The organism is Mucilaginibacter sp. OK283 (assembly GCF_900110415.1).
Lineage (GTDB): Bacteria > Bacteroidota > Bacteroidia > Sphingobacteriales > Sphingobacteriaceae > Mucilaginibacter.
Window position 1 is genome coordinate 228676 of sequence record NZ_FODR01000001.1, and the last position, 230686, is coordinate 459361.

Annotated in this window: 175 protein-coding genes, 1 tRNA gene and 1 riboswitch (2 of these 177 running past the window's edge); of the genes, 80 read left to right on the forward strand and 96 right to left on the reverse strand. The window is 42.3% G+C overall.

What is annotated here, in order from left to right:
• From BMX56_RS01125 to BMX56_RS01135, 3 genes are all read left to right on the forward strand, one after another.
• Window positions 1–1864: the 3' portion of a TonB-dependent receptor gene (locus BMX56_RS01125; RefSeq protein ID WP_218152359.1), read on the forward strand. Its footprint begins 1634 nt before the window's first position; the window shows 1864 of its 3498 coding nt (coding positions 1635–3498); its start codon lies beyond the left edge, outside the window; its stop codon occupies window positions 1862–1864.
• 22 nt (window positions 1865–1886) lie between these two features.
• Complete coding sequence (locus BMX56_RS01130; RefSeq protein ID WP_090641581.1) at window positions 1887–3668, forward strand: RagB/SusD family nutrient uptake outer membrane protein; 1782 nt, start codon at window positions 1887–1889, stop codon at window positions 3666–3668.
• Window positions 3669–3772: 104 nt separating this feature from the next.
• Window positions 3773–4903, forward strand: a complete 1131-nt coding sequence (locus BMX56_RS01135; RefSeq protein WP_090638685.1) for an acyltransferase family protein — start codon at window positions 3773–3775, stop codon at window positions 4901–4903.
• 74 nt (window positions 4904–4977) lie between these two features.
• On the opposite strand, the gene BMX56_RS01140 is transcribed toward BMX56_RS01135, so the two are convergent.
• From BMX56_RS01140 to BMX56_RS01180, 9 genes are all read right to left on the reverse strand, one after another.
• Entirely contained in the window at window positions 4978–5478 is a 501-nt protein-coding gene (locus tag BMX56_RS01140; RefSeq protein ID WP_090638689.1) for a heavy-metal-associated domain-containing protein, read from the reverse strand.
• A gap of 140 nt (window positions 5479–5618) precedes the next feature.
• Window positions 5619–6353 (reverse strand): DUF4197 domain-containing protein, encoded by a 735-nt coding sequence (locus BMX56_RS01145; protein WP_090638694.1) that lies wholly within the window; start codon window positions 6351–6353, stop codon window positions 5619–5621.
• Between the two features lie 42 nt (window positions 6354–6395).
• The gene (locus tag BMX56_RS01150; protein ID WP_090638699.1) at window positions 6396–7406 is read right to left on the reverse strand and encodes an inorganic phosphate transporter; all 1011 of its coding nucleotides are present in this window, start codon (window positions 7404–7406) and stop codon (window positions 6396–6398) included.
• 20 nt (window positions 7407–7426) lie between these two features.
• On the reverse strand, window positions 7427–8077 hold the full coding sequence (locus tag BMX56_RS01155) for a DUF47 domain-containing protein (RefSeq protein WP_090638703.1): 651 nt from the start codon (window positions 8075–8077) through the stop codon (window positions 7427–7429).
• Window positions 8078–8124: 47 nt separating this feature from the next.
• Window positions 8125–9189: a sensor histidine kinase gene (locus BMX56_RS01160; RefSeq protein WP_090638707.1), complete on the reverse strand. Its 1065-nt coding sequence runs from the start codon at window positions 9187–9189 to the stop codon at window positions 8125–8127.
• Window positions 9190–9198: 9 nt separating this feature from the next.
• On the reverse strand, window positions 9199–9897 hold the full coding sequence (locus BMX56_RS01165) for a methyltransferase domain-containing protein (protein ID WP_090638712.1): 699 nt from the start codon (window positions 9895–9897) through the stop codon (window positions 9199–9201).
• 18 nt (window positions 9898–9915) lie between these two features.
• Window positions 9916–11040 carry an NAD(P)/FAD-dependent oxidoreductase gene (locus BMX56_RS01170; protein WP_090638716.1) on the reverse strand — a complete coding sequence of 375 codons (1125 nt, stop codon included), beginning with the start codon at window positions 11038–11040 and terminating at the stop codon, window positions 9916–9918.
• 5 nt (window positions 11041–11045) lie between these two features.
• Entirely contained in the window at window positions 11046–12158 is a 1113-nt protein-coding gene (locus BMX56_RS01175) for a type III polyketide synthase (protein ID WP_090638723.1), read from the reverse strand.
• Window positions 12159–12240: 82 nt separating this feature from the next.
• Window positions 12241–12771: a YceI family protein gene (locus tag BMX56_RS01180; RefSeq protein ID WP_177183678.1), complete on the reverse strand. Its 531-nt coding sequence runs from the start codon at window positions 12769–12771 to the stop codon at window positions 12241–12243.
• A 143-nt stretch (window positions 12772–12914) separates the two neighbouring features.
• Here BMX56_RS01180 and BMX56_RS01185 point away from each other — a divergent pair, with 143 nt between their 5' ends.
• Together BMX56_RS01185 and BMX56_RS01190 are read left to right on the forward strand one after the other, a co-directional pair.
• On the forward strand, window positions 12915–13799 hold the full coding sequence (locus BMX56_RS01185; RefSeq protein WP_090641586.1) for a UbiA family prenyltransferase: 885 nt from the start codon (window positions 12915–12917) through the stop codon (window positions 13797–13799).
• Window positions 13800–13810: 11 nt separating this feature from the next.
• The gene (locus BMX56_RS01190) at window positions 13811–14293 is read left to right on the forward strand and encodes a hypothetical protein (protein ID WP_090638740.1); all 483 of its coding nucleotides are present in this window, start codon (window positions 13811–13813) and stop codon (window positions 14291–14293) included.
• On the opposite strand, the gene BMX56_RS01195 is transcribed toward BMX56_RS01190, so the two are convergent.
• The 4 genes from BMX56_RS01195 to BMX56_RS01210 all read right to left on the reverse strand — a co-directional run bounded on the left by BMX56_RS01195 (window position 14290) and on the right by BMX56_RS01210 (window position 18111).
• Window positions 14290–15600, reverse strand: coding sequence for a carbohydrate porin (locus BMX56_RS01195; RefSeq protein ID WP_090638749.1), 1311 nt, complete (start codon window positions 15598–15600; stop codon window positions 14290–14292). The genes BMX56_RS01190 and BMX56_RS01195 overlap by 4 nt on opposite strands.
• A gap of 34 nt (window positions 15601–15634) precedes the next feature.
• Window positions 15635–16282, reverse strand: a complete 648-nt coding sequence (locus BMX56_RS01200) for an HD domain-containing protein (RefSeq protein ID WP_090638757.1) — start codon at window positions 16280–16282, stop codon at window positions 15635–15637.
• A 51-nt stretch (window positions 16283–16333) separates the two neighbouring features.
• On the reverse strand, window positions 16334–16573 hold the full coding sequence (locus BMX56_RS01205) for a helix-turn-helix domain-containing protein (RefSeq protein ID WP_090638771.1): 240 nt from the start codon (window positions 16571–16573) through the stop codon (window positions 16334–16336).
• A gap of 437 nt (window positions 16574–17010) precedes the next feature.
• Window positions 17011–18111: a DUF4407 domain-containing protein gene (locus BMX56_RS01210; RefSeq protein WP_090638780.1), complete on the reverse strand. Its 1101-nt coding sequence runs from the start codon at window positions 18109–18111 to the stop codon at window positions 17011–17013.
• A 208-nt stretch (window positions 18112–18319) separates the two neighbouring features.
• Between BMX56_RS01210 and BMX56_RS01215 the strand changes: the two genes are divergently transcribed.
• The 5 genes from BMX56_RS01215 to BMX56_RS01235 all read left to right on the forward strand — a co-directional run bounded on the left by BMX56_RS01215 (window position 18320) and on the right by BMX56_RS01235 (window position 20715).
• Window positions 18320–18634: a rhodanese-like domain-containing protein gene (locus tag BMX56_RS01215; protein ID WP_090641589.1), complete on the forward strand. Its 315-nt coding sequence runs from the start codon at window positions 18320–18322 to the stop codon at window positions 18632–18634.
• Between the two features lie 2 nt (window positions 18635–18636).
• Window positions 18637–18825 (forward strand): DUF6358 family protein, encoded by a 189-nt coding sequence (locus BMX56_RS01220; RefSeq protein WP_090638788.1) that lies wholly within the window; start codon window positions 18637–18639, stop codon window positions 18823–18825.
• Between the two features lie 9 nt (window positions 18826–18834).
• The gene (locus BMX56_RS01225) at window positions 18835–19740 is read left to right on the forward strand and encodes a prohibitin family protein (RefSeq protein WP_090638802.1); all 906 of its coding nucleotides are present in this window, start codon (window positions 18835–18837) and stop codon (window positions 19738–19740) included.
• A 157-nt stretch (window positions 19741–19897) separates the two neighbouring features.
• On the forward strand, window positions 19898–20323 hold the full coding sequence (locus tag BMX56_RS01230; protein WP_090638809.1) for a DUF3805 domain-containing protein: 426 nt from the start codon (window positions 19898–19900) through the stop codon (window positions 20321–20323).
• Between the two features lie 80 nt (window positions 20324–20403).
• A complete protein-coding gene (locus BMX56_RS01235; protein ID WP_090638813.1) occupies window positions 20404–20715 on the forward strand; it encodes a hypothetical protein in 312 nt (103 codons plus the stop codon).
• A gap of 302 nt (window positions 20716–21017) precedes the next feature.
• Here BMX56_RS01235 and pyrH read toward each other — a convergent pair whose 3' ends face one another.
• From pyrH to rplM, 6 genes are all read right to left on the reverse strand, one after another.
• Window positions 21018–21722 (reverse strand): UMP kinase, encoded by a 705-nt coding sequence (gene pyrH / locus BMX56_RS01240; RefSeq protein WP_090638821.1) that lies wholly within the window; start codon window positions 21720–21722, stop codon window positions 21018–21020.
• A gap of 126 nt (window positions 21723–21848) precedes the next feature.
• Window positions 21849–22970, reverse strand: coding sequence for an N-acetylglucosamine-6-phosphate deacetylase (nagA, locus tag BMX56_RS01245; protein ID WP_090638829.1), 1122 nt, complete (start codon window positions 22968–22970; stop codon window positions 21849–21851).
• Window positions 22971–23283: 313 nt separating this feature from the next.
• The gene (tsf, locus tag BMX56_RS01250) at window positions 23284–24135 is read right to left on the reverse strand and encodes a translation elongation factor Ts (RefSeq protein ID WP_090638843.1); all 852 of its coding nucleotides are present in this window, start codon (window positions 24133–24135) and stop codon (window positions 23284–23286) included.
• A gap of 222 nt (window positions 24136–24357) precedes the next feature.
• The gene (gene rpsB, locus BMX56_RS01255; protein ID WP_090638854.1) at window positions 24358–25215 is read right to left on the reverse strand and encodes a 30S ribosomal protein S2; all 858 of its coding nucleotides are present in this window, start codon (window positions 25213–25215) and stop codon (window positions 24358–24360) included.
• A gap of 18 nt (window positions 25216–25233) precedes the next feature.
• Complete coding sequence (gene rpsI / locus BMX56_RS01260; protein ID WP_090638861.1) at window positions 25234–25620, reverse strand: 30S ribosomal protein S9; 387 nt, start codon at window positions 25618–25620, stop codon at window positions 25234–25236.
• Between the two features lie 26 nt (window positions 25621–25646).
• On the reverse strand, window positions 25647–26084 hold the full coding sequence (gene rplM / locus BMX56_RS01265; protein ID WP_090638869.1) for a 50S ribosomal protein L13: 438 nt from the start codon (window positions 26082–26084) through the stop codon (window positions 25647–25649).
• Window positions 26085–26769: 685 nt separating this feature from the next.
• On the opposite strand from rplM, the gene BMX56_RS01270 reads away from it, so the two are divergent.
• Both BMX56_RS01270 and BMX56_RS01275 read left to right on the forward strand, forming a co-directional pair.
• Window positions 26770–27819 carry a DUF4097 family beta strand repeat-containing protein gene (locus BMX56_RS01270; protein WP_090638882.1) on the forward strand — a complete coding sequence of 350 codons (1050 nt, stop codon included), beginning with the start codon at window positions 26770–26772 and terminating at the stop codon, window positions 27817–27819.
• Window positions 27820–28183: 364 nt separating this feature from the next.
• Entirely contained in the window at window positions 28184–30976 is a 2793-nt protein-coding gene (locus tag BMX56_RS01275) for a bifunctional fucokinase/fucose-1-phosphate guanylyltransferase (protein ID WP_090638894.1), read from the forward strand.
• Window positions 30977–31028: 52 nt separating this feature from the next.
• Here the strand turns inward: BMX56_RS01275 and BMX56_RS01280 are convergent, their stop codons facing one another.
• Entirely contained in the window at window positions 31029–32906 is a 1878-nt protein-coding gene (locus BMX56_RS01280; protein WP_090641591.1) for a chloride channel protein, read from the reverse strand.
• 166 nt (window positions 32907–33072) lie between these two features.
• On the opposite strand from BMX56_RS01280, the gene BMX56_RS01285 reads away from it, so the two are divergent.
• Entirely contained in the window at window positions 33073–33306 is a 234-nt protein-coding gene (locus tag BMX56_RS01285) for a hypothetical protein (RefSeq protein WP_090638907.1), read from the forward strand.
• Window positions 33307–33399: 93 nt separating this feature from the next.
• A complete protein-coding gene (locus BMX56_RS01290) occupies window positions 33400–34047 on the forward strand; it encodes a Crp/Fnr family transcriptional regulator (protein WP_255369743.1) in 648 nt (215 codons plus the stop codon).
• A gap of 8 nt (window positions 34048–34055) precedes the next feature.
• Here the strand turns inward: BMX56_RS01290 and BMX56_RS01295 are convergent, their stop codons facing one another.
• Both BMX56_RS01295 and BMX56_RS01300 read right to left on the reverse strand, forming a co-directional pair.
• Complete coding sequence (locus BMX56_RS01295) at window positions 34056–34637, reverse strand: HPP family protein (protein ID WP_090638922.1); 582 nt, start codon at window positions 34635–34637, stop codon at window positions 34056–34058.
• 148 nt (window positions 34638–34785) lie between these two features.
• Window positions 34786–36774 carry a glycoside hydrolase family 97 protein gene (locus tag BMX56_RS01300; protein ID WP_090638927.1) on the reverse strand — a complete coding sequence of 663 codons (1989 nt, stop codon included), beginning with the start codon at window positions 36772–36774 and terminating at the stop codon, window positions 34786–34788.
• Window positions 36775–37318: 544 nt separating this feature from the next.
• Between BMX56_RS01300 and BMX56_RS01305 the strand changes: the two genes are divergently transcribed.
• Window positions 37319–40222 (forward strand): DEAD/DEAH box helicase, encoded by a 2904-nt coding sequence (locus BMX56_RS01305; RefSeq protein WP_090638935.1) that lies wholly within the window; start codon window positions 37319–37321, stop codon window positions 40220–40222.
• Between the two features lie 183 nt (window positions 40223–40405).
• Here the strand turns inward: BMX56_RS01305 and BMX56_RS01310 are convergent, their stop codons facing one another.
• The 5 genes from BMX56_RS01310 to BMX56_RS01330 form a co-directional block, all read right to left on the reverse strand.
• Window positions 40406–42547 (reverse strand): carboxy terminal-processing peptidase, encoded by a 2142-nt coding sequence (locus tag BMX56_RS01310; RefSeq protein WP_090641594.1) that lies wholly within the window; start codon window positions 42545–42547, stop codon window positions 40406–40408.
• Window positions 42548–42735: 188 nt separating this feature from the next.
• Window positions 42736–43377 (reverse strand): tetratricopeptide repeat protein, encoded by a 642-nt coding sequence (locus BMX56_RS01315; RefSeq protein ID WP_090638944.1) that lies wholly within the window; start codon window positions 43375–43377, stop codon window positions 42736–42738.
• A 294-nt stretch (window positions 43378–43671) separates the two neighbouring features.
• Window positions 43672–44364, reverse strand: a complete 693-nt coding sequence (locus tag BMX56_RS01320; protein WP_090638958.1) for a response regulator transcription factor — start codon at window positions 44362–44364, stop codon at window positions 43672–43674.
• Window positions 44365–44573: 209 nt separating this feature from the next.
• Window positions 44574–46394 carry a sensor histidine kinase gene (locus BMX56_RS01325; protein ID WP_090638965.1) on the reverse strand — a complete coding sequence of 607 codons (1821 nt, stop codon included), beginning with the start codon at window positions 46392–46394 and terminating at the stop codon, window positions 44574–44576.
• Between the two features lie 187 nt (window positions 46395–46581).
• The gene (locus tag BMX56_RS01330) at window positions 46582–46947 is read right to left on the reverse strand and encodes a DUF3127 domain-containing protein (protein WP_090638972.1); all 366 of its coding nucleotides are present in this window, start codon (window positions 46945–46947) and stop codon (window positions 46582–46584) included.
• A gap of 83 nt (window positions 46948–47030) precedes the next feature.
• Here BMX56_RS01330 and BMX56_RS01335 point away from each other — a divergent pair, with 83 nt between their 5' ends.
• Together BMX56_RS01335 and BMX56_RS01340 are read left to right on the forward strand one after the other, a co-directional pair.
• Entirely contained in the window at window positions 47031–48215 is a 1185-nt protein-coding gene (locus BMX56_RS01335) for a THUMP domain-containing class I SAM-dependent RNA methyltransferase (protein ID WP_090638979.1), read from the forward strand.
• 23 nt (window positions 48216–48238) lie between these two features.
• Window positions 48239–48736, forward strand: a complete 498-nt coding sequence (locus BMX56_RS01340) for a hypothetical protein (protein ID WP_143065340.1) — start codon at window positions 48239–48241, stop codon at window positions 48734–48736.
• 10 nt (window positions 48737–48746) lie between these two features.
• Here BMX56_RS01340 and cysM read toward each other — a convergent pair whose 3' ends face one another.
• The 4 genes from cysM to BMX56_RS01360 form a co-directional block, all read right to left on the reverse strand.
• A complete protein-coding gene (cysM, locus tag BMX56_RS01345) occupies window positions 48747–49619 on the reverse strand; it encodes a cysteine synthase CysM (RefSeq protein WP_090638993.1) in 873 nt (290 codons plus the stop codon).
• A gap of 131 nt (window positions 49620–49750) precedes the next feature.
• Window positions 49751–50809 carry a serine hydrolase domain-containing protein gene (locus BMX56_RS01350; RefSeq protein WP_177183679.1) on the reverse strand — a complete coding sequence of 353 codons (1059 nt, stop codon included), beginning with the start codon at window positions 50807–50809 and terminating at the stop codon, window positions 49751–49753.
• Between the two features lie 203 nt (window positions 50810–51012).
• Window positions 51013–51843 carry a serine O-acetyltransferase EpsC gene (gene epsC, locus BMX56_RS01355; protein ID WP_090639011.1) on the reverse strand — a complete coding sequence of 277 codons (831 nt, stop codon included), beginning with the start codon at window positions 51841–51843 and terminating at the stop codon, window positions 51013–51015.
• A 127-nt stretch (window positions 51844–51970) separates the two neighbouring features.
• Complete coding sequence (locus tag BMX56_RS01360; RefSeq protein ID WP_090639019.1) at window positions 51971–52618, reverse strand: hypothetical protein; 648 nt, start codon at window positions 52616–52618, stop codon at window positions 51971–51973.
• Window positions 52619–52806: 188 nt separating this feature from the next.
• Between BMX56_RS01360 and BMX56_RS01365 the strand changes: the two genes are divergently transcribed.
• Complete coding sequence (locus tag BMX56_RS01365) at window positions 52807–53691, forward strand: sugar phosphate isomerase/epimerase family protein (RefSeq protein WP_090639027.1); 885 nt, start codon at window positions 52807–52809, stop codon at window positions 53689–53691.
• Window positions 53692–53779: 88 nt separating this feature from the next.
• Here BMX56_RS01365 and BMX56_RS01370 read toward each other — a convergent pair whose 3' ends face one another.
• The 4 genes from BMX56_RS01370 to BMX56_RS01390 all read right to left on the reverse strand — a co-directional run bounded on the left by BMX56_RS01370 (window position 53780) and on the right by BMX56_RS01390 (window position 60554).
• Window positions 53780–54472, reverse strand: a complete 693-nt coding sequence (locus tag BMX56_RS01370) for an SIMPL domain-containing protein (RefSeq protein ID WP_090639035.1) — start codon at window positions 54470–54472, stop codon at window positions 53780–53782.
• A 256-nt stretch (window positions 54473–54728) separates the two neighbouring features.
• The gene (locus BMX56_RS01380; RefSeq protein ID WP_090639050.1) at window positions 54729–55820 is read right to left on the reverse strand and encodes a phosphatidylinositol-specific phospholipase C1-like protein; all 1092 of its coding nucleotides are present in this window, start codon (window positions 55818–55820) and stop codon (window positions 54729–54731) included.
• Window positions 55821–55903: 83 nt separating this feature from the next.
• Window positions 55904–57532, reverse strand: coding sequence for a RagB/SusD family nutrient uptake outer membrane protein (locus tag BMX56_RS01385; RefSeq protein WP_090639059.1), 1629 nt, complete (start codon window positions 57530–57532; stop codon window positions 55904–55906).
• A gap of 22 nt (window positions 57533–57554) precedes the next feature.
• Window positions 57555–60554, reverse strand: coding sequence for a SusC/RagA family TonB-linked outer membrane protein (locus BMX56_RS01390; RefSeq protein ID WP_090639066.1), 3000 nt, complete (start codon window positions 60552–60554; stop codon window positions 57555–57557).
• A 469-nt stretch (window positions 60555–61023) separates the two neighbouring features.
• Between BMX56_RS01390 and BMX56_RS01395 the strand changes: the two genes are divergently transcribed.
• Window positions 61024–62511 (forward strand): sensor histidine kinase, encoded by a 1488-nt coding sequence (locus BMX56_RS01395; protein WP_218152360.1) that lies wholly within the window; start codon window positions 61024–61026, stop codon window positions 62509–62511.
• A gap of 112 nt (window positions 62512–62623) precedes the next feature.
• Window positions 62624–63310 carry a LytR/AlgR family response regulator transcription factor gene (locus BMX56_RS01400; RefSeq protein WP_090639075.1) on the forward strand — a complete coding sequence of 229 codons (687 nt, stop codon included), beginning with the start codon at window positions 62624–62626 and terminating at the stop codon, window positions 63308–63310.
• 745 nt (window positions 63311–64055) lie between these two features.
• Here BMX56_RS01400 and BMX56_RS01410 read toward each other — a convergent pair.
• Window positions 64056–65495 carry a lipoprotein gene (locus tag BMX56_RS01410; RefSeq protein WP_090639093.1) on the reverse strand — a complete coding sequence of 480 codons (1440 nt, stop codon included), beginning with the start codon at window positions 65493–65495 and terminating at the stop codon, window positions 64056–64058.
• Between the two features lie 923 nt (window positions 65496–66418).
• Here BMX56_RS01410 and BMX56_RS01415 point away from each other — a divergent pair.
• Window positions 66419–67318 carry a hypothetical protein gene (locus BMX56_RS01415; RefSeq protein ID WP_090639103.1) on the forward strand — a complete coding sequence of 300 codons (900 nt, stop codon included), beginning with the start codon at window positions 66419–66421 and terminating at the stop codon, window positions 67316–67318.
• A gap of 44 nt (window positions 67319–67362) precedes the next feature.
• Here BMX56_RS01415 and BMX56_RS01420 read toward each other — a convergent pair whose 3' ends face one another.
• The 6 genes from BMX56_RS01420 to BMX56_RS01455 all read right to left on the reverse strand — a co-directional run bounded on the left by BMX56_RS01420 (window position 67363) and on the right by BMX56_RS01455 (window position 78055).
• Entirely contained in the window at window positions 67363–69714 is a 2352-nt protein-coding gene (locus tag BMX56_RS01420; protein ID WP_177183680.1) for a DUF2357 domain-containing protein, read from the reverse strand.
• Between the two features lie 56 nt (window positions 69715–69770).
• Window positions 69771–71786 carry an McrB family protein gene (locus BMX56_RS01425; RefSeq protein WP_090639118.1) on the reverse strand — a complete coding sequence of 672 codons (2016 nt, stop codon included), beginning with the start codon at window positions 71784–71786 and terminating at the stop codon, window positions 69771–69773.
• Window positions 71725–72054, reverse strand: coding sequence for a nucleotide pyrophosphohydrolase (locus tag BMX56_RS01430; protein ID WP_090639125.1), 330 nt, complete (start codon window positions 72052–72054; stop codon window positions 71725–71727). The genes BMX56_RS01425 and BMX56_RS01430 overlap by 62 nt, the downstream gene beginning before the upstream one ends.
• Window positions 72055–73084: 1030 nt before the next feature.
• Window positions 73085–75535, reverse strand: a complete 2451-nt coding sequence (locus BMX56_RS01440) for an outer membrane beta-barrel family protein (protein ID WP_090639148.1) — start codon at window positions 75533–75535, stop codon at window positions 73085–73087.
• A gap of 492 nt (window positions 75536–76027) precedes the next feature.
• A complete protein-coding gene (locus tag BMX56_RS01450; protein WP_090639162.1) occupies window positions 76028–77698 on the reverse strand; it encodes a PspC domain-containing protein in 1671 nt (556 codons plus the stop codon).
• 24 nt (window positions 77699–77722) lie between these two features.
• On the reverse strand, window positions 77723–78055 hold the full coding sequence (locus BMX56_RS01455) for a PadR family transcriptional regulator (protein WP_090639171.1): 333 nt from the start codon (window positions 78053–78055) through the stop codon (window positions 77723–77725).
• A gap of 183 nt (window positions 78056–78238) precedes the next feature.
• On the opposite strand from BMX56_RS01455, the gene BMX56_RS01460 reads away from it, so the two are divergent.
• The 5 genes from BMX56_RS01460 (at window position 78239) to BMX56_RS01480 (ending at window position 86002) form a co-directional block, all read left to right on the forward strand.
• Window positions 78239–81451 (forward strand): SusC/RagA family TonB-linked outer membrane protein, encoded by a 3213-nt coding sequence (locus BMX56_RS01460; protein ID WP_090639182.1) that lies wholly within the window; start codon window positions 78239–78241, stop codon window positions 81449–81451.
• A gap of 20 nt (window positions 81452–81471) precedes the next feature.
• Window positions 81472–83064, forward strand: a complete 1593-nt coding sequence (locus BMX56_RS01465) for a SusD/RagB family nutrient-binding outer membrane lipoprotein (RefSeq protein WP_090639188.1) — start codon at window positions 81472–81474, stop codon at window positions 83062–83064.
• Between the two features lie 44 nt (window positions 83065–83108).
• Window positions 83109–84059 carry a DUF1735 domain-containing protein gene (locus tag BMX56_RS01470; protein ID WP_090639194.1) on the forward strand — a complete coding sequence of 317 codons (951 nt, stop codon included), beginning with the start codon at window positions 83109–83111 and terminating at the stop codon, window positions 84057–84059.
• A 147-nt stretch (window positions 84060–84206) separates the two neighbouring features.
• A complete protein-coding gene (locus BMX56_RS01475) occupies window positions 84207–85202 on the forward strand; it encodes a carboxypeptidase-like regulatory domain-containing protein (protein ID WP_090639202.1) in 996 nt (331 codons plus the stop codon).
• A 95-nt stretch (window positions 85203–85297) separates the two neighbouring features.
• Window positions 85298–86002, forward strand: a complete 705-nt coding sequence (locus tag BMX56_RS01480) for a hypothetical protein (protein WP_090639208.1) — start codon at window positions 85298–85300, stop codon at window positions 86000–86002.
• Window positions 86003–86047: 45 nt separating this feature from the next.
• Here BMX56_RS01480 and BMX56_RS01485 read toward each other — a convergent pair whose 3' ends face one another.
• Both BMX56_RS01485 and BMX56_RS01490 read right to left on the reverse strand, forming a co-directional pair.
• A complete protein-coding gene (locus BMX56_RS01485) occupies window positions 86048–86455 on the reverse strand; it encodes a DoxX family protein (protein ID WP_090639214.1) in 408 nt (135 codons plus the stop codon).
• A 56-nt stretch (window positions 86456–86511) separates the two neighbouring features.
• Window positions 86512–87501, reverse strand: a complete 990-nt coding sequence (locus tag BMX56_RS01490) for a S66 peptidase family protein (protein ID WP_090639224.1) — start codon at window positions 87499–87501, stop codon at window positions 86512–86514.
• Window positions 87502–87610: 109 nt separating this feature from the next.
• Between BMX56_RS01490 and metG the strand changes: the two genes are divergently transcribed.
• The 4 genes from metG to BMX56_RS01510 all read left to right on the forward strand — a co-directional run bounded on the left by metG (window position 87611) and on the right by BMX56_RS01510 (window position 91891).
• The gene (gene metG / locus BMX56_RS01495) at window positions 87611–89683 is read left to right on the forward strand and encodes a methionine--tRNA ligase (RefSeq protein ID WP_090639233.1); all 2073 of its coding nucleotides are present in this window, start codon (window positions 87611–87613) and stop codon (window positions 89681–89683) included.
• A gap of 127 nt (window positions 89684–89810) precedes the next feature.
• Window positions 89811–89882, forward strand: a tRNA-Arg gene (locus BMX56_RS01500).
• A gap of 816 nt (window positions 89883–90698) precedes the next feature.
• Entirely contained in the window at window positions 90699–90974 is a 276-nt protein-coding gene (locus BMX56_RS29800; RefSeq protein ID WP_143065343.1) for a hypothetical protein, read from the forward strand.
• Window positions 90975–91153: 179 nt separating this feature from the next.
• A complete protein-coding gene (locus tag BMX56_RS01510) occupies window positions 91154–91891 on the forward strand; it encodes a helix-turn-helix domain-containing protein (RefSeq protein ID WP_177183681.1) in 738 nt (245 codons plus the stop codon).
• A 30-nt stretch (window positions 91892–91921) separates the two neighbouring features.
• Here BMX56_RS01510 and BMX56_RS01515 read toward each other — a convergent pair whose 3' ends face one another.
• From BMX56_RS01515 to BMX56_RS30340, 3 genes are all read right to left on the reverse strand, one after another.
• Complete coding sequence (locus BMX56_RS01515) at window positions 91922–94246, reverse strand: tetratricopeptide repeat-containing sensor histidine kinase (protein ID WP_090639264.1); 2325 nt, start codon at window positions 94244–94246, stop codon at window positions 91922–91924.
• Window positions 94247–94645: 399 nt separating this feature from the next.
• Window positions 94646–95128 (reverse strand): YybH family protein, encoded by a 483-nt coding sequence (locus BMX56_RS01520; RefSeq protein ID WP_090639267.1) that lies wholly within the window; start codon window positions 95126–95128, stop codon window positions 94646–94648.
• Window positions 95129–95309: 181 nt separating this feature from the next.
• Window positions 95310–98003, reverse strand: coding sequence for a sigma 54-interacting transcriptional regulator (locus BMX56_RS30340; RefSeq protein ID WP_218152361.1), 2694 nt, complete (start codon window positions 98001–98003; stop codon window positions 95310–95312).
• Between the two features lie 333 nt (window positions 98004–98336).
• On the opposite strand from BMX56_RS30340, the gene BMX56_RS01530 reads away from it, so the two are divergent.
• Window positions 98337–99740 carry a sigma-54-dependent transcriptional regulator gene (locus BMX56_RS01530; RefSeq protein ID WP_090639275.1) on the forward strand — a complete coding sequence of 468 codons (1404 nt, stop codon included), beginning with the start codon at window positions 98337–98339 and terminating at the stop codon, window positions 99738–99740.
• Window positions 99741–99786: 46 nt separating this feature from the next.
• On the opposite strand, the gene BMX56_RS01535 is transcribed toward BMX56_RS01530, so the two are convergent.
• The 7 genes from BMX56_RS01535 to BMX56_RS01570 form a co-directional block, all read right to left on the reverse strand.
• A complete protein-coding gene (locus tag BMX56_RS01535; RefSeq protein WP_090639287.1) occupies window positions 99787–100476 on the reverse strand; it encodes an alpha/beta hydrolase in 690 nt (229 codons plus the stop codon).
• A 91-nt stretch (window positions 100477–100567) separates the two neighbouring features.
• Complete coding sequence (locus tag BMX56_RS01540) at window positions 100568–101263, reverse strand: alpha/beta fold hydrolase (RefSeq protein WP_090639294.1); 696 nt, start codon at window positions 101261–101263, stop codon at window positions 100568–100570.
• A 67-nt stretch (window positions 101264–101330) separates the two neighbouring features.
• Window positions 101331–101522, reverse strand: coding sequence for a hypothetical protein (locus tag BMX56_RS01545; RefSeq protein WP_090639303.1), 192 nt, complete (start codon window positions 101520–101522; stop codon window positions 101331–101333).
• Between the two features lie 596 nt (window positions 101523–102118).
• The gene (locus BMX56_RS01555) at window positions 102119–102904 is read right to left on the reverse strand and encodes a sterol desaturase family protein (RefSeq protein WP_090639316.1); all 786 of its coding nucleotides are present in this window, start codon (window positions 102902–102904) and stop codon (window positions 102119–102121) included.
• 53 nt (window positions 102905–102957) lie between these two features.
• Window positions 102958–103887 (reverse strand): RNA polymerase sigma factor, encoded by a 930-nt coding sequence (locus BMX56_RS01560; protein WP_090639321.1) that lies wholly within the window; start codon window positions 103885–103887, stop codon window positions 102958–102960.
• Between the two features lie 307 nt (window positions 103888–104194).
• The gene (rpiA, locus tag BMX56_RS01565; RefSeq protein WP_090639329.1) at window positions 104195–104884 is read right to left on the reverse strand and encodes a ribose 5-phosphate isomerase A; all 690 of its coding nucleotides are present in this window, start codon (window positions 104882–104884) and stop codon (window positions 104195–104197) included.
• Between the two features lie 24 nt (window positions 104885–104908).
• Complete coding sequence (locus BMX56_RS01570; RefSeq protein WP_090639336.1) at window positions 104909–105385, reverse strand: Dps family protein; 477 nt, start codon at window positions 105383–105385, stop codon at window positions 104909–104911.
• A gap of 424 nt (window positions 105386–105809) precedes the next feature.
• Between BMX56_RS01570 and BMX56_RS30645 the strand changes: the two genes are divergently transcribed.
• Both BMX56_RS30645 and BMX56_RS30650 read left to right on the forward strand, forming a co-directional pair.
• Window positions 105810–106061, forward strand: a complete 252-nt coding sequence (locus BMX56_RS30645; protein WP_218152362.1) for a DUF3095 family protein — start codon at window positions 105810–105812, stop codon at window positions 106059–106061.
• Window positions 106048–106122 carry a hypothetical protein gene (locus BMX56_RS30650; RefSeq protein ID WP_369829626.1) on the forward strand — a complete coding sequence of 25 codons (75 nt, stop codon included), beginning with the start codon at window positions 106048–106050 and terminating at the stop codon, window positions 106120–106122. The genes BMX56_RS30645 and BMX56_RS30650 overlap by 14 nt, the downstream gene beginning before the upstream one ends.
• A gap of 169 nt (window positions 106123–106291) precedes the next feature.
• Here BMX56_RS30650 and BMX56_RS01580 read toward each other — a convergent pair whose 3' ends face one another.
• Window positions 106292–107419, reverse strand: coding sequence for a proline iminopeptidase-family hydrolase (locus tag BMX56_RS01580; protein WP_255369744.1), 1128 nt, complete (start codon window positions 107417–107419; stop codon window positions 106292–106294).
• A 1029-nt stretch (window positions 107420–108448) separates the two neighbouring features.
• On the opposite strand from BMX56_RS01580, the gene BMX56_RS01590 reads away from it, so the two are divergent.
• Window positions 108449–110047: a GxGYxYP domain-containing protein gene (locus BMX56_RS01590; protein ID WP_090639355.1), complete on the forward strand. Its 1599-nt coding sequence runs from the start codon at window positions 108449–108451 to the stop codon at window positions 110045–110047.
• 249 nt (window positions 110048–110296) lie between these two features.
• Here the strand turns inward: BMX56_RS01590 and BMX56_RS01595 are convergent, their stop codons facing one another.
• The 3 genes from BMX56_RS01595 to BMX56_RS01605 form a co-directional block, all read right to left on the reverse strand.
• Window positions 110297–111931, reverse strand: coding sequence for an ABC-F family ATP-binding cassette domain-containing protein (locus BMX56_RS01595; protein ID WP_090639362.1), 1635 nt, complete (start codon window positions 111929–111931; stop codon window positions 110297–110299).
• A 365-nt stretch (window positions 111932–112296) separates the two neighbouring features.
• Complete coding sequence (locus tag BMX56_RS01600) at window positions 112297–112953, reverse strand: hypothetical protein (protein WP_090639373.1); 657 nt, start codon at window positions 112951–112953, stop codon at window positions 112297–112299.
• A 205-nt stretch (window positions 112954–113158) separates the two neighbouring features.
• On the reverse strand, window positions 113159–115327 hold the full coding sequence (locus tag BMX56_RS01605; RefSeq protein WP_090639379.1) for a S46 family peptidase: 2169 nt from the start codon (window positions 115325–115327) through the stop codon (window positions 113159–113161).
• A gap of 416 nt (window positions 115328–115743) precedes the next feature.
• Between BMX56_RS01605 and BMX56_RS01610 the strand changes: the two genes are divergently transcribed.
• From BMX56_RS01610 to BMX56_RS01655, 10 genes are all read left to right on the forward strand, one after another.
• Window positions 115744–116784: a methyltransferase gene (locus BMX56_RS01610; protein ID WP_090639386.1), complete on the forward strand. Its 1041-nt coding sequence runs from the start codon at window positions 115744–115746 to the stop codon at window positions 116782–116784.
• 646 nt (window positions 116785–117430) lie between these two features.
• Window positions 117431–117805 (forward strand): type IV pilin protein, encoded by a 375-nt coding sequence (locus tag BMX56_RS01615; protein WP_255369745.1) that lies wholly within the window; start codon window positions 117431–117433, stop codon window positions 117803–117805.
• Between the two features lies 1 nt (window position 117806).
• Complete coding sequence (locus BMX56_RS01620; protein WP_090639401.1) at window positions 117807–118346, forward strand: hypothetical protein; 540 nt, start codon at window positions 117807–117809, stop codon at window positions 118344–118346.
• Window positions 118331–119764, forward strand: a complete 1434-nt coding sequence (locus BMX56_RS01625) for a GspE/PulE family protein (protein ID WP_090639408.1) — start codon at window positions 118331–118333, stop codon at window positions 119762–119764. Before BMX56_RS01620 ends, BMX56_RS01625 begins: the two co-directional genes overlap by 16 nt.
• Before the next feature lie 8 nt (window positions 119765–119772).
• Window positions 119773–121707, forward strand: coding sequence for a type II secretion system protein GspD (locus BMX56_RS01630; protein WP_090639413.1), 1935 nt, complete (start codon window positions 119773–119775; stop codon window positions 121705–121707).
• Between the two features lie 4 nt (window positions 121708–121711).
• Window positions 121712–122926 carry a hypothetical protein gene (locus tag BMX56_RS01635; protein ID WP_090639420.1) on the forward strand — a complete coding sequence of 405 codons (1215 nt, stop codon included), beginning with the start codon at window positions 121712–121714 and terminating at the stop codon, window positions 122924–122926.
• A gap of 1 nt (window position 122927) precedes the next feature.
• A complete protein-coding gene (locus BMX56_RS01640) occupies window positions 122928–123452 on the forward strand; it encodes a hypothetical protein (RefSeq protein WP_090639427.1) in 525 nt (174 codons plus the stop codon).
• A 548-nt stretch (window positions 123453–124000) separates the two neighbouring features.
• The gene (locus tag BMX56_RS01645) at window positions 124001–127462 is read left to right on the forward strand and encodes a hypothetical protein (protein ID WP_090639436.1); all 3462 of its coding nucleotides are present in this window, start codon (window positions 124001–124003) and stop codon (window positions 127460–127462) included.
• 29 nt (window positions 127463–127491) lie between these two features.
• On the forward strand, window positions 127492–133842 hold the full coding sequence (locus BMX56_RS01650; RefSeq protein WP_090639442.1) for a DUF6443 domain-containing protein: 6351 nt from the start codon (window positions 127492–127494) through the stop codon (window positions 133840–133842).
• Entirely contained in the window at window positions 133814–134422 is a 609-nt protein-coding gene (locus tag BMX56_RS01655; RefSeq protein WP_090639452.1) for a DUF1131 family protein, read from the forward strand. The genes BMX56_RS01650 and BMX56_RS01655 overlap by 29 nt, the downstream gene beginning before the upstream one ends.
• Window positions 134423–135231: 809 nt before the next feature.
• Here BMX56_RS01655 and BMX56_RS01660 read toward each other — a convergent pair.
• The 8 genes from BMX56_RS01660 to BMX56_RS01695 all read right to left on the reverse strand — a co-directional run bounded on the left by BMX56_RS01660 (window position 135232) and on the right by BMX56_RS01695 (window position 142149).
• A complete protein-coding gene (locus BMX56_RS01660; protein ID WP_255369746.1) occupies window positions 135232–136398 on the reverse strand; it encodes a type II secretion system F family protein in 1167 nt (388 codons plus the stop codon).
• The gene (locus BMX56_RS01665; protein ID WP_090639473.1) at window positions 136370–136873 is read right to left on the reverse strand and encodes a prepilin-type N-terminal cleavage/methylation domain-containing protein; all 504 of its coding nucleotides are present in this window, start codon (window positions 136871–136873) and stop codon (window positions 136370–136372) included. The genes BMX56_RS01660 and BMX56_RS01665 overlap by 29 nt, the downstream gene beginning before the upstream one ends.
• Window positions 136860–137237 (reverse strand): hypothetical protein, encoded by a 378-nt coding sequence (locus BMX56_RS01670; RefSeq protein WP_090639480.1) that lies wholly within the window; start codon window positions 137235–137237, stop codon window positions 136860–136862. The genes BMX56_RS01665 and BMX56_RS01670 overlap by 14 nt, the downstream gene beginning before the upstream one ends.
• Window positions 137219–138484 (reverse strand): hypothetical protein, encoded by a 1266-nt coding sequence (locus BMX56_RS01675; protein WP_090639485.1) that lies wholly within the window; start codon window positions 138482–138484, stop codon window positions 137219–137221. Before BMX56_RS01675 ends, BMX56_RS01670 begins: the two co-directional genes overlap by 19 nt.
• Window positions 138477–139073, reverse strand: a complete 597-nt coding sequence (locus BMX56_RS01680; RefSeq protein WP_090639489.1) for a toxin-antitoxin system YwqK family antitoxin — start codon at window positions 139071–139073, stop codon at window positions 138477–138479. Before BMX56_RS01680 ends, BMX56_RS01675 begins: the two co-directional genes overlap by 8 nt.
• Window positions 139073–139576 (reverse strand): hypothetical protein, encoded by a 504-nt coding sequence (locus BMX56_RS01685; RefSeq protein WP_090639494.1) that lies wholly within the window; start codon window positions 139574–139576, stop codon window positions 139073–139075. The genes BMX56_RS01680 and BMX56_RS01685 overlap by 1 nt, the downstream gene beginning before the upstream one ends.
• An 11-nt stretch (window positions 139577–139587) precedes the next feature.
• A complete protein-coding gene (locus tag BMX56_RS01690) occupies window positions 139588–140547 on the reverse strand; it encodes a fibronectin type III domain-containing protein (protein WP_090639498.1) in 960 nt (319 codons plus the stop codon).
• A gap of 360 nt (window positions 140548–140907) precedes the next feature.
• Window positions 140908–142149, reverse strand: a complete 1242-nt coding sequence (locus BMX56_RS01695) for a TPR end-of-group domain-containing protein (RefSeq protein ID WP_090639501.1) — start codon at window positions 142147–142149, stop codon at window positions 140908–140910.
• A gap of 255 nt (window positions 142150–142404) precedes the next feature.
• Between BMX56_RS01695 and BMX56_RS01700 the strand changes: the two genes are divergently transcribed.
• Window positions 142405–143016 carry a SprT-like domain-containing protein gene (locus BMX56_RS01700; RefSeq protein ID WP_090639506.1) on the forward strand — a complete coding sequence of 204 codons (612 nt, stop codon included), beginning with the start codon at window positions 142405–142407 and terminating at the stop codon, window positions 143014–143016.
• A gap of 77 nt (window positions 143017–143093) precedes the next feature.
• On the opposite strand, the gene BMX56_RS01705 is transcribed toward BMX56_RS01700, so the two are convergent.
• From BMX56_RS01705 to cobA, 5 genes are all read right to left on the reverse strand, one after another.
• A complete protein-coding gene (locus BMX56_RS01705) occupies window positions 143094–143468 on the reverse strand; it encodes a hypothetical protein (protein WP_090639509.1) in 375 nt (124 codons plus the stop codon).
• Window positions 143469–143571: 103 nt separating this feature from the next.
• Complete coding sequence (locus BMX56_RS01710) at window positions 143572–145809, reverse strand: CRTAC1 family protein (protein WP_090639513.1); 2238 nt, start codon at window positions 145807–145809, stop codon at window positions 143572–143574.
• 404 nt (window positions 145810–146213) lie between these two features.
• Window positions 146214–146762 (reverse strand): hypothetical protein, encoded by a 549-nt coding sequence (locus BMX56_RS01715; protein ID WP_090639519.1) that lies wholly within the window; start codon window positions 146760–146762, stop codon window positions 146214–146216.
• A 267-nt stretch (window positions 146763–147029) separates the two neighbouring features.
• Window positions 147030–147398 (reverse strand): DUF7009 family protein, encoded by a 369-nt coding sequence (locus BMX56_RS01720; protein ID WP_090639524.1) that lies wholly within the window; start codon window positions 147396–147398, stop codon window positions 147030–147032.
• 6 nt (window positions 147399–147404) lie between these two features.
• Complete coding sequence (cobA, locus tag BMX56_RS01725; RefSeq protein WP_090639533.1) at window positions 147405–148133, reverse strand: uroporphyrinogen-III C-methyltransferase; 729 nt, start codon at window positions 148131–148133, stop codon at window positions 147405–147407.
• Between the two features lie 288 nt (window positions 148134–148421).
• Here cobA and nirB point away from each other — a divergent pair, with 288 nt between their 5' ends.
• Both nirB and nirD read left to right on the forward strand, forming a co-directional pair.
• On the forward strand, window positions 148422–150917 hold the full coding sequence (gene nirB, locus BMX56_RS01730; protein ID WP_090639540.1) for a nitrite reductase large subunit NirB: 2496 nt from the start codon (window positions 148422–148424) through the stop codon (window positions 150915–150917).
• 80 nt (window positions 150918–150997) lie between these two features.
• The gene (gene nirD / locus BMX56_RS01735) at window positions 150998–151348 is read left to right on the forward strand and encodes a nitrite reductase small subunit NirD (protein WP_090639551.1); all 351 of its coding nucleotides are present in this window, start codon (window positions 150998–151000) and stop codon (window positions 151346–151348) included.
• Window positions 151349–151561: 213 nt separating this feature from the next.
• Here nirD and BMX56_RS01740 read toward each other — a convergent pair whose 3' ends face one another.
• Window positions 151562–152257 carry a Crp/Fnr family transcriptional regulator gene (locus BMX56_RS01740; RefSeq protein WP_090639559.1) on the reverse strand — a complete coding sequence of 232 codons (696 nt, stop codon included), beginning with the start codon at window positions 152255–152257 and terminating at the stop codon, window positions 151562–151564.
• A 441-nt stretch (window positions 152258–152698) separates the two neighbouring features.
• On the opposite strand from BMX56_RS01740, the gene BMX56_RS01745 reads away from it, so the two are divergent.
• The 17 genes from BMX56_RS01745 (at window position 152699) to BMX56_RS01825 (ending at window position 171853) form a co-directional block, all read left to right on the forward strand.
• Window positions 152699–154306 carry an alginate export family protein gene (locus tag BMX56_RS01745; protein ID WP_090639573.1) on the forward strand — a complete coding sequence of 536 codons (1608 nt, stop codon included), beginning with the start codon at window positions 152699–152701 and terminating at the stop codon, window positions 154304–154306.
• 29 nt (window positions 154307–154335) lie between these two features.
• Window positions 154336–155553, forward strand: a complete 1218-nt coding sequence (locus BMX56_RS01750) for a CmpA/NrtA family ABC transporter substrate-binding protein (RefSeq protein ID WP_090641605.1) — start codon at window positions 154336–154338, stop codon at window positions 155551–155553.
• Between the two features lie 78 nt (window positions 155554–155631).
• On the forward strand, window positions 155632–156417 hold the full coding sequence (locus tag BMX56_RS01755) for an ABC transporter permease (protein WP_090639582.1): 786 nt from the start codon (window positions 155632–155634) through the stop codon (window positions 156415–156417).
• Between the two features lie 33 nt (window positions 156418–156450).
• A complete protein-coding gene (locus BMX56_RS01760; protein WP_218152363.1) occupies window positions 156451–157329 on the forward strand; it encodes an ABC transporter ATP-binding protein in 879 nt (292 codons plus the stop codon).
• Window positions 157330–157360: 31 nt separating this feature from the next.
• Window positions 157361–158662 carry an MFS transporter gene (locus BMX56_RS01765; RefSeq protein ID WP_090641607.1) on the forward strand — a complete coding sequence of 434 codons (1302 nt, stop codon included), beginning with the start codon at window positions 157361–157363 and terminating at the stop codon, window positions 158660–158662.
• Between the two features lie 145 nt (window positions 158663–158807).
• Window positions 158808–162326 (forward strand): nitrate reductase, encoded by a 3519-nt coding sequence (locus BMX56_RS01770; protein WP_090639601.1) that lies wholly within the window; start codon window positions 158808–158810, stop codon window positions 162324–162326.
• 4 nt (window positions 162327–162330) lie between these two features.
• Window positions 162331–163770: a rubredoxin gene (locus BMX56_RS01775; RefSeq protein WP_090639612.1), complete on the forward strand. Its 1440-nt coding sequence runs from the start codon at window positions 162331–162333 to the stop codon at window positions 163768–163770.
• Window positions 163771–164270: 500 nt separating this feature from the next.
• The gene (locus BMX56_RS01780) at window positions 164271–165278 is read left to right on the forward strand and encodes an aspartate-semialdehyde dehydrogenase (protein WP_090639618.1); all 1008 of its coding nucleotides are present in this window, start codon (window positions 164271–164273) and stop codon (window positions 165276–165278) included.
• Between the two features lie 276 nt (window positions 165279–165554).
• Window positions 165555–165962 carry a hypothetical protein gene (locus tag BMX56_RS01785; RefSeq protein WP_090639624.1) on the forward strand — a complete coding sequence of 136 codons (408 nt, stop codon included), beginning with the start codon at window positions 165555–165557 and terminating at the stop codon, window positions 165960–165962.
• Between the two features lie 47 nt (window positions 165963–166009).
• Window positions 166010–166603 carry a penicillin-binding protein activator LpoB gene (locus BMX56_RS01790; RefSeq protein WP_090639629.1) on the forward strand — a complete coding sequence of 198 codons (594 nt, stop codon included), beginning with the start codon at window positions 166010–166012 and terminating at the stop codon, window positions 166601–166603.
• Between the two features lie 89 nt (window positions 166604–166692).
• A complete protein-coding gene (locus BMX56_RS01795; RefSeq protein WP_255369747.1) occupies window positions 166693–168063 on the forward strand; it encodes a COG3014 family protein in 1371 nt (456 codons plus the stop codon).
• Between the two features lie 85 nt (window positions 168064–168148).
• Entirely contained in the window at window positions 168149–168925 is a 777-nt protein-coding gene (locus BMX56_RS01800; protein WP_090639635.1) for a hypothetical protein, read from the forward strand.
• An 82-nt stretch (window positions 168926–169007) separates the two neighbouring features.
• A complete protein-coding gene (locus BMX56_RS01805; protein ID WP_090639638.1) occupies window positions 169008–169790 on the forward strand; it encodes a hypothetical protein in 783 nt (260 codons plus the stop codon).
• A gap of 32 nt (window positions 169791–169822) precedes the next feature.
• Window positions 169823–170029: a 2-oxoisovalerate dehydrogenase gene (locus BMX56_RS01810; RefSeq protein WP_090639641.1), complete on the forward strand. Its 207-nt coding sequence runs from the start codon at window positions 169823–169825 to the stop codon at window positions 170027–170029.
• Window positions 170030–170041: 12 nt separating this feature from the next.
• On the forward strand, window positions 170042–170290 hold the full coding sequence (locus BMX56_RS01815) for a type II toxin-antitoxin system HicA family toxin (protein WP_090639644.1): 249 nt from the start codon (window positions 170042–170044) through the stop codon (window positions 170288–170290).
• Window positions 170287–171189, forward strand: a complete 903-nt coding sequence (locus tag BMX56_RS01820; protein WP_090639647.1) for a LysR substrate-binding domain-containing protein — start codon at window positions 170287–170289, stop codon at window positions 171187–171189. Before BMX56_RS01815 ends, BMX56_RS01820 begins: the two co-directional genes overlap by 4 nt.
• A gap of 109 nt (window positions 171190–171298) precedes the next feature.
• Complete coding sequence (locus tag BMX56_RS01825; RefSeq protein WP_090639650.1) at window positions 171299–171853, forward strand: type 1 glutamine amidotransferase domain-containing protein; 555 nt, start codon at window positions 171299–171301, stop codon at window positions 171851–171853.
• A gap of 125 nt (window positions 171854–171978) precedes the next feature.
• Here BMX56_RS01825 and BMX56_RS01830 read toward each other — a convergent pair whose 3' ends face one another.
• The gene (locus BMX56_RS01830) at window positions 171979–172830 is read right to left on the reverse strand and encodes a DUF4198 domain-containing protein (RefSeq protein WP_090639653.1); all 852 of its coding nucleotides are present in this window, start codon (window positions 172828–172830) and stop codon (window positions 171979–171981) included.
• A 105-nt stretch (window positions 172831–172935) separates the two neighbouring features.
• Between BMX56_RS01830 and BMX56_RS01835 the strand changes: the two genes are divergently transcribed.
• Window positions 172936–174915, forward strand: a complete 1980-nt coding sequence (locus tag BMX56_RS01835) for an alpha-ketoacid dehydrogenase subunit alpha/beta (RefSeq protein WP_090639656.1) — start codon at window positions 172936–172938, stop codon at window positions 174913–174915.
• Window positions 174916–175026: 111 nt separating this feature from the next.
• On the opposite strand, the gene gldD is transcribed toward BMX56_RS01835, so the two are convergent.
• The 3 genes from gldD to BMX56_RS01850 form a co-directional block, all read right to left on the reverse strand.
• Window positions 175027–175605 (reverse strand): gliding motility lipoprotein GldD, encoded by a 579-nt coding sequence (gldD, locus tag BMX56_RS01840; RefSeq protein WP_090639661.1) that lies wholly within the window; start codon window positions 175603–175605, stop codon window positions 175027–175029.
• Window positions 175602–176402, reverse strand: coding sequence for a shikimate dehydrogenase family protein (locus tag BMX56_RS01845; RefSeq protein ID WP_090639665.1), 801 nt, complete (start codon window positions 176400–176402; stop codon window positions 175602–175604). The genes gldD and BMX56_RS01845 overlap by 4 nt, the downstream gene beginning before the upstream one ends.
• Before the next feature lie 233 nt (window positions 176403–176635).
• Window positions 176636–177397, reverse strand: a complete 762-nt coding sequence (locus BMX56_RS01850; protein ID WP_090641609.1) for a phosphosulfolactate synthase — start codon at window positions 177395–177397, stop codon at window positions 176636–176638.
• A 424-nt stretch (window positions 177398–177821) separates the two neighbouring features.
• Between BMX56_RS01850 and BMX56_RS01855 the strand changes: the two genes are divergently transcribed.
• The 10 genes from BMX56_RS01855 (at window position 177822) to BMX56_RS01900 (ending at window position 191471) form a co-directional block, all read left to right on the forward strand.
• Window positions 177822–179486, forward strand: coding sequence for a capsule assembly Wzi family protein (locus tag BMX56_RS01855; RefSeq protein ID WP_090639669.1), 1665 nt, complete (start codon window positions 177822–177824; stop codon window positions 179484–179486).
• 298 nt (window positions 179487–179784) lie between these two features.
• Window positions 179785–182118 carry an SLBB domain-containing protein gene (locus BMX56_RS01860; RefSeq protein WP_255369748.1) on the forward strand — a complete coding sequence of 778 codons (2334 nt, stop codon included), beginning with the start codon at window positions 179785–179787 and terminating at the stop codon, window positions 182116–182118.
• Between the two features lie 30 nt (window positions 182119–182148).
• Entirely contained in the window at window positions 182149–183216 is a 1068-nt protein-coding gene (locus BMX56_RS01865) for a GumC domain-containing protein (RefSeq protein ID WP_090639681.1), read from the forward strand.
• Between the two features lie 7 nt (window positions 183217–183223).
• Window positions 183224–184669 carry a flippase gene (locus BMX56_RS01870; RefSeq protein WP_090639685.1) on the forward strand — a complete coding sequence of 482 codons (1446 nt, stop codon included), beginning with the start codon at window positions 183224–183226 and terminating at the stop codon, window positions 184667–184669.
• Complete coding sequence (locus BMX56_RS01875) at window positions 184666–185502, forward strand: glycosyltransferase family 2 protein (protein ID WP_090639696.1); 837 nt, start codon at window positions 184666–184668, stop codon at window positions 185500–185502. The genes BMX56_RS01870 and BMX56_RS01875 overlap by 4 nt, the downstream gene beginning before the upstream one ends.
• A gap of 77 nt (window positions 185503–185579) precedes the next feature.
• A complete protein-coding gene (locus tag BMX56_RS01880; RefSeq protein WP_090639700.1) occupies window positions 185580–186602 on the forward strand; it encodes a glycosyltransferase family protein in 1023 nt (340 codons plus the stop codon).
• Between the two features lie 21 nt (window positions 186603–186623).
• The gene (locus BMX56_RS01885; protein WP_090639703.1) at window positions 186624–187778 is read left to right on the forward strand and encodes a hypothetical protein; all 1155 of its coding nucleotides are present in this window, start codon (window positions 186624–186626) and stop codon (window positions 187776–187778) included.
• 12 nt (window positions 187779–187790) lie between these two features.
• Window positions 187791–188867 carry a glycosyltransferase family 4 protein gene (locus tag BMX56_RS01890; protein ID WP_090639706.1) on the forward strand — a complete coding sequence of 359 codons (1077 nt, stop codon included), beginning with the start codon at window positions 187791–187793 and terminating at the stop codon, window positions 188865–188867.
• Window positions 188864–189964 (forward strand): glycosyltransferase family 4 protein, encoded by a 1101-nt coding sequence (locus BMX56_RS01895; protein ID WP_090639709.1) that lies wholly within the window; start codon window positions 188864–188866, stop codon window positions 189962–189964. Before BMX56_RS01890 ends, BMX56_RS01895 begins: the two co-directional genes overlap by 4 nt.
• A gap of 157 nt (window positions 189965–190121) precedes the next feature.
• Window positions 190122–191471 carry an exopolysaccharide biosynthesis polyprenyl glycosylphosphotransferase gene (locus BMX56_RS01900; protein ID WP_090639712.1) on the forward strand — a complete coding sequence of 450 codons (1350 nt, stop codon included), beginning with the start codon at window positions 190122–190124 and terminating at the stop codon, window positions 191469–191471.
• A gap of 225 nt (window positions 191472–191696) precedes the next feature.
• Here the strand turns inward: BMX56_RS01900 and BMX56_RS01910 are convergent, their stop codons facing one another.
• The 20 genes from BMX56_RS01910 to mnmH all read right to left on the reverse strand — a co-directional run bounded on the left by BMX56_RS01910 (window position 191697) and on the right by mnmH (window position 226148).
• Window positions 191697–193046, reverse strand: a complete 1350-nt coding sequence (locus tag BMX56_RS01910; protein WP_090639720.1) for an ATP-binding protein — start codon at window positions 193044–193046, stop codon at window positions 191697–191699.
• 42 nt (window positions 193047–193088) lie between these two features.
• A complete protein-coding gene (locus BMX56_RS01915) occupies window positions 193089–194444 on the reverse strand; it encodes an eCIS core domain-containing protein (RefSeq protein ID WP_090639724.1) in 1356 nt (451 codons plus the stop codon).
• Window positions 194445–194510: 66 nt separating this feature from the next.
• Window positions 194511–200216: an eCIS core domain-containing protein gene (locus tag BMX56_RS01920; RefSeq protein WP_090639732.1), complete on the reverse strand. Its 5706-nt coding sequence runs from the start codon at window positions 200214–200216 to the stop codon at window positions 194511–194513.
• A 78-nt stretch (window positions 200217–200294) separates the two neighbouring features.
• Window positions 200295–201758, reverse strand: a complete 1464-nt coding sequence (locus BMX56_RS01925) for a contractile injection system tape measure protein (RefSeq protein WP_090639739.1) — start codon at window positions 201756–201758, stop codon at window positions 200295–200297.
• A gap of 18 nt (window positions 201759–201776) precedes the next feature.
• Entirely contained in the window at window positions 201777–206549 is a 4773-nt protein-coding gene (locus tag BMX56_RS01930; protein WP_090639742.1) for a PKD domain-containing protein, read from the reverse strand.
• A gap of 17 nt (window positions 206550–206566) precedes the next feature.
• Window positions 206567–209599 (reverse strand): hypothetical protein, encoded by a 3033-nt coding sequence (locus tag BMX56_RS01935; protein WP_090639746.1) that lies wholly within the window; start codon window positions 209597–209599, stop codon window positions 206567–206569.
• 18 nt (window positions 209600–209617) lie between these two features.
• Window positions 209618–213397, reverse strand: coding sequence for a baseplate J/gp47 family protein (locus BMX56_RS01940; protein WP_090639749.1), 3780 nt, complete (start codon window positions 213395–213397; stop codon window positions 209618–209620).
• Between the two features lie 11 nt (window positions 213398–213408).
• Entirely contained in the window at window positions 213409–213861 is a 453-nt protein-coding gene (locus BMX56_RS01945) for a GPW/gp25 family protein (protein WP_090639751.1), read from the reverse strand.
• An 18-nt stretch (window positions 213862–213879) separates the two neighbouring features.
• Window positions 213880–214170 carry a PAAR domain-containing protein gene (locus BMX56_RS01950; RefSeq protein WP_090639754.1) on the reverse strand — a complete coding sequence of 97 codons (291 nt, stop codon included), beginning with the start codon at window positions 214168–214170 and terminating at the stop codon, window positions 213880–213882.
• Between the two features lie 11 nt (window positions 214171–214181).
• Window positions 214182–215927, reverse strand: coding sequence for a type VI secretion system tip protein VgrG (gene vgrG, locus BMX56_RS01955; RefSeq protein WP_090639758.1), 1746 nt, complete (start codon window positions 215925–215927; stop codon window positions 214182–214184).
• The gene (locus tag BMX56_RS01960; protein ID WP_090639763.1) at window positions 215920–216609 is read right to left on the reverse strand and encodes a CIS tube protein; all 690 of its coding nucleotides are present in this window, start codon (window positions 216607–216609) and stop codon (window positions 215920–215922) included. The genes vgrG and BMX56_RS01960 overlap by 8 nt, the downstream gene beginning before the upstream one ends.
• A gap of 21 nt (window positions 216610–216630) precedes the next feature.
• Window positions 216631–216807: a DUF5908 family protein gene (locus BMX56_RS29995; protein WP_177183682.1), complete on the reverse strand. Its 177-nt coding sequence runs from the start codon at window positions 216805–216807 to the stop codon at window positions 216631–216633.
• Between the two features lie 7 nt (window positions 216808–216814).
• The gene (locus BMX56_RS01965; protein ID WP_090639768.1) at window positions 216815–217282 is read right to left on the reverse strand and encodes a phage tail protein; all 468 of its coding nucleotides are present in this window, start codon (window positions 217280–217282) and stop codon (window positions 216815–216817) included.
• Window positions 217283–217304: 22 nt separating this feature from the next.
• Entirely contained in the window at window positions 217305–217730 is a 426-nt protein-coding gene (locus BMX56_RS01970) for a phage tail protein (RefSeq protein WP_090639777.1), read from the reverse strand.
• Between the two features lie 53 nt (window positions 217731–217783).
• Complete coding sequence (locus tag BMX56_RS30450) at window positions 217784–219820, reverse strand: phage tail sheath family protein (protein ID WP_090639784.1); 2037 nt, start codon at window positions 219818–219820, stop codon at window positions 217784–217786.
• Window positions 219821–219840: 20 nt separating this feature from the next.
• The gene (locus BMX56_RS01980) at window positions 219841–221010 is read right to left on the reverse strand and encodes a hypothetical protein (protein WP_090639787.1); all 1170 of its coding nucleotides are present in this window, start codon (window positions 221008–221010) and stop codon (window positions 219841–219843) included.
• A complete protein-coding gene (locus BMX56_RS01985) occupies window positions 221007–221600 on the reverse strand; it encodes a Pvc16 family protein (protein WP_090639790.1) in 594 nt (197 codons plus the stop codon). The genes BMX56_RS01980 and BMX56_RS01985 overlap by 4 nt, the downstream gene beginning before the upstream one ends.
• A gap of 1125 nt (window positions 221601–222725) precedes the next feature.
• Complete coding sequence (locus tag BMX56_RS01990; RefSeq protein WP_177183683.1) at window positions 222726–223814, reverse strand: MBL fold metallo-hydrolase; 1089 nt, start codon at window positions 223812–223814, stop codon at window positions 222726–222728.
• A gap of 241 nt (window positions 223815–224055) precedes the next feature.
• A complete protein-coding gene (gene selD, locus BMX56_RS01995; protein ID WP_090639795.1) occupies window positions 224056–225096 on the reverse strand; it encodes a selenide, water dikinase SelD in 1041 nt (346 codons plus the stop codon).
• Window positions 225096–226148 (reverse strand): tRNA 2-selenouridine(34) synthase MnmH, encoded by a 1053-nt coding sequence (gene mnmH, locus BMX56_RS02000; protein WP_090639798.1) that lies wholly within the window; start codon window positions 226146–226148, stop codon window positions 225096–225098. Before mnmH ends, selD begins: the two co-directional genes overlap by 1 nt.
• Window positions 226149–226457: 309 nt before the next feature.
• A riboswitch (TPP riboswitch) is annotated at window positions 226458–226545 on the forward strand.
• A 56-nt stretch (window positions 226546–226601) separates the two neighbouring features.
• Here mnmH and thiS point away from each other — a divergent pair.
• The 5 genes in view from thiS to BMX56_RS02030 are tightly spaced (at most 16 nt apart) and all read left to right on the forward strand, a layout consistent with a single transcriptional unit that may run on beyond the window.
• The gene (thiS, locus tag BMX56_RS02010; RefSeq protein ID WP_090639802.1) at window positions 226602–226805 is read left to right on the forward strand and encodes a sulfur carrier protein ThiS; all 204 of its coding nucleotides are present in this window, start codon (window positions 226602–226604) and stop codon (window positions 226803–226805) included.
• 16 nt (window positions 226806–226821) lie between these two features.
• Window positions 226822–228705, forward strand: coding sequence for a phosphomethylpyrimidine synthase ThiC (gene thiC / locus BMX56_RS02015; RefSeq protein ID WP_090639804.1), 1884 nt, complete (start codon window positions 226822–226824; stop codon window positions 228703–228705).
• A 4-nt stretch (window positions 228706–228709) separates the two neighbouring features.
• A complete protein-coding gene (locus BMX56_RS02020) occupies window positions 228710–229309 on the forward strand; it encodes a thiamine phosphate synthase (RefSeq protein WP_090639806.1) in 600 nt (199 codons plus the stop codon).
• A gap of 15 nt (window positions 229310–229324) precedes the next feature.
• Window positions 229325–229972 (forward strand): thiamine phosphate synthase, encoded by a 648-nt coding sequence (locus BMX56_RS02025; RefSeq protein ID WP_090641612.1) that lies wholly within the window; start codon window positions 229325–229327, stop codon window positions 229970–229972.
• A gap of 11 nt (window positions 229973–229983) precedes the next feature.
• Window positions 229984–230686 carry the 5' portion of a thiazole synthase gene (locus tag BMX56_RS02030; protein WP_090639811.1) on the forward strand. Its footprint extends 65 nt past the window's final position, so 703 of the gene's 768 nt are visible here — the first part of the coding sequence; the start codon lies at window positions 229984–229986; its stop codon lies off the right edge, out of view.

The following is a 230686-nucleotide window of genomic DNA, read 5'->3' on the forward strand; positions in this document are numbered from 1 at the left end:
CAATAACCCTGTAGCTATACAGCAGCGCACTAAAGTAAATGGAGCCACGGCTTATCGCTTGCTTGGAAACATGTATGCCGAAGCTGATTTGTTTAAGGGCCTTACCTTGCGCACCAGTTTTGGCGGAGACATCACAAACAGTAACGACCACGCGTTTACCTACCCGACATATGAAAACGTAGAAAACTCCCAAACAAACAGTTATAACGAAAATTCGGCCAATAGCTATAGCTACAACTGGACAAACACACTTACTTATCTAAAAACCTTTGGCAAGCATAATTTGAACGTGGTTATAGGCACCGAAGCTGTTGAAACTTACGATAAAAGCCTGGGTGGTAGTATACAGGGCTTTTATAATTTTGATCCTGATTATGTTAGCCTTTCAACAGGTACAACAAACAAAAACACTTACAGCAGTAAGAGCTCAACGTCGCTGTTATCTGAATTTGCACGCCTGGATTATGTTTTTGATAATAAGTACCTGTTTAATGCTACAATCCGCCGCGATGGTTCCTCAAAATTTCCGGTAACCCAGCGTTATGGCTATTTTCCGGCTTTTAGCGCCGGCTGGCGCGTATCACAGGAGGGTTTTCTGAAAGAAGTAAAATGGCTTACAGACCTTAAAGTACGGGGCGGTTGGGGTATTATGGGTAACCAGATTAATATGGGGGCAAAAGATGCCTACACTACTTTTGGTACCAATATTGGTCAATCATATTATCCTTTGGATGGTAACTCCGCGTTGTTGCCTGGCTTTTACCAGGATCAGATAGCTAACCCCAACGCTTTGTGGGAAAAAGATATCAACTCCAACTTTGGTTTTGATGCAACCCTCCTTAACGGCAAAGTGGCTATAACGGCCGATTATTATCGTAAAGATATTAAGGACCTGTTGTATGCCGCAAGGCAGTTAGGTACTGCCGGTAATGGTAACGTGCCTGCACAAAATGTGGGCAAAATGAAAACGGATGGGCTTGATATATCTGTAACAAGCAATATAACTGTAAATAAAGACCTGAGTTTTAATGCCACAGGAACCTTAACAACCTATAATAACAAAATACTAAAAGTATCTGACGACAGGGACTATTTTGTTGGCGATGCCACAAGCCGCTTTGATAGCCCTATAACCAGGAGTGCTGTTGGTCATTCGCTGGGCGAATTTTATGGCTATCAAATAGCCGGTTTTTGGAACAACCAGGCACAGATTGACGCCGCAGATGCCAGCGCCCAAAAAGTAACCAACGACCCAAATGCTGTTTATCAATCAGATACCAAAGTGGGGCGTTTCAGGTATAAAGATGTAAACGGAGATGGTGTAATAACTGATGCCGATCGTACTTTTATCGGTAACCCCAATCCGAAATTTACTACCGGATTAAACCTGGCTGTAAACTATAAAAACTTTGATGCCAGTGTGTTTTTTTACGGCTCATTTGGCAACAAATTATGGAATAGCGTTAAATACTGGCGAGACTTTTACGCGTCATTCGGAACCGCCAAAAGTTATACCGCGCTTAATGATTCATGGACGCCAACGCATCAAAATGCAAAAGCCCCTATCCAGGAGTTGGATGCATCTACCAGCAGCGGCGCAACACCCAACTCATACTTTGTTGAAAACGGAACATACGTACGTATGCGCAATGCCCAAATTGGTTACACCTTTAAAGTCGCCGGTTTAAAAAAAGCAGGCATTCAGAAACTGCGCGTATATGTATCGGCAACTAACCTGTTCACTTTAACAGGCTATAGCGGTGTCGATCCGGAGCTGAGCGGCAACACCAAAGATTTTGGCATTGACGAAGGTAGCTATGCCAGCCCGCGCACATTCTTATTCGGAGTTAATTTTTCATTATAACAACAGCATTAAAAGTATTACAATGAAAGCAAAAAAATATTTCAGTATTATGTTGCTAAGCGTTTTTGCGCTTGGTGCGTGTAAAAAAACGTTTCTTGATAAATCAATCAACGGAGCGCTGGAGCCTAAGTTTTTACAAACCGAAGCAGGTGCAAACGAATTGCTTGTGGGCGCCTATGCGGCATTAGATGGTCAGCAGGGTGGCGATGCGGCTTTTGGTGGTGGCAGTTCATGGGAGGCGTCGCCAGATAACTGGATTTATGGCGGCGTTGCGGGCGGTGATGCTTCAAAAGGCAGTATAGCCGGCGATCAGCAACCCATCGAGCCTATCATGAAGTATAACCCCGATGCCAGCAACGGTTTTTTTGACAGCAAATGGAGGGCCGACTATGAAGGTGTTTCCCGCACAAATAATACCATTGCAATTACAAATAAGGTGCCCGGTATTACAGCTGCCGCCAAAACCAATATCATTGCACAGGCCCGGTTTTTACGTGCTCATTATTATTTCGACCTGAAAAAAATGTTTAATAATGTGCCTTACATTGACGAAACTACAACCGATATTAATCAGCCAAATACAACCGATATATGGCCAAAAATAGAAGCCGACTTTTTGTATGCCTATAACAACCTGCCCAATACGCAGGGAAATGTGGGCCGTGCCAACAAATGGGCTGCCGGTGCTTACTTAGCAAAAACATATTTGTATGAGCATAAGTACACCGAGGCAAAATCGGTTTTTGATGCCGTTATTGCGCAGGGCGTAACAGCATTGGGGCTGAAGTATGATTTGAACGAAAAATTCAACGATAATTTCAGGACCGCTACCAATAACAGTGCCGAATCGGTATTTGCCGTGCAGGCAGCCGCCAACACAGACCCTAACGGACCGTCAAACGCCAACGATGGCGATATGCTGAACTTTCCGTATGGCAATAGCAGCCCGTTTAGTTGCTGTGGCTTCTATCAGCCATCAATTGAACTGGCCAATCATTACCGTACCAACCCGGCTACCGGCCTGCCCTATTTGGATGATTATAACAGCCATGCTTTAAAAACAGATATGGGAGTAGCAGCCGGGGCCAATTTTGCGCCTGATGCCGGCACTATCGATCCGCGATTGGATTGGACGGTTGGCCGCCGCGGTATTCCATACCTTGATTGGGGTTTGCATCCTGGAGTGGATTGGATACGCGATCAGCAATACGGAGGCCCATACTCGCCAATTAAAAATGTTTATGGCCAGGCCGAGCAAAGCACCAATGGCGATAATACTTCCTGGGCACCGGGATCGGGCATTAACGTTAACCTTATCAGGTATGCCGATGTGTTGCTGATGGCTGCCGAAGCCGAAGCGCAACTGGGTAATTTTGATAAAGCTGAAAGTTATGTGAACATGGTGCGCAGCAGGGCAGCCAATACATCGGGGTGGGTGCATAAGTATAAAAATGATGATAATCCCACCGCCGGCTTTACCAATACACCCGCTGCCAATTACAAAGTTGGCACTTATCCTGCAGGAGCCTTCGCCAGCAAAGATTTTGCACTTAAAGCTATTTATTTTGAACGCAAAATTGAATTGGCTATGGAAGGCCATCGCTTTTTTGATTTGGTTAGATGGGGTATTGCCGATACCGAGCTTAATGCTTACGTAACTTACCAAAGCGCGTTCACCAATGATGTTAAAGGAGGCAAGTTTTTAAAAGGTAAAAACGAATACTACCCTATCCCGCTTACCGAAATTGATTTGAGCTCCAAGGGTGGCACCCCTGTGCTTAAACAAAATCCAGGCTATCATTAACAAGTATATTTATATCTGCCGGGGTTTTCAAATCCCGGCAGATTTTCTCAAATTGCTGCGTATTACCACCTGCTGTAAACCGGCCAACAACTATAAACCAAAATATGAACACAACATCGACACGATTTTTATCGCTGGATGTATTTAGAGGGATGACATTATGTTTTATGATCATCGTGAATACACCCGGGAGCGGAGCGGATGCCTTTGCGCCCCTCCAGCATGCGGCCTGGCATGGTTTTACCCCAACCGACCTGGTATTTCCGTCGTTTTTATTCGCGGTGGGTAATGCCATGAGTTTTTCGATGAAGCGCTATATCGAGATGGGTAATGCTGCCGTACTTACCAAGATATTTAAACGTACGCTGCTGATATTTTTAATAGGATACCTGATGTATTGGTTTCCTTTCTTCAATTTTGATAAAGGGCATTTTGAATTTTCGCCGATAAGCCATACCCGTATTATGGGGGTTTTGCAGCGTATTGCTTTATGTTACTGTTTCGCATCGCTCATGATTCATTTTTTATCAAAGCAATCGGTTATTATTTTATCAATCCTGTTCCTGATAAGTTATTGGATTATCCTGCTTGCTTTTGGCGATCCGTTAAACCCGTTAAGCATGACCGGGAATGCAGGGTATTTCCTGGATAAGCTTGTACTTGGTGCCGATCATATGTACCATGGCGAAGGAAAAGCATTTGATCCGGAAGGTATCCTGAGCACCTTACCGGCTATTGTAAACGTGGTTGTTGGTTACTACGCCGGTAAATTCATTCAGCAGAAAGGTAAAGGGTACGATGTGATATCAAAAATGCTGCTCATGGGCTGCCTGTTCATCTTTATTGCCTTGTGCTGGAATATGGTATTCCCCATTAACAAAAAGCTGTGGAGCAGCCCGTTCGTGCTGATAACCACCGGCCTCGATCTGGTGATCCTGTCGTTCCTGGTATATGCGCTGGAGATTAACGATTGGAACAAAGGCAACTGGACAAGGTTTTTTATCATTATGGGTAAAAACCCGCTGCCGCTTTATGTATTATCAGAAACTTTGGTCATCTTCTTTTACATGTTTAGCGTAAAAGGGGTTAGTTTATATAATTGGATAAATACAAACATTTACCAGGCTATAATACCCGGGGCAATTGGCTCATTGCTGTTTGCCATCAGCTATATGCTTATTTGCTGGTTGGTAGGTTACCTGCTGGATAAAAAGAAAATTTATATCCGGGTTTAAGAACCTGGATATAAACAAAAAGCGCGGCCCAATACAGCCGCGCTTTTTGTTTAATAGGAAAACTTTGTGGATAGCTATATGGCTAAATGGTAAATACGGCCAGATGCAGGTGCTGTATCGATAACTTGCCCAAGGTATTTTTTTGATACCGATTTTGGAGCAAAGCCCTGATCAACAACGGTAACATTTACCGCGCCGCTTGTTGGTTTATTAGCAGGGTTGAGCAACCTGTAGGTATCGCCCCCATAGCTGAAATTGTTATCAGTCACCTTGGTATTATCAAAATTATAAGTGGCTTTGAGGCTGCTTACTGAAAAGCCGGATGCCTGCACCTTTTTGCCGATCTGTTCGAAATTTACCAGCACCTCTTCTTTAAAGGTGATGAGATAGGTGTTACGGATCAAGTCGGTTTTAATATCGCCTACAAATGGCAATGCACGTAAAGCTTTTTCGGTTGATTTTGCGCAAAGGGCGCAGGTAAGTCCGCTAACCTGCAACTCGGCTTTGGTAAACTGAGCTTTGGCGACCGTAGCAGAAAGAGAGAACACGATAATGAATATTTTAAGCGTTTTCATACCCCAGCTTTTTTTGCAGATAACAAAAATAGATGATTAACCCGTTGATTACAAATTGTTTTTATGCTACTGTAATATCCGTAACCCCCGGCAAGGTAAGCAAAATCAAAACGCGTTCCTTCCTTCAAGGGGAAGCTTCTCTATTTCTTTTGTTGCTTATCAGCAAAAGAGAATACCTTTTGAAGCAACGGCGTAGTACGCGCGCCTAAATTCTGTCGAATATTCAGTTCCTCTTTGGCAATTTCAACAAATAAGCCAGCAATAGCTTTCTGGGTTACATAATCGGTAATGTCCGGATTTATTTTTGATACAAAAGGCACCTTGTTATAAGCCTGCGCGGCATCGGTATAATATTTTGTAGCACCAACTTTGTTTAAGCTTGCCTGTATCACGGGTTTAAACTGGCCGGCCAATTGTAAAGTAGTGGTTTTTTTGAAGTATTGAGTGGCCGCATCCTGGCTGCCAAGCAAAATGTTGGTAACATCCTGCAGGGTCATTTGCTTTATGGCACCAATAAATATGGGTTTGGCTTTTACAGCGGCATCTTCGGCGGCATGGTTAATGGAAGTTATAACGTTGTCGCAAAGGCTGCCAAGGCCTATGCTGCGAAGCGTTTTCTCGGCTTTTTGCGCTTCGGGCGGAAAAAGTATTTTAACCTCGGCGTTCTTTAAAAAGCCATCAACAACCGATAACTTATCAGTGCTTTTGCCGGTACCTATTTCAAGGGCTTGCTTAAGGCCGTTACCTATCTCAAACGTGGTAGGTGTTCCTTGTGTACTGGTGGTTGCAGCTTGTGCAACCTGGTTTAGTGTATCGCAGCTGCTTAAGGTTATAAAAAACAGTAAAGCTGTTATAGAAAATATTCGTTTTTTCATAGTGCCTAAAATTAGCAAAAATGAAGCCAACTTATGTGTAAATTATCCCCACACTTTTAACAGAGCAAATACGCCTGCCGCAATTAAAGCAGAAATTGGAATGGTGATAATCCAGGCCCAGATAAGGTTAATGGTTACACCCCAGCGTACGGCAGATACACGTTTAGTTAAACCAACCCCAATGATAGAGCCTGTGATGGTGTGTGTAGTAGAAACCGGGATACCAAACCTTTCGGTAATAAACAGGGTGATGGCACCTGCGGTTTCGGCACTTACACCTTCCAGCGGGGTTACCTTGGTTATTTTTGAGCCCATGGTTTTAACAATTTTCCAACCGCCGCTCATAGTACCCGCCGCGATAGCTGTATAACAGGCCAAGGGGATCCATTCGGGCATAGGCGCGCCGGCGTGAATTACCTTGCCTGCAATTAAGGTTACATATAATATACCCATTACCTTTTGGGCGTCGTTACCACCGTGTGCAAAGCTTAATGCCGCTGCCGATATCAGCTGCAGCCTCTTAAACCAACGTTCGGCAGTAGCAGGCTTTGCGCGTTTACAAATGTTTAATATCAGGATGGTTACCACGTAGGCTATAAGTAAACCTATAAACGGAGCCAAAACAATATAAGCGATGATTTTAAGCACATACTGCATTTCAATAGCGTGTAGTGCATTTGCGCCCATATAAATAGCATTGGTCATCCCGGCACCCGCAAAACCGCCAATTAGCGTATGCGATGAACTTGAGGGGATACCAAACCACCAGGTAATTAAATTCCAGGATATGGCAGCCACCAGTCCGGCCAATATTACATGCAGGGTAACATAATGTTCCAATACAATTTTTGATACTGTATTGGCTACCTTATGGTCTTTTATAAAAAAGTAGGCGGCAAAGTTAAATACAGCAGCTAATAGTACAGCCTGAAAGGGGGTAAGCACTTTGGTTGATACAATGGTGGCAATTGAGTTGGCAGCATCATGAAAACCGTTAGTGTAATCAAAAACGAGTGCAAGTAAAACTATAACAACAAGTAGTGAGGTAACCATTTAGTGATGATTAGGTATGCTTAAGCGTTTTTAACTAAAATAGATTCCATAACGTTGGCTGCGTCTTCGCACATATCGGTAGCGGTTTCCAGGGCAGCAAGGATTTCTTTATATTTTATCAGGCGGATAGCGTCTTTTTCATAAAGAAACAAATCGGCCACGGCACGGTCAAAAACATAATCGGCCTGGTTTTCTACGCTGTTTATCCTGATGCATGAATCGGCAATGTTGCGCACGTTGCGCAGGTCTTTCAGCTCGCGTACTGCTTTTTCCAGGTCGATGCTTGCCTGAAGGATCAGGTCAGATAGTTTGCGGATGTGCTCGTTAAAATCGTCTATCCGGTAAAGGCTCATGCGGTTGGCAGCGCCCTGGATGTAATCGGCAACATCATCAATAGCTGTAGCTAACGCATGGATGTCCTCCCTGTCAAAAGGGGTAATAAAGTTTTTGCCCAGTTCCAGGTATATCTGGTGGGTAAATTCATCGCCTTTATTTTCAAGCTTGTCAATTTGTTTAAACAGCTCTTCGCGGGTGGTAGCGTTATTGGAGTTAACGGCCTCGACCAAAATAGTAGCCATGGCTACTACATTGTTTGCTGCCTGCTCAAATAAAGGAAAAAATATCTTTTTGTCCTTAGGTACAAAGTATTGGAAAATGCTGTTTAATGACATGATGCTTAAAATTGGTGTAAAGGTACGGTTGCTATGTTAAATTAATGTTAACTTTTTAACACTGGTATATTGGGGAAAGGTAAAGTTTGTTTTGCTCTTTGCAAAGTAAAGCCAAAAGTTGATCCCAATCCCTCGGTACTGCGCACATTAATGGTTTGCTGGTGCGCCTCAATAATGTGTTTTACAATGGCCAGGCCCAATCCGGAACCCCCAATTTGGCGCGACCGGCTTGTGTCTGTGCGGTAAAAGCGCTCAAACAGGCGTGGCAAAAACTTTTCTTCGATGCCGATGCCATCATCGGTAACTTCAACTAAAACCTGGTCGTCAAGTACAAAAAGGCTTAATGATGTGCTTCCTTCTTCTTTACCATACTTAAATGAGTTATCAATCAGGTTTACCAACACCTGTCTTATTTTTTCCCTGTCGGCATATACAATGATCCCTTCATCATATTTCTGTTTAAATATCAGCTTTATTTTATACTGCTTGCCTTTTATCTCGAGCGATTCAAAAACTTCTTTAATCAGGTCGTTAATTTTAAACTTGCTGTAATTAATTGGTATCTCGCCCGATTCCAGCTTCGAGATCTCGTCCAGGTCCTTAATCAGGTAGCTTAGCCTATCCACATTCTTGGAGGCTTTTTCCAGGAACTGCCGCGCCATCTCGCGGTCTTCCATATCGTCATCCTGCAACGCTTCAATGTATCCCTGTATGGCAAAAAGCGGGGTTTTAAACTCATGCGAGATATTGGATAAAAAATCGCGGCGGAATTTTTCCTGCTTGCGCAGGTCGTCAATCTCTGATTTTTTTTGTTTTGCCCATTCTTTTACTTCCTGCTCCACATCATCAATAGGGTTGGCGGTTACATGTTCGCCCAGGGCGTCGCGCAAATCGCGGCCAAGCTTTAAATTGTGAATGAGTTTATAAATTAGTTTAATGCGCGAGTAAATATACTTTTCTATCAGGTAGTAAAATACAAAGTAGCTTACCGCTATGGTAATGGTGAAAGTAACCATTACATCATACCATTTATGCTGAAAATAAAAGTTAACCGCCGATAGGGTAATGGCAACCCCTGTGGCTGTAATTAAAACCAGTACACGCAAATTCATAGCGTAAAGCTACGATTTATAGATTACTAAAGCCCAGCGGAATGGCCACTTCCATGTTAATTTAAAATTATCAATTTGTGCTTTTTTTAGCAATGTTAATAATTCCCGCTTTTTAAAACCCCGCTTTACCGATAGTGGCCCATCGTAGCGTACCATTTTATTACGGGTGAAAACGTTTGTAATAAAAATAACGGCATAATACAGCGCCCAATGGCGGTGCAAATCGGTAATGATTATTCCTTTTTGGGCCGATGCATACATGTTTTTAATCATTTTGATCCATTGTTCGTCGTCAAAGTGATGCGTAAACAAGCTGCTGATAATGATATCGTGCCTGCCTAAAAGGTGCGTATCGTTTATCACATCGGCCTGCACATAGCCAATGCCGGCAAATGTTTTTGATGCATTGAGCGCATAGTTTATTGCGGCCGGGGCTGCATCAATGCCGGTAAGCTTTACGGCTATCTGTTGTTGCGTTGCCCATTTAGTAATGGCAATCAGTGTATCGCCGCCACCACAGCCCCAATCGCATATAGAATATCCTTGCTTTACCGGGAAGTTTTTTAAGGCTCCTATTGCTTCCTTATGCCCGCCAAACCATGAATTTACCTTGCCCAGGCCTTCCAACACAGGGGCTATCTCACTGTCGGGCAAGTTTAGGTCGTCCATTATCTCGGCATCAAAGGCGCGGTGTTTTAAATTGGGCATGGTATCAATGCAATAACCTTATGAAAATGGTTTTCCGTGAGTTTTACTGATCAGGTACCTGGATAATGGCGGTAAGCCGTTTAACAGGCGAAGCGTAAGTGCGGTTGTGTTGTTATTGCCAAACAGGCGCTGCAATTGCCGGCCTACCCAAAGCCGTTGTGCAAACTGACGGTTCCAGGCATCAGTATAATCGGCCTCTAAAGCTACACGGTTATCTTCATAAAATTTGCCGGTTTTATAATGACTGATAATTTTTTCTGATAGGATTTTGGCCGAGTGAATAGCCATGGTCATGCCGTTACCGCATAGTGGCGCTATCATCCCGGCCGTATCGCCGCTCATTAAAATATGGTTATCAACCGGTGCTTTCTTTTCAAACGATATCTCGTTAATTACCTCGGGCTTATCCAGTAAAAATTCGGCATTGGCAAAAATATTGTCGAGATATGGGTTTTTGCGGATAACGTTTTCTTCCAATCCTTGCAGGCTGCCATATTTGCGCAGGTCATCTCGGTGCGCCATGTAGCACATGCAATACCTGTCGCCGTCGGTTTTGCTCACGCCGCAATAGCCATCTTTATAGTTATTGAGCTGGATAAGATCCTGCGGCAAATCCATTTTTATATGAAATTTTACAGCCAGGTAGGGGCTGCGTTTATAAAAAAAGGGCCGTTTTAGTTTTTGATCGAGGTTTGACCGCTTGCCGAACGAGCCGATTACCAGCGGCGCTGTTAACACTTCGCCGGGCGTAACCACCTCAAACTGATTGCCGGTGAAGCGCACATCTTCAACCCTTGTACCTGTCAAGAAATTTACGCCTTCTGTTGTCGCTTTGTGGTATAAAAAATTATCAAAGGTGTACCTGCTTAAACCAAAGCCGCCCAGATCGAGCTTTTGGGTAAATTTAACGCCCGAGGCGGCGGTAACTTCCACCCGGTTAATGCGGGCAACATTCAGCTGATCGAGGTTGATATCTAAAGTATTTAAAAACGGGATTACTTCGTTGGAGATGTACTCGCCACATACACGGTGCATGGGGTATGTTTTTTTTTCGACGAGGGTAACGTTTAAGCCGGCGCGGTTTAATAGTATCGCGTTAAATAATCCCGCAAGGCCACCGCCAACTATAATTACATCGTTCATATGCTTTAGCAAGACATTTCCAATATCATACCCTCAACCGTTAGCCCGGGCCCAAAAGCAAAACTCATGACCTTTTGATCGATCAAACTTTCGGCCTTAAGCATTTTTTGCAGCACAAACAGGATGGTGGCTGATGACATATTGCCATACTGCTGCAGGGTTTCATAGGCAAAAGCGTTGCTTTCCTCGGGTAGCTCCAGCGCTTCCTCTACCGCTTCCAGTATCTTACGGCCACCGGGGTGTACAGCATAAGCGGTTATTTCATCTGCATTAAGTTTTACCTTTTGCAAAAAGCGGCCTGTTAAAGCCTTAATGTTTTTTTTGATTTGTTTGGATACCCGCGAGGTTAACTTCATCTCGAACCCGGTATTGCCTACATACCAGCCCATATCGTCGCGGGCTTCGGTCACAAATTCCGAGTAAAAGTTTTTTAAGATGAGGTTGGTGCCAGCCCTCATGCGTTGCAAAGAGTTCTCGACCAATACTGCGGCGGCCCCGTCTGAAAACAGGGAATTGGCCACCCAGTTGTCTAATGTATTATCTTTTTGAAAATGGAGCGTGCACAACTCCACACTTACTACCAAAACCTTGGCTTCGGGGTTGGCGCGGCAAATATAATCGGCCACTTTAAGGCCGTTTATGGCGCCATAGCAACCCATAAAATTAATACAGGTACGTTCGGTATCGCGGTTAAGCTCCAGTTTCTCTACCAGTTCAATATCAATGCCGGGGGCGTGCATGCCCGTGCAGCTGATGGTAACCAAATGGGTAATTTGTTTTAAAGCATCGGCCCCGAAACCGGCAAGGCAATTTTTAACCGCATTTATGGCAATAGCTATAGCCTCGTCCTGGTAAAGTTTTAAGCGTTTGCGGGTATCCGGAAAAGGATTAAAACTTCCGGATGGATCAAAAAAAGTATAATTGGAAGGGTCGCTTTCGCCAAAATCCGGGATCACCGAGTAACGATAATCAATGCCTGAGTTATCGTAAATGCTTTTTAACCGTGCGGCGTTAGTTGCATCCAACCCAAAAGCATTCACCATAAAATGGTAAATATCCTGCTGGGCTATCCGGTTATGGGGATTTGCTATCCCGATGGCACTGATGCAACTCTCCATTAATATTAGCTTTATTTAAGTCGATAGTCTTTAGTCTGAAGTCGTAAGTCTCTTTCGGCTTCAGACTAAAGACTTAGCGACTTTATTTAGTGATCTCCGTTTCTATCGAAACATTGGCCTCATTGGATAAAATCACGTTTTTGCCACCGATGCCAAAATCCGTCCTTAAAACCTGGAAATCACCTTTAAACGTAGCATTGCTACTCGCTTCAACATACGTAAAAGGTATTTCTATCAGTTTTGTTTTGTCTCTTATAGTTACGTTAAAACTGCCCGTATAGTTGTTTCCGCTTTTATGTTTAAATGAAACTGATTTTAGAATGATCCTGGGATATTTGACTACATCAAAGTAATCTTCGCTCTTCAGGTGGTTATCGCGGCTTTCATTATCGGTATTAACCGTATTTGAGGCCACAGAAGCCTCAATTGAACTTGTTGCGAGACTGGCGGGCTTAAAATTAATATCAGCGTTGAGGCTGCCAAAAGAGCCCTCGACGTTAAACCCAAGATTTTTAATTTTAAATGTAACTGCCGATCGGGTTACTTTACTTTGCGCAAACGTGTTTGCTGCTAAAAAAAATAAAATTGCAATGGTAAATAGTTTCCTGCTCATACTGCTGCTAAGGTGATTTTCAAACATAATAATTTATCTGTAACTAATTTTTACATTAGTAAGATTAAGCAACCTGCTGCAGGTTTAATACGTTTCAACAAATAGTATTGGTTGCTTTAGCCTATGAATATAAATATGCCCGCATGAAATTGAAACAATTAATCCCCACACCATCGGCCTGGGCACACATGCGTTTTGTTTTTTCCGTTTTTTTGTTGCCTGTTTACCTGTTTGCGTTTAGCCAGGCTACTTTTGTACAGCCAGGGCAGGCTGTACTTATATTTTTTATCTGGCATTTTTTGGCGTTCCCGGCAAGTAACGGGTATAACAGTTATTTTGACAAGGACGAGGATAGCATTGGCCTGTTAGAAAAACCGCCCCAAGTTGATATTAGCCTGTACTATTTTTCTATCCTGCTGGAAGCGCTTGCCTTCGGCATGGGTTTTTTAATTAGCTGGGAATTTGCGGTGGCTGTACTTATTTACGGTATTATGTCTAAATTGTATAGCCATTCTGCTACACGATTAAAAAAGTACGCCATCATCAGTTTTTTAACGGTATTTATTTTCCAGGGCTGCTTTATTTATTATGTCACCTATTCGGCGTTAAGCGGGCTCAGCCTGTTCAGGCATTGGGATACCGGGTTTATTGTTGCCGGGGCAATTTGCTCGTGTCTTATTGGCGCATCGTACCCGCTCACCCAGGTTTACCAGCACGATGAAGACAGCCGTCGTGGCGACAGAACGATTAGCCTACTATTGGGCTACAAGGGCTCGTTTATTTTCTCGGGCGCTATGTTTGCGCTGGGGATAGCATGCTCTTTTTACTATTGGCATTTGGAGGGCAAAATGGTCAACTTCTACTTTTTCCTGGTATGCGCGCTGCCCATATTTTTATTTTTTAATTACTGGTTTTACAAAGTAGGCAAATCGACAGCTAACGCCGATTTTAAAAATGCCATGCGCATGAACTTTTTAAGCTCGGGCTGTATGCTGGTTTACTTTGGCACCCTGGCACTGATGAGTTAAAAGATTGAAATATGGATGGCATGCGAATTTATAAATACAATCCGTACTTCATTTTGCCCATGATACTATCCGTGCTTTTACTGGGCCAGCCGGTGTATTCGATTTTTAATAAGCTTTTGATTTACAAAGATTATTCCAGCGCTATCATATTGGTGCTGGTTATCGATTATTTCCTGTTGTTTTTTACCCGGCACATTTATTATGTGCTACGGGGCACCCCGGCTATTATAATTACCCGCGAATTTATTTTTATCGAGAAAAATGGTTATACGATTGCCTGGCGGGATATTGAAAGTATAGATAAGGTACAGGGGCTAAGAATGTCGCTTAGAACAACCTGGCGCAATTGGCCCCAAATAAAAAACCCCATAGTCAGGATTTACTATGGGTATATGGCCAGCGGAATTTCGATACCTGGTATTTTAATTGCCGGCGATACCGAACAAATGAGTATTACGATAAGGGATTATTATTTTAAGTACCGGTATGATTAAAACTCCACATGCACCCTTAACGAAAACACGTTCACCGGCCCCCTGTCTTTATTATACGCCGGGTTTACAATAAACTGGTAATCGGGCGAAAGCCAGAATTTTTTTTGATAGGCGTTAATTTTGTAATATAATTCGGCAATCAGCTCGTTGCTGTAGTTTAATTTGCCATCGCCGATAATAAAGCCGTAACCACCCGCGGCCAGGTAATCGCGGTGCGGGCCTGATAGGCCGTTTGCCACAAATGCCAGCCCAAGTTCGTCGTCGCTGCGTTTCCAGGAGTTGCCTTTTAATACGCCTCCGAAGCTTAACGAGCGGTCTATCTCGGTAAAATACCAGGTTTCGGTGTGCCCGTCATTATAGCTCAGTTTGGCAAATACGCCAAAATCTTTGCTCAGGTATTGGTCGGCGCTAATGCCGAAGCCGTATTTGTGTTTGCCATAAACCAAATTGGTATCAACTACGGGGTTAACAGCGCTTATGGCGAGGGCAGCGCGGTAATTACCCATTTTCCCATTATTACGGAACCCTAAAATGCGCACTGTTCCTTTATTGCCGTTAATAGTATAGCGCCTTTCATACTCCATTGTTTGGGTGTTGGCTTTGCCAACTTTGGCATCCCAGATAGCTCCGTTGGCAGTAGTTGTCGACATGGTGAAGGCAAATCTCAGCGTCCAGTTGGGCATGCCTAACTCGGTATGGATACCCATGGCATAGCCCCGGGTGTTGGCGGGGTAATCCCAGGCGCCGTTATCCATCAGCGACCAGTTCATGAACTGGGATCGTGGATCGTGGCTAAATTCGTTGCCGTCGTAAAAATCGGCCATGCCAAATTTACCTGCAGTTACCGAAAAATAGCGTTTGCTTTTTAAGCCGGCAAGCTGGTTATTATCATCCTGCAGGGTATCCTTCTCTTTACCCCATTCAAAGTTTTGGGTAAAGTACAGGCGGGCGATATAAATTTTAGGCTCCGAGCCGCCAACGCGAAAAGTTTCGCCGTTGGGGAAACCTGCAACACCCAGTGTTTTACTTAAGCCCGAGCCGCCGGATAGTTCGGGGTTAAAAAAAGCCGACGCGCCTTTCCAAAGCCTGGCCCCGCCAAATAACGTGGTGGTGATGGAAGTTTGCGTTTCTGATTTGGTAAGCAAACTATTATCGCCGGTATAATTGGCCCCGAACGATGGTTTATACTGGGTAATAACCGTTTGCTGGAAATGGAAGTTAAACCGTTGCTGCTTAAGCGTATCCTGAGCGCTGGCAATAAGTGTGACGCCCAACAGGGGCGTTATAAAAAGTAAAGATTTTTTCATGCGTAAAAGTTGATCCTGAAACGATTATCGGGGCTTATGGTTTGCACTCCAGGTAAAATTGCTGTAAGTAAGCTACCATAAACTGATGACGTTGTTCGGCCAGTTGGCGGCCGGTTGGGGTGTTCATCTTATCTTTCAGTAATAATAATTTTTCGTAAAAGTGATTGATGGAAGGAGCCGGCGAATTTTTATACTCGTCCTTACTCATGTTTAAATTAGGCTCAATTTCGGGATTGTAAATCTCACGTCCTTTAAAACCGCCGTAATTAAAGGCCCGGGCTATACCTATAGCGCCAATGGCATCAAGCCGGTCGGCATCCTGAACAATAGCCAGCTCGGGCGAGTGGAAGGTTTGTTTATCAAAGCTTGATTTGAACGACATGTGCCGTATAATTTGCTGCACATGTTCAATAACAGCTGTATCCACGTTTTTGCTCAATAAGTAATTGCCGGCGGTACGCGGCCCTATTTCTTCATCGCCGTTATGAAATTTACTATCGGCAATATCATGAAGCAACGCGGCAAGTTCAACAATGAGAGGATCGGCTTTTTCGGTTTGGGCTATCAGTTTGGCGTTGGTCCAAACGCGGTGTATGTGCCACCAGTCATGGCCACCTTCGGCATTTTTTAATGTTTCACGTACAAATTGTACGGTATTATCAATGAGCTGTCCTGTTTCCATCCGGCTGCAAATATACATTACCCGGCGAAAAAGGAGGCTAATTAATGCATATTACGCGGCGGCCGTTTTTTCGGTAGCTATTAGCTCATGTACATCAACCTCCAATATGGTGGCTATCTGGAAAAGTCTTTCAACCGTTATTTTGGTATAACCAAGTTCGATTTTACTATATGCATTTTGCGATATTTTTAGCTTCGCAGCCAGGTATTCCTGGGTATAATTTAACTGTTCCCTTGTTCGCCTGATATTTGCCGCAATCGCTTTAACTTTATTATTCAGCGTCTCTTTCATCTCTATTAATCTATTATTATCTAACGATATTAATAGATCTTTGGATTTTTTGTTTTAAAAAATTTATCTAACGCACTCAAATAGAGGGCGAAATGAGGTTTTTGACACTATGAAAAAAGCTGTAAATCCAACCCATATAAACCGATAGTTTAATTCGCTTTTTAGTTTTTGTTAAAAATCTTATTGCTTTATATACCTGCTTTAATCGTTTGCTGAAAACTTTTCGCTTAAAAACCATGATTATAACGGTATAATGTGGGTGGATGAACTGCCGGGAACATAAGCGTTCTTTAACTTATAGTTTAGCTATAAATGTGTTACAAGCCCGCTTTTTTTAGAAGTATTTTTTTTCACAGGCCATCTATCACCCGAAATAATTTCCCTGGATATAAAAGTCCGGTATAAGCTGTCAATCCGGTGAAATGCCGGCTCAATTGCTAAAACTCGTATTTAGACTCTGAAGAGATCACCCGCTTTCGCCGCTCTACATCGGTTTCCAGGCTATGATCGTAGGTGTTATCGGTAACAGTAATATTCAAATCCTTGTCCCTGTCGGCCATGTACATATTGGCCTCGGCTATTTTGGCAACGGCCACATCATACGGGCCTTTGGGCGACATTAGTTTAACAAATACAGGTAAACATTCAAATAAGATGAACAGGTAGCCAATAAATGAGATGGCCATATAAGTGTCCAGATCGCGCGTGCCATTTTCATTGTACGATAGTTGTCCCAACGCCCAGTTCCGGTCAGAAAAACCGGCCACATTGGCCAGGCTATCCAGCTGATGATCGGTAAACAGCCGGGTGCTGTTTAGTCCTTCATAATCTTTGCGGTGGCCCAGGTATTCGTCAAGCTGACCCAGGTTGTCAGTTACAGTTTTCAGGCGGGCTTCTTTTTCTTCCAGTACTGCTTGCTTTTGCTTGGCGTAGGTGCCGTAGCCGGTTATGCCCGATGTTTGGTTGGTTTTATCGCCAAAAACCTCCTGGTTAAGCAGGAAACGGCTCCGGTTAATATCTTTTTCGAGTGAATCTTTTTCCTTTTTCAGATCGCTGGTTTTCCCCATCTCCATGGCATACTTTTGATTGTACGTTTTTTCGAGGGTGTCAATTTTGCGGTGCTGGCCTTTTAGGTAGGAGAGCTTCAATTTCTGGCGGATCTCTTTATCAAATATCTTCAGTTCCAGCGGGCGGGATATTACTATACCAATCATTATCGCCAATAATATCCGGGGTGATGCCTGCAGTATCTGCTGGTTGGTTGTTCCTTCTTTATTAATGCTGGATACGATATAACGGTCCATATTAAAAATGGCCGTTCCCCATAGCAAACCAAACAGTATTGCAAAGCCAACGGCAAAAGCATCGCCGTTAAAAACAAAGTACATAGCATATCCACCTGATAGCGAGGCAAACAGCGCCGTGAAAAATATGGTAGCCCCGATGCCCACATACTTATTATGCTCGATGGGGTATTTTTTTAGTGTATCTATATGCGCTCCTGAACAAAACCAGAAAAAGCGGGTAATTTTTTTCATGTATGTAGTTTTTTAAAATAGATGCCGGTTAATATTTATGTCAAATTATCAATCAGGCTATCCGCTATTTGCCGGGCAAAGATGGTTAAAAAGTATATTGTGCAGCAAATCATATAATAAACGCTCTTAGGCATTGATTGTTACAAAAATTGCGTGTAATTATTTGCATTGGAAAAAAAGCTACCTTTGGATTATAATTTTATTGATCATGAACGAGATAACCGTACAGGAATTAAAAGAAAAAAAAGAAAAAGGCGAAGATTTTCAACTGATTGACGTTAGGGAAGATTTTGAATATGAAACATCAAACCTTGGTGGATTATCTATCCCCCTTGGCGGCATTTTAATTGAGAGCGAAAAAGTATCTAAAGATAAACCGGTAGTGGTAATGTGCCGCAGCGGCAAACGCAGCGCAGCAGCTATTATGCAGCTGGAGCAAAGGGGTTTTACTAACCTGTATAACCTGCGCGGCGGAATTTTAGCATGGGCGGCCGAGATTGATCCTGACTTAAGCGTTTATTAATCATGGCTTTTAAATTAATACTTAACGTACTATATACCATTGGTTTGGTGTTGTGCGCGTTTGTGGCTTACCAGTATTTTATGGCCAAAAGCTACCCGGTTATGGCTGCCGCGATAGCTGTGGGCCTGGTGGTAGTTTTCCTGAAAATAAGACTGTTAAAAGACGTAAAGAACTCGCAAAAAAAGGTGTAACTTCATTGCATGTTTATAGCAATATTAGGAGTTATCGTGCTCGTGGTGGGCATCGTACTCAAACGCTCGCCCGAACCGGCCAGCCATTTTAGTAGTACCATAAGTATAGTTGGCGGGGCAATGGTGGTTATTGGCCTCCTGCTATCCAGTTTCAAGGTTATTGAGCCGGGAAAAGTTGGTGTACAAGTGCTTTTTGGCAAAGTGCAGGACCATATATTAGAAAGCGGCCTGCATATAGTAAACCCCGTTGTCGAGATCACGACCTTTGATGTGCGGCTGCAAACATACACGATGAGCGCCGTTCATGACGAAGGCTCAAAGGAAGGTGACGATGCAATCCGTGTACTGTCGTCAGATGGTCTTGAGGTGGCTATTGATCTTTCTGTTCAGTACAAAGTAAATGCCGATAAAGCGCCATTTATTATGCAAAATATAGGCGAAGACTACCTGGAAAAAGTAGTGCGCCCGGTGTCCAGGACTGCCATCCGCGATAACGCCGTGAATTATGCAGCGGTTGACCTTTATTCAACCAAACGGCAGGAATTCCAGGATAGGATAAACAGGTTTATTACGGCCAACTTTGCCAAAAGGGGCCTGGAGTTACAGCAGATCCTGGTGCGTAATATCACCCTGCCGGCTTCGGTAAGGGCCAGTATCGAATCAAAAATAAACGCTGAGCAGGATGCCCAAAAAATGCAATTTGTATTGCAAAAAGAAAAGCAGGAAGCCGAACGTAAACGTGTAGAAGCCCAGGGTATTGCCGACTATCAAAAAATCCTTTCAACCGGTTTGTCGGATAAGCAACTACAATATGAGGCCATCAAAGCCCAGATTGCTATAGCCACTTCGCCAAATGCCAAAGTGATCATCATGGGTGGCGGCAAGGGAAACCCGATAATGCTGAGCGATAAATAATATACACGGATTTAATACACACGAATATTCGCGAATTGGATCGAATTTCACGAATGATAAGCAGACTTCCGAAGTTTTTAAAACTTCGGAAGTCTTTTTTTAAGATTAGAACTATTTTTAATTGTAGATCTGAAACCTAAATCACATTGAGAATATTATGAATTACTGGAAATTTACATCTGCAGCCGGTTGGTTTTCGACTCTGTTGCCCGACAACTGGTCGGAATATGACGATGATGAAGGTACATATGCATTCTTCAATACAGATAAATGGAGCGGCAACTTACGCATAACGCCAAACAAATGGAAAAATAGTCCCGATATAGCGAGTGCCATTATCGCGGACGAATTGAAAAATAATCCGAAAGCCGTCGCTACGAAAATAGGAAGCTGGGATGCTGCCTTTTATAGCCAAAAAGGAAGTGATGAGACACTCAACTACTTCTGGACGACCGGAACCAAAAACTATATATTTATATGCTCGTTTTCGGTTGATATGGAGTTTCTTGGAACTGATGTCCATGACAAAGAGCTATCCGTTGTAGAGAAGATACTTGGCGACATTGAAATAAATAAGGACTGAAGACAATACACCTGTTCACATTTTACAAAAAGCAACAAGACTGTTCACTGAATGGCCATTTTAAGAATACACCCAGAACAATGATAAATCCAACAGATAAGCTTGAAACTAAATGGCAGCCAATCGTTCTGTTTTATGGATTTGCCATCTTACTTATAGTTATTGGTGCATTCATTTCGCCGACCAATTTAGCCGGGGCAGGGCTTGACTTATTGTTCGTCCTGATTGCTATCGTCGGTAACATCGTCCTGCTTTTCAGATCGGCATTTAAACTGATAAAACAAGGTAAAGCTTTCCGGGTAGCTGTAGCGATCCACGCAGCAGTATTTATGCTGTGGTTTGGGTCAATCATGTTTATTATTATCTACACTGCAATAACATCATCAAAATAAAGCCAGGGATCAGGCGGCCTTTGCCATTCCCGTAATAGCAGTTAGATATCGCAAGCCAAAAAAATGAGAGACTCGAATAAATCCGTGCTATCGGTGTCTATTCAAAAGTAAGCCCCGTTTCATCCAATTATGGAAAAACGGGGCTTTAAGATTTTATTCGTGTATAGCTACGGGTTGTATAGCAACACAACACTACTGTCATGCTGAGGAACGAAGCATCTGTTCGCAAACTTTTAAGGCCGCGATGCCTGTCGATTCATAGATCCTTCGTTCCTCAGGATGACAGGGAAAAAGAAAGGCTCTTATTTCACCAGCGTACCAATGGCTTCGCCTTTGGCTATTTTCATGAAGTTGCCTTCTTTGTTCATATCAAATACAATGATAGGCAGCTTGTTTTCCTGGCAAAGGGTAATAGCTGTCATGTCCATCACGTTTAAGCCTTTATCATATACTTCCTGGAAGCTAATCTCGTCGTAACGGGTTGCTGTTGGGTCTTTCTCCGGGTCGGCGGTGTAAATACCATCAACGCGGGTGCCTTTTAATACAACATCGGCTTTAATTTCAATAGCGCGCAATGATGCAGCAGTGTCGGTAGTGAAGTATGGGTTACCGGTACCGGCACCGAAGATCACTATTTTACCAACCTCTAAATGGTGCATAGCGCGGCGGCGAATGTATGGTTCGCAAATTTGCTCCATTTTAATAGCCGATTGCAGGCGGGTTTCAACACCTATACTTTCTAATGCATTTTGCAGTGCCATGCAGTTAATAACGGTGGCAAGCATGCCCATATAATCGGCCTGTGCACGTTCCATGCCCGATTTTTCGGCACTCAGGCCCCTAAAAATATTACCGCCGCCAACAACTATCGCAATTTCCATTCCAGTGTCGTAAACACTTTTAATATCCTGGGCATATTGCAAAACCTGCGCATTATCAATGCCATATTGCCGGGTACCCATAAGCGATTCGCCCGAAAGCTTCAGTAAAATTCTTTTGTACTTCATTTGGTGTGATTTGTTATTAACAGAAATAGAGGGAACTTGCTTTTGTAGATATCATGAATTGATAAAGCGTTGTTCATATGAGGTGTCGTTCCGCAAAAATAGCGAATAAAAATTAGTGTTAAAATTTTATGTTGTCTTTGTTAATAAATGACCGTTAAGGTAAGTTGCTTCTACCTCAAAATCAGCATTAAAAACAACCATATCGGCAATAAAGTTTTTCTCAATTTTGCCTTTTTTATCTTGTTTTGCCAATTCGGCCGGGTATAATGAGGCCATGTTAACAGCTTCGGCTAACTCAATGCCTGCTTGTTTCACACAGTTTTCTACCGCTTTTAGCATCGTAAGCGACGAGCCAGACAGCGTGCCGTCGGGCATTACATATTTATTGCCAGCCAGCCGGTGCTGGTAAGCGCCCTCGTTAGTTGAGGTAACGGCATCCGTAATCAAAAACAGTTTATCACCCAGCTCACGCTTGGCCAGGCGTATCATGGCCCAATCAACATGGTTACCATCGGCTACAATGCTGGTATACGGCCGTTCTTCAAAAATAGCGGGAATGTAGCCTGGTTCGCGGTGGTGCATTTGCGGCATGGCGTTAAAAAGGTGGGTTACCGCAGGGATGGGCTTATTTAAAAATGCTTTCCCCTCGGCGTAAGTAGCATTGCTATGCCCCGATGATATGATAACACCCGCATTGTGCAGGTAATCAATCACCTCCTGGTCCTGCAGTTCGGGCGCTATGGTAATCATTTTTATTTCGCCTTCGGCGCGTTCCACCCATCCTTTTACCTCGGCAAGGGTAGCTTTTTTTATATATTTTTCGGGATGCGCGCCTTTTTTGGCCGGGTTTAAATACGGCCCTTCCAAATGCAGACCCCAGAAAGCACCCTTCGCTTGTTTGCGATAGGCTTTAGCTGCATCAATTCCCGCTTCAACAATTTCATTGGTATTGGTACCTATAGTAGCAAAAACGCCGGTGGTGCCCTGGTTAAGCAAATCGCTTTCCAGCCGCTCCAAAGCAGCTACCGTTGGCGTGCCGGCGAATAATAAGCCGCCGCTGCCATAAATCTGTAAATCAATAAAGCCAGGGGCAAGGTATGAGCCTTTTAAATCATGCTTAGCGGCATCAACCGGAATGGCGGTATCATCAATAACATCGATAATGGTGTTGCCTGAAATTAAAACGGCTTTGCCATGGGTTATTTGCCCATTGGAGATTAGTTGGAGATTGTGGAGTGCTGTTATCATCTTGGTAGTATTAAACCTTTGTTGAATAAGCAATAATCGCAGCCTGACGGCGAAAACTCACCCGGTCTTCACTTCGCTGGATCACCCTCTCTTCACCTGCGGTGGAAAGAGGGGCTTGAAGATTGATCAAGTTTCATTTTATATAATACCCACTGTTCAATTCCCTCTTTCCGGCGAAGCCGAAGAGAGGGTGGCGGGCGTAGCCTCGCCGGGTGAGTCTTCTCCGCCATGCGATATGGAATGACATGAGAGGACTTACCAAACAATATTGCAAAAAAAATCCCCCTCGCTAAAAACGAGGGGGATAATATAATTAAGCTCCTAAAGCTACCCGCTTAAATGCGGTTACTGTGAGGCCTTTTTCAACGGTGGCCAGGAACTGGGCAACGTTTTTAGATGAATCTTTTACAAACTCCTGGTTTAACAGGGTTGAGTCTTTGTAAAACTTGTTCAGTTTACCTAAGCTGATTTTTTCAACCATTTCTTCTGGTTTACCTTCAGCGCGGATCACGTCTTTGGCAATTTCCAGTTCACGCTCAATAACAGAGGCATCAACGCCATCTTTATCAACCGCAATTGGGTTCATAGCTGCAATTTGCATAGCAACATCTTTACCAGCTTCGTCGGCACCTTCAGGGTTTGAGTTTAAAGCTACCAATACACCTAAACGGAAGTTACCGTGTACATAAGCGATAACTTTTTCGCCGGTGATGATCTCTAATTTAGAAACACCAATTTTTTCGCCGATTTTACCGGTCTTGTCAATAACAGCTTCACCAATAGTAGTAGTGGTGTTTTCTGTATCGATAGAAAGCGCGTAAAGTTCTTCGATGCTTTTTGGCTGGTTTTCAACTGCTTTGTTAGCAATTTCGTTAGCGAAAGCGATGAACTCAGCATTTTTAGCTACGAAATCAGTTTCGCAGTTAAGTTCGATGATAACACCTGTTTTGCCATCGGCGCTGGTGCGCGATATAACAACACCTTCGTTTGATTCCCTGTCCTGACGGCTTGCTGCAACTTTAGCACCTTTTTTTCTTAAAAAATCGATAGCTGCTTCAAAATCACCGTTAGTTTCAGTTAATGCTTTTTTGCAATCCATCATACCGGCGCCTGTTTGTTGGCGCAGTTTATTTACGTCGGCTGCAGATATTTGTACTGTAGACATCTTTTTTTGTTTTAAGTGGTATGTTATGAGTTATAGGCTACCGGCAAATTTAATATGCCCCTGTAACCTGCAACTGTATTTAGTATTAAAAAATACAGGTTGTAAAGTATCGGTATATCTACCTTAATTCTACAACCTATATGAAAAAGTCGTAAGTATTAAGCTCAAAGCCTCAGAGTATAATTCCAGACTTAGTACTTAGTACTTACGACTAAAATATAATTACTCTTCTGTTTCGGCAGGTGCGTCTGTATCAGCTTCGGCTACTACATCTGCAACTTCGGCAGTTTTTCTTGCTCTTTTACCGTCTTCGCTACGATCTTTAACTTCAGGAGCATCAGCTTTTGCTTTAGCAGCAACTGCTTCTTTTTCTGCTTCGTCTTCTTTATCGCGTTTGCGTTCTTCCAAACCTTCTTCAATCGCTTTGATGATAATGCTGGTAATCAATGAAATTGATTTGGTAGCATCGTCATTCGCAGGGATAGGGAAATCGATGTTTGAAGGATCGGAGTTGGTATCAACCATAGCAAATGTAGGGATATTCAACTTCAAAGCCTCAGATACTGCAATATGCTCTTTCTTAACGTCGATAAGGAATAATGCTGCAGGTAAACGGTTCAAATCAGCAATACCACCTAAAAGGGTTTCTAATTTGATACGCTCACGTTGTATCATCAGTCTTTCTTTTTTAGAAAGGTTGCTGTAAGTACCATCTTTAGTCAATTTATCGATGTTTGACATCTTTTTGATCGACTTACGTACGGTAGCAAAGTTGGTTAACATACCACCCAACCAACGCTCGGTGATGTAGGGCATGTTTACACTTTTTGCATAATCAGCAACAATATCTTTCGCTTGTTTCTTTGTAGCTACGAATAATACCTTACGGCCTGATTTTACTATTTGTTTGATAGCTGCAGCAGCTTCTTCAACCTTAGTTAAGGTTTTATTTAAATCGATAATGTGGATACCGTTACGCTCCATGAAAATGTACTGTGACATTTTCGGATCCCATTTGCGGGTAAGGTGACCAAAGTGTACACCTGCATCCAGTAAATCCTGATATGTTGTTCTTGCCATTGTGTTGTCCTCCTGTGATTAACGTTTACTGAATTGGAATCTCTTACGTGCTTTCTTACGACCTGGTTTCTTACGCTCAACCATACGGTCATCGCGAGTCATAATACCTTTAGCGCGTAATGCTGGTTTCTTTTCAGGATCCAGTTCAACAATGGCTTTAGCGATAGCTAAACGAACGGCTTCTGCCTGTCCTTTTACACCACCACCTGCAACATTTACTTTAACATCAAATTTTCCGGTGCTACCAGAAACCTCAGTGCTCTGAGTTACGATGTACTGTAATGGCAATGTTGGGAAGTACTCTTTGTAATCTTTACCGTTAACGATGATCGCACCATTTCCTTCTGAAAGGTAGATGCGGGCAACGGCTGTTTTTCTTCTGCCTGAAGTGTTAGTTGTTGGCATTTTTTTTCTCCTTTGAAATTAAAAAGTTAAATGGTTGTTGGGTTTTGTGCTGCATGTGGATGCTCGCCACCTGCATATACATACAGGTTACCAAATAATGCTTTACCCAAACGACTTTTAGGTAACATACCACGAACGGCTTTTTCAATTACACGTTCAGGATGTTTTGCCATTAACTCCTTAGGAGAAATGAAACGCTGACCACCTGGATAACCAGTGTAAGAAACATACTGCTTTGCGCTGAATTTGTTTCCGGTCAACTTTACCTTGTCTGCATTGATAACTATTACATTATCACCGCAGTCTACGTTCGGGGTGAAATCTGGCTTGGTTTTACCACGAATGATCATTGCGATCTTAGTGGACAAGCGCCCCAAAATCTCGCCTTGTGCGTCAACAACAACCCATTGTTTGTTAACGGTTTTTTTGTTGGCTGAGACAGTTTTGTAACTTAACGTATTCACTTGCTTTAAATTAAATTGTTTAAACGTTTATTATACCCCGCATTTTCGGGACTGCAAAGATACAGCTTATTATGTTATTAACAAATAGTTTTGCACTAATTTTTAAGCCGTTATTCATGCTGTTGCTCAAGTTGTTAAACCGGGGTGTTTTTGTTAACAAGTCGTTTGGGTGGAAGCAGTCGGCTATCCGTCGATCATAAATTAAAAAAAGTCGCTTCGGCAGACTTTTGACTGTAACCGCCTATATGACAACACTCATTAGCCAACCCGGAAGAAAATCCCTGGACTTAATATGATTGCTACAAAATCCCTGTGAGAATTGCATGGAAAGCAGAAAGGTTAAGCTGGCGGCGCAAGGCTTAATTCATGTGTTGTGGTCAAAAAAGAACAAGTATGCTTGCTTTATATGTATGATAATCTGAGCAATCGAGAATTATAGATAAGAATCTGGTATAGTTATCAGGTTATATTTTTTAATCCATTGCATTATCACCGCTCATGCACCGGACCCCGTTGTCAAGTTCGGTTTCGTGTTTTGGCGAATTTTCCGGAAACGATTGTAAGTTACAACACGATAGCCCTCTTGCCCTGTCCGGGTTATTTAACCGCCGTCCGGAAATAATTATCCCCGCAACTGCAACGATTCCTGGCCAAGCGCTGTCTTATCTATACAAATCAAAACAACATGAAAGTATATATTTTATCTGCCTTACTGGCCTGCCAAACCATTGCTGCTATAGCGCAGGATAATGATGGCAAAACGCCATATCTAACTAAATCGCTGGCAAGCGATGCCATCAACAGCGTTGTGGTAAATACATCGGCCGGTGGCATTGAAGTAAGCGGGCGCGCAGGGCAGGCGCCAAGGGTTGAAGTATACATCAGGGGCAATAACGGCCGTGATCTGTCGAAAGAGGAAATCAAAAAACGCCTTGATGAGGATTACGACCTGAGCGTAACCGTAACCGGCCACGAAGTACGGGCTATTGCCAAAAACAAGCATGAAAACCAAAGCTTCAACTGGAAAAAATCAATCAGCATATCGTTTAAGATATTTGTTCCGCAACAGGTTGCTACCAGCCTGAAAACCAGTGGCGGAGGTATCCGTTTAGATAACTTAAAAGGCAGCGAAACATTTACCACCAGTGGGGGAGGATTGGAAATTGACAGGCTTTACGGAACCATCAAAGGCACCACATCAGGTGGTGGTATCAGGGTTACCAACAGCGGCGATAATATTAACCTGCAAACCAGCGGCGGTGGTATCGAGGCCAAAAACCTGACAGGTAAAATCAACCTGGAAACATCGGGTGGTGGTTTACGTCTCGAAAATTTAAAAGGCAACGTAAACGCACATACCAGCGGTGGTGGCGTTGAAGGCAGCAATATTGAGGGCGAACTGATAACCAGCACCTCAGGTGGTGGCATCGACCTTAAAGGCATGAACTGCAGCCTCGACGCATCTACAAGCGCCGGAAGCCTGCGTGCACAAATGGTTAAAGTGGGTAAGTTCCTGAAACTGGACGTAAGCTCGGGTAATATTGATTTACAGCTGCCGGCAAACCAGGGCCTCAGCCTCGATATTCGTGGCGACGGTATTAACCAGCACCCATCAAAAATAAGTGGCTTTACCGGGCAGTGGGACAACGAACATATTAAAGGCACGGTGAACGGAGGAGGTGCACCGGTGACAGCCGAAGCGTCGAGCGGTAACGTAAGCGTTAAGTTTAACTAAGTAAACAAACCAATCAACCATATACAGGAAGCTCCGGGTCGGAAGATCAGGGGCTTTTTGTGTTTAGTGAAAAATAACAGCTTTGCGCCGGTTTTCAAAAAAAATGCATGAGCAATTGTGTTGCTTTAGATGGTGGATGATTGCTGTGTATGGTATTGATGATTAGGTATTTAAATGCTATTTTTTTAGGTTGTTGAGATAGGGTTTTTACTTTTAAAACAAATACTTGTGGCTTAAGGATTCAGGGATATTGAAGCAATAAACAATGAATAATATGCTCAAATAGTTGAATCCATTTAAGCTATTAGTTACGATTTTTACTGATTAGGTGTATCTTCATACGCCCCGACTTCAACCAGCATAAATGAGAAAACTGATAAGCATTCCTCCGGCCTTTAAACAATTTGGCGACCACCATTTTGCCAAAGAAAACTATTACTTCAGCTCGGACCCTAAAGAGGGCAAAGTTGGCTCGGGTGGCGGAACAGTTAATTTATTGTATGAAGCCAGTAAAGAGGAGAATGCTATAGGCCCGATAAGTAATTGGTTACGCAAAGAGAAGCGGTTGATTATCCATGCAGGGGGCCAAAGCCGGCGTTTGCCGGCCTATGCGGCCGTAGGCAAAGTGTTTACACCCATGCCCATCTTTCGCTGGAAAAGAGGACAGCGCATAGGCCAAACGCTGATTGACCTGCAATTACCGATGTATGAAGAAATATTGAACAAAGCCCCTAAAAGCCTCAATCACCTGGTAGCCAGCGGTGATGTGCTTATTCGTGCAGGGGGCGTATTGCCCGAAATTCCGGATGCGGATATTGTTTGCTTCGGCCTGTGGGAGCGGCCCGAGAAAGCATCTAATTTTGGTGTTTTTTTTGCACATAAAAGCTCGCCCAAAGAGTTGGCCTTTGCGTTGCAAAAACCCACAGCTCAAAAATTGCAGGAGTTGCAACCTAACTACCTGTTTTTTATCGATATCGGCGTTTGGCTGTTTAGCCCTAAAGCCATGGAATTGATGTTTGAGCGTAGCGGGTGGGATAAAGATAGTAACTCGTTTGCTGGCGGCATTCCCTCGTTTTATGATATGTACACAGAGTTTGGGCAGGCCCTGGGCAAAAACCCAACGTTGAAGGACGATGCCATCAATCAGTTAAAAGTAGCAATTGTGCCGCTCCCTAAAGGCGAATTTTACCATTTTGGAACCAGCGCCGAGCTGATAGAATCGACCGATAAGCTGCAAAACCTGGTGAAAAACCAGGAAGAGATATGGCATAATAAAATAAAACCCAGTGCCGACCTGTTTACTCAAAACGCGATCACCGGGATTGACTTTACCCGCGCAAACAATTCTATTTGGATTGAGAATAGTGATATTGCCCGCACCTGGAAATTGAGTAGTAAACATATTATTACAGGAGCACCTGCAAATGATTGGACGCTTAACCTGCCCGAAGAAACATGTCTTGATTTTATACCCATTGGTAATAACGATGAATGGTGTGTAAGGGTTTATGGTTTTTACAACCCCCAATTACCCAAACGGGAAATAAATGCAAATAACGGTTATTCGGCTGCCGACTGGTTTAACGAGCCTGTTTACCCTGTATTTGATGCGGCAGATTTGAACAGTGAGGTGATACAGGACCTGATTGATAACCCATGTAATTACCAGGCAAAGGGAAAACGGTTAATTGCCGCCGCTGATGTTGCCGATGAAATAAACCTTTACCGCCAGTACGCCCAGCGTGAAACTTTTTTAGAAAGTAACCTGCAAAGTATGGCAGCTAACTGGAAACAATCTGTTTTTTATCAGCTTGATTTGAAGAATGCTGCCGGGATATTTAAAAATGCAAAGCTAACATTACCGCCTGCTTTACCGGATGACGCTCCGCTGTTAACGCGCCTGCACGACCAGATGTTCAGGAGCGAGGTGTTAGGTTCAAACGATCCATCCGCTGCCGCCTACGAGGCAAAAGCATTTGGATTGCTTGCCGAAACTATTGTTGATACGGCCAAAGCTGAACTTGCGGCGCCGCGGTTGGATGTAATGTCCGACCAGATAGTTTGGGGCCGCAGCCCAATCAGGCTCGACCTGGCTGGTGGTTGGACAGACACGCCTCCAAACTGCCTCATAAACGGCGGGAAGGTACTAAACCTGGCTGTTGAGCTTAATGGCCAACCTCCGCTGCAGGTATTCATAAAACCGTCTGCCGAATATGTTATCACGCTGCGATCTATTGATTTGGGTGTAAGGGAGGATATAACCACTTATCAGCAATTAAATGATTATAATAATTCAGTCGGTTCGGCATTTTGTATTCCCAAAGCGGCGCTTTGCCTGGCTGGTTTTGTTCCGGAATTTTCGGCAAACAGGTACGGTTCGCTGATAGAGCAATTGAAAGACTTTGGTATGGGTATCGAGGTAACGTTGTTGGCTGCTATACCCAAGGGATCGGGCTTAGGCACAAGTTCAATCCTGGCAAGTACGGTATTGGGCACCTTAAGCGATTTTTGCGATTTGAAATGGGATAAATATGCCATCTGCTCGCGAACACTGGTTTTGGAGCAAATGTTAACAACCGGCGGCGGCTGGCAGGATCAGTATGGCGGTGTTTTTGGTGGAATTAAGCTATTGGAAAGCAACCCGGGTATTTTTCAAAAGCCCACAGTACGGTGGGCGCCTGAGTTTATTTTTACCGATGCTTCTGCAGCATCTGTGTTGTTATATTATACCGGAATTACCCGGATAGCTAAAAATATCCTGGCCGAAATTGTGAAGGGAATGTTTCTTAACGGCAATAGCTATTTAAGCATTCTTGAAGAAATGAACCAGCACGCCCTTAAAACCTACGAAGCTTTCCAATACGGCAACCTGCAGCAAGTGGCCGAGGCTACGGGCATTAGCTGGGAGCTTAACCAGCGGCTGGATGGCGGTACCAATACTCCGGAAACTCAGGCTATTATTGATCGCATCAGCGATTATATCATTAGCTGTAAATTACTGGGCGCGGGTGGCGGTGGATACATGCTAATATTTGCAAAGGATGTGGCCGCAGCGGCAAAGGTGCGTGGCGCTCTTAATACCAACCCGCTTAATAACAGGGCGAGGTTTGTTGATTGGTCTATTTCGCGGGACGGATTTAAGACATCAAGGAGTTAATGTAAGGGTTAGCAAGGGGTGCATGCTCGCACCCCGCCAAAAGCCTATTAATTTAATTGCCCGGCTCTTTTGTATTGCTGTTCATCAGCTTTCGCCCTTTGCTCAACACTTTTAACCGTTGCCTTTTTAGGGATATCGGCTGTGCTGTTTCATCGGCCTCATTATTATGGAGTCCATATGCAGCTATAATTTCTTTGCAGGATAGGCTGCCGATGATTGTATTTTCTGCCGATGTAACCGCTACCAGTCCTGCACTATGCTTTGCCATTAATTCGGCCGCCTGGCGTAATGATGTGTTGCTGTTTATCGTTAATGTTGATGGATGAACTATATTAGCGAGGGTTAGTTTGTCGGCCAGTGTATCATTATAAATATCGGCTAAATTGGCTGTACCTGTGTAATTGCCCTTTTTATCAACCACAATAAAATCATGGGTGTTTGTGCTGTAGGCCAGCAACGTGGCTTTTACTTCACTAACCGTGTTTTGGGCGTTTAGTATAACAAGGTCTTTGTTCATAACATCAACTACAGATAATTTACTCAGCACATCGGGCTCAAATGAAACAGGAGTGACTACCCCTCTGCGGGCAATTTTTTCGGTCATAATGGTATTCTCCATTAAAAAAAACGATACCAGGTACGATGCTGTGCAAGCGCCAAGCAAAGGGAGTAAGGCGTTTGATTGCATAGTAGATTCGAGCGCAAAGGTAATGCTGGTTAAATACGCCCTTGAAGCGCCGGCAAACATAGATGACATGCCCAGTAGCGCCGCCATAGGTATGGTTATACCCGAATTTGGAAAAAACATTAAAATAACCGCGCCGGTGATAGCCCCCGCCGCGCCGCCAATGGTTAACAAGGGAGCAAGCGTGCCGCCGGATGTGCCGCTACCCAGTGCAATTGCCCACGACAGAAATTTAAAAAAGCATAAACGCAAAATAAGCAGTAACGGAATGGTACCCGATAAAATGCTAATGATATTATCATAACCCACACCCAACGTATGAGGGGCAAAATATCCAATTAAACCAACACCAAGGCCGCCTAAGGCAGGCCACCACATCCAGTGAATGGGGAGTTTATCAAACCAATCTTCAATTAAATAAACGATTTTGGTAATCCCTAATGATAAAAATCCGATAAACAGGCCGATACCACTATAAATGGCTAACGCCCCATTAGATGGCACCGCTAAATTGGGCATAGGAAAAACCGGGCCCGGTTCAAATAACAGGTGGTGACCTGCCGCCCCCGTTATACAAGCCAGGGCGACCGGTAAAATAGATTTGGGCGAAAACTCAAATAAAAGCAACTCGATAGCCAATAACACCGCCGCTATAGGGGTGCCGAATATGGCCGACATGCCTGCGGTTGCACCCGCTGCAAGGATAACTTTACGCTCATTGGCGGTAATTTTTAATAATTGGCCAAGGGTTGATCCTAATGCCCCACCGGTTGCAATTATTGGCCCTTCGGCACCGAAGGGCCCACCGGTACCAATGGCAATTGCCGATGATATGGGCTTTAGAAAAGTAATAGAAGGTTTTATTTTGCTTTGGTTAGTTAGTATTTGTTCCATGGCTTCGGGGATACCATGCCCCCTGATGGCTTTTGAACCATATAAGGCCATTAGCCCCACAATTATCCCGCCAATGGCCGGCACAATAATAACCCACGGGCCCAGGTGGTTAGCGGCAGGGCTGTGGAAATGCACATCCAGCAAACCGTAAAAAGATATGTTGGTTACAATATTAATGAGGTATATAAGGCCCTTGGCTATAATGCTAATGGCTATTGCCACCGTAACAGATAATGCCGAAATATATAAGAGCCTGTTTTTTGTAGTACGGCTTAATGTTAATTTATCCTGATGACTATTAATGGCGTTTAAGGAAGGCGAGATGGGAATGCCTGTTTCTTTCTGTTTCATAATGAATATTACAGCCCGCATAATTATAAATGGGCGTCTATTTTATTGCAAAAGTAATATAAAATAGATTTTTTATGAAAAAACTTTACAATAAAACATTGCATATGCAATGTTTTATTGTAAAGTTTGTGGCGGAATTTATTAAAAACATTACAAGGATAGTAACATGAAAAAATTCAGTTATGCATTAATGGCGATAGGGGTTATCATCATTATTATTGGTTTTTTAACCTTTACCAATTTAAAAACAGTTAACGCGGTTGATTCACACAACTGGACAATTTACATTAATGGCGCAAAATCATTCCCGTGGCCTGTGTTTGGCGGCTCGGTAATTGCCATATTAGGAATTATTTTTAACATGGCTACCTGGGAGCAGCCAAAAGGCCGGTACTTTTAATAATTTCGCACAGGCAATTTGCCAATATCAACGGGGCATTCATACATGGCAAAAAGTAAAAACGTTTGTGATTTAAAAAGCTGCTTTTTGTGCATGCACTGCTTAAAAGACTGGATTCCGGCTATTGCGGCCCAGCGAAAAAACTATGTTGTAAAAAAAGGCGAGGCAATATTTAAAGAAGGCGACCCGGTTACAGGAATTTATTTTGTTTACGAGGGCAAAGTAAAAGTGCACAAAAAATGGGATGCCGAAAAAGAGTTGATATTGCGTTTTGCCAAAAAAGGCGATATTGTTGGCCACCTGGGGCTTGGCGATACAGGTTATTATCCTGTATCGGCTACTGCTATTGAGGCCGGCATAATTTGTTATATCAGCATGGATTTCCTGGAATCGACGCTGAACGTTAACAATAGCTTTGTAATAAAGCTGATGCGCTTTTTTGCTAATGAGTTACAGGAATCTGAAAAGCGGATGCGCAACTTGGCGCATATGCCCGTTAAAGGGCGGGTTGCGCAGGCGCTAATCTCCCTCAAAAATAAATTCGGTATCAATGCCGATGGGTTTATTGACATCGACCTGAGTCGGCAGGACCTGGCCGCATTTACCGGTGCCGCATACGAATCACTGTTTCGCACCATTAATGATCTGGTTGAGGAAAAGATCATCGAAATAGCCGGCAAAAGCATACTTGTTAAAAACGAGGGCTTATTGCTTAAGCTGACAGAAGAAACAACGGTATAGCTGGTACCTTAACGCTGATACCTGCGCCATACCATAAACCACTTTTTATTGTTGGGATATTTGCGATGGCCGCTTACATTGTTTACCAGCAAAGCTACCAGCAGCAATACTATTGCGCCGGATAGCACCGGGCTTAATACGTATAAATATCCCAATGCCTGTATTTTGGCCGAGCCAATGTTAGCAATCAGCGCTGTGGCGCCGCCGGGCGGATGCAGCGTTTTGGTAATTTGCATCAATACAATGGCAACTGATACGGCCAGGGCAGATGACAGCCAAACCTCGTGCGGGATAAGTTTATGCATAGTTACGCCAACAATAGCGCAGATTACATGGCCGCCAATTAAGTTTCGGGGCTGGGCGAGGGGGCTGTTTACAATGCCATAAATTAATACCGATGAAGCACCGAAAGAACCAATAAGGAATAAATTATCTGAAGGGCTAAAGTACCGATTGCTAAAAAAACCGATTAAGCCTATGCCCAGGAACGAGCCTATAAACGTCCAGAAATGTTCTTTATAATCAACCAGCGTCTCTTTATAAACAATGTAACGGGCGGTACGAGCGTGGCGATGTATCCTTTTGATCATAATAATTGGTCGGGACAAAAATAGGCACTTTAAATTATGGCGCAATGGATAAATTAAAATCAGCAACCGAGGAGATAAAATATTTACTGAAAATTAAAAAGCCCCAGGCTTTTAATCCGGAGGCCATATCTAAAAGCACGTGGTTATATTAATTTACCCGCTCAAACCGCGCAGCCCAGCCACCGCCAGGTGCCAGTTTTACAGATAGCTTGTCTTTCGCGGTTACGTTAATAACGGTGTGTTTATAATCGGTAGCGTCCTTATCGGCATTTACGCCATCCTCAAATACAATGGCCTTATAATTGCCATCGCCCAAAAATGCTAAATCGATATTTAAATCCCTCGCATCCCAGTTGCTCATGGCGCCGGCATACCATGTGGTGCCTTTGCGGCGTGCAATGGCTACATATTCACCTACTTTACCATCAAGGGCAACGGTTTCGTTAAAGGTGGTAGGCACAGCAGCTATAAAATCGGTACTTTCCTGCTCTCTGGTATAAATAGTTGGGTTATCGGCCATCATTTGCAGCGGGGCCTCAAATATGGTATACATGGCCAGCTGGTGGCAGCGTGTTCCCTGGCTCATGGGGTTGCCGTTTACCGGGCGAAAGTTTGCTTTTGTGGCATTGCGCATAGCCCCTGGGGTATAATCCATCGGGCCGGATAGCATACGGATGAACGGGATACTTACATCATAACCCGGGTGATTGGTTACACCCCATTTTACATTCTCCAGCCCTTTTACGCCTTCAAAATTCACAATATTAGGGAAAGTGCGCTGGATACCGCCGGGCTTGTACATGCCGTGGTAATCAACTATCAGGTGATGGTCGGCAGCCTTTTGGGCTATGTCATATAGCGATGCAACCATCTTTTGGTCGTCCCGGTCAATAAAATCTATTTTGAAACCTTTAACGCCCATTTTGGCGAATTTGTCAAAAGCTAAATCGGTTTGGCGGGTAAGGGCGTACCAGCTGGTCCACAAAATGAGGCCCACGTTTTTTTGTTTAGCATAATCCAGCAGTTCCTGCAGGTTAATCTCGGGCGAAATCTGGGTAAGATCCACAATACTCGACCAGCCCTCATCCAGCACCACATACTCTATTTTATTGGCCGATGCAAAATCGATATAGTATTTATAGGTTGGGTTATTAATGCCGGCCTTAAAATCAACGTGGCTGATGTTCCAGTCGTTCCACCAATCCCAGGCTACTTTGCCCGGTTTTATCCAGGAAAGATCGGTTAGCCTTGATGGCTCTGCAAGCTTTTGTACCATGTCGTTATTAGCCAGTTGCTTGTCATCGGTGCTGATAATCACCACCCGCCACGGGAAGCTGCGGGCGCCCGCGGTTTTGGCAATATAATCGGCCCGGCCGTTCACCACATAGTTCATATTGGCATATCCGCCGGTGTGTTCCACTGTAGGATATCTGGCAAATGCCCCTTTCAGGTTTTTGCTGCCGCTACCATCGCCGGTTAAATACATACCAGGATAATTGTTTAGGTCTGCCTCTAAAATGGCTGCTTTTTTCGGCGTGCCAACATCAACCAACACGGGCAAAAATGCCAGGGTGTCTTTTTTTACGGCAGAGATGTTGATGTTATCATAAAGTGCCTCGAACGAGGTTGTCCATTTATCCTTGTTCCTAAAATCATTCACAAAAGGCAGATAAGCCTTATCATCATCCTTAAAATTGAAGTTGGCTTCCTCGTCGACCACGGTAATTTCACCCTTTTTCTGCGTGGTAAAGCGGTAGGCCACCCCATCGTCATAGGCACGGAATACAACCGCGTAATCGCTTTTAAAGTTGATGGTGACCTGGTTGTATTGGTCACGAACCCTGTCTTTTTTATAAATAGGCGTATTAAACCAGGTATCGGCCGATGATGTTTTGGCCGATTTTACAACCGCGTTTTTGCCCAACACCTCGCCGCCGGCTAAAGTCATCGATATAGTTGAAGGGCTAATAACTTCGGTATCCTCATGTTTTACCGACCAGCTGATAGCGGTGCCGGTGGTTATAGCTAAATCGATTTGGCCATTCGGCGATTTTATATGGTAGCTTTTTGCCGATTGGGCAAGTAGTGTGCTAACAGGAAGGCATAGGCAAAGCAGGAGTAAAAGTTTAGTCTTCATCACAAAGGTGTTATGGTTAAAAATGGCGGTTTATGCAATCCGAAACTAAGTATAAATATACTTACGGCATAATGCATTCCCGACAAATTGTGATGAGAAAAAAGCAGCAGGGTTAGCTGGGGTTAATGAGGCTACTCGTAGCCCTGGTCGTACTCTTTATTTTTGGTTTGGAGACATTGTGCTGCGTTTAATAGGTGGAAAGTATTAAGTTGGTGTTAACCATCTTGAAATTTAAAACACTTATAATCAAGTGTTTATTAGCTTATGCGGCTGAAATGTGTTAAGTTATGTTAACCCTCTTTACTTGCGTTTGCCCTGGCCGATCAATCTTAAAATTCGTGAGATTCCATTAAATTGTAATTCTGCCAGCAGATATTCGTGCTTGAGTTTTTATCGCTACGCAGGCCGTTAACAACGACACAGCATTGGCCCCCAAATTCGTTTTCTGAATTAAAAAACAAAAAATCCTTTCAATTCCCCCAAATTCTGATTACGTTTGAATTTTTTGTTGATGTAGCTTCTATTAATTTTTTATCAAAAGTTAATGCTACGAGTCGACAGTACAAAACCATGCCAGATTATTTATGCCATTGCAAAGCATGATTACCTTGGCTATGTAATTGAGCCACATATCGTTCAGCTTAACCCCAACGGCGAATTTTCATTAACCTACCAGCGCTTGTTTTCCAATACGGCAAAGGAGTTTATGCAATATATTGATGAGGTTGATATTAAGCTTATCAAGATTTTGGAGGAGATGGAGCAGGGCAATGTAATAAAGCGCTTTTACAAAAAGCCCATCCGCCCGTTTGAGTTTTTTGCCAAAATTTTTAACGAAACATTATTTGATACCATTCGCCCCAAGCTGGAGAAGCGGATGGCCGAAGCGCTGAACCTGCTGATGCAAACCGGCAAAAAGGTTTACCAGATGAGTAAAGAGGGCTATCCCGGAGAACGAAAGCTGCAGATAGCAACTGAACCGGCCAGCGTGCTGTTCCATTTCAGGCGAAATGAGGAGGAGATACGATATTTCCCTACGATTAAATACCAGGGAATGCGCATCGAATTCATGTTTAAAAATGCCGAGATCATTTGTAACCACCCGGCCTGGATGCTCCTTGACGATACACTGTATTACTTTGATAAAGAGATAGAAGGTAAAAAACTGGTGCCCTTCCTGAATAAGCGTTTTATCGCCATCCCCAGGTCGTCAGAGCAATCTTACTTTGAAAAGTTTGTTGCGCCGCTGATTGAGAAGCACAATGTATATGCCGAAGGGTTTACGATAAACACCGAAAAATACGATGCGCAGCCAATTGTAAAACCTATTTATGTAGAGGGAGGCACATCGCAGCTGCAATTGTATTTTAAATATGCGGGCTATATTTTTCCTTACGGCGATGGACGTACGGTATCGGTAAGGATGGAGAAAAATGGCGACGATTACCTGTTCCATCGCATTAAGCGCTCGGCTACCTGGGAAAAGGGTAAAATGGCCCAGTTGGAACAATTGGGCCTTAAAACCGTATCCAGCTTGTTTCAAAACCTCGAGGTTGATAATAAGCATGATGAGGATGCCGATCATTCCTTCTCGGTATTTGAATGGCTTAATCAGCATCATAACCAGCTAATAGAGCAGGGTTTTGAAATAGAGCAACCTGACGGTCAAAAGCGGTACGTTTTTGGAAACAGTAAAATAGACCTTGAAGTATCTGAAAATAACGATTGGTTTGATATTAACGCCATTGTTTGGTTTGGGCCATACCGCATTCCGTTTATCCAGCTAAAGAATCATATCCTCAACCATAAAAAGGAATTTATTTTGCCATCGGGCGAGATTGCTGTTATTCCCGAAAAATGGTTTTCGCAATATGGTAACCTGCTGCATTTTACCGAAGGAGGCAATGACTTGAGGCTGCGCCGCCACCATATAGGCCTGGTTAATGACCTGGCCGAAGGCGAAATGGCCAACGTTACCATGACCCGAAAGCTACAGAAGTTGACCAATTTTGAAGAATTGGAAGAAATAAATATGCCTGTAAACTTTCAAGGTAACCTGCGGCCTTACCAACAGGCAGGTTATAACTGGTTTCACTTTTTAAAGCAATACCATTTTGGCGGCTGCCTTGCCGATGATATGGGCCTTGGTAAAACAATACAAACTCTGGCCCTGCTGCAAAAACATAAAGAGTTTACCGAAGCAGAAGGCAGCAAGAGCACATCGCTGGTTATTATGCCAACATCGTTGATATACAACTGGCTTAACGAGGCGAAAAAATTTACACCGCAATTGAGGTTGATGGTTCATACCGGTACATTAAGGTATCGGTCGGCAGATGTGTTTGCCAACTATGATGTGGTTATCACCACCTATGGCATCAGCCGGATAGATATTGAAATGTTTAAGGATTACTTTTTTGATTATGTGATACTTGATGAAAGCCAGAACATCAAAAATCCATCGTCAAAATCATTCCAGGCAGTTAAGCAACTCAAATCGCGATTTAAACTGATATTAAGCGGTACCCCGGTTGAAAATTCGGTAAATGACTTATGGACGCAGATGTCGTTTATTAACCCAGGCTTGTTGGGCAACCAGCAGTTTTTCCAGAATGAGTTTGTAACGCCTATAGAAAAGAAAAAGGATGAGGATAAGGCCCGCAAGTTGCAGGCGCTTATTAAACCTTTTGTGCTGCGCCGTACCAAGGAACAGGTGGCAACCGAGCTTCCACCCAAAACGGAAACCTTGCTTTACTGCGAGATGAGCGAGGAGCAGGGATCGGTATATGAAAAAATAAAGTCAGAATACCGCAACGAATTGCTCAAAAGTCTGGAGGACGGCACCTTTGCCAAAACCCAGATACAGGTATTGCAGGGGCTTATTAAGCTGAGGCAGATAGCCAACCATCCCATCATGATTGATAAGGATTACGAGGGCGATAGCGGAAAATTTGAAAACGTTGTGCACACCCTGGCCAGCGTGTTGGATGGCGGACACAAGGTGTTGATATTCTCGCAGTTTGTAAAGCAGCTTGCCATTTACCGCGAACACCTGGAACGGGAAGGAATATCATATGTGTACCTTGACGGCGGTACTCAAAACCGCGGCGATGTGGTTAAACAATTCCAGGAGGATAAAAAGACAAGGGTTTTCCTGATCTCGATAAAGGCAGGCGGGGTAGGCCTTAACCTTACTGAAGCCGACTACGTTTTTATACTTGACCCCTGGTGGAACCCTGCTGTTGAACAACAGGCCATTGACCGTACCCACCGCATCGGGCAAACCAAAAACGTATTTATCTATAAATTCATAACTAAAGATTCTGTTGAGGAGAAGATACTTGCCCTGCAGCAGCGCAAATTAAGCCTCAGCCGCGCCTTAATTACCACCGAGGAAAGTTTTATCAAATCGCTTACTGCGGATGATATAAAGGAGATATTGGGGTAGGAACCCCAGATGTGCAGGTGTGCAAATTTTAGATGTGCAAATGTGCAGATGGAAGATTTTGGATGTGTATACTTCAGATTATTTGATTCGGATAAAGCATAAAAAAATAGCCTCTCAATTGTTGAAAGGCCATTTTCTTTTTCATCATCTGCACATTTGCATATCTGAAATTTGCACATCTGACTAAGGTTTCACACTCGTAAACTTCGATCCTAAACTGATGTAATCAGTCATGATCTGGCCTACTTCACGTTTTACAAAGTCAAGGTCTTCATCTTTAGGCCTTTTATCCCCTTTTTTAAGCGCAGGCAGGCCTAAAGCTACGCGGCGTAGGTTATTACGTTCCAACGCTTTTTGCTCGTCGGCATCACGTTCTTTCTTAAGGTCGGCTTCATTTAAGGTTACACTGCCTTCGGTATTGTGTTTTTTAAAGTCGGCGATATCTTCAAGCATATATTTGTAGCTATCGCTGGTTGCCATACGTTGCTCATGCATTTTTTTAAGCTGTGGCAATACCGCCGTAAAATCGCCTGCTTTGGTAAAATCGCTTTTCTCTATCACATCAAAAGGCATAGCCGACGGCTCGGTATCCTCGCCATATTTATCCAAAGGAATTAATGATGGAAACTGGATATCGGGCATAACACCTTTATGCTGGGTTGAATTGCCACTAATACGGTAAAATTTAGCTATAGTTAAATTTAACTGGCCATAAGTACTCTGGCTGCCGGTTGATACTTTCATCTTTTTTGTTCCGGCAACATTTCCAGCTAAATCTTTTATTTTATCACGTATTGGCGAACCCAGTATCCTATCGAGGTCAATGGCGTTTTGTACCGAGCCTTTACCATAGGTTTGTGTGCCCAAAATTAATCCGCGGCCATAGTCCTGTATAGCACCTGAGAAAATTTCTGATGCTGAAGCGCTAAAACGATCAACAAGTACTCCCAACGGACCTGAATAAGTAACCGATGGGTCTTCATCTTTCTCTACATCCACCTGGTCTTTAGTATCACGAACCTGTACTACCGGGCCCGATTTGATGAAAAGACCGGTAAGTTCAATAGCTTCCATTAACGAGCCGCCTCCATTTTCGCGTAAGTCGATAACTACGCCATCAACATTTTCCTGTTTCAGGCTATCCAGCAATAATTTAACATCGTGGGTAGTACTCTTATAGTTTGGATTACCCGCCTTGTAATCGTTATAATCGATATAAAATGCGGGGATAGATATTACACCTATTTTAACAGCTTTACCATTACTGTTATAATTACGGATCTCTTTTTTGGCCGATTGGTCTTTTAAAATGATTTTTTCGCGTACCATTTCTACAACTTTGGGCTTGCTGCCTGCGCTTGCCCCTGCAGGTAAAATCTCAAGCTTTACCGTAGTACCTTTGGTTCCACGAATTATGGCTATAGCATTTTCAACCCTCCAGCCAACTACGTTCTGAAATTCGCCTTCTTTGCCTTGTGCAACACCAACAATGCGATCGTCGATGGATATCTGCTTGCTTTTATCAGCAGGACCACCCGGTACTATCGATTTGATGGTTACGTATTCGTTTTCAACTAACAGTGAGGCCCCGATACCTTCTAACTGGCGAGACATTTCGATATTGAAATTAGCTGCGTTTGAAGGGTTAAAATAGTTAGTATGCGGATCGATAGCCTCGGTAAAGGCATCCATGAAATATTGAAAAACGTCCTGGTTGGATAGCTTATTTGCTTGCGACAATAAGTTTTCGTAACGTTTTTTCAGTACTTCTTTATTTTTTGCCATGTCCGGGTTGGCTATTTTCAGGTTCAGCAGGTCGTATTTAACGCGCTGCCCCCACATGTCATCCATTTCGGTTTGATTGGCAGGCCATGGCAGTTTATCACGATCATACACAAACGATTCTTTTTTATCAAAATCAAAGCTTTTATTTAACCGGGCCAACGAGTAATTTACATGCTCAATGTACCTTTTCTGAAACACGTTGAAAATATAAAAAGCATCGTTCAGGTTGCCTGCTTTAATGTCATCATCAAGCACTGTTTTGTACTTTTCAAAGTCCTTAATATCCGAGGCTAAAAAGTAACTATGGTTTTCATCTAATGATTTGATATACCGATCGTATACAATTGCTGATATTGAATCGTTTAGTTCAACTTTTTTATAGTTGTAATTGGTAATCAGTTCGGCAATTTTTTTGCAGACAATACTCTGTTGCTCATCTGGCTCCAGGTCTGATGCTGCAACTTTAATTGGTTTTGATGGCGATGCCTTACATGCAAGTGCAGCAGCCAGTAATACTAATAAATATACTTTCTTAAACATATTTTTTACTGTAGTTAAATCGGGAGTGGTGTAAAACATCAATACTTGTGCCTAATAATAAATTATTGCTAATGTAAAAAAAAGAGACAGTCAAAATGCTGTCTCCTAATAACAATAACAATTATACGATAATGTTTTACTTGTAGTATACACGCAATAGCATTTTACGCTATTGTTACATAAAAAAATTATTTAATTACCTTTTTAGGTTCCTGATCAGCGGTTTCCGCATAGCGAATCTCTGCCCTTGGGTTATCTTTATTATCTTGCAGGTAGCGCATCTGTTTATTAATGTTGGTAACATCGGCTGTAAACCCATGGCTATTGGCCATATCGCGGGCCTCGCTCAAATCCTGCATAGCCTGCGTAAAATCGCCATAACCTGCTTTGCAGGTTGCCAGCCCCATTAGGCTGGTAATGGTATGTTTGTCGTCGTTTTGCTGGCGCGATATCTGCAGACTTTGCAGCCAATACCATTTAGCTTCGGACAGGCGATTTTGCTTCAGGTACATTTGTGCCAGATCGCTAAAATTGTAGCTTGCAGCATTGTAAACCCTGAACCTCATGTTATGCTGGGCCGTTTTCATTACCGCCATTTCATGCAGATAAAGGGAATAAGATGCAAGCTCCAGGCTAACAGCCGTAATTTTATGTTTAGCTAACTGGGCTACGGGCAACCTGCCAATGGAGTGATCTTTTACATCAGCAATCAGCGGAAAGCGTTCGTGTTTTTTAAATACATTACCAATGCTTTTAGCCGGTTTTACCCACCATTGTGCCGATGCGGATATACTTACAGAGCATAAGATAATTAGTAAAAGATATCTCATTGAGCCTTTTGTCTGAGTTTAATAAATTAATCAGTAAACAAATATAATTATAAAGTCCAGTTAATCAATACCCTAAAATGTAGAAATACCAGCCTTGTTTGTTTGATAAGAGGATTTAACGGAGCGCGGAGCTATAATGTTATGTCCAATTAATAATGCTTCTGCTAATCGGTTGATAATAAGGCAGAATAAAATTTTCTTTGCGAATTAAAATTTTAATTAAAAATACAGACAGAGCGGCGGCGATGTTACTGAGATTTTATAGCCATCTTAATAAACACACCCAAAACCCCGTTAATTGATTAGTAATTTGTACCCCCGGCCATGTACATTGATGATCTCGACATTGGGGTCATCTTTTAAATATTTACGGATTTTGCTTAAAAATACATCCATGCTGCGGCCGTTAAAGTAGTTATCGTCATGCCAAATATTCAGCAGGGCCTCTTCGCGGGTAAGCACTTCGTTTTTACGCATGCACAGCAGGCGCAAAAGTTCGGCCTCTTTGGTAGATAGCTTTTGAAGAGCCTCGCCTATGGTGATGATTTGCGAGGTATAATCAAAGGTATAGCGGCCAATTTTAAAGCTGGTTTGCTTTTCCTCTTCGGTTTTTTCGGTGCCACTGGATCGTTTTAGCAAGGCGTTTATGCGCAGCAGCAACTCTTCTATCCGGAAGGGCTTGGTAATGTAATCATCACCGCCGAGGTTAAAGGCTTGTGTTTTATCTTCGATCATGCCCTTGGCGGTGGCAAAAATGATGGGCACGTTGGGGTTTATTTTCCTGATGTCTTTGCCCAGGGTAAAGCCGTCTTTTTTGGGCATCATTACATCCAGTATCAGCAAGTCAAATACATGTTTGGTAAAGGTACGCAGTCCTTCTTCGCCATCTTTACATAAAATAACATCAAATTTCCCTTTCAGCTGCAGATAATCCTGTAGCAGTAAACCCAAATTGGCATCATCCTCAACCAGTAGTATTTTCTTCATGTTATGTTTAGTTCGGAAGTCGGAAAGTCCGATAAGTCCGAAAGTTTTTTTGTTTTTTAGTCCGGAAGTCGGAAAAGTCCGAAAGTCCGGAAGATTTTATTTTTAAGTTTAGATGTCAGCAAGTCCGACGGTTTTTTTATTTAAATAGTTAGCATCTTTCACAACACAACATCTTCCGGACTTTCGGACTTTCCGGACTCCCCGACTAACTACGCCACCGCGAATTTCAGTTCAAACTCCGATCCTTTTTCTTTTTCAGATTTTACGCTGATACTGCCGTTCAATCGTTTTACAATTGTATTTACATAGCTTAATCCCAGTCCAAAACCTTTAACATCGTGCAGGTTACCGGTAGGGATACGGTAAAACTGTTCAAATATTTTTGTTTGCTGATCGCGGCTCATGCCTATGCCTTTATCGGCCACCTTAATAACCACCTGCCCGTTTTTGTTAAAAGTGCTGATCGTTATCTCGGGGTTTTCATTACTGTACTTTATTGCGTTATCGATAAGGTTATACAACACATTTGAAAAATGAAGCTCGTCGGCCACAATTACCGCGTTTTCCGCGCCTAGTTCAAGAGTGGTTTTAGCATTGCATTTATGCAGCTTAAGCGCCATGCTATCTAAAACAACCGCTATCATATCATTTACATCAAGCGGTTTTTTATCAAGCTTAAAGTCATTTTTTTCAATGCGGGCAATATTTAATACCCGCTCTATATGGCTACCTAAACGTTCGTTTTCTTCAAAAATTATATTGGCCAGCCGCGATACCCTGTTTTGGTCGTTAGTAATTTCCCTGTCCTTTAAAGCCTCGCTTGCTATCATGATAGTTGACACCGGGGTTTTAAACTCGTGGGTCATGTTGTTGATGAAGTCTATTTTCATTTCCGATACCTTTTTTTGCTTCAGTATAGAGAAAATGGTATATCCAAAACAAAATATCAAAACGATAAGCAAACCGCCGGTAGTACCCATGGTGGCAGTCATCTTACTTAAGATGAGTGAGTTTTTTTGCGGAAAAGATAGTTTGATCTTACCCGGATCGTTGATCACATCGCGGCTAAAAATAGCAGTTTGATAGGTATTGGCCGGGATAAACACCGGCTTGTTACCCTCCAGGTCACTGGCATTCGAAAATATGAGTGAATCACTGTTGGCTGTACTTACTTCGTAGCTAAATGGCAACGATATGCCCTTGTTATGCAGTTCAAAACGCAAAAGTGTATCTATCCAAAGCAGGTTTAATCGTTTAGTGAGCGGCTGGTCCGATCTGCTGTATTCTTCGGCCAGGTTGGCTATAACATTTGCCTTGCCAGGGTTTGTGTTTACGCTTACGTTTTGGATCGAATCGGTTTCAAGCATTCTTTTGATCTGTGCAACCTGCCTTTCCTTTTGCTTGCGCACTTGTTCGCGCTGCCAAAGGGGGTTAATGCGCGGTATCAGAATTAATTGCTTGCCAAACTGCGGGTCGGGGTATTCGTAACGTAGCGTATCATATTTGCGCAGTTTATGAGGTGTTTTTACAGTGTGGGTAATGTGTGTACCAATTACCTGTTGTTTGTAGCTGGCATGCACAATACCCGCATCGTCGGTATATTGTGCCATGGTAACTTTAATATCCACGGTGCCCTCCTGCTGTAGTAAATCGCTTAGTTCATCATCAAGTTTTTGATGTTTGATCATACGTTCCAGGCTATCACGCAGCAGGGCAACTTTTTTTTGCCTCAAGCTTTGCCGCTTACCTGTTTTAGGAATAAAGGGTTTATTATCGGTGCTTTTTACCACTTTTATTCCCGCATCATCTATTTCGGCCGCTCTAACCTGGGCTTTTGAATTTAAAAAGTTGTTGGCATCCTGTTTGGTTACTTTTGATACCACGTTGTTAAGTGCCTCGTTAACAGAGCGGTCAAAAAGTTCGGATTGCATTTGGTACGATTGTCTTAAAAAATACAATTGCATACCCATTACACCCAAAAGTGCAAGCCCCATTAAGCCAATAATCAAACCGATACTACGTTTCTTCATTTGTTAACAAACAAAAATATTTTAAATAACCCAACAAAGGGGCTATTTAACAAAATTTAACAATTGTCAATTAATAATAACGCTTTGAAATATAACCTATTGCCGGCGTTTAAACGAGGGAAGGGAATAAATAAAAAAAGGGCTCATTTGAGCCCTTTTTTTATATTTAACGCAAATGATATACCAATTAAAATGGCAAATCGTCGTCATCGCTTGATGAACTGATGTCTGCGGCCGGTGCTGCATATTCCGGTGCTGAGGCGGCGCCTGCTCCTGCAAGAACGTTAATTTTCCATAGCTGTAACGAGTTGAAATAGCTTTTTTTGCCTGTTTTATCAGTCCATGGACGGCCACGCAGGTTAAAGAAAACTTCAACGTCATCGCCTATCTTTACATTATCAATCAAAGCACAGCGATCTTGTATAGCTTCGAACTTCAAATATTCAGGATATTGAGGGTTTTCAATATATTCTAATATCAATTCGCGCTTCTTTAGTGAGTCGGTTACCTGTTGTGTTGGCGACACTTCATGTACTTTACCTTTAACTTCCATAATCTTCAAATAATTTAAAATGTAAAGTTAATAGATAAGAAATTAAAATAGGGCGTTTTTAATGCTTAATTTCGCAAAATATCATGCAAGTTTTCCACAACGAAAGTAAAATAATAATTACCTGCAATAAAAGATTGTCAGGCTATCTTCAACAGGAGGTAGAGGCTTTGGGCTACACACCGGTCCGCGTTTTTCAAACCGGGGTGGAGCTTAAGGGCACAGTTACAGATACCATAGCGTTAAACTTAAACCTGCGCTGCGCAAGCCAGGTGCTTTATTTGATAAAGAGTTTTAAGGCCGCCGACCCGAAAGAGTTGTACGACGAGTTAGTTACCATTGAATGGGAGAAACTGATAGACTTTAGCGGGTACTTTTCTGTAACCTCGAACGTTAACAACGAGCATATACTTACGCCCTTGTTTGCCAATGTAAAGGTGAAAGATGCCATTGTTGACAGGATTAAGGAGGTTAAAGGCATTCGCCCTAACTCAGGCGCCGACGCAAATAAAACCCTGGTGCACTTGTACTGGCAGGATGATGAGGCCGATATATTTATGGATACTTCGGGCGAGACATTGGCCAAACATAGCTATCGCAAAATACCCGGTAAGGCACCCATGCTGGAAGCTTTGGCCACATCAACCATTATGGCTACCAACTGGGACAGGAAGAGCACATTTATTAACCCGATGTGCGGATCGGGTACTTTGGCCATCGAGGCGGCTTTGCTGGCTACCGATAAGCACCCCGGTTTATTCAGGATGAACTATGGCTTTATGCACATTATGGGGTACGATGAAAATGTATTTTTTGTAGAGCGCCGTAAGTTGAAAGATAAAGCTAAGAAAGAAACCGGCTTTAAAATCATCGCAACAGATATATCTGAAGACGCTATCGATATTGCCCAGAAAAATGCTAAAACCGCAGGAGTAGAACATTTAATTGATTTTGCTGTTTGTGACTTTGAAGATACCGAAGTGCCTGAGCAACCTGGTGTGGTAATGTTTAACCCGGAATATGGTGAACGCTTAGGTGTACACAGCAAACTGGAGATCACTTATAAAAGAATGGGCGATTTTTTGAAAAAGAAGTGCCTCGGATACAGGGGATATGTTTTTACAGGAAACCCCGACCTTGCAAAAAAGATAGGCTTACGCCCGTCGCGCAGAATTGAGTTTTATAATGGCAAGCTGGATTGCCGTTTATTTGAGTATGAGTTATATGATGGCAGCAAACGCGACCCAAGTGAACGCCCGCAGCCCAGGTAAGCAGTTAACATAAGAATACATTAATGAGAAAGACCATATTATTAGCCGTAGTAGTTTTATCATCAGTTTGCGCCATGGCGCAAACACAACTTGCTTTCCCTTTCCAGGGAGGCGCCCCGGTGATGAGTTCCTTTTTTAAAGATAGCGTTGTTGTATCGCCAGAGATAATTAAGAAAAGGGCCGCAGGAACAGCAGTTTTTAAGTTTACTGCTGATACAAAGGGGACGATAACAAGAATAGTGATTTATTATGCTGATGATTATGTTTTAACAGCGCCTATTATTGAAGCGTTAAAAAAATCAAACCATAAATGGATTATCCCCGATCATGAAAAGGTTCATGATTTTGTGCTGCCTTTCTCTGTCGGCTTCATTCCGCCGGCTGTACCGGGTAAGAGTTTAGAGAAGCACATGTTTGATTTTTATGCTCAGCGTAAGCCGATAATTACAGACAATCAAATTCCGCTTGATAACGCTACCTTATTGCCAACGGTGGTTATTAGCTATCAGTTGGGGCAGTAAAAATCAAAAGCTATCCAAATAACTCGCTGCTTAAATACCTGTCGCCACGATCGCAGCAAATAAATACGATTACGCCTTCTTTTAATTCGGAGGCTAATTTTATAGCTGCGGATAATGCGCCGCCACTGCTCATGCCCGCAAATACGCCTTCAACTTTGGCCAGTTCGCGCGCCCTTTGGGTAGCTTCTTCTTCTGAAATATCCATCACCCTATCTACCCTTGATGCATCAAATATTTTAGGCAAATAGGCCGCAGGCCACCTGCGGATGCCGGGGATGGATGAACCTTCGGTAGGTTGGCAGCCCACTATCTGGATATCATTATTTTGCTGCTTAAGGTACATGGAGCAACCCATTATAGTGCCGGTTGTGCCCATGGCGCTTACAAAATGGGTTATTTTGCCTTCCGTATCGCGCCAGATTTCGGGGCCGGTAGTTTTAATATGTGCGCCAAAATTATCGGGGTTGGCAAACTGGTTTACCAGGTAAAATTCACCGGTGGCGGCCTTTTCTTCGGCATAATCGCGACAAAGTTCAATGCCTTCTAATAAAGTTACTTTGGCCCCGAAAGCTTCCATGGTAAGGGTACGTTCGCGGGTAGAGTTTGATGGCATTACCAATTCAATTTCCAAATCAAACAACCGCGCAATCATAGCCAGTGCTATACCTGTATTGCCGCTGGTTGCCTCAATTAGTTTAGTGCCGGGTTTAATATCGCCCCGCTCAATGGCACTACGGATCATGTTGAGCGATGCGCGGTCTTTAACGCTTCCGCCGGGATTGTTACCTTCCAGCTTGGCAAATATCTGTACGTTGGGGTTTGGGTTTAGCTTTTTAATTTCAACCATAGGCGTATTGCCTATTAAATCAATGAGTGTAGCCATTGTTGTTTTGTTTTGGATAGATGTAAAACAGGGTTGCTCCTGGTTACCAAAAACAAAATTAGCAGTAATATTTAAATAGGGGCCAAAAACAGCAGTGCAAAAACACCTGAATTGACTTTAAAACTACTTTATTATTTATCAAGTACCTTTTGAATGTTTGTTTGCAGATCGGTAAGGCGCTGCTGATCGATATTGTCGTTCACAATAACAATATACCCAAGGTTTTTACCCGGATAAAAAAGGCACATGGTATTAAAGCCGATACCGGTATGCCCGTTATGATAAATAATAGGGGCGCCCTTATAATCAACATCCATCATCCACCCTAAACCAACGCCGGTATTATCGGGGTTTTTCCAGGTGAGCTGGTGGCTTAGTATTATTGCAGGGTCTTGTTCTGCCAAATTGGCTTTGATATATTTAAGCATATCGTTTATAGTCGAGTTCATGCTTGGGCCGTTGTAATAATCGGTTAAATTTAAAAATGGCTGGGGCTGATTGTTGCTGTTATACCCTTGGGCCAACCTATCAGAATGTATGTCAATTTGCGTTTTGGTATCGGCCATATTTAAATGAGTTTTTAAATAATGTGTTACCAATTGCTCATACGGCTCATGATAAATACGTTCCAGCAATAATATCAAAACCATCATGCCATTACCATTGTACCTGAATTTTGTGCCTGGAATGGTATCCGGATTTAAGCTGTGCAGATCTTTCAGCAGGCTATCGGCCCTATATACATCATAAAAGTGAAGTTGTTCTGGCAAGGTCAGTTTTCTTAAACTGTCTTTTATCGCTTTAGGAAACGGGTGCGCTTGCCCAGGTAAGCCAGATGTATGGTTGGCCAAATTAACGAGCCTGATAGGCTGGCCATTATACTGAAGGTTTGGGTAGATGCCGGGCAGGTATTTCCTGATATCATCATTAAGGCTGGCTTTTTTTTCAATAACAGCCTCGGCCAGCATGGTAGTCGCAAAAGTTTTGGCTACCGAGCCAAGGTTATAGAAATTATCGGCTGTGGGGAGTTTGCCCGTTCCCTTTTTTACTTCACCATAATTGTATGTATGGGCTTTGCCGTCTTTATAAATTCCGATAGATATGCCAACGGTATTTGGCGTATCCATATAAATGCGCACGCCTTTATCAACTGCCGAATCGAGTTTGGTTTTGAGCTGATTATCACTCAATAAAGATTTTTTATTTTGGGCGGTTGCATTTAAGCCGACAAAACACAGGCAGACAATTGCGAACTGGCTAAGTGATTTCATTTTTGCAGATGGTATTTTTTGAAGGATATAACCGCAAAATCAAGAAAAAACGAATCTACTTAGCCATGTAAACTGGCAAGCAGGGAGAAAATTTCGGTAAAAGGGTAATAATTGCCGGTCAATTATTTTTGCTCGCCAAAAATACGCCGGGTTAATTTTTTCAGGATACGGATGCTTGGCGTATGATACACCCTTGAATTTGGCGGCAGGCTTTTGGTTAGCCACACATTGCCTCCAACAACGCTGTTGCTGCCTATCACAGTTTCGCCGCCTAATATAGTAGCGCCGGAGTATATAACCACATTGTTTTCTACCGTTGGGTGGCGTTTGGTAAAAGCCATACTTTTATCAACGCTTAAAGCACCAAGGGTAACCCCCTGGTATAATTTAACGTGAGCGCCAATAGTGCAGCTTTCGCCAATTACAATGCCGGTGCCATGATCAATGTAAAAATAATCGCCTATAACCGCTGCCGGGTGGATATCGATACCGGTTTTAGAATGGGCATATTCGGTGAGGATCCTTGGGATCAAAGGAACATCGCGGGTATATAAGGCATGAGCCAATCTGTAAAGCGAGATAGCAAAAAAACCGGGATAGGTACGTATCACCTCAAATTCGCTGCGCGCAGCTGGGTCGCCGTTAAATATAGCCTGTATATCGGTATTTAAAACCTGGTAAAGCAGGGGCAGGGATTCAAAAAAACCGGCAGCACGTTTTTTGTTGTCACAATCGGCGCATGCACTTGTGGCCTCCATAATATGGTAAAGCTCGGCTTCCAGCAGCACAAATTCAGACTTCAGCTCTTCAACCGTCGAAAAGGTTTTTGCTGTTTGTTCCGGGTATAGCAAATGAATAACGCGCAGCGCCCACCTGGTAATTTCCCTGTTAGACGGCACGTACTCAAGCTTTTGCTGCTTGATGAAAATTTGCCCGTAAAATTCTTCACTCATGTTTTATAATACGTTGTTGAGGGGCAACAATCGTTTTGTACTGCAAGTTTAGGGAAAAGAATGTTGTTTATATGTAAAAATGGCTACTTAATTGATGGATGTAATAATTTTTGTATTTAAAAAAAAGCTAATGGTGCAGCCTGAAAAACACGCCGATGAATAAGTAGCCCGAATTATATTTTAAAGGAGCATAATATTTTGACCGTAACCGGTTGATGCCTGCTCCGTAATTTGAACTATCATAACCCAGTTCCAGCCCAACGCTGCCAAATTCGCCGGGGATTGAAAAAGTTATCATAGGCGAATAAGCAAATGTATAGCCGGCGTTTGTTGATTTGCCCTCCAGCTGTTCGGTATAATCATCACGTGGTTCGCTGTAACGATATACATCGCCGTAACCAACATTGTACCCCCCTTTTATTGATAGCGCGACAGCAACCTGAACGTCACTTTCGGGATTGATACAATAGTGTGGTGTTATAGCTATACCTGTATACAGGGTTTTGCTTTCAAGGCGCTTATAATCATCGTCAAAATAAAAGTTATAATTCATTACATCGGCAAAACCGGTTACATCAAACCCGGAGTGGCCACCGGCGAAAACTTTTCCGTAACCGATATTAACCCGGAACGAGCCTTTGCTTAAATTACTGTCTGGCAAATTGGCTGTTGGCTGCATAGTGCCAATCCTTAATAGCAAACCGCTTGATTGTGCTTGCGTCGTTAGGGTGTAGCATAACAAAAACACCAAAATCAAACCTGCAGGTAGTTTCATATTTTTATTGTGATAGGTAAAAGCAAATGGAGTAAGGTTGTTTGTAATAATATGACGGCCTTTTAATAGTTTGGTTTAATTAAACTATTCAAATAAAAACAAGTCTTTGCTTTTAGTATTGTTTATACAGTATATTTACATCACCAATCATAAACATCACCAATCTTCACTAATTATAAAATATAATTATGACTACCAGACGTTCATTTATCAAGACATCGGCTGTGCTTACCGCCGGACTTTTGGCGGCACCCCGTTTGTTTGCTTACGACAAAAAACAGATAGGCCTGCAATTATATACCATCCGCGATGCCATGGCAAAAGACCCGGCTGCCGCATTAGCTAAGGTAGCTAAGCTGGGGTATACTACCGTTGAAGGCGCCACCTACACCGGCACCGAATTGTTTTATGGCATGAATGCCAAAGGTTTTGCCAGTTTATTGGCGCAGGAAGGCCTGGCCATGCCGAGCGCGCATTACCGCCTTGGCCAGGAGCAGGTTAACGGCGCATCGCAAACGGGTACCATACTTAACGACTGGAAAAAGGCCGTTGATGATGCCGCGGCGGTAGGTGCAAAGTATATGGTTTGCGCTTACTTATCGCAAACTGAAAGAGGCGACCTGGAACAGTACAAAAAAATTGCCGGCTTGCTTGATGTTGCCGGTCAAACCTGCAAAAATGCCGGGATCCAGTTATGCTACCACAACCACGATTTTGAATTTATACAGGATAACGGACAATATCCTTACGAGATACTGCTAACATCTACCGATCATGACAACGTAAAAATGGAAATGGATTTGTACTGGATGACTAAAGCCGGACAAGACCCGATAGCTTTCTTCAACAAATACCCGGGCCGTTTCCCGCTGTTACACGTGAAGGACATGGATAACACACCTGAAAAGAAATTCACCGAAGTTGGTAACGGTGTTATCGACTTTAAAAAGATCCTGGCCCAATCAAAAAAAGCAGGCGTAAAATATTTCTTTGTTGAACAGGATGTATGCCCCGGCGATCCGTTTGATAGCATTGGCAAGAGCATCAGCTATATCAAAAAGAATTTGGTATAACGATATCAAAACGAACAAAAAAGCCAGGCATTGTCTGGCTTTTTTGTTGCGATAGCTTTATTCATAGCTATTGCGTTTTTACTCAGTCTCACTTTATCTCGAAAACAGCCTGCACCTGGAAGCTTACTTTTATCTTTTTATAGTTGATGTCAGACTCTGCAGGTGCCGCTTTGTTGAACATGATGGTGTTGGAGTACTGAGGGACTGATGAACTGAAATAGTTGGTTGCAGGATCGGTTTCATTAATGGTGATGGGGCGGCCTAATTTTTCGCCCAGGGCATCAAGCATATAAGTTGCTTTATCGCGGGCAGCAAGAAGGGCCTTAATCTTAAGCTCCCGCTTTAGTTCGATTATTTTAGAGTATTCGGAGCTTTGTACCTCGGTAGCAGAAATGCCTTTGGGGTTTATAGCGGCCAATATCTTGTTGTATTTATCAAGGTTGTGCACCAGGATATGATATTGCTTGCCGGCCATAAAATCGGGAGCTCTTTTCTTTTGATAATAATTGTTCCAGGCCGAAACATCGTCGATAGTGAAATCTTCTTTGGGGATACCGGCATCTTTTACTGCTTTTTCAAGCTGAGCCTCCAACTCATAAATAGGCACGCGTTTTTTGCCATCCATAAATTCCTGTAGTGCGATAGATACGGTGATATTATCGGGTGTAACTTCGGCTTCAGCTGTACCGGTAACAACAATAGTGCGGCGCGAATCGGTTGATTGTGCAAATACGGGAGCAACAAGCGCGAACAGGATGACAAGGGTAAGTAGTTTTTTCATGTTGTGTAAAGTTTGATGGTTAGTTTTGATCACTACGATAACGTAAGGTAGGAACATTTTGTGCAGAGATGGAGAAATATTTTGCTTTCGATGATAAAGCAGCGGAAGATTTATAAAATTTTTAAACGGAGTAGCCATCAACAAATTGTTGAAAAAAACAGCGCTAAATTAAACTTCTCGGGTCTGGAATTATTAAGCCAGAAAAGCCCCGGAGTATCATATCCGGAGCTTTCCTTCACAACTTATAAATGGCTTATTATTTTGCACCAACGGCCGCCGTCGCCTTAAACAATGGGTCAACTTTAAAGTAGGTGCCATCAGCAAAACTGATTACGTAATCTGATTTAAAGTGTGTGCTTTTTTTGTAGTAGTCGGTACTGATAATTTGAGCGCCCGATTTTTGCGCGGCGGCAAATGAGCTCTTATCATTATTGCGGGCTTCCTCGGTGTCCGAATCAGCACGGGTGCGGATGATATAGCCTTTTTTTACCAGTGCTTTTATTGCAACAAGGTCTTTTTTTGCGTTGTTCATGATATGGATGGCAGCTTCGGGCGTGCCGGGCATAGCATCGGCAAACAGCACCCTGCCTTTTAACGATGGGTGGCCGGCTATATAGGCGGCCCTTTTTTTGCCTTTTTCATCAAGGATAAATATAAACTTCCCTTTAGCTGCTTTTAGCGTTGGCCAGTTGTTATGTAATACTGCTGTTTCAAGGGTTTTATATTTGCCCCGTACATCGTCGGGGGTTATTACGTATTGTTTGCCCAGGTTATCCAAAATCTCTTTATCCAAAGCGTTAAATGTGGCCGATGTGAATTTTTCGGGGATGGTAAAGCCCGGCTTCTTCATCGGCTCGTCCTTGGCATTCATAGTAATAAAAACAGGGTTATGGCCTGGATGCGCGTCGCTCCATTTTTTTAACTCCTGCAGGCAAAGTTTAAAGGTTTGGCAATTGCTGCGGTAGTCAATATCCTGTATATGAAAAACTTTAAAGCCAGGCGCTTTCATTACACCGTCGGTATCAAAAGCAGGTTGGCCGGGTGCCCAGTCCAATCCTTTTGGGTGGGCATATTTACCGCCTTTGGCATCAGCGTAAACATCTATTTCCAGGGCGCCCAAACCTAAATTAAGCTGATCTGACAGACCGATGTGCTCATAATCAATTTTGCTCATGCCAACAGAATCGCGCTGCTGCAAAAATTTAAACAATTTGGGGTCGATAGCACGCTTATAACTATTGTGCGATCCGATTACCTGGATCTTGTTGATGGTAATATCATCGGTATCGTTTTTTAATACCGTGAGTGTGAATAAAAGACTAATCAGTAAGCCGCTAATGAGTTTCATGGTATTATATTATTTAGCTATCAAATTAAAACCAAATAAGCGCGAAAGACGTGTCTCCCGCGCTTATGATCTATCAACAAATATTAATAACCAGGGTTTTGCACCAGGTTAGGGTTTGTTTTTAATTCGGTTGATGGAATTGGGTATAACCTGCGGGTAGGATCGGTATTCATTTTCAAATCGTCTGTTTTACCACCGGCAACCGGCAGCGGATACTCTTTTTCAAACAACCCATAACGGATCAGGTCATTACGGCGCCATGCTTCCCATGAAAGCTCACGTGCGCGCTCATCCAGCAAGCCATCCAAATCAATGGATGAGGCCAGTTGCGCGTGAGCGCGGGTACGAAGTTTGTTTACTAATGTAAGCGGGATTTGCACTTCGCCGTTTATGGCTGTTGGTGTTGCCCCGCGCAATATAGCTTCTGCTTTCATCAGGTACACATCGGCCAAACGGAATACCGGTACATCATTACTGTTTAACCGGGTTGCCTGGATGATGTTAACATCCGGATAGTATTTTAGTGAACGCACGCCTTCTGATTGTGAAGTAAGCACATCGTTGCCCAAATCCATTGGCTTTAACCCGGTTAAGGTTAACGTAGGAATAATGTTTATTTGTGTGTTTGGCGGAACACCTGCGGCTCCCACAGGATAGTAAACCGGCTGATTAGTAAAGCCGCCATTCCCATCTGGATAATATTGCGGTCCAGCCAGCCATGTTTTGGTACGGTCGTCGCCCGGAATATTAAAACGGTTGTAAAACTCGGGCGTAGTACTCATAGCAATACTTAAACCCACGTTAAAGCCGTATGCATTAGCCAGGTAGTAAAAGAAACCGAAACGGGTAAACTGGTTGCCCGGTATTTGCTGATCGTAAGGTACTGCAAAAATGGTTTCATTAATTGCCGGGCCATTGGTTGGCAAAAATATGTCCCTGTATCTGGCATCCAGGAAGTAGTTGGCGTTGGCCTGTACGCTATCGCACATGGTAACGGTTTCCTGGTAACGGGTGGTTCCGGTATACACGCCGGAGTTGAGGTACATTTTTGCAAGCAAGGCAAACACCATACCTTTTGTTGGGCGGCCATACTGCGATACGTTTGTTGCTGCATTGGCGCTTTTAGCGGGCAATAAAGGTAAAACGGCTTTAAGTTCGCTTTCAATAAACGCGTATACCTTGGCACGCGGCTGGTTGGCAGGTTGTACAGTTACCGGAAAATCGGTAATGATAGGCACATTGCCATACAGGTCCATCATGAAATAAAGGTACAGGGCGCGCATTGCTTTAACTTCGGCAATAGAGGCTGCCTTTTTTGTGGCCGATGATGATGAAGCGTTAATTACGCTGATGATACGGTTACAGGTGTTGATACCCCCAAAGCCCCATTGCCAAACACCTATTACGTTAGGGTGGTCAAACGTCCAGGTGTGGTAGTGTAACTGCCTGTATTGGCCGCCGTCGTCAAAGTTACCATCACGAGCCGGCAAAATGGCCTCATCTGTAGACATGTCCTGCATGCGCCAGTAAGGCACCGCGTAGCTTGCCGATAGGTTTGAATAAATAGTGCCCAGCAATGCGGTATAATCGGCATCGGTAACCGGGAAATTTGTTTTTACGTATTGTGATTCAACAGGTACATCTAATTTTGTACATGAATATGTGCTCATGATCACGGCAATTGCGGCGCATATTATTAATATCTTTTTCATCTTTTTATCTCCTTCTGATTTTTTAGAATTGTGCCGTTATGCCTAAGCTAAACGTGCGTGTTTTAGGATAGAAATCCTTATTATCGATACCCGGTGTCAGGCCGCCGATATTAATTTCGGGATCAACACCACGGTATTTGGTGATGATAAAAATGTTATTTCCGGATGCATAAAAACGAAGGCTTTTAAAGGCCTGGATATGTGGCTTGATAGTGTAACCCAGTGTAGCGTTATCTAAACGCAGGTATGAACCGCTTTCCAGGAAACGATCAGATACGAGGTAAGCATTGATATCTTTAAATGATTCGCCTAAGGTAAACGTTGGGATATTCTGCAGTTTTGAATCGGCAGGGTTGTTCAGCGAGGCGAGGGTTGCGTTCAGTACTTTGTTGCCGTATACACCACGTACCAGGAAATTAAGGTCGAAGTTTTTATAGAAGAAACTGTTGCTCCAGCCGTAAATCAGTTTAGGTTGGGCATCGTATTTAATAAACTGATCGGAGGTAAGCGGTTGGGTAGCCGTTGTTGATCCGTCGGCCTTTTGATAGGTACTTACGCCGTTGGCATTTTTACCTAAGTAATGCCACAGGTCAAACGTGCCGATAGCATAGCCTGGCTGAATGATCTGGCTGTAGTTGCCTGATTGACCTTTACCGCCCAACTGTGCTGTTTGAATAAAGTTAAGGCCAAACTGGCTGTTTGACAGGCTTTGTACAACGTTTTTATTATGCGAAACGTTGAATGAAGTACGCCAGGTAAAATCGCGTGTTTTTACAGGTACCGCGTTGATAACAACCTCGATACCGCTGTTTTTAATTTTACCTACGTTAGCAGTATAAAATGGATAAAAATACAATGTTGTTGATACCGGGTAAGTGTATATCAGATCGGACGTTTTCTTGATATAGTAATCTACCGAACCGGTTAAACGGTTGTTAAACAAACCAAAATCCAAACCAACGTTGGTGGTTGCTGTACTCTCCCATTTCAAATCGGGGTTATCGTTACGTACAGGGCCAATAGGGTTAACAATATTACCGTTGCTTAAAAATTTACCGCCGCCCGGAGGAACGCCGTAAATTAACCTTGCGGTAAAGGCATCGAAGCCCAAACTGTTACCTGATACACCATAGCCTGCCCTTAATTTCAGGTCGCTGATAACCGGAATGGATTTCATAAACTCTTCGTTAGTGATCTTCCATCCTGCAGAAACAGCCGGGAAATAACCATGGCGCTGGTTAATACCAAATGCCGAAGAGCCGTCTTCCCTCAATGAAGCCTGTAATAGGTATTTGTCTGAAAACTCATACTGAGCACGTGCATAAAACGATACAAACCTTAATGTTGAAATATAGGCCGGATTAAATACTATTTGCGAAAGCTGGGTAGGGTTTGACAACGCAAGATAGTTGTAAGTTAAGGCATCGTTTGAGAAGTTTTGTGTTTGCACACCAAAACCGTCATTGTTACGATCCTGTTGATAAGAGTATCCACCCAATAATTTCAACGAGTGCTTTCCAAAAACACGGTCATAATTAAAATAAGCTTCAACAACATTGCTGGTATTAGTATAGGCACTGCGTACAGCAACGCCGTTTTGGTTAACATAGATACCCGACTGGCTTGTAGAGTATGTGTTTACGTTGTTCTGCTCTTTTTGGGTTGACCCAGATATGGTAAACTTTAAACCTTTTAATATGTCGACAGAAGCAAAACCATTGATGAGCGTTTTGTTATTTTCTGTTTTGGTGAAGTTGTTGTTAATTAAACTTAACGGGTTTAATGGGCCGCTACCTGTACGAGAGTAGTTCTCTTTATAGGTGCCATCAGGGTTAAAGGGGCTAACCGTTGGCAGGTAGAATAAAATACCCGATAACACCTGGCTTTGAAATATATCGTTGTTTTTGGTAACGCTGTTGGTAAGGGTGATACCCAATTTTAAACGATCATTGAAAAACCGCTGGTTGATATAGCCTTTGTAAATGGTACGCTCAAGGCTGGTATTTCTTAGTATACCATTGTTTTTCATATAGTTTACACTTGCACCATACTCCGAATTGGTACCGGCACCGCCGTATGAAAGGTTATGGTTTTGAGAATAACCGGTTCTTTCGGCAAGCTTTTGCCAATTGGTATTGGAGCCGTCATCATCGGTAGGCTGGGCCAATGCTTTTACACCGTTGTCGGCCAGGTATTGGCGCAGCTGATCGCCGGTAAGTACGTCGATGTTTTTTGACACCTTCTCAACAGCACCATAAGCGCTGTAAGTTAGCCTTGTTTGCCCGGCTTTAGCCTTGCGGGTAGTAACTATAATTACACCGTTTGCAGCACGCGAACCGTAAATAGCGGTTGACGATGCATCTTTTAACACATCAATGCTTTCAATGTCAGCCGGCGCAAGCAGGTCGATAGAAGCGCCTGGAACACCGTCAATCACATAAAACGGCTGTTGCGCAGCACCCTCGCGCAGGGTTGACGGCCCCCTTAAAATAGTTGCAGGCTGTTTGTTAGGGTCGCCGCTTTTGGTAATGTTTAAGCCGGCTACCTTACCTTGTAAAAGTTCGGCGGGAGTGGTTAAAACACCTGCGTTAAAGTCTTCGGCCTTTACCGAGGTAATGGCTCCGGTTACATCCTTACGGCTTGCTGTACCATAACCAATAACCACAACATCCTTAAGCTGTTTGGTATCGGTTACCAAAGTAATATTTACAACGGTTTTGCCGCCTACGGTTACTTCTTTAGGTACCGAACCTAAAAATGTAAATTTCAAAACATCAGCAGCACCGCTAACCGTAACCTGGTAAACACCGTTACTGTTGGTGGTGGTAGCTTTGCCCGTGCTTTTAACCGTTACCACAACACCGGGCAGGGGGGAATTGGTTTCGTCGGTAACGGTACCGCGTATGGTGGTGCTTTGTTGCGCCTGTACACTTGCCGAGGCTATCAGCATAAAAAGCAGCAGCATGGCTGCTTGCCTTGCGTGGTAAAATAGCCTTAAAATGAATCTGTAGTTTTTTTTCATAGTTCTTGATTTAATTTATACCCTTTTGATGTAAGATGATTGCCGACCCAAAGAATATTGGCCGACGATATTTTTGTGCAAAAAAACGCTAATGTTGTTAGCATGACATAAAATAGATGTTAACTTATCGGCAAATGGGAGCCGGGCAGATAATTGGTTGTACAAACAAAATAAATCAATTTAGCGCTGATTTTTATATAAATTCAAAAAATACAAGCATTTTGCAAATACCAGATATTAACTAATGATTAACAGTACTTTAAGAGATTTTTAACAAGTGTAAATGTTACACTAAATTGAGCCGGGGAAGGCGGTGGGGAGAGTAATATAACGGGGCGGTAACTTCAAAGCCGGTCAGGCAACGTCGTTCGTCACATTTTTTGGATGGTTCATCACATTTTAATAATTGGGCAAAATAGCTTTTGTACCATTGTACCGGAAAACACATACACCTTAAATCACAAACGCAATGTTTAAGCAAATAACCTTTAAGTTTAAAAACGACGTAACCCGGATTGAGTTTTGGGTAGTAACAGGCTGCATTATAGCGGCGTTGATACTTTCGATATTTGATATTATACGCAATAATCAGATAGCAGCCAATAACATGATCCAGGCGGGCCAGCAAGCGGTTACCCCCGCACTATTGAGCGCTACGCTGATGCCCATTCTGTTTAGTTATCTGGTAACATTTATCATCTATCTTTTGCTTTGCTTTTACCTGACACCTGCTTTTGAAGGTGATGGCGGTACGGCATTAAACGGCTCGCTGCTAATATTTATTTTCATCGCACTCAGTTATTTAGTGGGCATTATCAGCATCTATTTCGCGGCATTGCTGGCGCTAAAAATTCTGTTCATTTACTTTAACCGTAACCGCCAAAACGGCGAAAGCGCTCTGTATTATGAAGCTTCTTTGCTTACTGCATCGTGGATACTAATTACCATTGGGTTGCTTTATGTATCCACCCCGGTTATGCTGCATTTTTATATTTTGTATGATGTAGCCGCAGCAATGGTTTTATACCTATACGCCGTACATGTGCTATTGCCAAACGAGAAATTAAAAAACAAGAATATCATTTATTATTTCTTCCGGATGTTCCTGCTTGCGGCACTATCGTCTCTTGCGGTGTATCTCATCTGCTTATCCTTTAAAGGTGGAAGCGGATTAAGCAGGCCTGCTGCCATATTTGTGCTGGTTATTGATATTGGCGACGCAGAAAACATCGCATGGTTGGTTTTTCTCAACTTTTTAACGCAATTGTTTATTGTAATGCCGCTGGCCCGCACTACCTACAAAAGGCGCAACGCTAAAAAAGACGAAGAAATTAAAACCCTTAAAACCGAGTTAGGCCAATCAGACGCTAACCTTAACTTTTTAAAATCGCAAATTAACCCACACTTCTTATTCAACGCGCTAAATACGCTGTATGGCACCGCCCTGCAGGAAAATGCCGAGCGCACCGGCGAGGGCATTCAAAAACTGGGCGATATGATGCGTTTTATGCTGGAAGAAAACGTGCGCGACAGGATCCTGCTATCGCGGGATATTGATTATCTTAAAAATTATATCCTGCTGCAAAAGTTACGTACATCTGCTTCATCATCTATCATTATTGAAACCCAGATTGAAGATTACCAGGGCGCCCTCATGATAACCCCTATGCTGCTGATCCCTTTTGTTGAGAATGCCTTTAAACATGGCATAAGCCTGCAAAACCCATCGCATATAAAGGTTACCCTGCAAACCGATGGCAACACGCTTTACTTTGATGTGCATAACAGCATCCACATTCGCCATGATAACGACCCCGAAAAAGGGCAAAGCGGCATTGGGCTTGATAACGTAAAACAAAGGTTGGCACTACTTTACCCCAACCGGCACGATTTGGTTATCCGCGAGAACGCCAAAGAATTTTTTATACACCTCACGGTGCAGCTGGATATTATATAGAATTTACTAATTAATCTTACTTTAATCCTTTTATCAAACAGAAAATCAATATGTTAGCTTTAGGCTTTGTGCATTCTGCTTTTAGCTTCCATATAATAATTAATTTTAAAGAATGATAGCCATTGCCATTGATGATGAACCCATAGCGCTCGACGTAGTAAAATCGCACGCAGCCAAAGTGCCTTTTATTGAGTTGAAGGAAACCTTTACCAATGCATTTGATGCGCTAACCTATCTGCAAAAAAACAAAACAGATTTGTTATTCCTTGATATTAAAATGCCCGACATCAGCGGAATTGATTTTTTAAGCAGCATTGCCAACCCGCCGATGGTTATTTTCACAACAGCGTACTCCGAACATGCCGTAAAAAGTTTTGAACTGGATGCCATTGATTACCTGCTTAAACCTTTTTCGCTGCCACGCTTTTTAAAGGCCTGCAATAAAGCCTACGAGCTACATGAGTTGCGCAGCAAGTCGGCCGGCGCCCCGGAGATGGCTTCGATATTTATAAAAGACGGGTACGAACAAATTAAAGTTAAGCTGGATGAGATCCTTTTTATTGAGGCCGCCGGCAACTATACCAAAATATACCTGCAGGGCGATAGCACATTAAGCACCCGGATAACCATTACCGACATGCTGCTGATGCTGCCCGCCAAAAAGTTTATCCGCACGCACCGGGCTTTTATAGTTGCCCGCAATAAGATTAGCCGGTTTGACAGGTCCCAGATCAATATCAACGAGCATAGCATTCCCATTGGGGCTACCTATGACGTATTCCGTTCTTTGTCGTCCTAAATTGCGCAATCCACTGACTCTGAAGGGGATTTACATACAAAAAACACTGCCATGCTGAGTTGTAAAATTTCGCGAAATTGTGAAGGAGGAATGAAATATATCGCGTAGCGGCCATACGATATACGTGATTACCCTTTTGGAGCGTTTCGCCGGGTGATTTCGGAATTCGGATGTTCGATTTCGGAATTTTTTATTTTCGGATTTCGGATTTAGCGTTTAGAATTTACCCCTCATTTCCGCGCAAATCAGCCAAAAAAGTCTTACTACCTGATACTAAAAGCCCCGAAAATCAACCAAAAAAATCTTACTACTTACTACTTGATACTAAATGGGCGTTCCCTGCGGGCCGGGCTGTACGCTCATACGCCTGCAGGCATTACGCTCGTGGGCCTGTATCCGCTGCCATCCCTAACGCGAACGCGGGGAAACAACTGATTGTACGGCACCTTTGCTATAAATGCTGAAACGGTTTAGCATGAACATTAAAATAAGTAAAGGTGTAAGATGCTAATACGTTTTAGCGCAGGTGTTGAGTATAGGTTTAGGCGTTGGCTCACCTGTGCTTTGATTGGTATTTGTTTAAAGGAAGTTGCAAGTGATCCTCCCACACGCGGCGGCACAACACTTGCGCTAAAGGGGGGAAGTGCTTGCGATAGCCGGAGACCTCTTTTTTGAGGCCTCCGGTGATAACGCAAAGTGAATTTTATTAAAACAGTTTTTACAAACTGTTGGTAAGCGGTGTTAATTAAGGCAAATCGTAATAGGCTATACCTTCGTACGCAAAACCCGCGGCGCTGCCATCATTAATTTCAGTATAACTGGTGGTGAAGAAATGACCTGCAGACTTGGTTCCACGGTACCTATATATGGGTTGACTACCGGCTACCTGGGTAGAATAAACGTACCCCGAAATACCTTCCGAATGATAGCCTAACGTTGATATAATATTATCCCGTTCAGAGGGATTGATGGTAAACATATGTTCGGTACCATTATAAAGGCGGTACAACGGCACTGTACCCTTAGCCTGGTAGTTGTATACACGGCCTATGTTTCCTTCTTGTGTCCAATAGTTATTGGGGTGTTGGCTTCCAAACAGCCACGACCAAAAGCTTGGGGCAAAGTACTGATGAGGTTGATTTAAAAGCTGGCTTTTTTCCACATTGGAAGTGGTATAAAAGTGCTCACCGGCTGGTGCCGAAAACATCCTGTACAAATATATTATCGGGCCTGTTTGTTCGGTAACAGTAGTGCCCGAAGTGGTAGGCAGTCCCTGTACAGCTATTGTATATACAGGGTCGGCAATTTCCTTTTCGTTCGATCCGCTTGATGCATTATTCCAATACATGCAAAAATGTGTTCCATTAAGGCTTGGCGAAGCTACCGGCAGCGTAAAATCAAATGTTTGCGTCGAAAAAATATCCGTAGGTTTTACGTTTTTTTCAGTTATCGAAATTCCATATCCCGGAATGCCCGATGGTGTTAGTATATTCCCCGTAAAAAGTTCAAGCGTCGCGTTCAAAGTAAATTTGGAAACCTTACCTGTTGCAGGGTCATGAGGCAACGAGATTTTAACCGTTACCTTAACAGTTTGCGATTGGTTGTAAGGCACGTTAAGCGTTGTGCCGCTTAGTGTACCGCCGCTGCTTCCGGTTACTGCAATGCTGTAACTTATTACTGCGCCCTGGGTAACATCTGTGTAAAATGGCTTCATGGTACCATCATCACTAATAGTTTTGGATGTTAAGTTATAAGTAAGTAAGGTATTAGAATAACTGAGCAATGAATCGCCCGGGTTTGTATAGGGCGGAACTGTAGGTGCAGGCGCGGGTGTAACAGGAGGAGGAGTTCCGCTACAATCGCCGCAAGGGTCAACAGGTGGCGCAACCATATTGGTTGATAAGCCTTTGGCCTTTACGTTTATTGGCCATTTGTTATAAAGGGCTGTTATGTCATCAAAGCTAATTTGGTTTTTCCCAAAAGCAACAAACTGTTTGGTGTCGGCTTCATAGCTGATCTGACTGGGATCGATAGAAGTGAGTTTAGACAGATACGCCTTTAACGAATCAACTTCGGTTGAATGCCCGGCTAAATTTTGTGAGTTTGAAAGGACAGATTGTGATGTGTTTTTTTGGCAGCCCGTAACAATCACGAGTAAGCCAATGGCTAATAAAATTTTGCGCATAGGTTTAGTTTTTTTTATCGGCTTGCGCCGGTGGTTTATTAAATTAACGGATTAAAGATATAATAATTGAATAATATAATTATTATAAATTTTTAGTTAATAATATAGCTAATACAATGCATTGAATTTGCAATACCGTACCATCAGAAAAAACTTTGATACTATGTGGCAGTGCAGGTACTTACAGCAGCGGAGGATAGCATCGGCCATAGGCTGACACGCTAAAACGCTTTACAAATTGCTAACGTTTTAGCGCAGGTGTTGAGTAATCGGTTTGAGCGTTGGCCCACCTGTGCTTTGATAGGTGTTTGTTTAAAAGAAGTCACAAGTGACCCTCCCACACGCAGCCGCACAACACTTGCGCTAAGGGGGGGGGATCCACTTGCCTATCGAACTGAAAAAAGATAAGCTGTATCGAGGTGATTATCTATCAGCGGAGCACACGCGCCACGAATACGCCAGCGGTGGCATACATTAATACAAAGGCGCTAACGGAAGAGTATAATCTGCCATAGCGGCATATTTAATAATATTTTTATTGAATAAATATTAGGAGACATTACATAATGGTTAATTAATTAGTCATTATGTAATAATCCATGTCACAATGACGCCTTACAACAATTGGGAATAGCTGGCATATGGATTGAAGGGGAAAGTTGTTAAGAATGAATGGATTATCAATCTTATCGACCAAATATATTTGCCACCAATTCGAATATAAGCTTTTGGTAAACCGATAATAATCTAAGTCACCGAGCTAGTCGGCGGTACTATTATGAGAAGTTATGATGAAAAACTATTTTCATGCTGGAGCAGTGTTGCTTAAAAAACTGTCTGGATAATGCAGTGATGAAGTTATTTGTTAATTCAATTATTTTTATCACATGCCTCGAATTATAAAGGGGTATTAAAACATTTTTATGCCATCATTTAAAGAACATTTCAATATTCCTCAAAATCAGATCGTTGAGTTTTTAGATATACCCTTGGATGAAGATTTATTAGCTTTCATTTGTCCTTTTCTAATTGCTAATAACAGACAAGTTCCCATTTTTAATAATATCTTTTCACAGCTTAAAGCGTTTTTTGTTAAGCTTAATAGGGACTTTATTGTGCCTAACGATGCTCATAATGGCCTTGCTTTTTTATCACATTTACATGAGCCTAATGAATATCATTTAGGATATTCAGGTGCAAATAAAGGAAGAGCTATATCCGACGAGAGATCGGTACAAATTTTTGGTGCTTTAAGAAATAACAGATTTGCCAGGCAAGGGATACAAATTACAAATGAAGCTCATAACGTATTATTGTTAGTTAAGGGTATCGGCCAGGATATCATGTCAGACACGATTGCTAACGTTTGTCGAAATATTTTCGCTGACTTTACATTGAATCAATGTGTACAGCACAATATTCCAACTATACCGGTGCATTTTCATTATTATGACGCCGCAGCCGCACAGTGGGGAACGGCGGACTTCGATCTTCCTGATTATAGAGGTAAGCCAATTATATTGATACCCAAGGACATAATATCACCTTCGAGAAGCTACCCTTCAGGGTACAATAATTTCGTTGCGGGGAAATATATATCACCCGCGATATTAAATGGTCAGAAACAAGTTAATAATCCGGCGATATTCATAAACACATTAGCAAATGGAAGAAGACGGGCAATTATTAAAGCTATAAGAAAAGAATTCGGTAAGAAAAAAGAAGATTTGGTAGATTTTGTTGTAGAATATAACGGTTCATTGGATTCATTTGTAGATTATGCTAAAGAGCATTATCCAGCCCTTGATCTTTCAGGCATATAAAACAATATTGTGGCGGGAATTAATTAGTTTCCGCCACAATAATCTTATATCTTAATTAATTTAGACAGCAAGTCATTAAGTTTTATCGGTTCATTCCCTAATCGAAAAACCAACGGGGGATAAATGTCAGATGATAGTATATTTAAGTCATCAATTAAAATCTCTATCATAGATGGATCATTTTCGTGATTTTTCCATTTAACCGAACATTTTTTATTTAAAAGTTTAACCTCTTCGATAAATCTGGCGGCACTCGGGTTAGTTAAGTAGAAATAGTTTTTATCTCCTGTTTCCAAATATCGGCTTAACCCCTTAGGGGTGGTGTAACGATATCCTTTGATTGAACCAACTTTGGTTGGGACTTGTATAGACTTAGGACGTATTAAGTTGAAAACAACATAATTTGGACTACGTAAGTCCCAGGTGACTCCTTTTTGTTTTAACTCAAGATCAGAGTTAATTTCCCAATCTTTTACCTGATATAATTTAGACTCAGATGATACAGAATCATAAACCAATAATGATTTAGACATGTATAATTTGGAATTTAGATTCTTTACAAAAGGGACATGATATATATTTGTGTTAGAAATAAATTCTCTCCTTTTTTCAATGTCGCTCTTAGGAATAGTCCCAATTGTTATCCATTCACTCCATTGGTTTTGACTTTCTGAGTATTCCGAACGATCCATTTCTATGAATTGTTCAAAATGTTCTTCAGGTAATTTACTTATTAAATCTTTAAGTAAACTATTAACTAACCCTGTCTTGCTCGGTAAAAAAGGTAAAGCACCGATATTTACTTCTTTAATGCTCTTATAAAAATCGTTAGCCTTAAATTCCTTTTCCGAAAGAGGGTAGGGATATAGAATTATACCACCTAAATTTTTGACTGCGGATCGATAAGGTGCATCTGTTAGTTTGCTATGTAAAATCGCGTCTCTGTATCTGTGCAACTGCCCTATAGCATCTTGTGGGACGTTAAATTTTATTTCATTATCTGATTTTTCGTCAAATCGATATTTAGCATCAAATAGATACCAAAATGATTTTTCAAAACCCAACTTTGTGAATTCAATTGAGTAATCGGGACGCTGATTGAAAGTAAATACGTTTCCACCTTTTTTACCAAACTCTTTATTGAAGTAAATAGTTGTTGTCGTATTATTTATCTTGTTCTTAAAAGTAACCTTAGATTCATTCCCCTTTTTTAGTTCAACAACGAATTTATTCGCCTTAACTTTTATTAGGTCCTGGTAATTTAATTCAGAGTCATTTTGCTCATTTAATATTTGAACTAATTTTAAAAAACACCAGTACTCATATAAGGTGGAAATATCCTTTTGTTCAATTTTAAAAATATCGTTATCAGCAATTTCTAACCCTCGCAAAAGCAACAAATAAATATGCATAAAATCTCTGTAACCCGCTCCACGTGTAAGCGATGTCGAAAAATATGAACGATTTTCAAACTCTGTTACCTCGTTAAATGGATTTTCATGAATAATTGATTGTAACCTGCTTTGATATTGATTGAGTTTTAATAAGAGGGGGGAATAGTCTAAAAGATCTGAATAGTTTGTTATGTAGTTTTTGTATATTCTAAGTTGTTCGATAATATTTTTCACCGACCATTTTATAAATCGATTTTCGTAAGTATCATAAGAAACATATTTTTTTAAAGATAGTGCTTGAGTAAACGCTGATTTTGTGCTAACATTTAGTCCAATGCCATCTTGATTACAGTGCTGACCATTTTTTCGAAACCATTCTATATTTTTCTTTGAAGCTTGCCGAACTTTTTCTACAGGTAACACTACTTCGTACCTTTTAATGTCATGTTTAGGCTGCCGGTTTATGATGTATAAATTCAAAATCATTTGATCAAACAGAACATCTAAAATATTCCACCATTCAGTTTGTGTCGCCCTACCTGTTAGTTTTGCTCTGCTCTTACTAAAAGTGTCTTTCAGTGAGGCATATGACAGATTTTGAATGATTTGAGAAATTTCACCCATCATCGCCTTATAATCTGATTTGTAATCCATTTTTTGCGGAAACACTTCAGTTTTAAGAAGAAATATGGATTTATTTTCAGCATCCTTTATCTCTATTTGTGTACTTCCAACCTGGTCATTAAAGGAAAATACTCCGGTAAGCAAATGCAGACCATTTCTTGGGTTAGATTTATTTTCCCTTCTATTGTTAATTACAAGCTCAAAAGGTGCTTTAAAATTGGAACTTGCATCTATTATGTATGTGTATTGAATTTTTTGCCACTCAAAAAAATATAAAAGCTCTAACGGTTGTTGGCTATCTAACCCTTCAACTTTAATTGATAGAACTTCGGATATCGAGGATGTTTTGCTGTATACCTGCTTTACGGGCTTATCCAACTGTAAATCCAAAGTCCCGCGACCTTCAGACGTGAAATAATATGTTTGATTATTTATCAAAGCCAAAATGAGGTAAAACGGTCATCATCAAAACGTTTTAACATAAATGCTATTTTTTTTGAAGATCGGGTATAGTTTAAATTTTCAAAATCAACTTTCTGCTCAAAATCAACGTATTGAAAAGAGTTACTTTTAAAATCTTTGTTCTCCAATAAATTCAGGAGATCAATCAGTACTTTTTGAATTCGTTCTGAACTGCCATGTATACGAGGTAATACCTTTTGTACCAACTGAAAATCAATTGCTTTTTTATCTTCAATCAATTTATATTTCTTGTTTAGGGTGAGATAAAATGCAACCTCATCCCTTACGCGGTAGGCAAATTGTAAATCTGCATTTTGTAAGATATCATTTACTTTTTTCAGCAAAGCAAATTCTTCAGCTATCGAATTTTTGTCTGAATCAGTTAAATCTGTTGATATTAAAAATTCAGTCTCTAAAAATGTATTCGTAACATTAGTTATACTTTTTGACGATATTTTTGAAGCCTCAATCCAATCAAGATTTATATCATTCATCTCTATAGAATTGGCTCTATCTAATACTTTTCTTGAAAAAGAATGGGTAGTTTCATCCATGTTTACCGTACCAATCAAATACAAATTTTTTGGCCATGTCAAGTTTCTAAACTTTATTAAATCATCTTGCCGGAAAAAATCATCGCTAAAAAAAGCTTGTGTTTTGATGTTTGTCCCTTTACCGTTTTCCCAGGCTCTCGTTTCTATAACACTTAAAAAGTCGCTAAAGTAATGCTCAACTCGTGCCAAATTCATTTCGTCGAGAATAAAGAAAAATGGTTCTTCCGGTTTAGCAGCAGCTGACTTTATTGCGTTTGTTAGTTCCTTTGGAACAAATTTCCCTTCCAACGAGGTATATCCCAATAAATCACTTCCGTCGGTCCAGTCAGGTCGCACGGGGACTTGTCTGATGTTGTCTTTAATATTAATTGCCTCTGCGAACATTCGCGGGAGTTGGGTTTTTCCTGTTCCTGAAATTCCAGCAAGAATTACAAATGGTTTGGTTTTCAAAGACAAATAAAAGTTGGCAATTTCCTCATAATTATATTGAAAGCCTTTATTATTTAAATATTCATGAATGTGAATTATGTCCTTTGGGGATTTCTGATTTCTCTCGGTGGGTATTGTAACTGATGGATTCTTTAGAACCATGTTACTTTCCAGTATATTTTTTGCCTTATATAAAAGATCATATGCTTCTCCGGAAGAAAAGAGTTTCATAAGATCAGTTATTTTGCTTATCCGTCCTTCCTGCTTTCTGACACCTTCTTCAAATAATATGAGAGCCATTGTTTGACTGGCAAATGTAGATGGATCCTTGTAATTCCAATCCAAGGGGATTGTTGTTTTTTTTAGTATTTTAAATCTATAAAATAATTCAAATTGTCCCTCATTTGCATTGGCAAAAACCACATATTCGTCATCATTAATTGTATTTCTGCCGTTATCGAACGTTGGTATTATATCCTTCTTGTCGATTTCAGTAAACAATATCTCTCTAGAAAGTCGATTTACCCAGAACACAATATCTCCAAGTTCATAGTTGGAAAACTTCTTATTATCCCAATAAAAATATTTATGATCATTTGTTATAAGCGACTTATAATTTGATGATGCGCTCACACCATGAATATCATATAGCTTGATTTTTCTCATAAGATTAGCAATTTGTTTTGGGATAATTTTAAACCCATTTTCTTCAAGCAATTTAAAGCAAGGTGTGTTTAGTCCCCCGGCAAATGAATCTCGATCTAAGTTAACACCATTCGCAAAAAAATTAGCGTATGATACAATTAGCTTGGGCGGGTACAACTTATCTGAAAATAATACGTCGTAATATTGGGAATCGGCACCCTTGGGGATTCCTTCATTGTCAATTTTATTTATTGCCTTTAGTAAATGATCTTTACTTATATTATGTGGTATAGGCATATTATAATTCCCGATACTTTTTTGAAGACCCTTTTGCCTTGCTGACAGGATATTTAATTTCATTTTTCTTAATCTTGTCGGCTACAATTTCGCTTATGTCAAAACCATATTTATCTGCGATAAGTAAAGAATAACTTATAACATCGGCAAGTTCTTCCTTTACTTTTTCAATATCGGCAGTTTCAGCATCCTTCCAAAGATATAGTTCATTCAACTCTGCGGCTTCAATTGACAATGCTAAAGCAAGGTCTTTTGGATTGTGAAATTGTGCCCAATCACGTTCGTCTCGGAACTTGATTAATAATTCTTGAAGATTTTTCCAGTCGCTCATATTAGGTTATGATATTGGAAAAATAAGAAAAAATATTTGAGAAACCGCATAACCCTATGCTACTTAAGACAGATAGCGTAGCTCACAAGGCCTATGCCTAAGCTTGTGCTTTGTATAAGCTTAGGCATAGGCCCCTATTTTAGCGCAAGTGTTGTGTGGTTGTCCGCGTGTTCGGTCACTTTTGACTTAATGTGAAGCACAGCCGGCCCCATGCAAATCGCAACGCTCATTTGTAGCACAAATCAACAATCTATCCCCGCAGCCCACGTTAGTGATGGAAGTGGATACCGGCCCGGCGCTTAATGCCTGTGTGCGTATGAACGTACAGCACGGGCCGCAGGCAACGACATTTTAAATTCAAAAGTTAAAATTCAAAAGTCAAAAAAGGGAATCGGTCATTAGTTCACTGGTTCATTGGTTCACTGGTTCATTAGTTCATTGGTGGGATGGTGGGTTAGGAGGGCGTTTATTGGTTCACTGGTTCATTACTTAGTTGGTTCATTGGTTCACTGGTTCATTAGTTCATTGGTGGGATGGTGGGTTAGTTTTGGTTCATTAGTTCACTGGTTCATTAGTTTATTGGTGGATTAGCAGGAGGCTTATTGGTTCACTGGTTCATTGGTGGGTGGTGGGGGAGTTGTATGCCGGCGGAACCGGAATCGCCTGCTTCTGCCTTCTGCCCAAATGCTATTAATAAGGTAAAGATTGATTTATATGGAACACCGAATGCCCGATATCGAATAATGAAGGAGAATCTTCGGCGTTAGACATTCCAAATTCGGTGTTCGATATTATTTGTCCTCCTGTTTTTCTTAACTTAACAGCATTGGCCCTTCCCCGGGGAAGGAATGGCGCATGCCCTCAATTTATTTCTTCCGGACACCTGTGTTATAACCCCAACAACGGCGCGGCGCTTCATAAAAAAGGTTCGGTTGCCTAATTCAAACGAACCTTTTTTATTGGTATTTGCCAACTGCCAACTGCCCACTGCCAACTGCCAACTGCCTGCTGCCCACTGCAAACCGCCCACTTAATTATTGCCTTTCACCCTGCCTTTTTCATCGTCGGCGCCGCTGCGGTGCTGGCGTACTTTGATGGAGTTGTTGCCAAAGTTGTAGGTAAGGGTAAGCCGGCCTACCCTCGAGTCGTTTCGTTGCCTGATATCGAAGTTGTTGCCAAGCTCGTTGCTGCTTAGGTTATTGCGGCGGATGTTAAATACATCGTCGCAGGCCACTTTAACATTCAGCTTTTTATTATAGAAGGATTTGCTGAGGCCAAGATCGACCGAGTAACGGGGCCTTATTTTATAAATGCCGTAGGTTAACCTGGATTGGTAATCGCCCATGACCTCTAACCGGGCGCCGGCAAACTTAAAGGTTTGGGTTGTACGTGCCTGGTATGCCCACTGGCCATTGTTGAAGTTGAAGCCAGCAAGCGAATCGGATTTAAAGCCGAGGTAAAAGGCTGTTACGTTGATATTGCCTTCCCACCATTTGGTAATAGTGAAGGGGGTGTTAATGTTGGCATTGTAGCCTGTTTGCGTTTGCAGGTTTTTATTGGTTTGAAATGTTTTTTCGCCTTCGGTTAAAATCAGCTCGGTAATTGCATCTGTGGTGCGGCTGTAGCCCAGGCTAATATTAATGGTTTTATTATAGGTATAGTTAAACTCGAAGTTTTGGGTATACTGCGGGTTAAGGAAGGCATTACCTTTTTGAAAGGTATACGGATCGAGATAAAAAATGAAGGGGTTAAGCGCATCATAACCCGGCCTATCAATACGGCGGCTGTATGACAGGCTTACTTCGTTTTTATCATTGATAGTGTGGTTAATAAACGCGCTTGGGAAAAAGTTAAGGTAGCTGCGGTTTACCGGCGTGCTGCCAATAAGGTTACCGTTTGATTGGGTATGCTCGGCACGCAGGCCCACCTGTATAGATGTTTTTTTGAACTGCTTGTTCAGGTTAAGGTAGCCGGCTTCAATTTTCTCGTCGTAAATAAAGTGGTTGCTGCGGCCTTTATCGTTAATATATACGCCGCTGCTATCAATCTGGGCCCTTAAATCGTTATCAGTTTTAACATTGCTGTATTTGGCGCCGGCTTCCAGTTTTATGGTTTTGGTAAGCGGTTTGGTATAATCAACCTTGGCAGTATATATGGTAATGGTTGACGGGCTTTGGTTACGCAATAACTGCGACGGGCGCTGCGGGCTGCCATCGGCTAAAAAATAATCGGTAGTGTATTGCGCGTTGTTGCTGTTGTTAAATTTAGAGTAATCAAGGTCGAAGCTTAGTTCCTGGCCGCTGGTGTCAATTTTAAGCCTGTCGTTAAGGTTAACGGCTATGTTTTTGTAGGCCTGCTCAAAAATTGAATTGGTGCGCAGCGATGAATCGGCAGCGCCATATTTGGTGCCTATTATAGTAGATGTGCTGTTGTGGTTGTTTTCGGTATTTGAATAGCCGCTTACCACAAAGCCAATGGTATGTTTGGGGGTAAGGTCGTAGTCGGCGCCAATGCGGTAATTATTATAATGATTGGCATCGGGCATAAATGACTGCTGGTTAAAATAGTTGGTAACCCCCTGGGCGTTGCTCACCACGCGGTCGAGCAGTAAGTCGTGCGCGCGTTTGCTGTCGCCGCGGCTAAAAGTGCCAAACACATTCAGGTTGCCATCCTTATGGTTAAGGTTAAGGCTGCTGTTATCTCTCCAATACCTGCCTTTGGCCACGCCGGCCGTAATACTGCCATTGGTGCCCGACTGGGCATTCTTTTTTAATTTAATGTTGATGATACCCGAGTTACCCGCGGCATCATATTTGGCCGATGGGTTGGTAATAATTTCGATAGATTTAATGGTGTTGCCGTCGGTTGAGCGTAACAGGGTAGCCAGTTGCGCGGCGGTAAGGTAGGTAAGCTTATCATTTATCATTACGGTTACACCCTGTTTGCCTTTAAGGCTGATGTTATCGTCTTTATCCACAGTTACGCCGGGGGCCCGTGCCAAAATTTCCATGGCGGTGTTGCCGGCGGCGAGTACGCTGCCTTCTACATTCATTACGGTGCGGTCAATTTTGCGTTCAACAAGCGGTTTGGCGGCGGTAACGGTAACCGTTTTTAAAGTGGTATTGCCGGGCTGCATGTTTAAAACGGGCACTTCAACCTTGGTTGAGCCTTCGGTAACGGTAAAAGGTTTGCTCATCGCTTTTACATAACCTACAACGGTGGCCTTTACCAGGTATTTACCTGCGGGTATTTTGTCAAAGGAGTAAACGCCATTATCGTTACTTAAAGCGCCTTTAACTATGGTGGAGTCGGTTGCTTTGATGATGCTTACGCTGGCATAGTCAAGCGGTTTGCCCTGGTCATTTACCAGCGAACCTGATACTTTGGCGGCACCCGTATTGCCGGTTTGGGCAAAGGACGCGCTCCAGCTGATAACTACAAGCAGGAGTGTGTATAATATATGGTTGATTTTAGTTTTCATTATTGTGTTGTTAAAAAGTTTGGGCAATACAATGCCGTTAAGGAAAATAACTCCTTTTAAAATTTGTAAATAAGTTTTTAGCTGTTTTGGCGGTAGCCTTAAGTGTGTTTAGTAGTTATTTGATATAAGCTTTTTATTCATAGTGTATGTCAGTTTAAGGCTGGCCAAAGGGTAAGCGCCTTCGCCAGGGCCTGATCTGTAATTTTTGTGTCTTTTGGTATTAAGATGCACAATAGGGTACTTTGGTTACAGAGAAATTAAACTTTTTAACGCAGGGAATAAATTTTTAGCAATATTTATGATAACGGCCTGGCCTATTGGCTGGCTGCTACCGGGTTGGGTTGGCGCAGTAACAAATGGATTTGGTTTAACGGCAGGTGGCGGGCTTTGGTTAAATGTAAGGCAGTAAAAAGCAATAATAAGCCCGCTAAATAATAGCAGGCTTATATATTTTACAACTGATCGCATTTTATGTTATACAACGATGTGGTTTTATTGCTGATTTGCATTTTTAAGGCTATCGGCTACCTCCTGCCTTCTCAGGCTGTCGATAGTGGCCTGCGGTACCGGCGGAATGTCGCACTCGATGCCGTTTTCTTTCATGATAAATTTTGCGCCAAGCGGATTAATCGGTTTGTTGCTTTGCTGGCAATCATAAGGATTAAAACCGATGTTAACATCCAGCCTGGTATCAATAACCAGCTTGGAGTTCAAGGGTACCTTTAAGGTAAGGTGCAGCTCCTGCCCGCGCCACAGCGTACCGGCGGTCCTTTCCAGGTGACGATCAAATTTCAACACCGAGTCTTTTTGGATAAAGCGGTAGGTAATATTTTTTGTATTGGTAAGCGCATCCTCATAATCGCGGCCGCGGGCGGTGAATGATTCAACCAAAACAGGTTGTGCTACATCGCTTTTTTCAATATCGATGCTTACGCGGTTCGGGCCGTCCATCTCTTCGTTGCCATTAAAGTCGTCATCTAAAATAACCATGCCGTTAAAACGCTCTTTTATGCGCAGGCGGGTGCTATCCTCGTTGCTCAGGTATTTGGCATCGTTAAGCTGCAGGTAATAGGTGTTGTTTGCCGGGGCTTTAATGTTAATGGTGGTGTTTAGCCTTGCGCCTTCCCTAAAATCAACAGATGCCCTTACACCGTAATATACTACTGCGCCAAGCGCGGCCAGCCATACACATAATAAAGTGGTGCCAACCGAGCGGTTGAATGATGCGTTACGGAACAGAAAGCCAATAATGAGTAATATAATGGCGGTTAAAGGGATAGCCAGTAATAAAAAGCCGCCTGCTATAAATACAAGATTGGTATTATGGTTAACTATATTGAACGGAAATATATGGTAGATATCTGTTTTGCCGAACGCTAAAAACATAATAACAACCACAATAAGTGCAATAGCAAGGCCAAAACAGCCCAATAATATACCACCGGCTATTATTTTACCAAGCAAGCTACTGGCACCCCGTAAAAACACGCCAAGGTGGTCAAAAAAATCGCCAATGAAATCGCGGGTTTTGTAAACAAATGGCCTGGCCTCGTGCTGAAAGTTGTGCAGGTTTTCTTTAACGGAGCTCAGTTCTTCCTCGAAACTCTTTTTAAAACCTTTCAGGTCTTGTTTCTCGCCTTTCATAGCCATCCTGTCGGCACGGCTAACGGCTTTCGGGATCACCATCCACAATATAACATACAAGAAGAAGCCGCTGCCTGCCACACAAAGGAAAATTACAAAGGCCAGCCTGATCCAAACGGCCGGGATATCAAAATAATTGGCAATGCCTGCGGCAACACCGCTCACCAGGTGATCGTCCGGATCGCGAAAAAGCCGGCGACGTTCGGTGTTATAGGCATAGGAGGTGTTTCCGGGCGCTTTTGCATCGTTTTCGGCCGATTCAAAGTCCTCAACCGAGCCCATTTGCTCAATTACAAGCTTTACGTCCTGCTCAACAATGACTTGCTTGCTTTGGCTTGCTAAAATTTCGTTAAACATTTCGGCAATGCGGTTTTCGATGTCGGTTGTTATCTCCAGGCTATCGGCCGAGGTTGAAAAATGACGTTTTACATCTGTCATGTAAAGTTTAAGTACGTCATAAGCATCCTCTTCGATGTGAAAAACGATGCCATTTATGTTGATGATGATAGTTTTGTTCATGATGGGTAATAATTTCAGGTTTTTTTATTTTCTGTCTCCAATGGCCGTTTGCACAGCATAAACCAATTCCTGCCAGGTTTTATCCAGCTGTTCCAGCACATTCCGGCCCTCGTCTGACAGTACATAATACTTTCGGGGTGGTCCTGAAATCGACTCGACCCAGTTGTAAGTGAGCAGTCCATTGTTTTTTAAACGGGTTAATAGCGGGTACAGAGTACCCTCAACTACAAGCAGTTGGGCTTTCTTTAGCTCAGCAATTATGTCTGAAGCATATGTTTCGCCCTTGGCTATGATGGATAGGATGCAGTACTCCAGTATGCCCTTCCTCATTTGGGTTTGTGTGTTTTCGACGATCATAATACAAAGATATATGTTTAAGATTGTATTATGCAATACATAGTACTAAAATTATTAATATTTATTATTAAAGATGCTTTTTTTAAAAAAAAGTCATCTTTTTAAAGATTTTACTTGACTTTTTGATAATGTAACATTACTTTTAACATTAATTAACTATTAACTGATCTTATTATTAACAAAATGAAAAAACTTCTACTAGCAAGTTTGTGCTTTCTGTTGTTATGCCTAACACAGGTGCACGCACAAAACCGTACAGTTACTGGTACGGTTACGGCCAAAGACGATGGCTTACCCATTCCGGGAGTATCAGTGAAAATCAAGGGAACTTCAAGCGGTACGCAAACCAACGCTGCCGGTAAATTCTCTCTAAGCGTATCTCCGGGCGCGGTACTTTCTTTCTCTTTTATTGGTTATAACACCCAGGATGTGGCCGTTGGTACAAAAAGTACAATTGAAGTTGTGCTTTTGAGCGCCAACAGCCAGTTGAACGAGGTTGTAGTAACAGCGTTGGGTATCCAAAGGCAGGCTATTTCGGTAGGGTACTCTACTTCGAAAGTAACGGGCAAAGATATTACCCAGGCAAAGCCAATCAGCGTAACCAATGGCTTAACCGGTAAGGTTTCTGGTTTGCAGGTTACAACCACCAACAACGGTTTATTTGCGCCTACTCGTGTCACTTTACGTGGTAACAGGTCATTGATTGGTAACAACCAGCCACTTTACGTAGTTGACGGTTCTATCTTCTATAGCGATATCAGTACGCTGAATCCTGAAGATATCGCCGAAACAACTGTATTGAAAGGATCATCGGCATCTGCGGTTTACGGTTCTGATGCATCCAACGGTGTTATCGTAATTACAACCAAACACGGCGCCAAGGGAACTTCTGCTTTAACAGTGTCTTCTACTTACCAAATTGAAAAGGTTTCTTACATACCTGAGTACCAAACCCGTTTTGGTGCTAATGGTGGTGAAGGTGAAGTTTTCGATTTTTCAAAATTTGTTGATGAAATTGATGGACACTACAATTACTACCCTTATGAGAACCAAAGCTATGGCCCGGAATTTAATGGCAAGTTGGTACCTATTGGCCGGCCACTGCCAGATGGTTCATCTGAATTAGTTCCCTATTCGGCTGTTAAAAATCAAAAGAAAGACTTTTTTGACACTGGTATTACTACCCAACACAATTTTAACTTCACATCAGGTGAAGAAAACGGCAGCTTTTACATGTCAGGCCAGGATTTGCACAGTAAATCAATTATGCCTAAAGATGAAGGTCGCAGGGATGTATTCCGTGTAGGTGGGGATAAAAAATATGGGGCGTTTTCCACCTCCTATTCGGTTGCGTACACTTATTTAACAAAAAATCAAACCAATACAGGTGCTGTCTATAATGACTTGATCGAATCACCTGTTAACATTCCGGTTAAAGATTTAAGGGATCCAACAAGTAAATATGGCAACCCTGATACTTACTATAATGATTATTACATCAGTCCTGGTCAAATAATCAACGAATCAAGATATACACTGGTTGAAAACCATATTCAGGCAAACTTGCAGGCGAATTTAAAAGTAGCCAAGTTTTTGACCTTATCTTATCGTACATCTCTTGATAACACAAGCGGCAGATCTGAGGCTAAGGATGCCGGCAGAACTTACAGCGATTTTACCAAGAATGCCGAAACTATGATCTATCCTAACAACTCAGGTGGGTTAGATACTGTAGAAAATGACGGTGCCGGGCATAAATATGCCGCAAATGATTTATTGCCTTCATACGGAACAAGCGACTATACCAATTTGTTATTTAGCTCAGACTTCCTTGCCAACTACAACTTTAAACTTCCAGCTGATTTTAAAATCGACGGCACTTTAGGTGTAGCTTATTTGGATAACAAAGTAACCGCTACTACCGTAAATCAAGGTTCGATTAACTTTTTACCCTACAACACTCAAAACCTTTCATCGGTTCCAAGTTTGAGCGAATACTCACTTCAGGCGCGTAAGTTAGGATACTTCGGTACTGCTACTTTAGGCTACAAAAGCTATGCGTTCATTCATGGATCATACCGGACGGATTTAGATTCGAGGTTATCTTCGAAAAATAAATATATAGGTTATTATGACATTGACGGTAGTGTTGTACTAAGCGAGATATTTAAGGACATTGCTAATAACGACTACCTTAACTTTGTTAAAGTACGTTATGCACACTCAAAAACAGGTAACGCTTCGGCATTGTCAGGTGGCTCACAGTACATTGCGTTCGGTGCTTACCGCACCATCCCAACTGTTGGTTTAGCTGGAGGTTTCCCTTACAGTAGCACAGGCATTTCTGGCTACTCGCTAAGCGGTACAATTGCCAACCCTGATATTAAACCAGAAACGGTTACTGAAGATGAAGTTGGTTTGGATTTAGGGTTCTTAAAAGACCGCTTAACTTTAACAGCTTCTGCCTACAAATCAACCACTAAAGATGGTATAGTAACCGCACAAATTTCGCGTGCATCGGGCTTTACCTCGGCGTTATTAAATGCCGCCAACTCCGAAAACAAAGGTTTAGAGCTTGATTTGCATGGTACCGTTATCAGCTCACAAGCTGTTAAATGGACTTTAGGTGTTAACTATACCAAACAAAGCAGCAAAGTTATCAGTATAGTATCGGGTGTAAATGAGCTTTCATTAGGCGGTAATACTTTCGCTGTGAAAAACTTGCCATATGCCCAGATTAAAGGCTATGACTGGAACAGAGACCCTGCAACAGGCAAAGTTATTGTTGATGCCACCACTGGTTTACCGGTAAGGGCTTCGGCAACACAGCCGTTGGGCAATGTTAACCCAACAGATCTGTTAGGCTTTACATCATCACTAAGCTACAAAGGCTTTACTTTAAACCTTACTATTGATTACAGAAGTGGTTACAAGATCTTTAATGCTATCGGCAGTACGCTTGATCACTCGGGTAACGGTGTTACTACCACACTTACCGGTCGTCAGCGCTTTGTATTCCCTAACTCGGTTTATAAAGATGCAAGCGGAAAATATGTTGATAACACAAACATCCTTACACAAGATGGCAACTACAACTTCTTCCCAACTACATGGTTAGGTGTTGACGCTAACTATGTGATTAGTGCAGCTGCATGGAAATTACGCGAAGCTTCATTAAACTACAACTTTCCTAAGGCATGGTTAAGAGATGTTAAATTTATTAAAAATGTTAACGTAGCGGTTTCTGGTCGTAACCTGTTAATGTTCCGTCCGTCAACCAATAAATTTACCGACCCAGAGTTTAACGATGATACCAGCAACGCAGTTGGTAGAACAACTTTAAACCAGGCTCCGCCAACCAGAATAATCAGCGGCACTTTAGCTGTAACTTTTTAACAAAGAAATTGATAGAAAAAATGAAAACGAAAACAATATTTAAGCGAAAAGTTAGCTTAGGCTTATTTTTCACGGCTGTGCTCTTAACAGGTATTGTAGGCTGTCAGAAAGGAACATTTAATGTTAATGATGTAAACCCTAACTCACCAACGTCTGCACCTGCTAAATATTCATTAAGTTCATCATTGGCTGCTACCGCGAATTTGGTACAGGGTGGCAATGCTGATGTTTTGGAAAACTGGATGGGCTACTGGACACAAAGCGGAGGCTTTACACCAAGTACAACTTACGTAATTTACCAGATCACGAGTAGTAACTTTACGGGTAACTTCGATAATGCTTATTTAAATTTGTCAAACTATAACCTGTTATTAAAAACTGTAGGTAATGATCCTGTACAGGCTAATTACAGGGCCATTGCGATGATCATGGAATCATACGTATATCAACGTTTGGTGGATTTGTACAATGGTGTTCCTTATTCACAAGCTTTAATTGTAAACAGCACATTTTCATATAAATATGATGATGCTCAAACAATCTATAAAAGTATAACTGCTAAATGCGACTCTGCGATAGCCATCATCAATGCTAATGCAGATAAAGCAACAAGCCCAGGTAATTATGACGTGGTGTTTGGCGGCGATATGGCCAAATGGACTATGTTTGCAAACACATTAAAACTAAAGCTTTTAATGCGCCAAACAGAAGGCGGTATAGGGGGTAGCGCGGTGAAATCGGCTTTGGCAATAAATCCCAACGTTCCCGCTAACCAAGCTGATAAAACCTATAAGGCTTCTGACTTTTTGTCGATTGACGCAGCAGTAAATCCAGGTTATTCAAATGCATCTGATGCACAGGAGAATCCTTTTTACTTCGATGTAGTTGCAACTGCAACAGGTGCAAATGGTGCTAACACCGTTTACTGGCGTGCAAATAGCTACGGTGTTAATTTTTTCAGAAATAATAATGATCCCCGTGGTAACTATGTATATTGCCCGCAAGGTGTTGAAGCTGTCAAATATGCAGCCCCAATAAATGACCTTTCGAAAATTAAAGGTAGAGATTACGGCAGTGTTAATGGCAATGGCGAATCAAATACAGTAATTTCTGCTATTTTGGGAACCGGCTTTACATCTGCTGGCGTGCAAAAAGGTCCTGGGCAGGCAGCTGTACTTTTACCTGCTTCTGAGAGCTTATTTTTACAGGCAGAGGCAATAGAGCGTGGCTATCTTGCAGGCTCGGCAGCAACAATGTATAAATCTGCGGTTGCAGCATCCTTTACCTTTTTGGGAGCTCCGGGAGCAGCAGACTATACAAGCCAGAACAATGCATCGACAAACTATGCTGTTGCGACAGATAAGATCAAACTGATAATTACTCAAAAATGGGCAGCAATGAACTCAGTTGATCCATTAGAGTCATATAGCGATTGGAGAAGGTTGGGTATCCCAACAGATTTACCGGTATCAAAATACCCTGGCGTTACGGTAACACATATCCCGTACCGTTTGCCTTACCCAATAAACGAAACCACATTGAATAGTGCCAACGTGCCTGCGGGTGGTGGCGGTAATGATTTGTTTACTTCTAAGATATTCTGGATGAAGTAAGCTATCCGCTTATGTTTAATAAATAAATAATAAAACAGAAAGAAATGAAAAAATTAATCATATTATTAGGAGTCCTTACCGTCTCGCTTTCGTCTTGTTTAAAAGACAAGCCAAACGTGGATTTATCAAATATCGGTACCTTTGCCGAGTTGCCCCATAGCGGGATACCGTATTTTAGTGCGGATGCTATAACGGACGGACAGGATGCCGATGGTTTTGTTAGCAGAGATTTTTATATTAATATCACTGGCCAATATGCTCCGTCGTCGGATGTAGTAGTTACATTAGCCGTTGATAATTCGCTTGTTGATGCTTATAATACAGCCAATCCTGCTGTATTGCCAAATATCCCTTACATCGCTGTTCCAACCGCAGCTTACTCGTTATCTGCAACTACAACAACGATTAAAGCCGGTACACGAACTGCGATTATAACAGTTAAGTTTAATAAAAATAAAATGGATCCGGCCGCCAGCTATATGTTGCCGGTAAAAATTGCCAGTGCCAGCGGGAGTGGCGTAGCTTTGAGTGCTAACTTTAATATCCATTATTTTCACTTCATTGGTAATGACTTTGCCGGCCCCTATACCCATTATTATACCAGGTGGGAGCAAGCGGATAGTACAGCGTCAGCCCCTTCTTCAAAACGAGTTAATAAAGGGACTTCTATTTTTAACCCTATTAGCCCTCAGGAGTTTACTGTAACTACCTCTTATTATACAGCACCTCGTTATGACGTGACTTTTGTTAAAACAGGAACCGGTGCTTCTGCTACCTATTCAAAATTTGTAATTAAATTTTATGGATCAGATATAGCAGATCTGTTTACACCCGGAGGCGTGGTGTTGGCGACTGGTCCGTTCTTTTTACCGGCAAATTATCACACTACACCTTTTGATCCAAACGGGGTTTATACTTATGCGCAGTCGTTAAAACTATTCAGGTTTTACTTTACCACTGCTTCGAGAGCAATTATCGATGAATATGCTCGATAGGGGTTAGTAAAACATAAGCAATATTTGCTTTATAGTTTAACTGGATCTTCAGTTTTTAAAAAAGACCGCTCAGCAATGGGCGGTCTTTTATTTTATTTTACTATTATTATTAAAATCTTATTAGTAGCTTAGTATAAACATATTACGATGAAAAAGAATATTGCCTTTGCAGTTTTACTTATAGCGACTGCTAAGTTTTCAGTAGCACAATCAATAACAGCCTCGGGCACGGTAAAAAACGAAAAAGGCGAAGCGGTGCGATCTGCATTAGTGCAGGAGTCTGATACAAAAACGGTAACCTATACAGATTCACTTGGGTTTTTCACTTTGCCGGTTAAAAGTGCAAACGAACAAATAGTAGTGAGCGCGAAGGGTTATAAAGACGAAAAAGTATTAGCAAAAGATAACAACATTGTAGTAGTGCTTAAGCCCGGAAAATCGGGCGTTAAAGAAATGACGCCTGGTGATCCTGATAAAATTGTCAACTCTGCAGGTGGAGTTAACACTACTCAGGGTTATTCTTTCTTCAATGTTTCATCGGCTGGCGGTGGTAATTTATTTAATATCAGTCGCAAGGAGGATACCAAGGGTAGCCGCTATTTAGTTGGCGATGGCTGGGCTAAAGGCTATGTGGTTGACAAAACCGGTGCTACAGTTAAAAACGACAATTTTGCCTATAACTATGACAAGATCAATGGATCGTTGTTATTAACCCAGGATAAACGCGCAGCTGTTGATGTTGACCGCGACCAGATACAAAGCTTTACAATTTATAACAAACTCGATCAGCCGGAAACCTATACTTTGGTAACTGCTATTAATCCCACCCATTACAGCCAGGTATTATCAGATGGTAGCAAATACAAAGTTTACAAATTTACCAAAACAACCTTTGTGAAGTCGGATTTTAAAACCGATGGTATGACATCAACCGGGAACCATTATGACGAGTACGTTGACGAGCCAACTTATTACGTGCTTAATGTTAAAACTTCGGCTTTGCAAAAAATATCTTTGAAAGCAAAAGCCATCAAACAGATTTTCGCTGCCGATGCTGATAAAGTAAAAGCGTATTTCAGCGATCATGCTGATGATGATATTAACGATACCTTCCTGAGCAACCTTGCCGATTCCTTGAATTAGCAAATCGGAAAGGAATATATTTTTAAAAAGACCGTTAGCATAAAACCTAATGGTCTTTTTTATTATAATTTAAATAAAAATTTTACCGGTTTAAAATGAAAATAAAACATATAGCAGCGCTCGTGTTGTTCATGATAACATGCGACGTTTTAAAAGCGCAGACAGGCACAAACAGCATTTCATCTACGGGGATCATGTCTGGTACAGGGATGGCCTATAACCTGGTTAACAATGAAGGTACCAAGGGCAGCAGGTATTTATTTGACACCTGGGTTAAAGGTTACGTTACCGACAACAAAGGAAATACAGTTAACAGCGAAAATTATACATTTAATTATGATAAAATAGAGGGCGCATTACTACTGAGCCAGGATAAACAAACCGCCATTGCCGTTGATAAAGAACATGTAAAAAACTTTGTGGTTTACAATAAGGCAGATAAGGCTATGGCTTTTGAATACGTGCCCGCAATTGATGCCACGCACTATTGCGAAGTATTGGCAACCGGGAGCAAGTATAAAATATATAAGTTTACCAAAACCAGGTTTATAAAAGCCGATTATAAGAACGATGGTATATCATCAAGCGGCAACAAATATGATGAGTATGTTGATGAACCTGCTTATTATGTAGTTGATGCTAAAACACCGGCACCACAAAAAATAAGCTTAAAAAATAAAGCCATTAAGCAAGTTTTTGCTGCAGATGCGGATAAAGTAAAAGCATTTTTTACAGATCACAAAGATGATGATATTGACGAAGCATTCTTAGCGGCCCTCGGCAACTATCTGAATCAGTAAATTAGTAAGCACGACGTTGTTTGAGGCCCGCTTGCTAATTCGGGGCTACTTTTTATCCACACTATATTTACCCGGGCCTATAAATATTAAGCCGGCAAATACTATGGCGTCTTCAATAGCATGAGCCGCTTCGCCCAGGCCGCCGCCGGTGCGCAAATGCATTAGCGCAGCTATAACCAGGTTGATAAACAATAAAATACATACCGGGCGGAATGCAAGCCCGATAATAAGCAGAAACCCGCCCAGCAGTTCGGTAACGGCTGCCAGTAAGCCCCACACCATGGGTAAAAAGTGAATGCCAATATATTTCATTGATCCGCCAAGCTCGGTCCATTCCTTAGGGCCTCCCATCAGTTTAGGGTAACCGTGGTAAATAAACATAACGCCCAAACCCACACGGATAATTAAAAGTCCGAAGTTTTTGTAATTGCTTAAATTGCTAAATAATGCCATGTACTAATGATTAAAATGGTGTTTTAGTTTTGATTGCCTGTTATGATCCGCGGGTGTTAAACAAATTTCAAATGGCTGTGTTGCTTCCCTACACTCAGGGTTACGTTGCGGCCAAATATAAGGCTGCAGTTATCGGGTATATGTCCTGCCGGGAAATCAAAACAAACAGGATAATTGTAGCGCTGTACAATATCCATAATAATTTCGGGTACGGTTTGGCCAAAGGGAATATCGTTATCTTTTACATCGGTAAACCCGCCAACCACCAGGCCTGCCAGGCTTTTGAGCTTGCCTGCCCTGTCAAGGCAGCGCAGCATACGGTCGATGCTGTAAAGATATTCGCCTACATCTTCAATGAATAACACTTTTCCTGTGTAATCAATATCAGATACCGAGCCCGATACCGCTACAAGTAACGACAAATTGCCGCCGATAAGGATGCCGCTGCTATCGCCAGCGCGATTGGCGGCATGCGATGTAAATTCGTAAGCCAGTTGTTCGCCAAATAAGGTCTTTCGCAGCGTATCTAGCGACCGTACCGATGCATCGGGAATATTTACCGGCATTTGCCCATGAATGGTTTGTGCGTGGTAATTGGCAAACAGGTGGGTGTGTAATACAGTGATATCGCTAAAACCGATGATCCATTTGGGTTGTTGGGCAAACCGGCTAAAATCAACTTTGTCAATCATCCGGATGGTGCCATAGCCGCCCCGCGCTGCTATGATGGCTTTAATGCTGTTATCGTCAATAAAACGTTGCAGGTCTTTCGCACGCAATTCATCATCGCCGGCAAATTGATGGTAGGATGCTGTTACGGTTTCACCCAATATAACTTCCAATCCCCATGATTGTAACAGGGTAACCGCGTCTGTCATTGGATTGGGCAGTTTTTTTGCCGGGCATACAATGGCAATTTTATCACCTTTTTTTAAGTAAGGAGGAAGTTGGAAAGTTGGGAAGTCGGGAAGCCCGGAAGTCGGTGAGTTTGAAAGATCCGAAGTCGGCAGGTCCGCATGTTCAGAATTAGTTAGTGATTCACTCATGTTTATGTAATAAAGGCTTTCTATCTTTCGGACTTTCCTGACTTTCCCGTCTTTCGGACTTCCCGACTAAAAACCTATCTTTGCAAATTATTTATAACGTCGCTTATTCATGTCACAACTCAACAAATATAAAAGATATACGGTTACTTCTGCATTGCCTTACGCCAATGGTCCTTTACACATTGGCCACCTGGCGGGTGCTTACCTGCCGGCCGATATTTTTGTAAGGCACCTGAGGCTCAAAAAAAAGGATGTGTTATACGTTTGCGGATCTGACGAACACGGTGCCGCCATTACCATTAAGGCAAAAAAAGAAGGCACTACCCCCCAGGCTATTATAGATAAGTACCACACCCAGATAAAAGAAAGCTTTGAAGAGTTTGGGATTGCGTTTGATATTTACCACCGTACATCATCGTCTATACATCATGATTTATCGCAGGAGTTTTTCCTGAACCTTTACGAAAAGGACGAGTTTGTTGAAAAATTCAGCGAGCAGTATTACGACGAGGATTACCAGCAATTTTTAGCAGACAGGTACATTACCGGCACCTGCCCAAACTGCCACAATGAAAATGCCTATGGCGATCAGTGCGAGCGTTGCGGTACATCATTAAACCCAACCGACCTGATTAACCCGGTATCAACCCTCAGTGGTAAAACCCCCATTTTAAAGCCAACTAAACATTGGTACCTGCCTTTGGATAAATACCAGCCCTGGCTGGAGCAATGGATAGATACCAAGGAAGGCGATTGGAAAACCAACGTATTTGGCCAATGTAAATCGTGGCTAAAATCGGGACTGCAGCCACGTTCTATGACCCGCGATTTGGACTGGGGTATTGATGTGCCACTGGAAGAAGCTAAGGGCAAAAAGCTATATGTATGGATGGATGCACCGATAGGCTATATCTCGGCCACCAAGCAATGGGCCATTGATAATAATAGGGATTGGAAATTATACTGGAAAAAACAAGCCGATGAGCAGGATAATGCCTGTTTGCTGCATTTTATTGGTAAGGATAATATTGTGTTTCACTGTATTATTTTCCCATCGATACTGCACGCTCATGGCGAGTACATTTTACCGCAAAATGTACCCGCCAACGAGTTTTTAAACTTAGAGGGCGACAAACTATCAACCTCGCGCAATCACGCTGTTTGGCTGCATGAATACCTGAAGGAATTTCCGGGCAGGCAGGATGAGCTGCGCTATGTACTAACCTCGATTTTACCCGAAACCAGCGACAGCGAGTTTACCTGGAAAGATTACCAGGCCCGCATCAATAACGAATTGGTGGCTATACTTGGTAATTTTGTAAACCGGGTAATGATACTGATGCATAAATTTTACGATGGTAAAGTTATACGCGCGTCTGATAAACTCGAATTGCAGGATGAGTACCTGAATACCGAGATTGGTATTTGTTATGACGAGATAGAAAAAAACCTGGAAGCTTATCGCTATCGCCAGGCCTTGCAGGCCGTAATGGATATTGCCCGCCTGGGTAACCGCTACCTTACCGAAAAGGAACCATGGAAAGCTATTAAAACCGATCCGGAAGGTGCAAAGGAAGCCTTGCACAACTGTTTGCTCATTATTGGTCATTTGGCTACTGCCGCGCAGCCATTTTTGCCGGCAACAGCCAAAAAGATCATAGGTATGTTAAACCTGCCCAACCAGGTTATTACTTACGATCAGGAGATCACTTTTGATAACGGCCATCAGCTAAACCCGGCCGCGTTATTGTTTAATAAAATTGAGGACGACGCGATTGAATGCCAACTAAAAAAGTTACAAGATAAAAAAGAAGCCGCCGCCCCGGAAAAAACTATAAACGTGCAGCCCGCGAAAGAGAATGTTAATTTTGAAAGCTTCGCGGCAATGGACATCCGCACCGGGACTATCCTGACTGCCGAAAAAGTGGCCAAAACCAAAAAACTGCTCAAACTAACCATAGATACAGGCATCGACCAACGGACAGTGGTATCCGGCATAGCAGAATATTACGAGCCGGAAGCCATCATAGGCCAAAAAGTGAGCATCCTGGTAAATTTAGAGCCTCGTGAAATAAAAGGCATCGTATCACAAGGAATGATACTGATGGCCGAAAATAGCGAAGGCAAATTAAGCTTTGTTGCACCGGTGGAGGATTTTCATACAGGGGCGGTGATTAGGTAGACTTTGGATGTGCAGATGGTTGTGTTTTTAACCCGATAAAAATTTGCTGCTTAGGCATGTGATTTTTCAGGTATAATTTGCACCTTTGCAAGCTGATTAAAGGTTATGCCTTTTATCAGCCATAACAGGTCCCGTAGTTCAACGGATAGAATAGGAGTTTCCTAAACTCTAGATATGAGTTCGATTCTCGTCGGGACCACTAAAGGAAATGTTCTTTACAGAATGTTTCCTTTTTTAGTTAATTCAACTATTTGATTTACAGTTTATTATGTTGTTTTTCTTATCCGAAAAATGGAGTTCGATATTTTTTAAAATTGATATCAATTTACGAATATCGATTTCAAAATGTACGTTATTTCAATTTAAGCGACAATTTTGGAGTTTGATTCACGTCAGGTTGCGCATTCGTCAATAGATAGATTATTAACATCCTCATAAGTCTTGGCAAATAAATAAAGAAAATTCAGTATTTGTTTTGTCTGGTCCTCGTTTGTTAGAATTCGATTTCGTTTCAATAATTTGATAGCTTGATTAACCGCAACTTTTCTATTTGAATAAGTCGTGGGGCCTTTATAAAGCGGTCGATGCACCTGTTAGTTATGATTTTTTTTTTAATTTAGTAAAATCGTCAAAGTCTATGTTGTCATAAACGAAGTATTTTCTAGCGTTTTACATTAGTAATTGTTGTTTTGGAATGTCATGTAAGATCGCTTTGCGTATATCACCTGGCTGCGAAAATTATTGAAGGACGATCCGTTCATGGAGATCGTCAACAGCCGGGGTCACGGATACATTTTACGCCAATTACCTGCTGATTCCAAGATATAATTTGTTTGGATATCAATAATTCCAAATCACATCGACGGGATTTCGCAGCCTTTAATAACGCCATGTTGAATAACATGCTGTAATACAGTCAATTATTTGATGGCATTGCATTTGAATATTTGAGCGCAGCCAGTGTGTTAGCATTTAACTACCGTCATTAGGACTACACACTCAAGATCGTGATCACATGGAAACTGTTGTATTTAACAAAAGGTCAACTGCCATCATCGATCTCCATGAAAGAGGTTACGAGGTCGATTTTGTAATAACCGATGGGGTTATCGCCTGTGTACAGGACAGGTCCTTGATCAAGGCCGAAGATTTTGAGATCACGGAAAAGTATTTGTTTATAGATGACTGTCGTCTTGAAAGTAATTGCTTGATTTTTGCAGTCCACATTATTGACAGCGATACTAAAGGAATATTGATGGCCTCCTACCATCATAGCCAGAATATCTCTTAACGGATTTTTAAGTCATGAAAATTAGAAGTTTTAATCCAGGCGACGCCGTAGCGGAAATGCTAATGCCCGAGATACATGTCAGTCATTTTACGAACATTGAGGCTGCCGATCCGGTAAATTTGCCGCACCGCGATGCAGACTACATGTTATTGTTTCAGAAAAAAGGCTATTTCAGTTTGATGGTTGATGACGATCTCATTGAAATGCACGACCGGTCGGTGTATTTTATTTTACCCGGCCAATTACGTTATCATGTTGATTCGCAAACAGAAAGCTGGATTTTGGCCGTAAACGCTTCTTTTTTACAAGAAGGCCTCCGGTTAAAGCTCAATGAACATTATTACGGAAAAAAGCCGGTCCCGCTGTCACAAAAGAAAGCAGAAAGATTTACACAATGTATGCGTTTTTTGGCTGAAGACCTTCAGCACCCGCTTTATAAATTTAGCGGATTGGCGGTAAGAAAGGGGTTGATCGATGTTATTTCGGGTATGATCACGGAAGAATATGCGGTGGGAACTTCAGATCGGCAAGGGGAACATAGCCGCTTCGCTGCTATTACACGCGAATTTAAGGAACTGCTGCTAAATAATTTTAAGAAGATGAAAAAGCCGGCGGAATACGCAGATGCTTTAAGCTTATCTACACCCTATCTGAATCAGGTAATCAAAGCGTCAACCGGGTTCAATGTAAGCTTTTGGATCCAAAAAATGATTATGAATGAGGCCAGGGTGCTGCTGTCTGCTTCCCTGAAACCCATTAAAGAGATCGCTCATGAATTAGGTTATACTGATCAGGCCTATTTTTCGCGGTTGTTTTCCAGGACGCAAAAGATATCGCCACAAGGGTACCGATTGATAAAGCAGGCACAATTACCCTGGACCGGGAAAAAAAATAAAAAGACATTGTTCTCCGGATAGGATCTGCCATAGCTACGCCAAAATCGCCTTTTAATTCATGTCTAAATCCGGCAAATGATCCAAAGCCAGATCCAAATTAATTTCTTCCTGCCGCCGATCATTGTCACACACCACAACAATTCGTGTTCCGGAGGCATTTTTGAAGGTTATTTTTGCGTCTATATCCTCACATAGACCCCGCATTAAATTCAATCCCATGCCGCTGTTTTTTTTAGTTTTCACCTGGTTGTCCATCCCTTTACCATTATCCGCTATTTCCAACCTGATTTGTTCCTTAATCATTCCGAAAGCAACATAAACCTCACCATTTTTTCGGTTTGGGAACGCATATTTAAATGCGTTTGTCACTGCTTCATTTACAATAAGGGCTAATGGGAGTGCCAGGGAAACATCTATCATTAATTCTTCGACACTGATCCTGATATTGACTTGAGTTGGCCCTTGAAAGCTATCCTTGATATGTTCGATCAGCTGTGGCAGATACAGGCTCATATTAACCGACTTTAACTTTGATGATTCGATCAATTGCTCATGTACCAAAGACATAGCATATATACGGTGACGGCTGATGTTTACAGCATCGAAGGCTTCCCCTTCGAGAATTGCTGCCTGATTTTCCAATAATAATATAACCGACTGAAGGTTGTTCTTTACACGGTGGTTAACCTCTTTGAACAATAGGTCCTTTAATGATATTAATTCGTCTTTATCTTTTAATAGCTCGTTTTTATCCATTATCAGCTGTTGAAGGACATTGTTTTTATTGTCGATCTCCTCTTTTTGAAGCGTAAGCAAAGCATTGCTGTGTTGCTTCAATCTATAACGGCTGTAGATCAGACCGGTGATTATCAAAAGCATCGCAGATCCGCAAATAGTCACCTTCTGAATAAGTTGGTTACGCTTTAGTTTGATCTCCTTTATTTGTGCATCCATGGTGAGCGAGTCGATATGCCTGTTTTTTTCCAGTGTTTCATTTTCCATATCCAGCAGGAATATCTGATAGGCTTTTACTTTGTTATAGGCGGAATCCCTGATCTCCTGGTCTTTAAAGAAAGTTCCAACGTCGGACCTTGACCTTCGATCCAGTTTAACTAGCTTATAATACCGGTCATCGGCCGCCGTAATTTCTTCCACATATTTTAATTGATGTGCCAAGGCAGCATATAGATCTGTATAATGGAGAGCCAGCTTCAGCTGTTTAGTCTCGGAGTAATAATAGGCGAGCGCATTATAGGCATCCATGATCACTGCGGGATTATTCGGCGGAATTACCGGAAGCAGTTTCTTTAATTCTTTTACATAATGACCGGCCTGAGAGAATTGTTTAGCAAAGACCAGACTATTCAGAAAATCCACGTTTACAGATAATTTATCAAAATCACTGCTGGCTACGCTTTTCAATTCATTAAGGACCCCTAAAGCTTGGGGAAGCCGGTTACTGTGCGTATACGCAAAAGCTAGTGCCGACGAAGCCATCTTGACGCACCATGTTTCGTTGTAACGTTTTGCCATCTTCAATACCTTGATGGAATAAGGAATTGCCCGGTCATAATCTCCGGCTTTTATATAAGTGGAAGCGATCAAATGCTGTATGTAAACGACCTGCATGGTAGTATCGTTGACCTCTTTAGCCGTTTTTACGGCTAAAAGATCGTATTTTAACGCATTGGTATAATCACCTATAGCCATTGATATCCTGCCAATGTTCCAATAGATACCTTCAACCGTTCTTCGGCTTACACCTTTTCCCAGATTTAAAGCTTCGAACAGTAATTTTAGCCCTTCCGTCGATCGTCCCGCCTGGGTCAGCATATCTGCGTTTTGTGTCAGCAAAAATGAAAGCCAGAGGTTATTCCTGTTTTTCCTGAATATGGCAATAGCCTTGTTAATGTAAGATATCCTGCTCCGAAGTGAGACAGGATCAGAAGTCGGGTAGTACTGTGCTATAAGATGATACGACCTTGCCTCACCATCACTATTATTGTGCATTTTAGAAAAGGCAAGTGCGTTTTGAGCGATTTTTAAACCCGTTTCCCGGTCATTTCGATGATAAAACGTTTCTGCACTAAGGAGGATAGCATTAATTATTCCGAAATCATAGTTAAGTCGATGGCTGAGAACTGCAGCCTGATCCGCAAATTTTTTCGCCGAATCAATGTCCCTTTCTCCTTTCGTGGCTTTTAAAAGCATTAAATGTCCTAAGGCGAGTTGTAACTTGACTGTATTGGTATCATTCGTGCTTACGGAGAGTTTTTGCCTTAATACGGGCAAAGGCAATTCGTCAAAGCCGCTTGTTTGTGCAAAAGATGATTTGACAAAAAATAGCAGAAGTATAAACAGTTGGCACTTTTTCATAAAGGTATCTGTAACAAATGTTCATCAACAGCATAAATCTATAGATGAAAATACACATTAACAACATCAATTTTTTTAAAAAAATTGGCAGCTATTTACCCGCCATTTTATTGCGGGACCTGTAAAACACAACAGGGCGATGAAAAGTGCATTGATAACAGCCACTATTAAGCCGGCAAGAGAATAATATAAATAAATGCTCAATAAATAAGTATTCCATAACGCTTCCAGTCAGGCAATCATCGGTTACTATTACGGGAAAATATTTACGTTCTTCTCAGGGATCGGTGCAAAATTACCGGGCTGGAGGTGTTAAAATATCAGGTACTGTTGCCGAAGTTATGAAAGTATGGCGAAAAAGGACAGGCCCGGCTAGCACAGGGCCCAACGTAGTTTAGCTTAATGATCGTGCAATGCGGTGAGATTTGAATTAAAAATATCCCTGTACATTTTCCAGCCATTACGGGTCTTTTTCCAGACAACCAGGTATTTACCTTTATCTATTGTCTGTTCCTTTTCATCCTTTAGCTCATAAAGGCCTTCTTCATTGATCATATTGATGCTTCGCCCAAATAAGCCGGTTGTATGCAATGAGACTTTTCGGATGCCATGTTCATACCCGTTATTGAAGAATGATAAAAAGCCCTGTGGCGTACTAATACTTATTGAATTGGGTGGCATGATAGCGCCGTCAGCGGCATACCTGTTTACTACTAAGGCTGCATTGTGTGTCTCAAAACCCTTACTGTACAACTGGTTGGATGCGTTGATCTCTACAGCGATGTTATCCATATCATGGTGTTTCGCCTTTTGTGCATTACCTGCCTGATTAAGCGTTATGCAGAGCGCCAATAAGCTTATACTTTTTCTGAAGAACCTCATAAATTATATATTAATGTTCGGCCAAATTAGTATTCATCTCAGATAAGGACAATGGATAAATAGTAGTTCTTGTTGGATTTTTACAACACTTACGCTTATGATATGCCCGCTGCCGCAAACCGAACCAGGCCCTTAGTTGGAAATACATGAGCTATGGTAATGTACGATGAACCCTGCCGGTTTATTCAATAGTGGGATTTTTAACGATCCCAAGTTTCCTCATTTTGGAATTCAATGTAGATGCAGGCAGTTTCAATAACGCCGCCGCGCCACCTTTCCCTGATATTTTTCCGCCGCAGCGCCGTAAAACATCATTGATATGCTGCTTCTCAACGTCGGCTAAGTTTGTTATAACCTGGGCCTGTCCGATATCATGTTGTTCGTTTACATCAGGCAGGTAAATCTCATTTAATATCTTGCTATTTGAAAGCAGTACGCTTCGCTCAATCATATGTTCAAGCTCCCGAACGTTGCCTGGCCAGTTGTAAGCTTTAAGTTCATTCTTTACGGCGCCCGATATTCCGGTTACTTTACAAAAATGGTTCTTGTTATACCTGGTTAAGAAAAAGTGTGCAAGGAATGGAATGTCCTCCCGCCGCTCCCGCAGTGGAGGTATCAGGATAGGAAAAACGTTCAACCGGTAATAAAGATCTGAACGGAACCTTCCGGCCCCCACTTCGGCAAAAAGGTTGCGATTTGTTGCAGCAATTATGCGGACGTCGACTTTGATGGAGACTTTTCCTCCCAGCCTTTCGAATTCCCGTTCCTGGATCACGCGTAACAATTTCACCTGAACTTCTAATGGTAATTCGCCGATCTCATCTAAGAAGAGTGTGCCGTTGTGAGCGAGTTCAAACTTGCCTATCCGTCTTTCAAAAGCTCCTGTAAATGCGCCTCGTTCGTATCCGAAAAGCTCGGATTCAATTAGAGTTACCGGAAGTGCGGCACAATTCACTTTTACCATCAATTTGTTTTTTCGGGGTGATGATTCATGAATCCCCCGTGCGATCAGTTCTTTACCTGTTCCTGTTTCACCTTGGATGAGTACTGTAGCATTCGAATGAGCCACCAATGACATTAATTGATATACCCGCTGCATAGGCGCGCTTGTTCCAATAATATCCGAGAAGTTGTAAATTGAGCGTATTTGCTCTTGCAAATGTTCGTTTTCTACTTCGAGTTGCTGTCTATATTTAATGAGCTGTTCATTTGCAATGATATTTGACATCGCTATTGAAATCTGTGCGCACATACTGTCGATCATTTCGACATCGGGTTCGTCCGAATCGACCCAAAAGATCCCCAATTTTCTGGTTCCTGTTTTTAAAGGGGTCGCTACACACTTTTCTACATCCATGCTTCTCCAAAAGTGAAAGTATGATGGCGCTTTGCCACTATCGATCCAATCTTGCAGTTTATAAACGATAGTCTCGTTGCCGGCTAGAACGGCATCAGATATGCCGTCCGCTATCGGATAGACAGCGTCAAGCACAAAATGATGTCCCAATTCTTCAATGGCCCTTTTTACGTGATGGTCGAAGAGAAAAAGGCTCATTGTTTTTTCATCTTCATTTATTCCGCGAATGACGAATCTCGATATGTTTGATAATTGGCTCACAGCTTTCTCTATTGCCATGGTCAGATCATCTTTGTTACGGACTGCTGCAATGTCGTGGCTGAATGAAAGCAATAGCGCATTCTGCTTTTCTTTGCGCTCAAGGTTTTCATTAACCAGAATATTTGAAATAGCGGTGGATAAATGACGCGATATGCACTGAATGATTTGCCTGTCAGCCGGATCGAATACATTTTGTCTATATGATATCAGGATGAGGCCGAAGTTCGGCTCATTCCCTTCTGAAAGTATTTTCAGCATGATTTCACCACCTTTTTCGACATCGGCAGAGTTAAGGCATGGAGGAGCACAATCAAATTCAAAATTTTCGACATTGATGATTACCGGAATGGTTGTATCTGCTGCCTGGTCCCAGATGCCTTCACTGGCCAGATTTGCGCGGATCCAGTCTAATAAATCCGGGTGGGAAGTTAAACTGGTCAGGAAAATGCATTCGTTGCGATTTTCAGGGGCAATCGCTGTGATCAGAAACTCGTCAAAATGAAAAAGATTCTTGAGGTCGCGCTCAATAACGCTGTTCAAACCTTCACGCGTTCGTACTTCGGAAAGGTCATGACTAAACGTTAAAAGCAGTTCGTTGATCCATCCCCGTGGATCCAGCATTTCATGAATAATGGTGTTCGATACTGCGTAGGCAAGTTCTGTTGAAAGATGATCGATAACATGGATAAACCTTTCACCGAATGACCCTGCTTTTTTCGACCAGAAATAGCAAATCCCTAACATTCCATTTTTAATCTTTAGGGGTGTGACTAATACTTCCCGGAGGCCATAATCATAATTAACCTGGAGCCAGAATGGAATGGATTCGGACTTAACAATGTCATTCAAAGAAACTACAAAACTTTTGTCTGCCAATATCGCATCACGTACAATGATATCGTCCAACGGCGCCCTTGCGTTTGATAATGCCTTAAATTCACTCAGGTTTCTGCCACTTGTCTTTTGATTAAAAAAAAAGGGAAAGTATGTGTTCGTATGGTGATCGACCGAATGGATACTGACGCTTGTAAATTCATTTAGGCGCAGCATCGATGTGGCCAGCAGGTTAAGAAGATCATTACGTTCGCGGACTGCTGCGATTCTCTTTCTTAGTTCCGGGACAAAATTTGAGTAGTTTTCTTTCTTGTCATCTATAAACGCTTTCATTATGAAATTTTTTTGAAGGATGCTTCCGGAAGGCGTTGGGTTCATATCCGCTTTTGCGTTTTCCAATCCATTTTCATTCAGTTTTTGCAAAAAAAAATATATCTATTCCGATATAATTTTTGCAAACAGTATGCCCCTGCATATGTAATTGATTATCAGATTTTTACCATTTATCGGAATGAATGATTTGGTGATATAGCACTAAACTCGATGAGCCGTTTAGTGCTATTTGAACAAATGGCCGAATCGACTTATATAAGTGATTTGAAAAGTGCTTCCGGATAAAATCAGAGTTTTATATAATTGCTTGAAAATTCTTAATATTACTTGATAATTAAGCTACTGGTGGTTAAAATATCGTTGAAACAGATGCTTTCACCTGAGTGAGCCCGGTCCTATTTAAGAATTAAAGAATTTATCAGGATGAAATACAAGGCTAAAATTCTGATCGTAGAAGATCAATATATGGAAGCTAACAATCTTGAAGTGATGTTGAAGCGGGCGGATTATCGTGTGTGTACGGTTGCCCGCTCTGTTTCAGCGGCCGTTAAAATAATTGAAAAAGAAAATCCTGATCTCGTCCTCCTCGACATCCAGCTAAAAGGCAAATTAAGTGGGATCGATTTGGCAAAACTGCTGTCGCGGAAAAATATTGCTTTCATTTACCTATCGGGAAATTCCAAGCAGCAATTTCTAGATGCTGCAAAAATTACCCGTCCGTATGGATTCCTGGCAAAACCTTTTCGTGAAAAGGATATACTCATTATGCTTGAAGTTGCCCTATACACACATAAAGAAAATCTTGCGTTAACCCAGCAACGTCTGAATCCATCGGCGGTCGAAGGAGGCAATAACCACGTCTTTTCTGACATGATCGGGCATTCAAACCCAATGCTTACGCTGCAACAGCACATGAGACGCATTGCTACATCAGAGGTTTCTGTACTGATTTTTGGTGAAAGCGGAACCGGTAAGGAATTGATAGCACGCAATATTCATTTGATGTCCAACCGCGCCAGGCAGGCCCTGGTATCCGTCAATTGCGCGGCATTGCCTCCAAGCCTGATTGAATCAGAACTTTTTGGCCACGAAAAAGGCGCTTTTACCAGTGCACTGGATAAACGAATCGGCCGTTTCGAGCAGGCAGAAGGTGGAACGATCTTCCTGGACGAAATCGGCGAATTACCGCTGGATGTTCAAAGTAAGTTTTTGAGAGTTTTGCAGGAGAAAGAAATTGAGGTAATAGGGGGAAAGAATAAGAAGGTTAATGTCCGTGTAATTGCGGCTACAAATCGCAATTTGCAGGAAGACGTAGTTACAGGAAGATTCCGGGCAGATCTTTATTACCGGCTGAATGTTTTCCCGCTGGTTTCACCGCCGTTGCGTGAAAGAAAGCAAGACCTCCCATTACTGATAAACCATTTTATAACCAAACTAAGTAAAATTGAAAATAGTAATGTTACCGGCGTAAGTGAACAGGCAATGCAGGAGGTCCTGAATTATGATTGGCCGGGAAATGTGCGTGAGCTCGAAAACCTGGTTCATCGAAGCATCTTATTGAGTACAGAACCGATAATATCTACATTCGGAACGCTTATGGAACAACCAGGCAGGCCAATTGCAGAAAGTGGCTACATGAGAACGATAGAGGAGGTGGAGAGGGAACATATTATAGCTGTTTTAGAAAAGTGCAATTGGAAGGTGTACGGACCTGGGGGAGCCGCCGAAATATTAGGTATAAAAGTACCTACGCTTAATTCCCGGCTGAAGAAACTGAGTATAGAAAAGGCCGGGCTGAAAAAGAACAGTAAATCCTATAAAAATTAAAAGAGACCATATTTAGCGGTCTCTTTTAATTTTTATACTGATGTTATTATTGAACACCTGCAATGGCCTGGTTAATAACATCCACTACTACATCCGGGTGAGACAGCATCGGCACATGGCTGCTTTTTATCTCTGTCACTTTTGCGTTCATGCGTTTCGAAACCCAACGTTGCAGATCTGGATGTACCGTGTGGTCTTCGGTACATAAGATGTACCAGCTTGGTTTAGTTTCCCAGGTGATTTCCTTTATACACTGCTGGTCAAACAGTTGCTCGGATGGTGCATAATGTGTAGCCCAAACAACTTTTTGCTCGTCTTCCGGAAGGTCGCCGGCAAAGAACTCGGTACCTGAAGGAAGCATCCAAACGCGACCGTCAGCCACTTCAATACGGGTGAAAATATCAGAAGGGAATTTTTGCAGTTGGCTATTAACCGTTTCGCCGGGAGCAGGTGCCACTGCGGCAATATAAACAAGCCCAACCACGCGATCATCACTTGCAGCGGCCGTAATGGTAGCTCCGCCATAAGAGTGGCCAACCAGTATAACAGGACTGCTGACGCGGCTGATCGTACGCTTAATTGCGGCGACATCATGATCAAAATTCGTCAGTCCATATTGAACAGAAATCACGTCATGCCCTTCGGCGATCAGTTTAGGAATTATTTTGTTAAAGCATGAGGCATCTGCCCAGATACCATGGCATAATACGATTGAAGGTTTTTTTGATGTGTTCATAATATTGATTTTTTAAAGATTAATGGATTTGCGCTTTAAGAGAAATATCCGTCAGTACGTGGATTGATTTAATGATTGAGTAGTTGATTAATTATTTAGCCACGCTTGCTGCTGCTTCAATGATAACTTCGGCCACCAATTCGGGTTGTGACATGAATACCACGTGGCTGCCTTTGATCTCTGTGATTTTAGTATTGGACCGGCTGTACATGTTGCGCTGGATATCCGGGTTGATGGTTTTATCTTCAGTCGCTACACAACCCCAGCATGGTTTCGTTTTCCATGCAGCGTTGGTAATGGGGGAAGTAAAAGCTTTTCCATAAAATGCACCCTGGGAGGCGTACATGAACGCTGCCTTTTTAGCATCGATATCACCGCAGAAGCCGTCGTGGAATTTTGATTTCTCATAATAAACAATACCATTACCATCAGGTGGCAGTATACCGCTTTCCGGCGCTGGTTCCATGGTCTGGATCCAGTGAAGGGCAGATTCACCATTATCCGGCTGGAAGGCAGCTACGTAAACCAGGGCGGTTACATTCGGATGGTTTCCTGCTTCGGTAATTACCGCCCCACCCCAGGAGTGGCCCACAAGGACAGCAGGTCCTCCTATCCTGTCAAGGACTAAATTGGCCTGACGTACATCGTCCTCCAGCGAGCTGAGCGGGTTCTGTGCAACCAATACATTAAAACCTTTACCAGTTAAAACATGGAATAATGGTTCCCAGCCTGATCCGTCTGCAAACACGCCATGTACCAGGACGATGTTTTTAATTGATGTTTTCATTTTTTCGAGATCTTTTGATAATTAACTCACCTGTTTTAATTGCCGTGTCCGCAGCTATTATTTGGTCTCAACGGCAGGATATCGAAAAGGACCCGCCATCCTGGGCCATCAGCAAGTCGCCGTGTACAAGTACCACGTTCTTTATGTGTGTTTTTTGAGCCTGAGCATTTGTTGTAATTAATGATGCAGCTGTTAATAACACGGGCAACATTAACGCCGCCATGAATCTTTTAGCAATAGTTTTGTTTTTTGCTTTCATTGTTTTATAAATTGATAGATGTAGTTACAACACCTCTGCGGGTATATGTTTTTTATGCACGGATGATGCCAATGGTGCAACTTTCAATAAATCAGAGAATTAGCGACATTCAGCAATTCAAAACAAAGTCGCATGTCGCGAAGAGCGTTTAAGATTGATGATATATAAACAATTTAGGATCATCCAACGCAGGTGGGATAATCTTAAATTTGGAGCGTACAGAGTAGCCGCGAAAGATCGAAATAAAACTAATTCAGATAACTATAAAGCGCTTTTGCCAATCATCAGCCAAGGTTACTTGCTATTCTACAAGGCGAAGAAATACTATCTTCAATAGATAAGAATATAAAGCAGGCGAATATGGGTGTTAGCGGAGGGGAGGGATGAATCTTGAAATTAATATCGAAAGTATGTTGATTTAAAAAAAGTGACTGCTCCGGAAAATTGGAGCAGTCACTTTTTAAAGTTTCTACTTACTACGCATATGGAATACCGTGTGTACGGCCTTTCTTGCCCAATATGTTTGACTAGGTAGGACAGTTGTTTTTAAAATGAGTACGTGAGCAGGAAAGGGATCGCTTTTCCTAAGCAACGAGTCACGTGCTTTTTTTAAAAGGTGAGGCCAATAAATGGCCTACCCGATGATGTTTGTCCTGGTTGAATTCTTCAAGTCCATACTCAATTTCATGCGGTTGTTTTTTACTCCAGGTACCAAAAATCCGGTCCCAGAAAGTAAACACATCTCCGTAGTGGGAATCCGTCTGTTTTTGTTCGGATGAATGGTGGATCTTGTGCCAGCCAGGTGTTGCAAAAACTAAACTTGCAAATCGCTCAAATCTTCGCGGAAAACGAACATTACTGTGTTGCATAATTAGCAATGGAATGGAAATTGATCCGTAAATAACAAAGGCAGTAATAGGCAAACCGATCAATATGACACCTAAGCATTGATAAATACATTGGGAGACGATGACATCTATGGGATGAAACCTTAAGGAAGAGGAAACGTTCAAATGATTATCCGAATGATGAATACGATGGAAACGCCATAGAAACGGTATTCTATGTTGTAAATTATGTGTCAGGTAACTGCCGAAGTCGAACAGCAAGATGCCGGTTAGCAGTTTGACCGCAAAAGGAAGTTGTATCTGATTTAATAAGCCCCAATGATTTTGGGCTGTGAGTTCAACGATCATTACCAATACGCTTCCGAGAATGGCATTTAAAAGGAACGAAACCAAAGAAATAGTAAAATTTCTGCCGTAATGCCTTTTTTTATTGGCCGGCGGGGTTAAATAAGGCAGCATATTTTCAATGCAGTACAACAGAATAAGCATTACAATCAGCACTATGGGCTGCAGATTCGCTAATAGATCAATCATAAGTTTATTTTAAGATGCACATCTTCCTTAAAAAGTTCGGACGCGGCGATATTTTAAGAAAATTCACTTTTAACTTCACGCTCGGCATGATATAATCTTATTTCTGATAATTCATTTTTCTTTCGTAAAAATGTCATGTACGAACTAGGTGGACAATGGAGGGGAAATGCTTCACTATTGGAAAACGCTACGCGCAGTACAGTCAAATCTCCGCTTGTACTGCAAACATCTACAGTTTTGATTGAGCTGCCATGCACCAGGTCGTCCTCCATACCCCATTTGAAAATGCTGCGTCCGCTTGCCGTTTTTCCGCTTGTAAAAACAATTTTTAAATCTTCAGCTACGTGAGAAAAAAGATCGGTAAGCAAATTTTTATCTGTGTAAGAGCCTGGGCAGATTTCCTGGTAGTAACTATTCCAATATTGATTAACTTTAAATGCTGACGAATCTATATCGTCCGATCGTTTCCATAAGTTTGATAACTTCTTTTTGCTGTCACTAAGCCTGCTGCGGACGGTCCCAACGGGTACGCCGGTGATAGCTGCAATTTGATCATATGAGTTGTACCCGGTAAGGTAGCGTAGCATCACCGTCTCTCTCAAATGAAGGGGTAATTCAGTCAATATGCCATATAATGCGTCCTGGTTAGCGGCTCTCTCAAATTTCGATTCAACACTGTCTTCGATCATTTTATCGCTTTCCGGCCATTCATCAACGAGGATCGTTCGTTTTCCTTTCCGGCTCAATTGGTGGCACGAATTAATGACAATACGTTTTAGCCATGGCAGGAATGAATCTACTTGTCTTAATTGATGTCCATGCGTAAATACCGTGATCCAGGCATCCTGAACCGCGTCCTCTGCTTCGGCTGTATTCCCGCAGAGTCGTAACGCCAATGCCTGAACAAACGGATTAAATTTTTGAAACAAGAAGTTGATATTTAATTGAATTCCTTCGCGCTGATCATTCCCTTGGTTTTTCATTGAAGCAAGTGTGTTAAAATGTAGTAGTCAAAGACATCATTGTATTTAATATGTGAAACGCCCCTATTGATCGTCTGCAATAAAGCATTACATTGGTATAGAACCTGATTATGATTACGTTCCAAGGGTAAATCGACCCGCGTGAATTTCCGGGGGCAAAAATATTTCATCCAGGGCGTGAATGAAATGGATGATTGATAGTTTCGTATACACTTAAACGATATTCCAGTCTTTTTTTCGCCCAGAAGATTGGTGAAGTTGGGATAGCAGTAAATAAGTTGTGTAAGAAATGAAACCTTTGCGGGCCTCAAACCGGTCTTAGTATAGTTTGAATGCCCCCCGGCCCAGAAATGATCGCGCTTGTTGCCATTTGGTAAAATAAGGAATGATCAACAACGCCCGGGATCATCTTTACCGATATATTTAATTCAGGCAGTTCCGGAAATTTTTCGAAGTGAGCGTTCAAAAGATAGTTTCCATGAACGGACAATAACGGGCGATTTTCCTTGCTGCGAAGCGATAGGCTACAGCCAAAATCATCATAGTGCGCTTCAAGCCGGTTGACCACTGACAAGTATGCGGCCGGGATAACCTCGACGACCAGTGGATAAGCTGTGGGAAGTTGTTTCGAATACTTCCCGCTGTCGCCAATCAAAATAAATTCAGATGCCATGCCGGCAAGTATTTTTTCGACTGTGTGGATCCCGGCACCACTCTTCAGGGCATTTAGTGCTGGGTCAAACGCGTCACAACCGTCAAAATAAATGTCTGCCCGCTTCAATTCTTTAAGATCCAACACTTCCAAATCCAGTTCCTTCAGTCTGGCGACGGTCTTCCCGGAAGATGAGGTCAACCTCAATGAAGCAGCAAGCGGCAGATCTGATGCGATCAGGCCCGCCAGAAAAAGAACTGTTTCGCCATCGCCCAACCCGATCGTCTGACCTTTTCTGATTAACTTAAACGCGTGATCCGCCGCCTGCTGTTTATAATTAAGCATGTTCAGTTGTTGGCAATCTTATTGTTACTTTTTCAAATGCGAACCGAGCATCCAGGCCATTTTTTCATGGGCTGAGATCAGACCTGTCAGGAAGTCGCTGCTACCGTAGTCTTTATACTCAGATGCAAACGTATCAATATTCGCTCTTAAAGTAAATATAATGCTTTTATGATCTTCTAACAGATTTTTTATATAAGACGCTCCCGAGTTATCACCTTCTATCTTTTCAGAAAGACGCGTATGATCCAGGAATTCCTTCAGCGAAGCCAATGAGAAATGGCCCAGCGATCTGATGCGTTCGGCAATACTGTCAACGATTTCATCGAGTTGAGTAAATTGTTCTTCAAAAAACACATGCAGCCCGTGAAAATCGGTGCCCTCTAGATTCCAATGCGCATTTTTAGTTTTTGTGAAAAGTATAAACTCATCTGCTAATAGCTTTGATAACTCATTTACTACTTTCTGTGTGTTGGCTTCGCTGATTCCGATATTCATTTTCATATATTTTTTGACCTTTTTATGCTAATCGCATACCAAACAGCAACAAAATGATTATCAATCCAATAAGATTTAAATGCCCTAAAAGCTCATCGGCATTTCACTATTTCGCGAGTGAATTAGTGAAAATCGATGAGTATACGTGTTATCTTTAATGATTTGTGCTCCCTCTTTACCGGGTGGATAGCCTTGCACCGTTAAGCGCCCACAGTAAATGCGCTGTTTTCCGCAGCTTTTTAACCTCCACATCCCATAAAAGGAGGCCTGTTCTTTTTAACGGTATTTCAACAAACAATTCTAAACTCGTTTCATTTCGCAGGTTTAGACCATTAAACATCTTGCAATTGCTTAACAATCAATGTTTCGTATTGGAACGCCATTTGGGTTGGTAATGGCGAAGTGTGTTAGCGCCCTTCACAAGCATAAAATGAAAAAAGATGTTCAAAATACACTGCTTAAAAACATTCAAAAGCACGTTCTTACCTTTGTGATCGATGGCCGTATCAACACGGTGATATCCGGGACCAGTAGGCAACGGCAGCGCATGGAGGAACTACTAATCAAAATGGAAGCTAACTCACTGATTTGGTATGGACTACATATCAGCAATGCATCAGTGATGTCCTGTTATGTGCGAAACTTGAAAAAAAGGGCACATTCATTTTGTGGATGGGGCTGACGGCGGATACACCAATGCGGCAAGGTGCATGAAAAATAAAATGCGTGCCAACAGGATTTAATGGTAGTCCAGGTCTGCGTTTATGATTTTACAATCCCGCTCAATTCGAGCGGGATTGATCTTACTAATATATAAATGTGGACCGGCTAAAAATGAGCAGGAAGACCCTGCGGCTTAAGCGATAATGATTCGGCCGATTTATCAGAGTATTCATGATATCTCGAAACAAATTACAGGTTAACGGTTTGCTTTCCGGAGGCTATTTCTTTAATAAATTGATTTAGGCCCTGGAAATAGTTCTTTTGATCATCGTAAAAACACATGTGGCTGCCATTGGGACAAAAGAGGTATGAACCGTTTTTTACCTGTGATGCCATCCACTTCATGTGTTCGGGGTCCATCGTATCATACCTTGCCCCAATAGTGAGCGTCGGTACTGTAATTTTGGACAGATCGCCGTTCCTTTCCCAATGGGTTAACTTACCACTAAGCCCGAACTCACTTGGTCCCTGCATCATGCTGTAAAACGTTTGATTAAGCTTGCTGAAAGAACGTGTTAACGGTTCCGGCCATTCGGACAACCTGCAGATGTGCTTTGCATAAAAATTTGGCATTAATAGTTCCATGTAACGGGGATCGGAAAAATCTCCCCTTGATTCGATCTTCCTTATCTCGCACAATGTTTTTGGGTCAATTTGATTGGCCAGCACGTCTTTTGCATATTTATTATAGTCGGAAGCACTCGACACCATGTCAGAAATGATCAGTGCCTTTAAGTTCTGCTGGTATTTGAGGGCGTACTCAATAGCTACGATCCCTCCCCATGAATGGCCGTAAAGGAAAAAGTTGTCCGCATTTAAATGGAGTGCCTTCCGGACCTGTTCCACTTCGGCAACGCTTCTGTTCAGATCATATACAGAAGTATCTTTCGGCACTTCTGAATTACCGGTGCCCAACTGGTCATAATAAATTAACTCGATGCCTTCTTTCGGAAAAAAGCTTTCGAAGCACTCCAAATATTCGTGGCTCGCCCCGGGACCACCGGTTAGGAGCAGCACTTTGATTTTGGGGTTATTGCCAATCCTTTTAGCCCAGACCTTGAAGCTGCCTTTCGTCGTTTTTATTGGTATAATCTTAATACCGCCTGTTTGAAGCCCGGTGTCGGCGCTAAAGTACTGAGCTTGCGAAACGCTACCCTGTTGGGGGCTGCAAGACGATAAGGCCATAAGCAAAGCACTAAAAACGGTGCCTGAAAGCATGCTTTTTAATTTACCGTTGAATTTTCCCGGCATTTTTGTCACCGGGTTCGAGCGCCGTCCGGGTAATGCATTTTTAAAGCGGGTTGTAGATTTTAACATAGATTGGTGATTTAATAGCTCCATATAAAGCCTTTCTTTATAAAGCCTTTCTTTTCGTCGGTAAAGGTAATTTTCATCTTGGGGAATGGAAATGGACGATTAGGTGTAAGGCTTGGACGAACATTACTATTTAAGGCTTAACATATCCAGAAGTGCATTGTATCAGGCTGGTCATATAATTCCCTTCACGCTCAATTCAGTATCGGCTGCCCGGCTTCTATCCTGACTTATCAAAACTTTAGACTATTTATTTTTCCAGCCCCGAACTTTTCCTCTTTGCGAGAAAAAATAAAATCCGGCTCTTCGAACTTTCATTGCATTTCGGTATCTATTCAAAGTACAGCCTCACGATTCAATTGGCGGTTAATGGTTATGCAAATACCGGCGTTCTTTAAGTTTAATAATAGTTAATGTTAGCGCCGTCTTAATTAGGCGGCGCTTTAATTGAGTTAATGGTTGTTACCAGATGTCCCGAATAACCAGCCTTCATCATGCTAATTGAGATTCCCGTACACCAAATAAATTGATCATAAATATTAAGAAAAATGAAAACCACCTTCAAGTACATTGCCATTTGTTTTATCGCCGCTGATTTTGCCTCGTCCGTACATGCAAAAGAGTACCTGCCTGAAAAAAGAGAGTGATCTGATTTTTCAAGTATCAATGTTTTCTTGTCTGGTCTTGCATTCGCCAGCAACATTAAAAAAAACTTTTTTCAAATAATCTCGATAATATTATGTTAAGTAAAAAACGCAGAAAAAAACTACAAAATCACTTAGGGGGTAGCCCTCATTCTTGCTATCCTTTTGTAAATCAATTACATTAAAATTGCCGGGTCACCCCTGAATTATTAACTAAACGTTCGAGCTGGTCGAAAAATTTGTTGGAAATTGGTAAAGTCGGGACCACTTTGAGCCCGGTAATTAACCATAATTACCGGGCTTTTTGCGTAAATGAGGGTGGTTGTAAATGCCTTCAATATGTTTTAATTTCGGGAAGAATGATTAACGTTAATACGATATTTAACACATGAAAAGGCCGATCAAAATGTTTAGAATTAAAGTAGTATGCTTTCTGTTGTTTTATTTGTTTAGTACGCCCTCCATAGGCCAGGTCAAATGGCCGGCTAATCAGCTGCTTCCGTCTTTCCCGGCACCCGCAAAGGTCCAGGATTTTATTACGCTCCGTGAAAATTCTCCTTACTCTTCAGCAGAAATGTACTTGTTTGCTTCGTTAAAGGGCATCGTAAACAGGGCAAAGCCACGTATATTCTCCTATGAGGGTGATGCTTTCGCCGAAGGGCCGCATACCTGGTTGCAATCCCTGGGTTTAAGCTGGTCTGAACCTGCAGATAAATGGGATTTGATTGCTAAATACCGGAGCGAAATTTCAGGCGTGATTGTTTATGATCCCGCCCAGGAACATACAATTAACCTGGCCACGGTACTTGCAAAAAGCAAAGGCGCGCTGATTGCCTCGCCGTTGTTGCTGGCCAAATTAACTGCTGCTCCTTATAATTTGCCGGTGTTACTTGATTTGCAGGGAAAATTCAGCAGTAAGCTGGAAGTTTATCAATCGCTATATGATACTTATTGGCCAAATATTGATCACCGTTTGTTAATCGGACTAAATCCTAATGCGCATAAAGCCGCCCTTCGCGAATATGCGGTAGCCTTGGGCGCTGCCGTAATATGGCTCGATCCTGAAGTAGCCGGCGAAAGTGAATTGCTAAACAAATTTCTATCTTCAATGTCTCCCGGGGCTATCTTTATGGGCTGGTGGCCACAGGAAGGACCTGGGGTGCAAAGGGCCTCAAAGTATGGTATTTCAACCGTTGCAAGTGATTGGTGTGCTAACCTAACGGTACACAGTGGTACTTCCAGAAATGTAAAAATAAAACCAATCCCTCCCAAACCGACGCTCAAAAACAAGATATATGTAGCGTTTATATTGAGTGATGGAGACAATTTACAATTTACAGAGCATTTGATGCGCAAACTTTGGAGTAATCCAGACCGGGGCGCTGTTCCTATGGGATGGACGGTGTCGCCTGCTATGCTGGATGCAATGCCTGGGGCTCTTAATTATTATTGGCAAACTTCCACCAGCAATGATAACCTGATTTCAGGACCTTCGGGCTATGGTTATACTTACCCTAATACCTGGACAGATGAAAACTTGCTAAAGCAGTTTGTTGCTAAAACGGAGGATTATAACGCCCGTGCCGGTTTAAGGGTAATCACCATTTGGAATACGATTACAGGTGGTATTAATCCTAATGTCGGGAATGCCTATGCCGGCCAGGCAAAATCGTTGCTTGGCGTAACTGCCCAGAACACAGGAGGCGGGCTTACTATTTATAACGACAGCCTACCAGGAATGGCACTTACCTGTAACTACTGCACAAATGAACAGGCAATGAAAGATCATATAGCCCGGGCTGCCGCCGGTTGGGACAAAACCTCGCCGCGTTTCATGATTATACAGGCGCAACCCTGGCAGGGTGTAACGCCAACAAGTTTTAAAAACGTGGCTAATTCACTTAATGAAGATTATGTCATCGTGCGCCCAGATCACCTTTTTCAGCTTATTCGAGAGGACAAGGGCATCTCAATTAATCCTAAATAAAAATACATTTTTAATTTATGAACGCAATTCAGCCTATGGCAGGTGTTATCATCATGCCATTTTTATTTTCATAAACACAGCCACAAAAAATAACTCATTCATAAAAGAGTTTGGATTTTGTAGTTTAAGGACTATTAAGATTCTTTAAAAGCCCGCAAATTGAACGGTCGCGGGCTTTTGTTTTACTGTTAAAGTGGCAAAAAGGGGAGCGGTTTTAACTAAAAATGCCTAATCTTCTCCGTTATTCATTTAGCTTTGTTCTATTTGTTTTAAGCTATCCATTTTCTTGTAAGCTAAAAATCCCTTGATGTCCTCAAAATGTTCGCGGACGCGTTTATTACCAAACTCGAATACTTTTTTTACCAGCCCGTCCAGGAAATCCCTGTCATGTGATACCAAAATCAGGGTTCCATCAAAATCCCTCAGGGCATCTTTGATAATATCCTTGGTCTTCATATCCAAGTGGTTAGTTGGCTCATCCAGTATCAGTACATTTACAGGCTCCAGCAGCAGTTTGATCATGGCCAGGCGCGTTTTCTCGCCGCCCGAAAGTACTTTTACCTTTTTTGTGGTATCGTCGCCACTAAACATAAATGCTCCTAACAAATCTTTAATCTTTATTGTGCCATCACTTAGCGGAATCTGGTCGATGGTTTCAAATACGGTTAAACTTTCATCTAACAACGACGCCTGGTTTTGGGCAAAGTACCCGATCTTTGCATTGTGACCTACTTTTAAAGTCCCTTCAAAATCAATCTCGCCCATAATGGCTTTGATCATGGTCGATTTGCCTTCGCCATTTTTACCAACAAAGGCCACTTTTTCGCCTCGCTCAATAACCATAGCCGCCTTTTCAAATACAACATGATCGCCATAGGTTTTTGTAAGCTCTTCAACCATCACCGGATATTGGCCAGAACGCGGCGATGGTGGAAATTTCAATCGTAAGGCCGAAGTATCTACTTCATCAATCTCGATGATCTCCAGCTTTTCGAGCATCTTTACGCGCGATTGCACCTGCAATGTTTTGGAGTAAGTCCCTCTGAACCGGTCTATAAATTCCTGGTTATCGGCTATAAAACGCTGTTGTTCCTCGTAGGCCTTCAATTGATGGATGCGGCGGTCGGCACGTAACTGCAGATAATGACTGTATTTGGCCTTATAATCGTATATTCTCCCCATCGTCACCTCGATGGTACGGTTGGAAACATTATCTACAAAAGCACGGTCGTGAGATATCACCATAACCGCCTTTGCCGAGTTGATCAGGAAATCTTCCAACCATTGTATACTGTCTATATCCATATGGTTTGTAGGCTCATCAAGCAAGATCAGGTCCGGTTTCTTTAAAAGAATTTTGGCCAGCTCGATACGCATGCGCCAACCACCCGAAAACTCGGAAGTTTGGCGGGTAAAGTCTTTACGTTCAAAACCTAAGCCTTTTAACACCTTCTCTACCTCTGCGTCATAATTAACCTCTTCCTGCGAGTAAAATTTCTCGCTCAGTTCCGATACCCGTTCAATCAGCTTCATGTAATCATCGCTATCATAATCGGTACGGATAGTGAGCTGCTCGTTCAATTCGTCGAGCTCTTTTTGCATCTGGTTGGCCTCTTCAAAGGCTTTCATCGTTTCTTCAAAAACGGTAACATTATCGTGAGTGAGCAAATGCTGGGGCAGGTATGCTATCACGGCGTCTTTCGGGCCGGTTACGTTGCCAGAAGTAGGTTTGGCCGCACCGGCAATGATTTTGAGGATGGTGGATTTGCCTGCGCCGTTCTTGCCCATCAGGGCAATCTTATCGTTCTCGTTTATGGAGAAGGTTACGTCGCTGAATAAGGTGGTTCCGCCAAATGAAACGGAGATGTTGTTAACATTAATCACAGTATGGGAATATTGAATTGTGCGCAAAGATAATGGAAAGACATAGAATTATGGCAGGGGCATGAAAGGATGCTATCAGACCGTTTTGGAGTTTCCGGAAATTTATGCCATTGTGCTTAATTTGCAAAGGCAACATTAATCCCTGGAAAATATTTTCGAAATGGCTACATGTATGTTGAAGTTTTGCAATCAACTGTATCAAAATGCGGCGTGTGCTTCGGTGAGTATTAGCCGGCACAGCAAATACTAAAGTCGTGGTGGTTATAAATGTCGAAATATTCTCCTTGGGACCACTAAACGGCCATGCGAAGCACGGGAAGATTATTTAAAAGCCTTTAGATGAAAGCCTGAAAATATTTATTTTTCTAAATAAAGTCGGCGTCAAGTGCATCCAAGTTCTCCGTTGGAAAGTTAAACTTGGCAATCAATTCTTCTTCAGTAAACGTTAAACCTTTGGGATTAATAAACAGTTCGAGCACGATATTCAACTCGTCATATTTGCCTATCAAGTTATTGGAAATGGAACTGGTTAAGTAAATTGAAAATAATGAAGTTACACCACCTGCTTCTAACCATCCTGAATTGAATGTCAGAAGATTCCGGAGTTGTCTTTTAAAGGCAAGTAGTTGCGGAAAGATGAAGATCAACTGTTCTACCCCTATGGTATTTGATTGATCAATGTTTTCGTTTCTTTTTTTTACAAAGTCGTTGATAAACCGGGCAAGATTTGCATAATCATAGATTGTCCGCTCCTTTAAGAAACCGCCATTTAACAAAGACTCAATAGATATCCTTTTTTGATTAAAGAATATTGATTTGACCTTATTTGCTAAACCGATCTCTGGGTCTTCAATAAAAAACGCTTTTAACAGAGCGTCAATTTGTCGGAATCTTATTTGTCTTGGTGGATTTGACTTTAATGATCGCAAATTCCACTCGTTTGGGTTTGGAGTCATTTCTACAAACTCAAAAACTTTATCAAGTAAATCAATTGCCGAGTATGTTTTTGTAACCGGGGGCATTTATTATAAGGCTAATATAATCAATATTTATAAGCCAAACCCTGAAACCCAATGCAATCAGCCATAAAAAGATTTCGGGTTTTATGTGTAAGGACCACGAGAAAGCCAACCGCCTTTAGTCATCAAACTGAAGGCGGTTGCTTAGATAACATCAGCCACAAGCTGAATCATACATCTTATCCCCCTGTCGGTGAAATCCCAATGGTCAGTTCTTATGAATCTCCAATTCACTAATGAGGTTATCAGCGTGCCCTAAAATATCCATACACCAGAGTACGTAGCGCACATCTACACAAATAGTCCGTTTATAATCTTTGTTAAAAGCAATTTCGCCGCTCATGGCTTCCCAGTTGCTGTCAAATGCAAGGCCTATTAGTTCGCCCTCACCGTTAATCACCGGCGATCCGGAGTTGCCGCCTGTGATATCGTTGTTGGTAATAAAGTTGATCGGGATGGTACCATGATCAGCATACTGGCCAAAGTTCTTTTGCTTGTAGGCATCCAGCCAGGTTTTCGGCAGGTCAAATTCGTCATCACCGGCCTTGTACTTTTTCATGGCGCCATCCATATCTGTCTGGATATCGAAATGCTTGCCATTCTTAGCGGTATAATCCTGCACATTGCCGTAAGTGATACGCATGGTAGAGTTGGCATCGGGCGACATCAGCTTGCCCTCGTTTTTCTCCAGCAAAGCCTGCAGGTAAATGCGGTCGAGCTTTTCTTTCTGCGTGTCAAAATCGCTCAGCTTAGTGCCAAAAACACTCTTTTTGTAAGCACCTGGGTTAAGGTTAATCACAAATGGCACCAACGGATCTTCACGAAGTTTGTCTACAGAACGATGCGGCAAAAACTCTTTCAGTTTGGTGGTATCTATCAAGTCGCTGGTTTGCCATAAAACATCCGCGAACTTAGAAAAAGCCAGTGATGGGTCGCCTGGAGCAATCCTGGTCACCATATCCTCTATAAAAGCCGGGTGCTGGTCTTTAGGTATATCGGTATACCATGAGGTCATGAGTTGGGTAAATATTTTTTTGTCGGCAATAAGATTGTAGCTTTTGATGTAATCGTCATTAACCTTTTTTAGCTCATCCTTTATCTCTGCTTTTTCCTTAGTGCTGCGCTTTGAATTTTCAAGCGCCAATTGCCCAAAGCAGTTGTTAAGCGCTTCATCTACAAAACCCGGAGCCAGTAGCCCTTCGTTAATGTATGTTTTGTGGATAGCGTAGGGCTCATAAGTGGCATATAGGTTCTGATAATCACTCATCAGGTTGGCATACTGCGGTTTGTTGGCAGCCCATTTGGTAAAGTCGGCTTCTTCCTGCTGTTTTTGGCCATAAATGTTAAGGTTTTTCAGTTGCTCAGTTTGGCCAATGAAGTACTTCCAATAGTTAGATACTTTATTGTACTCGGACGAAAGCCTGAGCCGGGTGTCTACACTTTTGTTCATTTCTTCTTTCCAGGCCTTCAGGCGGATGTCGCGCAGTTTTACAATAACCGGGTTGGTTTGTTCGGCAGCCAAACGTACCCCATTTGAAGTCAGGTAACGGTCGGTACTTCCGGGATAGCCATACACCATGGCAAAATCGCCGTTTTTTACACCCTTTAACGATATGGGCAGGAATTTTTTAGGCGTGTAAGGTACATTGCCAGCCGCGTAGCTGGCGGGGTTACCGTCTTTATCTGCATAGATCCGGAATATAGAGAAATCGCCGGTATGGCGGGGCCACTCCCAGTTGTCGGTATCGCCGCCAAATTTACCTATCGACTGTGGCGGAGCGCCTACCAAACGCACGTCACTAAATTTATTGTACAGGTAAAGGAAATATTGATTGCCTTTGAAAAACGAGCTTACCGCGCCCCGATATTTGGTACCCTTGGTTGCCTGCTCAATCAGTTTGTTGCTGATCTTTTCAAGCTTTTCGCCCCTTTCTGCATCGTCGGCCCCTTTAAGTGCAGCCATTACCTGGGGGGTAACATCGGCAATACTTACCAGGAATTCTACATATAAGCCCGCTACCGGCTTTTCTTCGGCATAACTTTTTGCGTAAAAGCCGTTATCAAGGATATTGTTTTGCGGCGTTGAGTTTGCCGAGATAGATTCAAAACCGCAATGGTGATTGGTAAATACGAGGCCTTTGCCGGATACAACCTCGCCGGTACAAAAGCCGCCGCCCAGAGAAACTATAGCATCCTTAATGCTGGCCTTGTTGATGCTGTACAAATCTTCCGGGGTCAGTTTGAAGCCCTGCTTCTTCATTTGGTCATAATTTTTACCAATAAGCATCGGTATCCACATGCCTTCATCGGCGCGTGCCAGGCTGGTGATAAACAATGTGAAGAGCAGTACGAGGGATAAGAATTTAGGTTGTTTCATAAACTGTGTTATAAATTGTGTTAAGGTATTTAAAAGCAAATGTAGAACTATTTTAAAAATAGTTCACAGAAAATGGAAGGTTCAGGCATGCCGAAAATTGAAAAAAAAGCAATCCGTTGATGTTCAAAAAGATTTTTCTTAGAACGCAGAAGCTGTGCGTGTTTTGAGCTGTTTCAAGAGGCTTATACCTTAATAGCTGCAAATTAGAAATCAATTGCATATGGTTTAGCCGTGCCACTCAAAGCGGCCATACAAGAGTTGTTTTTTCATGGTATAATCGACAGATTATCAAATGCTTTTATTCTTATATCAAATTAATTCGCCGTATTTTTAGGTAACCCAATTCTTACCGGCCCCGGGCAGAATTTTTTGTACGGCACCACCAATTATTAAAACAGATAATTAATCAGAAAAAAATGGAACAGCAAACTAATCAGCCGTCGCCTGAAAACATTATGAAAGTTGGCACAGGCTTTTGGGCCTCAAAAATTCTTTTAACTGCAGTAAGTTTTCAATTATTTACCCGGCTTGCCGAAAAGACAACTATGACGGCAAAAGATGTGAAAAACAATTTAGGGCTTAAATGTACAGACAGGAATATTTATGATTTTTTAGACGCTTTAACCGTGTTTGGTTTTTTAAAGCGGGAGGGTATTTTGGATACGGCTATTTATTCAAATGCTTTGGAAGCAGATACGTTTTTAGATAAAAACAAGCCATCATATATTGGGGGTATTCTTGAAATGATGGATAATAGGTTATATGCATTTTGGGGTAACCTGGGCGAGGGCCTGCTTACCGGGTTGCCGCAAAACGAAGTAAAAAGGAGCGAGGATTTTTTTGGTTTGATATACAGCGACCCTGCAAAATTAAAAGAATTTACCAACGCCATGAGCGGCATCCAAATGGGTAATTTTATAGCCTTTGCTCAAAAATTTGATTTTACAGAATATAAAACGCTGATTGATGTAGGCGGTTCGGCGGGGTTGCTTTCACTTATGGTTGCAAAACATAATCCCCATATGCATTGTACAAGTTTTGATTTGCTGCCTGTTGAGCCTATTGCAAACGCTACCATACAGCAATTCGGGTTATCAGATCGTGTAAAAGCGGTTGGCGGCGATTTCTTCACTATGCCAATACCCAATGCCGACGTTGTTGTAATGGGAAATATCCTGCATGATTGGGACGAAGAAAATAAAATATCATTAATGAGGAAAGCCTATAACGCAATCCCGGCGGGCGGGGCCTTTGTAGCTATTGAGGGCATAATAGATGATGAAAGAAAGCAAAACGTTTTTGGTATGATGATGAGTTTGAATATGCTCATTGAAACAGGAACAGGATTTGACTACACATTTGCCGACTTTAACAAGTGGGCAAATATTGTTGGATTTAAATCAACCTCACTTATTTCATTAGCAGGGCCATCCAGCGCGGCAATAGCTTACAAATAAAACCGCACTTACAATGCCCGGGCTTATTCAATAAGTTCAAATGCTTTTGTAATCATCGCCAAAAGTAACCGCTAATAAATACCGGCAGATGAGCTCGGCTTCGCTTTGCCGCATGAAACGGAACATAGAAGGAGCCGGGATTGGTATGGGGCCGGTGCGATTTTTAATCACAAACGACAATGGGATCGAGTTTATTTCTCCCCGGCACATTAGCTACTACATCTTAATTGACTATTTGCGAGGATGTCAATCTGCAAAAAAATGAAAAGTTATTGATCATAAATGAGTATCTCATTCTTTCAGGACCAAAACAAAAATGAGATGGGCTGGGTTCCGCTGAACAAACCAAAGGGGCTTACTCAGGCTGTAAGGCCAGCATGCCTTTTCTTTTTTTAACATAGAAATAAGATAGTTTTTTTGCAAATTTTTAAGATGCTGAACATTTCTTATTGCCAATCACGGGAGGGGAGGGCAATAACAATGTTTTTAAAAAAAATTAAAACAATAATTAACGAGATTTTATTAACTTTCACTCCAAATTAAAATTATTGCCCTTAAGCCTGAGCCGTATATTCGCTATTCTATGTTTTTTGTCAAGAAATACCTCAAACCAAACCCCGAAAGCGCGCTAAAAGCGCTGTCACTCATGGAAATACTGGTTGTACTGATCATCATCGGTATATTAGTATTGTTGGCCCTGCCCAACCTGTTGCCCGTGATTACCCGTGCAAAAACCACCGAAGCTAAGCTGCAACTTGAACACGTATCGATGCTCGAGAAGACTTATTTCTACGAACATTCCAAATATACCAATGACCTGAACGAACTGGGCTTTATCCAGGAAAAGCTAAGTACCGAAGGCAAGGATGCCAGGGCGAACTATAAGATAGAGATTACCAATGCTTCCAATACCGGTTTTACTGCCCGTGCAACTTCGGTTGTTGATTTTAACCAGGACGGTAATTTTAACGTTTGGGAAATGAACCAGGACAAAGTGTTAAAAGAAGTAACCCCGGATTAAAGTGTTGCTGGCTATCCGTTTTGCTTTATTATTGTCCCTGCTCGTCATCCTCCTGCAGGATTTCTGGTTTCGGGCCGTGCATTGGGGGCTGTTTCCGTTGCTGGCTATCGGATTGATAAGCCTTAAGTTGCTCGAGGGTAAAGACGCTTCCTTAGCCGGCGAACAGATTGCTGTTAACTTAAGCTTCCTGGTGCTGGTTCTGGCGATATTAACCGGCTACCTTTTTGTGAGCAGGAGGCGATTTATTAACATAACCGAAGGCTTAATGGGCTGGGCCGATATTTTATTTTTGGTAGCTATCGGGTTTTATTTGTCGGCACTCAACTATGTGTTTTTTTATATAGTTAGTATCCCTTTAGTTTTAATATTATGGGTATTTTATCAGTTTATAACCGGCAATAAGGGCAAACATATTCCACTGGCCGGGTTACAGTCCTTATTATTTATTGTATTTTTAGCAGGCGACTGGTGGTATTTTCATATCGATATTGCTGATGACTACTGGTTGCTCCGTTACCTTACACCATGGATACAGCACTAAAGATCACCTTACTAACCGAGCATATCCACATCCTTTCTAAGGATATGGCCTGGCATTACCGTGTGCTGCCCAAAGGGCGGGTTAATGGGCAACTTGCGTTGTATTGTGAAGAAAATACCGATACCGGTAGCCTTGCCGCCGAATTAGAAATCATGCTGGGGCTGGATATTCTCCTGGAACCCATTGCTGTTTCCGAAATTGCCCGGCTGCTGGCTACCTACTATATTAAGGATAATACCACAACCGGAGCACTGCAGGCCAATGTACGCCATGACGAGGATAGCTTTTTGATGAACCTGATTGGCGAAGCAAAAAACCTGAAAAGCAGTGATATTCATATTGAACGTTATGAGAACAAGTGCCGGGTTAGGATCAGGATTGACGGAAACATGGTGGAGCGTTACCTGCTGAAAGAGGACGATTACCCCGCGCTGATTAATAAAGTAAAGATCATGGGCAACCTGGATATTGCCGAAAAACGGCTGCCCCAGGATGGCAGGATCAATTTCAGCCACCAGGGGCACCAGTTCGACATTCGTGCGTCTATCCTGCCCACTCTCTATGGCGAAAAGGTTGTACTTAGGCTCTTAAATAACGATGCTACAGATATTGATTTGAACAGTCTTGGATTTTCGGCATTTGATTTGGATAATTACCTCCAGGGCGCCAAAAGGCCAAACGGGATCCTGCTGATCAGCGGGCCTACCGGTTCCGGTAAGACTACTACGCTGTATGCTACGTTAAAACTGCTGAACAAGGAGACCCGTAATATCCTCACTATAGAAGACCCGGTAGAGTATACGCTGGAAGGGGTTAACCAGGTGCAGCTTAAAGAGGCTATCGGCCTCACTTTCGCCGCCGCCCTCCGTACTTTCCTGCGACAGGACCCGGATGTGATTATGGTTGGCGAAATCCGGGATACCGAGACCGCTAACATGGCTATAAGGGCCGCCCTCACGGGGCACCTTGTATTGTCAACTATTCACACCAATTCCGCCTGGGGAACGGTTTCCCGGTTGATTGATATGGGCATCCCGTCATATATGGTTGCCAATACACTGAATACCACAGTGGCCCAGCGATTGATTCGATTGCTTTGCCCGCATTGTAAGGTGCAAAAGGATTTTGACAAAACGTTATATCCACGACAGTTTAAGCCTTACCGCGAAGTTTCGGCCCATTATACACCCCGTGGGTGCGAAAAATGCTATTACACCGGCTATAAAGGAAGAAAAGCCGTTTACGAGGTAATACCCGTAGACCTTGACCTGGCCAATGAAATAAAAAGCGGTAATATGCAGGTACAGGCACTTTTAGAAGAACGGGGCATTAAAACCCTTGCCGAAAATGCTTTTGGCCTGTTTGCCGATGGTCAGACATCTATTGACGAGATATACCCGTTGTTATTTAATTATTAAAGTATTATATGTTAAAAAAAATTACCTGCCTTATCATTTGTTTTTACTTGTTTACCGCAGCCATAACGGCCAGCGCCCAGCAGCAGGACAGGCTACAGGTTATTAAACAAAAACTGGATGAGCTTGCAACTGATGTTCCCGGGCTTAACCAAAAAGTGCAATTACTGGTTACCGGCGTATCCATTCACGAATACCTGAATGCTATTGCGCGCTCCAATAATTTAAGTATAAGCTCCGATCCGGGGCTTAATTTTAGTATCTCGGATACCTTCACCGGTGTTTCGGCATCCAATATATTGTTATTGCTTGCCCAAAAGTATAACCTGGATATTGCTGTTGTTGGCTCCATTATCAATATCACACCTTACCGGGACCCCAACCAGTTTTTAAAGCCTCCGCCTAAGGAACTGGGCGTAAAATATAATGCGGCAAACAACACCCTCTCACTTTCATTAAATAACGACAGTTTGGCTGCAGCGGCAAAAAGAATAACACAGTTATCCGGCAAAAACATTGTGGTGCCTGGTTCATTGCAAGGCAAAACGGTTACCTCTTATATTGCTGATGCCCCCTTCGAGACGGCTTTGGGCAAGCTGGCTTATGCCAATGAAATAAAAATGGTGCATACGGCAGATGATTTTTACCTTTTTCAACCGCTTGACGAAAACGAGGAAGTGTATGTTAACGGCGATAAAAATACCGGCGTGAGGAAATCCTTCCGTAACACCGCCCAACCAGGCGCTGCCGGCGCCAGCGGGCTATTTGTAAGGCAGGTTAACGGCCAAAAGCTGATTTCGGTAGATGCCGTTAACAGTCCCATCATTGATCTGGTTAAACGTGCTTCGCAGGAAACAGGAAAAAACTATTCCATTTACTCTGATATTAAAGGGTCTATAACCCTTCACGTAAATGATGTTAGTTATGACGACCTGCTAACATTGTTATTTAAAAGCACCGAATACACCTTTCATGCCGAAAAAGGCATTTACGTAATTGGCGACCGCAAGCTGGAAGGGTTACGTACCTTCAGGGCTATTCACCTGCAAAACCGTGCAATTGATACCGTTATCACCATGATCCCCTCAGAATGGAAGCGTGGTATCGAGATTAAAGAATTCCGCGAACAAAACACCCTTTTACTTTCCGGGTCGGGGGCCCAGATAGATGAGGTAGAAAGCTTTATTAAACAAATGGACGTGCTTGTTCCGGTGGTACTGATAGAAGTTACCATGATAGATGTTCACAAAACCAGGAGTGTTTCAACCGGTATTTCTGCCGGTGTTTCAGACAGTGTAAAAACGGGGGGCACGGTATTGCCCGGAATAGATTATACTTTTGGCGCCAAAGGGGTTAACGACTTTTTAAACAGTGTGGGCAAAGCTACTTCGCTTAACCTGGGCCATGTGGTGCCTAATTTTTACGTTAGGTTGCAGGCACTGGAGAATAACAATAATATAGATGTGCGCTCGGTGCCTAAGTTAACAGCACTTAACGGACATTCGGCCACGCTGAGCATTGGCAGCAAGCGTTATTATAAAAACACCACACAGAATGTTATTCCTTCCATTCAAAGCGCGCAATCCATATTTACCAATGTGTACCAGGAAGTAAATGCCGATTTGTCTATCGCTATAAAACCCATTGTTTCCGGCGACGACCAGGTTACGCTTGGCATCAGGATAAACATATCCGATTTCACAGCCATTCCTACCGATGGCTCGCCGCCACCGCAGGCTATCAGCAAATTTGAAACCAGTTTGCGGGTACACAGCGAGGATACCATTGTTTTGGGCGGCCTGGAGCGTACCGAAACCGACGACAGCGGCTCGGGGATACCCCTGCTCTCCAGGATTCCTATTTTAAAATGGATATTCAGCAGCCGCACCCGTAGCAAGTCGAAGGTGGTTACTGTACTGTTTATCAAATCCACTATTATAAGGTAATATTATGGGTATATTATCGCCATATTACCATATTAACCAGGCCGCCGGTATCACTATAGATATTGCGCAGGATGGCTCCTATACCATAAACTGCTGCCAGGTTAGTACCGATCATAAGCAGCTTAGCATCGAAAAAAAGTTCGGTGTAAAAGATGACGCGGAGGGACTTGCCAAACAACTTGGAACCAAAGTTCCCATCGCTTTAAATTTGTCGGGCAAAGGCATCTTAACCAAGCAGGTAGCAGCAACATCCGGCGACGAACAGCAGGATATGGCTAAAATAATCCCGAACCTGAATGTAGATGATTTTTACCTGCAGCAATTTGCATCGCACGATCAGCTGTTTGTATCCCTGGTAAGGAAAACACTGGCCGACCATTGGATAAACTTATTGGAACAGCAAGGTTTTACCGTGCTGATGCTGAGCCTTGGCCCCTTCGCGGCATCCCACATGTTAAATCAGCTTAACGTTTACGAAAGCGATGTGGTGTTTAACGGCATCCAAATAAGCCGGGATACCGACCTGAATTGGACGGCGGTAGGATACAGCCCCGCTTTCCAGGCCCCCTTCACCTTTAAAATCGGGGCCGAACCTATCGACCAGCAATTAATTATGCCTTATGCCGCAGCTTTTCAGCTGGTGCTTGCCGATAAACTGGAGCCGGTCAGGGCGAAGGTTGATGCGCTGGATACCCGGTATGGGCAACTTATCGGAACAAAAAAGCTCAAAGTAACGGGCGCCTTAATATTGGGTGTTTTCTTTATCCTTTTACTCCTCAATTTTGTAACCCTTTCCTGGTTAAATTCTGAAAATAGCCGCCTCGATGGGCAGGCCAGCCTATCGGCAAACAGCAGCAGCGATATGCAGATGCTCACCGCGCAGATTAAAGCAAAAGAAGCCCTCCTGAAAGATATGGGGTGGGATGGAGGTTTTAACAAGGCCCGGATTATAGATCAGCTTGCTGCCTTGCTGCCGGGTGAAGTAACCCTGAAGGAAATAGCTATAAACCCACCCGACATTAACAATAAGGATTCGAGGGGGCAGCATTTTTTAGATCGCCGGATAAAGCTTTCAGGTAATTCGCAACAGGTTATTGCCGTAAATGAATGGATAGCACGCATCAAAACATTAAAATGGGTAAAGGGCGCTGGGTTGGATAGCTTCGAATTTGATAACGACCAGAACACGGGGAAGTTTAACATTGTCATTAACTATTAGCATGCCGAAAAACCTCAACATCAAAAAGGAATACCTGCTGATAGCCGGATCGGTACTGCTTTTACTGGTATGCTACCGCTTTTCATTCAGCCACACCGTTGATGCCTGGAAACTGCGGCGCGAATTACAGGGCAAAATAGCACAAGCAGGCGACCTTACCTATCAGCCCGGCTACCTGGAGCGGAAAGATAATAACCTGAACCACATTATAACCCGGTTTAAGATGGACACGGCCACTATGCGCAGCAGCATGATAACCACCATTGCCCTGCAGGCCGAAAAGCTGAACGTGAGGCTGTCGCGTGTACCGGTGCAACCCAGCCCGGCCCCCGACGATAAATACATCATCCAGCGGCTTGATTTTGAAGGCGATTTTTTTTCGCTTTGCAAATTATTGCAGCAACTGCAAGCCACAGACGGTACCGGCCTGGTACGTTCGGTTGATTTTGTATCGGGTAAGGTTGTTGGAGGCAATACGGAAACAAAGGTGCTTGGTATGCGGGTGTTTGTTGCGGTGATTAGGTGACGGGTTTTGAATAATGAGATATTTTTTTTGCTTGCTTTTCCCGTTCGATCATTGCGACAGCCATTTTGAAATGATATGAAATTAATCCCTGACAGGTCTGTTTTGCGTATCCAAAGTCGATTTGAAGATTCGTTATAGTTAAACTTAATATTTGTAGTTAAGGGTTAGAGATATTATTTTCAAGGCAATTGCAAAATGATATTAAATTTAATGCAAGTATTTTTTGTTTTTCTTAAAAATAGTTTTCATTTTTAGGGCATTAATGCGCGTGTATAAAAACCGCTATTTATAAATAATAACAACCTAATGTACTTATCATATCTCAACACAATCTTGATCAAACATAGCATCTGAACAGCAGATGAATTAAAGATGACTTTAACCTTGGGGGAAATGAATAAACCTCCGGAAAGCGTTTGCTTTTTATTTGATTAGCGAAGAAAAAAGGGCAGGGAAAACGATTTACCGTTAACTTCACTGCAAAGCAAATTAATGAGTTAAGAAAGGCATTGGTTGTTAAAAAGAGAAAAATCTTTAAGCAACATAAAATGAACAATGTTTTCGTAAACAAACTTTTTAAAGTAAAACCGTTTCAGTTTGCTCTTATTATATTTTGGTTTATAAATATTAATGGAGCAATTGCGCAGTCGCCTAATCAGTTTCAAAATATGATTGGTGTTGGCACAACTTCGCCCGAAGTTGCCAGCTTAGGTAAATTCGGTAATATACCTGTTGGCTATAATACCGGAACCCCTAACATAACCATACCCATTTTTGAAGTTAAGGTTGGCGATATCAAGCTTCCGATATCATTGGATTATCATGCAGGGGGAATAAGGGTAGATGAAGTCTCGTCCTGTATAGGTATTGGGTGGGCGTTGAATGCCGGAGGATCCGTTTCCCGTTCCCTTGTTGGCTTACCCGACGAGTCGGCAACCGGTTATTTGTATTCGCCACTTTCCACCGATGTGTACAATAATGAAGGAATATATAGCGATTACTTATACAACGTTATGGAGGGGTTATCAGATGCCAATCCAGACGTTTTCGCTTACGGAATTGAAGGGCAGAGCGCAAAATTTATTATAAAGCAATCCGATCATTCTTTTATCCAGTTTCCATTAACCAATAATAAAATTGAAAATTATGCCGGAACATGTTATAAAATAACCAATCAAAATGGCTTAGCTTACATTTATGAACAAAAAGAGAATACAAGCTTCGGTACTGTTAATAACGTTAATTTAATTCCGAGGTATACAAGCGCGTGGCGGCTTACAAAAATTGTAAGTAGTAACCAGGTAGATACTGTTTTTATTACTTACGATAGTGTTCTTGGATTGGGCCAACACGCAAGATCATTTTCTCATACCATAGGCACATCGGCCTCTACATCCTATGGCACAAGCGGATATGGAGATGTTATAAATAGTGATAGTTATGTTAGTCAATTTGTTTATAATGACGAATCATATGTAAAGGAGATTAACTGGAAAGGAGGAAAAATAACATTTGTTAATACAGCCGACAGATCCGATTACCCTTCGGCTATGCGCGCCCGGGAAATTAATATCTATTCAAAAAACCTCGGTACTTATAGCCTGTTAAAAAAGGTAAAATTAAACCAGTCGTATTTTTATTATAAACCGTCAAACTATAGCGATCCGCAGGATCCTGATGGCGTTGATCCATACAGGTTACGGTTAGATAGTGTGCAATTTTTTGACGGCAATAATGTGTTTAAGCCGCAGGTATATAGTATGACGTATGATAATACCCCAATGGCTCCGAGAGAGTCGTTTGGGCAGGATCAGTTCGGGTTCAATAACGGCCACTTTGAAAATACAACCTTAATGCCAAGCCAAAATGTGCTTTTTAATGTTGTGGGGACCGGAAACAGCTATTATAGTTTTGGCAGTGCAAACCGAGGCTTTGACGCGGGTTATATTAAAGCATGTTCTATTCAGTCAATGAAATATCCCACGGGCGGAAAAACTGTTTATGAGCTTGAGCCCCATAAATACGCAACACAATCAAACCAAATTGTACAGCAATTATTAGAAAGTACTTCGCAGGGTGGCCTGCAGTCAACAAACTCGGTAAGTTTTGTTTTAACGGCAGACATGTTAAACCTTCGTTACAATGTTAAAATTTCGGCATATAATTATCCTGATGTATCAAACAGGCCAACGGCAGTGCTTACCGATCAAACCACCGGGCAAGAGGTATTCAGGTTTACCAACATGAATGCTTCACAAGCCTATACAACTGGTTTAAACCCTGTTTCTAACGTTACCGGGCCTTTTTTAACAGTTGGGCATACTTATGTTTTAACTACCAATATTTACACAACCAATTCAAATGTAAGCTCAGTATTTGATTTGTTTTGGGATTTGCAAACAAATGTTGCACAGGTATTACAAGGGGGAGGATTAAGAGTGAAAACGATTACCAACTTTGATAACAATGGTAGCATGATAAACCAAAAAAGATACGATTATACTGATGACGGGACCGGAACCCTGCTTACTCCGCAGCAATACCTGGGTATTTTTACCACCAATACGATATTCAGAAGAGGAAATTCACAAATTATTGATGGCGTACCGCACGGCTGTATGTACTCTACCGGGAATCCTTCGGTTATTTACCATTCCAATAGCGTTATACCTGCAAGTCAACTGTCTGGAAGCCCGGTTTTATATGGTAAAGTTACAGAGTATGATGTATCGTTTACCGGGGAATTGAAAAACGGTAAAAAGGTATTTGGATACCCTATCTCGGTTGACCAGGAGGTGCTGGCAAATAACTCTGATATTTATGGGGTTCAGATGATCAGTAATGTTTGGAGAAACGGATATCTTTCATCAGAAGATATTTATAAAAGCAACAGTTCGTCCGGGTATGATTTAGTAGAATCAAAAAGGTATAATTATGTTACTGCCAGGCAAAGTACCCAGCAAATGATTCGTGTACAGCCAAGATATACTTATTCATTTGACGAAACCAGCTGTAATGGTTTCAACAGCACCGCTGTTTATAACGATATTATTTTAGACAGCTACGATTTGCCTACCTCCGCAATAATGCTTCAATCCGACTCCGACGCTATCTATGATAATTCCGGGATTCAAACCGGAACAACAAACACTTATTCTTATGACGATGCTACTCATTTGCTGCCAACGCAAAAAACAACGCTCAACAGCAAGCAGGAAACATTAACCAATATTATGAAGTATCCGCATGACCTGGCTTCGGGCACCAATGTGTACCAAACCATGGTTAACAGGAATATGATTGCACCATACGTTAAGTTTCAGCAATTGAAAAACGGAACGCAGTTAGCGTTGGCTAATATCAATTATAATGACTGGTTTACCAATGGAAAGCTTTTGCTTCCGCAAACGGTAGATGAACAGGTATTGACCAACCCGATAGAAACCCGTACAAAATTTAATAAATACGATAGTTATGGTAACATTTTAGAACAGCAAAAGGCCGATGGCCCGGCATTAGCCTACAAGTGGGGATACTATAACCTATACCCGGTAGCTACGGTTTCAAATGCGGCAAGCAACGAATTTTACTACGAAGGGTTTGAAGAAAATACAGGAACAAATGTAGTTGCCGGGGCAGCGCATACGGGGGCGAGGTTTTATAACGGAGCATATACCGTGACGTGGACAAGGCCTAACAGCCGCAGTTATGTAATTAGTTATTGGTACAGGAACGGCAGTGGCATTTGGCTGTATCAGCCGGAAGTGGCGTACACCGGGAGCTCGTACGCGTTAACCGGCGGTACAGCCTATGATGATATCAGAATTTACCCTTTAGATGCGCAAATGTCTACTTATACCTACGCGCCCTTGGTAGGAATGACGAGTTCAATTGATGCAAAGGGACTGACTACTTATTATGAATATGATGCCTTTCAGCGGTTAATCAACATTAAGGATAAGGACAATAACATTGTTAAACATACAGATTATCATTACGCAGGCCAATAACAAAAGCATCAACCTAACATTATCGCACAATGATTTTAAATATACCTATATCCGCATACGGTAAGCGGAGTGATACAGCAAATTTTAAACAAGGCACCCAATGGAGCAGGCTGTACAAATTGGTTTTGCCTATAATGCTGTTTTTTGCCCTGGGGCAATCGGCCCTGGCGCAAATGACTATTTCCGGCAATACATGTGGTACAGCAGGGCAATCCTCCACCTATAGTGTAAGCAGCAGCTATACATCGGGGTACCCAACACAATGGCAGGTTACAGGCGGGCTTATAACGGGCACAAGCAGTAACAGCCAGAATGGAACCGGCCTGTCTTCCATTTCCGTTACATGGAATTCCGGCACCTCTGTAGGAACCGTAAATGTACACGTTTACAGCAGTGCTAACCCCAGCGCCTCGCTCAATGTAAATGTGGGCGCAGCCCTGGTGCCAGGCGCCATCACTGCTAATGCTACGCAAACCGTGTATAAGACAGTTCCTGCCACTATTAGCTGCAGTGCCGCCACCTATGGTGGTTGCTCACCAATAACTTATAACTATCAATGGCAGCAAAGTACAGATCAGGCAAGTTGGACTGATGTTGCCGGAGCAACAGGGCAAAACCTTAGTTTTTCTGCTGTGCCGGCTGCGCAAAGCATATATTACCGCAGGTACGTGGTTTCCAATGCTTACCAGAGTGGCTATTCAGGAACTGCGTTGGTTAATGTGCTGCCTGCTTTAAACGGCGGAAACGCCAGTCCGGCGAGCCAGGATATTTTAACAGGTACAGCGCCTGTCGCGTTATCATCTTCCACGGCTACGGGAGGGAATTGCGGCGGCAGCTATACCTATCAATGGATGAATTCAAGTAACGGGACAGCTTTTTACGCTATTTCCGGGGCTACCGGGGCCTCCTACTCTCCACCTGCTTTAACGCAGACAATGTATTATCAACGGATGGTTACCTGCGGAAGCGAGTCGGTTTATTCCACCACAGCAACCGTAAACGTATATCCCCATTTAGCAGCCGGAACTATCAGTTCTTCCGGAAGCAGCATTAATTATGGCACAGCGCCCGGCACAATTAGTACTACAGCGGCAACCGGCGGTTTATGCGGCGGCAGTTATAGTTACCAATGGCAGGTAAGCACAAACGGCAATGTCAGCTTTGCCGATATTGCAGGGGCAACAGGATTAAGCTACACCCCGGGTACATTAACCGCTACCACCGGCTATAGGTGTAAGGTTACATGCAACACCGAAACCGTTTACACTGGTAATTATACGGCTACGGTTTATGCTCAACTGGCAGCGGGCACCATTAGCCCGGCAACACAATCAATTAATTATAATACAGCGGCAACGCTTACAGGTACGGCTGCAACGGGGGGCAATGGTACCTATACTTACCAGTGGCAAAGCTCGCCCGATAACAGCACGTGGACAAATATCACGGGCGCTATCAGCGCGGGCTATACCAGCGGTAGCCTTACTACCACTACTTATTTCAGGAGAACAGCAAGCAGCAATGGTGTTAGTGTGAACAGTTCGGCAGCAACGGTTACGGTTTACCCGCAGCTGGTTTCGGGCACAACCAGCCCCGCGAGCCAAAACATCAATTACAATACAGCGGCAGCAACACTTACAAGCACGGCAGCCACCGGGGGCAGCGGAACTTATACCTATCAATGGCAAAGTTCGCCCAATAACAGTACCTGGACTAATATTACCAGTGCCACAACTTTAAGTTACGCGCCGGGTACATTAACAGCTACAACATATTATCATCTGGTATCAACCAGTAACGGAGGAAGTGTAACGGGGAGTACCTCAACGATTACGGTTTACCCGCAGCTGGCATCCGGCACAGTGAGCCCTGCAAACCAAAATATCAACTATAGTACGGCAGCCGCTACGGTTACAAGTACAGCAGCAACGGGCGGCAGCGGTACTTATACGTACCAATGGCAAAGTTCGGTGGATAACAGTACCTGGACCAATATTGCGGGTGCAACAACTTTAAGCTATGCACCGGGTACACTAACCACTACCATGTATTACCACCTGGTATCAAGCAGCAACGGGGTAAGCGTTACAAGTGGTACTGCAACAGTTACGGTTTTTCCGCAGCTGGTATCCGGTACAGTGAGCCCGGCAAGCCAGGCTATTAATTACAATACAGCCGCAGCCACGCTTACGGGTACGGCAGCTACAGGTGGCAACGGCACCTATACATACCAATGGCAAAGCTCGCCCAATAACAGCACCTGGACTAATGTTGCAGGTGCAACCAGCCTGAGCTACGCACCGGGTGCGCGTACGGCAACAACGTATTTTCACCTGGTATCAACAAGTAATGGCATAAGTGTAAGCAGTGGTTCGGCAACGGTTACCGTTTACCCGCAGCTGGTATCGGGTACGGTGAGCCCGGCCAGCCAAAGCATCAATTACAATACGGCAGCAGCTACATTGACGTATACTGCAGCTACGGGCGGCAACGGCACTTACACGTACCAATGGCAAAGCTCGCCTAATAACAGTACCTGGACTAATATTACCGGTGCCACAACGTTAAGTTATGCACCGGGTACGCTAACGGCAACTATGTACTATCACCTGGTATCAACAAGCAACGGGGTAAGCGTAACAGGTGGTACAGCTACGGTAACAGCTTATCCGCAGCTGGCAGCCGGCGCAGTAAGCCCGGCAACACAAACGGTACTTACAGGCACAGCGGCAGCGGCACTGTCATGCGCTCCTTCGGGCGGTAGCGGCACCTATACCTATCAGTGGCAAAGTTCACCTGACAACAGTACCTGGGCAAACATTGGCAGTGCCACAGGTAGTAGTTACAGCCCAGGGATATTAACGGTAAACACCTATTACCGGGTTGGAGTTACCAGTAACGGGGTATCGGCCTATACAACTTCTGCCGTTATCAATGTTACCAACTGCCAGGTAATGAATACAAATCCGGGGATAAACATGAATTACATTGTAACCAGTGTACTCAGGATACCGGGGGTAACCAGCATAAGCGGCCTCTCGCAGCTGGCAGCCATGACCACGTGTGATGTAAACCAGGTTATAACTTACCTTGACGGCCTGGGCAGGCCTGTGCAAACGGTGCAGGTTAAAGGTTCGCCCGCCAGAAAGGATATTGTACAACCCATTGCCTATGACCAATATGGGCACGAGGCTCAAAAATATCTGCCCTACGCGTTAAAGGCAGGCACCAGTGATGGGAGCTATAAAACCGATGCCCTGACCGCTGGAGCCGGACAAGCTGATTTTTATACAGCCCCGCCAACAGGCGTAAGAGCAGTAAGCAACCCATATGCGGTAACAGGTTTTGAGCCATCGCCACTGAACCGCGTAGCAGAACAGGGTGCGTCAGGAGCGGATTGGCAGCCTTATGATGCAGGTATAACCAATTCAGGGCATACTACCAAAATAGCTTACGTAAACAATAATGCTTTGGCGTTAACGGATACGGCCAACAGCACGCTGGTGGCTTTGTACGCAACAACGATAAACGCCGACCGGAGCCAGACGCTTACCCGGGCCACAGGTACCAATGCCAACTACACGGCTGGTACCTTGTATATAACGGTAAGCAAAGATGAGAACTGGAAGAGCGGACGCGGCGGTACAACCGAAGAATACAAAGACAACGCCGGCCACGTAGTGCTTAAAAGAACGTTTAATTACAGCGGCACAACACTGCAAATACTATCAACTTATTACGTATACGATGACCTGGGCAACCTGGCCTTTGTGCTGCCGCCCCTCGCCGGACCCGATATGGTATCAGGTGTACCGTCGGCCACAATACAGGACAACCTGTGCTACCAATACCGTTATGATGAGCGGAACCGGTTAATACAAAAGAAAATTCCGGGAAAAGGTTGGGAGTATATGGTATATAATAAATTGGACCAACTGGTATTGAATCAGGATGCTGTTCAGAGGTTGACCAACCAGTGGACAGTGACTAAGTATGATGGGTTGAGCAGGGTAATTATAACCGGATTGTGGAATGCAGGAGCCCTTATAGCCCAGTCGACCCTACAAAACAGTATTTATGCATCAGCGCAGTGGGATAGCAGGGACAATACCAATAATACTACCACATACCCCATCGGTTATGTATTGAGTAGCTACCCAGCACTAAACAAAATACTAACGGTTAACTATTATGATGCCTATACCAACATTCCAGGCATCCCCGCAGCATTTGTTGTAACCGGAAACAGCGCGATGACTAAAGGGCTCCTTACAGCGACAAAGACCGCAGTGCTGAACACAATAGGGAATACTACGCCAGATATGCTGTGGACGGCTCATTATTACGACGACCGGGGCAGGAGCACAAAAACCTTTCAGCAACATTATCTGGGTGGTGTATTAAATGCCGGTAATTATGATGTGGCGAATAGCACCTATAATTTTAATGACCAGGTAACCACCAATACGCGCCAGCATTTTACATCGGCCAGTACAAGTGTGGCTAAAGTAACGATAAGTAACCGGTACATTTATGACCATATGGGCCGCAAGCTGAAAACCTGGGAGCAGATCCAGAATGGCGGCCAATTGGCAGATACCCGGACACTGGTATCGCAGACTGATTATAACGAGATTGGCCAGGTATGGAAAAAGAACCTGCACAGTACAGACAGCACAACATTCATGCAAACAGTTGCCTATACGTATAATGAACGGGGCTGGCTGTTTACCAGTAGCGCGCCGCTTTTTGCCACCCAACTGTATTATAATACAGGTACCTATAAGCAGTATAACGGCAATATCGCTTATCAATATTGGGGCGTTCCGGGAAACCTGAGCAGCCATTATAACTATGTGTATGACCAATTGAACCGGTTGAACGGCGGGAATTCTACGGCCGGGAACAATGAAAATAGTATTAGTTATGATGCTGTGGGTAATATTAAAGCGATGAAACGCTATGCAGCAAACACGCTGATTGACCAGTTAACCTATACTTATGCAGCAAACAGCAACCAGCTGCTGAGCGTTACAGATGCAACCACCAATGATGCCGGACAAAAGCAAGGCACTGCCAATTACTTGTACGATGTTAACGGTAACCTGGTAGCCGACGATAGCAAAGGTATTACCGGCACAACAGGCATTACCTATAACTTGCTGAACCAGCCACAGGCAATCGCATCAAAAGGGATAACCTACACCTATGATGCAACGGGGCAAAAATTACGGAGGGTGACGGGTACGGCAGCAACAGATTATATTGGCGGCATCCAGTATGAGGCGTCTACGTCGGCGGTCAGTTTTATCAAAACAGAAGAAGGACGGGTATTGCCTAACGGTGCAACCGCCTATAACTATGAATATTCGCTGACTGATCATTTGGGAAATAGCAGGGTTAACTTTGATACAGGTACTGGTGCCGTAAGGCAGGTACAAACAGACGATTATTATCCTTTTGGTATGGATATCGCATCGGGAACAAGGTTAAGCCCGCCAAATAATTATCTTTATAACAAGAAGGAATTGCAAACGGATTTAGGCCTTTACGATTACGGCGCAAGGTTCTATGATCCTGTGATTGCAAGGTGGGCAACAGTAGATCCATTAGCGGAAGAGGGTAAAAGATGGTCGCCTTACGCTTATTGCTATAACGACCCTATTGGTAAGGTTGATTTGGACGGTATGATACCCTGGCCTTTGAGAGGCTATATAGCTGTTAATAAAAAAGATTATGCAAATGGAGGCTATGGCTTAGTTAATACAATAGTAAGAACATCAACATATTTGGAAATTAGAAATGTTGGAACCAGCCCTCACGTAGGGATAGACTATAGAGCAAAAGTAGGTACGCCATTTTATTCTTTAGGGGACGGTGTAGTTTCCTCGATTGGAGAAATAAAGAATGGGAAAGCCAAGGGCGCAAAATTCATAGAGGTGAAATATAAAAATGGAGATAAAGTTCGGTTTCTTCATTTAAGTAGTGTTGCCAAAGACTTGAAAGAAGGAACACATGTGTATGAAGGACAGGAATTAGGGAAAACAGGGGATACAGGTGCCGCTTTTGCCCATCTTCATGTAGATGCAAAAAATAAAGATGGCGAACGAATTGACCCAGAGAATCAGAATTATGGAACAGTTAGCAATGAAGAGTTTTTTACAAAATATGATGGTGATTACAAAAATTTGCCAACATATTCCGGGGATGATTCAAATGATTCTGATACTAATCCTGCGACAGCCCCCATTGAGATACAAAGAATTTTATATTATATAAAATTGAAAGAAAAGATGAAGGATATAGAAAGGCAATACGAATGGATTAAGAATTATATAGACCCTAAAAAAAATGAAAAAAACGATAAAAATGATAAGTAAGCAGTTTATTATCGTCGTGATAGGGAGTAGCCAAATCTTGTACTCTTGTGGGCAAAACAAACAGCCACAAGAGTTAACTAAAAAACATATTAAAGATGAAGTGGCGACGGATAGTAAATGCGAGATTAATATCGAATATTTGAAAACGAAATTTTTAGGAAAACCATTATCGGCAAATAAAGACTTAAATGGATGCTTTGTTATAAAAGATACATTGATGGACGGAGATGATGGGGTAACGTGGAGCGCTAAGTCATATAAAAGAAATAAAGAAATGTCTTTTTTGTTGGAATCAAGTTGGATTGATACAGGTCATATTACGAGAATTACAATTTTTGATAGTCAAATTAAATCACTAGAAGGAATAGGAATTGGTAATAGCCTGAAAGATATTTACAATAAAATAAATAAAAAGACAACACCAATGCCCGACGGTTACCTCGCCTTTGGGGATTTAAAAGACCAACATATTACATACATAATGGATATTAACGGCTACCCGGCGCTCCAAGAAGGCAGGATATGGGATATTGATAAAATGCCAAAGGATGTTAAAATAAATAGTATAGTTATAAATTGAATCGGGCTGAAAACTAAGTCGCCTCAGTTGTCTATAGTCTTTCGCTGTTCGATTTCTCCGAACGAACGCTTATGCTCGTAATTTATAACTACTGTCTTTGCGCTAAATAAATATGCACCCCCGGATGTTTTAATTTCATCCGGGGGGGTATGCCAGCAGTTCGCGTTAAGGATTGCAGTGAAAAGCCCATAGCGCGGGCAGGCCGGGGCGGCAAAGGCCAGGCGAGGACTTGTAACGGAAAGCCTGCCCGCCGCTTCTACCAGCGGGGGTAACGCCCTGGAAAAGAGTCAAGAGATTGGAGTCAAGAATTAAGACATAGACGTGCACGGTTTCTACCAGGGGGGAACACTCTGTTAATTCAAAATTCAAAACTCAAAAGTTGGAAGTATTATCATAGGTGTTTTCTTCTCCAAAAGATATAAGGCTCCAAAGAATATCATCAGGCGCAGCGGAAAGTATATCCGACGGTGTCCAGATAAAAAGCTTTGGTAAAAAGTGCTGAATTTTTATAGTTTTTTATCAGAGAAGTGTTGTGCTTTGCTCAATTTTTGGTAGTTATTTGTAAATTTTTGAATGTTTATTACCATATAAAGCCCATGGCGGCCGTTTGTTCAGACGTAGTTTAAATTGTATTCGGGCTTTATCAAGTTGTTCGGTAGATTGTGAATGATAAAATCTTGATAGTAAATATGTTATAATTTAGTTGTAAAATCCGAACACTTAAGAAGCTCAATATCAATCATTTGCAAAAAAGCTGCCCGAACACCTGTTATCCCATCCAAAAACCGAACACCTGCTACCTCCGCTTTCTACTGAAACGTATTCCCCATCTGGAACATCGGCAGGTACATAGCAATCATGATTACCCCCACCAGGAAACCCACTACGATGATAAAAAGAGGTTCCATGATACTGCTTAGGGAGGCTGTCTGGTATTCTACCTCCTCGCCGTACTGCTCGGCTATCTTGGCAAAAAAATAGTCGAGCTTGTTTGATTCTTCGCCAATCCTCACCAGCTGGATCATTTTGGAAGGGTATATTTTAAACTGCTGTAAGCTCTGGTGCAGCGATTTACCGTTCAGGATATCGTCTTCTACCTTTTGCAGGGAAGATTCAATGGGGTACCAGCCCACCATTTGCCTGCTTAAAGCAATGGCCCTCAACAACGGCACGTGCGAGCCCGTAAGTAACCGCATGGAATTGCAGAACCTGCCTAGGTATATCTTTTTAACCAGGTTGCCCGCTACAGGTACCCTCAATACCAAACCGGAAGAAATTTTACGATAACTCATCGTTTTACGCACCCGGAAAAGGAAAACGACGATAGCGGTAATCAAGAGGAAGGCGGGCAGAAAATAGGTTTCCATTCCTTTGGATATCGTGATCACGAGTTCGGTGATCCAGGGCAGCTGCCCCCCGAAGCGTTTGAGCACATCGGCAAACATGGGTACCACCACCTTCAGCATAAAATACACCGCGCCAAATGACGAAAGCAGCACCATACATGGATAGGAAAGCGTGGAAACTATTTTGCGCCTTTGTTTTATCCTGCCCTGGTAATATTTAGCCAGATCCTGCAGAACCATGGCCAGTTGGCCGGTTTCCTCGCCAATTTGAATACTGTATACCTCGTACAAGGAAAACTTACCCGATTTTTCAAGGGCTTTGGAAAGGGCTATGCCGTTATTCAATACGCTATCCTGTATGGCTGCAAACAATTTTTTGTCGCTTTCTTTTTCCTGTTCGGCGGTTACCAGTTCCAGGCTGGTTTTTAAATTGATGCCGGCCAACAGGAGCGAGCTTAGCTCCAGGTATAGGTATTCCTTTTTTTTATCGTTAAGTTCTTTGCTGCCAAAACTGATGTCCCTATTTAAAAACGCAATAATGCCGCCCTCGCCTTCCTGCTTTGCAGGTTTGGGCGCTTTCTTTTTTTCGTATTGGCTCAGATCAATTGCCGGCATGGGTATCCTGTTCAAAAAGGTTAGCAGAACTGTACAGTTTATAATAGTGAAAGGTCATATTATCGTTGTGTAATACTAAATCAAGTTCCAGTTCGTCAACCCTGCTATTTAAAGCATCGGGCCCGGTTTCAACAGTGTGTTGTTCAAAAAGCATATTGGTACGGGTTGTTTTAAACTTAAAAGTGTCTGTTATGCCATTGGTACGCACAATATAATCACTATTAAGCACGTATCTTATACCGCCGTTATTATTCTTAAAAAACAAACCGGAATCGGTTTTTTCGATCAGCTCGGCGCGCCGGAAATCGCGGCTGAGCAAAAGATCGAGTTGTGCCAGATCAGCCGATTCCACGTTTTTGAGCACAAACGCATGGTATGAATTGTTTACAACCGCAAATGCCACATAAACGATAGCGATCAGTATCCCCGACACCAATAGTGCAATGGTTACTTCCATAATGGTAAAAGCCTTTAGTTTATGGTTTAACATTGTCATTATTGATCATTATTTCCGAAACCTTTGCTATCTCCTGTTGGTTTTCATCATAAGCGGCCAAATGAAACTCGCTAAGGCCTGGTCCGCCTTCAAACGGTTTAACCACCGGTATAATCCTGAAGCCATCCTGGTTAAAGGCCTCTTGCGGCAATTGCCGCGATTGTTCTGCTTTAAGCAGGGTATTCCTGAGCACAGCCGTCGCCCGTATTTTTTTTGCGGATATTGCCTGTTGTGTTACATTGGCAAATATCATCATGGCCATACCAAACACTACAACAATAATTACCAGGGCTATAACCACTTCTACAATGGTAGCAGCCTCCAGCATCCCGTTTTTTTTTATTTTGCCTCCAGCCATTGTAGTATTTTTTTTTCGGATGAGGCTACGGGAGTAAGGTCGCTGGTCAGGTAATATGCTGATAAAGCGGGGGCATCTATTTTTAGGTTTATGAGGTAGTTTTCATACCGGCTAAATGCCGTTTGGTACATAAATCGCGTGGTAAAAACGCTTCCTTTAACCGCAGCGTTGTCTTTGGTCGAAAGAATATGTTGCGCATAAATCTGGCCGTTCACCAGGGCCCCTTTGTCCAAACTGATGGTTGCCGGCAAGGCAGAAGCTTCTTTTTCGTAAGTGAATATGACACCATTGATCTGAGCGTTTTGACCAATGTTAACTTGTGGCGGAAAACCAATCGTAGGCGACTTGTAACGCAGCAAGCCCAAACACGAAGGATACTCCAGGCGGCAATTTTTTTCGATACTTATAGAATCAGAAGCAAAGAGCTGGCAACTGCCATGGAAACCACTTTTAACAACGATGGCCTTTGCAAATACCAGCACATTATTCAATATCGCGGTACTATCTATAGTAAGCAGCGTATCTGCATACAGGATGATATTACCCGATAGTCTGGTGTTTTTTAGAGTATAAGGGCTGTTGCCCAGGTTAACAATATTGGCAGGGCGGCGAAATGAACCCGCCAGTGTGTCTACATGCCAGTTCTTACTGACTGTCCCCCCCGGATTATTAAACTGCTGTGCTAAATTGTTTAGGCGAATGTCATTCAACGGGGGCAGGTTACGCTGACTGTCACGAATGTTGCCAATAACAAGCCTTTTATCGCCCTCATATGCTTTATTGTCCACATATGCTGCCTTTACGCCGGCCTTTGGCAGGTAAACGTTACCACTAATCGTTGTCTTTCCGCTTACCGAGACTGATCTGTCTTCGTCTATCAGGTATATAGCCGCCCATTTGGATGAATCGATCCCAAAAGCGGTCGAAAATACTTTAATTAGCGTGTCTTGCTGCTTAAATGCTTCCACAATGCCAATGTCATAAATACCCCAGGGGATATTTTTAAGCCGTACGGAATCATCGCCATTGGTGAACAAATTCAATGTCTTCCCTTGTAAATAGGCTGGGTCTTTTGTCCGCAGCAGGATATGTATGCCTGACGAAAGGTTATCCTGTAGGCGGTCAAATCGCGACTTTACCAGGTATTGCCCCCTAAAAAAATAAGCTGCCAGCACAAGGGCAGAGCAGATTAAGGCAATTACCAGGCTGATAATAATGACAATATAAAGCGCCGAGCCTTTAAGCATGACCCTTACCCGGCTTGGGCTTCTTTTTAAAAATATTGACTTTGTCAAAAAGCGAACGCGGCTTTCCTTCCAAAGCCTTGCCATTGTTATAATAGATTTTCCGTGAAGAATCGCGACTTTCGTGAAATACTACAGGACCATCCAATTCGTTTTTGCGATATTCCCCGCTTTCTTTCAGGCTGCCATCCGGGTTAAAAAAACTAAAGATGCCCGAACGTATTCCATTGCGCCAGTTGACTACTTGTATCAGGTTTCCGTGCTCATCCCAATCCTTCCAGGTTCCGTCCTTGAGGCCTTTTTTAAAGGTGCCTTGAGTTCGGTTGTTGTGGTTCAGGTATGTTTCGATGTAGGCGCCGTTTAATAAGCGGCCACTAAAGCCGCCCTGAAGGGTATGTACTTTGTTAGTTGCATACCAGTAATAAGTAAGCGTGCTTTGCACATCCGGATTTGAATTAACAGGTATAATTTCTGCCAATATCGTACGGTCGGTATCCGTAATTCTTACCTTGTGCAAACCATAATCGGGTATTTTCTGCCCAAATGAGTTGCAGTAAACAAAAATTAAAAAGGTTGTATAAATGAACTTCATTAAATTGCAGGTTGGATATGAATATATTTGGTTTTGCCTCCGCTCTTAACTAATACAGAATCTTTCATATTCCGAATCAGTTTGAATTGCCCTACTGTCTCTCCCTCACTCATCATCGCTTCTTTGCCGTTTACTTTCATAAAAGCAATCAGTTTTTTAGACCCTGGATTTTTTATATACCCGGAATATCGTATAATATCCCAGTTAAAAGACGGTACCATGTTCAACCTCGCAATTCCGGCGTTCGGCCGATTCCTGGCCGGCAGTTTTACGGTGTCTTTCTTTACAACAATCCCAAAAGGATCGCGATAATTCAGCAAGAGGCGAGCCGTGTCTTTGGGCACCGCATAATCATTAAAAACCTCTTTAGGTGCTACCGGTGGCACATAACTTTCATCATGACCGCCGCTGTATGCAATAACTATCCGGTAGATGATGATTCCCCACACCAGCAATACAACCACAATCAGTACATATGTTAGTGCCTTATTTTTTTTGACCATGACCCATTGGCTTAAAACAGTACAAAATTTCTAAGTGCACTGGCTTTCCCTTCCTTGCCCGAAGCGTTCAGCGCACTTACTTTCCAATATATCTTCTCGCCGGTAACGCCGAGATTAAAACTATAACCGGTAGAATTGACCGTAACTGGAAAACTATTACTATAAAGCGTGGTCGAATCGCTTTTAAATACATATAATCTGTAACCTGGTACTCCTGTGACTGAATTCCAACTTAGTTGCACGGGTAAGCTAACACTGCTTCCAGCCGCGGGCGACACCAGGCTAACCTGGGCAGGCAGCGGCAATTGGTAGGTTACATAATTGATAGCCGACCATTTGGATTGTTCGGTCTCGTTTTCTGCCCTTACCCGCCAGCCATAAACCTGATCCTTTGGAAAGGTAAAATTAACCTGGAGCCCAGGGACAACCTGGTTATAAACCAACGCATCTTCATTGGCAAAGTTATTTGTATCAATCTCTACCTGGTATTTCGTTGCGCCGTATAAACTGTTCCATTTAAAAAGGGCTGCATTTACGCTTGTTGACGTATTATTGGACGGTGACGAAAGGGTGACGGTTTGATTGGTTAGCGATGATTGTTCAATAATAAAGCTTCTGGCGGGCGAATAAGCTGTCTGCGAGCTCCCGTTTTCTGCCCTTACCCGCCACTGATAGTTTCCCGGCTCAAGAGTCGAGGTGAATTTAATGTCCTTAACCAGTGTATCCAGAATCAGGCCGCCAATGGAATCAAAGCCGGGGGTAACTACCTGTAACCGGTAAGCCAATGCATCCTCCACGCCGTCCCACCAAAAATTTATAGTGTATTTGGTGCTCTGATACTGGTTTGCAGGTGCTTCAAGCGTCACTTGCCTTTTTGCAATCGAAGGTTCGATAAACTCTTTACAGGCCGAAAGCAATACGTTTGAGGCTAAAAAGGCGGGAAAAATATAAAATAAGTGTTTAAGTTTCATTCCGCACTAATTTAGGAATAAGTCTGAATTATATAAAATAATATCTGGATAATAGAAAACTTCAAATAAAAAAGACATTCCCTGTTGGATATCATTCTCATAATGCATTAAACCGGCAACGACTAACCAATTAGCATAAAAGCATTGAAAAGTAGGACTGTTAAGTTACTGTTGATTTTTTATGGATGCCGGGCAACTTTAACTGAAAGATTGTGCAAAAATAACTGTTAAGTGAATGGATAAACCAAATATTAAAAAATTGCAACCATAACACAAATCAGACAAATAGTTAAAGCTGCTGTACAATAACTGCGCAGCACAGGCGGCATTAAACCGCGTAAATACCCGGTTCAAATATCATTAAATACCTGCAGGCTTTTGCCAGAAATAAACTGGGTTACCTGTAGGGTATTTAACCGAACCGCTGGTTGCTTTCTTAACCTGGCGGCTGCTATAATTACCGGGGTAAAGATTAATGTACTCGTTAGTTGTTTTGCCTTCTTTATAGGTTTCCAAATCCCATTCACTTTTAACCGGGCATTGCAGCCAGTAAAGATTTTTAGACATATAATATCCAAGATAATAATCTTTGGTTTGCTTGTTTTGGTTATTCCAGTTGGCATCATCGTTTAAAACAAGATCATCGGTGCCGTTTTTAATGAGCATGGCCCTAACCTCTTCAATATTAAGTAAATTACCTTTGGTGTCGCTTACATAAGCATTAAAGGTAGGGTCCATCCATATCCATTTATTCAGCGTGTTTGACCATACTATAGTTATCACATGGCAATCGTTATCGGCAGTATCCTTAGGCAGGCAGGTAACCATGCGGGCCTTAAAACCTTCGGCCTGGTAAGCATCCTTTAATATGGTGGCCATCATACGGCAGTTAACACCGCGGTTCTCTTTCTTGCAAATCTCAATTAAATCTATTGCGTTTTTTGATGGTGGGTTATCGGAATTGCCGTCGTGCTTTACCGCATTATGCACCCAATAAAGCAGATTTTTAAACTTACTGATCTCGTCCTTATTTCCGCTGATAGAATCTAAATTATACTTATTTTTAAAGTTAAGCAGTTCTGGTGCAGTTGCCGGCTGATAACTGAAAATGGGAAGTTTTCTATTTAACTCCTTACTATAAGCCCCTGATCTTTGTAGCACATAGGTCATGTCGCCGCGTTCGCGAAGGGTTTGAAGTGCGGCTTTAAAGCGCTTGTCTTCGTGCAGGCTTTCCAGATCGGTATCAACTTTGGTGTTCGAGTAATTGGCATAACCAAGGGCTACGCATTTTTCAAGTGCGGTAAGTGCTTCTTCTTTTTTGTCTTGTAAGTTTAAATAACAGGCCAGGTTGTAATACATGCCTGGGTTCCAGCCTTTAAAGTTTTGAACTATAGCAGGAGACGCGTGTTCATATTTATTTATCCATTCGGCGCATAAGTTGCCGGCTACAATATATTCTTTCTTGTCGGTTGCGGCACGGCGTTCATTTTCAAGTTTGGTAGTGTAGTTTTTAAATTCAGTAACTTCTGCCGATGATTGTTGCTGTGCGTGGGCAAAAAGAGTAGTGGCAACCAGGAGTACGGATAATAATAGTTGTTTCATAACGCAGGTTTTTTACAAGATGCTCTATCCGGATAAAACGTTGCAGCAATTTAAAAATACTTTTAATGTGCCGAAAACAATATTCTGTATTAGTTTATCTGCTATGCTCTATTTAAGGGATATCGCGAAGATGCTTTTGCGGTCACTTAAACGCTACTTCTTTGGTCATCACCACCACCTGTCGGTTTCTGCCAATGCTTTTCATCTGGGATATGATAATCCTTCGAAATCGTTATATTTGTGTTGAGGTAAAAATTGGATAAAGTAAAAGTTTTAGAAAGGTATCTTCCGCCCGATGCTGCCCCGCTCATTGGCCGCTGGATTGACTACTTTAAATGCGAGTTTAAAATTTCGCGCAACCGCGGTACCAAATTTGGCGATTACCGTTCGCCTTATGCAGGGAAAGGTCACCGCATCTCGGTTAATTACGATCTTAACCCGTACGCTTTTTTGGTTACCACCGTACATGAGTTTGCCCATCTGCATACCTGGAATGAGCATAAGCAAAAAGCCCGGCCACATGGTACCGAGTGGAAAAGTAATTTTAAACGGATGATGCAGCCTTTTTTTGAAAAGGACATTTTTCCGCCCGATGTTAAACACGCCATTGTGAGTTACCTGGATAACCCGGCGGCTTCAAGCTGTTCGGATTTGAACCTGTACCGTTCCCTGCGCAAATATGATGCACCAAAAGAAGCGATGCTGACAGTTGAAAAAGTTCCGTTTAAAGCTTTATTCAAAATAAAAGGCAATCGCATTTTCAGAAAGGAAGAGCAGTTACGCAAGCGGTTTAAATGCGTTGAGCTAAAAACCAAGCGGGTGTATTTGTTTAGCCCGGTGGCCGAGGTGGAATTGGTGGAGGAATAAAAGAAAAAGGTATTATTAATGCTACCCATTTTTTTGAGACAGCATTAATAATACCCCTGTATTAGAACTTCCTTGTATTATTTACTTCCACTCCAGCCGTCGCTCCAGCCTGTACCGCCAGCAGCTTTTGAACTTTTTACCAGTTCATCATATTTTAGCTTTTGTGCAGGGGTTAAAACGGCCTTGATTTTTTTTATTGTTGCCGTACGTAGCGGCTCAATAGCAACCAGCATCTTGGTGTTATCACCTTTCGTTTCAGTTTTAATTTTGTCAAACTTTGCCGACGATTCGGTATAGATAGCAGCAACTTTTTTGCATTGCGGATCAGTAAGTTTTAACTTTTTTTGCAGTTCCATCGCCTTTTCTTCCGGCTTACTGCCGGCTGCAGTTTGGGCGAAGCTTGCTGTTGTTAATCCAATAAACAGGCAGCATAATAAAAGTAATTTTTTCATCTTTTAGGTTTGATTAAAATTGTTCGTTATTTTATTTAAATGTAGTTGGTTTTATTCAAAAACAGGTAAACTGCCAACACATTTTATAAAACAAACTTACAGCTTAATTTGTTTTTGCCGCCATAGGCATACACATTGTCATATCCTGTTTATCAATAAAAGTTAATTTAGCCAATTGTGTTACTTTATATTGGTCCACGCCTTCTGTTATCCTCAAAAACTGGTTTGGCGTTATGTTTGTAAAATGCTGAACGGTACCGCTGCCAGCCCATTTTATTTCTATATCGTCAATTATTTTTGCCTGCCCTATGCCAATTTCCTGGCGCAATGGGGATGAGCCAAAGCTTCCGCCGGAGTTTACATCTTTATAAACATTTCTTTTTACACCATTTTCGGTAAATGTTAATTTAATGTGGCTTCCTATTGCAGCCTTATTGGCTTTTACACCATCGAGTTTTAAGCTTATCCAATTGTTATTATTGTTGCGCGGATTAAGGTATAACGAGCTGGTGTACGAATCGCCAATGTAGGCGCCACCCATTTGGGCAAATATATCCTGGTTGCCGGTATTCCTTAAATCTGCAAAGGCAATACCGTGCCCTTTTTGCAGGTTGCCCATGCGCGATGAGGTAGTAATGTCAATAAATTTTTTCCCGCTATCATTTCTGAACATTTTATTGGGAACCAGTGAGCGAAAATCGGGATTGCCTGTTCCAAAATACATATCCAGGTAGCCATCATTATCAATATCGCCAAAGTTGCCCCCCATGCTGTACACCACCTTATCTAAACCAACCTCGCGGGTTACATTGGTAAAAGTACCATTGTGGTTATTGTGGTATAAAAACACATTCCCTGCATCCGGCACGGCTTTACCTAAAGCTGCCGCGGCGCTGTAATAAGCCAGCGGGCGGTTAAAGTTATAATCGCTCACCAGTACATCCTGCCAGCCATCATTGTCATAATCATAAAACCAGGTAGTAAAGGTTCGTTCTTTATTTTGAGCAAAGCCGGCTTTTTGGGTCACGTCTTCAAAATCTACCTTACTCCCTTTAATTCCTTTGTTCCTGAGCAGGTATTTGGCACCAGTCATGGTCGAAATAAAAATATCCGGGTAGCCATCGTTATCATAATCGGCAGATGTAACGCCTTTTACAAATGATACAATATCACAGTGTGCTTCTTTGGTGATATTGGTAAATGTACCGTCGTGGTTATTAATGTACAGCATACAAGTTGATGAATTGCCGTCCATATCCTGTGTTGATGTCTCGGTTCCAACAAAAACATCCAGCCATCCGTCGTTATTAAAATCGGCCCAGGTGGCGGTCTGCGTAGGATGAAAATATAACAGGCCGCTTGGTATGGTTACGTCGGTAAAAGTACCATCCCCATTATTACGCAGCAATGAGCTGGGTTGGTTTCCATAGCCCTTGGTGAGCCAGGCGCCCCTTAATACAAAAAGATCAATATTGCCATCGTTATTATAATCTGTTTGCTGAATATTAAGGCCGCCGGTTATTCCTTTAAGCCCGCTATACTCGGTGCGATCGGTAAATGTGCCATCTTTGTTGTTTTCAAAATAATGCATCGGATCGCTCAAGTCCCAGGCCGATGTGATGATATCCAGGTAGCCATCGTTGTTAAAATCGTCAACGGCAACCCCGCCAGCGCGGCCATTAACATTAAGGCCAAGGCTTTTGGCAATGTCTTTAAATGGCTTTTGTCCGGCCACACTATCGGCATTCAAACCGGGGATTAAAACATTTTTTGGAACCTTTTGAGGGTATTCGCCCAATGTCATGTAGGCAATGTTGAGCAGCCATCTTGATTCCATATCATCGGGATGAACCCTTAAAATGGTTTTATAAATTTGGATAGCTTTTCTTGATCCTGTTTGAATTTTATGTACCCCATCATTTTTGATTGGGAAAATACATGACGAACCGGTATGGTTAAGCATGCAGTTACTACGTTCGCCAAGGCGCATATACGCAATACCCACTTCAGACAAGAGCCTGTCCGATGGCATAAACTCCAGCCTGTCTATTATTTTTTCATAAATACTTACAGATTTTTCTTCCTGCCCTGCCATAAGCAATAACGATGCCTGCGCCGACAACAGGTAGGAATCCTGGTCATTCGGCGGGATTTTAACTAACGAATCGCAGTAGGCAATTTTCACCTCCGGGTTAAACGGGTTTGCCATGTTGGTGTTTTTTTTATTCAATTGGTCAAGCATCTCTATCATTTCCTGGTGCGATGATTTGGGGCTGGATGCTATGATGGTAAAGCCTATTGCTACAATAAGCGTTAGGGCCGCGGCTATTTTTATTTTCATTTTGGACTGATATGATATTATCTCAAAAGCGGGATTGTTTTAAACACCGGCTTTTAGTTAAATAAAAGAATACTATATGCTGATAAAGTTGGGCGGGGCAAAGCCACTGCCAAACAAGTTTGCCAATCCGGATTAGGTACTATTAACTATTGTTTGGGTGTATGTAAAAACCCGAAATGTTTTATCATGTCATTGCGGGCGATAGCGTGGCAATCCCGTCGCAAGCATTGCAGATTTTACATAGTTCGCGATTGCTTCGTTCCTTATAATGACATCGTTTTATTTTGTCACTTTCCAGTTCAGAGCCACCGGAGTTTACAACTCAGCACAGGCAAAAAAAAACACCTGAATACAACATTAAATAGTAGTTGATGGTATCCTTAACGGATTAAGCAAGAAGAAAATTAGCAGGTAACCTTAGGCGGTTGCTCAGGAATATCCTGGTAATAGTGCACCAGTGGTTGTACGGGCTGTACAATGTTTTTTTGAATATTTTTTATAGGGCAGCAAAACTCAACGTGCGCAAAGGCTACGCTAACGTTATCCTGCATAATGGTTTTGCCATACGGCACGTGGTCTTTTTGTGGTACCGGGATATCTTTAACACCTTTTGCATTAAGTACATTTTTATCAACCGGGCGCGTCGTTTCGTAATTAGGAATGCACATCAGGTGTATAGCCGTGCGCGTAACCTTCATTTTTACGTAGTTGTAGTTGGTGTTGCCAAATTGTATTTGCCCGGCTATGTTTTCAAACCGTTTCCAATCGTGAATATTGGGCAAATCAACAGGTATGGCTATTTCGGTAAGGTCTTTAACATCATATAAGCCTTTGCTTACCTGTTGGTTGTAAAATTTATTGGTTTTATAGACCAGGTATTGATGCAACGCCAGTTGCCCGCCAATATTTAGCAGGTGAATACTTAGCAATAAAAAGGCAACAATCTTTTTCAAACTGATTTATAGGTACAATGATATCTAAAGGTGCAATTTATAAATATGTTTTCAAAATTTATTATAACTATAAGTAAATATTAATACCTATTGATTGAATAAGTTGTTGAAATTAATCCTGATTATCAGTTGAAATAGTAAATATGGATTATGTGCCCGGTTTTCCATATTGATCATAGGTGCGCCCGGTGAATAACTTTAACAGCCGACCGGCTATGCAGCTACATCAAATTTGCATGTGTTTTGCAAATGCTGCTTTACGAGCGCCTATAGTTCTTTCTTCGTGAAGTTTTCAACCAGCGGATTTGGATAATTATCGCTTTGGTCTTCGGCCACATTATCCAGGCATTTAAAATCTTTTTCAACAAGCAGGTACATCTCACTGCTGTTGTTTTCATAGCCAACACGGTTGGTACTGGTCCATTCAAGCGCCAAAGCGACGGGCATATACATAATAATGGTATTATCAGTAAAATCTGCCGTTAAAAATTCCGTTTCTGTACGCTGCAGGGCATATTTAAATGTCCGGGTACCAAATTTGGTACTTTCTTCCAGGTAACCATCCCTGTCAAAGGTTTCTACATCGGTTTTGGTAAGGCGATATCGCAGTGAGTTTCCTTTTATCCTGATTTTCATACTTGTTTAATTGTTAACGTTAACCACATCGCCTATAATTATAATAGCCGGATAGGTAAGCTGGTTTTCGGCTGCCATAGCAACCAGGTCTTTAACCTTCCCCCGCGCAGATTTTTGTTTGGGTAACGATGCGTGCTGAATAATAGCGGCAGGTGTATGGCCTTTACCCGATGTAACGTAGGCAAGGGCAATTTCGGCCAGCTTTTTCATGCCCATATATATTACTACCGTAGCATTGCTTTGCATGGCGCAGGCGAGGTCGGCAGATAGACGGCCATCTTTTTTAGTTCCGGTAACCATCCAAACGCTTTCGCTCACCAGGCGGTGGGTTAAAGGAATATCCTGAAGGCCGGATGCCTGCATGCTGGTAACACCCGGTATGTACTGTGTAGTTATGCCATGTTGCCGGGCGTAAATTATTTCTTCAAAGCCGCGGCCAAATATAAACGGATCGCCACCTTTTAGCCTTACCACATTGCCTTTGGTAAAAGCGTAATGCTTTATCAGCTCATGAATAGTTTCTTGCGGGGTGTAATCGCCATAGGGTTGTTTGCCTACATATACCTTTTCGCAATCATCTTGGCAGATATTCAGTAGCTCTTTATTCGCCAGGTTGTCATATAATACCACATTTGCCTGTTGTAATACCTTATATCCCTTCATTGTTATCAATTCCGGGTCTCCGGGACCTGCTCCAAGTACAAAAAGAACCGGATTTTCAATTGTTTTTTGCATATTTTGAAATTTTGCATCAAAAAATAAGTTTTTAGGCTATTTTATTTTGATGATTTTGTTAAAATGTTAAAATCATTATTTACAATCAACATAAATAATGACATAAATTATATCATTAGCACTAAATTAACAATTAAAACATCAATAAACATGATTTATTTAATAAAAAACTTAAAAAAAATTTTTATTTGCCATTTTTTTGAGTTATAATTGTGATGTAAATGAAATCAGGGTCGTATTTGATTCATTTAAGTTTGAAAATTGCTTTAACATTTAAAAAATTTCGATATGTCAAAACCAACCATTATTGTTGTAGGCAACGGTATGGTGGGCTATAAGTTTTGCGAGAAGCTTTTGGCCAGATCAGCCCAGTTCCAAATAATTGTTTTTGGCGAAGAGCCCCGTCACGCTTATGACAGGGTGCACCTGAGCGAATATTTTAATGGCAAAACTGCCGATGATCTGTCGCTCTCCACTTTATCGTGGTATGCCGACAATGGTATCGCGCTGCATTTGGACGATCCTATCCAGGAGATTAACCGTACCGAAAAAACAATCCACTCATTAAAAGGAGTTACTTTAAAATACGATTACCTTGTTTTGGCAACCGGTTCATCAGCTTTTGTGCCTGATATTCCGGGGATAGAAAAAGAGGGCGTGTTTGTATATCGTACCATCGAAGACCTGGAGCTTATAAAAGCCTGCGCGGCCAACGCCAAATCTGGCGCTGTTATGGGCGGCGGCTTGTTGGGCCTGGAGGCTGCTAAGGCGTTGATTGACCTGGGTATCACAGAAACACATGTTATTGAATTTGCGCCTCGGCTAATGCCAAGGCAAATAGATTCGGCAGGTAGTAATATGCTGCAAATGAAACTAAGCCAGCTGGGTTTACACATTCATTTAAATAAAAGTACAGCAGCCATTGTAGGCGAAAAAAAAATTCAATCATTAAAGTTTAATGACGATAGTCAGCTTGCGGTAGATATGCTGGTAATATCGGCAGGTATCCGCCCGCGCGACGAGCTGGCAAAACTGGCCGGCCTGCATGTAGGTACCCGCGGCGGCATTGTAGTGAACGAAAAAATGCAAACCAGCGATGAGCATATTTACGCCATTGGCGAATGTGCCCTATACGAGGGAATGATTTATGGTTTGATTGCGCCCGGTTATGAGATGGCTGATATTGCGGCCGCTCATTTAACCGCGGCCGACAAGTCTTTTTACGGGTACGACATGAGTACCAAATTAAAATTAATTGGTGTTGATGTAGCCAGCTTTGGCGATGCCTTTATTACCGAACCCGATTGCCGCACCATTTTGTTTGAAGATACCCACAAGGGAATATACAAACGCATTAATATTACTAATGATGGGAAGAACCTGTTAGGTGGCATTTTAATTGGCGATGCAGAGGCTTACAATATGCTGCTGCAAACGGTTAATAATAAAATTGTATTGCCACCCGATCCGGAAGATTTGATACTGGGATCAAGAGGCGGGGCGGCAAATGAGGGCGCCGGCGTAATGAACCTGCCCGACGATGCGCTTATCTGCTCATGCGAAGCCGTAACCAAGGGCGCAATCTGCTCGGCGGTTACCGATGGCGGTGTTGCCAGTATTGATGGTATGAAAAAATGCACCAAAGCCGGTACCGGTTGCGGTGGTTGTGTGCCACTGGTGAAAGATTTAATTGCCGGTACCCTTAAGGCAAATGGTCAGTATGTTAAAAATGTAATTTGCGAGCATTTTGACTACTCGCGCCAGGAGTTGTTTGACATGGTAAAAATAAATAAGCTTAAAAATTACGACCTGGTACTTGACCATTACGGTAAAGGCGATGGCTGCGAAACTTGTAAGCCGGTTGTTGCCAGCATCCTATCGAGCCTGTGGAACGATGTGATAGTAAAACAGGAAGTAATACAGGATAGCAATGACAGGTTTTTGGCCAACATTCAAAAAGGCGGTACTTATTCTGTAGTGCCACGCATTCCCGGAGGAGAAATTACGCCCGACAAACTGATAGTAATTGGCCAGGTGGCCAAACGATACGGATTGTATACCAAAATAACCGGTGGTCAGCGTATTGATTTGTTTGGTGCGCACTTAAGCGATTTGCCATTAATTTGGGAAGAGCTGATAGATGCCGGTTTTGAAAGCGGCCATGCATACGGCAAAGCGCTGCGTACAGTAAAAAGCTGCGTGGGTAGCACCTGGTGCCGCTTTGGTTTGCATGATAGTGTAACTTTTGCTATTGAGATTGAAGACAGGTATAAAGGTATCCGTGCACCGCATAAACTTAAAGGTGGCGTAAGCGGTTGTGTACGTGAATGTGCCGAAGCGCAATCAAAGGATTTTGGGATTATAGCTACCGAAAAAGGCTGGAACCTGTATATCTGCGGCAACGGTGGTTCAAAGCCGCAGCACGCACAGTTATTAGCTACCGATATTGATAAAGAAACATTGGTGAAATACCTGGATAGGTTCCTGATGTTTTATATCAAAACCGCCGACCCGCTAACCCGTACTGCAACCTGGCTTAATAAGCTGGATGGCGGAATGAGCTATCTTAAAAATGTAATTGTAAACGATAGTCTTGGCCTGGCCGAACAGCTTGAAGAAGAAATGCAGGCGCTTGTAAATACTTACCACTGTGAATGGAAAGAGGTAGTGGAAAATCCAACTATGCGCAAGCGTTTTGCTCACTTTATAAATGCACCCGAAGAGAAAGATCCAACCGCGCAGTTTGAACCAATGCGCGAACAGGTGAAAGCCAAAGGGTGGTAAGTTTCAAAGTAAAAAATCAAAATTCAAAAAGAAGGCCGCATGTTTAATATGGGCGTGTTGTGCTGATAAAATATAATATAATGGAAACAGCGATAGAAATTAAATGGATACTGGCCTGTTATGTAGATGATGTACCGGAAAATGGCGGATCGTGCGTAAAGCATGGCGATGAGCAGATTGCTATATTTAATTTTAGCCGCCGGGGCGAGTGGTATGCAACCCAAAATCTTTGTCCGCACAAACAGCAGATGGCTATTTCGCGGGGAATGATAGGTAGTACCGGCGAAAGTTGTGAGCCGAAAGTTGCCTGCCCATTTCATAAAAAAGCATTCTCGCTACTTACCGGCGAATGCATTGGCGAAGAGGAGCTGGTTATTAAAACCTATCCTGTAAAGGTTGCTGATGGTAAAGTATTTGTAGGTATTGCCTGAGAAGATGCCGGCAAAGAATTAAAGCTATTTCAGGCGGGGATCCAACAGGGTTGCCGCCTTTTTTGTACAAATAGGTGCCCTGTCGTCCTTAAATGGTATTAAGTTCAGGAATTACGAAACGATTTAAATATCGAACACTAAATATCCAATATCGAATAATGAAGGAGAAACTTCGGTGTTTCACATTCATTATTCATTGTTTGGTATTTTATATTACTGGTTGGTGTCTTGTGTTAAAGCAAACAATTTTTCGCCGTTAATAATACTAATCTTTTTGCCGTTGGTGCTTATAATGTCTTCCTGGGTCAGCTCGTTTACTACTCTGAAAACGGTTTCATAAGTTGCGCCGGCATAAGAGGCCAGGTCCTGGCGGGTAAGTTCAATATCAATATGGCCATCTTTGTTAATGCCAAACTGGTCTTTTAGTGAAACCAAAGCATGGGCAACGCGGCCTTTAACAGGCATGTGTGCCAGGTTGCGCATCTTTTTTTCTGCTTCCTGTAATTCATCGGCAAAAAATAACATCAGTTGGTAGGTATATTGAGGGTTTACTTTTAAAGTTGCCTCAAAAAATTCCATATCAACATAACATATAATGCCATTTTCAAGTGCTGTTGCCGAAATAGGGTAATGGGTTGCGTGTTTTCCTAACACCCTGTGCCCAAAAATGGCTCCATTATTGGCAAAACGGATAATGAGTTCCTTATCTGAGCCCCATTTTTTGTGAACTTTCACATTTCCTTCGTATACAAAATAGATTCCGGTAACCGGGTCGCCTTCGCTAAAAATAACCTGTCCTTTCTTGACTTTGAAGTTTTTTCTGTTCGCGGCAATGGCGGGCAACCATTCTTTTATGCAGCTTTTGCATAAAGTGCAAGTTTGATTGTCGCAATGGATGTTCTTTTTCATTTAGTACGTAGTTTCTGTTGTGTTTTTATTAAAAATAGTGATAAAAATCGTGTTATCTGTTAAAATTTACTTCATTTAAGCAGTTTTGGTTAACGAATATTGATTTTCATTGAATTTAATTGCGGATTATTCAATTTTTATCGACTTGAAAATTATCAAAAACATATTTTGTCAATTTTTAAGCTGTCAAAATTTAAAATTTTGATAAAAAATTAATAATTACATGATTTTAATCATAAAAATTAACTTTTCGATGCAAATATTTGCATTTATTCATTAAATACGATATATTTATTAAATTAAATCAGGAATTATTAAAAAAAAGGTGTCGCCTATGGTGAAAAAATAGAAAAAATAAAAAAAAGCCCTGTCGGGAGGTCGCATTCCCAGGCAGGGCCAGTATAGTTTTTAATCGCTTTAACAAATAAAAAACCAATTCAAATGTATAAAAATGTACGTTATAAATTCATAATATTCGCCGTAATTTTAATTTCAGGCACCTTACAAATTAATATTGCAAAGGCCCAGTTTAGCCTGGCAGGGCAATTACGTATACGGGGAGAAGCTCGTGATGGCTATGGTAACCTTGTGCCAAAAGGCGCAAAAAGCGCCGATTTTATTTCGCAACGTACCCGTTTAAACTTTGGTTATAAATGGGATCTTTTAACATTTGGCGTTAGTGTTCAGGATATTAGGGTATGGGGAGCTGATGCTTCAACCATATCAGCAGCGGACGGTAACCGTTTGATGCTACATGAAGGCTGGGCCGAGCTAACGCTGGCCAACAAAGCCGATACTAACGTTAAGTTTAAGTTATTGGATTTGCTTACCTTTAAAATAGGTCGCCAGGAATTAATTTATGATGATTCGCGCCTTATTGGTAACCTCGATTGGCTACAACAGGCACGCCAGCATGATATGGCATTATTAAAAGCTGTGCACCACGGCTGGCAGGTTGATCTGGGTTTTGCTTATAATCAAAATACCGATGCCAATGGCGTAACCAATAGTAATTATTTACCGGGCAATTTGCCTGCATATATTAAAAATAGTTTAGGCACGCTGGTACCGCTTCCGGCCGGTATTGTTCCTTTAACTGCTGCAGGAAGTGCGGCAAACAATAGTTCAAAAACGGGCACCCCCTTATTTACAAACCCCGCCGGTACTAATGGAGCTACGCAAAATTACAAATCGTTCACCAGTTTGTATATCAGCAAAAAGTTTGATCAAACCAAGATGTCTATTTTGGTATTTAACGATAACTTCGGTAAATATCGCCTCGATTCTGTAGGCAGCGCAGCAGCCGGATATGTTTACGGCAGGCGTTTTGTGCCAAATGGCGCAACCGATACCTATAATTATGGTGTAAATAAACGCTACACCTACGGGTTAATGCTTAGCCCAACTTTTGGCAATGCCTCTGGTTTTGGGAAAATAGCGATACAAGCCGCTTATTACCGTCAATCGGGTAACGACAGGGATGGTAAAACCATGAGTGCCTACCACTATACTGTTGCAGCAACTTATCAAAAAGACCTTTTCAGTGTAACGCCAGGTTATGATGTATTATCCGGTACAACTGTTGCTGATCAGGCATTGGGGAAAAACAACTCATTTGATCCATTGTATGGTACACCTCACAAATTTTGGGGCTATATGGATTATTTTTATGCAGGCACCGGATCGCCTAAAGGCGGTTTAAACAACCCTTACGTTAAATTTAAATATACCGCCAACACCTTTGCTTTAGGTCTTGATCTGCATTCATTCTCCTTAAATAAGGATATGAAAAAGGCCGATGGTACAACCATAAGTAAAAACCTGGGTAAAGAAGCCGATTTACAGTTTAGCTACAACATGAACAAGTTTACCAATATTGAATTGGCTTACTCGCTCATGAAAGCTACAGACAGTATGCCGTTTGCCAAAGCACAAGCCGTAAACGATGCTACTGCCGCAACCTTTAATAAAACAGGTACCTGGGCTTATGTGATGTTAAAATTTACCCCCGACTTTTTTTACAGTAAACCGGTAGCTATTAAACAATAACTAAATCATTAAAACTTAAAATGCCTGCAATGAATATACATATACAAAAATATTACAAACCCATGCTATTATGGTGTTTGTGCGCTTTACTTGTGGTAAGCGGCGCTGTTGCCAAACAGCCAAAAAAAGTTGTTAAGCTGGGCTTTATCCCGTTAACAGATTGCGCCCCCCTGGTAATTGCAAAAGAAATGGGCTTTTTTGCCAAATATGGTGTTGATGTACAGCTATCAAAAGAAGCATCATGGGCGGTTATCCGCGATAAAATATTAAATGGCGAACTCGATGCCGCGCACTGCCTCTTTTCTATGCCATTTTCGGTATACACAGGGATTGGTGGGAAAGCCGGGTCGGAAATGAAGATAGCCATGATCCTCAACAATAATGGCCAGGCTATAACCCTGTCGAAAGATTTTTGCGGGCTGGTTGGTTTTCGCGATCTGAAAAAGGTAGCGGCTGCTATTAAAGATGTAAAGTCCCGTAAGGAAGTAACCTTTGCCATGACGTTTCCGGGCGGAACGCATGATATATGGCTGCGCAACTGGCTGGCAGCATGCGGTGTAAATGCTAAATCGGTGGGTATCATTACCATACCACCGCCGCAAATGGTAGCCAACATGAAGGTGGATAATATGGAAGGCTTTAGTGTAGGCGAACCATGGAACGGCGTAGCGGCAACCCAGGGAATTGGGTTTACCCAAATATCCAGCCAGGACATATGGAAAAACCATCCCGAAAAGGCGCTGGTGGCCAACAAAGCATTTGCAGAAAACGATAAAGAAGACCTTAAAAATGTGATGAAAGCCCTTATTGAAGCCTGCAAATGGCTTGATGTAATGAGCAACCGCAAAAAGGCAGCGCTTCTATTAAGCAAACCTAATTATGTGAATGCACCGGTACAGGTTATTGAGGCCCGGTTAATGGGATCGACAGAAATCGGTTGCGACCTGGGTGTACAAAAATACAAGGATGATTATATGTTGTTTTACAACAATGGCGCGGTAAATACACCAAAACTATCATACGGTATCTGGTTTATGGCCCAGTATATGCGTTTTGGAATGATAAGCACGGCTCCGGATTATTCGGCAGTAGCGCAGAAGTTGATCCTGGACGATTTATACGCCGAGGTTGCCAAAAGTATGGGGGTACCTGTACAGGAGGATATGAAACCGTTTAAAACAAACCTGGAAACTATAGTTTTTGATCCAAAAAATCCGGCACCGTATATAGCCGGTTCAAAAAAATAGGTTGAATAGTTAATTAACATGGAAAAAGCCTGCCGGGCTTATATGGCCCGGCAGGTCTTACCAAAACATTAAAATGATATGAAGCAATTATTTTCGGTAAAAACGGCCATGTCGGTAGTCTATTTCCTGGCAGGCATGATCATCATGGGCGGTATATGGGCTTTAATAGCTAAGCTCACTAAAAACGAGATTCCTGCCCCATCGGCTACCTGGACTGTTTTTAAGGAGGTAATACAGCACCCATTTCAAAACGATGCCGACCAGAAAGGTATAGGCACTAAACTGCTGAGCTCGCTTAGCCGGGTAAGCATTGGTTTTGGTTTGGGCAGTTTATTTGCAATACCCATTGGCTTAATTATGGGGAGCAGCAAAATAGCTATGCGGGTTATTAACCCGATGGTGCAAATTTTAAAGCCGGTTTCGCCCCTGGCGTGGTTTCCCTTAGGCCTGGCCATTTTCCAGGATTCGCCAAAGGCCAGTATATTCATGATTTTTATATGCTGTTTGTGGCCAACGCTTATCAATGCAGCGTTTGGTGCATCAAATATCCCGCAGGATCACAAAAATGTAAGTAAGGCTTTTGGCTTTTCAAGGTGGAAATATCTTACCAAAATATTATTGCCATTTAGCCTGCCCCATATTATTACCGGGCTAAGGCTGTCAATAGGTATTGCCTGGATGGTAATTGTTGCCGGCGAAATGCTTTCGGGAGGAATTGGCCTGGGCAACTTTGTTTGGGAAGAAGGATTTAATGGCGGTAGCGTAGCAAAAATTTTAGTAGCTATTATCATTATAGGAGTAGTAGGCTCATTGCTTGATAGGTGTTTTACCTGGTTGCAGCAAAGATTCTCGTACGCGGTTTAAAAATTAATCATCATTTATTTAAAATTTAATTTTATGAGTAACATGTCAATAATTGCACCACTTGAGGATGACATTACTGCAACTGCTGAAATTATTTTGGAACAAGCCGCCAATACGCCGGTAAGTATCCAGATAAATAATGTGACAGTTAGTTTTAAAACGCCCAAAGGAATATATACTGCTGTTAAAGAAATTGATTTAACGGTAAAAAAAGGTGAAATAGTAGCGCTGATAGGCCACTCCGGCTGTGGTAAATCAACCCTGATGAGCACCATAAGCGGCATGGTTAAACCAACAAGCGGCGAGGTATATGCCAATGGCAAAAAAGTGAACTCGCCCGGGCCCGACAGAGGAATTGTGTTTCAAAATTATTCGCTGCTTCCGTGGCTTACAGTTTATAAAAATATTGAAGTAGCAGTTGGTGCAGCCCTTAAAGAACTGCCTGCTGCAGAGCGTGTTAAATTAGTGGAAACTAATTTAAGGATGGTGAACCTTTGGGAACATAAAGATAAGTTGCCCGGCCAGCTTTCGGGCGGCATGAAACAACGGGTGGCTATAGCCCGCGCCTTTGCTATCAATCCAAAAATATTATTACTTGATGAGCCTTTTGGTGCGCTTGACGCCTTAACCAAAAGTGCCATGCACGTTGAACTATTAAAATTATGGAACCTTGATCATCGCGAAAAAACCATTGTAATGGTTACGCATGATATTGAAGAGGCCATTTTTTTGGCAGACAGGGTAGTAGTTATGAACAACGGCCCTGCGGCTACTATAAAAGAAATTGTGGATGTACCATTGGCAAGGCCGCGTAATAAAAAATTTATAGTACACGACCCTATGTATATGGAAATTCACGACCGCTTATTGAATTTACTGATTGATAAGTTTTCTATAGATGACGAACATTAATAATATACCAATCCCCCAAAAAAACGATAGCATGAATAATACAACAGCAAAACAACTTACCAAACTGAATATATTTTCGTTAAAGGGCGTGCAGATGCGCACCTTCCATACCACCTGGCTCATGTTTTTTGTATGCTTTTTTGGCTGGTTTGGCCTGGCACCGCTGATGCCAACCATCCGTGCCGAACTGCATTTAAGCAAAGGCCAGGTAGGTAATACCATTATAGCATCTGTAGCGGCCACCATTATAGCACGCCTTATTATTGGTAAACTTTGTGATACCTGGGGGCCACGTAAAACAGCTGTAAGGTTATTGCTTATTGGTTCGTTGCCCGTTTTTTTTGTGGGCCTGGCGCATGACTATACTTCGTTCCTGTTGTTCCGCCTGGCTATTGGCGTAATCGGTTCGTCGTTTGTAATTACACAGTTTCATACATCTATGATGTTTGCACCTAATATAAAGGGTACTGCCAACGCTGTAACAGGTGGCTGGGGTAACCTGGGTGGTGGTGTAACTAATATGGTAATGCCGTTAATATTTGCCGCCATAGTTGGTGCTGGTTATACCAAAGCCGAAGCATGGCGCTATGCCATGATAGTGCCGGGTGCATTGATGCTGATCATGGCATTTATATACTATAAATTTACCAAGGATACACCTAATGGTAACTATGACGAAATAGGACATACCAAAGCCAATTCTTCAAAAACAGACTGGTCAATTTTGGGTGACTGGCGCGTTTGGGCCTTAACCTTATCATACGCCATGTGCTTTGGTATGGAAATAACTTTTGACAACGTAGCCTCATTGCACTTTGTTGATACGTTTCATTTGTCGCAAAGTTCGGCGGGTTTTTGGGCCGGTGTTTTTGGGTTCATGAATATTTTTGCCCGTGCATTAGGCGGTATCGTATCAGACAAAGTTGGCGGCAAATTCGGCATGCGTGGCAAGGGCTTATTGCTTGCGGGTGTTTTGCTATTAGAAGGAGCGGGGCTTATCCTGTTTGCCAGCTCGGGCAACCTTACTGCTGCCATTATTTCTATGCTTTCATTCGCGCTGTTCCTTAAAATGTCAAATGGTGCTACTTATGGCATTGTTCCGTTTATTAACAGTAAAAATGTAGGTATGGTGAGCGGTATAGTTGGTGCAGGCGGCAACCTGGGTGGTATGCTGTTTGGCTTTTTATTCAAATCATCTACCATTACTTATGTACAGGCATTTACCTATATCGGTATAGCCGTTATGGCAGTATCTGTAATTGTATTGATCACCCGTTTTCAAAAACAAACAGTATCAAAAGAAGTTGAAGAGCCGCTTGTTGCGGTAGCATAGTAAGCTAAAAGCGGAAGGCTGAAAGCCTAAAGCGCTAAATAGTTCAATAAAAATAAGATTTAAGAAAGCTTTGAGCCTGGTGCTTTTTGCTTTCGGCTCAAATAAAGCTTTCGGCCTTTGGCCTTAAGCTTTTAGCTATAAAAAGATGTCTATAAATAAACGCTCTGTTAATACATTAAAAAGTACCTGCTGTTACTGCGGGGTGGGTTGCGGCGTTGTTATTAACAAAGAAAAAAATGGCAGCATAACTTTAGAGGGAGATAAAGACTATCCTGTAAATAAAGGGATGTTGTGTAGTAAAGGGCTTAACCTGCACTACACCGCCAATGATAAAACAGACAGGCTGTTGTACCCGCAAATGCGTTATAATAAAAGCATGCCCATGCAAAGGGTAAGCTGGGATGATGCGTTGGAGCGTACTGCAGCTGTTTTTAAAACTTTCATCAACAAATACGGGCCCGATTCGGTGGCGTTTTATGCTTCGGGGCAATGCCTTACCGAGGAGTACTACGTGGTAAACAAGCTGATGAAAGGCTTTATAGGCAGTAATAATATTGATACCAATTCGCGCCTGTGCATGAGTAGCGCCGTCGTGGGTTATAAAGTGGCGCTGGGCGAAGACAGTGTACCGGTTTGTTATGACGATATTGAACTGGCCGATTGCTTTTATGTTACCGGCGCCAACCCGGCCTGGTGCCATCCTATTTTATGGCGACGGGTTGAGGCCCACAAAGCAGCTAACCCCAACGTTAAAATTATAGTGGTTGATCCGCGGGCTACTGATACCTGCAGTATTGCCGATTTGCACCTGCAGCTAAATCCCGGTACGGATATTACGCTCAACCACGCCATTGGCAGGGTATTGATAGAAAACGGCGACATCGACGTTGATTTTGTAACCAAACATGCAGATGGTTTTGAGCAGTACAGTAAAATAGTATTTGAACGCACACTGGCCGAATCGGCTCAGATTTGCGGAGTAAGTGAAAGTAATATTCGCCTGGCCGCCAAATACATCGGCGAAGCCAAAGGTTTTATTTCGATGTGGACGATGGGCTTAAACCAAAGCGCTATCGGTGTAAACAAAAATTTAAGCCTGATAAACCTCAATTTAATAACGGGCCATATTGGTAAACCAGGCTCGGGCCCATTATCATTAACAGGGCAGCCCAATGCCATGGGCGGGCGCGAGGTAGGTGGCCTGGCCAACCTGTTGCCTGCGCATCGTAACCTGGCCAATCCTTTGCACAGGGAAGAGGTGCAAAAGTTTTGGGGAGGTACCCAAATAGCAGCCAAACCAGGCCTTACCGCTACCGAAATGTTTGAAGCCCTGAATGATGGCCGCTTAAAAGCCATCTGGATTATGTGCACCAACCCGCTAACCAGCTTGCCCAATGTTCGCCTGGCCGAAGAAGCTTTGAAAAAAGCAAAATTTGTAGTGGTACAGGAGATAAGCAACAAGCCCGAAACTTTGGCTTATGCCGATGTAATACTGCCCGCTGCCGCCTGGGCCGAAAAGGAAGGCACCATGACCAATTCTGAAAGGCGCATCAGCTATTTGAGTAAAGTACTGAACCCTCCTGGCGAAGCCATTCCCGATAGCGAGATCATTTGCCGCTTTGCCAAAAAAATGGGTTACAAAGGCTTCGATTTCAAAAATGCCGCAGAAATTTATGCCGAGCATGCCAAACTAACTGCTAAAACCAATATCGATATCAGCGGGTTAACCTACGAGATCATCAAACAACAAGGATCTGTACAGTGGCCTTATAAAAAGCGGAATGTAACTATAGGCACACCGCGCTTATTTACCGATAAAAAATTCTATACCGAAAGCGGAAACGCCCGCATCAGCGCTGTTCCTGATACACTCACCAGTGAGATACCGGATGAGGATTTTCCATTTATACTCACCACCGGCCGTATTCGCGATCATTGGCATACCATGAGCAAAACGGGTAAGGTAAACAAGCTTAACCAGCACATTAAGCAATCGTTTATGGAGATAAACCCGCTTGATGCTGTTGAGTTAAACATACAGGATGGTGATGTTACCATTATCAAATCTCGCAGGGGCGAGGTAAATGTAAAAGCGAAAATATCGCCGGAGATAAAACAGGGGGTTGTTTTTGTGCCCATGCACTGGGGTAAAATACTCAATAACGATTTGCACCGCATCAATAACGTTACCAATGATGCGGTTGATCCGATGTCGAAAGAGCCGGATTTTAAATATTGCGCGGTAAGCGTTCAAAAATATAAAAAGCCTTTTCAGCGTATAGTAGTGGTAGGCGCGGGTGCAGGCGCGCACGGCTTTGTACGATCATACCGGGAGTTGAATAAGGATGATGAGATAACCATTTTCAGTAAGGAAGAATATCCTTTTTATAACCGCGTAATGCTGCCCGATTACATTAGCGGCGAGCAAAGCTGGGAACAACTTATAAAAATGACCGATGAGGAGGAGCCGGAATTTAAGATAAGGTTGTTACGCGGCGTAAGCATCGAAAAAATAGATCGCGCTAATAAATATGTGCTGGATAGCCGTGGAGTAAAAACCTATTACGATGTGTTGTTGCTGGCTACCGGCAGCCGGGCGGCCATCCCTAAAAACGTACCATCTTTGCAGGGGATTTTCAGCATGCGCAGCCGCAACGATGCCGACAACTTTAAAAAGCATATGCCAAAAAACGGGCATGTGGTTATTGTGGGCGGTGGTTTACTGGGTTTGGAGATGGCTGCTTCCCTACGTGAAATGGGGATCACGATTACCATTATTCAGCGTACATCAAGGTTTTTGAACCGCCAGCTGGATGAGTTAGGCAGCCGTTTGCTACATGAGGAAATGGCCGACCAGGGCTGCGATATTTTTTATGACGACGAGGTGCAGCTATTTTACGGTCGTAATAAACTAACTGGTATTGGCCTTAAAAGCGGACGCAAAATTGATTGCGACGCCATGATATTGGCTATTGGCACAACCCCTAACCTGGAAATTGCCAAAGATTGCGGCCTTGATATTAAACGCGGAGTTATTGTAAACGAGCGGCTGCTCACCAGCGACCCTAATATATATGCCATTGGCGAAATTGCCGAATTTAACGGCACGCTGTATGGCATTACCGCTGCTGCCGAGCAACAAGCCGCTGTAGTTGCCGGCTACATGAATGGTGATATTGGCAGCTACTATAAAGGTAGCCTGTTCATGAACATCATTAAAATTCATGGTTTTGACCTATGCAGTATTGGTTTATCAGAATGCCCGGATGATAGGGATTACGAAGAGATTGTATTTATTGATAAGGCCAAGCGCTATTATAAAAAATGCATTATTCACCAGGATAAATTGGTAGGTACCATTTTGATTGGCGATAAAGGCGAATTCCAGGAATTTAAGGAACTGATAGCCAACAAAACCGAACTGAGCGACAAACGACTCAAACTGTTGCGCAGTGGCAAAACCGCCGAGCCTGTTTTAGGCAAATTGGTGTGCAGCTGCAATAATGTGGGTGCCGATAACATACGCAATAAAGTGGCCTCAGGCTGTACTCAACTGGCCGATGTGTGCAGCCAAACCGGGGCAGGCACAGGCTGCGGATCATGCAGGCCGGAGGTAAAGCGCCTGTTGGAAGAGGTTTTACAACAGCAATTAATAAAGGTATAAGCAGATGGAAAAAAAGCAACTGATTAAAATAAACCTGTCGGGTGGGGTAGCCTCTGCCGGCGATTTTTACGAAATGCTTATCATCGCCCAAAATGCGGGTGCGGCCCAAATTAGGTTTGGGAACAGGCAGCAGCTTTATTTTGAGGTAGATGCCGGCCAGTTGGAAGACCTGGAATTTGATATGCTGGGCGCCGGTATTGACCATGAAATTAATACCGACCAGTTCCCTAATATCACCAGCTCCTATATTGCCGATGGAATTTTTAATCATGAAAACTGGTTGAAGGAAGGGGTTTACAAAGACATTTTCGACCTGTTTGATTATCAGCCTGAGTTAAAAATAAACCTGGTTGATAGCAACCAAACTTTTGCCCCCTTTTTTACCGGTAATTTTAATTTTATCTCGTCGCCGGTAAGTAATTATTGGTATTTGTATATCAGGTTTCCTAAAACCAATATCCTGTATTGCTGGCCTGTATTGGTTTATTCAGACGATATCCCGGCCATGAGCAAAGCTGTGCAGCAGGTAATATTTGCCAATATGCCGCTGTTTTATGACCAGGCCGAAGTTAATGCCGATTTGTTGTATCAACTGGTTGCTGCCAATAACCAGTTTGTTATCCAGCAAATAGATCATCCCTTAAATATCCCCGAATTTCAATTGCCCTACTATGAGGGCTTTAATAAACAAGGCAATAAACATTGGCTGGGTATTTACAGGCGCAATGAATTATTTGATATCGAGTTTTTAAAAGAAATTTGCAACCTGTGTATGCAAACCAGGGTTGGGCAGCTGTATATCAGCCCATGGAAATCGTTGCTTGTTAAAAATATCGAGGCCAAACACAGGCCGCTTTGGGGCAATATGCTCAATAAATACCGGGTAAATGTACGCCATGCTTCAAATGAATTGAATTGGCAGGTAGAAGACCTGTGCAGTCAATGTCTTGATCTGAAACAACAGCTGGTTCGCGAATTTGAGGAAGCCGATCTGCGCACATATCGCCTTAGCTTTGCCATTAAACGGTCGCCAAAATCGGGGATCTATGGCTCTATCATGATCCGCGAACGCAATCCCGACGAGTTTGAAATTGTGCACACCCGCGATTTTAACCACAACACCCGCGAATTTGTGGTGTATAAACAAGGGGTTGCTAAAATCGACTTAGGCCGCCATTTGATTGCACTTTGCGATTTGTTTTATGAGCAGCAAAGCAATATTGTTCAGTCGGCCACGGTTGCAGGCAGGGAAGATATTAACAAGCCAATTAATCAAAAAGTAGTACACCAGTGTAAAAACTGCTTTACTATTTACGACGAAGCATATGGCGACGAACTAAACGGACTTGCGCCTGGGGTACCCTTCACCGGGTTAAAAAGTTTTGAATGCCCTACCTGCGGCGCCGGTAAAGAGGATTACAAGGAGTTGGTTTGCGTGGCATAGCTGATTGCTTTGTTTTTTCATATGACGAGTGATGATCTGTTAGGTAGCTTTGAAATTATGAAACCGCCCCATTCCCGGCAGCCGGATTAATTCAATGATTTAACGCCATCAATCGCCTGAATTAAAAATATTAACCACCGGTTGTGTACCACCCCGTACCAGGGTGTTTCAGGGTGTACCAGGGTGTTTCAGGGCGTACCAGAGTGTTTCACCCCGTGCCGGTACACACAGTTTGCGGTTAATTTACTTATCCTTCCCCTGTCCTCCCCAAGGAAGTAATCACACGTTTCCCTCCCTTTTTTCGCGTCTTCCCAACACCTTTTTCCTGCAACTGCTCACCCAATCAACTATTCACCCCTCACCATTCACTATTTAACTACCAATCAGGTAGATTATCTAAAAAAATGTGCATATTTGGGGTTCAAAATTTATTATCTAACAAATTAACACGCAATGAAGCGCCCGAAAGGGGTTTCTTTACAATTAAAAACAATTAAACAATGAAAGTCGCAGTAGTAGGTGCTACTGGCTTAGTAGGCACCAAAATGTTGCAGGTTCTGGCAGAACGCAACTTCCCCGTTACAGAATTAATTCCCGTAGCTTCCGCAAAAAGTATTGGTAAAGAAATCACTTTTAAGGGTAAGCAGTTTAAGGTAGTTTCTGTTGAGGATGCGATTAAGATGAAGCCGGACGTTGCAATTTTCAGCGCCGGCGGCAGTACTTCATTGGAGCAGGCACCGCTTTTCGCGGCCGCAGGCACTACAGTTATTGATAACTCATCGGCCTGGCGCATGGATCCAACCAAAAAACTGGTTGTGCCCGAAGTAAATGCCGATGTATTAACCGCAGAGGACAAAATTATTGCCAACCCCAATTGCTCAACCATACAAATGGTAGTGGCCTTAAAGCCGCTGCACGATAAATATAAAATTAAACGCGTAGTAGTATCTACCTATCAATCGGTAACCGGTACCGGCGTAAAAGCTGTTGACCAGTTGTTTAACGAGCGCAAAGGGATTGATGGGCCAAAGGTTTACCCTTACACTATCGACCTGAACGTAATACCTCAAATTGATGTGTTTACCGACAACGGTTACACCAAAGAGGAAATGAAAATGATCCTGGAAACCAAAAAGATCATGGGCGATGACAGCATTAAAGTAACTGCTACCACCGTTCGGATCCCGGTTATGGGCGGTCACTCAGAGTCGGTAAACATCGAGTTTTTACATGATTTTGATTTGGGCGAAGTACGTGAACTATTAGCTAATTCGCCAGGTATTGTAGTAGTTGATGATACCGCCAACCTGAAATACCCAATGCCGCTTGACGCGCACGATAAAGACGAAGTTTTTGTTGGCCGCTTACGCCGCGACGAAAGCCAGGACAATACTTTAAATTGCTGGATAGTATCTGATAACCTGCGCAAAGGCGCTGCTACCAACGCAGTGCAGATTGCAGAATACTTAGCGGCCAAGCATTTGATTGGCGCGCCGGTTGAGGCGTAATTATTAGTGAATGGTTGATTGGGTTGATAAAGTGAATGGTTTTAGTCGCTTATCAACTCAACCCAAAACTTAAAAATATAACAGGGATAGTCGGTTGATTATCCCTGTTTTTATATAAAAGCTCCCCGTTAACATGGGCAACCCTGCCTGTTAGTTAACTGCTGCCTCATAATTAAGTAAAAAGATGTTTATTAACATAATTTAACTGTGCATCTGCGTTAACTTATTACGTTTAATAGCGTCATTTGTATTTCAATTACATTATTTTATTTCACAATGAAAACTAAGATAATTATAGCAGCCGTTGCCGTTTTTGGCAGTTTGTACAGCGGCGCGGTTAGGGCGCAGCAAACTGCTTTACTTGCCGATCAAAATCCGCGATATAAAGAAAGCCAGGCTAAATATGCCCGCGCGGCAGATAGCCTTACCAGTTTACAAGGCACAACCATACAGGATACCTACAAAGCTTATGACTGGTACGAGGCTAAGCTGGAGCGCCGCCGTCAAAACCACGAATGGAGGCACCAGGAACGCATGAATGGCTATTTCGATTATACGCCGTCATGGGGGCTTTACGATAACTACTATTCACCATCAATCAACTTTGGCTTTGGGGGCCGCTGGGGGCGCGGCGGATACCACGGAGGCCGTTCCGGTATCGGAATTGGTTTTGGCTGGTATTAAACAGCACCACGCATCACTTATTATCATAATTTAACAACCTACTATCAATGAAATTTAATAACATTTTAACCATTGCTGCACTTGCAGTTTCAACACTTTTTGCCGCATCATGCTCAAGGCAGGTAACCCGCGTTAGCACCGATCAAACTATAGATGTAAGCGGCAACTGGAATAACAGCGACTCCCGGATGGCGGCCGAAGAACTAACCGGCAAAATTTTAGGCGCAAGCTGGATAGAAAACCATCAAGCAGATCACCAGGGCAAAAAGCCGGTAGTAATTGTGGGGTTTGTGCAAAACAAAAGCCATGAACATATTGATGCCGAAACTTTTTTAAAGGACATTGAAAGCTCATTTATCCAAACCCAAAAGGTACGCCTGGTACAAGGTGGCAAGAAACGTGAAGAATTGCGCGCCGAGAAAGCCGACCAGCAAACCAATGCAACCGTGTCAAGCATGAAACAATTTGGGTTAGAGAATGGTGCCGATTATATCCTGCAAGGCTCTATCAATTCTATTGTTGATTCGCACAAGCGCCAAAAAGTAGTTTACTACCAGGTAAACCTCGAGCTTACCAATATTCAAACAAACGAAGTGGTTTGGATAGGGGAGAAAAAAATAGCCAAATACGTAAAAAATTAATTAAGTAAGCCCTGCTCAAGGATTGCTTGTATCTGATAATGATAAACCTGCGTAAGCGTATCTTTCTCGCATCACCTGTCATAGGGGTGATGCTTTTTTTATTTGGTTGTACCACTTACAATCAAAGCCTTACTTCTTATTACAAAAATGTTTATGCGGGCAATTACCCCCAGGCCGAAAAAGACCTGGATAATAATGGCCTTATCCAAAAGCCGCGTAATAAACTCCTGTACCTGATGGAGAAAGGGCGGGTGGCGCACCTGAGAGGAGAGTATGAATCAAGCAATAAGTACTTTAACAATGCCGATCAATTACTGGATAGTGGTTTAACAGGTGTTGCCGACGCGGCCGTTGGTTTATTGGTTAACTCCATGTCGCAAACATATAAAGGCGAGGATTTTGAAAAATTCATGATCCACTATTATAAGGCGCTGAATTACCTTTATCTGAACAATATTGAAGATGCCATTGTGGAGGCCCGCCGCATCACCCTGCAGGCGCAGGACCAGGGCGATAAATTTAACAATAAAGACAATCGTTACTCAAACGATGCCTTTGCCCTAATGTTCCAGGGCATGCTTTACGAACGTAATAATGATGTTAACAATGCCTTTATATCATACCGCAACGCTGCCGAGATCTACCTGAAAACCCCCGATCAAACTTATTATGGCACGCCGATGCCTATGGGATTAAAGGAGGATGTGATCAGGACCGCCATGTTAAACGGCTTTACAACCGAGGCCGATCAGTTTGAGAAAACATTTGGTATTCCATACACTCCTGGTAAACCCACCGAAGGCGGCGTGCTGATCTTGTTTTGGGAAAACGGCCTTGCGCCGGTTAAAACACAGGAAGATTTATTTTTTAGCATGGTAAGGCATAGCGATGGCGGGTTGTTTTTTGTTAACGGTGCCGGTTTAGAGATCCCCTTTAATTATAGCGGCGACAGGAATAGGGTGAACCTGAAATCTGTTGAAAGCTTGCGGGTAGCGTTTCCAAAGTATATTGCCCAGGCGCCTTATTATTTAAGCGCCAGCATCAGTGCCAATGATCAACAAATACCCTTAGAAAAGGCCGAAGATATTAATGAACTGGCTTTTAAAACGCTTCAGCAGCGCACTTTAAAAGAATTGGGCAAAGTGCTTTCAAGGCTTGCCGTAAAAAAAATGGCCGAATATGGCCTGCGTGCCGCGGCCACAAGCGATGGTAAAACAAACGGCGTTTTAGAAGGGCTGGGTTATGGCGTACAACTATACAGCCTGTTATCTGAAAAGGCCGATACACGTAACTGGCAATCCCTGCCTTCATCTATTTCTTATGCCCGTGTACCGCTGCAAAAGGGTGCTAACAAAGTAAGTATCGTACTAAAAAATGCCCAGGGCGTTGCCGAAACCAAAACGATTGAAGTACAAGGCAACGGAACGATGCAGTTTTATAATTATGCAACGTTACGGTAGGCATGCATTTTTAGCCACCGTAAATAAGATAAATGAATAGGTATGATCTGATGATTATCCCTATTTTTATTTTTTAATATTTGCGATGAAACCCATTGGACGGTGTATTTTAATTCTACTTATCTTAACATCAGAAAACGTATTTGGTCAAAACTCAAAAACAATTGAGGCAGACTTGCTGACTGCGTTTAAAAAAATTAATTATTGGGATACCCGACAAGCGGATACAACAGTAAGCGCCCTGGATTCTTTAGATGAGGCCAACAGCTGGTTTGAACGTAAACTATTGTCTGCCACTGCAAAATACCCTGCCACCATCGGTCTGCCTTTTAAATCTTTTGCGAACGAGCCCCTCGGGATAATCACCTCAACCGACGGCTTGCTGCGGCTATATTGGTGGGACACTTTGATGGGCGGAACCCAACATTTCTATACCAGCGTTGCCCAGTACACAAGCGCTCAAAGCGTAAAATCAGTTACTCCGCCAAGTCCTAATGAATATACTTGCTCATATTCCAAAATTTATTTCTTAAAAAACGGAGGCAAAATATATTACCTTGCGGTGTACGACGAGATTTTAGATTACCACCAACGATGTCAAGGCATTCAGATTTTTTCGATAGAAAATGGCAATCTAATCCAGGCAAAACTTATCAAAACCCAAACCGGTTTACATAGTAAAATAGATTTTCAGTATAACGAAAATTCTATGCGCGATCAAGATTGGTCTAACGATTTAAAGTATGACGAAAAAGTACACACATTAACAATGCCCGTTGTTACAGAGAGCGGAAGTGTAACAAATAATTGCATTACCTATAAATTTAACGGCCAATATTTTATAAAGGGAAAGAGGAAATAATGCGGTTTGTTACCGGGTGGTTAGTTATAAATTATAACTATTATTTTAGCGTTATTGAAGCTTTTTTACTAACTTGTTTCCGATGAGATCATTTAAGCTGATAATTGTTTTTTGCATCTGTTTTATTACGGCCCAAACGTTTGCCCAGACTATCAGTAGTCCGCAGGCCATTGAGAATGACCTATTACGTATTTTTAAGCGCATCAATTACTATGGCACGCATAAAAAAGAATGGAAAGCCATTGATTCCTTAAAAAAGATGAATAGCATCTTTGCCTTTAAGCTTAAATATTATACTGCTAAATACCCCTTTACTATCGATTTAAAATTCACATCGCTGGTAAAAGAGAGGATGGTTATCGCAACTTCGTCAGATGGCATGTTCCGTACCTATTCCTGGGATACCCGGCTGGGCAATGGCGGGTACGATTTTGATAACATACTGCAATACAAGGTTAACGGCCAAACGCTATCGCTGTTAAAAATGGACCCACCGGGCAAGGAAGCTTACTGGTTCCCGAAGATTTATACGTTTACGGCCAATAACAAAACTATGTATATGGCAGTTTATAACTCGGTAATGTCGGCCAGTAAAGCCGGGCAGGGCATCCGGGCTTATGCCATTGAAAAAGGTGTGCTGAACGGCCGCGTACCTATGGTAAAAACCCCTACGGCAGTATTAAGCCGTTTGTATTATGAATACAACCTGCAATCGGTAGCCGATTGGGATACTTTCCCGAGCATCACATTTGACCATACTACAAAAACAATACATACCCCCCTGGTTGATTTCAGCGGCAAAATGACCCGCAAGTTTATCACCTATAAATTTACCGGAAGGTTTTTCGAGAAAGTAAAGAGTTAAGAATTAATCATAAATTTTCAATAAATTTGAATATGAATGAAGTATTTTTCTTAGTAGAAGAAGCGATTGAGGGAGGTTACAACGCCAGAGCCATAGGTGAATCTATTTATACTCAAGGCGACACAATGGACGAACTTAAAGGAAACATTCGAGAAGCCGTACAGTGTCATTTTGACGATGATAATCTGCCCAAAATTATCCGCTTACACCTCGTAAAAGAAGAAATAATTACCGTTTAATTATAAGTAATTATGTCTCCTAAAGCACCAAGAGATGTGTCTGGTAGCGACTTGGTAAAGTTGTTGTCCAAATACGGATACAAGGTTATTCGTCAAGTTGGTAGTCATATAAGGATGTCTTTGGCCACAACGGATGAAGGGGCCAAAAGTATTACCATACCTAATCACAATCCTATTAAATTGGGAACTCTTATGTCTATAATAAACGATGTTTCTTCTCAACTAAAAATCAGCAAAGAGGATATAATAAATAAACTATGATATCCTTCGCCCACCGTGTTTTTATGGAAGTTGCCGCCAATTTGAGTTTCTCAAAAGCTGCACAGGTGCTGTTTGTAACGCAGCCCGCTATAAGCAAGCATATTAAGGCTCTGGAAGATCAGTATAAAGTACCCTTGTTTGAGCGCAAAGGAAACAGCATCCTGCTTACCGAAGCGGGCAGTAAGCTGAACGAATATCTGCAGCAAGCCACGGAGATTGAACGCAAAATTGAATACGACCTCTCGGTACTCAGTAACCTGTCACAAGCTGCGGGCCATTTGCGCTTAGGGGCCAGCACCACCATTGCGCTATATATTTTACCATCAATACTATCGGGTTTTCAGCGCGAGTACGCCAATGTAGATGTACAATTGGTGAACCGTAACTCCGAATATATCCTGAATGCCTTACTGAATCATGAGGTTGATATCGGCATCATCGAGGTTGATAATAAGCTCACAACTGTATCCTACAATCCTTTCATGAGCGACGAGGTGATCCCGGTATGTTCGGCAAAAAGCCCCCTGGCCGGCAAATCGCTAACGTTAAAGCAGTTTGTTAAGACGCCGTTAGCCGTCCGCGAGCGGGGCTCTGGTACGCTAAATGCGGTTTTAAAATCACTATCGGCCCTGCACATTAAACCGGCCGACCTATCGGTAAAAATCCGGCTTGGTGGGACCGAAGCGCTTAAAAACTTCTTACTGGCCGATCAGTGCCTCGGGTTTATGCCCCGCCCCTCTATCATCCGCCAGCTGGCCGAAGGCGACCTGGTTGAAGTACCCATCGAAGGCCTGAAAATTACCAGAGATTTCTTTTTTATTCGCCGGAAGGGGACGGAAGATTATGGCTTGACGAGTAACTTTATCAATTATGCGTTGGGGCATATAGCTGATAGATAGTACCTTAAAAGTTCACTTTTGTTATTTTAAAATACCTGAAACCATCTAACCGTTAGCCTGTATTTATATTGTACTTAATTTATTATAGCAATAATTAAAAAATACAGTTATGGCAAGTTTAAATGATCGTAAGGTGGCTATCCTTACTGAAGAAGGATTTGAACAGGTTGAGTTAACAAGCCCAAAAGCAGCCCTGGAAGCAGCAGGGGCAACTGTTCATGTGATATCGCCTAAAGCAGGCAAAATAAAAGCCTGGGACAAAACCAACTGGGGTATCGAAATTAATGTAGATAAACAACTGAGCGACGTGAGCCCCGATGATTATGACGTGTTGGTTTTGCCTGGTGGCGTACTAAATCCCGATAAGTTAAGACAAAATAAAGATGCGGTAGCTTTTGCATCAGCATTTTTAGATGAAGGGAAACCGGTAGCAGCCATTTGCCATGGCCCGCAGGTGCTTATTGAAACAGGATTGATTAACGGCCGCCGCCTTACTTCCTATCCGTCTTTAAAAACCGACCTGATAAATGCAGGTGCTGATTGGGTTGACGAAGAGGTTGTGGTTGACAACGGCCTGGTAACAAGCCGCACCCCAGCCGACCTGGATGCCTTTAACCGCAAAGCCATTGAAGAGATTGCCGAAGGCGTGCATCATGGGGCCTAAGCCCAGTGTGATTAAAATAAGCGCAAATAATATCGAATAATGAATGTTGAATATCCAACACCGAGATTTTCACTTCATTATTCGATATTGGAAGTTCGGTGTTGGATATTTAAATCGATTATGCTTTAATGCTTGTTGCCGAAGCCAAATTCGCGGTAGGTATCGGGCATGCTGCCGTTATTGGTAAAAGCAAAAGTGAAGGTGGTTCCCCAACTTTCAAAATCGGCATTTTTATCTTTCGATGCTTCAATATGTACCGAGCTTAACATGTATATCCCTTCGCGGCTTAGTTTAAAAAATATAAGCCCACTTGCATCAGCGCTCAATTTCTGGGGATAAACATTGCCGTTAATTGTTTTTACGTACAAAATAACCACAGCGTCTTTCAACGGCTTGCCATGAAAAAGAACCTCGGCAGTTACATCATCGCCGTAATCGGCTTTGTAGGGGTTTTGTTTAATAACAATTTCGTATTCCTCGTTCAGTGGCTTTTCAAAATCCCGGTCGGTTGGTTTATCAACAGTTACCAGTGTTTTTAAGTAGCGGGTTGTTTTTTCTACAAAGTATTGCTGATTGTTGGCTTTTGCCTCTTCGGCAATTTGGTCAAGCCCTTCGCTGCTCAGGTATTTTAAAAACTTGTTTCTTTCCGATTCTACATTCTCACTTTTGATGACTTCGATGGTAGCTAAACCAGGGCTTTCCAGTTTGTAGTTTAATATATTTGATGCCGTATCTTTTGGCAATTTGCTCAGGTCGGTCTGTTTCTTTCCTTCGTACAATACAAATTTCGAGATCTTGGCGCCGTCGTATTTGTACTCCCCCTCCTTTGCAAATTCATTGCCGCTTAACAAGTGCAGGTTAATGTTATCGCCTTTTTTCATGTAGAAACTGCCAGGCAATAAAAAGAAATCTTGCGCGTAGGCCGTAAAACCAATGATTAACAACACCGCCAATATTAAATATACAAATCGTTTCATCGTTTTTAGTTAGGAATTACCAAACATACAAAGTTTAACCCGAAAAAATTATTTTTTGACCTTGTTGAAGGCCTTGCCATTTAAAAACTTCAGTAGTTTTACCTTATGATTTTTGATCGTAAAAACCTTGATAACGACACGTTGCTGTCTTTTTACAGAAAACTGTTGCTGCCGCGCATGGTCGAGGAGAAAATGCTCATCCTGTTAAGGCAGGGCCGCATTGGCAAATGGTTTTCGGGCATAGGGCAGGAAGCCATTGCCGTTGGCAGTACCCTGGCCATGGCCGACGATGAGTATATTTTGCCGATGCACCGCAACCTGGGTGTTTTTACAACGCGTAATATCCCGCTTTCGCGGTTAATGGCGCAATGGCAGGGCAAGCCATCGGGTTTTACCAAGGGGCGCGATAGATCTTTTCATTTCGGCACACAGGAATATAAGATCATTGGGATGATATCGCACCTGGGGCCACAGTTGGCCTTAGCCGACGGCATAGCACTGGCCGATGTATTATCTAACCGGCATAAAACCACCCTGGTTTATACCGGCGAAGGAGCTACCAGCGAAGGGGATTTTCATGAGGCTTTAAATATTGCGGCGGTTTGGAATTTGCCTGTTATTTTCCTTGTCGAGAACAATGGTTACGGCTTATCAACCCCTACAAATGAGCAGTATCACTGCACCCAGTTGGTTGATAAGGCGATAGGATACGGCATGGAGGGCCGCCGCATTGATGGCAATAATATTTTAGAGGTGTACCACACCATAACGGATATAAAAAACAGCATCCGCGAAAATCCCCGACCGGTTTTGCTGGAGTGTATGACCTTCAGGATGCGTGGGCACGAGGAGGCTTCGGGCACTAAATATGTACCGCAAAACTTATTTGAGTGGTGGGGCGCAAAAGATCCGCTGGCTAATTTCGAGAAATATTTATTGAATGAACGCGTGCTGCTGCCTGAATGGATTCCTATTATCAGGAAAGAGTTTACTACGCTTATTGAATCGGAATTTGAAAAGGTTTACAGCGAGGCTGATATTGTGCCGGATATTGAAACCGAAGTGGCCGATATGTACCGGCCTTACCAATTCCCGGCAAGCCAACCACCGGCAAGCCCGACAACCAATAAGCGGTATATAGATGCTATAAGCGACGGCATGCGGCAGGGTATGCGCAAATACCCAAACCTGGTAGTTATGGGGCAGGATATTGCCGAATATGGCGGCGCATTTAAAATAACCCAGGGCTTTGTGGAAGAATTTGGCAAAGGCCGGGTGCGCAACACCCCCATCTGCGAATCGGGCATAGTAGGCGCGGGTATGGGCTTAGCGCTCAACGGCTACAAAGCTATTGTTGAAATGCAGTTTGCCGATTTTGTTACCTGCGGATTTAACCAGATTATTAATAACCTGGCCAAAACCCATTACCGCTGGGCGCAGGCCGTTGATATGGTTGTACGTATGCCAACCGGCGCAGGCACCGGTGCCGGGCCTTTCCACTCACAAAGCAACGAGGCCTGGTTTACAAAAACGCCGGGGCTGAAGGTAGTTTACCCCGCTTTCCCGGCCGATGCCAAGGGCCTGTTGCTGGCAGCAATTGACGACCCCAACCCAGTCATTTACTTTGAGCATAAATACCTGTACCGCAGCATAAGCGGCGAGGTGCCGGATAATGATGTGCTGATAGAAATTGGTAAAGCCAATATTGTACAACAAGGCGAAAAAGCTACCATCATCACCTTTGGTTTGGGCGTACACTGGGCGCTGGAGTACGCGGCCAAACATCCTGAATTATCCTTAGAGATCATCGACCTGCGCAGCCTGTTGCCATGGGATAAGAACGCTGTTGAACAAAGCGTAAAGAAAACCGGCCGGGCCCTGATATTACATGAAGATACCCTCACCAGCGGCTTCGGTGCCGAAATAGCAGCCTATATTGCCGAACATTGTTTTAAATGTCTGGATGTCCCGGTAATGCGCTGCGGAAGCCTGGATACGGCCATCCCCATGAATAAAGCACTGGAAGACCAGTTTTTGGCCAAAGCAAGACTTGCCGAGATAATGGAGAAATTGCTGGGGTATTGATTACTTTGTTATTGGAAAACCAAATGGGCTGCAATTAACAGCTGAAGTTTATTGGCTAAGTTTCACCCCGAAAAAAGTTAATTCTTGATTCTTGCCTCTTGATTCTCTCCCCTACTTCCACTTTAAGCTTTTGATCAAAACCTCCACGTCTTTTTTAATAAAGCTTAAGGCTGGTTGTATCGAATCAAGACGTGGTTCATTGTTAAAATACAAGGCTCCGCGCAGGTAATTTTTTGTACTATCTGTAAGGAAAAACTGGGCCGACGATGCCGCGTTGCCATCAATAGTATAGTAAATGCCATATACCTTGCGCTCCGGATAAGCAATAATGCCCTCATCAATTGATGTTGCTTTTATGGTATGCTTGAAAGCGAAGGTGCGGGCATCTTCGGTTAACTGATTAAATTCTTTTTTGGTGGTTACCGGCTGATAACTTAAATGCAGCGTGGCATGAAAATCGGGAAATTGCATGTTTACCCAACACGGCTTCGCGTTGCTGCTCTTATCTGGCTCAATAACAGCATATTTAGGGTAAGTAAAGCTATAGGGGCAACCGCCATTATATTCCTGGTATTCTTTTTTGGGGAAAACAATGCGGGAGTAACCACGGGGTTTGGGCGAGTAATCATGATTGCCGCCGCAGGCAACTAAAACAAATAAGGCTAAAACCAGTAATGTTAAACACCTCATACACGCAGGTCTTTAGTATTCCATATCTCCCATGATTTTTCGGCCTGTAATACCAGCATTTCGTAACCATTTTTGGTGGTTGCGCCACGTTCGCGGCCTTGTTTTAAAAACAGGGTTTCTTCGGGGTTGTAAATCAAATCGTACAGTAAGTGCTCATCGGTAATAGCCTCGTAGGGTATTGGCGGGCATTCGTGAATATTGGGCGATGTACCTACAGGTGTGGTATTGATGATGATTTTATGCTGTTTTATATGGTGCGGCGTCAGCTCGCTGAACAGTAAATGATCGGGATGTGGTTTGCGGGTAACGGTTTTGTATGTGACGCCCATATTTTCCAATACACATCGTACCGCTTTTGCCGCGCCACCATCGCCCAAAACCAGGGCCTCATCGTTGGTGTCGTTGATGAGCGGCTTTATTGACATTTCGAAACCATATAAATCGGTATTATAACCTTCCAACCTGAAATCGTGTCCGGTTATGCCAACCTCGCCTGTAAATGCTGCCTGCAGGGGGCTCTCGGCGCTTATACAAATGCAGTTTACCGCGCCTGCTGTGCGGGCATCATGCTCAATCCAATCCAAATAGGGTATAATGGAAACTTTATGGGGAATGGTAACATTTAAGCCCACAAGATTAGGATGTTCATCCAGCAAGTCCTGCAAATCTTTAATATGTTCCAGCGGATACACATCGTAAACAGCATCTTCAATGCCTTCGGTTTTAAATTTCTCGGTAAAATATTTCTTCGAAAAAGAATGCGAAAGCGGAAAGCCTATCAGCCCGTAGTGTTTCATGTATAAGTTTATTTAGTATCGCCTAAAATAAAAGCCTAAAGATATACACAGAAATGAGAACTGCCATATCCAAAATAACAATAGGGCAATATAAGGAAACGCGGAGTTTTAGTCACAATTACCATCTTTGAAATGGCCGCCTGGGAGCACACAGACCGCGAAAAAAAATCAAGAGAACAGAATAAAGACAGCTGCAACTCAATGAGTTTTTATCTTAATTCTATCCTCTTTAATTATAAACTCAAAAAATGATCGAAAGTATCGCTTCGGATGCCCAGGCGTAACGTTTCCAGGGGGATAATATCGGCAGGGGCTATGTTGCCCAGGCTTACGTTGGCACCAATCAGCTTAATAAACCAAACCTGCTGAGCTTTTTGCGGGGCTTCCCAAATAATGGTGCCTTCTGGTATCTGGGTAAGTATCTCATCAACCAGGCCCTGCCTTACTTCGCCCGAATCGCGGTAGATACCTACGTTACCGCTTTCGCGGGCTTCGGCGATAACCTTCCATGAACCGGCTTCAATTTCGGCATTCATGAGCTTAATCCATTTATAAGGAGCAAAAATCTTTTGCACATCCTTTGAGCCTACTTCGGATATTACTGTAACCTGTTTGGCCAGCTTGCTGATGTATTCGCATTTAATATCGTGCTCGATGGTAATTGATCCGTCTGATACCTCGCAGTGCTCCAGCTGGTATTTATCCAGCAGGCGGCAGTAATCATCAAACTGGTTACGTACAATAAAGGCCTCAAACAAGGTGCCACCAAAGTATACCGGGATACCGGCTTGTTTATATAGCTTTATCTTTTCATCCAGGTTGGGGGTAACATATGATGTTGCCCAACCCAGTTTTACAATATCGGTATGTGTGCCGCCAACCTCAATAAAATCTTCAACCTGCCTTAAACTTAAACCCTTGTCCATTACCATGGTAATGCCTTTATCTCGGGGTTTAGCTGTACGTTCGGGTAAATTATTGATGGTATAATTCATATTAACATGTTGGTTATAGCCTATAACTAAAAGTACTAACGGCGACAAAGGTCGTAAAAAAAACTCATAGGAAAAATGAAGGAAATGTTAAATTAAAAATAGATGGGCAGAAATATAGTTTTTGCACTGCCCGCTTTCGGCGGTGGTGAATAAGGCCGCCAAACCCGGCTGCCGTCGATCTGCTTAATTTTGCCCGAACGTTCGGCGAAATATTTCCCTAATATTCGTTTATTGTAAAATATTTATTAAAAATGCATAAAAAACATTCTGTCTGTATTAAATCATTAAATTTTTTTGCGAAAAGATGTACTTTTAGCAATTGAATTGGCGTTAAAATAAATAAATATTATTCGTGGGCTTATGGTGGCTTGTTATTTATAGCGCACGAGTAATAACTTAATATAAATTACCTAAATCTTATGTTATGCAAAAGTTTTTCCCATTAATTTTCTCTATATTGTTAATCCCTGTTAGTGCTTTATCACAAAGTATTGCCACGGGAGCCTATGCCGAAGATATTGCAAGGAGAAACCAGGTTTCCGGGCAAAGCGGTTATTCGGCCTCGTTTACCATCCGGCCATTAGAAAATCAATTTGAAAACATAGCCGACACATTGCTAAGAAACTTGATAGCAAGCAGAATGTACTCTAAATTTAATGTTATGGGTATGCCATCTGGTATACGGTTGCTTCCAATAAACTGGCTAAATGAATATAATGTAAATCGTCCGTACGGTTATAACAATGGTTCGATGTATCCAAATAAAGGTTATCAAAGCATGCTTAGCGGGGGCTTTTTGTTAAATGCAGGCATTTTAACAGTGCAGGTAAAGCCCGAACTGGTTTACGCGCAAAACAAAGCGTTTTCAACCTTTGCCGATGTACAGGCAATCAATAATTCGCCGGCGCTTATGAATGCATATTTTGGTACAATAAATGGCATTGATGCGCCCGAAAGATTTGGAAATAATTCAATAAAACATTTGTATCCAGGGCAATCAAAAATAACACTTAATTATAAAAGTGTCGAAGCCGGGGTTTCAACAGAAAACATATGGTGGGGGCCGGGCATAAAAAACTCCATCATGATGAGCAACTCTGCCCCGGGCTTTTTACACTGGACATTTAATTCGGTAAAACCGGTTAAAACAATAATTGGCTCGTTTGAATGGCAAATAATAGGTGGAAACTTAAAACAATCGGGCTTTGCGCCGGACGATGTAACCAAACTGGTTTATGGCGGCAATTTATATAATCCCAAGCCTAAAGTTACCCGGTACCTTTCTGCTTATACTATTAATTGGCAACCTAAATGGCTAAAGGGGTTATATTTGGGAGTTACCAGTTATGATTACCTTGATAAAGATTCTGTTTATAACAAAAAGAGTTTAGTACGACAGATATTTCCGGTAATTACAGGGTCGTCGGCAAAAGCAAATGATATTACAAACGCGACAAGAGGAGACGGGCAGGATTTTGCATACGCATTTAATATAAGGCAACTTTTGCCCCTATACCAGGCCGAAATTTATTTTGAATGGGCCCGGAACGACAGAAGCGCCGGACTTAATGATTTTATTCAGGAGCCAAGTCATTCCGCAGCCTACACGCTTGGTGGCAGAAAGCTATTTGGGTTAAACAACGGCAGTTATTTACAAATAAAAGCCGAAATGACATCGTTACAGAGGTCGCCAACTTATTTATTAAGGGATGAACCTACCTGGTATGAACACCTTCAAAGCCCAAGGGATGGGTATACAAACAGCGGCAGGTATATTGGCGCTGGCATTGGGCCGGGCAGCAACAGCTTTATGCTTGATGTTAGCTATATAAAAAACCTAAATTCCGTTGGGGTTACACTTGAAAGGCAATTGCACAATAATGATTTGTATTATAACGCTTACGCGGGTACAGGTACTTTTAATTTGCATTGGGTAGATATTTCAAGCACCTTTTACAGCAATGTAAAACTGAAAAAATATCTGCTTTCGGCAGAAATTACGCCTGTTTATACCCTTAATTACGAATACAAAAACGGCGAAAGCTTCAATTTACACGCGCGGCTTAATGTTATCTATTACTTTAACTAATTGATACAATCGCGGTTACTTATCGTTTTTAAAAATGAACTTGACTTTTAATTAAAAAATATCATTGTTCTTAATAATCCCAATTTAAATTACTTTTGCAAAAAAATAATATCGCCTATCCCAATATCGTTTTAAATGCCATTAATGGTTACTTATGAATAAATTTCACTTTCGTATATTTTTGATTGCTTTCACTATTCTTTGTTGTTCAATTAAATTCGTTTCTGCTCAAGCCAATCTCCAAAATATATCTTCAATAAACATTGATGATGTTTCTGATCAGCAGTTAATCCAACTGTTGCAGCAGGCACAAAATGCCGGGTTAAGCGATGCTGATTTAATACAGCAGGCCCAAAGCAGGGGCATGTCGGCCAGTCAGGCCCAAAAATTACAGTCGAGAATAAAAAACATTCGCAGCAAATCAGGTGTATCGTCAACAAATGCAGCTGACAGTACCAACACACAAGGCCGTCAACTTAATTACAAGCCAGATAGCAATGATTCGTTATCAACACAAAAGGACATATTTGAAAGTCTTAAGCCTAAAATTTTTGGTGCAGATATTTTTAAAAACAAGAACAGCTCATTTGAGCCCAACCTTAAACTTGCTACTCCTTTAAATTATATTGTTGGGCCTAATGACCAGCTTAATATCAATGTTTACGGCAACTCATTAGTAAATTGGAAACTTGAAGTATCTCCGGAGGGCAATATCAATATACCTGGCGTGGGCATTTTAAATGTTGGTGGTAAAACCATTGAGCAGGCTTCAGTAGCCATAAAGAGCAGGCTTGCAGCTAACAATTACGCTGTTGGGCGCGGCACAAGCGTTCAGGTAACATTAGGAAATATCCGAAGTATAAAGGTGATTATTATTGGGCAGGTTTCTAAGCCTGGTACCTATACTTTACCGTCGCTTGCTACGGTTTTCAACGCGCTTTATATGGCGGGCGGCCCAACAGATAACGGAAGTTTAAGGCAGATAGAAATAATCAGAAATAACCGGATCATCAGGCATCTTGATGTTTATGATTTTTTGGTCAAAGGCGATCAAAAAAATAACATAGGATTACAGGATCAGGATATTGTGCGGGTGCCTACATACCGTACAAGGGTTGATCTTGCCGGGCAGGTAAAAATTCCGGCACTGTTTGAGGTTTTACCAGGCGAAAGTCTTGACGACATTATAAACTACGCCGGCGGCTTTACCGATAGCGCCTATACTGCCCGCATAAAAGTATCGCAAATAAGCGACCAGCAAAGAAAGATTACGGATGTTTTAGAGGCCGATTATAAAAATTATGTACCCTTAAGGGGCGATAAATACACTATTGAATCAATTATTAACAGATTTGAAAACAGGGTGGTTATTAACGGAGCGGTTTTTAAGCCTGGCGATTACGAGTTACAAAACGGGTTAACTTTATATCAGTTGATTGAGAAAGCAGCCGGTTTAAAAGAAGATGCTTTTACAGAAAGGGGAACCATTACGCGCCTGAAGCCCGATAATAGTACCGAAATGATAGGTTTTAGTGTAAAAGATGTGATGAATAAAACGGTAAATATTCCGTTACAACGCGAAGACATTATTAACATATCATCAATTTTTGATTTACGTGATAAATACGTAGTTACTATTAATGGTAGCGTAAGGAAGCCTGGGAAATTTGCCTTTTCGGAAAATATGAAAGTAGAGGACCTGATTTTAAAAGCCGGTGGCTTTGCCGAGGGGGCCAGCACAAAACGGATTGAAGTGGCCAGGAGGGTATCTAATGCCGATCCATCATCTAAAAGCAGTTCTGTAGCCCAGGTTTTTAGCGTGAATATTGATGGCCCATTAAAACCCAATGAAGCCAATTTTGTGTTAACACCATTTGATATTGTATCAATATATAGTTTGCCAGGGTACGAAAAACAAAAAACAGTTAAAGTTGAAGGTGAAGTATTGTACCCGGGATCATACACTATTAAAACTAAAAACGAAAAAATATCAGATTTGATAGCACGAGCGGGGGGGCTTACCGCATCTGCCGATGTTGAAGGCGGATCATTAAAAAGAGAAAACATTGCCATATTGGGCATTGATAAGAATAAAGCAGATACCGCGGCTTTTACCCTGGAAAGGATGGCGCAGGCCAACAGGCTTAAAAGAGCCTACAAAGATTCTACAACCAATGCCGATACGCAACAGCGCAACAACTATGTAGGGATTGACCTTGGGGCGGTTTTAAAAACACCAGGTTCGAAAAGTGATTTATTACTGGAAGATGGCGACATTATAAGGGTACCTAAGCAACAGCAAATTGTTCGTGTTAATGGCCAGGTACTTTATCCAAGCGCGGTAGTATATGATAGCTCAAAATCATTTAATGATTTTGTATCTAACGCCGGAGGCTACGGTCCTGATGCATTAAGAAGAGGGGCATATGTTGTGTATCCGAACGGCACGGTAAAAGGCACCAGGAAATTTTTGTTTTTTAATAATCATCCATCTGTTAAACCTGGGAGCGAAATTTATGTGCCGAAAAAATCAGAGAGCAAAGGGAATACAGCTCAGAATATTTTAGGGTTTACTACGGGGCTGGCTTCGTTAGGAGCCATAATTTTGGGGATTTTGAGTTTAAATAAATAGGTAATTTAAAAAAATACTGAGCATTCCAAGATGGAGAAAAAGAATACGAGTGAGACTAACGAACTAACCTTAAAGGATATTACTTTTAAAGTTAAGGCCGCACTGAGGTATCTGAAGACTAAATTACTTATCCTTACAATTATAGCTGTTATAGGGGCAATTGCAGGATATGCGTTTGCCTTTACCAAGAAAACAATATATACAGCACAATTAACATTTGTTTTAGAAGATGCCAGTAAAGGTGGGATTGGAAGCCAATATTCTGCCCTTGCCTCTTTGGCTGGTATTAATTTAGATAATAACAATGGGGGCCTATTTGACCCTACCAATATATTGGCGTTATATAAAACGAGGCTAATGATTGAAAAAGCATTACTTAGGAACGTTATTATAAATAACAAAAAACAATTGCTTATAGAGAGGTATATAGATGTTAATAAATTAAGACAGCATTGGAAAGAGAAAGATCATATTAATTACATTGATTTTAACGGCGATCCTAACAAGTTTAGCCGAAAGCAGGATAGCATTATTACTAACCTGGTTTATATTTTCAATCAGAAAAATTTAATGGTAAATAAGCTTGAGAAAGATTTGAGCATTATTGAAGTTGAATTTACATCAAATGACGAATTGTTTGCACAAGCATTTACCAATGTACTTGTAGAGACGGTGAACGATTTTTATGTACAAACAAAAACAAAAAAAACAACTCAAAACCTCGATATATTACAAAAACAGGCCGATAGTGTTAAGAAGGTTTTAAATTCTGCATTAAGTGGTGTGGCGTCTGCCACTGATGCCACGCCGAATGCTAATCCTGGTTTATTAAGCTTGCATGTTCCATCGCAGAAAAGACAGGTTGATGTACAATCAAGTAGCGCGGTGTACAGCGAGATTGTAAAGAATCTTGAAGTGTCGAAAATTTCGTTGAGAAATGAAATGCCGCTTATACAAGTCATTGATAGGCCTGTTTTGCCTTTAAGTAAAAAAAATATTAATAAAATATTCTCTACAATTGCAGGCTTTTTTTTGTTTTTTACTGCGGCTGCGTTTTTTTTTCTGATAAAGAGAACTCTTATCAAGTCATTAAGTTAAACCTCCCGTGAATTCTACTAAACACAATTATATTTATAATCTTATATTTACGATTGTAAATTTAATTTTCCCCATTTTAACTTTCCCCTATGCGGCACGGATGCTTGGTCCGGTGGGTATAGGAAAAATACAATTTATAATCTCTTTTGCCCAATACTTCGCTTTGGTAGCAGCATTGGGTATCCCCGTTTATGGCATAAGAGAGATAGCGAAAACACAAAACGATAAAGAAAATTTAAGCAAAACGTTTTCTGAGTTGGTAATTATTTATGTGCTAACAAGTGCATTATCCAGCATTATTTATATTATCATAGTATCCTCAATTGGTATGTTTAAGCCTGATATTAACGCTTATTATGCAGCCGGGGGGATTGTATTATTGGGTTTTTGCTCTATAGATTGGTTTTATGCCGGTGTAGAAGAATTTAAATTGATAGCCCTCCGGTCTGTATTCGTTAAAATAGTAGCAATCATTCTATTATATGCCTTTGTAAAAACAGCCCATGACGTTTATGTTTATTTACTTATAAGTATTTTTGCTTTAATAGGTAACAACATAATAAGTATTCTGCTCGTATGGAGCAGGGTGAAAATCGTATTAAGAGACTTAAATTTTAAAAGACATTTTAAGCCATTAATATTTATATTCAGCACTACTCTGGCATCAAGCATGTATACATTATTAGATGTGGTTATGCTCGGTTTTTTATCAAACGACCGTTCGGTAGGGTATTATTCGGCAGGGGTTAAACTGGCTAAGGTTACAATCCCATTTGTAACTTCACTTGGCGCAGTTGTAATACCCAAGATATCGTTTAGTGTTAACAATAAGGATTTTAATAGTTTTTATAAAATACTCGGAAAGTCCTTCGATTTTATCATTTTCATTTCGGTGCCCATTGCATTTGGTTTGTTTTTTTTGTCAAAGGAAACTGTGATTTTGTTTTCAGGGGCAGAGTTCACATCGGCAATACCAGTAATGCAAGTTCTTTCCATTTTACCTTTTGTAATCGGCTTAGGTTTCTTTTTTGGTATTCAGATTTTGATTCCGGCCAGTAAAGACAAAGAAATGCTTAAATCAGTATCAATAGGCATGGCGGTAAGTTTGTCGTTGAATTTTTTGCTTATCCCATATTTAAAAGAGGTGGGCGCTGCCTACGCAAATGTAATATCTGAAGTATTTGTTACATTGAGTTATATATATTTTGTAAGAAAGTCGTTTCAATTTAAAATTGAATATCATTTGATAATAAAAGCAATAATATCATCAATATTATTTATTCCTATTATTTATCTCACAGAAAGATTAATCCAGCAGAATTTAATTATCGTGATAGTCTCCGTAATATTATGTGCTATTACTTATGCGTTGATGCAGTTTTATATTTTTAAAAATCAAATTTCGTTAAATATATATCAATTTTTAATTAAACGTTTAAAAATCACTCAATGATCGCTGGATGTGTGGTTCTATACAACCCTGATGATAAGTTAATCGAGAATATTTTGTCATATCGAAGTCAACTCGACGAGCTTTTTGTGGTCGACAATTCAACGCATAATACAAGTGCGTTACAGGAAAAATTAAAAAAATACCAAAATATAACTTACATTAATAACAAGGGTAACCAGGGAATAGCCCATGCCCTTAACACAGGGGCGATAGAAGCTGAAAGAAAAAATTATAAATGGCTTTTAACAATGGATCAGGATTCCAGGTTTATAAACCACGATTTTTTCGCACTTATGAATGAAAAAAAAGATGAGAGTATCGGTATTTATGCTGCATCATATACTAATAATTATGATAGGTGGATATTGCCTTATTCAGAAAATTTTAATGACATACATTTTGTGATTACGTCAGGGAATTTATTGAATTTAAATGCTTGGAGGGTTTGCGGGAAGTTTGAAGAAAAATTATTTATTGATGAGGTAGACCATGATTTTTGCCTTAAACTAAGAACTCATAACTATAAGATTTTAACCAGTAAAAAAATATTCATCGTTCATTCAGTTGGAGAAGAGTATATCAAAAGTAATAAACGCCCAATAAAAGCTTTACACCCGCCCCTAAGGTATTATTACATAGCCCGAAACGGCTTTTACATTGTTAAAAAATATTTTTTTTCTGATTTTAAATTTGCGTTCATGCGTTGTTATTATTTGTTAAAATGTTTAATTAAAATTATAGTGTGCTATCCCGATAAAAGAAAATATTTTAAGTACTTTCTTGAGGGCATTCGCGATTTTATCAAATCTAAGTACGGTATATACGGATCTTGAGGTTAGGCACCTTGAATTTGACGGTTACAATATGAATGTGGTTAACAGGCAGGCTCCCTGTTTTAGGAAATTGACAAATGAATAAAGTATATATCATCCTGGTTAATTATAAACGGTATGAAGACACCATAGAATGCTTGGAGAGTGTTTATAAGAGTTATTACAATAACTATCAGGTATTGTTAGTTGATAATTCGCCAGATGAACAATCAAGCCATCAAATTAAAGAATGGCTTGAAAATAATTATAAGGAAATAAACACAAGCTATCCAAACATTGTCTACCCACTTATTGACCGGCCCACATCTTATGTCAGTATCTCTGAGTATGATGTTTTAAATACCAATGTTGCGTATACTGAGTCTCTAATGTTAATAAGGGCTACTAATAACGGTTTTGCCGCCGCAAATAACATAGCGTTAAAATACATAAAAAAAATTGCAGATGAACACAGTTTTATATGGGTGCTTAATAACGACACTGTTATTGAACATAATTGTATGGGAAACCTTGCAGCTTTTTTTGATACTAATCCACGAAAGTTTATTTTGGGTAGTAAATTAAGATCTTATTATAGCCCGCAGAAAATACAGGCAGTTGCTGGTCGGTATAATAGATGGATTGGCAGTACTTATCATATTGGTGAGGGAGAAATTGATCATGGGCAATATGATGATTTTGCGTTTGGCGACAATAATTATGTTATTGGCGCGTCAATGTTCATACCTAAAGCTTTTATTGATATCGCCGGCTTAATGAACGAAAGTTATTTTTTATACTTTGAAGAGTTGGATTGGGGACTTGTTGGTAAACAGTTTGGATACAACTTTGCATTACAGCATAATGCGATAATATACCATAAAGAAGGTGCATCCATTATTAAAAGCAACAACAATAATATGTCTGTAGCTGATTACTATTCTATGATAAACCGTATCCGGTTTACAAAAAAATGGTATGGCCGACACATTGTTTTGGTTAGCTGTAGTGTGGTTTTTGCTCTTTTAAAACGGCTTTTTCGTGGTAAATTTTCATTAGTGAAAAAGACTTCAATTGCGGTATTTAAAATATTTTTTAATAGAAATATTAACTTCTTTTAATCAAAAAAAGGAATAAGTTCCATGAAGAAGATAATTCCCAATTTGTTTTTCTTGTTTTTGACAGCGCCAATATTGTCTCCGTTTGTAGGTGGGGTTACTATTTATTTGTCGTCAATTGTGATTTTTTTTGATGTGTCCTTTATTTTATGGGGATTGAATAAATTCAGCAAAGATAAAATATTGATAGTTGCAATTCTGTCTTTTTTAATGGGTATTTCCTGCTTAAATCTTGCATTGTTTTTGAAAATACAGATGCTGCTGCTGTCTGTAACTTACATGTTTTACTGTTACGAGTCTGATTATTTTTACCTTTACCGCTGGTGCTTTGTTAATGTAATGATAGCCATACTACAATTTGTGTTAATATTTATTGACCCGGCTACCGCTTACCTGATAGGACCAACCAATATATCGACAATGCTGCTCGGTAAGTTTGCAGGGCCAACATTTACAAATTTTTACGCAATATCTATTTTGCCAAGAGTTAGTGGGCTTTCGCGCGAGGGAGGATTTTTCGCCTCTTTGTTAGGCGCTGTGTTTTTTATTATCATTAACGATCCTAAAATAAAAGGAGGGTGGAAAACCTTTTATATGACCTTTGTCATCATCGGTCTTATTATATCTTTGTCAAAAACTTCATTAATTTTATTGATTATACCAATTGTATTATTGTTTAAAAAGTACATTAATGTCCTTAATGTTTATGTTGTAGCTATACTATATTCAATTTTGTTGATTTTATTTTTTAATCACTTATTGCTCACTTCCGATTTTTTTCAAGACAAATTAAATATTTCGCTTACACATAGATTTTCGGGATATGCCCTAACTCCTTACGCCTCGCTGGCGGATTTTATAACTGGAATAGATATTTATGACCTTATGCAACAATCCCGAAAAGGACTTGAAGCAATGACCCTTGAATTTAGAGCTGCGGACATACGTGATTTTTGTGGACTGCCGGCTCTATATTTGGGCTATGGTATCCAAACATTTATTACATTTTTAATCTTTATGGATTTTTTAAATTTAAAAGGAATAGGCATAGCTCTAATTATTATACTAACAACCAATGTAAATCCTCTAACATCGGATGGTTTTGTTGTTATATCCTGGTTTTTTACTTTTTTTATCAGTTATAATTATAAGGAGCATTTTGCTATCCAAACTACATAGCCTCATTATATATTGAAAAATCATCCTTCCATCTTATTTGTCATCAACGCTCGCTTCCTTACGCAAAAACTTACCGGGGTACAACGTTTTGCAATCGAAATTGCCCGGCAATTGAAGGTACTGATGCCGTCGGCTAAATTTATTGCCCCGGCAAATATAATTCACCATCAGTTAGCGGCCGAACTTGACGTAGCCATAATAGGTAAGCGTAGTGGTGTTGCCTGGGAGCAAATTGATCTGCCTATATATTTAAAAAAAAAAGGCAACCCATTTTTGATTAACTTGTGTAACGTTGCTCCGCTTTTTTATAGCAATCAAGCCATAACATTGCATGATGTCGCTTTTTTAGTTAATCCCGATTGGTTTAGCAAAAATTTCGTACGCTTCTATAAATTTCTAATCCCGCGAATCGCAAGAAAAGCCCAAATTATTTTCACAGTCAGTGATTTCTCTAAGTCGGAAATTGTGAAGTACATTGGGATTAACCCTCAAAAAATAAAAGTAATATATAATGGCGTATCAGGCTTGTCGGCGCCAAAATACACCGGAACCGGCCATGGCAGATATATTTTAACGGTTGGATCGATAGATAAAAGAAAAAATATCCTGAATCTTATAGAAGCTTTCAAATTAACAACAAACAAAGATCTCAAACTTATTATTGTTGGCGATGTTAATTCAATTTTTAATAACCAGGGTAACGAAATGCTTAGAACCAATGGAAACGTCATATTTACGGGGCGTGTTGATGACGCTCAGTTAGCGGGTTTATATATGCAAGCGCAAATGTTTGTTTATCCAAGCCTATATGAAGGCTTTGGGCTTCCTCCTATCGAGGCTATGCAATATGGCTGCCCTACCCTTGTTTCTGATATTCCCAGCTTGCGGGAAGTTTGCGGTGATGCCAGTTTATACTTAGATCCTCTTGATACAAACGATATATCGAAAAGGATAGACTTATTACTTAACGACGGGGATTTGCGTAATAGTCTCATTAAAAAAGGTAAGCAAAACAGTAACAGATTTAGTTGGAAAGTGTCGGCTAAGCAAATTGCCAAAACAGTAGAAACTTTAATTATTAAAACTTGAAAGTAGCATTAGTACATGAATGGCTTACCGTTATTGGCGGCTCAGAAAATGTTTTTAAAGAAATAGCCTCACTTTATCCGAATGCAGATATTTTTACCTTGGTTGCGCGGGATGAAACTATTAAGGCGTTGAATCTTAGCAATCATAAGATAACAACATCATTTATTCAGAAGCTGCCTTTCGCGAAAACAAAATACAGGTCATACCTACCACTGTTCCCCCTTGCGGTTGAACAATTTGATTTATCAGGTTATGACATGATCATTTCATCTTCTCATGCCGTGGCCAAGGGGGCGTTAACAAATTCAAACCAGTTGCATATTTGTTATTGCCACTCTCCGATAAGATATGCCTGGGACTTGCACCATCAGTATTTAAAAGAATCTGGATTGAATAAAGGTGTAAAGGGATTTATCGCAAAATACCTGCTTCATCGTATCCGGGCCTGGGATATTATTAGTACCAACCGTGTTGATCATTTTATAGCCAATTCAAACTATATCGCTAAGCGTATCAAGAAGATTTACGGCCGCGAAAGTACAGTTATTCATCCTAACGTTGCAACGGAAGATTTCTTGCCTGTTTATAAAAAGAGTGATTATTACGTCACCTGTTCGAGGTTTGTGCCCTATAAAAAAATTGACCTGATTGTTCAGGCTTTTGCCCAAATGCCGGATAAAAAACTCTTTGTTATTGGAGATGGGCCTGATTTTAAAAAAGTGAGCAAATTAGCAAAGTCAAATACTATATTATTGGGGCATCAACCATTTCATGAGTTAAAAAGGTACCTGGCAGAGGCAAAGGCTTTTGTTTTTGCAGCCGAAGAGGATTTCGGCATTTTACCGGTAGAGGCACAGGCTTGCGGCACGCCGGTTATCGCCTATAAAAAAGGAGGGGCTTTAGAAAGTGTCATCGAAAATAAAACCGGAATATTTTTCGACGACCAATCAGTTGATTCAATCAAACAAGCGGTTGAATGGTTTGATGTTAATAAATCATCGTTTAATTACAACGAAATTGTTACGCATGCGGCCGGGTTTTCGACTGAAAGGTTTAAAAAGGAGATTCTGGACTATATCATTAGCAAGAAGACTTAGCGTGTTGCACTTTTTTTCAAAATAATAAATAATTAATGTTGTGTTGTAGCGTTTATGAGTTAGTAGCCGTATTTGTAGTAGTTGTTGTCATTTTTGCATAATTAGTGCATTATAAGTGAAAAAGTATTACATTTGCGCATCCTTATCCTTAACCCTTATGAATATACGTTACTCAAAACTCCTACCCATAATCACATTTATCAGTGATTTAATAATATTAAATATTAGCATACAATTCGCTCATTTATTGGTATTTAACTACTTTTCCAATGAGATAACTTCGTCTGTTTTTTTACTTTTGGTTAATATGGCTTGGATTTCTATTGCTTCTTTAACTAAAAATTACGTGATCCAACGGCCGTTGGTACTTAGTAATAGCATTAACAGAATTTTGTCGTCCCTTATTTACCATTCGGTAGCTGTACTTGGCGTGGTATACTTTTTCAAGTTTTATGAAGTAAGCCGTTGGGAAATGCTTTTTACTTACCTGCTGTTTTTTATCTTAATAGTTGTTGAACGATCATTGATTTTTGCGGGATTAGATTATATCCGCAAAAAAGGATTTAATATCAAGCACATCCTTATAATCGGAAATGAAGATATCGCGCGCAGGGTAAAAAGCTCTTTTGAGAAGCAGCCGGAATATGGCTATAATTTCGTCGGTAATATAACAGAAGAATCGCTTAGTAAAATGACGAGGCAAATGTTATTCGATAAAATTATAAAAACAGAGGTAAAAGAGGTGTTTATATGTTACAGGGCGCTTGACCAAAGTTTGCTTAAAAGCATTGTTGATTTTGGCGACCAGAATGCTATTAAAATTAAGTTTGTTTCTGATTTAGTACTTGAAAACAGTAGTGCAACTATTATTAATTACAAAAGTTTTCCGGTAATTCAGTTGTCCAATTCTGTTGAACTTAGCCTTAAAATAGTTGTTTTTAAACGCTGTTTTGACATTCTATTTTCATTGTTTGTGATGATACCGGGACTCCCGGTATTTATATTGTTAATGATAATAACGAAGTTGACGTCAAAAGGACCGGTGTTTTACGCTCAGGAAAGAATTGGAAGAAATAATAAGCCATTTAAAATTTACAAGTTTCGGAGCATGTATGTTAACTCCGAATTATTGGGGCCTCAACTATCAAGTGATCACGATCCGCGGATTACTAAATGGGGGCGTGTAATAAGAAAGTCCCGATTAGATGAATTACCTCAGTTTTGGAACGTACTAAAAGGCGATATGTCCATTGTAGGGCCAAGGCCCGAACGCCAGTTTTTTATAGAGCAGCTCATAGAAAGATCTCCTAATTATAAAAAGCTATTACGCTTAAAACCGGGTTTGACCTCAATGGGACAGGTGAATTATGGTTATGCTGAAAATGTTGACCAAATGTGCAACCGGGTTCGCTATGATTTACTTTATCTTAATAACATAAATTTAAATAGTGAAATTGGCGTAATCTTAAAAACGATTAGAGTGATGACGCAGTTAAAGGGTAAATAACAGCTTTTTGTTTAGCTTGTTGTTTATTCGGGTTGAACATGAAATTGGAACCGCCCGGTTGGGACGTACAAACGGAGCGATTTGCGAGAATCAAAAACTAAGCGCCTGTCCTGGTGTCTTGCAAGGCCAAAACTCAGGAATTCTAAGGCTTGATGGCAGCCAATGATAAAATGATTACCGCCAAAAAACTTAAAAATCGCTTCATTGGTAAAACTTACCATTAAATCAACTATCTATCGACTTTTCTTCTTTCAAAAACTCTTTCCTTATGCCGTCTATCAAATCTGTATGGAATAAAATACCATCCTCCCGCTCATAACTCTGCAGCGTGGCGTAATGAACCGCACTGAGTATAGATGCGCCGGTTAGTTCAAATTGCTCGGCCAGTTCTTTAAGGTTTATTGATGCATCTAATTTTAACCCGGCAGGTAAAGTTTTGTTCCAAAGGTTTTGCCTTTCGGTGGCATTTGGCATAGGAAAATGCACCACGCTATGAAACCTGCGCAGAAACGCGTCATCCAAATTGTTTTTAAAATTTGATGCCAGGATCATTAATCCCGGAAAATCCTCTACGCGCTGCAAAAGATAGCTTACTTCCTGGTTGGCATATTTATCGTGGGCGCTCTGCACATTGGTACGCTTGCCAAATAGTGCGTCGGCCTCATCAAAAAACAATATCCAGTCTTTCGTCTCGGCCTTTCTGAATACGTTTTCCAGGTTTTTTTCTGTTTCGCCTATGTATTTGCTTACAATTTGCGAAAGGTCTATCCGGTAAACGTCTTTATCATATTCTTTTCCCAAAAGTGCGGCGGTCAGGGTTTTTCCGGTACCTGGCGGCCCATAAAACAACACCCTGTAACCTGGTTTTATTTTAACTTTAAGATTTGCATCGCTATTGAATTTGTCGTGATGCAATAACCAAACCCGAATATCATTTATCTGGTTCATGGTGCGTGGGTGAAGCACAACATCATCCCACTGGATTCCGGTTTCAATTTTCTTAGCCGGAAAATCGGGACCGAACCTGGGTGGGCTTTCCTTCCCCAATAAAATCTTGTCAACCCATTCGGGGTTTAATATGATGCGGCCGCTCATCATCGGCTCGCCTTCCTTAACATTTTCCAGCCATATTATACCCTGGCGATGAAAAAAATGCTCCTGGCTAAATAGTTGCTGAAGCCGCACCCGTTGAGTAACATTGGTGCCGGCCAGGATGAACTGCAGGGTTTCGCCGGTTGGCAACATGCTGCGGTGATTAGTGGCTTTTACCCCGCCAATTTCCGGAAAATCGCCACCGTTGGGGAGGTGCTCCAAAATAACAGACTCGAAAAAGTTGGGCTGCACATGCGGAATCAGTGTGATCATTACAGTTACCCAGGCTTCATGGTCATTAATATCAGGGATAATTGCTAAAGGATCATTGCTTAACTGGTAACCATGCTGATCATACCATTTTACTACATCAAATGGGATGTTGTTAAAATGTGCTTGTACCCGTTCTGATACCAGGTCGCGACATAGTTTTATGGCTGTTTCAAGGCCCGGCGGCGTAATCTTTTTTAGCTGATGGATCATCAAAATAAAGGTATCGATTTTAAGAGAATTAACATAAATTGATTAATGATGCGGCGGTGGTGCGGCGTGTTTGGCCGTAGTGGTGGCCGGTCTGTCGGTGCATTCCTCTGTGCCTATTTTCTCTAAAAACGGATCCAGCTTTTTACTAAGCAAATTGGCTGCAGTTTCGCGGTCTTTTTCAATTTTATCGTGAATGGGCTGCACAAATTTTTTCAACTCGGCCTCTGTATAGCAACCTGTAAAGGTAAATGGCGTATTAACGGTACCATTATAAGTATTAAACGCGTTAACGTGCTCCTGTTCGTGGTTGGTTAGCTTGGTATCAATAAAGGTTTGGATCTTTTCTGTTTCGCAAGGGGTGTGCCCTGGCGGAACTGTAGGGAGTTTCACTTTAGGGTCGGCATGAAACTCAGATACCAGTGTACCTTTCAGCGAAACACAAGGAGCTTTGCCGCAAGGTTTACAGCCTTTAGTCCGTTCGGCTGTAATATCGGTGGTGGCAAAAGTACCATGATCATAATTTGCAGTGGTAAGCCCCTCAACCTTAACATCCCCGCCATGAGCAATCTGGTTTGATGTAGAAGTGCCTTTTCCTGTAACATTGCCTATGCCGCCTTCCAGCTCTGCTTCCGGCAATGTGGTTGAAGGTATGGTAGCTTTCCGGTTTATGCCATCCGATTGTTGCATAACATGTGTAAGTTCATGCGCTAATAGTTTTTTGCCTTCGTGCGTTTCGGTATTAAACTGGTTAGCAGCAAAAACTATATGATTATCCACAGTATAAGCTTTAGCGTTTATGGCAGCTGCCGACTGCTCTGCCTCCGTACCTGTGTGTATCTTGACGTCGCTGAAATCGGCACCCATTGTCGTTTGAAAAAAGTGTTTTGACGACGCAGGCAGTTCGTTGCCCTTACCGCCTAAGTTTGAAATATAAGAAGATGCTGATGTGGTAGCCGGTGAACTTGCAGCGTCAGCTTTACGGTGCACGTCCTTCTCCTCCTTTTTATCCTCCATACGGTGCGCCATTTTTTCGTCTTCTTTTTTATCTTCTTTGCGATGCACACCTTTATCTTCTTTTTTATCTTCCATCCGGTGCACAGTTTTATCTTCCTCTTTCTTATCCGTCGCCCGGTGCACTTCCTTATCCTCCTTTTTATCTTCCATGCGGTGCACAGGCTTCTCTTCTTCCTTTTTATCGGCAGCGCGATGAACTTCTTTTTTATCTTCCTGTTCGCAATGGTCGCATTTACGCTGCACATGCTGATTTTGGAAAAAAGCCTGCTTTTGAGGATCGCCAAAGAAGGATTGCTCCTGGCTGGCATCTTTCTTAAAAAACTTGCTGTCGTGCGCCGCGGGAGCCTGGCGGCGACGGCGACGGTATATTACTTTGTTTGCCATGGCGGTTTATTTAGGTTCTTAAAATACAAAAATTGGTATCTGCACTATTTTTCATGTTTGTTATAATTATGGTGTTGTGGGCGGTACCGGGGTTGCCGGGGCGCCGCCTGGAGCCTTTAAACTTGCTATTTTAGGATCAAAATAAGTTGCCCTAAAAGTATCAAGTTCACTTTGCTCAAGTATCTGTTCCCTCGGGTAAAGATTATTGGCTTTCCTAAAGTCGTTCCATTTATCGGTTGCAATGACAGCGCCGAGCATTTCCCTGGCCGATCGGAATAGTTCGGCCTTTACCCTGCCCATTTTTGTACCAAAGTTTTTCTTCAGCGTTTTAAGGTGTGTGTTCGGGTTAATTGCATCGGGTCTGTAAGCTTCTCTGTTACCTTGGAACGATTCCCAGTTTTGAATTGAAGTTGGAACAACCGGTATATCATTTATCTTATTATTTTCAAACTCAAATAGCCGTTGTTGCTCAAATGGCAACTTAAGTTGTGCTAATTCACTTATCCCGCCAGTCGCAGGTGTTGTACCTAAATGATCAATACTTGCCCGGTTGTTTACATCTCCGTAGAAATCATTCCATGTTTTAGGTGCAGTACCAGCCAATGCAAGAGTAGCTCTCTGCTGCAAAACGTTTAGCGGGGTGTATGATCCTCCGCTTGGGTCTTGCAAGAAATAAAGACCTGGATCTGTATCTGCTATGTGTTTATTATTATTTACAGTGTAGCTAAAATTATACTCTTTCTTATAGTCAGGGTCGGTGGTAGGCAGTGGTGTGGTGCCATCAGCCTTAACTTGTTTTACGATACAATCCAGGCTATCAGGTATGCTGGCTTCGGCAGTAACAATTTTGCGTTTTGCCTCAACTACGGTAGCCGCCGACGTTGTGTCGGCAGCCAGCAAACCTAACAAGGTAGTGTTTGGAGATCGGTTATAATTTACTTTCACAGTATAATCAAGTATTAAATTCTTTTCTACTGCTTTTTTTACTTTGTCTTCAACGTTGTTTTCATGATCAGGATTATTGGCGGTGTTAGCAAGAGGAGTCAGGTTGCTCCATGTACCGCCATCCCCATGCACATTATTATTGAGTAAATGGCCTGCCACATAATAGGTATTTGATCCACCAGAAGTTCGCTTCCGTAATAATAAATCCGTAAAGACAGGGTGCTTCGCGGTAACTGTAGATCCACTCACTCCCAGTTTGGTTAGCGGTGTAACGTGCATATTTGTACCAAAACCAGTGCCTGTAAGTGGTCCATAAGTTGGCAATGGTGTAACAGGCAAGGCTTGTTCGGCTGTGCTAAGTGCATCTCCATCCTTTACATCCTGTTTAATTGAATCCAGTTGCTTGCCAACCTCAGCCCTGATGGCATCAGCAGGGGTGCCCCCGGCAGTAACCACTGCCCTGTTTGTTTTAATATAATCTACCAGGACTGTATTTTTCGATTCGGCTGTCTTTAGTGAATTATCCTGTGCCGGTGTTAAAGGTTTGGTTGTAAGGGCCCTTCTCCTGGTAATCAGCAAAAGCATATCCATTGGTTCGATACTGGCTACTTTTATTTTAGGAGCATCCGCCGTTCCTTCTGTTGATATTTCATGGTGCTCGCCATTTTCGAGCGTAAAATCTTTCTTATCCTGCCACCAGTTCATTACAGAAGCTACTGCATTTTTTCCCATTTCCAGCAGCTTGCTACCCAGGTCAACCGCTTTATTTATCAGCCAGGTTATAGCTTCATCAACAAGCGCACGGGCACTCACTATCAACTCGCCAATACGGTGGCCTATCCCGCCAAGGCCAACCTGGTTGGCCAGGAAGCCTATCACTATAGGCATAGCCCGGTGCAGCGCGCCTTCAAGGAAGTTAGCTGCCCTTGCGGTGTTACCGCTGGCAATTTCAACCACACCTTCCACAAACGAATTGACAACCTGCAACATTTCGCGCAGGTATTTTATAAATGATTGTATGGCCTTGTAAAGAGCAATAGCGCTGTTAATAACCGCCATTATACCCGTTGGGTCAAGCATAGAGAGTAGCTTGGCCGTAACCTTATTAACAATTTGCTCCATTACCCAGTTTTTAACACTGCTGAGCACGGTGTCCCAAAGATTAGTCAGTTGTTCTTTTATCTTGTCCCAAATAGCCTCGATACCCCGTTCCTGTACATCCTTTATAAATGTCCATATGCCTTCAAGAGTATTGATTACACTTCGGATCTTGGCAACTTTTTGCGGGCCAATTTTTGGATGCTCGGCAAGTTTCTTCCAAATGGTTTCCATCGATAGGTCAAGCACTGCCAGTATCCAGGTAATTACTCCCCGTAAGGTAGTATCCTTAAGTTCGGGTACGCCGGCATCCTTCAACTCACTCATCAGCCAGCCTGTGAGCCCGAAAATGAGGTGCTCAACAATGTTGGTAAAGAACTGCGTAAAGCCTTCTTTAATTGCTTTCAGCAAATTTTTGAGGAAGCCAATCGGATCTCGCTTAATCATTTCTATCGCCAGCATGGCTTTAGCTATAATGTTGCGGATCAGGTCGGTTGGGAAGTTCATGATCTGCATGATCACATCGATCACAATTTTGATGATCTCGATCACAAATGCTATTAACCGCGCTATCGGCTCACCAAACCTGTGAATAATACGCTGGAAGGCTTCTATCGGGTGAATAAGGTCATTTAAGCTGAACGAATGCCACAGATCGATAAACAACTGTATAATCGATTCCGGCGTCATGTTCAGCCGCTCTACTGCGGCGTTAACGCGTTGCGTCGTCCGGTCGATGGCTCCGGATTCCTTCATCTGGTTAAACTGCTCTTCGCCGCCTTCCATCAGGCTCATGAAGCCATGGATCACATTCTCGGTATTTCGCGGAACATTTGCTTTCGTAAACGGATCTTCGCCAATAATAACTGTAACCAGGAAATAGCCCCGCTGCGTACGCGCCCATGCCGAGAGGCGCACCATCAATACCTCTTTTATAAACCGGAGTATTGCGGCACCCACTTCGGTTACAAAATCCCATACCTTGCGTACCGGCGCCGCAAAAGTGTTATAAATCTCATTGAAAGTATCTATCGGATGCATCAGGCTGTTGATAGATACGTAGTCCCAGATATGGGCAATGCCGGCTTTTATGTCAGTATAGGCATTGCCAAATATCCGGATACCCCGGTCGATATAATCTGCAACCTTTTTAAAGCTGCCCGTTTCCTGCATCTGCCGGCGCTGTTCGCGGCCTTCTTCGCCGCCAAGTTCCAGCAGCGCATTCAATATGGTTGTGCCGTTCCTGTCTACATGTTCATCGGTTACAGGGTCTTGTCCTAAAATAACACACAGTAACGGATAGGTCGTAGTATGATCTTTGATAAACGATACCAACTGGTTAAGCAGGAAGCGTTTAACAATGGCCAGCAATTCGGTAGCGGCGTTTACCGCAAAATTGATGATGCTGGTTATGGCATCATGTATAATGTTTCCTATCCGCTCAAATATCTGTTGAGGGTGCGCAAGGTCGGCAAGCGAAAGGTGGTTCCAGAAGCTTTCAACACTATTCTCAATCCCCTGTACTACCGATGTAATGGCAGCTATTTGTGTATCAACCCATGCTTCGGCAGTTCTGAGTGCGCCAAGTTCTTCAAGTTTTTGGTGCAACAGGCGGCCACCCGGCATAATATCAAATGCGGCCTCAATAAAGTTATGGCCATTACGCTCAACCTGCTGATTGGTTATAGGGTCTTCGCCCAATACCACGCGCAGGGCCATATAGCCCGGTATGGCCATTGCAAAATCGCGGGCCTGGTTAAGTAAAAATTCCTTACCGGCTTCCAGTCCCTTGGCTACATAATCAACCGCCGAATTAATGACAGATAAAGCGCTATCAAACCATGAACATTGAATCTTTCTATCCGCCTTAAGCTGAACATCCGGCCCCTGCGGCTCATTGTGAGCGTCTTCACTATCTTGTTTTCGTTGTATCTCGTGGCTACCCGGCTCATGCTGTGCCTCGTTCTCCTGTAAGTCATCTTCATGATGGCCTGGTTCTTCCTTAGCCTGTACAGCGGGTGTAACCGGCGGGCTATGTGTAAGCGCGCCGGCTGGATTAACGGCCCAGTTGCTTAGTTCGGGTTTGGCATGTACCTGTGTTTCTATGCTATCACCGGGGCTTTCTGCATCGCCGGAGGCTGTATCTTCTTTGCGGTTTACGTGGAATATTTGCTGCCGCATTTCCCTTAGCGTTTTTGGTTTTTCTTCAGCAGCAGTATCGCCCGAGCCAAGCTGACCGTTCATCAACATCAATGGATCAAAAAATGCTGTCCAGCTCTTTAACGGATGATCTTTAACCTGGATTTGGGCGCCAAGGTTATTCTCGCCTGATGTATTTCCGTTTATAGTGGTAACTGTATCGCCAGTGGCTTTCTCCACCAGCGCATAGTGCGAAAATGCATTCCGGTAGGCTATATCGCCGGCTTTTGGAATATAGCCCGGCGGATACGCAGCGTTAACATCTACTGCCGGCGGCCCGCCTATTTCCCATCTCCTTAACGGTACACCGCCTTTGTGCAAACTCCAGAACGCGAAAATACCACACCAACTTGGCATAGCATCCCTAACGTAAGGACCGGCCGCCGGCCTTGGGTTTGCAGGCGGCAGCGCATTATCAATTTTTCTTTCTTTTTTAATATCTCCTTCGGAAACGGCACCCTGCGAACCGGGTTGTCCTTCGGCAACAACTTTATCCTGGCCCAGGGTGGTTTTAAAATATTCAACAAGCCTTTGCCAGCCCGTACGGAATCCATCAGGACCAGCCTCATTTGCATTTACTTTACCTACTTCGCCTTTGGCTTTGGCTACGGCATTATTTAATTGAGAGGGCACAGGTCTGTCATGAGCCTGGCGTTGTATAATGGGTTTTCGGGATACAGTGCTTCCCTGGGCAGGTTGAGAGACGCTGCCTTGCTGTATAGTATGTGTAAGCTCATGCGCAAGCAATAAGCCGCCACTATCAGTACCGGGCTGAAATTTGCCGGTATTGAAATAAATATCGCTGCCATGCGTAAATGCCTGGGCGTTTATGCTGCTGCTTAAGGTTTCGGCTGTTGCGCCAGTATGAATACGCACGCCGCTGAAATCGGTATTGAAACGCGAGTTCATGCTCGCCATCGTGTCAGACGGCAAAGCGCTGCCATTCCCCTTACTTGAGGAAAGTGACGATTCAAAGCTGGAACTTGCTGCCGGCGGCCCGCGGTTACTTTCGGCCTGGCCGGGGCTGCGGCATAATGGGAGCGATTTTAATGATAAGTGGCCTTCACTATGCTGACCGGATGGTGCAGTGTCGCTGTTATCCGATACAAATTCGTCGCTGTTGCTGCTACGTTGCACAAACGGTATTAGCCTTGGACTGATGATGGTTCCCTGCTGTTTGCATTGCAGCGAAGTGATAGAAGGGGTTTCCAGTTTGGGGTGCACTGTATGTTCTTCCTCTTCTTTCCGTTGCAGGTCTTCGCCCTGTTGAGGGTTGGCATTAACCGGGGCGGCTACCGGTTCCGGCATGCGCATTACCTGGTCGGCCACCTGGTCGGCTTCTTTTTCGTGGGGATCATCGGGCGTGCTTACAGATAATTTGGGCTGAACAGCAGCACCACCAAAAAATGCTGGTTTATCATTCGACTGAAAAAACGAAGGCTCCTCGGCCTTCCGGAAAAAACAATTCCCATCCGCCTTTTTTGGGGCGATGTGATTTGTTTTAGCCGTTTTTTCGGTGGTTGATACCATATTAAAAAGTAAAAACTAATGCGTTAAAGCTTAACTATCAATTGTTATATCCTTTTTCGATTTACTAATAAGATTAATTTATACCCACTCAACATATAATATATTTTTCATCCAGGGTAGCTTTACCATGCTGATATTCCAGGGAAGATGTTCCAGTAAAACATCCAGGGAGTTTTGCTGTACTTTAAGGCGCAGGCCGTTATCTTTAAAAGTAAGCTTTCCATCGCGCAGTAAAAATGTGCTGCGCAAGGTGTCATTCGACGTGTTTTTCAAGATCGGCCAGTTAGCTACAATGGAACTAAGCAACTCATCTATCATTGCAACATCGTCGGCGGTAATCATATACCGGTATTTAAGTGCATCTTTCACGTCGAGTCCGCAAAGCAGTTTTGGCAAAACAATTTCGAATTCGGCAAACGCATCAAAACCTTTGCTGATATAATTTAACAGGGTAATTGCCTTGGTTAAATCAGTTATTTTATCATCCTCCACAATACCTGCTTTCCTGAAAAACATGCCTAAATAAGGCGCAATAATTACAAGGCCGCTGTTGTTGATATAGATAGCATCCTTAATTGGAGTGTTTTCTGCTTCTTCTGCTTTTTCCTTTGCGCTATCTGGTTTTCCTGCTTCTGTTGTTTGTAATTTTTTTTCATTTGTGCTACTATCCTGGTTGCCAGTCAATGTTAACGTTGTTTTTAGCTCTTCGTTTTTTATTTTGTTGATCAAGTTCGGAGCATCTGCCGCGAAGGTTTTATTGAAAGAACTAAAGTACAGCCAAAGCCCGGCCGTAAAAGAACTTACAAATTGTTTGTTTATCGCGATAAGATTAAATGCCAATTGGGTAGCTTTATAAAGCGATAGGCTTTTCAAAAGACTTTTTTTGTACAAAAAAGAGGTTTGGCGTTTATCAAAGGCTGGTTTTTCGCCGGCAATGAAAGTGAAATAATCCTTTTGCCAGGCTGTGGTAATGGAATTGCCGGCCCAGCCCGGCAACAATTTAAAAAAGCTCCAAAAAGTAGCGTCTTCAAAATCATTACATATGCGGGCCACAACTGTTTCGCGTTTTAATAAGATCAGCAAGGTATCCGCCATACTGCCTGGAATCCCGCTTTCAACCTGGCTTATTATCAACTCATTAAACTGTTGCCTGGTGCTTATTGCCGCCCACCATGGCAAATACCCGTTCTCCAGGTAATACAACAAAGTTTCGGCAAAACGCTTTTTAATAGTTGGTGGTTGTTCAGTGTCATTAACCAAAGCAAGCTTTTCCAGCAGTAATTTTTCCAGTTGCTGCATTATTTTACCGGCAAGCCCGTCATTTAAGTCACCGGCACCAATATTAATTTCGCAAATTAGTTTATCTATTGAAACAACATTGTGTGGCGGACTGTGCTTATCCAACAAACTTTCCAGCGCAGGTAAAAAATTGTGCTCAACTATATGCTCCGTATTTTTTTTTATTGCAATACCATCCACGTTGCCGTTATACTGCAATTGAAATGAAAGATTACCAATGTTATTTTCAGTTTCTAAAAACATAGAAAGTCAATACATTTTTTATGCTACAAACAGTTTAATGATTTTCTTTAATACGGCCACATAATTAGTTTTAGTTGTGTTTTCGTTGTTTGACGCAACCCGCTGTATTTCTTCTTTGAGGCCATCGTCCAACTTATTCATTTGGCTAATGGCGATAGCCAATTGTTGCTTCTGGTCTGCTGTTGCTTTTTTAACCATCGCTAAAAACGCTTCGCAAAAAGCGCCGAGCGTATTTAATGCATCGGCCATTGGAACTTTGGCTTTGCTAATGTCATCAGGCTGAATACAGGCGATATGTTCTATCAGTTGCGATAGTATTTTCACCAACGCTGCCGTTAACCCGGCAAGCGCGATGTTTTTTTCAAGCAATTTGGTAAGCATGTCTATCCATTTAGGTATCAGGTCTGTAGCTTTGCGCTTTTTAAATAAGGCTACCTGGTCCTCCATGCTCAATCCATCTGCGCCGCTAAGGCTTTCAAAAAACGGCTTCAATTCGGTAGTTAATACCGGGAAGGCCCTTACAAAAGCCGAATAGTTTTTTGTATCTATTTCTTTCAGTCCGTTAAACTGCTCTAAAATACCGGCTACCGGCAGGCATGTTTTAGTAATTAGCTGCTGCCCTACTACAGTAACAGGCTGTGTTATAAAGCCTTTACACATGTCGGCATTTGATGCCCGTAGAGTAACATTAATGGTTCCCGCCAAGCTAAAGGTCTTAATTGGGTCTCTTTCGTCAGATGTGCCCTGTGTATCAAATATCCATTGAAATTTATCAGCATTTTCGGTTTCATTTATAAACTGAACACTGAAAGGAGAAGTACTGACCGGCGCTGTGGAAAATTTGACAATTGGCGCACTGTATAATGTTACCTCAACGGTTTTTGGCACCCCATTTAATGTATTTGTAAAAATTACTGGTCTTTTTGCGGTTGGAAACACAGGAACAGAAGACGGCGTAAATATATAAGAACCGTCTGCGAGCTGGTTTACACCATCGCCGGTCACCGTGCCACCATCTGCGCCTACTGAGATTGGGTAAGGTTTAGTATCCTGGATACAGAATAATTTAGGAACTATATCAATCTCGGGCTTGGGTAATTGAACGTTATAATTGATGGTCTTTGGAATACCTTTACAATCGCTGTTATAAACCTCCAGGGTTATCGGGTAATCGCCGTCGGTTGTATAAGTGTGCGGTGGCGGTGTTGCATCGGTAGATGCCGGTGTCAAGTCGCCAAAGGTCCACTGATAGCCGGTAACGTACGCTGGCGACTTATTGATAAATGCAACAGTGCCTGGTTTATCGGTTTGCGGCACAATTGCAAAATCGGCTGCCGGCTGCTGATATACGGTTATATCAAGTTGTTTACTTTTCGTTCCTTTATGGGCAGTAAGTGTAATTTTTTTACTTGCAGCCCCGTTCATCGCAACTTTATTTGCTGTAAATACAAAATTTCCTCCTCCCTGGTCTACAGCTCCCTCGCCATCAACTGTTGCTCCGTCCGGAGTAACTGATATTTGGTAGGGGGTATCGTCATTACTGCAAAAGACAGACTTACTCATACTGATGGTTACATCAGGAGTATTGATTGTGACTTCTTTAGATATTTTATCGTTACAAATGTTATTATTTGATATCGAAAGTGTGATAGTAAACGTACCATCAGAAGTATAGTTATGCGGTGCCGGATCTTTATCAAGGGATGCCTGGTTGTCTCCAAAATCCCATGAATATTTATCAGCAAAAGCAGATGATTTATTGGTAATAGTAACGGTTGTTTCTCCTTCTATAGGCACCGCATCAAAATCAGCTACTGGTTTTTGATAAACAGTTACTTTTGTTGTAATACTTTGGCCGAAAGCCTTATACGTTAAAGTAATGTCTCGTGCTTTATCTGCAGCAGCAAACGTAATAACCGATGGGGTAAACACAAATTTACCCTCAGCAGTTTTAGAGGTTCCTTCGCCCGTTATTTCGCCACCATCGGGTGTAACCTTAATATCATAAGTTTTGTCGTCTGCTCCGCAGAAAACGCCGGGTGGAACAGCTATGGTAAGCGGTTCGGCAACTTCGTTAACGGTAAATTGTATTGGCGGACAGTCGGAGCAACACATATACGGCAGGTAAAAATCGGCTATTACTATGCCATTCCCTATTTCGGCTACCGCATCTACCAGTGGGCTTTGTGTTGCATTTATACCTTGCAACAATATTCCAAGTTCATCAAGTTCTGCCTGGTTTTCGGTTTTAAATGCATTAATATCATCAAAGTGCGACGCCGGTCCGGTGTATTCAGGCGCGTCGGCAATCATTTTACCACCGGTGGCTTCGTTCACATGAATTCGTGCCCCCGCCTGCGGGGCTGCCGGTGGTTGCTGGGTATCTGATGCGGCAAGGCCAAAAAGCTTTAAAACTTCCTGCGGGCTCTGGTTGGCTTTTGCAAGCACCGCATCAGCGGCTTGTTCCCTGGCAGCATTGGCAAGCGTGGCAGCATTGGTTGTGGTAGGATCGGGAACCGGGGTTTCATGATAAACCATTACAAAGGTACCGCCCATAGGTACCCCGGCTTTATGCTGTATGCCGGGATGTTTACGCGCAAAATACCCAAACTTTTGCAGCATCATAATGTGCACCCAACGTAAAAGATAATCCTTATAGAGCGCTTCAATCGGCTTTTGAACGCACATTCCTATCAGCTTTTTAAGCTGCTCCAACGTTTCAAGGCTAACACTGTCGTTTTCCGTTTGGTTGCTAAGAGTATCTTTGATATCGGTAGCTATCGAGATCATCCTTTTATAGGCCTCTGTAAAAGCCGCGAAGTCGAAGTTGCCTAATGATGACGTGAATGTTTCAAAGAACTGCTCGATGTAAAGCAGGAAAAAGAAATATATGTTGATGGGTGTAAAACCCTGCTTATCAAAAGAGCGGTACATAAATGCAATACCATCCTTTTTATAATTAGCATAAAATTTTTCAAAGAAAAAGCCAAAGGTAGCAGGCTGTACATAATACCCGGGATTGCATTTAAGTACCAGCGGCACTTTTGAAAGGAGGGTATCGCCGGTAGTGCCGGGCTCGTTAAGCTGGTAAAAATACAGCATCGTACGGCACAGCTGACAAGTAATTTCGGCTATAAGGGTATCGTAAAGGGTATCGATATCCTGGAACTGGCATGGCGTTTTTATTCGGTCGGCATATTTTTCAACAAGCGCGGCAACAGTACTGGTTTTGCCCAGGTCGGCCAGTGCAGTTTTAAGCGATTCCAGGTCGGTACCAAGGGCTACCACATCAAAAGGAAGGCGGTTTTTATTTCTTAGGCCTACTATGCTTTTTAATGCTGTTGTATAATTCATCCCTATATGGCCTTCTACCCGTAAAAAATTATAGGGTTCCAGGTCATAATTAAGCGGGTTCAGTACGTAATCGTCTGTGGCATATAAGTTGGAATTATATGATAAGTTTTGATCGGCCTCTCCGTCGGCCGTTTTTTCAATATCCCAATTATCAACCAGGGAACCCGTGCCCTCAACTGGCATATAATAAAACGGGATAGCCTTTTTTGCCAAAGGATATTTCCCCAGGCTGCTCGGCGTTATCCTGATGTTGTTATTTAACTGGCGTGCTTTTAATTGTTCTGGCGTGTACAAATCGCCGAAGTTGCCTGTAACACCATACGCGGCGTAGAAGTTTTGCAGCAAAAGCTGGATGCGTTTAAATAACCAGCGCAGCCGGTTGGTTTGCTTGCAATGGCACTCCATCACCGGCGACGGGATAAAATATTGCCTGTTAACAAGCGGCGGATTAGCATTATCCTGAATGACATTGCCCAACAATAAATGGAGCCTGAACAGGTTGGCATCGGGGCAGCACAAACTCAGCGCTTCGATACCGGTTTCCCGGAGTTCGCTGTATGCCAGTTCAACGTCGCTGAAAAGATCATAGTAATATTGATAGTTGATGGCCTCCAATTCGGTTAAGCTTCCGTTGTTGAGGAATGCCATATTTGAGCTCAATTGAGCAAACGGATTAGTTGGATAGATATCTTTAATAACCGGCTGCAGGATATTATAGGTTTGGGTTAACGCATTTTGAACGTTATCAATAAACGAGGTTGATAATATTTTACGATAAACATCAAGTACCTGGGCGGTTGACTGTAGTAGGGTAGCGGGTACGTTATATCGCGGCATTTTTAGTTTGGGCAGCGTTTTATAGGCGGTGCCGGAATCTCCGTAATCGGCACCGGCGGTCTTAAGTTTTGCAGCATCGTCGATGCTGATTAGTAAGGGCCTGAAAGTGATGTCGATATTTTTCCCTTTGTCATCGCAGCTTCCAGGATCGCAATTTTTTGCCTGATCCTCCAAAAGCTCAACATACAGCATCACTACTTTATCTTTCAGGTAGTCTTTACTCAGTGGGGTCGCGCCTTCAACCACCGCAGTTTCAAAAAGCTGAGCCAGCTTATAGCGTTGGGTTTTGCTTACGCCATCAACAAACTTTTCGTAATAAAGTGGCTTAAGGGCGTTATAGTCGTTATATTGTGTAAATGTTGTTTTAGGGAAAGTGATCAAATACCCTCCTGATGTTATACCACAACCGGCGCTTATGGTAAGCTGGGTATAACTCGCGTTTAACGATACCTCCAAACCGCATACAATGCCTACTCCAATAAGGTTTGTCCGCGTTAACCTATCCTGCTCGTCAAGATAGTTAAACATATCGTTGAGGTTACTGCTCGTGAGTATTTGATCTGGTACAAACTCAGGATAGTTAAATTGCGTTGGCTGCATGACAAATTATTTTTAAATTAAATAACAGTTTTGTTTAAATAAACACGGTTTTGATCGTCTCCGTCCACACAATCGTGCAATGAGGCTTTAGGATAAATATTTTTTAACTGGCTAAATTCATCTAATAAGCTTTTTAGCTTATTACTTAGCTGCACAGCATCAGGGGTGGCTTTTGCAAGTTCATTTTCCCAGGCGCAGTACAATGTTTCAAAAGTTTGCAATTGGGCGGTTGAAACCCAGCAAATTTTAATGCCTAAATGGGCAGGTATCTCCATCCGTATGGCGTTTTCGGCAAACCGGCGGAATTGCAGGCCTTCATTTGTAAGCCCGTTCGACCCATTCATTACAACAGTTAAGCGGAAGCTATATGGATCCTCATCGCCGCAAACATTGCAATCGGCAGTAATACAGATGGGTAATAACGCATCGCCGGCGGGGATGAGCCCTCCCGGTAAATTGCGTGGCCTTAGCAGTAAATGCTCCACAATAAAAATCTTGTTGGCCTCAGCTACGCCCTTTATAAAAGCTACAATTTTATTTATGTGAGCAGTGGCGTCAACTTTTTTGGCAAAGGATGCTGCGCTTACAGCTACTACCTGGCTGGCGCCGTTTTTAACTATCACATGCCATTCTGTGTCTTTCTTTACATCGTATTTTGAAGTATCAGTAAGGAGCTTTAATAAATTATTGGCATCATATTTCGCCGTTACCCTGGCATCTTCGGGGGTATAATTAAGATAGTTTTTGTTGCTTAGCAGCCATGCTGTACCATTATCGTCAGTAATATTCCAATAACGCGCTGTGGCATTGCCCGATGTATCAGTAACATCGGTTATATCCACATAATCGTCAAACTGCTTAAGCCCTAAAACCTGCTCAATGCGTTTTTTAATACCGGCTATGTTGTTGTCGCTGCAAATATTTGATGCATCCTTATAATTATAGGCTTTTGCACGGTTACTGCCTGCAAAGGGTATATCTTTTATAAAGGCTATCTTATCCTTAATTAATATCTCGTCGGCAATTTTTTTACTATCGCTGTAGCTGTATAGCATTAGGGCGTAGTCATTAAACTGCTCGCCAAAACGCGCCATAAGGTGATCCAAAAAACGGTTCCGCCTATCTAAAAAAGTGGGTTGGCTTTCGCTGATAGATTGCAGATCGGTTTCTGATATGGTAAATACATCTTCAATGTCTTTTATTATAGAGTTATCCAGTTTGTGGCTGTAATAAGTTTTGTTGATTGCCGTACTTAACGAAAACAGGTCTTTCACGTGGCTTAGCTGCTCCAGGTAGCCGGCAAGTAATTGCTCATAAAAAAGTAAATAAGCCTTAAGTTGTTTTGCCTGGGCTTTGCGCTGGTTAGTTACATTTTGCGGCAGGCCAAAATAACCAACACCATAAGTAAGCGGCAGCGAATATTGTACAGGGTAATAATCTGTTAGTTCGTAATATGATCCCACCGGTACCGGTATAAGATTATCGCCGGCGGAAAATTTGGGCCGTATATTGTTACCTTTAATTACGTTAAGCGTATCATTTAATTCGGCCTTATCCGGCAAAAAGGGCAGGCCATTTTTAAACACCAGGAATTTACTGCCATTAATATACAGCCGCGCCTGTTTACCGGGCTCCACAGGCAAAACCCATGCTTCGCCTTTTAACCGGTGGCCTTCGCTATCATAAGGCGACAATATTAAACCGCGTACCGCCAGTACGCCGGGAATATTCATGAGTATGGCATAAATATCCGATGTGTGTAATTCGGTTTTTAATTGCGCGGCCAGTAATTGCTCATCTTTTATAAACCCGCTGTTTAACGCCGGGCCGTTAAATATTTCATCCACCGAAAAACCGGCTTTCACCATTTCGGCGAGTGAATAAAAATCAACATCAGGGCTAAAATATTGATCGATGAGAAAATATGCCTGTGCTAAAACCTGCTCAATATCGCTTTCGGGGCTTACATCCAAATCGGCACAAACAGCTACATCTTCAGTTTCGACGGCTGTAATGGTGCAATAATCCTCACAAAGATTTCTATGCGCCATCAACGTGTCGCGCACGTTTTTTATGATAACAGCGGCAGCTTTAACCTTATCGTAATAATTGGGGATAATGCCCTGGTCGGCAATATCATTTATGGCAGTTTTAATATCAGCCAGTTGTATCGCTTTTCTGTCGCCATCACTGTTAAACCAAATAGTAAACGGCACATCTTCCATCAGCTTTTGATTGCCGCCAGGTAAGGTTACTTTTGCAGGATCAAGCGTAATATTAAATGTGGCAAACAGCGGATTGCGCAGTCCCTTTCCCAGATCGGCCTGCGGAATATCGGTATTGTCGCCTTTATTGCCCGATATAAACTTGGTATCCACGCTTTGAACATCATCTGCAGGCACAGTAAAAAATGTCATTGCTGTATCGTCGCCCTCCAGGCTTTTAAAAGATGGCAAACGCATTTCAATTACAGCGGATGAGGTGATATTATTAACCACATCGCTTATAAAACTAAAGGGGTGCAAAATTTTACCGCTGTTTAAATCGCCTGCTGTAACATCATCCTCAAACTCAACCTTTACATCGTACATCCCCTTTATTATAATGGGATGTTCGGTTGCACTATATTGTAACTCACTTTTTAGGCAATTGGCGTATAAAAATATATCGCATGGGCATTTAAGGCAGTGCAGCCAGGCATTTTTTACGCCATTAACATCAATAATCAGTTTGCGATAATCGCTTGTTGTCCAAGGATTTACAGTTAATATGTTTTTGGCGGTGTAAAATGCCTGCAAATCAGGATCGGGGGCCTGTTTAGGAGGTAATGCTAAAATATCTTTTATATCAAATGACGAGCGGTAACCAAGGTCGGTTATGGCATAACATAATGCTTCGAGTATAGTGATACCCGGATCGTGAATATTGTAATCTGTCCACAATTTATTGCCCAGGGCCTCAATATAGTCCATTCCCTGCGCCCGCAGATAGTTGTAATCCTCTGCCGGGGGCGTTTTTGGATTTTTATATATGGTTACATTATCTGCCATCTCAATTGGTTGATATAGTTATATGCTTATCATATTAAAAGGGTCTGCGCACTTTGAATTGTTCTGGGCTGCTGCCACATCGGGTATTTCTGTTATATTGTGCTTATCGGCCGGTACAGAAACCAGGATGGATATGGATGTTGTTGCCTCGATTTCTTCCTGGTCCTGCGGCATAACATTCGGATCGCTGCCGAGCAGGAATAGCTGTACATCGGTTATATAATCGACATAATATTGTGCTTCAATAAAATTGATCAACACCGATTTTTCAATTTTGCCACCAAACTGTACATCGTCGGCCTGCCCATACGCCCACGGGCTCAGGTACCTGGTAATACTGTCCTTAAGTAATTTGCTGTAATAACTGTAATCGCGCCCCTCATATAATTTCAACTTGAATACAAGTTGCACCTCTTCAAAAATGGGGTTGTTAACATTCAGGTTAACCTGGCACGAAACCCGTTGCTGCAGGTACGCCTGTATTTGCGTAATAGTGTCGGCATTAGTGTAGGGCCTTAACGGATTTATTTCGTTATGATTAGTCAGGTCGGGTATGGTAATTACGGTAACATATCCCGGTGCATCTTCATACAGTTTGCCGTTTTCATATTTGGTATGATTAAGGCACTTAACCCGGTGTATTTCGGGGAAGGCTTCCAGCACTAAGCGTTCGTAATCCCATATGGTAATTGCGCGGTCCTTATGGCGTAGTCTTTCGCTCGCACGCACATAAAAATGCGTGTTGTCTTCAACAGGCTTACCCTCAAACGACGGATATGGCTGCGTTATTTTTTTTATAGCTGTTTGCGCGTTGGCCAGTTTACTTATGGTGTTACCGGGTAAGGCGGTGCTTAAAAACGCCGGATCGTTCCCATTATCGGCAAAGGTAACCTGTGCTGCTTGTGCCAATACATTCAGCAGTTTACATACTGCGCCGGATTTATTGGAGCCTGCCGGGGCAGCGGGATCCGTTGGTATGGATATAGATGCCTTTATCCACAAATAACCGGCAGGCATAATGGTATTATCAGTTGTTGCCCCTTCGGGGATCTGGAAAGAAATTATGCCGGATTGCCTTAGATAAGCGGTACCATCTACCACCTGCTGATCGGTAAAAGCTTTCCATTGGTTGCTTGACAGGTAGTTCCATGAAATCAGTTTTTTATAAATGGAAACCACCGGATCGCTTGTGCCTTCCAATACCTGGAAAAGTATGTTTACACTTTGCTGGGCCGCTAAATTATCCAGGCCTATAAAAAATTCTGCTACATCATCTGCCGGAGAGTTTTCTTCTGCATGATTAAATTGAGGCAGCATGAAAACGCTCTCATCAGGGTTTAACGTTTTACTTTGCTCGGCCTCGCCAAATGGTGATAAGTGGTAGTATTGAATAGCCCTGCCGTCAAAAGCTTTTTGATCGTTGGTGCCTATTTTATAATTCGTTACCGCATTATAGCTGATATAAATTGACTTGATGGTAGGCGAATATGGTTTGAACGGAACGCCATCAGTAGATGTCCACGTTTTATTAGCCAGTTTAATAAGGTAAGTAACCTGGTCTGCCTGGTAGGTATCAAACCCAAGGTCCGCATCAAGTGTTATTTTTAAAAAGCCCTGGTTGGTTTTTGTATCATAGGGCTCATAGGAGTCGGTATAGTTTACAACCGTTCCGTCATCCAAAGCAAAACGCTCATAGGCAGTAGTAAGCACAGGATTTGAGGACGATCCCCAGCTAAACAGCAATAAGTTTTTTTTGGGTGTCGAGCTGCCATCGGGTGCCCACGTTCCGTTCTTTATAAATTGCACGTAGGTAGCCGGCAAATAATTACTTGACGGATACGAAATTTTAGCTGAGGCAGGCATATTTGCCCATTCTATATTCATTAAAACTACCGCGCCTTTTTTTGTAAATAATTCCTGGTTGCCGATAATAAATGATGCCCCCGGTTTTGGGATAGCACCAAATGGCTGAAAGGGTTTTGATGAATCGATTAATCCGCTATCGCCTGATATTTGAAGCTGTTTTATTCCATTTTGGTTAAATGAAATGCCATTTCCTCCAACAGAAACGTTTATCTCTACCGATGTTAAGGACCGGTCTTTCAAATCATCATATTGGTAAGCAGTAGCATCTTCATTTTTTAGATAAACTTTTAAAATTGGGAAAAGGCTTTTAAAAGTACCCCCATGCACCTTTGGGTTATAGTTAACCACCGCAGGGGCGTTTCCCTGTAAAATGAAATAAACAGCCGAGCATTCCTTTGCTGCGCTATTATTTTGCTTGTTTATTACTTTAACAGAGGTATCTGGCACCTTGTACCATCCCTTCGCTGTTGTAACATAACAATCAACCGCTGTGTTAACAGGCAAAAATTGATTTGCACCGGCAAACTCCAGGTTTAAATTAACTTCCCGTTGTCCCTCGTTCAAAAACAAATAATGGCTGGCAATTGCAAAACCTATTTGCGCTTTTGGCATATCGATAGCCGATAGCGCCCCATCAAAATATTCTTTATTGTAAAAAGGATGCCATTCGCCATTCAATGATTTTAATTTGGCGCCCAAACCATCGGCACTGTTGGCAACCGGCGATGCAAACCAGCGCCCTTTGTTAATTACCGTGCCGATATTGTCTTTATCATCGCCCCGATATATGCTCATCAATTTGGCTACGCCCGCTTTATTAAATACAGTATCCGCGTCAAGCGTAAAGGTTACATCTTTTCCCAGGGCATCTTTTCCAGCTTTAAAAGCGGAGCCTTTGGCCAGCATAAATTCGTCAACCTGTTTGGCAAGTTCAATTATCACATGGGCATGGCTGGGGTTTGCTTTTTTAGGAGTAAGCTTTAGTACTTCTTTATAATAAAAATCAAGATGCCGTTGCGTTAACGTGTTAAGGCTTTGTTTAGCATATTTAAACAGCTTAAGAAAAGTAATGAATAATGCATAATGTGGGGTATGCGTGCTATCATTTGTAAGTGTAACCAGCAACTGGCCTTCGGCCTCGTTGATGATGCGGGTGTAGGTTTGCAGGTATGTATCAAAAATGCCCGTAAACAAATTGTGCCTCGAAAGGTGTATTATTTTCTTCTCAACCGCCGGGTCGGGTCCAAAAACCTTTGGATTTGGTGTTAAGCTGTTATAAAGATCATGCAATGATGCGCTACCGTTAAGCCAAAGCGGCGATACACTTTCGGAAGTTAAAATTGCCTGTGGGTTTTGAGCACCGCGGTTCAGTATGGTCCATTTACTGTTATCACTCTCTTTTACAAGCGTTAACAGGGGATTACTGCTATATGCCGATTTATAAAAAGTTAAAAGAGAAGCAAACGGCGCCTGGAGCTTTGTTTTTATCAGATTGGTAATGATAGCCTTTAATGGGCTGCTTTCCGGAAGCTGGATGCAGTAGCTATCGAGCGCCAATGTCAGGCTTAAAATACCGCTGAACAGTGCGTTTAAATTTGTTCTTAAGAGGTCGGTTTGGGTTTTATTTGCCGGGTTATGTATTGCATCAAATTTCTCCTTTATCGCAAGGCGGTACTCATTGATATCCTGTATGGCCACGGTGCCTAATATGGCCGAGATATCTGAGTTAAAAAACGGCTGCCAGTTATTAGTTTGGTTATTGTTTACATCAAAATATTTTACAAAACCGGCAAACTGATTGGCAAAAACTATCCATTCTTTGTAATCGCGCTCATCTATCGATACATAATCGCTTTTGAGCGCGGCAAGCTGGCGTTGCTGCTGGTCGGTTCCACCACGCTGTAAAGGATTTTTATATTCGTTGCAGGCCATATTTTTGTTGTTTAGGCTACCTGTGTATTTGTTGTTATAATTTGAATTTCGGTCCCCTCGTCAATATAATAAGGGTAAACAAAGTTGAACCTGGAGTTAGTGCTGCGTACGATGTAGTCAATCTCTATCAGCACTATACCTTCGGCGTCATTCTGGATATCCATACTTATATTTTTTGCGTCTATCCTGGGCTCAAAATAAAGGATGGCTGTTTGTATCCTGTCTATCATTATAGTTTTTACAGTGGTGTTCAACGGCTCAAAAACCAGGTCGACCATATCACAGCCATATTTGGGCTCCATAATCCGCTCACCAACCGTAGTCGTTAGCAGTATTTCAAGGCTTTTTTGTATGTCAAGTTCCTTCTCTGTTACTTCCACGCTTTTACTGTTGATGTTAAAAGTGGGTGGGAAGCTCCAGCCTTTGCCTAAAAAATCGTTGTTTGTAAATGCTTGCTTTGCCAAGGTTCAGTTTTTTTAATTTTATCCTCCAATAATTACAGTTGGTGCTCCTAATATGATCACACCGCCATGTGCAGTAGGGTCGCCCATTCTTGCTGCCGGCATCCCGCCAATTGTTACCGTTGCCGAACCCTGCAAAATAGTATCAGGTGGGCCCGTGCAGGTAAGCATATCCCCAACCCGCGCTGCCGGCATACCGGCTATCAATACCGTTGGGCATCCCGGTGGTAAAACCGGCCCGCCCACATGGGGTACCACTCCCGTTACCAACGGGCATGTATGCATATCTCCTACTCTTGCTGCTGCCGGCATCCTTTTACTGTTTAATTTATTTGTACTGTACTGCCTTTTAATGCTGTGCTACCGCCCGACGAAAACTCCGCCGCCGACCCTCCTTTAAAAGTAGCCTGGGAATCGGCCTTCACTGTAGCGTTTTGCCCTGAAACATTTAGCTCCTTTTTTGCTTTGATGGTCAGGTCCTTGTAGCTGTCTATTGTTATTCCATCCTGATCCATCGTAAATTTGTTCCCGTTCTGATCTTCCATTTTCATGGATTTTTCGTCTTCGCTTATCGTGAACTTATTACCGGCAGGCGTTTCAATGTCAATTGATTTTTTATCATCGTTAAAAATCATCTTCATCCCGCTACGGCTGGTATATCCTTTTTCGTCATTTTTGTCGGCAGCCGTTAGCGCCGCCGGATTTTTACTGCTATTTAACATTCCCAATATCACCGCATGGCGAGGATCGTTGTTAATAAATCCTACTATCACCTCGTCGCCAATCTCTGGCAGGTAAAATGTACCCCTGTTTTTTCCGGCATCCAGCGTGCACACCCTGCTCCAGATCCCATCATCTGCAGCATCAATTACAGGCACTTTTACCTGTATCCGGTTTTCGCCATCAGGATCACTTTCCAGTTTAGTTACAATCCCTATTTGCAGGCCCTGTATAGCAGGTAATAATGCCCCCGCCAGTGGCTGTTCAACTTCATAACTTTGTGCAAACCATTCGGGCTCAAGGCCAAATTGCATAGATGTTTGCCAGGTCCCTTTTTGAATCTCCTGCCTTACCGCTGTTACATAAATATTGCCGGTAAAGCGCTCGCCAACACCATCTATCTTTATCATTTTACCGGGTGTAACAGCCGGAGTGCCATCGGTGGTAATTCGGCCGCGTATTTTGGCCATGCGCTGCTTAAGTAGCTTAGCATTGGCCCATTGCTGTAATTCCTGTTCAGCCATGGTGCCGCTATGAATCAGCTTAAATTCATCTGTGCCGGTAATATTTGCCAGTGTTGATGCAGATAGGTTACCTGTTTCGGGTACCGAAGGATCTGCTGCATCAACCGTTTCAACATTTTGATCGCTCTGGCTCCATCCTGTTGCTTTTACACCACTAAACTGAAATCTTGCATCTATTTCGGCATCAAGATCATGCACCGTACTTCCATATTGTACTGTTAGTACCGATGCTGCCGAAAAATCGGGTTTAGCAACGGTTATCTTTCCATCGTTAGGTATGCACAGCAAACCATTTACATCAACCCGGCACATCAAAAAATCCCAATCAGTTGTGTTGTACTGCACCAGTTCTTTATGGCTAAGATCTGTGGCAGCTACATCTTTTTCCAGCCCGTACCCGTCAATCAGCTGTTCAATAACATCGCTGTCTTTAACCTCTTTAAAATATTTATTTTTACAGGTAACGGTCATTTTAACGGCTTTATCTTTACATTCTATCACCAGTACACTGCTGCTTTTACGCACCTTAATACCGTGTTTAATTACAATTCCTTTAAATATTGTATCCTCTTTACTGCTATACCCCGCTTTTATTTCAATTTCTTTACCGGGTTCAAAATCAGCGGTGTTGCTAATGGCAAAAGTTTGTTTGCTCGCTTCGCCATCCGCTATAATTACGGTAGCGGTTGGTATCCTGTTAACCTCTTTGCTCACCGTAATTGAAAGAACGTGGTACGTACTGCTCAGGGCCGTTCCGTTGGATAGCAATGTATAGGTGCATACACTTTTTGATCCTTCTGATGGTATAATTCCTTCGTTAGGCATTTAATACATTTTTATCTATTGGCGGAAAAAAAAGCTGCTGGCCTTGTTGTAAATTCCTGAAATTTGTAAGGTTATTAACATTGGCTACCTGTAAATAATATTTACTATCGCCATAAACCAGGTAACAAAGCCAGGGCAAAGTTTCGCCGCTTTTTACTATTCTATAATGAGTTATATCGGGACTATGCTTGTTTTCTTTGGCTACACGTAAAGTTTCTTCAATACTGCCCTTAAATGTTGTTTTGCATACCGCCCTTAGCGGGAACCCTTTTTCGTTAAACAGTTTGTAGGTAATAGTAAGCGCCTTACATCTGCCTTTAAACATAAACGGACCCCATACAATTTTAAAATGACGCGGCTCGTGGCTTTCACTGTCAAGCTCAAGCAGCAGTTTTTTAAAAGTCTCTACATCATCCTGTATATTGTCTTTGGGTTTGTTATCTATTATCCCGGTATTATCAAACAGAAACTCGAAGCTCATTTCCTCGGGCTTCTTGAAATTGAACTTTTGCTTGGCGGCGCTGGTTCCATGTCCCTGCGATTCGGTAAATTCCACAGCGTAGTCCAGGGCGTACGTTTCCGGGTTAATCAGTGCCACAAAAGGGTTTGGCCCGGCATCGGTAACCTTGTGACTTTCTTCCAGATCCTCGTTATTATAGGCTGTTATATTTACCTTTTCCATTACTGCTGGCGTTGTTAAAAATTAGCGCTCCTTTTTGCTTTGTATGATATTTAACACCTGCTCCACGCATTGCGACAATATGGCATCCTTATCGTCCTTTGAGCCTTCGCCCTGGCCGCCTCCTGTCGATTGTTTTTCCTGCGGATCAGGCTGATCAACCGTTACTTTTATAGTTAATTCCCTTATCTCAATTGGCATAATTCATTTAATTAACCGTAAAATAACTGTAGCTTATATCCAGGCTTTCAATTACCAAGCTGTTTTCCTGAGCGTTAAAGTCAGATACCGACCACTTTTTTGGCCAGGCCCCAAATACATTCCAGGTTTTTAAAGGCTGATGTTCTTCGTTCATCAAGGTAACGTTGATCTGTGCTACTGTGAATTTCCGCTCCTGGAACGCTTTCTTACACCAGTCAATCACAGCGCTGTTTACCAGCATCCCCCTTTTAAGGCTCAAATCGGCATATTTGGTCCTGACAGGCAGTTTATGCTCGTACCGGTTTTCGCCTCCTTCTTTGTACGATTCTGAATCGTACTCAACACTAAGCCCGCCTACCGATTGAAAACGCACATCGTTATCATTACCAATACCAACAAACTCCACCTTAAAATGAAAGCCTACAGGCGGATAATACCCACCCGCGCTGGTTGAATTTGAACTGCTGACCGCCATAGTTATACGTTTGCTGGTTTAACTATAACAGAACATCAAAGCCTTCATGAGCCAACTCAAGCGTTTCTATCGCTACTTCGTTACCATCTGCTTTAAGGTCGCTTGCCTGTACTTTTACCGGGAAAGCGTTTATTACTTTCCAGCTGATTACCGGTGTGTGCAATTCGTTTAACAAGCTTATGGTAATGTCACGCCTTTCAACCTTATTAAGGTTAACGGTATTAATCCACAGGTAAAAGTCTTTGTCGCCCTCCATGGTGCCCCGTTTAAGGGTTATGTTGCTGAACTTATGGAGCCCGGGCATTTTTGATTTATTATAGTTGGGGCTATTGCCTTCGCGATATTCAATTATTTCTATTTGTTTATCAAGGCCTGTAGCTTCTGTGAAGCCAACGCGTGATCCACCCCATTCAATTACGAAATGGAACTTGGTAAGAGGGTATGCCATTTTTTAAAGGTTTTAATGGTTTTTAATTTTGTTTGTTTGAGCTGAATTAATTATTAACTCTGGGCCATTAACTGGCTAAAACGGAGGATAATAAACTCAGCCGGATGTACGATGGCCATACCTATTTCAACTATCATACGGCCTTCAAGTATATCAAGCGCACTCATGGTTTTGTTTAAGCCTACCGATACAAAGAATGCATCGCTTGGCTTAGCGCCCTGTAGCGCACCGGCACGCCATTGCAGCGTAAGGAAATTCTCGAGCATACCCTGTACTTTTGCCCATGTATTGGCGTCATTCGGTTCAAACACGAAACCTCCTGCAGCATTTTTACTGCTTTCCTCAACCATTACTAAAAAACGGCGTACACTTATGTAGCGATAATCATTGCTGTTGCCAGCCAGTGTGCGTGCCCCCCAAACCAAAATACCTTTACCTGTAAAGGCCCTTATGGCATTTATTGATTTACCGGCGACAGGATCAATATTGAGGTTAGCCTGCTCATCATTGCTGATTGCATAAACAGGCCCTGTTACCGAGTTGATACTTTCATTTGCCGGGGCTTTCCATACGCCTCTGGCAGCATCTACACGGGCATAAATACCTGCAACGGCACCACTTGGAGGTATCCTGTTCAGCTCTTTTTTAATGGTATTTACGATGTTGCCTATAATTGGGTGGTTATTGTATAAATTATCCTGGGCTATTGATGCATAGTTGTTGGCTGCGCTAAGTACTGTATTAACAAAGGCCGACAGCTTGTTGAAAGCTTTGGTAACGTCGCCCGCTATTAATGTTACTTCATCTTTTTTGGTTGCCGTACCGGCTAATGTATAATCAGCGTTATTTGATCCGATGGTGGCCACAGCTGCACCCAACCAGGTGCTCCCGGTGTTAAAAGTATAGCTGGCGTCAATACTGGCTTCTGCATCAAGTACTAAAGTGGTGGCGTTTTTTTCGACACCGAGCAAGGCTTTTACTGCTCCCCGCCACAAATTTTCAGACGCGCTGTACGATTTTACATCATTGGTTAACAACGCTCCTTTAAAATATGTACTACTGTCCCAGGCATTTTCCACACCAAGAACGATGCTTTTGACAAATGCAAACAGGGCTAACATATTTGTCTTAATCTCCGCATCGCTGGATGAAGTAAGCAAAGTGTTCACTTTTGCTTTGTAGGCGTCATCTAAAGAAACCGCCGGCGTTATCAATGTCGTTATTTTGCTTTTTATTAACGCCACATCTCCAAGCGCATTTTCCAAAGTTGTAACTAACGAGTTTAAACCGCTGTCGGAAGTTAGCGTAGCCAGGTTGGTGATTTTTGTAGTTCCATCAGCCTGGAAAACTCCGTGGTGGGAATGACTAACCGATGTATCACTATCATGAAACTGATCGTAATTTATGACTTTATTAAAACTGGAATAGATCCAGGGAGTATAAGCCATGCCATAGCTTAAATTGTTTATACCAACATAACTTCTGAAATTGGCGACGGGAGTATTTATATCAACGGCCTTTCGTTCATATAAATCTAATACCGATACCCTATCCTGAAGCTTAGCAGATTGCATAAGTGCTGCCTGCTGAAGGCCATAAAAATCAGATTCGGTATTGAATGCGCAAGCATCAGGGAAAAGTATTATAGTAGGTTCATCTTCCTTTTCAACAGCAGCCAGGCCGGTGTTCATATTGACTATGCTTACGGCATTTACACTGCCAGCCGTTGTGTATTGCCCAACAGAAACTATGTAGCATTCGTTGCCGCCGTTATCGTAAAACAAATGCACGCTATCATACATATAAAAACGCTTGTCCTGATCAATCTCGATAGATTTTAATGCGTAGTTATTATTCTGATCAAGCACTACCTTAACCTCAAGAGGGGCAAAGCCAACTCCAAAAAGCTGCTCGTACTCCAGTAGCGACGAAATTTTAGTTGGAATGTTGGTTAATGAGTTGCCATTTTTTATAGCCTGCTGGGTATACCCTATAAATACGGGTATGGCTGTGTCAACCTCCGCTACCGAAGGCGGGAATTTTGATATCTCTTCGATATAGACACCCGGTGTTTTGTAAGATGCTGCCATTTGATTTAAGTTTTACTTTTTTAAAAATTTAAGTGCTTTTCTATACAGTAATATATTTCTCCGTTTTGCATAATTTGGTTTACCCGGTTTACCCCGGGGTTGGCAAGCGGGGCAACATTGCCAAGTTTAGTACCATGGGCCGATATGGTTGTAATAGGCCGCTCCTTTAATGGAATTGGAACGGCGGATGTAAAGACCTTACTTGCCGCAACCGAATTAAAAGTGTAAACCGAAGCCGTATCTTTAATAACATCTACATCTGTTGTGCGGGTATAATACCGCCAAACTGCGCTGCGGTTTGCAAAGCGCAATGTAAATTTGCTTTGTTTAGACGCTCCCAAAGCGTCAAACAATGAAAAATTATTACCCGCCGGTAAATGATTAAAGATTTCGATAACACCTAAAATATTTTGCTTTACAGCTATCTCATCATAGTAAATAAAGCTGTCGGATGTGTTTACCGAGACTTTGTACTTCCCAAAAGGCAGGCCAGACAAATCCACCGGGACCGAGGTTTGTGCCGATTCATAATGCTGCGTTGCTGTGCGTATTAAAACACTGTAGGTATTGTTGCTGGTTTTAAGCCCGTAAATATTTATAGTAAAATCTGTTGCCGAAGCGGCAGCTGCTGTGTAGTTGCTGCCGGTAAACAGTAGCCCGTCTCTGTTATTTACAAACTGCGCCTTTCCTTTCGGCAGCCAATAGGCAGTTTCGGTTAACGCGTGTTTGTTGCCGCTATCGCTGGCCTTTATGGCTTCAAAAACATTATTTGTGTTATCAGCAGCTAAGTTGCCTATAGAGTAGTTTTGTGAATTATCATACTTGTCAATTGCCTGGTGAAGATATAATACAGTACCTAATTTGGTTTGATTAATGTTAGTGAAATAATATTTGCCGGCATCCGCGGGCTGATAATTGATATTACTGTAGTTTATGAAATTGGTATCATTGATGGTGATGTAGAAGCGCAATATTCTTGATTTATCGAGGGTGACATAAGGTTTGCCCGTATCATCTATTTTATTGATAGTTATAAATTTATTGCCAATTATTTTGCAAAGCATCTGCTGCCCTTTCAATACATTAATAGTATCATCTGCCGCAACAATATCAAGTGCGGTACACTGCTGGCTGAAAAAATAATCGTTCAGCATTTCCACCGTAAATACAATTTCGTAGTTTATACTCATGAGACAGGGAATTTTATTGTTTCATTAATATCAACTTGTTTAATAAAGCCACTTTCGTAATCAATTGCATCTTCATCAATGGTTACCTGCCTGATTTTATACAATACCGATGGTAAGTATTTACCTCCCAGGATACTCCAGATCTGATTTAGCTGTTCAAAATTTACGGTATACAGGTCGGCTATTAATCTTTGGATCCTGATATCAAGGTTGGGATAGCTGCCTGGTGTAAACACGTTTTGATTTTGGAAAAACTGGATAATAAAAGCCAGCCATTTTAAAGCGTCTCCATAATCCGCGCGGTTAACAGAAATTAACACATAAAGGTTAAGGTAAAGGGGCGGGTTTTTATAAGTGACGCCGCTATCCGTTTTGATAAAGTTTTCCTGCTGTTTGGCAACCCTGTCTTCTTCTACATTTATTAGGCTTACAATAGCTTTGCCGTTTAGTAAATTATGGCCTGCGCTATCATTATCCAATGCCTTGCCCACATTGCCCCATACCACACGCTGGTCGGTGATGACACTCATTTTTTGACTTAAGTACTTGTTCAATTCCTCGGTAAGGAACTTAAAAGTTTCGTTTATCATTAATGTGGATTTTTAGTTTAAATAAGGCTGTTACAGGCCCAGGTTATTAAAAATATGTAAGAGCTAAAACCTAACCCCTTAAAAATTTGCATATGCATAGCAGACCAATGGGGCCTTATACCCCAAAAATCAAAATAGAATAGCTTTACAATAGTTCAGTTTAATTAGGTATTTTCCCCACCCCGGCAGTTAAAGAGAAACCAACTGCCAGCCCTTGCACCTATTAATTTCTTCAAACTCATGGCCTGATCAAATCACTCAGAAGTTGTTTTGGAAACTTATAGTATTAGTTATATGATGTTATTTGAATAAATAATTGGTCGTTACCTTTTATCCAATACACATAAAGGAGGTAAAAATTGTGCCCGGTTTAAAATGCATATGCTCTTCCGGATATTTACCGGATACAAAGCGTTTTGCTTTAACTGGGTTTGTTTCTTGATTTCCTATACTGCGCACGTGGATGAGTTTATCGCAAACCGCTAAGCTTTTAGCGGAGGGATAGTTGTTTATTCTCCAGGAGCTTTCATGTATTCAAAATTTAGATGTTTTTCGGTTTTTGGTAGTTATAAAATTTTGCTTGTAAAATTTTAATAAATGTAGCTGGCTGTTAGGTGATTAGCAAGCGTATAACCACTTGAAAAAAAAATAAAAAATTGCGTATTTCTACGCTTGCGAAAACAGCCAATTTTGATGTTTTTCTTTTGAAATAACAGGTGTCGCATGTTTTTTAACTTTGCGTAAAATAAAACACCGCGAATGGTAGATTTAGGATAATTTATTTCAAATTTCGATAAGAACCATCTTTTTAAATACGCTTCTTATTTAACTAATGATTAGGCTGGGTGTATATTAATTTGATATTATTTCCTTTTCTAATAGCTAATCAGCCAACTTAAGGGCTTCGTTATTTCCTCTAAGTACACACCTAATTTTGCTCATCTTTGTTACGTTTTGATGCATAATATACATTTTGCTGTGTTCGGTAGGGAAGGGATATTGAGCATGCTTCCGGAAGAGTTAAAAGATCGGCAAGCTAAAAAAATCAAAGTCCGGAATGAGCCGTAGGAGCTCTCATGTCAGGTTCCCGAGGCATAAGCTACCGTGAGGCCATCAGCGCCCCAATTAATTAAAATCCCACCATACTTTGGTCCGTAGCGTATCACCTAACGTATAGGGCTCCCCGATACGCGGAACGTTCACCTCGACGCCCAGCTTTTCAGCAGCCGGCAGGAGTTTTTCTATAGGTTCGTTCCAGGGGTGATTGGCTTCGACAAATTTGCCCCAATGGATAGGTTGTATCAAACAAGCCTGCAGGTCAACAGCAGCCTGTGCGGTTTGCCCAAGTTGCAGGTGTGTCCATGGCCAATTCGGACTGTACTGTCCGCATTCCAGCAGCGCCAGATCAAATGGGCCGTATTGCTGGCCTATTTGTTTAAACAGCGGACCATAACCACTATCACCACTGTAAAACAGCCGGTACTGGTTTGCCTGTATCACATAAGATGCCCAAAGTGTTTTGTTTTCATTAGCGTAACTTCGGTTACTGCGGTGCTGCGCCGGGGTAGCGGTAATCCTCAGGCCACCAGGTAGCGTAACCGACTGGCTCCAATTCAGTTCGATGATCTTTTTGGGATCAAATCCCCAGTACACCAAATCCGCACCTACTCCCATCGGCACTACTGCCATTTTAATATGGTTTCTCAATTTTTTCAGGGTACGATAATCCAGGTGATCGTAGTGATCATGTGAAATGATCAGCACATCAATTGGCGGCATATCCTCTGCGTGATAATTCATAGTGCCTTGAAATGCCTTAATCAGCCCAGGCACCGGCCCGACATGGTTGCTAAAAATAGGATCGATGAGTATATTGCCCTGCCCGGTTTTGATGAGCAAGGAGGAATGCCCAAACCACACGATGGTTGGCGCCGGGGCGGCCAATGTATTCAAATTAGTTTTAACCCAGGGCAGCGCATGAGAGGGTCGGATGGTTTTAGGGCGGCTGTGTAAAAAAAGCCATTTACTCTTTACCGTCGAGTCAGAACGTTCAGCCAAATTTTCGAAACTACCATTTTTGTAGTTAGACAATGCCTCTAACCGGCCAAGCTCCTCGCCATCCGGATTTTTACCCATCGACTTTACCATACCACAACCTACAGCCGCTGTTAGCAACAGTGCTGCCATCCCTATCCTCAAACACCAGTATTTCATGCCTTTATAAACACACATAACGCTTCATGTTCACTAATTATTTCATCCAGGGCAAAACAGGTAACGCCACCTTAGTAACTAAAAGGGAAAATCGAACCTTTGAATAATGGAGCGGCGATCTGCTTAGCTCATTTCAGACTCCTCGAATAGCAGGCTTCCTATTAAACAATACTTAGCATCAATTACAAAGGCCTCTGCAAAAAAGCTTTGACAAAATTCCTTGAATTACCTAAAAAAAGAATTACGCGATTGTTATCAGCGGTCCGTCACTTTTTTCTTTTAACCATCCAATAGGTTTTATTTGAACTCCGAGACCTGATAATTTAGCTTCAAATTCTTTTGTGTTGTCTTCCTCAACAGCTACCAGCAAACCGCCGCTTGTTTGAGGATCGGCCAAGATGTATTTCTGGTCTTCGGTCAGGGAGCCTATTTTACTTCCGTAGCTGTTCCAGTTACGTTGCGTGCCGCCGGGAAAGCATTTTTGTTCTAAATAGCCGGCTAACGATGGGATTACCGGTACTTTGTCAAATTCGATAACAGCAGATAATCCGCTGCCTTCACACATTTCAGAAAGGTGACCCAATAAGCCAAAACCGGTAACGTCGGTCATGGCCTTGACATAGTCCATCTGTCCGAAAACTTCTCCCAGCTTATTCAAAGTGGTCATGCTTTTTAAAGCGATAGCTGCATCTTCCGGTAATAATACACCCCGCTTTTGGGCAGTTGATAAAATACCAACACCCAAAGCTTTGGTCAGGTAAAGCCAGCAGCCGGCAGTAGCTGTTGAGTTTTGTTTAAGCTGCGGGATATTAACCATACCATTAACCGCCAAACCGAATACAGGTTCGGGGCAATCGATACTATGGCCGCCTGCTAATGTAATGCCAGCTTCGGCGCAAATAGCCCTTGAGCCTTCTAAAACTTTTTGGGCCACCTCCGGCGGTAATTTGTCAATGGGCCATCCTAATATGGCAATGGCGAGCACAGGTTTACCGCCCATCGCATACACATCGCTGATGGCATTAGCCGACGCGATGCGGCCAAAATCGTAAGCATCATCCACAATCGGCATAAAAAAATCGGTTGTGGAAATTAGCGCTGTACCGTTACCCAGATCAAGCACAGCGGCATCGTCGCGTTTGTCGTTACCTACCAATAGCTTTGCATCCGGGATTGGAGCTATTGGGCTATGCAAAATCTTGTCAAGAATAGCAGGGCTGATCTTGCAGCCGCAGCCTGCGCCGTGCGAATATTGGGTTAGTTTTATTGCTGTAGTTTCCATTAAGATGGGGTAACCTGTTCTGTTACAGGAACAGTATGAGTAAAAATCAGAATTTGTTGGGCATGAGTTGAAACGTCATTACCGGTGATTTCCAGTGAGAATACCAGGTTTGGATTACGTTTGGACAATCCTGTACGGTAAGTTTTATCATAGTATACCAATACAATGCCGATAAAATCTTCCATGCGGTTTTCCTGTATGGCAATTATTGCATGCTTGGTTTGTTCCGGGCCGAGGCGTTTGCGGATACGTTCTGTGCATTCCATCAGGAAATCTTTATCCAAACCGCCATATTCAATAGCTAATGAAGCAATGCGTTGCTGTAAATCAACCCTGATGTCGATCATAGCCGCACTGCGCATCTGATACCAGAAAGGGTTAGGGACAGAGCGCTTGCCAATGGTAAGGCTTTCGTCTTCCACCCATATTTTATGCTGCCTATCTAAGTCTTTTAACTGGTGGGCCAGGTTGTTTTCAAACTGTTCCTGGGTTGGCTGAACCATTTTATTCATGGTGCCGTATGATGAACCCTGGTGTTGTGCCAGATCTTCCAGATCGATGACCTGTTCGCCAATAGCTTTAAGGCTGTGAAGTATCTTTGTTTTTCCGGAACCAGTCATTCCGCCGAGTATCGAAAGCCGATATGATGCTTCAAACTGCTGATGTACCCAACCCCGGTATTTTTTATAGCCACCCTCAATAAGATATACGTCAAAACCGTACAGGTTAAGGGCCCAGGCCATGGCGCCGCTGCGCATACCACCCCGCCAGCAATGAACCCCGATTTTTTTATCCGGTGCTATTTCCAGTGCCTGTTTGATAAAGCCCGACCATTTGGAGCCGGTAAGGTCAAACCCCAAAAGAATCGCTTCTTCCCGTCCAACCTGTTTATAGGTAGTACCCACTTTAACCCTTTCCTCATTACTAAATAAAGGGAGGTTAAAAGCACCCGGAACATGCCCCTGTTCAAACTCAGCAGGGGTACGTACGTCAGCCAGAGGAACAGGTTCACTTAACTTTATAAAATCGTTTATGCTAATATTCCGGATCATGGGTAAAGAATGGGCTAAAGATACAGCACATTTCAAATTAAAACATGGCGTCGCGCAAACTAAGCGTAATTATCATTAGGATACTTCCGCGGATCCCCGTTACGACCAGAGCCCCTTTTTGATTTTGTTTAAGTAGTCCAGAGAACAGATTCTTTGAACACCTGTTGAAATTTCCGGAGGCCATTGAACCGATTTTAAATAGCTGATGAACAAAATCAATCAACATACCTCCATCATCAAATTAATAATGATATAAATCAGTAACAGAATAAAAAAGTAAATTAAATACCAAATACTTTATACCTTTACAAAAAACTTTAGGGGTGCCTTGCGCTGAGAAATACCCTTTGAACCTGATGCAGTTAGTACTGCCGAAGGGAAAAGTAGAGCAACCTTAAGGTTGTTTACCAATCCTCCAACGGGTCCATTCCTATCGTTTAAAATTTAAACAGGATGGAAATTACCGTAAATCAACAAAATTATTCCGTTTCTGATGCCTGCTCCTTGCAGCAAATGATTGCCACTGTTCTTACGCAGCCGGCCAAAGGCATCGCTATTGCGGTGAACCAGGAAATCGTCCCTAAAGCCAATTGGGCTACTCACCTTTTAAACCCCGGCGATTATATTACCATTATCAAAGCAACCCAAGGCGGATAAAATATACACTCAACACATGAAAACTGAAAAAACTCCAGGAGAACAAGTAATCAGCCGAACGCCTTTCCCGGCCTCGCGCAAAATCTATGTCAAAGGACAAATCCATAATATTCAAGTCGCGATGCGCGAGGTTGTGCTCAGCGAAACCAAACTTCACGGCAGGTTTGGCGAAACTGAACCGAACGCCCCAGTCACCATTTATGATACAAGCGGCCCCTTTACCGACCCTGATATCGAAATTGATGTGAAACAAGGCTTGCCAAGACTGCGCGAGCAATGGATTGTTGGCCGGGGCGATGTGGAGCAATTACAAGCAATTTCCTCCGATTATGGAAATCTGCGTGCCAATGATCAAAAGCTGGACACGTTAAGGTTTGCGCACATCAGCAAACCCTATAAGGCCAAACCGGGCATGAATGTATCACAAATGCATTATGCCCGAAAAGGGATTATTACCCCGGAAATGGAATACATCGCTATCCGCGAGAACCAGCGCATAGATTTATTAAAGGAACAGTTGAACGGGCAATATGCGGTGATGTCTCATCAGCATCCGGGCCAAAGCTTTGGCGCCAATACCCCCAAAGGCTATATTACGCCGGAGTTTGTACGCCAGGAAGTAGCCTGCGGCCGCGCGGTTATCCCATCCAATATTAACCACCCTGAAAGCGAACCGATGATCATCGGGCGTAATTTCCTGGTAAAGATCAATGCCAACATAGGTAACTCTGCAGTTACTTCCAGTATTGAAGAAGAAGTAGAAAAAACCGTATGGGCCTGCCGCTGGGGCGCCGATACCATTATGGACCTTTCCACCGGTAAAAACATACACGAAACCCGCGAATGGATCATCCGAAACTCGCCTGTTCCAATTGGTACCGTCCCTATTTACCAGGCCCTGGAAAAAGTAAATGGCAAGGCCGAAGACCTCACCTGGGAACTTTTTAGGGATACGTTAATAGAGCAAGCTGAGCAGGGTGTAGATTATTTTACCATCCACGCGGGCGTTTTGCTGCGTTATGTGCCTCTTACCGCTAAAAGGATTACCGGTATTGTATCGCGTGGCGGCTCTATTATGGCCAAATGGTGCCTGGCCCATCATAAAGAGAATTTCCTGTACACACATTTTGAAGAGATATGTGAGATCATGAAAGCCTACGATGTGGCATTTTCTTTAGGTGATGGCCTAAGGCCCGGTTGTATTGCCGATGCTAATGACGCTGCGCAATTTGGCGAACTGGAAACTTTGGGCGAACTGACCAAGATTGCCTGGAAGCACGATGTACAAACCATTATTGAAGGCCCGGGCCACATCCCGATGCATATGATCAAAGAAAATATGGATAAACAGTTGGCGCACTGCGGCGAAGCACCGTTTTATACTTTAGGCCCGCTCACCACAGATATTGCACCTGGTTATGACCATATCACTTCTGCTATTGGTGCTGCCATGATTGGCTGGTTTGGTACGGCGATGCTTTGTTATGTTACACCCAAAGAGCATTTGGGCTTGCCTAATAAAAAAGATGTTAAGGATGGCGTAATTACTTATAAAATTGCCGCTCACGCAGCCGACCTGGCTAAAGGGCATCCGGGGGCCCAATACCGCGACAACGCCTTAAGCAAAGCGCGTTTTGAATTTCGCTGGGAAGATCAGTTCAATTTATCGCTTGACCCCGATACGGCCAGGGAGTTTCATGATGAAACCCTGCCTGCGGATGGCGCCAAGATTGCCCATTTCTGCTCCATGTGCGGCCCTAACTTCTGCTCGATGAAAATTACACAGGATGTGCGCGACTACGCCAAAGAAAACGGCATGGGCGAAGCCGACGCAGTATCCAAAGGCATGGAAGAAAAATCGAAAGAATTTCTGCAAAAAGGCAGCGAAATTTACCTGTAGAAACATGGAATTAATTGTTATTTCAAACCCGGCTGCGGTTGCCGATGAAAGTAGCCTCATCAACAAGCTGTTTATAGCGGGTTTGAAATACTTTCATTTGCGTAAACCCGAAAGCGACGTGCAAACCGTAAAAAAATTATTGAACGGGATAGCACCCCGTTTTTATGAACGGATTGCCCTGCACCAATTTCACGAAATAGCAGCTGATTACGGGATCAAAAGGCTGCATTATACCGAAAGGGCAAGGGAAGCATCAAACACAATACAATGGCAAAGTAAATTGGATGACGGATTTACGCTAAGCACTTCTGCTCATGATATTTCGGGGCTTCCCGGTTTAACGCCTTTTGACTATGTTTTTTACGGGCCGGTGTTTGATAGCGTGTCCAAGCCCGGCTATCAAAGTAAGTTGGGCGCTGATTTTAAACTGGATAAAACCAATATCAAATCCAAAGTAATTGCTTTGGGGGGAGTAAAGCTATCCAACTTAGCAAATGTTAAAGCGATGTGTTTTGATGGTGCGGCCGTTTTGGGTACGCTTTGGAATGAACCGGACGAAGCCTTAGAACGCTTTAAACAATTAAAAGAAAATCTACCAGCATAAATGAATACGAATGCAATGATCGATAAACTACATTATATCTCCCAACAACCCGAAAACGGATCGCACCTGACCGCTATCGGGCAGGCATTAGAGGCCGGCTGCAAATGGGTGCAACTCCGGGTTAAAGATGAGCCCGCCGGGGTGATCCTGGAATATGCCATCGAAGCCAATAAATTATGCAGCCAGCATGGTGCGAAACTGATTGTTAACGACCATCCGGAAATCGCGCTGAAAGCAGGAGCTTATGGTGTTCATTTGGGCTTGCAGGATATGTCTGTTGCGCAGGCCAGGCGTATCGTCGGTCAGCAAATGATCATCGGCGGAACGGCTAATACCTTTCAGCATATCCGGCAAAGGGTGGCCGAAGGCGTTGATTATATCGGTTGCGGCCCTTACCGTTTCACAACAACTAAAGCAAAGCTTAGCCCCATTTTAGGTTTGGAGGGACTAAAGGATATCATGAAACAAATGCGTGCTGCAAATATGTCGGTGCCGATTATAGGCATTGGCGGTGTATTACCCGAAGATATTGCTTCGCTTATGGATGCCGGGCTGTATGGTGTGGCCATATCCGGCGCTATTACCAGGGCGGCTGACCGTACAGCTATAGTCAAGTATAGTTATCAGCGATTGAATACCCCGTCAATAAATGAACTTATTTAATCTAAAAGATCATGTTAAAAATAGCCGATAAAATCTTTAACTCCCGTTTGTTTACTGGTACCGGTAAGTTTAGTTCCTCCATTTTGATGGAAGATGCCCTGCTTGCTTCTGGCTCAGAACTCGTAACGGTTGCCTTAAAACGCGTTGATATCAAAAACAATGATCAGGATGATCTGCTGATCCGCCTCAAATACCCGCATATTAATCTTTTACCCAATACATCGGGAGTGCGTAATGCCAGGGAAGCCGTTTTTGCTGCTCAACTGGCAAGAGAGGCATTGGAAACCAACTGGATCAAACTGGAAATCCATCCCGATCCTAAATATCTGATGCCCGATCCCATTGAAACCTTAAAAGCAACTGAAGAACTGGCTAAATTGGGATTTATTGTTTTACCATATATTCATGCCGACCCGGTGCTATGCAAGCGATTGGAAGATGCTGGTACCTCGGCAGTAATGCCCTTAGGCTCGCCAATAGGCAGCAATAAAGGCCTGAAAACGATAGATTTCTTAGAGATCATCATTAGCCAGAGCAATGTGCCCGTAATTGTGGATGCGGGTATCGGCTCACCATCCGATGCAGCCTGGGCGATGGAAATAGGTGCCGATGCCGTATTGGTGAATACAGCCATAGCAGTATCAGGCAATCCCGTACAAATGGCAGAAGCATTTAAAATGGCTGTAATTGCCGGCCGCATGGCGTATGAAGCCA

Coding starts and splice junctions, on each gene's coding strand:
- BMX56_RS01130 (WP_090641581.1), top strand. CDS start 1,887: ATGAAAGCAAAAAAATATTTCAGTATTATGTTGCTAAGCGTTTTTGCG.
- BMX56_RS01135 (WP_090638685.1), top strand. CDS start 3,773: ATGAACACAACATCGACACGATTTTTATCGCTGGATGTATTTAGAGGG.
- BMX56_RS01140 (WP_090638689.1), bottom strand. CDS start 5,478: ATGAAAACGCTTAAAATATTCATTATCGTGTTCTCTCTTTCTGCTACG.
- BMX56_RS01145 (WP_090638694.1), bottom strand. CDS start 6,353: ATGAAAAAACGAATATTTTCTATAACAGCTTTACTGTTTTTTATAACC.
- BMX56_RS01150 (WP_090638699.1), bottom strand. CDS start 7,406: ATGGTTACCTCACTACTTGTTGTTATAGTTTTACTTGCACTCGTTTTT.
- BMX56_RS01155 (WP_090638703.1), bottom strand. CDS start 8,077: ATGTCATTAAACAGCATTTTCCAATACTTTGTACCTAAGGACAAAAAG.
- BMX56_RS01160 (WP_090638707.1), bottom strand. CDS start 9,189: ATGAATTTGCGTGTACTGGTTTTAATTACAGCCACAGGGGTTGCCATT.
- BMX56_RS01165 (WP_090638712.1), bottom strand. CDS start 9,897: ATGCCCAATTTAAAACACCGCGCCTTTGATGCCGAGATAATGGACGAC.
- BMX56_RS01170 (WP_090638716.1), bottom strand. CDS start 11,040: ATGAACGATGTAATTATAGTTGGCGGTGGCCTTGCGGGATTATTTAAC.
- BMX56_RS01175 (WP_090638723.1), bottom strand. CDS start 12,158: ATGGAGAGTTGCATCAGTGCCATCGGGATAGCAAATCCCCATAACCGG.
- BMX56_RS01180 (WP_177183678.1), bottom strand. CDS start 12,771: ATGAGCAGGAAACTATTTACCATTGCAATTTTATTTTTTTTAGCAGCA.
- BMX56_RS01185 (WP_090641586.1), top strand. CDS start 12,915: ATGAAATTGAAACAATTAATCCCCACACCATCGGCCTGGGCACACATG.
- BMX56_RS01190 (WP_090638740.1), top strand. CDS start 13,811: ATGGATGGCATGCGAATTTATAAATACAATCCGTACTTCATTTTGCCC.
- BMX56_RS01195 (WP_090638749.1), bottom strand. CDS start 15,600: ATGAAAAAATCTTTACTTTTTATAACGCCCCTGTTGGGCGTCACACTT.
- BMX56_RS01200 (WP_090638757.1), bottom strand. CDS start 16,282: ATGGAAACAGGACAGCTCATTGATAATACCGTACAATTTGTACGTGAA.
- BMX56_RS01205 (WP_090638771.1), bottom strand. CDS start 16,573: ATGAAAGAGACGCTGAATAATAAAGTTAAAGCGATTGCGGCAAATATC.
- BMX56_RS01210 (WP_090638780.1), bottom strand. CDS start 18,111: ATGAAAAAAATTACCCGCTTTTTCTGGTTTTGTTCAGGAGCGCATATA.
- BMX56_RS01215 (WP_090641589.1), top strand. CDS start 18,320: ATGAACGAGATAACCGTACAGGAATTAAAAGAAAAAAAAGAAAAAGGC.
- BMX56_RS01220 (WP_090638788.1), top strand. CDS start 18,637: ATGGCTTTTAAATTAATACTTAACGTACTATATACCATTGGTTTGGTG.
- BMX56_RS01225 (WP_090638802.1), top strand. CDS start 18,835: ATGTTTATAGCAATATTAGGAGTTATCGTGCTCGTGGTGGGCATCGTA.
- BMX56_RS01230 (WP_090638809.1), top strand. CDS start 19,898: ATGAATTACTGGAAATTTACATCTGCAGCCGGTTGGTTTTCGACTCTG.
- BMX56_RS01235 (WP_090638813.1), top strand. CDS start 20,404: ATGATAAATCCAACAGATAAGCTTGAAACTAAATGGCAGCCAATCGTT.
- pyrH (WP_090638821.1), bottom strand. CDS start 21,722: ATGAAGTACAAAAGAATTTTACTGAAGCTTTCGGGCGAATCGCTTATG.
- nagA (WP_090638829.1), bottom strand. CDS start 22,970: ATGATAACAGCACTCCACAATCTCCAACTAATCTCCAATGGGCAAATA.
- tsf (WP_090638843.1), bottom strand. CDS start 24,135: ATGTCTACAGTACAAATATCTGCAGCCGACGTAAATAAACTGCGCCAA.
- rpsB (WP_090638854.1), bottom strand. CDS start 25,215: ATGGCAAGAACAACATATCAGGATTTACTGGATGCAGGTGTACACTTT.
- rpsI (WP_090638861.1), bottom strand. CDS start 25,620: ATGCCAACAACTAACACTTCAGGCAGAAGAAAAACAGCCGTTGCCCGC.
- BMX56_RS01270 (WP_090638882.1), top strand. CDS start 26,770: ATGAAAGTATATATTTTATCTGCCTTACTGGCCTGCCAAACCATTGCT.
- BMX56_RS01275 (WP_090638894.1), top strand. CDS start 28,184: ATGAGAAAACTGATAAGCATTCCTCCGGCCTTTAAACAATTTGGCGAC.
- BMX56_RS01280 (WP_090641591.1), bottom strand. CDS start 32,906: ATGAAACAGAAAGAAACAGGCATTCCCATCTCGCCTTCCTTAAACGCC.
- BMX56_RS01285 (WP_090638907.1), top strand. CDS start 33,073: ATGAAAAAATTCAGTTATGCATTAATGGCGATAGGGGTTATCATCATT.
- BMX56_RS01290 (WP_255369743.1), top strand. CDS start 33,400: ATGCACTGCTTAAAAGACTGGATTCCGGCTATTGCGGCCCAGCGAAAA.
- BMX56_RS01295 (WP_090638922.1), bottom strand. CDS start 34,637: ATGATCAAAAGGATACATCGCCACGCTCGTACCGCCCGTTACATTGTT.
- BMX56_RS01300 (WP_090638927.1), bottom strand. CDS start 36,774: ATGAAGACTAAACTTTTACTCCTGCTTTGCCTATGCCTTCCTGTTAGC.
- BMX56_RS01305 (WP_090638935.1), top strand. CDS start 37,319: ATGCTACGAGTCGACAGTACAAAACCATGCCAGATTATTTATGCCATT.
- BMX56_RS01310 (WP_090641594.1), bottom strand. CDS start 42,547: ATGTTTAAGAAAGTATATTTATTAGTATTACTGGCTGCTGCACTTGCA.
- BMX56_RS01315 (WP_090638944.1), bottom strand. CDS start 43,377: ATGAGATATCTTTTACTAATTATCTTATGCTCTGTAAGTATATCCGCA.
- BMX56_RS01320 (WP_090638958.1), bottom strand. CDS start 44,364: ATGAAGAAAATACTACTGGTTGAGGATGATGCCAATTTGGGTTTACTG.
- BMX56_RS01325 (WP_090638965.1), bottom strand. CDS start 46,394: ATGAAGAAACGTAGTATCGGTTTGATTATTGGCTTAATGGGGCTTGCA.
- BMX56_RS01330 (WP_090638972.1), bottom strand. CDS start 46,947: ATGGAAGTTAAAGGTAAAGTACATGAAGTGTCGCCAACACAACAGGTA.
- BMX56_RS01335 (WP_090638979.1), top strand. CDS start 47,031: ATGCAAGTTTTCCACAACGAAAGTAAAATAATAATTACCTGCAATAAA.
- BMX56_RS01340 (WP_143065340.1), top strand. CDS start 48,239: ATGAGAAAGACCATATTATTAGCCGTAGTAGTTTTATCATCAGTTTGC.
- cysM (WP_090638993.1), bottom strand. CDS start 49,619: ATGGCTACACTCATTGATTTAATAGGCAATACGCCTATGGTTGAAATT.
- epsC (WP_090639011.1), bottom strand. CDS start 51,843: ATGAGTGAAGAATTTTACGGGCAAATTTTCATCAAGCAGCAAAAGCTT.
- BMX56_RS01360 (WP_090639019.1), bottom strand. CDS start 52,618: ATGAAACTACCTGCAGGTTTGATTTTGGTGTTTTTGTTATGCTACACC.
- BMX56_RS01365 (WP_090639027.1), top strand. CDS start 52,807: ATGACTACCAGACGTTCATTTATCAAGACATCGGCTGTGCTTACCGCC.
- BMX56_RS01370 (WP_090639035.1), bottom strand. CDS start 54,472: ATGAAAAAACTACTTACCCTTGTCATCCTGTTCGCGCTTGTTGCTCCC.
- BMX56_RS01380 (WP_090639050.1), bottom strand. CDS start 55,820: ATGAAACTCATTAGCGGCTTACTGATTAGTCTTTTATTCACACTCACG.
- BMX56_RS01385 (WP_090639059.1), bottom strand. CDS start 57,532: ATGAAAAAGATATTAATAATATGCGCCGCAATTGCCGTGATCATGAGC.
- BMX56_RS01390 (WP_090639066.1), bottom strand. CDS start 60,554: ATGAAAAAAAACTACAGATTCATTTTAAGGCTATTTTACCACGCAAGG.
- BMX56_RS01395 (WP_218152360.1), top strand. CDS start 61,024: ATGTTTAAGCAAATAACCTTTAAGTTTAAAAACGACGTAACCCGGATT.
- BMX56_RS01400 (WP_090639075.1), top strand. CDS start 62,624: ATGATAGCCATTGCCATTGATGATGAACCCATAGCGCTCGACGTAGTA.
- BMX56_RS01410 (WP_090639093.1), bottom strand. CDS start 65,495: ATGCGCAAAATTTTATTAGCCATTGGCTTACTCGTGATTGTTACGGGC.
- BMX56_RS01415 (WP_090639103.1), top strand. CDS start 66,419: ATGCCATCATTTAAAGAACATTTCAATATTCCTCAAAATCAGATCGTT.
- BMX56_RS01425 (WP_090639118.1), bottom strand. CDS start 71,786: ATGAAATTAAATATCCTGTCAGCAAGGCAAAAGGGTCTTCAAAAAAGT.
- BMX56_RS01430 (WP_090639125.1), bottom strand. CDS start 72,054: ATGAGCGACTGGAAAAATCTTCAAGAATTATTAATCAAGTTCCGAGAC.
- BMX56_RS01440 (WP_090639148.1), bottom strand. CDS start 75,535: ATGAAAACTAAAATCAACCATATATTATACACACTCCTGCTTGTAGTT.
- BMX56_RS01450 (WP_090639162.1), bottom strand. CDS start 77,698: ATGAACAAAACTATCATCATCAACATAAATGGCATCGTTTTTCACATC.
- BMX56_RS01455 (WP_090639171.1), bottom strand. CDS start 78,055: ATGATCGTCGAAAACACACAAACCCAAATGAGGAAGGGCATACTGGAG.
- BMX56_RS01460 (WP_090639182.1), top strand. CDS start 78,239: ATGAAAAAACTTCTACTAGCAAGTTTGTGCTTTCTGTTGTTATGCCTA.
- BMX56_RS01465 (WP_090639188.1), top strand. CDS start 81,472: ATGAAAACGAAAACAATATTTAAGCGAAAAGTTAGCTTAGGCTTATTT.
- BMX56_RS01470 (WP_090639194.1), top strand. CDS start 83,109: ATGAAAAAATTAATCATATTATTAGGAGTCCTTACCGTCTCGCTTTCG.
- BMX56_RS01475 (WP_090639202.1), top strand. CDS start 84,207: ATGAAAAAGAATATTGCCTTTGCAGTTTTACTTATAGCGACTGCTAAG.
- BMX56_RS01480 (WP_090639208.1), top strand. CDS start 85,298: ATGAAAATAAAACATATAGCAGCGCTCGTGTTGTTCATGATAACATGC.
- BMX56_RS01485 (WP_090639214.1), bottom strand. CDS start 86,455: ATGGCATTATTTAGCAATTTAAGCAATTACAAAAACTTCGGACTTTTA.
- BMX56_RS01490 (WP_090639224.1), bottom strand. CDS start 87,501: ATGAGTGAATCACTAACTAATTCTGAACATGCGGACCTGCCGACTTCG.
- metG (WP_090639233.1), top strand. CDS start 87,611: ATGTCACAACTCAACAAATATAAAAGATATACGGTTACTTCTGCATTG.
- BMX56_RS29800 (WP_143065343.1), top strand. CDS start 90,699: ATGGAAACTGTTGTATTTAACAAAAGGTCAACTGCCATCATCGATCTC.
- BMX56_RS01510 (WP_177183681.1), top strand. CDS start 91,154: ATGGTTGATGACGATCTCATTGAAATGCACGACCGGTCGGTGTATTTT.
- BMX56_RS01515 (WP_090639264.1), bottom strand. CDS start 94,246: ATGAAAAAGTGCCAACTGTTTATACTTCTGCTATTTTTTGTCAAATCA.
- BMX56_RS01520 (WP_090639267.1), bottom strand. CDS start 95,128: ATGAGGTTCTTCAGAAAAAGTATAAGCTTATTGGCGCTCTGCATAACG.
- BMX56_RS01530 (WP_090639275.1), top strand. CDS start 98,337: ATGAAATACAAGGCTAAAATTCTGATCGTAGAAGATCAATATATGGAA.
- BMX56_RS01535 (WP_090639287.1), bottom strand. CDS start 100,476: ATGAACACATCAAAAAAACCTTCAATCGTATTATGCCATGGTATCTGG.
- BMX56_RS01540 (WP_090639294.1), bottom strand. CDS start 101,263: ATGAAAACATCAATTAAAAACATCGTCCTGGTACATGGCGTGTTTGCA.
- BMX56_RS01545 (WP_090639303.1), bottom strand. CDS start 101,522: ATGAAAGCAAAAAACAAAACTATTGCTAAAAGATTCATGGCGGCGTTA.
- BMX56_RS01555 (WP_090639316.1), bottom strand. CDS start 102,904: ATGATTGATCTATTAGCGAATCTGCAGCCCATAGTGCTGATTGTAATG.
- BMX56_RS01560 (WP_090639321.1), bottom strand. CDS start 103,887: ATGAAAAACCAAGGGAATGATCAGCGCGAAGGAATTCAATTAAATATC.
- rpiA (WP_090639329.1), bottom strand. CDS start 104,884: ATGCTTAATTATAAACAGCAGGCGGCGGATCACGCGTTTAAGTTAATC.
- BMX56_RS01570 (WP_090639336.1), bottom strand. CDS start 105,385: ATGAAAATGAATATCGGAATCAGCGAAGCCAACACACAGAAAGTAGTA.
- BMX56_RS30645 (WP_218152362.1), top strand. CDS start 105,810: ATGAAAAAAGATGTTCAAAATACACTGCTTAAAAACATTCAAAAGCAC.
- BMX56_RS01580 (WP_255369744.1), bottom strand. CDS start 107,419: ATGTTAAAATCTACAACCCGCTTTAAAAATGCATTACCCGGACGGCGC.
- BMX56_RS01590 (WP_090639355.1), top strand. CDS start 108,449: ATGAAAAGGCCGATCAAAATGTTTAGAATTAAAGTAGTATGCTTTCTG.
- BMX56_RS01600 (WP_090639373.1), bottom strand. CDS start 112,953: ATGCCCCCGGTTACAAAAACATACTCGGCAATTGATTTACTTGATAAA.
- BMX56_RS01605 (WP_090639379.1), bottom strand. CDS start 115,327: ATGAAACAACCTAAATTCTTATCCCTCGTACTGCTCTTCACATTGTTT.
- BMX56_RS01610 (WP_090639386.1), top strand. CDS start 115,744: ATGGAACAGCAAACTAATCAGCCGTCGCCTGAAAACATTATGAAAGTT.
- BMX56_RS01615 (WP_255369745.1), top strand. CDS start 117,431: ATGGAAATACTGGTTGTACTGATCATCATCGGTATATTAGTATTGTTG.
- BMX56_RS01625 (WP_090639408.1), top strand. CDS start 118,331: ATGGATACAGCACTAAAGATCACCTTACTAACCGAGCATATCCACATC.
- BMX56_RS01630 (WP_090639413.1), top strand. CDS start 119,773: ATGTTAAAAAAAATTACCTGCCTTATCATTTGTTTTTACTTGTTTACC.
- BMX56_RS01635 (WP_090639420.1), top strand. CDS start 121,712: ATGGGTATATTATCGCCATATTACCATATTAACCAGGCCGCCGGTATC.
- BMX56_RS01640 (WP_090639427.1), top strand. CDS start 122,928: ATGCCGAAAAACCTCAACATCAAAAAGGAATACCTGCTGATAGCCGGA.
- BMX56_RS01645 (WP_090639436.1), top strand. CDS start 124,001: ATGAACAATGTTTTCGTAAACAAACTTTTTAAAGTAAAACCGTTTCAG.
- BMX56_RS01650 (WP_090639442.1), top strand. CDS start 127,492: ATGATTTTAAATATACCTATATCCGCATACGGTAAGCGGAGTGATACA.
- BMX56_RS01655 (WP_090639452.1), top strand. CDS start 133,814: ATGAAAAAAACGATAAAAATGATAAGTAAGCAGTTTATTATCGTCGTG.
- BMX56_RS01665 (WP_090639473.1), bottom strand. CDS start 136,873: ATGTTAAACCATAAACTAAAGGCTTTTACCATTATGGAAGTAACCATT.
- BMX56_RS01670 (WP_090639480.1), bottom strand. CDS start 137,237: ATGGCTGGAGGCAAAATAAAAAAAAACGGGATGCTGGAGGCTGCTACC.
- BMX56_RS01675 (WP_090639485.1), bottom strand. CDS start 138,484: ATGCTTAAAGGCTCGGCGCTTTATATTGTCATTATTATCAGCCTGGTA.
- BMX56_RS01680 (WP_090639489.1), bottom strand. CDS start 139,073: ATGAAGTTCATTTATACAACCTTTTTAATTTTTGTTTACTGCAACTCA.
- BMX56_RS01685 (WP_090639494.1), bottom strand. CDS start 139,576: ATGGTCAAAAAAAATAAGGCACTAACATATGTACTGATTGTGGTTGTA.
- BMX56_RS01690 (WP_090639498.1), bottom strand. CDS start 140,547: ATGAAACTTAAACACTTATTTTATATTTTTCCCGCCTTTTTAGCCTCA.
- BMX56_RS01695 (WP_090639501.1), bottom strand. CDS start 142,149: ATGAAACAACTATTATTATCCGTACTCCTGGTTGCCACTACTCTTTTT.
- BMX56_RS01705 (WP_090639509.1), bottom strand. CDS start 143,468: ATGAAAAAATTACTTTTATTATGCTGCCTGTTTATTGGATTAACAACA.
- BMX56_RS01710 (WP_090639513.1), bottom strand. CDS start 145,809: ATGAAAATAAAAATAGCCGCGGCCCTAACGCTTATTGTAGCAATAGGC.
- BMX56_RS01720 (WP_090639524.1), bottom strand. CDS start 147,398: ATGAAAATCAGGATAAAAGGAAACTCACTGCGATATCGCCTTACCAAA.
- cobA (WP_090639533.1), bottom strand. CDS start 148,133: ATGCAAAAAACAATTGAAAATCCGGTTCTTTTTGTACTTGGAGCAGGT.
- nirB (WP_090639540.1), top strand. CDS start 148,422: ATGTCAAAACCAACCATTATTGTTGTAGGCAACGGTATGGTGGGCTAT.
- nirD (WP_090639551.1), top strand. CDS start 150,998: ATGGAAACAGCGATAGAAATTAAATGGATACTGGCCTGTTATGTAGAT.
- BMX56_RS01740 (WP_090639559.1), bottom strand. CDS start 152,257: ATGAAAAAGAACATCCATTGCGACAATCAAACTTGCACTTTATGCAAA.
- BMX56_RS01745 (WP_090639573.1), top strand. CDS start 152,699: ATGTATAAAAATGTACGTTATAAATTCATAATATTCGCCGTAATTTTA.
- BMX56_RS01750 (WP_090641605.1), top strand. CDS start 154,336: ATGAATATACATATACAAAAATATTACAAACCCATGCTATTATGGTGT.
- BMX56_RS01755 (WP_090639582.1), top strand. CDS start 155,632: ATGAAGCAATTATTTTCGGTAAAAACGGCCATGTCGGTAGTCTATTTC.
- BMX56_RS01760 (WP_218152363.1), top strand. CDS start 156,451: ATGAGTAACATGTCAATAATTGCACCACTTGAGGATGACATTACTGCA.
- BMX56_RS01765 (WP_090641607.1), top strand. CDS start 157,361: ATGAATAATACAACAGCAAAACAACTTACCAAACTGAATATATTTTCG.
- BMX56_RS01770 (WP_090639601.1), top strand. CDS start 158,808: ATGTCTATAAATAAACGCTCTGTTAATACATTAAAAAGTACCTGCTGT.
- BMX56_RS01775 (WP_090639612.1), top strand. CDS start 162,331: ATGGAAAAAAAGCAACTGATTAAAATAAACCTGTCGGGTGGGGTAGCC.
- BMX56_RS01780 (WP_090639618.1), top strand. CDS start 164,271: ATGAAAGTCGCAGTAGTAGGTGCTACTGGCTTAGTAGGCACCAAAATG.
- BMX56_RS01785 (WP_090639624.1), top strand. CDS start 165,555: ATGAAAACTAAGATAATTATAGCAGCCGTTGCCGTTTTTGGCAGTTTG.
- BMX56_RS01790 (WP_090639629.1), top strand. CDS start 166,010: ATGAAATTTAATAACATTTTAACCATTGCTGCACTTGCAGTTTCAACA.
- BMX56_RS01795 (WP_255369747.1), top strand. CDS start 166,693: ATGCTTTTTTTATTTGGTTGTACCACTTACAATCAAAGCCTTACTTCT.
- BMX56_RS01800 (WP_090639635.1), top strand. CDS start 168,149: ATGAAACCCATTGGACGGTGTATTTTAATTCTACTTATCTTAACATCA.
- BMX56_RS01805 (WP_090639638.1), top strand. CDS start 169,008: ATGAGATCATTTAAGCTGATAATTGTTTTTTGCATCTGTTTTATTACG.
- BMX56_RS01810 (WP_090639641.1), top strand. CDS start 169,823: ATGAATGAAGTATTTTTCTTAGTAGAAGAAGCGATTGAGGGAGGTTAC.
- BMX56_RS01815 (WP_090639644.1), top strand. CDS start 170,042: ATGTCTCCTAAAGCACCAAGAGATGTGTCTGGTAGCGACTTGGTAAAG.
- BMX56_RS01820 (WP_090639647.1), top strand. CDS start 170,287: ATGATATCCTTCGCCCACCGTGTTTTTATGGAAGTTGCCGCCAATTTG.
- BMX56_RS01825 (WP_090639650.1), top strand. CDS start 171,299: ATGGCAAGTTTAAATGATCGTAAGGTGGCTATCCTTACTGAAGAAGGA.
- BMX56_RS01830 (WP_090639653.1), bottom strand. CDS start 172,830: ATGAAACGATTTGTATATTTAATATTGGCGGTGTTGTTAATCATTGGT.
- BMX56_RS01835 (WP_090639656.1), top strand. CDS start 172,936: ATGATTTTTGATCGTAAAAACCTTGATAACGACACGTTGCTGTCTTTT.
- gldD (WP_090639661.1), bottom strand. CDS start 175,605: ATGAGGTGTTTAACATTACTGGTTTTAGCCTTATTTGTTTTAGTTGCC.
- BMX56_RS01845 (WP_090639665.1), bottom strand. CDS start 176,402: ATGAAACACTACGGGCTGATAGGCTTTCCGCTTTCGCATTCTTTTTCG.
- BMX56_RS01850 (WP_090641609.1), bottom strand. CDS start 177,397: ATGAATTATACCATCAATAATTTACCCGAACGTACAGCTAAACCCCGA.
- BMX56_RS01855 (WP_090639669.1), top strand. CDS start 177,822: ATGCAAAAGTTTTTCCCATTAATTTTCTCTATATTGTTAATCCCTGTT.
- BMX56_RS01865 (WP_090639681.1), top strand. CDS start 182,149: ATGGAGAAAAAGAATACGAGTGAGACTAACGAACTAACCTTAAAGGAT.
- BMX56_RS01875 (WP_090639696.1), top strand. CDS start 184,666: ATGATCGCTGGATGTGTGGTTCTATACAACCCTGATGATAAGTTAATC.
- BMX56_RS01880 (WP_090639700.1), top strand. CDS start 185,580: ATGAATAAAGTATATATCATCCTGGTTAATTATAAACGGTATGAAGAC.
- BMX56_RS01885 (WP_090639703.1), top strand. CDS start 186,624: ATGAAGAAGATAATTCCCAATTTGTTTTTCTTGTTTTTGACAGCGCCA.
- BMX56_RS01900 (WP_090639712.1), top strand. CDS start 190,122: ATGAATATACGTTACTCAAAACTCCTACCCATAATCACATTTATCAGT.
- BMX56_RS01910 (WP_090639720.1), bottom strand. CDS start 193,046: ATGATCCATCAGCTAAAAAAGATTACGCCGCCGGGCCTTGAAACAGCC.
- BMX56_RS01915 (WP_090639724.1), bottom strand. CDS start 194,444: ATGGCAAACAAAGTAATATACCGTCGCCGTCGCCGCCAGGCTCCCGCG.
- BMX56_RS01920 (WP_090639732.1), bottom strand. CDS start 200,216: ATGGTATCAACCACCGAAAAAACGGCTAAAACAAATCACATCGCCCCA.
- BMX56_RS01925 (WP_090639739.1), bottom strand. CDS start 201,758: ATGTTTTTAGAAACTGAAAATAACATTGGTAATCTTTCATTTCAATTG.
- BMX56_RS01930 (WP_090639742.1), bottom strand. CDS start 206,549: ATGCAGCCAACGCAATTTAACTATCCTGAGTTTGTACCAGATCAAATA.
- BMX56_RS01935 (WP_090639746.1), bottom strand. CDS start 209,599: ATGGCAGATAATGTAACCATATATAAAAATCCAAAAACGCCCCCGGCA.
- BMX56_RS01940 (WP_090639749.1), bottom strand. CDS start 213,397: ATGGCCTGCAACGAATATAAAAATCCTTTACAGCGTGGTGGAACCGAC.
- BMX56_RS01950 (WP_090639754.1), bottom strand. CDS start 214,170: ATGCCGGCAGCAGCAAGAGTAGGAGATATGCATACATGCCCGTTGGTA.
- vgrG (WP_090639758.1), bottom strand. CDS start 215,927: ATGCCTAACGAAGGAATTATACCATCAGAAGGATCAAAAAGTGTATGC.
- BMX56_RS01960 (WP_090639763.1), bottom strand. CDS start 216,609: ATGGAAAAGGTAAATATAACAGCCTATAATAACGAGGATCTGGAAGAA.
- BMX56_RS29995 (WP_177183682.1), bottom strand. CDS start 216,807: ATGCCAATTGAGATAAGGGAATTAACTATAAAAGTAACGGTTGATCAG.
- BMX56_RS01965 (WP_090639768.1), bottom strand. CDS start 217,282: ATGGCGGTCAGCAGTTCAAATTCAACCAGCGCGGGTGGGTATTATCCG.
- BMX56_RS01970 (WP_090639777.1), bottom strand. CDS start 217,730: ATGGCATACCCTCTTACCAAGTTCCATTTCGTAATTGAATGGGGTGGA.
- BMX56_RS30450 (WP_090639784.1), bottom strand. CDS start 219,820: ATGGCAGCATCTTACAAAACACCGGGTGTCTATATCGAAGAGATATCA.
- BMX56_RS01980 (WP_090639787.1), bottom strand. CDS start 221,010: ATGAGTATAAACTACGAAATTGTATTTACGGTGGAAATGCTGAACGAT.
- BMX56_RS01985 (WP_090639790.1), bottom strand. CDS start 221,600: ATGATAAACGAAACTTTTAAGTTCCTTACCGAGGAATTGAACAAGTAC.
- BMX56_RS01990 (WP_177183683.1), bottom strand. CDS start 223,814: ATGAAATACTGGTGTTTGAGGATAGGGATGGCAGCACTGTTGCTAACA.
- selD (WP_090639795.1), bottom strand. CDS start 225,096: ATGGAAACTACAGCAATAAAACTAACCCAATATTCGCACGGCGCAGGC.
- mnmH (WP_090639798.1), bottom strand. CDS start 226,148: ATGATCCGGAATATTAGCATAAACGATTTTATAAAGTTAAGTGAACCT.
- thiS (WP_090639802.1), top strand. CDS start 226,602: ATGGAAATTACCGTAAATCAACAAAATTATTCCGTTTCTGATGCCTGC.
- thiC (WP_090639804.1), top strand. CDS start 226,822: ATGAAAACTGAAAAAACTCCAGGAGAACAAGTAATCAGCCGAACGCCT.
- BMX56_RS02020 (WP_090639806.1), top strand. CDS start 228,710: ATGGAATTAATTGTTATTTCAAACCCGGCTGCGGTTGCCGATGAAAGT.
- BMX56_RS02025 (WP_090641612.1), top strand. CDS start 229,325: ATGATCGATAAACTACATTATATCTCCCAACAACCCGAAAACGGATCG.